Source organism: Nocardiopsis alba DSM 43377 (assembly GCF_000341225.1).
Lineage (GTDB): Bacteria > Actinomycetota > Actinomycetes > Streptosporangiales > Streptosporangiaceae > Nocardiopsis > Nocardiopsis alba.
In genome coordinates, this window is record NZ_ANAC01000005.1 from 1 (window position 1) to 230,686 (window position 230,686).

Genomic DNA, 230,686 nt, shown 5'->3' on the forward strand with positions numbered 1-230,686 from the left:
CGGGGTTGATGTGAAAGAGCGGGTACCGGCCCCACCCCCCGTGGCGAGGTAGGAGATCGAGCGGCGGGTCACACCCCAGGGGGTGAAGGTGGGGGTCCGCACCCTCCGACACCCCGAGGGGTCGGTACACGCGGTCTCCTGCATCAACCCCAGGGGGTCGCTGCACGCGGTCTCCTACCCTGGCCCCAGGGGGTGTGGTTCGGGCGCCGGGAGTGTTCTGCAAGACGAGTCAAGCCGCCCGCGAGGAACGAGCCAGGCGTAGACGAGGATGAAGAACGCTCGCTCCCTTGGCGCCCGAACACGGCCCGAAGCGCCAGCGGAGGGCCAAAGCAAACACTTTCGGGCCTCAGCCACAGCAGGGTGTAAGGGTGACACGGTTCCCTACCTCGACCCCAGGGGCGCCCGAACACGGCCCGAAGCGAAGCGGAGGCGTAAAGCGAACACAGCCGGCGCGGGGTGTGGCTCACAGCCCGTAGGCTGGAGTGCCGTGCAAGAAACACTGATCGTGGTGGGCGCCGTCGTCATCCGGGACGGACGGGTCCTCGCCGCCCAACGGGCCGAACCGGAAGCCGATCGCGGCCGATGGGAGTTCCCCGGCGGTAAGACCGAGCCGGGGGAGAGCCCCGGCGACGCGCTCGTCCGTGAATGTCGTGAGGAACTCGGCGTCACCGTCGAGGTGCGGGAGCGGATCGGATCCGACCTTCCCCTGCCCCGACCGGACCGGCGTACCGGGCTCCCCGCGGTCCTGCGGCTGTATCGCGTCGAACTCCTGGAGGGCGTCCCCCGTCCTCTGGAGCATCTGGCCCTGGAATGGGTGGATATCGCGGGTCTGGAGAGGCTCGATTGGCTGCCCGCCGATCGACCCTTCCTGGGACCGATCGCCCACATCCTCCAGGTGGGGGAACAAACCGCCTGAGGCGCGCGTACAAGGGTTTCGCGGGTTCCGTTCCGGGACGCCTCGTAGTGACGAAGCTAACCGGGACGACTCGTTCGCTTCCCGACCAGACCATCATGACCACATAAACTGGCGACGGGCCGTGGCGATCTGCGGTCTCTACCCAGTACAGGAGATCGAGACTCAAGCATGCCCACCGCCACTTCCGTCGAGGGCTCCGCCCGCCGCACCGACCTGCGCAATGTCGCCATCGTGGCACACGTCGACCATGGCAAGACGACCCTCGTCGACGCCATGCTCTGGCAGTCCGGTGTGTTCCGGGACAACCAGGACGTCGACGACCGTGTGATGGACTCCAACGACCTGGAACGCGAGAAGGGCATCACCATTCTCGCGAAGAACACCGCGGTCCACTACACCACGCCCGAAGGCGAGGACGTGGTCATCAACATCATCGACACCCCCGGCCACGCCGACTTCGGTGGCGAGGTCGAGCGCGGTCTGTCGATGGTCGACGGTGTCGTCCTGCTGGTCGACGCCAGTGAGGGCCCGCTCCCGCAGACCCGCTTCGTGCTGCGCAAGGCCCTCCAGGCCAAGCTCCCCGTCATCCTCGTGATCAACAAGGTGGACCGGCCCGACAGCCGGATCTCCGAGGTCGTGGACGACACCTACGAGCTGTTCATGGACCTGGACGCCGACGAGTCGCAGATCGAGTTCCCGATCGTCTACACCTGCGCCCGCGACGGCAAGGCCACGCTGGAGCGCCCGGAGAACGGCGCGGTCCCCGAGAACGACAACCTCGTGCCGCTGTTCTCCACGATCCTGGAGACCATCCCGGCGCCCGAGTACGTTCCCGACGCCCCGCTCCAGGCCCACGTCACCAACCTCGACGCCTCTCCCTTCCTGGGCCGTCTGGCCCTGGTCCGCGTCCAGCAGGGCGAGCTGCGCAAGGGTCAGCAGGTCGCGTGGATCCGCACCGACGGCAGCACCCAGCAGGTCAAGATCACCGAGCTTCTCATGACCGAGGGTCTGGAGCGCAAGCCCGCCGAGAAGGCCGGCCCCGGTGACATCGCGGCCATCGCCGGTATCGAGGAGATCATGATCGGCGAGACCCTCGCCGACCCCGAGAACCCGGTGGCGCTGCCGCTGATCAAGGTGGACGAGCCCGCCATCTCCATGACCATCGGTACCAACACCTCGCCGCTGGTCGGCAAGGTCAAGGGCGCCAAGGTCACCGCGCGTCTGGTCAAGGACCGCCTGGAGAAGGAGCTCGTCGGTAACGTCTCCCTGCGTGTGCTGCCGACCGAGCGTCCCGACGCCTGGGAGGTGCAGGGCCGAGGCGAGCTGGCTCTGGCGATCCTGGTCGAGCAGATGCGTCGTGAGGGCTACGAGCTCACCGTCGGCAAGCCGCAGGTGGTCACCCGCGACATCGACGGCAAGGTCCATGAGCCGGTCGAGCGTCTGACCGTCGACGCGCCCGAGGACTACATGGGCGCCATCACTCAGCTGCTCAGCGTCCGCAAGGGCCGCATGGAGAACATGGTCAACCACGGCACCGGCTGGGTGCGCATGGACTGGCTGGTCCCCTCCCGCGGTCTGATCGGCTTCCGTACCGAGTTCCTCACCGAGACCCGCGGTACCGGTATCGCCCACCACGTCTTCGAGAAGTTCGAGCCGTGGTTCGGCGAGCTGCGCACCCGCCCGAACGGCTCCCTGGTCGCCGACCGCGCCGGTGTGGCCGTCCCCTTCGCGATGTTCAACCTCCAGGAGCGCGGCGTCCTGTTCGTCGAGCCGACCACCGAGGTGTACGAGGGCATGATCGTCGGCGAGAACTCTCGCGCCGACGACATGGACGTCAACATCACCAAGGAGAAGAAGCTCACGAACATGCGCTCGGCCACCGGTGACGAGCTGGTGCGCCTGGTGCCGCCGCGCAAGCTCTCCCTGGAGCAGGCGCTGGAGTTCTGCCGCGAGGACGAGTGCGTCGAGGTGACGCCCGAGCACGTGCGCATCCGCAAGGTCATCCTCGACCAGAAAGAGCGCGGGCGCATCACCGCGAACAAGAAGCGCCAGCAGCGCTAGCACCGTTCCGGCCCTGATCGGGGGCCGGACGGTGGCAGGGGGCGGTCGGGATCATGTGTCCCGTCCGCCCCGCGTTTTTCCCGGGCTACGGCCGGGTAGATGACCAGAACATGAAGTTCGAGCCCACGTGTCCACGTTGTGGGCGCGGCGTACAACCTCCGGGGTTGTGGTCCAGCGCCTGGCAGTGCGACGCCCACGGGTCGGTGGCGCCGCTCCAGGGTGTGCGTGTGCCGGGGAGCGCCTCCCTCGAAGTCCTTCTGCCCCGTGCCCGGGTGCCTCTGTGGATCCCGTGGCCGTTGCCCGCGGGATGGGTGGTCACCGGTTTCGCCGACGCGGGCGACGAGCGCAGCGGGGCCCTGGCCACCGCGGTCGCCCTCTCGGGGCCGAACCCGCTCGGTGGTTTCGGCGAGCTCGTCATCGTGGCGGAGGACCCCGGGATCGGTCTGGGGGCCCGCCTCGCCGGTCTGAACGGGCCGGATCCGGGTGCGGGCTGTGATGCGGGCGCGCCCGCCGCCAAGGTCCGCTTCGATGGTCACGACGTGGCCCTGTGGAACCTGGACATGGGCAGGAGCCGGGCCGTCTACACGGGTGAGGCGCTCGCCCACTGGTTGTGGCTGGTCTTCGACTCCGCCGACACCGGGATCCTCATGGGGGAGATCCACGCCCTGCGCGACCTGAGGGATCTACGTGACGGAGGGGTCGCGTTGGAGCCTCCGTTCGGCGCGCCGAGCCCCTTCCTGGAGCGGAACCTCGCCTCGACGGACACGAACGACTGACGGCCGGACCCCGGTCTTACGTACAATCGCCCGGTGACACGTATCGATCTGCACTCGCACAGTTCGGTCTCCGACGGGAGCGACACCCCGGCCGAGGTCATGGCATACGCGGTCGCCGCGGGGGTGGACGTGCTCGCCCTCACCGACCACGACACGGTCGGGGGGATCGAGGAGGCCGCCCGGAGCCTGCCGCCCGACCTCACACTGGTTCCGGGGATGGAGCTGTCCTGCGCCTATCAGGGATCGAGCGTCCACCTGGTGTCCTACCTGTTCGACCCGGAGGCGCCCGGCCTGCTCGAGGAACTGCGCCGGATCCGTTCCGACCGGGCCTCCCGGGCCGAGGAGATGGTGCGCAAGCTCCAGGAGTTGGGCGTCGACGTCACCTGGGAGCGGGTGTTGGAGATCGCCGGGGCCGGTCACTCCGAGCACGCCGACGCCAACACGATCGGCCGCCCCCACCTGGCGAGGGCCGTGGTGGAGGCGGGCGCCGCCGAGAACGTCCAGGACGCCTTCGACCGGTGGATCGGTTCGGGCGGTCCGGCCTACGCCTCCCGTTACGCGCTCGATCCGGTCCGCGCGGTCCGGATGGTCCGTGAGGCCGGCGGGGTCTGCTCCCTGGCACACCCGGGCCGGGCGGAGGGCGCCATGAACGGCGCGGTCCCGGTCGAGCTGGTCGAACACATGGTGGCGGCCGGGCTGGGCGGGATCGAGGCCGACCATCCCTCGCACCGGAGATCCCAGGCGGAGTTCTGGCGCGGTGTCGCCTCCGACCTGGGAGCGGTGGTCACCGGTTCCAGCGACGACCACGGCACTCTGAGCGGTCGCAGGCTGGGCTGTCGGACCACGGCACCCGAGGCGTTCGAGGAGCTCATCGCCCCCGCGACCGGTGCCGAGCCGATCCGCGGGTGAGAGGCGGAAGAAGGGATGCCCTGACGCGCCGAGGTTCGGTACGGTACGGAACACTGCGTGAGGGCGCGACAATGGTCGCAGCGCTGAATCAGCACATATCTGGACGAAGGGTCTGACGCCGTGTTCTGGAAGCGGAAGCCGAAGAAGCAGGAAGGCCACGAGGCCACCGATTCCGCTGTGGAGGTCGCGGAGGACACCGAGGAGAAGGTCGACGACGCGGTCGGGTCCGAGGACACCGACACGGAGGAGACCACCGAGAAGGCCGCGACCGAGGACCGGTCCGCCGACGAGACCGAGACCGCCGGGTCCGATGAGGCCGAGGCCGCCGACGAGAAGGTCGACTCCGACGAGAGCGCCTCCGACGACACGGACGAGAAGGCCGACGAGGACGCGAAGGAGGCGAAGACCGAGGACTCCGAGGAGGAGGACGAGGTCGTGGAGGTCGGGGTCACCGGCCCCGACGCCGACGGGATCACCCGCGTGCGCACCGCCGGCACCTTCGAGTTCGACGGTGAGAAGTCCGAGATCATCAGCAACACCTGGATCGTGGAGGCGGACAAGGACGGTGTCGTCGTCATCGACCCCGCCCACGACGCCGAGGCGATCCTGAAGGTCGTCGGCGACCGCGAGGTGTACCTCGTGGCCTGCACCAACGCCTACAGTCCGCACATCGAGGCGGCCCTGACCATCGCGGAGGAGACCGAGGCCGACATCGCCCTGCACCCCCGCGAGATGCGCGCCTGGCGTCGCGTCCACGGTGCCGAGCACCGCCCGGAGATCGAGGTGGAGGGCGGCGGCTCCTTCGACGTCGGCGACCTGCACATCGACGTCCTTCCGCTGCCCGGAACCTCCCCCGGCACGGTCGGCTACTACGTCAGCCAGCTCGGCGCCGTGTTCGGCGGCGACACCCTGCGCAAGGGCGAGCCCGGCATGGTCGGCGGGATCTACATCGACTACACGACGCAGCTCGCCTCCATCGGCGAGAACCTGCTGACGCTCCCGCCGGACACCCGGATCCTGCCCGACCGGGGACCCTCCACCACGGTGGAGACGGAGAGCCGCAACTTCGACGCCTGGGTCTGATCCCGAGGACCGTCCCCCGCACATCGTGCCGCCGCCCCTATCGGGGTGGCGGCACGAGTCGTCTCAGCGGCGGCCCACCGACTCGGTCTCGTTCCAGAAGGCGGTCAGCGCGCTCGACGTGGTCTCGGGCGCCTCCACATTGGGGGAGTGGCCCGCACCGGGGATCACCAGGCGTCGGGCGCCCAGACGCACGGCCATCTCGTCCTGCTCGGACGTGGGCCAGGCGTCGTCGTTCTCGCCGTACAGGACCAGCTTGGGGATGTCGACCTCGACCAGCTCGTCCACCCGGTCCCGGGCGCCCAACAGGTCCTCGGCCATGCGCAACAGGCCCACGGCGCTGCTGGACAGAAGACGGTCGCGGAGGAAGTCGACGATCTCGGGCCGGCTCGAACGGCGGTGCGCCTCGGCCTCGAAGAGTTCGTCCCACAGTTCGCGCAGGCGCTCGCTCGTGGGGTTCATCGACACGGCGGCGATCAGGTTGCGGGTGCGCGTCGCGGCGGCCCCGCTCATCGCGCCGGGGCCCGAGCACATGAGGGTGAGGGAGCCCAGGGGGGAACGGTCGACCAACGCCGCCTCACGGGACACCAGGCCGCCGAAGGAATGCCCCACCAGATGTACGGGGCCGCCGTCGCCGACCTGGTCCAGGACCTCGGAGACCACCTCTCCCAGAGAGGAGAGACGGTAGTCGGGAAGTCTCACCCCGGGCGGCGGGGTGAGGGTCTCCGGGCCCGGCGACCGGTAGGTGCCGGGCAGATCGATCGCCACCACCTCCCGTCCGGCCTGCGCCAGACTCTGGAGGAGGGCGATGAAGTCCTCCTTGCTGCCGGTGAAACCGTGCACCAGGACGGCAGGGGACAGTTCTGTGCCGCCGGAGGTGGGCAGAGCCCGGAGCGCGGCCACCGGACCATAGGAAAGACTCAGGTCCGTGCGCCGCACACCCGGCGGCAGATCGAGGAACTCAGGTGTACTCACGTCGGGACACCCTAGACGATCAGGGCGCCGGAACGGGAGGATACGCGGGTTCGGTCAGGTGTTCTCGGGGTCCCTGCGGGCGCCGCGCGTACGACGACGGCGACGGATCCGGCGAGTGCCCTCTCCATCGGAGCCCTTCTCGGAGGCGGAGGACCGTTCGGTGGAGGGCGGCGCGGTGGTCCCGGCCTTCTCCGCCGAGGCCCCGGCACCGGTCACGGACTCGCCGTTCCTGGTCCGTCGGCGCGAGCGGTCACGGCCGCCGCCACGGCGTTCGCCCTGCTTACCGCGGCCGCGGTCACGATCGCCACCGCGTCCTCGACGGCCACCGCGCTCCCCCCGGTCGCCGCCCCGCGGCTGGCCGGTGTCGCCGATGTCCTCGATCTCCTCGGCCTCCAGGCCCGCGTGCTCTCCGCGCTTGTCCTCGGCGAGCCGGCCCTTGGTGCCCTTGGGGATCCTCAGCGCCTCGAAGAAGTGCGGCGAGGTCGAGTAGGTCTCCTCGGGCTCGTGGAAGTCCAGGTCGAGCGCGCCGTTGATCAGCTTCCAGCGCGGCATCTCCTGCCAGTCCACGAAGGTGACGGCGGTGCCCGTGCGTCCGGCGCGGCCGGTCCGGCCGATCCGGTGGGTGTAGGTCTTCTCGTCCTCGGGCGTCTCGTAGTTGACCACGTGGGTCACGTCGTCGACGTCCAGACCCCGGGCGGCCACGTCGGTGGCGACCAGGATGTTGATCTTGCCGTTGCGGAAGGCCCGCAGGGCGCGCTCGCGCTGGCTCTGCCCGAGGTCGCCGTGCACGGCCGCGGCCGCGAAGCCACGGCTCTTGAGGTCGCTCGCGACCCGGTCGCAGGCCCGCTTGGTCTGGCAGAACACCATGCTCTGCCCGTGGTCCTCGGCCTGGAGGAGACGCGCGAGCATCTCCGGCTTGTCCATCTGGTGGGTGCGGAACGCGTGCTGGGCGATCCGGCTGGTGATGGCGGAGCCGTCGATCTCGTTGTCGTCCCCGGCCCGGACGTGCGTGGGTCGGGTCAGGTAGTTGCGCGACAGGGTGACGATCTCGCTCGGCATGGTGGCCGAGAAGAGCATCGTCTGACGCTCGGCGGGCGTCTTGGTGAGGATGCGCTCGATGTCGGGGAGGAACCCCAGGTCGAGCATCTTGTCGGCCTCGTCCAGGACCACCGAGGCGACGCCGTCCAGCCGCAGGTGCTTCTGCTTCTCCAGGTCGAGAAGGCGGCCCGGGGTCCCGACGACGACGTCGGTGCCCTCCTGGAGGCCGTTGATCTGCGGCTCGTAGGAACGCCCACCGTAGACGGTGAGGATGCGACCGCCACTGCGCTTGCTCGCGGTGGTCAGGTCGGCGGCCACCTGGATGGCCAGTTCACGGGTGGGGACCACCACGAGGGCACGCGGTCGCTTGGCCGTGCCCGGCTCGCGCTGGGACAGCTGCAACAGCGGCAGGCCGAAGGCGAGGGTCTTGCCGGTACCCGTGCGCGCCTGCCCGATGATGTCGCTGCCGTTGAGCGCGATGGGCAGGGCCAGTTCCTGGATCGGGAACGGTTCCACGATCCCCTCCGCCTCCAGGGCGTCGGAGATCTCGGGACTCACTCCGAGGTCGCGAAAGGTGATGCGGGGTGTCTTCGTCTCATCTGTGCTGCTCAGGGCTCAAGCCTCCATCTAGGCGGGCCGCAGCGTCGTTCGTGGCCGCGGCGGGGTGCGGTCGCGGTCGGCCTCCGGCCGCCGCGGAGGGCGCGGCACACCCGGTCCCCGTCTGACGGAGGGAGCCCCGGTGGCGCTGCCGACTGGATCCGCGCGGCCCGGGGACACTGCCCCTGCCGCGGACTTTCCGGTTCCATCCGCTGGATTGTCATGTGCGGTGCGTCGCTGGGCGCGTGGCCATCGCTCCCTCACGCCGCACTGGTCGTGAGGACACGTCGTGGTGTCCGGCGCCCGCACCCCGAGCGCCCGCCTTCGCGGCGCCGAGGGGTACCCGCGGGAGGGCCCGCGTGTGGAGGGCGCGGAGGGCGGCGCGGTGTGCGCGCACGCTGGTCATCACACAGAGTCTAGCTGTTGGTTCGCCCGGTGGACAGAAGAGGTTCACCGGGTCGGTGGACGGCCGAGACCGTACCCGCTCCCGCCCGGTGCAACCGTCATTCGAGGCCGTTTAGTCCCCGGTTCGGGTCCGAAGGGCCGGGCGATACCCTGACGGTCATGACCCAAGGCCCTTCCGCCGAACCCGGCGTGATCGATCTGCTCGGACTCCTCGCCTACGCCGAGCTCGGTTCCTTCTTCCGTCTGGCCGACGACGCGGGCCTGGCCCCGTCGCTGCGCACCAAGGGAGAGCTGGCCGGGCTGGCCGCCACGGAACAGAGCCACTACCAGGCGATCCACGACCGGCTGGTGGAGCTCGGCGTCGATCCGGAGGAGGCGATGGCCCCCTTCATCGCGCCGTTGGACGCCTGGCACGAGCGGACCGAGCCGCAGAGCTGGCTGGAGAGTCTGGTCAAGACCTACGTCGGCGACGGCATCGCGGGTGACTTCTATCGCAAGGTCGCCGAGTTGGCCGACGCCGAGACCCGGGCCCTGGTCGAGGACGTCCTCGCCGAGACCGGAAGGGCCGAGTTCGTGGCGGGTCAGGTGCGCGCCGCGCTGGAGGAGGACCCCAAGCTGGCCGGTCGACTGTCCTTGTGGGCGCGACGTCTGGTGGGCGAGGCGCTGAGTCAGGCGCAGTCGGTGGCCGTGGATCGGCCGGAGCTGGCGGGGTTGCTCTCGCGGGGGAGCGAGAGGGACAAGAGCGGCTCGGGTCTGGGCGATCTGGCCGCGGTGAGTCGGATGTTCGCCTCGCTCACCGAGGGCCACACCGCCCGTCTGGCCGCCATGGGCCTGGCCGACTGACAGGTCCGAAAGGGCGTGGGGACCGACGGTCCGAGTGCTCGCCGGCATCCGTTAACGTGACGACGGATGCCGGTTTCGTCGTGTATCGGGGCCTTGACTTTTTCTTGTCGGCTCTTGGTCAAGTGCGGGTAATTTCCACCACATTCGTGACGATCCATTGGTCGCCGGCACATATAGTCGAGAAGGTTTCCCGTCTCCTCGACCACGCGAGTAGGTACTTCCATGCCCCGTGGGACCTCCGTGCGCCACCCACTGGCCGGACTCACCCGTGACTTCCACCGCCTCGGACCGCTCGAGGGCTCTGTAGAGCCCTGGATGAGCGCTGAGCTGGATCAGCATGCCGCACAGGTGTGCGAAGGCATCGTCTCCGGCGGTGCCGAACTCAACGCCGCCACCCTAGGAACCTACCTTCACGGTTTCCTCGACGGCTGTCTCGAACGCGGTTGGGATTCCGAGGACGCCGGCTACGACTGGGAGACCCTTCGCATTCTCGCCATCTGTCGCTTGGCGAAGGAGCGCGGTTTCGTCCGCTAGGTTGGTCGTGACCCGCGGGCGTATGTGATCTTCGACGCGAGCCTCTCGCGATCGTCGCCCTTGGCGGTTCCCCGGCGAAATGCCGTGACCGGGCGTAGGCTGAAACACGACGGTGGCTCCACCGTGGCCGATCGTGGTCCGGCGTATCCGGGTGCGATCGAGAACCCCGCGGAATGCGGCGTGGGATTCACGGCGTTCAAGGTGCCGGGCGGATCTCGGTCACCGTAACCGGCGGAGCGGCCTGCGGAGCCGCGAGAAAGGAATGCGAATGAGGAGCGGTCGGCATGGGGCGGCGCGCCCACCCGTCGGCGTCCTGATCCAGCAGGATCGCGTCGACTTCGCGCTTTTCGCACTCATCTTCGTCGTCGCGCTCGCGTCGATGGTGCTCACGGGACCCGGAAGCGTCGTCTTCTGGTTGGCCTTCCTGCCGTTGATCGCCACCGTCGTGCTGGCCTTCCGGCGTATCGAACACCTTTCCCGACTGGAGCTGCGCGACTCCGAGTTCCTGTGAGTCGCCTCCGGCCGTAGACGTCCGAGCTCGGTCCGGGACACACGACGAGGGCGAGGCCGCCGGGCCCCGCCCTCTTTTCGTGTGCTTCCGAGTCCGCCGATCTCGCGTTCCTCCCGGACGGGTGGGAACGTGCGGGACCCGACGGCTACGGGGTGGATTCGCCGCCGGTCCCGCGCTGCCCGGGAAGGCTGGAGCTCTCCTCCCTGGTCTCGGCGGTCTCCTCCTCGGCCCTGGCTCCGGGGCGGTTCATGGCCGCCTCGCGCCCGGCCCGGTAGCTGCTCTCCTCGCTCAGCCGGCTGGTCTCGCGCTCGGCCACGTCCAGCCAGCGGGACCACCGCGACTGCATCGGCCTGATCAGACCGCCGCCGACACCGACGACGAGGATGCCGCCGATGGTCGCCAGCACCGTGATCAGCACCGGCAGGGTCACGGCCACGGCCACGCCCATCTGGTTCAGCGCGGCGATGATACCGAGGGCGACGATCGCGACGGCCGCGATGTTCGCCAGCAGGCGTCCGTAGGAGAGTCCGCCCAGGGCCCCGTCGATCAGGTCGCGGACGGCCTTGGCGATCATGGCCGTCACCACGACGATCACCAGGGCGACGATGCCCCGCGGGATCCAGGCGATGACGTCGTTGAGCAGCGTGCTGATCGGGTTCGGCCCGAAGACGTTGAACGCGAGCGTCAACACGAACAGCAGCGCGACGTAGTAGATGATCTTCCCGCCCAGCTCACTGGCGGTCCAGCGGCTGCGCTCGAAGTAGTGGCCCACACCGCCGCGGTGCAGGGCGCGGTCCAGCCCGACGCCGTGGAGCCCCTTGGCGACCCCCTTGCCCACGAACCAGGCGATGATCCAGCCCAGAACGAGGATCACCAGGAAGCCCAGCAGCAGTGGCACAAAGCCCGCTATCGACTGCCAGGCGCTCATCAGACCCTGCCCGATGTCCATACGTCTTCACCCCCGAATCGCTGGTCCCGCCCGTGATTCCGGTGGCCGGAGTCGAGCGGATACGGCGAAGAGAAGCTCGTTACTTCTCAGTTTCGCGATACCCGTCGAGGGAGTTTCGAACCGTTTGTCAGCAATACCTCGAAGTGATTGCATGTCCTTTATCGGGATTTGGTGGAGAGCTGGGTGAATTCCCTTTTTCAAGATGGGAGAATTCGCGACCCGTGTTCTTCCTCGGGGTGGAACGGAAGAACCCCCGGGCGCGTGGGCGTCCGGGGGTGTCGTCTTCGCGAGGGAGAGGCTAGGAGCCGTCCTCCTCGGCCGAGCGGGTCAGGTCCCAGCCGCTGATGCCGCGCCAGGCCAGCCGGGCGACCAGCTGCTCGGCGGCGTCCTTGGGGATCGAACCCTCGTTGTTCAGCCAGTACCTGGCGCTGGTCTCGGCCATACCGACCAGGGCGATGCTCAGCAGGTGGGCCTCGTCGTCGGAGATGCTGGTGTCCTGACGGATCACCTCGCCGATCAGCTCGGCGCAACGCCGGAACGTCTGCTCGCTCTTCTCTCTGACCGCGGGGAGGTTGCGCAGGTCGGACTCGAAGACCAGCCGGAAGGCCTCGCCGTCGCCCGCGACGAAGTCGAAGTAGGCCTGGAAGCTCGCCGTGACGCGCTGACGGTTGTCGTCGGTGCTCTCCAGCGCCTCGCGCTGCTTCTCGACCAGGGCCTCGGAGTGCTCCTCCAGAAGGGCCAGGTAGAGCTCCAACTTCCCCGGGAAGTGCTGGTACAGAACGGGTTTGCTGACCCCCGCGCGGTCGGCGATCTCGTCCATCGCCGCCGCGTGGTATCCGCGGGAGACGAAGACCTCCTGAGCCGCGGCCAGGAGCTGGCGACGGCGCCTGACCCGGGGCAAGCGGGTACCCCGGGCGCGGGCGTCTGAAGGAGCTGTCACACCCACACCCTCCGAACTCGGCATGGCAGATGCACGCCGTTGACCGGGCATCTGCGTGGCTAGTGCTTGCGGACGCGGCCTGTGATCTGTGGCCCGGCCCGCAGGTCGTCCCTCATCTTACTCCCGCGTAGGTTCCGTGTGGGCGGCACGGGGCGAATGCCGTCCTCAGGGGCGGCGGGGGCGTATGTCGTCGGCCGGTGCGGATGAGGAGGTCAGCGGCGCTCCTCCTCGTCCTCCTCGCCCGCCTCGATGGACTGCTCGATCACGTCGGCCTCGTCGGCCTCGTCGAAGGTGCCGCGGGCCGCGCCCTCGGTCCAGTCGCCGGGTTCGTCGGACCCGGCGGGGGCGCGCTGTTCGGCGGCGTCGGCCTCGGGTACATCGGTGGTCGGGTCGTCGTTCTCAGGGCGGCGTCCGCCCGTTCTCCGGTCGGAATCGGAAGATGCCACGGGGTCCTCCCCAACGTCGTCTCCGTACCCGTGACACTACCGTTACTCCACCCTTCGGTGCCTCTCGACACCCGCCCCCCTTCCTCCGGGAGGCCGCTCGACGGGGCGTGCGCGTGGAGCGACGTGGACCACTCCTCCCCGGGGTGGGAATGGAATACCCCACCCGTTAGGTTGGGTATGAGTGCAAGACGCTTCGCGCGCCGCCCCGCCCTCCGCGGGCTCCCCTCGGTACGGGTGTGGATGCGAGGCGACCCGAACAGACATGAGGAGTCACCGTGTCGCTGCCGCCGCTGGTCGAACCGGCCGCCGAGCTGACCGTGGACGAGGTGCGTCGTTACTCGCGTCACCTGATCATCCCGGACGTGGGGATGGACGGCCAGAAGCGACTGAAGAACGCGAAGGTGCTGGTCGTCGGGGCGGGTGGCCTGGGATCCCCGGCCCTGCTCTACCTCGCGGCCGCGGGCGTGGGCACGCTCGGCATCATCGACTTCGACGTCGTCGACGAGTCCAACCTCCAGCGCCAGGTCATCCATGGCCAGAGCGATGTCGGCCGGCCCAAGGCCGAGTCCGCCCGGGACAGCATCAAGGAGGTGAACCCCAACGTCGAGGTCGTCCTGCACCAGGATCGTCTGGAGTCGGACAACGCGTTGGAGATCTTCGCCGACTACGACCTGATCCTGGACGGCACCGACAACTTCGCCACCCGGTACCTGGTCAACGACGCCTGCGTCATCCTGAACAAGCCCTACGTGTGGGGTTCGATCTACCGCTTCGACGGTCAGGTCAGCGTCTTCTGGAACGAGTACGGGCCCCAGTACCGCGACCTCTACCCGGAGCCGCCGCCGCCCGGAATGGTCCCCTCCTGCGCCGAGGGCGGTGTCCTGGGCGTCCTGTGCGCCTCCATCGGCTCGGTGATGGTCAACGAGGCCATCAAGCTGATCACCGGTATCGGTGACCCGCTGGTGGGCCGTCTGCTCATCTTCGACGCCCTGGAGATGACCTGGCGCGAGGTCAAGGTCCGCAAGGACCCGGAGACCGAGCCGGTCACCGAGCTCATCGACTACGAGGCCTTCTGCGGCGCCGTGTCCGAGGAGGCCACCGAGGCCGCCGCGGACTCCACGATCACCGCGCCGGAGCTCAAGGACCTCCTGGACAACAAGCCCGACGAGATCTTCCTCGTGGACGTGCGCGAGAAGAACGAGTACGAGATCGTCAGCATCCCGGGCGCGACGTTGATCCCCAAGGGCGAGTTCCTCAACGGCAAGGCCTTCGAGCGCCTGCCCCAGGACAAGCGCGTCGTCCTGCACTGCAAGTCGGGCGTCCGCTCGGCCGAGGCGCTGGCCGCGGTGAAGGCGGCCGGTTTCGCCGACGCCGTGCACGTCGGCGGCGGTGTGCTGGCCTGGGTCAACCAGGTCGACCCGAGCCTGCCCTCCTACTAGGTCACGCTCCCTCCGGGCGGTACGGGTCTCCCGTGCCGCCCGGACGCGTTCACGGACCCGCGTCCCTGAAAACTACGCAAGTGGGTACAAACCTCACATGGGTGGCCGCGCCGACCGGCGCGCGCCCTCGTCGTGGGAGGTGGAGTGATGCGTGACAAGGGACGCCGGGCGGACTGGGCGGCGATCGTCCTCGGCTTCGCCGTGGGCCTGAGCTGGATCTGGCATGGAATGTACGGGTTCTCCGGCGGGATGTTCTTCCTCTTGGGGCTGGGGACCATTTTCGCCGCGGTGCTGTCGCTGACCCGCCCCGCCGCGATCGCGAGCGAGCTCGGCGTCCTGGCGGCGGGGGTGGTGCTGTTCGTCCTGCCGTGGCTGCTCGGCTTCACCCACATCCTCGCGGCCGCGATCACCGCGTGGGTGGGCGGCGGCCTCCTGATCGCCTTGGGCGTGTTCGGTGTGGTCATGGCGGCCAAGACCCACAAGCGACACCCGGAGTTGGCCTGGAACAACCACCACGACGCCGGGGTGACCACGAGAACGCCCTGACCCGCGCCGCGACGCGAGCGGGGCCGTCCCCTTCCAGGGCGGCCCCTTCGTCATGGGCTCCGGCGGAGCGGGGAACCCGGGCACGCCTGTCGTCGGGGGTGGCTAGGCTCGGCCCCATGACGGACGACGTGCCCGACGAGTACACCGAGGAGGTCCTGGCGGTGGTGGAGGCCATCCCGCCGGGCCGTGTGATGAGCTACGGCGACATCGCCGAGTACGTGGGCCGGGGCGGCCCGCGCCAGGTGGGTTCGGTCATGTCCCGCTGGGGCGGAGGAGTGCCGTGGTGGCGCGTGGTGCGCTCGGACGGTCGGCCGGCCTCCGGACACGAGGTGCGGGCCCGCTCCCACTACGCGGCGGAGGGCACGCCGATGCGTTCTCAGAGCGATCGGGTCGATATGACACGAGCCCGATGGGACGGCGGTTCCGGGGCCTGACGAGGTAGGCGACCCGGCCGGGGTCGTTCGGGATGGTCGTCCGACTCTGGTGAACTGGTGAGGTGAACACATCCCCGTACCGTCTCGTGCGGCGTGCCCACCGGGTGCAGCCGCCACCGGTGCTGGACGAGAACCAGCGGCTCGTGGTCGAGCATCCCGGAGGGCCGCTCCTGGTCCTCGCCGGGCCGGGGACCGGCAAGACCACCACCATCGTCGAGGCCGTCGTCGACCGCATCGACAACCGTGGGGTGGACCCCTCCCGGATCCTGGTGCTCACCTTCAGTCGCAAGGCCGCCCAGGAACTGCGCGAGCGCATCACCGGACGGCTGCGTCGTACCACCCGCGAACCCCTGGCCCTCACCTTCCACAGCTACGCCTACGCGCTCATCCGACGCGAGTTCCAGCGGATGGGCGACCTGCCGCCCCGGCTGCTCTCCGGCCCCGAACAGTTGATGGAGATCCGTGAGCTCCTCTCCTGGGAGCTGGCCGACGGCGCCCGGGACTGGCCCGAACGGCTCCAACCCGCCTTGGAGACGCGCGGCTTCGCCGAGGAGCTGCGCGACTTCATGATGCGCGCCCAGGAGCGCGGACTGGGCCCCGCCGAACTCGCCGCCATGGGGGCCGAACGCGATCGTGACGACTGGGTCGCCGCCGCCGGTTTCCTGGACCGGATGAACGGTCGCTTCGACGTCGCCCCCGTGCCCACCCTCGACTACGCGGAGCTGGTGCGGATCGCGGCCGGTCTGCTCTCGGACCCCGAGGTGCAGGACCGCGAACGGGCCGCCCACGAGGTGGTGTTCGTCGACGAGTACCAGGACACCGACCCCGCCCAGGAGGAGCTCCTGCGCGCCCTGGCCGGGGACGGCCGTGATCTGATCGCGGTGGGAGACCCCGACCAGTCCATCTACGCCTTCCGCGGCGCCGAGGTCCACAACATCCTGGAGTTCCCCGAACGCTTCCCCACGCTCCGGCGGGAGAACGCCCCGGTGGTGGCGTTGCGCACCTGCCGCCGCAGCGGCGCCGCCCTGTTGGCGGCCTCGCGCGCGATCACCCGTCGACTGCCCGCCGTGGCCTCCGCTCGCGGGCGGGTCAACGCCCACCGCGACCTGACACCCGCCGAGGGGATCCCCGACGGCGAGGTGCGTCTGCTGATGGCCGACAGCCCCACCCAGGAGGCCGCGGTCATCGCCGACCTCCTGCGCCGCGCCCACCTGATCGACGGGGTCCCGTGGTCGGACATGGCGATCCTGGTGCGCTCCTCCAGCCGGCAGTTGCCCGTGCTGCGCCGAGCGCTCACCGCGGCCTCGGTCCCGGTGGCCGTGGGCGCCGACGACCTGCCCGTGGCGGCCGAGCCCATCGTCCGCCCCATGCTCGCCCTCATCCGCTACGGCCTGCGTCCGGAGGAACTGGACGACGACGCGGCCCGCGAACTCCTGACGAGCCCCTTCGGTGAGGCCGACACCGTTCGTCTGCGCCGGCTGACCCGCGCCCTGCGCAGGCTGGATCTGGACCGGGTCCGGGAGGCGAGGGAGAACGGGGAGACGGAGGAGGCCGAACACCGCCCCTCCACCCGACTTCTGGTGGACGCCCTGCGCGACCCCGGCCGGCTCACCCTGATCGACCCCGTCATCGCCGCCCCGGCCGTCCGCGTGGCCGAGGCCCTGCGCACGGTCGGCGCGCTCGCCGCCGGCGGCTCCGACGCCGAACAGGTCCTGTGGGAACTGTGGCGCGCCAGTGGGCTGGCCGACCGCCTGCTGCGCGCGAGCCTGGCCGGAGGGCGCCGCGGCGCCGCGGCCGACCGTGACCTGGACGCCGTCGTCGCCCTGTTCGAGAGCGCCGCCCGCTACTGCGACCGGCTGCCGCCGGGGACCCCCGACGGCTTCCTGGAGGATCTGGCCGCGCAGGAGATCCCCGGGGACAGCCTCGCCGAACGCGCCCCCGACGGAGAGTCGGTGCGCATCCTCACCGCCCACCGCTCCAAGGGACTGGAGTGGGGTCTGGTCGTGGTGGCCGGAGCCCAGGAGGGCGACTGGCCCGACCTGCGGTTGCGCGGCTCCCTGCTCGGGGTCGAGGAGCTGGTCGACTCCCAGGGGCTCCACGCCGACTCGCGCGGCGCCGCCCTGGCCTCCAAACTCCTCGCCGAGGAGCGCCGTCTGTTCTACGTGGCGCTCACACGCGCCCGGCGCACCCTCTACGTCACCTGTGTGGGAGGGGAGGAGTCCGACGAACGTCCCTCCCGCTTCCTCAACGAGATGGGACTGGGCGACCCGGAGCCGGTCGGCACGGGACGGCGCTGGCTGTCGCTGCCCGCCCTGGTCGCCGACCTGCGTTCGGTGGTCACCGACCCCGACGCGCCGGGCCCTCTGCGCGAGGCCTCCGCCGCCCACCTGGCCCGACTGGCGGAGGAGGGGGTGCGGGGCGCAGACCCCTCCGAGTGGTACGCCCTCACCCCGTTCAGCGACGATCGTCCCCTCGCCGACCCGGAGGACACCATCCGGGTCTCGCCCTCCCAGGTGGAGAGTTTCACCAACTGCCAGTTCCGCTGGTTGCTCGAACGCGCCGCCGGGGCCTCCTCCGGGGACTCCGCCTCGGCCCTGGGCACCATCGTGCACGCCGTCGCGGTCCTGGTCGCCCAGGGCGGCGACGCCGAGGAGGTCGGCGAGCGCATGGACGAGATCTGGTCCGACCTCGACTTCGGCGGCCCCTGGCAGTCCGACAAACAGCGCGACCGCGCCGACGAGATGATCCGGAAGCTCGTCACCTGGGACGCCCTCAACGACCGTGAACTGGTCGTCACCGAGGAGGGGTTCAAGGTGGACGTCGGCGGTATCGAGATCACCGGCCGCGTCGACCGTCTCGAACGCGACTCCGAAGGCCGTGCCGTGGTCGTCGACATCAAGACCGGCGGTTCCAAGGCCGACGACCTGGCCCGCCACCCCCAGCTCGGCGTCTATCAGATGGCCGTGCTCCAGGGCGCCTTCGCCAAGCTCGGCCTGTTCGAGCCCGGCGGTGCCGCGCTGGTCCAGGTCGGTGCCGCCGCGTTCAGCAAGAAGGCGCGTGAACAGGTCCAGCCCCCCTTGGGCGAGGACCCCGATCCCGGCTGGGCGAAGACCCTCGTGCACGAGGTCGCCACCGGCATGGGGGGCTCCCGCTTCGCCGCCACCCGCAACATCGGATGCAACGCGTGCGCCGTACGCGCCTGTTGTCCGGTCCAGGACGAGGGCAGACATGTCTGAACCCAACCCCGCCCCCACCCCCGAGACCCCCGGCCCCCGCCCCCGTTTCAGCCCCGCCGAACTCGCCCGCCTGCTCAAGCGTCCCGAGCCCACCATCGAGCAGGCCCAGGTCATCTCGGCCCCCCTGGAACCCGGTGTGGTGATCGCCGGCGCCGGCTCCGGCAAGAGCGAGACCATGGCCTCACGTGTGGTCTGGCTGGTCGCCAACGGTCTGGTGCGGCCCGAACAGGTTCTCGGTCTGACCTTCACCCGCAAGGCCACGGCCGAGCTGGCCGAACGCGTGCGCAAACGCCTGGAGCAGCTGCGCTCCACCGAGCAGTTCCCCGAGGAGGAACTCGACGGGGAGCCCACGATCTCCACCTACAACGCCTACGCGGGGCGGATCGTGGCCGATCACGCCCTGCGCGAGGCGGTCGAGCCCACCTCGCGACTGCTCAGCGAGGGGCAGGCCTGGCAGCTCGCCGCTCGTATCGTCGGCGAGTACGACGGTCCCATGGACCACGTCGACGTCGGCGCCGACACCGTCACGCGGAGGGTTCTGGACCTGTCCGGGCAGATCTCCGACCACCTGACCACCACCGACCGGGTGCGCGGGGTGGGGCGCTGGATCCAGTCCCAGGTGGACGCCATGCGCCGCAAGCCCACGGCGCCCACCCGCGAACTGGTCTCGACCCAGCGCCGACGCGAGGAACTCCTGCCGCTGGTCGACCTGTACGACCGGGCCAAACGGGCCCGTGAGGCGATGGACTTCGGCGACCAGATGGCCCTGGCCGCCCGTATCGCCCTCAACCATCCCGAGGTGGGGCTGCTGGAACGCGGCCGCTACCGCGTGGTGCTCTTGGACGAGTACCAGGACACCAGCCACTCCCAGCTCGTACTGTTGCGCGCGCTGTTCGGCGAGGGGCATCCGGTCACGGCCGTCGGCGACCCCTGCCAGTCCATCTACGGATGGCGCGGGGCGATCGCCGCCAACCTCACCGGCTTCCCCACCGACTTCCCGGTCTCTCCGGGGAACCCGGCCCCGGTGCGGCGTCTGTCGGTCAGTTTCCGCAACGGCGCCCGCGTCCTCGACGTCGCCGAGCGCGTCTCCGAGGAGCTGAGGGCCGAGGCCGTGGACGTTCCGGTCCTGCACCCGGGCCCCGCCCGACGTGATCGGGGTACCGCCATGGCCGCCCTGTTCTCCACCGAGACGGAGGAGGCCGAGTGGATCGCCGACCAGGTCCACCGGCTGGTCAGGGCCACGGCCGACGATCCCGGCGGCCCGGTCTTCGCACCGGACGGGCGGGTCTGGCCCGACGGAGAGCTCGGTGGCGCCTCCGACGGCGCGATCGGTCCGGGCGACATCGCCGTCCTGTGCCGTAAACGCTCACAGTTCCCGCCCCTGCGGGAGGCCCTGGAGGCGAGGGACATCCCCGTGGAGGTCGTCGGTCTGGGCGGCCTCATGATGGTGCCCGAGGTCCGCGACATCATCGCGACCCTGCGGGTGGTCCACGACGCCTCGGCCGGCAACGAACTGGCGCGTCTGCTCACCGGGCCCCGATGGCGGATGGGCCCGCGCGACCTGGCGGCCCTGGGCGCCCGCGCGACCGAACTGGCCCGGCACACCCGCAGGGACCTGACCGGAGCCGCCTCCGAGGACGGCGGTGAGGACACCGACGACCTGCTGCGTCGTACCGTGCTGGACCTGACCGCCGAGAGCGGCAGCCTCGTCGACGCCGTCGACGACCCGGGGCCGGCCGAGAACTACTCCGAGGTCGCCTACGAGAGACTGGGCCGCCTGGCCGAGGAGCTGCGCTCTCTGCGCAGGCTCGTCGGCCAGCCCCTGCCCGACCTGATCACCGAGGTCGAGCGCACGCTCGGCCTGGACATCGAGGTGGGCTCCCGCACCAACCGGGATCCGCTGTCGGCCCGCGCCGACCTGGACGCCTTCGTCGACCACGCGGTCCGCTTCGTCGGCAACTCGGAGGACCCCACCCTCGGCGGTTTCCTCGGCTACCTCAACGCCGCGGAGGAGAACGAGAGCGCGCTCAGCCCCGGCGAACGCGTCGGCGGCTCCGACAGCGTCAAGCTCATGACCATGCACGGGGCCAAGGGCCTGGAGTGGCCGGTCGTGTTCGTCCCCGGCGTCAGCGGTGGCCGGCGTTCCCCGCTGTTCCCCGCCAAGGCGCGCGACCCCCTGGCCTGGCTCAAGGCCGACCACATGCTGCCCTACCCGTTGCGCGGGGACCGGGCGAGCCTGCCCGTCCTGCGAGGGGTGGAGAAGGACGACATCGCCGGATTCAAGGAGGCCGAGGAGGCCCGCCACCTGATGGAGGAGCGGCGGCTCGCCTACGTCGCGGTCACCCGGGCCTCCTACGCCCTGGTGTGCACCGGCCACTGGTGGGGGCGCACCGGCAGTACGCCGCGCGGCCCCTCGGTGTTCCTGGAGGAGATCCGCGAGGCCTGTGAGCGGGGCGCCGGACCGGTGGTGACCTGGGCGCCCCCGCCCGATCCGGAGGAGACCAACCCGCACGCCGACGAGGAGACCACGGCCGTGTGGCCGCCGGAGCCCCCGGTCGAGGCGGAGGGGTCGACCGTCGAGGTCGCCCCCGCCTCAGGGGCTCGGAACCCCGCCGAGGAGCGTCGTGCCAGGGTCCTGGTCGGCGCCGAACTGGTCGAACGCGCGCGTCGGAGGATCAGGGAGGGAGATCGGGTCCTTCCCGAGAACGCCCCCGAGGTGCTGCGTCGCAGGCTCAGGGGCTGGGAGCGCGACACCGAACTGCTGCTCGCCCACCGCGACCGCGCCGCCTCGGGGCCGGGGGAGGGGCCCGTCCAGGTGGAACTGCCCGACCACCTGTCGGTCTCCTCGATGGTCTGGCTGGCCCGCGACCCCTCGGCGCTGGCCCGACAGATCCGGCGACCGCTCCCGCGACCGCCCGCCCCGCACACCCGGCGGGGGACGGCCTTCCACACCTGGTTGGAGGGGCGTTTCGGGCAGAACGCCACCCTGCTCGACGAGCTTCCCGGAGCCGCCGACGAGACCGCCGGCGAGGACGAGGACCTGGCCGAACTCCAGCGCATGTTCGAAGCGAGCGAGTGGGGTTCGCGTGTGCCGCTGGAGGTGGAGGTGCCCTTCGAGACGGTCATCGGCGACCGTCTCGTCCGAGGGCGCATGGACGCGGTCTTCCACGACCCGGAGACCGGCACCTACGACGTGGTCGACTGGAAGACGGGACGCCCACCGGGCAACCGGGCCGAACGCCACGCGGTGGGGGTGCAGTTGGCCGCCTACCGGCTGGCCTGGGCCGACCTGGTCGGGGTGCGGCCGGAGGAGGTCCGCGCGGCCTTCCACTACGTCCGGGCCGACGAGACCGTCCGTCCCGTCGACCTGCTCGACGCGGAGGGGCTGGCGGCCCTCTTCACCGCCCTGCCCGAACCGGAGTGAGCGGCGGCGGGGAGACCACTCCCCGCCGCCCCGAGGTCTCAGACCACGCCGAACACGAAACCGCCCGGGGATTCGATGTCCTCGCCGAAGAGGTACTGACGGGCCGAGAGCACGAACTCCTCCCGGCTGATGTGCTCGTCGCCGTCGGTGTCCACGTGCGCGAACCGGTTCCGCGCGTCCTCCTCACGAGCGCCGAGGACGTCCGCGTAGGTCAGGAACTCCTCCAGGGAGATCCGGTCGTCCCCGTCCTCGTCCAGCAGGTCGAAGACGGCCTCGGCCACGCCTTCGACCGCGTTGTGCCGGCTGCGGTCCTCCGACACCGCGCGCATGGCCGCCACGAACCGCTCGCGCTCCAGACGAACCCCCGTCTCGTCCGAACGTCGCAGCAGCTCCTGCCAGAGCGCCTGGTAGGAGGAGTCGAGGGCCCGGGCCTTGCGCTCCTCCGGATCCAGCCTGTAGCCGGAGATGTAGCGTTCCACGAGCCGGCGGTAGTCGTCCCAGGTGGCGACCTTGTCGTCGTCGGTGTCGAGAACGTCGAACAGGTGACCGAACCTGGCGTCGATCGCCTCAGAGGGGGTGATGGCCATGGGGTTTCCTCCCGGACTCCTTGGGGGACGGGCCTGTCCCGCCCCCGGTCCCTCTGAGTCTCCTACCACCGGAAAGGTTCCCTCGGGGCCCGAACGGGAGGATCGCCTCTCACTCGATGAGAAGCGCGTCGATCTGGCCGATGGCCTCCCGCAGTCCCTCCTCCATGCCCATCTCCATGAGCCTGCGCATGTCCTCGCGGGAGACGAAGGTCGAACGGAGCACCATCCGGGTGCCGCCGTCGTGTTCGAGGAGCTCCACGTGGGTGGTGTTGGTCAGGGTCTCGGACGGGGTCCCGTCCTCGTCCGCGAACCCGTCGACGAACTCCAGGGAGGTCGGTTCCGTTACCGAGACCACCCTCCACCAGCCGCGATGTCGGTCCCCTCCGGGGCCGGTCATCAGATAGGTGACGGAGCCGCCCGGGCTCAGGTCGTGCTCCTCCACGGTCGCGGGGTAGGTCGGCGGGCCCCACCAGCGCTCCAGACGACGCGGGTCGGCCCACAGCCGCCAGACCTCCTCGACGGGGGCCGGATAGTCCGCGACCACCGTCAAGGTGAGGTTCTCGTCGTTCCTTTCGACACCGGTGATGGCCATGTGTTCGTCTCCTCACGTCGATGTTCCTGAGGCCGGAGTTTCCCGAGCGACCTTTCGCGAATCCCTCGAACGCACCAAGGTCGGGGCGAGAACGCGGCCGGGGCGGCCGGTCGGTCCCTCTCCGTTCACCCGGACGTTCACCGGGCTGGGGGAGAATGCCCCGCATGTCGGTGACAGGTATCCCTCAGGACGGCGGGGCCCCGGTACGTGCCGGGGTGCCCGAACACGGTCGCGTGCCCAAGTACTACGCGGTGCGCATACTCCTCACCGAGCTGGTGGACGGGTTGGGCGAGGGGGAGGCGCTGCCCACCGAACGGGAGATGACCGAGCGCTTCGGCGCGGCGCGGGAGACGGTACGACAGGCGCTGCGCGACCTGCTCCTGGAGGGACGGTTGCGCCGTCGAGGACGCGGCACCGTCGTCGCCGGACCCAAACTCGAACAGCCCCTGTCCCTGGCCAGCTACACCGAAGGCGTGCGCAGGCAGGGCCTCGACCCGGGGAGGACCCTGGTCGACCTGCGCAGCTGGCCCTGCCCGGGACCCTTGGCCGAGGAACTGGGCCTGGTCGAGGGGGAGCCGATCTGGCACATGGAGCGGGTGCTGTGGGCCGACGACGAGCGGGTCGGTCTGGAGTCCACCTACATCGCGGTGGAACGCGTACCCCGGCTGGACGTCGACTTCGACCCCGACTCCAGCTTCTACGCCTACCTGGACGAACGGGTGGGCACGGCGTTCGCCGACGCCGACGAGCGGTTGGAGACGGTCCTGGCGACCCCGCGCGAGGCGCTGCTCATCGGCACGCCTCCGGCCCTGCCGATGCTGCTCATCCACCGACTCTCCCGGGACGCCCGGGGCCGTCCCCTGGAACGGGTGCGCTCCCTCTACCGGGGCGACCGGTTCAGCTTCACCACCCGTCTGACCGGTGCCGACGGAACCTCCGGCTGATCTCGGGGACACGACCCGGACCGTTCGATAACGGAAAGATAACGTGTCTGGTCCAGAGTTCGAAGGCGGTTCACCCGGATGTCCCCGGCGGTCATCGAGCGCTCCACCCGCGCCCGAGAACCTCGGGGCATGCGAGTGATCATCGTCGGTGCCGGCGTTCTCGGCACCATGCACGCCTGGCAGGCCCTCTCCCGAGGGCACGAGGTCGTCCACATCGAACGGGAGGCCGCCGCGCGAGGCGCCTCGGTCCGCAACTTCGGTCTGGTCTGGGTCAGCGGCCGTTCCTCCGGCCCCGAACTCCAGACCGCGCTGCGCGCCCGCGAGCTGTGGGAGGAGATCGGCGAACGGCTTCCCGGTCTGGGCTTCCGCCCCTCCGGGTCGCTCACCGCGCTGACCACCGAACACGAGCTCGCCGTGGCCGAGGCCGCGGTCGAGGGCCCCGACGCGCATCTGCGCGAACTGAGCCTTCTGGCGCCGGACCGCGTTCGCGAGGTCAACCCCGCCCTGCGCGGCGACCTCCTCGGCGCCCTGTGGTGCCGACGCGACGCCCAGGTCGAGCCCCGCGTGGCCCAGGCCGTACTCCAGGCCGAGCTCGCCCGCAGCGACCGCTACACCCTGCTGACCGGACGCGAGGTCCGCGACCTCCCGGCGCCCGGCACCGTCCGCGACGACCACGGCGACCTTCACCACGGCGACCAGGTCGTGCTCTGCACCGGCGCCTGGCTGGGCGGGCTGGTCCGCGAACTCGTCCCCGATCCGCCCGTGCGCCGGGTCCGCCTCCAGATGATGCAGACCGCGCCCTTGGGCGAGACCCTCACCACCTCGGTCGCGGACGCCGACAGCTTCCGCTACTACCCGGCCTACCGGGGACCGGCGCTGGACGCCCTCGGAGCCGAGCAGCCCCAGCCGCCCACCGCCCGGGACCACGCCATGCAGCTGTTGATGGTCCAGCGCGCCGACGGCTCCCTGACCATCGGCGACACCCACGAGTACGAACACCCCTTCTCCTTCGACACCGTCGAGGACCCCTACGAACACCTCACCGGGGTGGTCGAACGGCTCCTCGGTCGTCCCCTGCCCCCGATCCGCCGACGCTGGGCCGGCGTCTACGCCCAGTGCCTCGACCCCGACGCGGTGGTGCACCGCGCCCCCGTCGCCGACTCCGCCTGGCTGGTCACCGGCCCCGGCGGACGCGGCATGACCTGTTCCCCCGCCATCGCCGAGACCACCGCCGACGAACTGGGATGGTGACCATGAACGACCACGGAACCCGCACCGGAGCGCTCCTCGACCCTCGACCCTCCCGGATCGAACTGGTGGTCCTGGACATGGCCGGGACCACCGTCGCCGACGACGGCCTGGTCGAACGCGCCTTCGGAGCCGCGCTGCCCGACGCCACCGACGAACAGCTCGCCTACGTACGCGCCACCATGGGCGAGTCCAAGATCACCGTCTTCCGCCACCTCACCGGCGGAGACGAGGAGCGGGCCCACGCGGCCAACGCCGCCTTCGAGGCCGCCTACGCCCGCCTGGTCGACGAGGGCCACTGCGCGCCTCTGCCCGGAGCCGAGGACGCCCTCCGCCGGCTCCGGGACCAGGGCCGCGGGATCGCCCTGACCACCGGCTTCGCCAGGGACACCCAGGACCGGATCCTCGCCGCCCTGGGCTGGAACGACCTCGTCGACCTCGCCCTGTGCCCCTCCGACGTCGACGGGCGCGGCCGCCCCCACCCCGACATGATCCTCACCGCGGCCCTGCGCTCCCGGGTCTCCTCCATGGCCGCCGTCGCCGTGGCCGGGGACACCGACTCGGACATGCGCGCCGGCCGCAACGCCGGGGCCTCCGTGGTCGCCGGGGTCCGGACCGGGGCGCACGACACCGCCACCCTGCGCCTGGCCGGGGCCGGGCACGTGCTCGACTCCGTGGCCGAACTGCCCGATCTGCTCGCGGCTCGGGAGGGCTGACCGGTGGGGATCCGTCTCGACGGGGTGAGCGTCTCCTACGGCGGCACCACCGTCCTCGACTCCCTGGACCTGACCGTCGAACCCGGAGAGTTCACCGCCCTGCTCGGTCCCTCCGGATCCGGTAAGACCACGGCGCTGCGCACCGTCGCCGGCTTCGTGCGCCCCGACTCGGGGCGGGTGCACCTGGGAGGCAGGGACGTCACCGACCTGCCTCCCTACGACCGGGGCGTCGGCATGGTGGTCCAGAGCTACGCGCTCTTCCCCCACATGAGGGTGGAACGGAACGTGGCCTTCGGTCTGCGCGCGCAGGGGGTCCCTCGGAACGAGGTGGCGTCCAGGGTGACCGAGGCGCTGGAGATGACCGGGATGGGCTCCTACGCCCGCCGCTACCCGCGCGAGCTCTCGGGCGGTCAACAACAGCGGGTCGCCATCTCCCGGGCCCTGGCCATCCGCCCCAAGGTCCTGCTGTTGGACGAACCCCTCTCCGCCCTGGACGCCCGGCTGCGGGCCGAGATGACCGACGAACTCGCCCGTCTGCACCGGGAGCTGCCCGACCTCACGGTCCTGCACGTCACCCACGACCAGGGCGAGGCCCTCACCCTCGCCGACCGGGTCGCGGTCCTGGACCGGGCCCGGCTCCGCGAGTACGACACGCCCCGCGCGCTCTACGACCGTCCGCGCACCGCCTTCACCGCCGGGTTCGTCGGCAGCGCGAACCTGCTGCCGGCCCGGCTGGAGGGGGACCGGGTGCGCGTCTGCGGTCTGGAACTGCCGGTCTCCCCGGAGGACCTGCCCGCGGGCACCGCCGACGGGGCCGGACTCCAGGTGTGCCTGCGTCCGCACCGGATCGTCCTGGGACCGGCCGAACACACCCTTCGGGGCACGGTCACCGATCTGAGCTGGCGCGGCTCGGTGCACCACCTCACCGTCGACGTCGACGGCCGGTCCGTCACCGTCGAACTGGCCGGGCACCGGACACCTCCCGGGCCCGGCGGCGCCGTCGAGCTCGGCTTCGACCGCGATGACGCGGTCCTGATCCCGGTGGGTGAGGAACCGTGAGCGCCCTCGCCCCGCCCCGGACCGCCTCCACCGCCGCGACCGGGTCTCCGTCCGAACCCGCCCCGGTCCGATCGGGGATCACCGTACCGGCCTGGGTCTGGGCGATCCCGCCCGTGGTCCTGTTGGCCCTGGCGGTGCTGTATCCGCTGGGCTCGGTGATCTCCGAGTCGTTCACCGGGCCGGACGGAGGGTTCTCCACGAGGCCCTACGTCGACGTCCTGTCCTCGACGAGGTTCCGCACCGCGCTGACCACCACGGTCCTGATCGCGGTCGGCTCCACCGTCGGATGTCTGGTCCTCGGACTCGTCCTGGCCCTGATCATCGCGTTCGTGCCCTTCCCGGGCAGCGGGTCGGCCGGTCGGTTCATCGACACCTACCTGTCGTTCCCGTCCTTCCTCATCACCCTGGCGCTGCTGTTCGTCTACGGCACCGTCGGCATGGCCAACGGGATGTGGACCGACCTGACCGGGGCCGACTCGGGCCCCTTCACCTTCCTGTCCACCCCGTGGGGCGTGATCCTGGCCGAGGTCACCTTCTTCACCCCGTTCGTGCTGCGCCCGCTCCTGGCGGCCTTCGCGCAGATCGACACCGCCCAACTGGAGGCCGCCTCCTCCCTGGGCGCGCGCCCCGCCCGCGTCGTGCGCTCGGTGATCCTTCCCGAGGCCCTCCCCGCCCTCGTCGCCGGTGGGGCCCTGGTCCTGGTGCTGTGCCTCAACGAGTTCGCGATCGTCCTCTTCACCGGGGCCAAGGACGTCGTCACCCTGCCCATGCTCGTCTACAGTTCGGCGATCCTGGAGGCCGACTACACCACCGCCTGCGTGGTCGCCACCATCAACGCGACGCTCTCCATCGGCCTCTACCTGCTCTACCGCTCCCTCACCTCACGACTGGGAGCCCCCACCGACGGAGGTCGTCGTGCTCGTCCATGACCGGCTCACCCGCAGGGCGATCCAGGCGCTCTTCGCGCTCCTGTTCCTGCCGTTGTTCGCGCTGCCGCTGGGCGTCATCGTGGCGGCCTCGTTCAGCACCGGATGGAGCGGCGCCCTGCCCTCGGGGCCCACCCTCGACAACTACGCGGTGGCGTTCGGCCCCCAGACCCTGGAGGCCCTGCGCGTCAGCGTGGTCACCGCTCTGGTCGCCAGTGTCTGCGCCCTGGTCATCGGTACCTGGGCGGCGCTCTCCGCCGCGTCGATGGGGCCCAAGGGCCGCCGGATCATGGACGCCCTGTTCATGCTCCCGGTCGCGGTGCCCACCGTCGTGGTGGGGCTGGCGCTGCTGGTGGCCTTCAGCCGACCGCCGGTCCTGCTCAACGGCACCCACACGATCGTCTTCCTCGCCCACACCGTCCTGGTCACCGCCTTCGCCTACCAGTCGGTGTCGGCGGCCCTGACCCGCCTCGACCCGGTGTACGGACAGGTCGCGGCCTCCCTGGGCGCGCGCCCGGCCCGCACCCTGTTCCTGGTCCGCCTGCCCCTGCTGCTGCCCTCGCTCGGCGCCGCCACCGGACTCTGCTTCGCCCTGTCCATGGGGGAGCTCAGCGCCACGATGATGCTCTACCCGCCCGACTGGACCCCGCTGCCGGTCCGGATCTTCGCCGCCACCGACCGCGGCGCGCTCTTCACCGGTTCCGCCTTCGCCGTGGTCCTCATGGCCACGACCCTGCTCGTCATGTTCGCCCTCTCCCTGGTGCGCACCCGCGCCGGCCATCGCTGACCCACCCGGAGGACACACCATGCGCGTCCGCGCCCTCGCCCCCATCGCCCTGACCGCGGCCCTCGCCATGACCGGCTGCGGGGCCACCGCCGACACCGACGTCGTCACCGTCTACTCCGCCGACGGCCTGCGAGACGAGGCCGGCACCGGCTGGTTCGACCTGGTCTTCGAGGAGTTCGAGGCCGAGACCGGTATCGAGGTCCGTTACGTGGAAGGGGGGTCCGGAGAGATGGTCCAACGCGCCGATCGGGAGAGCGCCAACCCCCAGGCCGACGTGATCGTGACCCTGCCGCCCTTCATCCAGCAGGCCGACGGACTCGGCCTTCTCCAGGAGTACGAACCCGAGGGCGCCGACCAGGTGGAGACCCGCGACCCCGACGGCAAGTGGACCACGGTGGTCGACAACTACTTCGCCTTCATCTACAACACCGAGGAGCTGGACGAGCCACCGGCGACCTGGGAGGACCTGCTCGACCCGCGCTTCGAAGGGCGGCTCCAGTACTCCACGCCCGGTGTCGCCGGAGACGGCACCGCGGTCCTCATCCAGGCCATGCACCGGTTCGGCGGCCTCGACCCCGCCATGGACTACCTCGGCGAGCTCCAGGAGAACAACGTCGGCCCCTCCTCCTCCACCGGTGCCCTGGGGCCCAAGGTCGACAAGGGCGAGCTGCTCGTCGCCAACGGGGACGTCCAGATGAACTACGCCCAGGCCCGTTCCATGCCCAACCTCGGGATCTGGTTCCCCGCCGAGGAGGGCGGCGCCCCCACGACCTTCGCCCTGCCCTACACGGCGGGCCTGCTCACCGGGGCGCCCAACGACGAGAACGGACGGGTCCTCATCGACTTCCTGCTCTCCGAGGGGTCCCTGGAGCAGGTCTCCTCCGCCGCGGGCGGTTTCCCGGCCCGCGTCGACGTGGAGCCCACCGGGGAGGACGCCGAGGCCCTGGCCGAACTCATGGAGGGCGTCGAGATCTTCGAGCCCGACTGGAAGGACATCGAGGCCAACCTGTCCGAGTACCTCGACGCCTGGCGCGAGGCCACCGACGGCTGACCCGGATCGACGTTCGACGCCCCTTCTCGACGGAGGGGCGTCACCGTCCGGTTCGTCCAGGTCCTAAGGTCGATGCGGACGAGAATGTCGAGAAGAGTGAGGGCAGATGGACGCACGCGCCTATATCGAGGACCACAAGGGCGAATTCTTCACCGCGCTGCGCGAGTGGCTGGCGATCCCTTCGATCTCCGCCGACCCCGAGCGCCATGAGGACGTGCGTCGTTCGGCCCGGTGGCTCGCCGACCACCTGACCGGAACCGGTTTCCCCACGGTCGAGATCTGGGAGACGCCCGGACTGCCCGCCGTGTTCGCCGAGTGGCCCGCCGCCGACCCGTCCGCGCCCACCGTGCTCGTCTACGGCCACCACGACGTCCAGCCGGTCGACCCGGTCGAGGAGTGGGAGACCGACCCCTTCACCCCCACGGAGAAGGGCACCTCCCTCTACGCGCGCGGCGCCTCCGACGACAAGGGACAGGTCCTCTTCCACGCATTGGGAGTGAGCGCCGCCCTGGCCGTCTCCGGCGCCGACGCCCCTCCGGTCACGATCAAGATGCTGATCGAGGGCGAGGAGGAGTCCGGCTCGGTGCACTTCGCCGAGCTCATGAAGGCCAACCGTGAGCGTCTGGCCTGCGACGTCGCGGTCATCTCCGACACCACGATGTGGGCGGCCGACACCCCGTCCATGTGCGTGGGCATGCGCGGCGTCACCGACGTCGAGATCGCCCTGTACGGCCCCGAGAGGGACCTGCACAGCGGTTCCTTCGGCGGCGCGGTTCCCAACCCGCTCAAGATCATGAGCGACCTGCTCTCCGGAATGCACGACGCCGACCGGCGGATCGCGATCCCCGGCTTCTACGACGGTGTCGTCGAGGCCGGCGCCGAGGAGCGCGAGCTCATCTCCCGCCTGCCCTTCGACGAGCGGGAGTGGCTGGCCACCGCCGGCTCCACCGCCGCGTGGGGGGAGAAGGGCTACAGCACCCTGGAGCGGGTCTGGCTGCGCCCCACCGCCGAGATCAACGGCATGTGGGGCGGCCACACCGGGGCCGGCGGCAAGACCATCGTCCCCCGTTCCGCGCACGCCAAGATCAGCTTCCGACTGGTCCCCGGCCAGGAGCCGCTGGAGATCCAGGCCCGTGTCCGCGAGTACGTGGAGGCCGCCCTCCCCGAGGGGATCCGCGCCGAGCTGGAGTTCGGCGGCCCGGGCGTGCGCGCCTGCGCCTCCGACCTGTCCTCCACCGCGCTCAAGGCGGCCCGCTCCGCCATGGGACGGGCGTTCGGCAAGGAGATCCTGTTCACCCGCGAGGGCGGCAGCGGCCCCGAGGCCGACATCGCCGACATCCTCGACGCGCCCCTGGTGTTCGTGGCGGTGGGCCTCAACGAGGACCGCATCCACGCGCCCAACGAGAAGGTCGAGATGCCGCTGCTGCTGAAGGGCGCCGAGAGCGCCGCCCACCTCTGGGAGGAACTGGGCACGGCCCGGGACGCCTGACCGGGCCCGACCCCGCGTACGACCACGACGAACCGTGCGTGAACCGCGCACTCCCCCCGGTTCCGCGGAAGGGGAGTGCGCGGGGTCCTCGAAAGCGTTACACCTGTCATGTCGAGTACGAACGCCGGAAGGACCCATGGACTCCGAAGCGGTACCCGCTCTTTCCCGGAACGCGGTCGATCCCGCCGGGCATCTGCGAGGCGATGAGGAATGGTCGGCCAAGGCCTGGAACGACCCGCACACGCGCGTTCTGGTCCTGGAGGGCGGTGAACCGGGAGGCTACGGCCCCGGAGCGCTCAGAGCGCGACAGACACGGGCCCTGGTCACCACGGGTCCGAACCCGAGGCTGGTCCTCACCTCGCCCGACCGCGCTCCGAAGGGCGAGCGGTACCTGTTGGGCCACGACGGCGACCACGCCTACTTCGCGGTGCGCTCCCACGAGGAGGTGAGAGCGGTCACCGGGGCCGAGCCCGCCTCCCTGCGCGACGTCGGCGCGGTCCTCGACGACCGCGACACCGGGCTGTTCACCCGGGCGTTGGCCCTGGCCAACTGGAATGCCGCCCACGGCTTCTGCCCCATGTGCGGCGCGCGCACACGGATGGAACGGTCGGGACACGTCCGGATCTGTGAGGAGGAGGGGACCGAACAGTTCCCGCGCACGGATCCGGCGGTGATCATGCTGGTGCACCGTGAACACGAGGGGCGCGAGGAGGCCCTGCTCGGCAACAATCCGCACTGGGACGCGCGCCGCTTCTCCGTGCTGGCAGGGTTCGTGGACGCGGGGGAGTCACTGGAACAGGCGGTGGCGCGCGAGGTCGCGGAGGAGACCGGGGTGATCGTCGAGGAACCGGTCTACGTGTCCTCTCAGCCCTGGCCCTTCCCGCGCAGTCTCATGGTGGGCTACACCGCCCGGGCGGTGGGGCGGACCAGCCCCACGGACGACGAGATCGCCGAGACCCGCTGGTTCACCCGGGAGGCCCTGGCCGAGGCCACCGCGGCCGGGGAGATCGTCCTGCCCGGACGGGTCTCCATCGCCCGCACCCTCATCGAGGGCTGGTACGGCGGCGAGTTGATCGACGGCCCCTGAGCCGGACACGACGGGGCCGCGGGCCGTCCGACCCCCCGTCACGGACGGACCGCGGCCCCACCGTGGCGGCTTCGCCCCGGGTCATGGCCTGCCGGAGATCCGGTCAGCCCTGTCCCGTGGTGAGCTCGTCCGGCAGGACGGTCAGCGGGCTGGTGCTGCTGTCCACCACGTCCCCGGCCAGGTCGGCGACCTTGCGCCCGCGGGAACGCGCCGAGGAGCGCAGTCGTTCGAACGCCTCCCGAGGCGGCATCGTGTGCCGCTCGGACAGGACGCCGATCGCCTGCTCCACGATGACGCGCGAGTGCAGCGCGTGCTCCAACTGGGTGATGGTGTGCTTCAGGCGTTCCACCTCCGAGGCGCCCTCGGGGGCGCGTCCGGGGGCCTGGGCACGAGGCCGGGCCCCGCCCGCCTCGGAGGTGAGGAGGTCGGCCAGCACCATGGCGCTGATCAGGTCCGGGGCTTCGCGGTCGTCGTGCCCGTCGCCCACACGCCACCCGTTCGGGGTGCGCCGTACCACTTCGGCGTCCACCGTGTCGGTGACCGCTATGTCATGAGGCCTCACGTCGTCCCCCAACTCAACACTCCCCGTCGTTTCGGGTCCGTCGGTGTCGGCCGAGTCGTTCTTCGGAGACCAGAGGTGGTCCGCCCTGAGGGAGGGCGCCCGCCGCGCGGACCGCCCCGGGCGGTCCGCGCGATCCGTCCTAGGACAGCTCGGCCAGCTTCTTCTTCACCTGAGCGAGGGACGGGTTGGTCATGGCCGTTTCGTCGCTGAAGACCACGGTGGGGACCGTCTGGTTCCCTCCGTTGACCTTCATCACGAAATCCGCGGCCTCCGGGTTCTCCTCGATGTTCACCTCGCGGCCGGTGATGCCCTCTCGGGAGAGCTGGCTCTTGAGCCGCTTGCAGTAGCCGCACCAGGGGGTGGTGTACATCGTGAACTGCTCGGTGCCCGTACTCGTCATCTCGCTCACGTCTTTTCCGTGTCGACTGTCATGGCTTGCGGGATCGGTCCCTCGGTTCCAACACCGCGGGGCCGTCACCGCTTCCCATGGCCGTTCGACACAACGTGGGACGCCTCACAAGGGCGACTGGTTCTGGGGAATGTGCGACACGGATCGTTCCGTCTCCCGGGGTGCCGCGCGGGACCGTTCGCTCCCTGTGACCGCCGATACTTGAGAGACTGACCGTCCAGACCCACCCGTCCGACCATACGCAGGAGCAGCATGGACCCCGACCGCGTCCTGGAGGGACTGGACCCCGAACAGACCCAGGCGGCACGAGCGCTTCGTGGCCCCGTGTGCATCCTGGCGGGTGCCGGCACGGGCAAGACCCGGGCGATCACCCACCGGATCGCGCACGCCGTGGCCGGTGGAGTCGTCTCCGAACAGCAGGTCCTCGCGGTCACCTTCACCGCCCGGGCCGCGGGCGAGATGCGCGGCCGTCTCCGCTCGCTCGGCGCCCCCAAGGTGCAGGCCCGCACCTTCCACTCCGCGGCCCTGCGCCAGCTCGGCTTCTTCTGGGGGGAGGCCGTCGGCGGGGCCAAACCGAACCTGATCAAGAGCAAGGTCCAGGCCGTGGCCCGCGCCGCCCACTCGGTGGGCCAGCAGCCGGACCGGACCGGTCTGCGCGACCTCGCCGGGGAGATCGAGTGGTCGAAGGTCACCCAGGTACGGCCCAGTGACTACGACAAGGCCGTGGCCAAGGCCGGTCGCCAGTCACCGCTTCCCGAGGGAGAGGTCGCGCGGGTCTTCGAGGCCTACGAGGAGTTGTGCCGTGAGGAGCACCTCATCGACTTCGAGTCGGTCCTCGAACTCACCGCGGCGATGATCAACGAGAGCCCCAAGATCGCCCAGAGGGTCCGCGACCAGTACCGCTACTTCGTCGTCGACGAGTTCCAGGACGTCAACCCGCTCCAGAAGCTCCTCCTGGACGCCTGGCTGGGCGACCGCGACGACCTGTGCGTGGTCGGCGACCCCAGCCAGACCATCTACTCCTTCACCGGGGCCACCCCCGACTATCTGACCGGTTTCGGCGACCGGTACCCGCACGCCACCCTGGTGCGGCTGGTCCGCGACTACCGTTCGACCCCCCAGGTGGTGCGTGTGGCCAACCACGTCATCGCCCAGGCCAAGGGGGCGGCCTCGGCGCACCACCTCACCCTCCGGGCCCAGCGGCCGGACGGTCCGGACCCGATCTACCAGGAGTACGACGACGAGCCGGCCGAGGCCACCGGTGTCGCCCGCAAGATCAGCGTCCTGTTGGAGGAGGGGGTGCCCGCCGGGGAGATCGCGGTGCTGATGCGCACCAACTCCCAGACGGCCGCCTACGAACAGGCCCTCGGCGACCAGGGCGTTCCCTTCACCGTGCGCGGCAGCGAGCGGTTCTTCGAACGCCCCGAGATCCGCGAGGCCGTGCACCTGCTGCGGGGGGCACGCCACGGCGCGGCCGACGGGGAGGACGAGCCCCTCGTCCGGACGGTGCGTCACCTGCTCGCCCCCCTCGGGCTGGTCGAGCAGGCCCCGGAGGGACGTCGGGCGAGGGAACGCTGGGAGTCGCTGTCGGCGCTGGCCCAGCTGGCGGAGGACGTCGCCGCCAAGGCCGGCTCCGCAGGGGGCAGGGCCACCATGGCCCACCTCGTCGACGAGATCGACATGCGCATGGCCACCGAACACGCGCCCGGTTTCGAGGGGGTCACCCTCGCCTCCCTGCACGCGGCCAAGGGCCTGGAGTGGGACGCGGTGTTCCTCGTCGGGCTCACCGAGGGCATGATGCCCATCATCTACGCCGAGACCGACGACCAGGTGGAGGAGGAGCGTCGGCTCTTCTACGTCGGGGTGACCCGGGCCCGCGAGCACCTGGTGATGTCCTGGTCCCTGGCCCGCTCTCCCGGTGGACGCAAGTCCCGCAAGCCCTCGCGCTTCCTCGACGGACTGCGCCCCGCCTCGCCCAGCACCCCGGGCCGCCGCGACCGGCGCAAGGGCGGTGTCGTGCGCTGCCGGGTGTGCTCCGACGCGCTCACCGACGCCGTCGAACGCAAGTTGGGTCGCTGCCTGGACTGCCCCTCCACCTACGACGAGGCGCTGCTGGAACGCCTGCGCGAATGGCGACGGCTGACCGCGCGGGATCAGAAGGTGCCCGCCTACGTGATCTTCACCGACGCGACCCTCCAGGCCATCGCCGAGCAGGAGCCGGGGAGCGTGTCCCGGCTGTCCGCCGTGTCCGGGGTCGGGTCGGTCAAACTGGATCGTTACGGTGAGGCGGTGCTCGCGCTCGTGGCGGGCCGCGACCCGGAGGAGACGGTCGCCGGTGACGGAGAGGAAGAGGATGAGTGAACGCGACGGTGACGGGCGCGTGGGTCAATCGCTGACCGAGCTGCTGAAGGTGCTCGACCTGGAACGGATCGAGGCCGACATCTTCCGCGGCAGCAGCCCGTCGGCCGGACCTCAGCGGGTCTTCGGCGGCCTGGTCGCGGGGCAGGCGCTGGTGGCGGCGGGACGGACGACGCCCGCCGAGCGCCACGTGCACTCTCTGCACGCCTACTTCATACGGCCGGGCGACCCGTCGGTGCCGATCGTCTACGAGGTCGACCGGGTCCGTGACGGGCGTTCCTTCACCACCCGCAGGGTCGTGGCCATTCAGCACGGCAAGCCGATCTTCACCCTGTCCGCCTCCTTCCACAAGGAGGAGCCGGGCCTGGACCACCAGATCCCCATGCCCGACGTTCCTCCGCCCGAGGAGCTGCTCAGCACCCGGGACCGGTTGCGCGAGGCGTTCGGCAAGGTGCCGAGCTTCGTCCACTGGCACCCCATCGAGACGAGGCCGGTGGGCGCGATGTCCTTCGAGGCCGAACGCGACCCCGAGCTGCGCACCGCCACCAACCCGGTGTGGTTCAAGGTCGACGGGAGGCTTCCCGACGACCGTCTCACCCAGGTGTGCCTGATGACCTATGCCTCCGACATGTCCCTGTTGGACACGGTCCTGTTGAGACACGGCCGCTCGTTCGCGGGCATCTCCATGGCCAGCCTCGACCACGCCATGTGGTTCCACCGCCCCTTCCGCGCCGACGAGTGGCTGCTGTACGCGCAGGAGTCCCCGACCGCGCAGGGGGCGCTGGGGCTGGCGCGGGGACTGGTCTACACGAGGGACGGCCGACTGGTCTGCTCGGTGGTGCAGGAGGGCCTGATCCGGGTCGTCGACGCCGAGGGCTGGACCTGATCGGATCCCATCTCGGAGAGAGCGACCGAAGGGGCCGCGGGCAACACCCGCGGCCCCTTCGGCATTCCCGTGAACTTCTGGCCGGATGCGGTCGTTTTCGCAGGTCAAAAATGGGTTGCCGTCTTTCTTGGGCGGCCGTAATGTGTACAGCGTCGTCATGACCGCTCTCGGTACGGGTGCAAGACCCCGTGCCCGACGTAGAAGGAGGTGTCCCATCTGATGAGCACGAAGAACGAGCAGTGCACCGGTTTCGCCGCTACCTGGCGTTCGCCCATGACTCACCTGATCGAGGGCACCGACCTGAGCGGTGGCGCCTTCGAGGGCGCCTTCACCGGCATCCGTATGCGCACCTTCGGTGGCGAGTCCGTCATCGGCGTCAGGCTGGCCAATGGATCCCAGCCCGCGCCGCAGGGGACCCGTGTGTCCGAAACCGGTGCCGTCATGGCTCTGCTGCGTGACGAGTCCGAGCTCGCCCTTGATCGCGGTGAGCACACCGGTGACGTCCACGCCTCGAGCGAAACCCCGCGCCTGTACGGCGCACTGGGGGAGTGTCCACGGAGGATTCCGGCCTAGAGGTCGGAAGTTCCACTCCGTGGCCGCGGACCCCAGCACAGGGGCCCGCGGCTTTCTTTGTATCTCCGTGAAGTACCTCCGTCCCCCGGGGACGGCGGAACGACGGCGACATCGCAAGTCCAGGTCCCTCACCGGACCGGTTCCGGTGACCGAACACCGACCGCGTTGTACGAACGATCAAAGATCTTGGAGGGCACCGATGCTTGCGTCGGTCCTGGTAACGCCCCAGCTGGGTGAGGTCGAAATCCCTTGCCGTCTCGAGCCGGACCTGTTCTTCGCGGAGGCTCCGGCCGACGTCGAGGCCGCGAAGGCGATCTGTGGTGACTGCCCCATCCGTGAACAGTGTCTGACGGACGCTCTCGAACGGCGTGAGCCGTGGGGCGTCTGGGGCGGGCAGCTGCTCGTCTCCGGCCAGGTGGTGGCGCGCAAGCGTCCTCGCGGCCGGCCCCGGAAGAACCCGGCCCCCGTCGCGGCCTGACCCGTCACCGAATCAACTCCCACACGAACCGAAGGACTCGAAGAACGATGATGCAGGAACTCATGCGCATGGTGGAACGGACCGAGGAAGAGCCCCGGGAGCGTCTGGCCAGAAGGCTCGGCGCCCGGCACCTGCGCGCCCGTCAGCGCGAGGAGCGTCGTGCGGAAGAGGCGATCATGGAAATCGCGTGGTCGAGGCTGTGTTGACGTCGAGAGACGGCCGACATGGCATCCGGTAGCACCGGACGGCACCCGACGCGGGGCCGTCCGGTCTCTTTTTCATAACCAAGAGGGGGTTCGGGGGGCCGTGTTCCGAGTGGAGGATGGTGCCTCGGAGCCACGAGAACCCCTCTGTTCTGGGGAGATCCGACCCGAGGAGGGCTCGCGCGGCCCGTACGGACCACTCGAACAAAACGCTATCCCGGTGACATATCAGAACAGGGCACACCTGTTCGGAAACGCTTCCCTCGGCTACCGTAAAGTTCGTGCCCTCGAACACCAGAATCGAGGTACGGCGCAGTCCCCGTCGTCGACGTACGGTGTCGGCCTACCGTGACGGGGACACCACGGTCGTCCTCGTACCCGCGACGTTCTCCCGCGCAGAGGAAAAGCGCTGGGTGGATCAGATGCTGCGGAGACTGGAGGCACGCGAGGACCGCCGCCGCCCCGGCGACGGCGAACTCCACGAACGCGCCGTCGAACTGGCCCGACGCCACCTCGACGGGACCAGGTTGCCCGCCAGCGTCCGCTGGGTCGACAACCAGAACTCCCGCTGGGGCTCGTGCACCCCCGAGACCGGGGACATCCGCATCTCCCGCCGGATCGCGGGCATGCCCTCCTGGGTCGTCGACTACGTCCTCGTCCACGAACTCGCCCACCTGCACCACCCCAACCACGGTCGCGAGTTCTGGGAACTGGTACGTCGCTACCCCAAGGCCGACCGCGCACGCGGCTACCTCGAGGGGTACAGCGCGGGCAGCCGGTCCGAAGGGTGCGTCCACGACGACGAGGACGATCTGGAGACCGGCCGGAACACCCTGGAAGGGTGAGCCCCCTCAGAAGACGGGGTCAGCCCTCCAAGGCCGCCCGGGAACGACGCAGATCGGTGTGGACCCGCCAGAGCATGACCAGGCCCGCCAGCAGCAGCGCGCCGAACGCGGCGACGTAGTAGCCGGTCGCGGCACCCCACGAACCCGAGACCGCGGCCCGGCCCACGACCGCCACGATCAGCACCGCCAGAAGACCACAGGCCGCCCGTCCCACGAGGAACGAGCGGCGCACGTGTTCGAACCGGAGGCGGGCGGCCTCCGCCGCCCCGACCCGTCCGGCGCGCTCATCGAGCAGCAATCGCGCGAGAGCACGACGGGAACGCCGGACGAGCCAGGTGGTGACCAGGCCGCCGACCATGACGACGACGGTGATCAAGGACACGGATACTCCTCAGGGGCGTACCGGACCATGGTCCCGAACGGCCACCACGGCGGCGCGCACCAGGTCGCGCACGGAGTCGTCGGTGGGCTCGGGCGGAGAATCGACCGGGAACCACCCCAGGCCCGCCGACTCGTCCGGATCCCGTACCAGTACCGCGTCGTCGGGAGCCACCGCGGCGAACTGCACGTCCAGATGGACGCTGCCGCCGCCGCACGGCACCGTGTGCCGGTCCAGCCGCACCGGAGCGGGTAGCAACGTCAGACCGACGATCCCCGATTCCTCCGCGGCCTCACGAAGAGCCGCCTCGGCCAGGGTGGCGTCGTCGCTCTCGCAGTGACCACCGGTCTGCAACCACATCCGGTGGATCCGATGCAGCACCAACGCCACCCGGTCCCCGTCCGCGGAGATGATCGCGGTGCTCGCGGTCAGGTGCCCCGGCAGGCAGTCACGCCACATGGCGTCCTCATGGGCGTCCAGATGCTCCAGGTAGGAGACGCGCAGCGCCTCCTGGCCGGGGTCGGGGGCGGCCCAGGCGGTCAGTACCGCCCGGGCGTCCTCACGCAGGCTCACGCGCCGCCCTCGCCCCTGTCGTCCTTACGGCCGTCGTCCCCGCGGTCGTCCTCGTCCGCGCCGGAGTCGGACGGCCCCTCGGGGCCGGTCAACGAGGAGATGTCGAAGTCCGGGCCCTCGTCGGAGCCCCCGGCGACGAACGCCTCGGGATCGTCCAGGTCGGCGCCGGTGGGCATCAGGTCCGGGTGCTGCCATACGGCGTCCCGGCCCTCCACCCCACGGGCCTCCTCCAGGGCCTTCCAGAGCGCACCGGCCTCGCGCAGTCGGCGCGGCCGCAGCTCCAGACCGACCAGGGCGGCGAAGGTGTGCTCGGCGGGGCCGCCGGTGGCACGACGACGTCGCGTGGTCTCGGCGAGCGCTCCGGCGTGCGGAAGCCGCTCGGCCACGGCCGCCGAAACGACGGTCGCCACCCAGCCCTCGATCAGGGCGAGCGTGGTCTCCAGTCGGGTCAGGGCGGCCTTCTGCTGGGGGGTGTCCTCCGGCTGGAGCAGGCCCTCGGCCCCCATCCCGCCGGACATGACCTCCTGGAGCGCCTCCGGGTTGGTGAGGTCGATCTCACCGAGCCGGTCCTCCAGGCCGCTCACGTCGAACGACATCCCGGCCGCGTACTCCTCGACCAGACGGGACACGTGCGAACGCAGCCACGGAACGTGCGAGTAGAGGCGGTGCACGGCGGCCTCACGCGCCGCCAGGTACAGCCGCACCTCGTCGTCGGGGATCTCCAGACCCTCGCTGAAGCGGGCCACCCCCGAGGGCAGCAGGGCGGCGTTGCCCTCACCGGCCAGAGGCAGGCCGATGTCGGCGGTGCCGATCACCTCTTGCGCCAGGCCACCGATGGCCTGACCGGCCTGCTGACCGACCATCATGCCGCCCATCTGCTGGATCATCCCCAGCAGCGGGCCGGCCATGGTGGACATCTCCTCGGGCAGGTTCTGCCCCATGGCCTGGACGGTCTTGGCGGTCAACGGGTCGCACAGCTGCGCCCACGCGTCCATCGTCCGCTCGATCCATTCCGAGCGGCTCCAGGCCTGGGCCGTCTGCACCCCCGAAGGAAGGTCGGTAGCCTGGTCGAGCCACAGGTCGGCGAGGCGCAGCGCCTCCTCCACCCGGGCATAGTCGGCGGGCGGCACACTCGGGTCCCCTTGTTGGGACACCGCGTGCCGCGCGATGTTCTTGGCCATGTCCCAGTTGATGCCGGACGTCGAGGACGTCGCGCTCTCCCCGGGGGAACCGGGGGAGGGCTGGGACGACATCATGTCCGCGAAGCGGCGGAGCATGTCGGCCATCTGTTGCGGGTCGCCGAACGGGAAACCGTCCGGCGTTCCGGAGTCCCCCCCGCCCGGGCGGCCGCTGCCGGCACCCGAGCCGGAGTCGCCTGAACGGCGTCCGGACTCGTCATCGGGATCGTTCGGCATGCTGAAACCGAAAGGCAGGTCGCTCACAATCAGACCTCAGGCAGGATTAGGTTTGGTCTCCACTGTCACGTTAGCTGGGAGTCGCCCGGAGTGAATACCGAAAGCAGCCAGGTTCGCCCAGAGCACAGCCCTTCACGTGCGGCGGGACCGGTGGTCGGGGTCACCGGTGCCGCTTCCGGGATGGGCCGGCTCCTCGTGCAACGCCTGGCCACGCCGGAAGGTTCCATCCGGGCCCGTGAAGTGATCGCGATCGACGGGGAGTTCGCCGACCTGCGCGACGTCACCTGGCGCATCGCCGACGTCTGCGACCCCGCCCTGGTCTGGCGACTCGACGGGATCGACGTCCTCGTGCACACCGCCGACGACCGCTCCCTGGAGACCCGCCCCGCGCGTCGCAGGCGCCACAACATCCTGGCCGCGCAGACCGTCCTGACCGCCGCTGCCGCCGCCGGGGTCCCCCGTGTGGTCCTGGTCACCAGCACGATGGTCTACGGGGCCGCACCGGACAACCCGGTGCCGCTGCCCGAGAACTCCACCCGGGTCTCGGACAACGGCGAGGGCCTCATGGGCGACTTCGCCGAGGTCGAGGAGCTGGCCGAACGCGCGCGCCGCGCACACCCCGGCCTGACGGTGACCGTGGTGCGCCCCGCGCCCCTCGTCGGCCCGGACCTCGACACCCTCCTGAGCCGCCACTTCTCCGCGCCCCGGCTGCTCACCGTCAAGGGGCACGAACAGCACTGGCAGTTCTGCCACCAGGACGACCTGACCTCCGCCCTGGCCTTCTGCGCCCTGCACGGGGTGACCGGAAGCGACGGCGTGGTCGCCGTGGCCTCCGAAGGCTCCTTGAGCCAGAGCGAGGTCGAGGAGATCGCCGGGATGAAGCACTTCGAGGTCGCCGCCAACCTCGCCTTCGGAGCGGTCCGACGCCTGCACCAGGCCCGTATCACCCCGGCCGCCGCCGGCGAGATCAAGTTCCTCGTCTACCCATGTGTGGTGGACTGCGCCTCCCTGCGCGAGGCCGGATGGAAACCCGAGCACGACAACGAGTCGGCGCTCGGGGTCCTGCTGGAATCCCGCGACGGCAAGCACGCGATCGCCGGACGCACCCTGGGGCGCAAGGAGGTCACCATCACCGCCGCGGGGGCCGCCGGAGCCGCGGCCGCCGCGATCGGTACCGCCGCCGCCATCCGCCACCTGCGCAAACGCGGAAGATCCTGAGTCACCGCCCCGCGAGGGCGAGAGCTCGGAACGCGCGTGACGTCGTACCGGCGGCCGCGCACGCGACCGACCGATTGATACGGTTCACCTGTGGAAGAGATCACTCTCGCGGTAGTACGCGACACCCCTCTGTCCGTCGACGAGGTCCTGGCCGCGGTGGCCCACCCCCGGGCAGGCGGCACGGCGGTCTTCATCGGGACCGTGCGCGACCATGACCACGGACGGGACGTCTCCGCCCTGTCCTACTCCGCGCACCCGACCGTCGAGGCCCGCCTGCGCGAGGTCATGGAGAAGGTGCTGAGCGACACCTCCGTGGCCGGCCGCCCCGTAGTCCGGATGGCCGCCGCGCACCGGGTCGGCGACCTGCGGATCGGCGACCTCGCCGTGGTCGTCGCGGCCGCCGCCGAGCACCGCGAGGAGGCCTTCGCGGCCTGCCGTCGACTCATCGACGACCTCAAGGCCCAGGTGCCCATCTGGAAGAACCAGGCCTTCGAGGACGGCGCGACCGAATGGGTCGGATCTCCCTGATCCGGGACGTTCCGAGCCCCTGAACCGACGCCCCCGAGTCGGGGGTGGCCGATCACCGACGGTCCGGCGGGGGCTCTAAGGTGTGCACATGCTTCGTCGCGTCATGACCCTGGTCGCCGCACTCGCCCTGCTCGTCGGGCTCGGGTACGGCAGTCTCCTGCTGCCCATGCCCTACCTGGTCGCGGCTCCGGGTGTCACCCTCGACACCCTGGGAGAACAGGACGACGGAGAGCCGATCATCGGCGTCGACGGCGCCGAGAGCTACGAGCACGACGGCTCACTGTCCATGGTGACCGTCCAGTACGCCGGCGGACCCGACCACCGGCTCAACCTCTTCACCCTCGTCTCGGCCTGGATCTCGCCGAGTCAGGCGGTCCTGCCCGAGGAGCTGCTGTTCCCCGCCGGGCGTTCCCCGGAGGAGGTCAGCCAGAGGCAGACCGTCCAGATGAACGACTCCCAGACCGACGCGACCGCCGCCGCCCTCAACCAGCTCGACATCGACTACGAGGCGATCCCCCTCGTCGCCGACGCCGTCGAGGGGATGCCGGCCGAGGGCGTCGTCGAGCCCGGGGACCGCATCCTGGAGGTGGACGGCGAGACCGTCCCCACCAGCACCAGCGGCGGTGACCCGGAAGAGCTCGTCGGCAGCGCCTACGTCGTCGAACACGTGGGGGCCCGCGAGCCCGGCGATCCGGTCTCCCTCCTGCTGGACCGCGACGGCGACGAGCTCGAGGTCGAGCTCGACACGGTCGAGGGTGACGGCGACACCGCCGCCGTCGGCATCCTCATCGCCGACGACATGGACTTCCCCGTCGACATCGACATCTCCGTCGGCGAGATCGGCGGCCCCAGCGCCGGGATGATGTTCGCGCTCGGGATCATCGACCGCCTCAGCGAGGAGGGCCTCACCGGCGGCGCCCACGTCGCCGGCTCCGGCACCATCACCTCCGACGGCACCGTCGGCGGGATCAGCGGCATCCCGCAGAAGATGGTCAGCGCCAAGCGCGACGGCGCCGAATACTTCCTCGTGGCCGCCGACAGCTGCTCCCAGGTCGCCCAGTCCGCCGCCTACGGCGAGCTGGAGGTGGTGCGGGTGGAGACCCTCACCGACGCCGTGAACGCCCTGGAGACCATCCGTGACGGCGGCGACGACCTCCCCCGCTGCGAATAGCGGTGTTCGCTTCGGGGGTCAGCCGGCGCTTCGGGCACCCCTTGGAGTTGATGTAGGAGAACACGTACCGGTCGCACCCCCCGTGTCTGAGGTAGGAGGGCGTGTGGCCGTTACACCCTGCCGTGGTCAAGGCCCGAAAGTGTTTGCTTTGCGCCTCCGCTTCGCTTCGGCGCGTGTTCGGGCGCCAAGGGAGGCGGGAACCTTCGGCACCTACGGTGTGGCCACTCGTACCTCGCGACCCCACCTGCGGCACCTCCAGAACCCCGCCGGCGCCCGAACGGGCAACCCCCCGTGGCCGGGGTAGGAGATCGCGTGCCCTGACCTCAGGGGGTTGCTGTGGGAGACCGCGTGTACTACTCCTCCAGGTCGAGGGTGAGGGCGAGGGCGGAGGTCAGGGCCGGGATCAGGTCCGGGCCGTTGAGCACCTCGGACTCGCTGTCGTGACTGCGCATCCGCATCGCGCAGTGGCGGGAGCCGTCGCGCAGCACGCCGGCGACCATCCGGATCTCCTCGGTCTCCTTTCCTGAGAGCGCGGGGTCCTCGCCGGCGGCCAGGGTCTCGTCCGAGCCCTTCACCACCAGGCGCTCCATGACCAGCGCGCAGCCGGCCACCCCTTCGGGCCACAGGATGCGACCCAGGGCCTCCTCCAACGGGACGTCTCCGGGCAGCTCCTCCTGCTCCACCGGGGTCAGCTCGTCCGGGTCGGCGGGGGAGTCGATCCCCAGCAGACCGGCCAGAGCGGGCTCCGCTGTCAGCAGCTCCGAGGTCGGTACCAGGGCGTACAGCCCCAACGGTCGGTCCCACCCCTGTTCGGCGGCGTGGCGTTCCAGGTCCATGACGGCTTCGCGAATGTTCGACACGTTTCCATGGTGGCCGATGTGGGAACCTCGCCGCGCCCGTTCGCCGGCAGTAGGGTCGCGTGGGGGCCGTCCGTTTGCGACTCCGATACCCCAACGATGCAGCCTTGTCACCTGCCTATGGGGGATTTCGGGAACCCGGGGGCCACCGCATAAGTTTTCACCAATAAGGCGCCACACGCGCACCAGAACGCACCTAGCCAGAACGAGGGGGAGGCGTGAGCTTCCGATCGCCCGGCGCACCACCTGCGCGTATGCCTCGCCGATCAAGGTTGCTCGCGCCAGTCGCGGCGACCGTGGTCGTCATCATCGCGGGATTGATGCTCGCCGCGAACTTTTGGACCGACTACAAGTGGTTCAACGCCATCGGCTACACCTCGGTCTTCCTGACCGAGCTGTGGACCCGTGTCCTGCTGTTCGCCGTCGCCGCACTGGTGATGGCGGTCATCGTCGGCGCGAGCATCTTCTTCGCCTACAGGGCCCGGCCCGGTATCCGGCCGATGAGCCTGGAACAGCAGGGGCTGGACCGCTACCGCCAGTCCATCGACCCGCACCGCAAGCTCTTCTTCTGGATCGCGGTGGGCGCCCTGGCGCTCCTGTCCGGAGCCGCCGCGAGCGGTGACTGGCGCGTCTACCTCCAGTTCGTGAACAGCGTGGACTTCGGCGTCAACGACCCCGAGTTCGGCATCGACATCGCCTTCTTCGCGTTCACCTATCCGTTCCTGCGGATCCTGCTCGGCTACATGTACGCGGCGGTCATCCTGGCGTTCATCGCCGCGGTCATCGTCCACTACCTGTACGGCGGTGTGCGTCTCCAGAACGACAGCGGCCAGCGCGCCACCCCCGCGGCCCGAGTGCACCTGTCGGTGCTGCTGGGCCTCTTCGTGCTGCTGCGCGCCGGTTCCTACTGGCTCGACCGCTACGGACTGGTCTTCTCCAACCGCGGCTACACCTTCGGCGCCTCCTACACCGACGTCAACGCCGTCAAGACCGCGCTGACCATCCTCACCGTCATCTCGGTGATCTGCGCGCTCCTGTTCTTCGCCAACATCGTCTTCAAGAACACGATGATCCCGGTGGCCTCTCTCGGTCTGCTGGTGCTGTCCGCGGTGGTCGTCGGCGTGGCCTACCCCGAGATCGTCCAGCGCTTCCAGGTCAACCCGAACGAGCAGCGCCTGGAGAGCCCCTACATCGAGCGCAACATCGAGAGCACGCGCGAGGCGTACGGGATCGCCGACACCGAGGTGATCGACTACGACGCCACCACCGAGCTCACCCCTCAGGAGCTGGCGGCCGAGGCCGACACCATCCCCAGCGTGCGTCTGGCCGACCCGGCCGTGGTCTCGCAGACCTTCCAGCAGATGCAGCAGGTCCGAGGCTTCTACCAGTTCCCGGACGTGCTGGAGGTCGACCGCTATCCGGACGCCGACGGCAACCTGATCGACACGATCGTCGCCGTCCGCGAACTCGACGGTCCGCCCGCCGACCAGGACAACTGGCTCAACCGGCACCTGATCTACACCCACGGCTACGGCATGGTCGCCGCCGCGGGCAACCTGATCGACAACGAGGGCCGCCCGGTCTTCACCGAGTACAACATCCCGCCGCGTGGTGAGCTCAGCGACGTCGTGGGCGAGTACGAGCCGCGTATCTACTATGGTCGCGAGGGCGCCGACTACGTCATCGTCCAGGCCGAGGAGGAGTACGACCACCCCCTCGACCCCGAGGCCGAGGAGCCCGACGTCCCCACGCTCGAGGACGCCGTGGAATCCAGCCCGAGCCCGGACTCGGACGAGGCCCGCGCCCCGGCCGACGGCGCCGACGAGTCCCAGGACGCGGACGCCGAGGCCACCGAGGAGGGCGAGGACGGTGACACCGCCAGTGGCTCCCAGGCCTACAACCGTTACGACGGTGACGGCGGCGTGCCGCTGAACAACTTCTTCGACCGCATCCTGTTCGCGATCAAGTACCAGGAAACGAGCATCCTGCTCAACAGCGCGATCACGAGCGACTCGCGCATCCTCTACGAGCGCGACCCGCTGGACCGTGTCGAGAAGGTCGCCCCGTTCCTCACCGTCGACAGCCGCCCCTACCCGGCGGTGGTCGAGGGTCGTGTCGTGTGGATCGTCGACGGTTACACCACCTCCGACGGCTACCCGTACGCGAACCGCATCGACTTCACCCAGGCGGTGACCGACACCTTCACGGACGGTTCGGCCCAGCAGGTCGGCGCGCTGCCCGGCAACGAGGTCAACTACATCCGCAACTCGGTGAAGGCGACCGTCGACGCCTACGACGGCACCGTCACCCTGTACGGGTGGGACGAGAACGACCCGGTCCTCCAGACCTGGCAGGGCGCCTTCCCGGGCACGATCGTCGACCGGGACGAGATGAGCGACGAGCTCGTCCAGCACCTGCGCTACCCGGACGACCTGTTCAAGGTGCAGCGCGAGATCATGCGCGAGTACCACGTCACCGACGCCGCGTCCTACTACGGTGGTCAGGACTTCTGGACGGTCCCCAACGACCCGACCCAGGAGGGGGAGGTCTCCGAGCCGCCCTACCGCCAGACCATCAACTTCCCGGGCGCCGAGGAGCCGAGCTTCTCGCTGACCACCACGTTCGTGCCGCGTAACCGTGAGAACCTGGCCGCGTTCATGGCGGTGGACAGCAACCCCGAGTCGGACGAGTACGGCAAGCTCAAACTGCTGGAACTGCCTCGAAGCACGGTGATCTTCGGTCCCGGCCAGGTGCAGAACGCCTTCGACTCCGACGCCGACGTGCGCGAGGTGCTGCTCCCGCTGGAGCAGTCCAACGCCGAGGTGACACGAGGCAACCTGCTGACCCTGCCGTTCGCCGGCGGTCTGCTCTACGTGGAGCCCCTCTACGTTCAGGCCGGTGGCGGCGGAGCCGCGTCCTTCCCGCTGCTCCAGCAGGTCATGGTCGGCTTCGGTGAGGAGGTCGCGATCGGCAGCAACCTCCAGGACGCCCTGAACAACCTGTTCGAGGGCGGCGAGGGTCCGCTTCCGGACCCGGACGAGGGCTCCGAGGAGTCCACCGGGGACGACGAGACCTCCGAGGCGGGCTCCGAACCCTCGGACCTCACCGACGCCCTCAACGAGGCCGTCGAGGCCTGGGAGGAGGCCCAGAACGCCAACGAGGAGGCCAACGAGCGTCTGCGCGACGCTCTGGAGGCCCTCGAGGAGGCCGCGGGCGAGAACTAGTCCTCGCCCCTTCGGGGTGAGGCCGTGACGCGGGGCGGGATCCGGACGGGTCCCGCCCCGCTCTCGTGTCCGGGGTGTCCGGCGTCTCCGACCGTCGATTTGGCGTTCACCCCGTGGGCACGCTAACGTAGTGAACACAACGACGCGGGGTGGAGCAGTTCGGTAGCTCGCTGGGCTCATAACCCAGAGGTCGCAGGTTCAAATCCTGTCCCCGCTACCAGGTTCGGACCCGGGAGAAATCCCGGGTCCGGTACTTTTCCGACTTTTCACCCCGGTGAAAATCGGAAATGTCCTTCCGGGGTTTTCCACACGGTGGGATGAGGGTCGAGATCGAGTGATCGATCGAGGTCGGGTGGGTTCTCCACCGGTTCGGCGGAAGTCGGAACGGATTTGCCACCCGAGAGTGAATGCCCTAAAGTGGAGAACACAACGACGCGGGGTGGAGCAGTTCGGTAGCTCGCTGGGCTCATAACCCAGAGGTCGCAGGTTCAAATCCTGTCCCCGCTACCAGGAAAAGCGCCGGTCGGAGAAATCCGACCGGCGCTTTCTCGTGCGCGGATACCTCGAATCCGAGGGGGACCGCGGATCCCGTGCGGACCGGAGGGTCGGTCCGCACGGGATCACGCTCAGCGGGTGCGGCCCTCCACCAGTTCGACGATACGGTCGGCCCGCTCGGCCACCTTCGGGTCGTGGGTCACCACGACCACGGCGGCGTCGTGGTCCCGCGCCTGCTCGATCAGCTGGTCCATGATCATGGTGCTGCTGGCGGCGTCCAGAGCGCCCGTGGGCTCGTCGGCGAGGATCAGGGCGGGGTCACGACTCAACGCGCGCGCCAAGGCCACACGCTGCTGCTCACCGCCGGAGAGCTGGTGCGGCTGAGAGTGCAGCCGGTGACCCAGCCCCACCGACTCCAGCAGCTCCTTGGCGCGGGCCCGACGACGCAGTAGCGGCACCCCGGAGAGCACCATCGGCACCCCCACGTTGGACAGCGCGGTCCGCCGCTCCAACAGATGGAACTGCTGGAAGACGAAGCCGATCCCGTCACCGCGCAACCGCGACCTCGATCCCTCGCGCAGGCCGGTGGTGTCCACCCCGTCGAAGACGTAGGACCCGCCGCTGGGCCGGTCGAGCAGACCCAGCACGTTCAGCAGCGTGGACTTGCCCGACCCGGACTGCCCGATGATCGCGACGACCTCGCCGCGGGCGACGTCGAAGGTGCAGTCGTGCAGCACGTCGATGCGTTCGCCCGACACCATGAAGTGCCGGGTCAGCCCCTCCACCCGGAGCAGCGGAGAGGCGGGTGAACGCACCGGGGTGGGGAGCAGGTGGGGAGCCTCGAACGACATCTAGCTCTCCTCCGCGATTTCCGGGTCCTCGAAGTCCTCATCGAAGTCCTCGTCGAACTCGTCCATGGGCTCCTCGGGGATGTCGAAACGCGGGTCGAGCGGGATCGGGTCCATGACCTTCTCGCCCACGCTCAGACCTTCGGTGACCTCCAGGAAGTTCCCATCGGACAGACCCAGGGAGATCTCACGGACCTCCTCGGAGCCGTCGTCGCCGATCACGATGACCTCGCCCGACTCGGAGTTGCCGCGCACGGCGGTCACCGGGATCACGATGACGTTCTCGGCCTCGCCGGTGCTCACCGACAGCTTGCCCTGCACACCGTCGAAGACGGTCAGGTCGGAGGGGACCCGGCAGGACAGCTCGGAGCCGCCGCCCTCGCCGCCGCCGGTCTCGTCGTCCCCCTCGGAGGAGGAGTCGTTCCCGGCGCCGAGCCCGATGAACTCGCATTCCGCGGCGGGCGGACCCTTGTCGATCTTGAGCATGATCTCGCCCGGGTCGTCGTAGAACCGGTAGAGGTCGTTGGCCGGGACCTGGGCCACCGCCTGGAACTTCCCGCTGGAGACCGTGGCGACCGTGGCCCCGGGCTCCAGCACGTCACCGACCAGGACGTCGTCCAGGCCGGACAGGGTGCCGCTCGCGGGCGCGTACAACGTCACCTCACGAGTGGTCGGGGCGTCCTCCTCCCCGTCTTCACCCTCGACGGCCCCGCCCTCGGCGGGCAGGGAGACGTTGACGACCGGAGCGCCCTTGTCCACGCTCGCGCCGTCGTTCAACCACAGATGGGTGACGGTCCCGCCCTGACGGGCCCGGACCTTCTCCCCGGATTCGGCGCGGACGATGGCGTCCAGCACCAGTACGGAGCTGACCGTCCCCAACTCGACCTCGACCGGCTCTCCGCTCACGTCGGAGGCGGTCCCGATGAAGTCCTCGTCCGAGGGGTCGGCTCCGGACCGCGACAGCAGGAGGTAGCCCGAGCCGACCAGTCCCAGCAAGAGGACGGTGACGGCGCCGACGATGATCCACTTCTTCACTTGTTCTCCTATTCCCGCAGCCCTGCGACGACGGACGCGCGCAGCGCCCGGATCGCGGGGATGATCCCGGCCAAGAGCCCGACGAAGGCGGCGCTGCCCAGACCGACCAGTACGGCCGACGGCGGCACCACCATGGCGATATCGGGGGGCAGCGCGACGAAGTTCCCGATGACGGCCCCCGCGACGGCCACCAGGGCGAACGACAGGAGCAGGGCGATGAGCCCGGCCACCACGGCCACCACGACGGCCTCCATGACCACCGCCACGAACAGGGTGAACCGGCTCGCGCCCAAGGCGCGGTAGGTCGCCAGTTCGCGCCGTCGTTCCCGGACGGTGACCAGCCCGACGTTGAGGACGCCGAGCAGGCCGGTGGTGAGGGTGATGGCGGCGATACCGATCAGACCCCACGACATGATGTCGATGAGCTCCTGGGTCTGCTCCGCGTAGTCGGCCCGATAGATCATGAGGTCGGGGCGGCCGTCGGTGCTCCACCGCCACTTCGCCGACGACAGACGCTCGGTGAACTCCTCACCGTTGTCCATGTCCTCGGCGGCGCTGTCGGCGGGGTCGAGGAGGGCGACGTGGGTGACCCCCAGCTCGCTCTCGCCCGGTGACATGCCGCCGGCCTCGGCGTCCCAGGTGGGGCCGAAGATCATCTCCTCGGTGATCGGGGAACGCAGCAGGTAGGCGCTGTACCAGTCCCCGTCGAAGGCCGACCCTTGAGAGACGCCGACCACGCGCACGTCGATCCAGCGGTCGGTGCCCATCTGGATCTCGGTGCTGTCGCCGATGATGTCCCCGAGCGCCTGGTTCACGACCAGGACCGGGGCCTGGGAGCCCAGGTCGGCCTCGGTGAACCAACGCCCCTGGAGGATGTTGATCCGGCGGATCTCGGCCATGGACACGTCCACGGCCGTGAGGTCGACGTAGTCGAGGGTCTCGTCGCCGTTCCGGAAGACGGCGCTCTGCGCGGGCATCTGGGAGAGCGAGACCTTCTCGGCCCCGGCGCGCGCGATGTCCTCCTCGTAGGCGGCCATGTCGGTGACCGCCGAGAAGGATGTCACCTGCATGGTGGCGGCTCGCCCCGCGTTGGCCTCGCTCTCGGCGGTGGCGTAGCGCTGCCCGAGGTCGCCGGCGGTGACCACGATGATCAGAGCGCCGACACCGACGACGATCCCCGCGCAGGACAGGATGGTCCGGGCCACGTTGGCCCGGGAACCGGCGAAGGCCAGCAGGATCCCGGCGGTGAGGGAACGCAGCATTGGGCCCCTTCCCGTGTGTGTCTGTAGGACCCGGCGCGGCTTCGGCGGCGCCGGGGTGGCCCACGAAGGCGGGCTGACAACAGACCCATCGCGGGACCGAGGGGTTTCGGTTCACTCTGGGAGGATTTTTCTACAGGACCGTTCGAAAGTCCCTTACGCCACGCACGTATCCGAAGGGGCGGGGGCGTGAGCGGCTCTCAGTCGACCTCGAAACCGTCGCAGGTGATACGGGCCCCCTCGGCCGCGTCGGACCAGATCACCGTGTACACGCCGGTCCGGAGCGGGGCGGCGTCGAAGTCGTCGGGGTAGACGAGGCCGGTCCACTCGTCGGAGGCGAGCTCGGCCTCGGCGGTCGCGGTTCCGCCCTCCGGATCGGTGACGGTGGCGAAGACGGTGCCGGAACGCTCGTGGTCGGCGTCGATCAGCCCCAGCTCGACCGAGGCCTCGTCCATGACGGTCTCCCGGGGCGCGTGGCTGCGCCAGAGACCGGGGACCTCGGGGTCGACGGCCGGATCGCAGGAGAAACCGTCCGGTTCGAAGTGGGCCTCGGCCACCCCGAGGCCCGGCATCCGTGTGTCGGCGGAGTCGCGTACGGACTCGGCGATCATCTCGCTGAGTTCCATGGGGCTCTTGCCGTGGCCCTCCGCGCAGGCGGTGGTGGCCAGGAGGAGGGCCGCTCCGCAGAGCACGACCGTACGTGGGAGACGGGTTGTCGTGGTCAGCACACAGCGCACATTACTACTCGACGTGTTCTTTCGAGTGCGGAACGTGCCCGTCGGTGTCGGTTCAGGGGCGGCGCAGCGGGGTGGGACCCCCGTTGAGCCAGGTCAGGGTCTGCTCGTGCAGGGCCCCGTTGGTGCACACCAGAGGGCCGCCGTCCTCGAAGCCCTGCCCTCGCAGAGCACTGGCGCGACCACCGGCCTCCTCCAGGATGATCGGCAGCGGCGCGGCGTCCCACAACGACAGCTCGGGCTCGGCGGCGATGTCCACCACACCCTCCGCGACCATCACGTGCGACCAGAAGTCGCCGTAGGCGCGGGTCCGCCAGACCGAGCGGGTGAGTCCCAGGAACGACTCCAACCGCCCCTGCTCCTCCCAGCCGGTCAGTGAGGAGAAGCTCAGCGACGCGTCCGAGAGTTCGGTGACCTGGGAGACCTGGCAGCGAGTGGCCTTGGAGAGGTTCCGTCCGGCCCACGTGCCCCCGCCCTGTGAGGCCCACCAGCGCCGGTGCAGAGCCGGAGCGGACACGAGGCCGACCACGGGCCGATCGCCCTCGAGCAGGGCGATGAGGGTCGCCCACACCGGGACGCCCCGCACGTAGTTCTTGGTGCCGTCGATGGGATCGATGACCCACACCCGGTTGCTGTTGCCGCTCTTGCCGTACTCTTCGCCGACCACCGCGTCACGGGGACGGGCGCGCGAGAGCACCCCTCGCAGGGTCTCCTCGACCATACGGTCGGCCTCGGTGACCGGGGTCAGGTCGGGTTTGGTGTCCACGACCAGGTCGAGCGAGCGGAAACGCTTCAGCGCGATGTCGTCGGCAGCGTCGGCGAGCACGTGTGCCAGCCGCAGATCATCGTCAAAGGACCCCATGGCGGGTAACGCTACCGTCCCGGGAAGGCTCATGCCCAAAGCGGGGCCGGCGCGTGACCGGAGTGTGATGACCTGTGCCGCGAACGCCTACCCTGCCCTGTGTGCGTCGAATCCGGGGAACGGCGCCCGAAACGGAACACGTGTTCCCGCCCCGCGCCCACCCGAGGGCGGCGGAGCGGATGTGAGGATGAGGCCATGGGGACCGTGAGCGGAGACGGACGCGCGGGAGCGGGTGTCGGCGCCCGGGAACGGCTGCTGGACGCCGCCTACACCGAGGTGCTGGCGGGCCACTGGGGCGGCCGCAGGATGGTCGACATCGCCCGCGCGGCCCGGGTGTCCAGGCAGACCCTCTACAACGTGTTCGGGAGCAAGGAGGGGCTGCTCCAGGCCGTGGTGGTACGCGAGGTCAACGCGCTCATGGACACCGTCGAACGTGTCCTGGAGGCCGACGGTCACGATCCAGCGCACGCCGTCGGTCGCACCATCCGCATGGTGCTGCTCGGCGCCCGGGACAACCCGTTGCTGCGGGCCGTGGTCACCGGAGACGACGAACTCCTCCCCGTGCTCACCACCCGCTCCGAACCGCTCCTGGACGCCCTGGGCGAACGGATCCACCGCACCCTGCGCGAACACTGTCCGAACGCCGATCCCGGGGTCGCCGAGACGGTCGCCGACGTCACCCTTCGTCTGCTCGTCTCGTACTCGCTTCAGCCGATCGACCCGGACCTGGCCGCGCGGAGGGTCGAGATGGTCGTGCACGGGATACTGCTCCCGGTCGACCGCTGACCACGGGCACGGCGACGGGCCGGCGCCCTTGAGACCTGGACCTCCACCTACCTCTGGTGATGGTGAGGGGTCTGTTCCGGGCGGTATCGGCCGGGAGACCAGCGCTCCGGAGAACGGCGCTCGCACGGCTCCGGGGCCGGGGCCGCTCGACGCGGCCACCCCGGCGGTCTCAGGGCGTCGGGCTCTGCGGAGCGGGCTCGGAGTCGTCCTCGCCCTCACGACTGGAGAGCAGACGTCTCAGCGAGGCCACCCGGTCCGGGTCGGCCTCGCCCCGATCCAAAGCCGCGCCTATGGCGCAATCGGGGGCGTCGGCCTGGTGGGTGCAGTCGGGCGGACAGTCGGCGGCGAACTCGTCCAGGTCGTGGAAGCCCCGCACGATCTCCTCGGGTCCGATGTGCGCCAGACCGAAGCTGCGCACCCCCGGGGTGTCGATCAGCCAGCCGCCCTCGAACTCCAGCGCCAGTGCCGAGGTGGAGGTGTGCCGGCCTCGACCGGTGACGGCGTTGACATGCCCGACGGCCCGGTCGGTGCCCGGCACCAGCCGGTTGACCAGGGTCGACTTGCCCACACCGGAGGAACCCACGAACACCGTGGTCCTCCCGGCCAGACGCGAACGCAGCTCCTCCAGCCCCTCGTCCGGTTCCAGGACCTCGTAGGGCAGCCCCAACGGCCGGTAGATGGCCAACATCTCATCGGGGGAGGCCAGATCGGCCTTGGTCAGACAGAGCAGAGGCTCCAGCCCGGCGGCGTAGGCGGCCACCAGGCAACGGTCCACGAAACGCGGTTGCGGGGCCGGGTCGGCCAGGGCGCAGACGATGGCGAGCTGGTCGGCGTTGGCGACGATCACCCGTTCCACCGGGTCGGTGTCGTCGGCGGTCCTTCGTAGGACGGAGGCGCGTTCGCGCACTCGGACCACCCGGGCCAGGGTGTCGGGTCGGCCGGACAGGTCGCCGACCACGTCCACACGGTCGCCGACCACGATGGAGCCGCGGCCGAGCTCACGGGCCTTCATCGCCACGACGGGGACGCCGTCCACCAGACAGCGGTAGCGCCCACGGTCGACCGCGGTGACCAGGCCCTCACGGGCGTCCTCGTGCTTGGGCCGTTTACGGGTGCGTGGGCGGGAACCGCCCCGGGCCCGCACCCTGATGTCGTCCTCGTCCAGGTGACGCCCACCGCCTCGGGTGCGGCTCATGACAGGACCTCCGCCCACAGGCCGGGGAAGTCGGGCATCGTCTTGCGCGTGGTGGCGATGTTCTCCACCTCCACCCCGGGCACCGCGAGCCCGATCACCGCTCCGGAGGTGGCCATCCGGTGGTCGTCGTAGGAGTGGAAGACCCCGCCGTGCAACGGTCGAGGACGGATCACCAGGCCGTCGGGCAGCTCTTCGACGTCCCCGCCCAGGCGGTTGATCTCGGCGGCCAGGGCGGCGATCCGGTCGGTCTCGTGCCGGCGCAGGTGCGCGATGCCGGTCAGTCGGGAGGGGGAATCGGCCAGGGCCGCCACGGCGGCGATGGTCGGGGTGAGCTCCCCGACGTCGCGCAGGTCGGCGGTGATGCCGTGGATCGCCCCGGTACCGCGCAGGGTCAGGTTCTCGCCCCGATCGCCCGAACGGGAGACCTCGCCGCCCATACGGGTGAACAGCTCGCGCAGCACGTCACCGGGCTGGGTGGTGTGCTCCGGCCAGCCCTCGACGGTGACCTCGCCCTTGCTCACGAGGGCCGCCGCCAGGAAGGGCGCCGCGTTGGACAGATCCGGCTCCACGGCGATCTCCGAGACCCGGAGCGGGCCGGGCTCCACCCTCCAGGAGTTCTCACCGGTGGTGACCGCGGCCCCGGCGGCCCGCAGCATCTCCACCGTCATGTCCAGATGCGGCTGGGAGGGCACGGGCGGCCCTTCGTGGCGTACGTGCACCCCCTCGTCGAACCGGGCCCCCGCGAGCAGTAGGGCCGAGACGAACTGGGAGGAACCGGAGGCGTCCAACGTGACCTCGCCGCCGCGCACCGACCCCGTGCCGTGGATGGTCAGCGGCAGGGCACCGCGATCCTCGTCGTCGATACGGGCGCCCAGGGCGCGCAGCGCGCGGAGGAGCTCGTCCACCGGCCGTTCCCGCGCGCGCGGATCGCCGTCGAAGTCCACCCGACCGTCGGCCAGGGCGGCCACCGGTGGGACGAAGCGCATGACGGTTCCGGCGTTGCCCACGTCGATCGAGGCCGGTCCGCGCAGCGGGGCCGGGGTGACGACGAGGTCGGGGGTGTCCGGATCGTCGGAGGGGACCTCCTCGACCCGCGTGCCGAGCGCGCGCAGGGCGCCCACCATCAGCTCGCTGTCCCGGCTCACCAGGGGGCGGCGTACCGCACAGGGCCCTTCCGCGAGCGCGGCGATGATCAGGGCCCGGTTGGTCACGGACTTGGAACCGGGCAGGCGGACACGGGCCCGTACCGGGCTGTCCGCGAGAGGCGCGGGCCAGTGCTCCCCGGCGGGGACGTCGGTCGGTCGGGGAGGCGTGGGCACGGAGTCAGGCATGACACAAGGTTATCGGGCCGGGGCGGCCGGTGCCGGAACGGAGACCGACCTGTGGAAAAGCCCGGGCCCGGGGGCCGGGGCCCGAAGCCCCCGGGCGCCGGACGTATCCTGGAATGCGCCATGGTGTATCTGGATCACGCAGCCACGACCGAGGTCCGCCCCGAGGTGATCGCCGATGTGGCGGCGCAGCTCGGTGCCCTCGGCAATCCCTCCTCACTCCACGCGCACGGCCGGTCCGCCCGCCGTGTCGTCGAGGAGTCCCGAGAACACATCGCCGACGCGGTGGGCGCCACCCCGCACGAGGTCGTCTTCACCGCCGGCGGGACCGAGTCGAACAACATCGCGATCAAGGGCCTCTACTGGGCCCGGCACGCCGAGGACCCCGCCAGGACCCGGATCCTCATCGGCGCCGTGGAACACCACGCCGCCCTCGACCCCGCCCGCTGGATGGCCGACCACCAAGGGGCCCTCTGCGAAGAGCTCCCCGTGGACGCCCGGGGCCGGGTGGAACCCGACGTGCTGCGCGCCGCCATCGAACGCGACCCCGCGTCCGTCGCCCTGGTGTCGGTGATGTGGGCCAACAACGAGATCGGCACCCTGCAACCGGTCCGAGAACTGGCCGCAGTCGCCGCCGAGTACGGGGTGCCCTTTCACACCGACGCGGTCCAGGCGATCGGCGTCGAAGAGGTCGACTTCGCCGCGTCCGGGGTCGGCGCGCTGACCTTGAGCGGCCACAAACTCGGCGGCCCGGTGGGGACCGGAGCCCTCGTGGTGGCCCGAGGCCTCGCCCCGACCCCCGTCCTGCACGGGGGAGGCCAGGAACGCGACATCCGCTCCGGCACCCTCTCCGCGCCCCTCACCCGAGGCCTGGCCACCGCCGTACGCCTCGCCGTCGAGGGCCGCGAGAAACACGTCGCGCACCTGAAAGAGCTCCGCGACGAACTGGAGGACCGGGTACGCCGAGTCGTGCCCGACGTGGTCGTCAACGGCGACCTCGACCGCCGGCTGCCGGGGATCTCCCACCTGTCCTTCCCCGGATGCGAGGGCGACGCCCTGCTCATGCTCCTCGACGCCCGCGGCGTCTCCTGCTCGACCGGCTCGGCCTGCTCGGCCGGGGTGGCCCAGCCCAGCCACGTGCTGCTGGCCACGGGCGCCGCCCCCGAGACCGCGCTCAGCAGCCTGCGCCTGTCCCTCGGACGGACCTCCACCCGAGAGGACATCGACCGGCTCGTCGAGGAGATCGGACCCGCCGTCGAACGCGCCCGCGCGGCCATGGCCAAACGCCGACGCTGAAGGTAGGAGACCGCGGACCGGTTACACCCTGCTGTGGCTGGGGGCCGAAAGTGTTTGCTTTGGCCCTCCGCCGGCGCTTCGGGCCGTGTTCGGGCGCCAAGGGAGGCGGGAACCTTCGGCACCTACGGTGTGGCCGCTCGCACCCGTCACCCGCCACCGCCCTCAACGGACGGCCTGACGGCCGACAGCCCTTCCCGAGCGACCCCACCTACGGCACCTCCAGAACCCCGCCGGCGCCCGAACGGACAACCCCCCGTGGTTGTTGTAGGAGACCGGGTGTCGGTCGGATCCTTCGCTAGCCGGCGCGCTGGACGGTGATCGACTCCAGGACGATGTCGTCGGTGGGGCGATCGTTGCCGTCGGTCTCGACGGTGGAGATCTCGTTCACGATCTCCAGCGACTCCTCGTCCGCGACCTTGCCGAAGATGGTGTGCATGTTGTTCAGGTGCGGGGTGGGGGCGACCGTGATGAAGAACTGGGAGCCGTTCGTGCCCGGGCCGGAGTTGGCCATGGCGAGGATCCCGGGGTCGTCGAAGGTCAGACCGGACTCGAACTCGTCCTGGAACTGGTAGCCGGGACCACCCCGACCGCTGCCCTGCGGGTCTCCGCCCTGGACCATGAAGTCCTGGATGACCCGGTGGAAGATCGTGCCGTCGTAGAACTCGTCCGCTCCGGTCTCGGGGTTGGTCGCCAGATCGCCCTCGGCCAGACCCACGAAGTTGGCCACGGTGATGGGGGCCTCTTCGGGGTACAGCTCCACCTCGATGTCGCCCGCGCTGGTGTGCAGCACGGCGCCCTCGACGCCGTCGATGTCCACTTCGGCGGGGAGCGGCGACTCCTCGGGGGCGGTGGGGGTCTCCGCGTCCGGAGCGGTGTCGGAGTCGTTCTCCGACGAGCCGCAGGCGGCGGTGGCGAACAGAGCGGTACAGGCGAGGATCGAGACCGGCAGGGTCAAGCGGTTCATCGGTTCACTTCCGAGGTCGGATGCGCGGCGGGGGTGGCACACAGATTACTGCGAATCGGTAGAGGCGAGAGCTTCGGGGGTAGGGCCGAAACCCGGACATCTCTCATACGGAGGGTCCGGTCGGGTCCTCGTCACCGTCCCGTTCACGACGGTCCGATCCCTGTTCACGTCGCTCGCGCTCACGACGCTCGCGCTCCTCACGCTCCTGGAACTCGCGGGCCCGACGGCGCTGCTCCTCCGCGCGTTCACGGCAGCGACGCAGGAACTCCTCGTCCTCCTCCGGGGTAGCGGCCCGGGCCCGCCCGGGGTGCTCGTATTCGGGGAAGGGGGAGGGCGGCCCCACCGGTCCGTTCACGGCGGGCTCACGGGGCGGACGGCCGAGCAGGAACCACGCTATGGCGCCGATCTTGGGGAGGAGCAGGACGATCACGGCCCAGGCGGGTTTGGGGAGGAGCCGGATCCGTTCCGCGTCGGACCCGATGACGTCGAAGAGCACGTACACCCAGAACGCCAGCGACATCAGTGTGAGGAAGAGGGCGAGGTAGACCAACGGACCTTCCAATCGGGGGAAACACTCGACAGGCTAGGGCGACATCGCCGACTTTGTCCTGACTTGTCAAGGATGGCCGCACCCGCCTCGTCGCTTGACCATTCACCCCGAGCCAAGAGAAGGTCGTCTCCAAGGGGCCGGGGTGTCGCACCGAGGGTATGTCACGCCACGCCCCTCGAGGCGTCGGCGAGAACGGGAGAGGTTATGGGTATGAACTCCGCGTTGCCTTCGGCGATGTGGCTCCCCTTCGGGGCGCGGATGTTGCGTGCCCGCTCCGACCGGGGGCTCTCTCGCGCCGAACTGGCCGAGAGCGTCGGGGTCACCGACGACAAGCTCCGCGAGGTCGAGGACGCGCACTGCCGACCCGCCCGCTCCCTGGTCGAACGAGTCGACACGGCCCTGGGCGCCGAACACCGCCTGGTCGACGCCTGGGCGATCACGCTCCAGGCCGAGGCCTTCCCGAACGAGTTCGGGGACATGTGCGAACTCGGTACGCACGCCACACGCCTGTGGGAGCACCAGCCGATGACGGTCCCGGCCTTCCTGCGGACCCGGGAGTACTCGCGGGCGATCCTGGAACCGCTCTACTCCCATGTGGGCCCGGAGGAGATCGAGGCCCTCGTGGACGACGAGATGGCCGACAGGGCGGCGATGACCGGCCCGGACGGTCCGGAACTGCGGGTGGTCCTCAACGAGTCGGTGCTCCAACGCCCCCAGGGCGGTCCCCAGGTCCTCAACGAGCAGCGCGCCTTCCTCGCCGATCTGATCAAGGCGGGCATCGTCAGCCTCGCGATCATCCCCGAGGAGACGCCCTCGCACCCGGGATTGGGCGGGGCCTTCCGGATGATGGAGTTCGCCGACCGGCCCAGCATGGTCTACGCCTTCGCCGCTCAAGGAGGCGAGCTCACCGGGGACAGCGAGGACGTCGGCCACTGCCGGATGGTGCGCGACGCCATCGAGGAGGCCTGTGTCGACCTCACCCCCGAGTCCGAGCTCCTCTGCGGGCATCCCTCCGCCGAGTGACACCGGGCACGGGTCGTTGACCGATCGGTGCCGGAAAGGTCTTGGGGGTGTGTCCGGGGATGGGTTAGGTTGCCCGCCATGGATATCGCTATCACCTCCGGATACGTCGTGCCCGTCGTGGGAGATCCCATCGAGGGCGGGACGGTCCTCATCTCGGACGGGCGGATCACCGCGGTGGGCGCCGCCGACGAGGTCACCGTGCCCGAGGGCGTCGAGGTCGTCGACGCCGCCGGCAAGTGGGTCCTGCCCGGCTTCGTCGAGGCCCACGGCCACGTCGGAATCCACGAGGAGACCATCGGTTGGGCCGGTGACGACACCAATGAGATGACCGACCCCAACGGTGCCCGTATGCGGGCGATCGACGCGATCAACCCCGCCGACCAGGGTTTCGTCGACGCTCTCTCGGGGGGTGTCACCAGCTCCGTGATCAAGCCCGGTTCGGGCAACCCCATCGGCGGGCGGACCGTCGCCATCAAGATGTGGGGCCGCAGCATGGAGGATCGCCTGCTCAAGGAGCCGGCCAGCGTCAAGAGCGCCCTGGGCGAGAACCCCAAACGCGTCTACGGTGACAAGAACACCCTCCCCTCCACCCGCCAGGGCGTGGCCGCGGTCATCCGCGACGCCTTCACCAAGGCGCAGGACTACAAGGCCAAGCGCGACCACGCCCGGAGCGAGGGGACCCCCTTCGATCGGGACAACACGCTGGAGACCCTCGTCCAGGTGCTCGACGGCGATGTCCCCTGGTGTCAGCACGTGCACCGCGCCGACGACATGCACACCGCGATGCGGCTGGCCGACGAGTTCGGCTACCGGCTCATCATCAACCACTGCACCGAGGGCCACCTGCTGGCCGACGAGATCGCCGCACGCGAGATCCCGGTCATCACCGGACCGTTGATGACCAGCCGCTCCAAGGTCGAGGTCGGCAACCGTACGCTGGCCGGTCCCGGGATCCTGGACCGGGCGGGCGTCAAGGTCGCCCTGACCACCGACGCCCCGGTCATCCCCATCGAATACCTCGTCTACCAGGCGATCCTGTGCGTCAAGGAGGGCATGGACCGCGACTCCGCGATCCGCGCGCTCACCGTCAACCCCGCCGAGATCATGGGCCTGGACGACCGCGTGGGCTCGTTGAAGCCGGGTCTGGACGCCGACGTGGTGGTCTGGTCGGGCGACCCGCTCGACATCATGAGCCGCGCTCTGCGGGTGTTCGTCGGCGGCCGTGAGGTGTACACCTACGACGAGGAACGACGCGAGGGCAAGGCGGCCGACCCCTACTACAGGGAGGCCTGACCCGCGCGAACCCGACGGCCCGTAGCGCTCCACCGGTCGTTCGGACCTCGGGCCCGCCTCGCTCCGTGAGGGGTGTCTAAGGACCCCCCGACGCCGCGACGCCTCCTCTAAGGAGGGTCGCGGCGTCGTCGTTCGAGGAACTCTCCCGATGTGCCGCGGGGGTCCTTATCGGAAGTCTGGAGACATCGGGAAGAGGTTTCCCGGTGTGACGGACCGAGGAGGGCCCATGCACCACGATCTCAGCGCTCAGGCGGCCGACCTGTACCGGGTCGAGATGGAACGTCTCGCCCGGGAGGAGCGGATGGCACGGGAGGCGAGGAGGACGGAGCGGGAGAAGGAACGTGAGAAGAGGAGGAGGCGGTGACACCGCGACCCGGTGGCCGGGTTCGGTCGGGAGGGCGGATCAGACCGGGGGCGTCGACCAGAACACGAAGGTCAACGCCACCCCGAGGACGGTGGACACCAGTCCGATGAAGAACAGCGCGACACTCTTGCCCAGAGCCGCGTTCATGTGGCCGACGAGAGCGTGGTCGGCGGGGTGTTCCGGGTCGTAGCGGACCTGGAGGGGCTGGTCGACCACCGGTTCGAAGGAGCCGCTCGCGACCGGATGACGGTGGTGGACCTCGCGTCCGTCGGCCGCCCGGAAGTGGAGGGTGAACGGGTGGACTCGATAGGTGCGGTGTCGCTCGTTGTTCCCTTTTCGCCGACGCACTTCGGTCCAGGCGTCGGTGACCACCCCGGTCGCCTCCGCGGTGAGTCTCCGCTCTCCGGTACCACGACGGATCAGGCCGCGGACGGCGAGAACGAGGAATACCGGTCCGAGGACGGCGAACAGGAGCGGGACGAACCTCCCCGCGGCCTCGCCCCCGTTCAGAACTAGGACGCCGACACCCAGGACGAGGGCCGCGCCGCCCACCGCGTACAGCAGGGGCCACACCGGCGAGGGCGGCTTCGGGAGCCCGTGCGGATACAGGGGATAGAGGCCCTGGGGCGGTAGGGGGAACGCCGCGCGCTCCACCCGGATGTTCAGGGGGTCTCCGGCGGCGTACGTCAGCTCGACCGGGGTGCCCTCGCGTACCAGGTAGCCGTTCAGCCCCGATGCGTCGACGGCCTCCCAACGGCGGCCGTCGCCCCCCTCCACGGTCACGGTCACCCGGTGGCCGTGGGGAGAGCGTTCCAGCGGATGCACGACGGCGATCACTCCGCGAGCGCGAACACCGGATCGGTCCAGCTCTCGTACACGTCGGTTCTCCTTGGAGGCGGCCAAGAAGCCGCGTATCCCCTTATAGAGGAAGGAACCGGCGCATACGAGGATGATGAGGAGAGGTATGAGGGTCGTGTTGTCCACCGGGTCGTTCTAACAGAGCGGACCTATGGGTGGAAAGGTCCGTAACCGGCCATCGCCCCTTTTCGAGGTGCCGGTCAGCTCACTCGCCGGAAGGGGAGATCCTCGTCGAGGCCCTCACCGAACAGGACGGTCACCCGCTCGGCGCTCAGCCTCTTGAGGAAACGCTCCCGCTCGCCCTCGGCCGGGGCGGGCGTCACGACCAAGGGGGCACCGGACACCACCGCCGCCAGGAGCACCGAGAGATCCTCGCCCAGGGCGCTCAATGGAGCGTCCGAGGGGACCACGACCGCCAACCGGTCGTCCTCTCCCAGTTCCCACGCGCGGGCGCGTTCACGTCCGGCGGCCACCAGTTCGGCCCCGGTGAACGTCCGACCGTTCGATTCCAGAGCGGGCTCCTCGGCGGAGACCCGATAGGCCGGGAAGTGGTCCCCGTGCCCGCGCACCTCCACGGTGTAGTCCGTGACCATCGGCGGGACCTCGCGCATCGGCATCCCGAGGGAATCGAGCGAGGTGCCCACGACCTCCTCGGCGCCCCCGTCCAGAGCCGCGTCCAACCGACCTTCGTCGGTCACCGCGACCTCCGTGCCCGGAGCGACCCCGTCACCCTCCAGCACCACGGCGGCCCCCACCGACCAGGCGGACAGCGCCCACGCCAACGACTGCCAGTGCACGGGCAGCGCCACCGCGATCCGGTCGCCCGGCTGGGTACCGAACCCGTCCACCAGCATGTTCGAGGTCTTGGAGACCCAGTTGTCGAGGGTCGCCCGCGACAGCTCCACCCGATCGCCGAGATCGTCGTAGGAGGTCACGAACGGGCGGGAGGGCTCGGAGGCGACGAGGGCACGCCACAGGGGCGCGGGAGAATCGGACATGGGCTCATGCTACTTTCCCGGCGCCCGGACCCGACCCACAAGGCCGAGGTGACCGGGGGTGTGGGTGTTTGTCATGGCCGCTCCGAGAAGGCCGATCGGTGTGCGTACGATGCCGGAAGCTGTCAGAGTTGCCCCATGCGTCTGCTTCCCGGACGGCTCCTCGCCCGCGTGACCGCGCTTCCCGCGATCGCCCTCTCCGCCTGGCTTCTCGTCGCCTTTCCGCTTCTGGTCGGCGGTTGGTTCACCCCGATGATCGGCCTCGTGCTGGGGTTGCCCGCCGTGGTGGCCGCCGGTGCCCTCCTGCCCCGACTGGTCCCCGACCTGGACGACGTCCCCTGGTGGCCGGTGGTGGCGGTCCTGCTGATCACCGTGGCCTTCGCCGCGGTCCAGATCGCCTACCACGCCGAGGCCCTGGTCATCCGTAGGGATCCCGCGTCCTACGCCATGTACACGACGTGGATCGCCGAATACGGGCACCTGCCCATCCCACAGCAGCGGGAGCTGATCGCGGGGGACGATCCCGCGTTGAGCTACCAGAGCCTGGCGCATTACGAGCGCGACGACGTCATCTGGCCCCAGTTCATGGCCGGAGCGCCCCTGGTGCTCTCGATCGGCTACTGGCTCGGCGGTCTCGACGGCATGCTCGTCACCACCCCGATCCTGGGAGCCCTCGGGGTCCTCACCTTCGCGGGGCTCACCGCGCGTCTGGTCGGAGCGCGCTGGGCGCCCCTGGCCGCCCTGGTACTGGCGATCTGCCTGCCTCAACAGTGGGTCAGCAGGTTCACCTACAGTGAGCCCCTCGCCCAGATCCTCCTGCTCGGCGGGCTGGTGATCGCGTTCGACGCCCTGTCCCGGCGCAGCGCCCTCACGGATCGTTGGAGTGCGGTCCACACCCTCGCGGCCACCGCGGGCGTGGTGTTCGGACTCGGCGTCCTGGTGCGGATCGACGCCATCCGCGATCTGCTCCCGGTCATCGGTTTCATCGGTCTGCTGCTCGTCGCGCGAAGGGGGCAGGCCCTCCCGCTGCTCGGAGGGCTCGTCGTCGGCGTGGCGTACGGGCTCGTCGCGGGCTACGGCTATTCACTCCCGTACCTGGAATACCTGTCGGACTCCATGGTCCCGCTGCTCCTCATCAGCGGAGGGGTCGTCTTCGCCACGGTCGTACTCACCGCGGCCCTGTGGCGCCACGGACCACCGCACACCGAACGCGTCCGATGGCTGCCCGACGCGGTCGCGGGGGTCACCGTCCTGGTGATGGTCGGTTTCGCCGTCCGACCCCTGCTGTGGCCGGACTACGGGCACGGCAGCGACTTCACCGACCAGTGGGTGGCGGCGGTCCAAGGCTTCGAGGGGCTGCCGATCGAGGGCAGCCGCACCTACTACGACATGAGCCTGTACTGGGTGGGCTGGTACGTGGGGCTGGGCGCCGTGCTGTTCGCCTCCCTCGGCGTGGCCCTCGTCCTGAGGCGGCTCGCCCTGCGCCGCGACCTCTGGTGGATGTTGCCCGCCATGCTGTTGGTGTGGACGGTGACCACCACGCTCCTGCGTCCGGCCATCACCCCCGACCACCCCTGGGCCAGTCGACGGCTGATCGTGCTGGTCATCCCGGCGTTCATCCTCTTCGCCCTGTGGTTCCTGGCCAGGCTGACCCGCTACTGCGAGGCGGTCGCCCGCAACACCGGACAGCGGTCCCTCATGCGGTCGCTGCCCCCGGTCGTGGTCGCCGGGGCCGTCGCCTCCCTGCTGGTCCCCACCGCCGCCACCTCGGCCGCGGGGATCATGGGCTACCGCCAGGACGTGGGGACGGTCGCCGAGACGGAACGCCTGTGCGCCTCGCTCCCGCCGAAGGCGTCGGTGCTCGTGGTCGACTCCGGCATGGCGGGTGGTTACATGCCGCTCATCCGCAACGTCTGCGGCGCCCCCACCGCCGCCCTGAACGACCACAGCCCCGAGGCCGTCGAACGGGTGACCGCCGCCGTGTACGAACGTGGCCGCGTCCCCGTGCTCGCCGCACCGGAGTGGGCGACGCTCGACGAGCTCACCGGGAACGGGGCCGACGCCGAGCGGCACTTCCACGTGATCGCGGACATGGACCCGAGTACGCTCATGACACCCCCGACCGGCTCCTGGGACTTCCAGGGCAGTGTGTGGACCGTCGTCCCACCGGCTCCGGAGTGAACCGCGTTCCCGTTCCCGACGGCGACCGCCGTGCCGGGGACCCGCCACCGACCGCCCCGTCGAGAAGAACCGTATGAGCCACAGCGAAGAGCACACCGACGACCCTTCCGTACGGGTCACTATCGTCCTGCCCTGCTACAACGAGGAAGAGCACGTCGTCGACGAGGTCAAGCGGATCTGCTCGGCCATGGACGCCTCCGGATACGGATACGAACTGCTCGCGGTGGACGACGCCTCCAACGACGGCACCCTGGCCCGGCTGCGCGACGTCGAACACCTCTTCCCGCACATGCGGGTGGTGGCCTTCGGGCACAACGGGGGAGCGGGGACCGTTCGACGCATCGGCAGCCAACGGGCGCGCGGCGAGTACGTCGTGTGGACCGACGCGGACATGAGCTACCCCAACGAGCGCATCCCCGAACTGGTGGCCAGGCTCGACGCCTCACCGGAGATCGACCAGGTGGTCGGGGCGCGCACCCAGGAGATGGGGACGCACAAGCTGTTGCGGGTCCCGGCCAAGTGGATGATCCGCAAGATCGCCGAACGCCTCACCAACACCAGGATCCCCGACCTCAACTCCGGCCTGCGGGTGTTCCGTAGGGACGTGGCCCGCCCCTACCTGCGACTGCTGCCGCCCGGCTTCTCCTGCGTCACCACGATCACCCTGGCGTTCCTGTCCAACCAGCATCGGGTCGAGTACGTGCCCATCGAGTACGCCAAGCGCGCGGGCACCTCCAAGTTCCACTTCGTGCGCGACGCCTACCGGTACATCCTCCAGGTGCTGCGCATGGTCATGTACTTCAACCCGCTCAAGGTGCTCATGCCGCCCGCGCTGTGGCTCCTGGGGCTGGGGACCGTCAAGTTCGTCTACGACCAGGTACAACAGCCGCTCTACATCCCCAACAACACCGTCATGATCCTCATGACCGGGTTGATCTTCGCGGCGATCGCCTTGTTGGCCGACCTCATCGTGCGTTCCAGGGAGCACCCGTGAACCCGCGGATCACCCTTGTAGGCCCGGCCCATCCCTACAAGGGCGGCGGGGCACGGCACACCACCGAGCTGGCCCATCATCTGGCCGGAGCGGGACACCGGACCCGGATCGAGTCGTGGGCGGCCCAGTACCCCTCGGCGCTCTACCCGGGCGAGCAGACCATCACCGCCCCCGAGGGAGAGCCGTTCGCCGACACCCGCCACGCGCTGGCCTGGTACCGGCCGGACGGCTGGTGGGCCACCGGCCGCCGTCTGGCACGTTCGGAGGACCTGGTGGTGCTCACCCTGTTCTCGCCGGTCCAGGTCCCCGCCTACCTGGGCGTCCTCGCCGGGCTGCGCTCGGTCCGCGGTCGACGGGCCCGGGTGGTGGTGTTGTGCCACAACGTCCTGCCGCACGAACGTCGAGCCGTGGACGTCTCACTCGTCCGCGCTCTGCTGCGCCGGGTCGACGGGGTCCTGACCCACACCGACGAGCAGGCCCACCTCGCCGAGGGGCTGCTGGGCTTCGGGCGGCGCCGTCCTCTGGTCGCGTCGATGCCGCCGCACCTGCCCGAGACCGGTGGGGAGCGGGCGCATCCGGGGGGAGAGGCCGGCGAGCGACGCCACCTGCTGTTCCTCGGGATCGTCCGCCCTTACAAGGGGGTGGACGTGCTGCTGCGGGCCATGGCCGAGGGCGTCCCCGGCGACGTGACCCTCACGGTGGCGGGCGAGTTCTGGGGCGGTTCCGAGGAGACGGTCGCCCTGATCCGGAGACTGGGCCTGGTCGATCGGGTCCATCTGCGCGAGGGGTACGTCCCCGCCGAGGAACTTCCGAAGCTGTTCGCCGAGGCCGACGCGATGGTCCTGCCCTACCGGGCCGCCACCGCGAGCCAGAACGTGTGGCTGGCCCACGAACACGGGCTCCCGGTCGTCGCGACCCGGGCGGGCGCGCTCGCCGACCACGTCCGGGAAGGGGTGGACGGCCTGTTGTGCGCCCCCGACGACGTCGCCGACCTGGCGCGCGTGTTGGCGGAGTTCTACCGACCGGGTGTCCCCGAGCGCCTGCGCGCCGGGGTGCGTCCGGTGGACGCCGAACCGTACTGGAAGGCCTACATCGAACGCCTCCTGGAGGCCTGAACGGGGCCGGCCGTCGTGAGGCGTCAGGCGCGTTCGGGCTCGGGCTCGGGGGCGGCCGGGGCTCTGGACAGGGCCAGGGACAGTCCGGCCCACCCCACGTCGGCGACGGTCATCACCAGACGGGAGAGCACCGCCACCATCAGCGCGGCTCCGGCGTCCACCACCGGGGCCAACGCCACCACCAGGACCACCTCGCGCACGCCCAGCCCGGCCGGGGCGAACACCACGAGCAGCCCCAGGGTCCAGGCGAGCGCGTACGCGCCCACCGCGGGTCCGAGCGAACGCAGGGCGTCGCCGCCCACGGCCCAGGTCAACAACCACACGTGCAGGCCCAGCGGGATCCAGGCGACGAGGGTCCAACCGACCGAGGCCGCCACCGCGCCCCCGCCGATCCGTAGGGGGCCGGCCTCGGCGACCTCGCGGAACCGGGCGAAGGGGCGGGCCGCGACACGAAGCCCCAGCCCCAGGATCCGAGGGTGCAGGCAGGCGAGCAGGACGGGGGCGGCGGCCAGCGCCCACCACCAGCGGCGGGCCGCCTCGACGGAGGACAGCGGAAGCGCCACCGCCGCCACCGCGAGACTCACCGACACCGTCACCGCGATCGCCACCAGGGTCGCCGTGGCTCCGCGGGAGCGGGGCACGTTCCAGTCCCGGGCCAGCTCCACCTGGGCGACGAAGGCCCATACCGACCCGGGAAGGTACTTGCCGAGCTGACCGACGAACATCACCCGCGCGGCGGCGGCACGTGGCAGAGGGGAGCCCAGCCCGGACAGCAGCGACCGCCAGGCGAGCATCTGAGCGGCCAACCCGGCCATGCCGGCCAGGACGGCGGTGGGCGGCACCCAGAGCGGGAGGTCGGTCACGGCCCCGCGCGCCTGGGTCCAGTTGGTGTGCAACGCCAGCCCCGCGCAGGCGCACACCAGCACGAGGAGGAGAAGGCGGATCCACACGTTGTGTCGCAGCCGAGTCAGCACCCCGCAAGCCTAACCGGCGCGACCCCTCCCTTTCCGTTCGTCCACAGGGCGGATCCGTCCGGCCTCGACGGCCCCGGGATCCGCCCTCGATCCGACGGCGGGTGCGGCTGTCTCCGTGGTGGGGCGGGAACGTAGGGTGCACCTATGAGTGGTGCGAACGAGCCGGATCCCGTCCCCATCCCCACCCCCACGGCATCGTCCATACGCAGGGCGTTGGCCCGTGCCCGAGACGGCAAGACCCTGGACGCCACCGAGGTGGAGACCCTCCTGCACGCGCGAGGAGAGGAACTCGACCGCCTCCTCGAATACGCCGGACGGGTCCGCGACGCGGGCCTGGAGGCCTCCGGCCGAGGCGCCGTGATCACCTATAGCCGCAAGGTGTTCGTCCCCCTCACCCGCCTGTGCCGCGATCGTTGCCACTACTGCACCTTCGCCACGGTCCCCGGCCGTCTCGAAGCCCCCTACATGTCCCCGGACGAGGTTCTGGAGATCGCCCGAAAAGGCGCGGAGATGGGCTGCAAGGAGGTCCTCATCACCCTGGGGGACCGCCCCGAGGACCGGTGGAGGCAGGCGGCGGAGTGGCTCGACTCCCGCGGCTACGACGACACCCTGTCCTACGTTCGGGCCATGGCGATCATGGTGCTGGAGGAGACGGGGCTGCTCCCACACCTCAACCCGGGTGTGCTCACCTGGTCCGACCTCCAGCGCCTGAAGTCGGTCTCCCCCTCCATGGGCATGATGCTGGAGACCACCTCGCGCCGACTCTTCAGAGAGAAGGGCCAGGCCCACTACGGCAGCCCCGACAAGGATCCGGCCGTCCGGCTGCGCGCCCTGGAGGACGCCGGCCGTTCCAGCGTGCCCTTCACCACCGGCCTCCTACTGGGCATCGGCGAGACGCTCGCCGACCGGGCCGAGTCGATCTTCGCGATGCGCGGGGTCTCCCGCCGCTACGGCGGCGTTCAGGAGATCATCGTGCAGAACTTCCGCGCCAAACCGGACACCGCGATGATGCACCGTCCCGACGCAGAACGGGAGGAGATGGCCGCCACCATCGCCGTCACCCGTCTGGTCATGGGCCCCAAGGCGCACATCCAGGCCCCGCCCAACCTCATCGGCGCCGAGAACGGCGGAGTGGACGAGTACGCGCTCATGATCCGGGCGGGCATCGACGACTGGGGCGGCGTCTCGCCGCTCACCGCGGATCACGTCAACCCCGAACGTCCCTGGCCGCAGATCGACGATCTGGCCGAACGCACCGCCGCCCAGGGCTTCACACTGCGTGAGCGCCTCACCGTCTACCCCGAGTACATTCGGGCCGGCGAGCCCTGGGTCGACCCGCGTCTGCGCGGACACATCGACGCCCTGGTGGATCCGGCCACCGGTCTGGCCCGCGAGGACGCCGTACCGGTGGGCCGCCCCTGGCAGGAGCCGGAGGCGGTCCTGGTCTCCACCGGCCGCACCGACCTGCACACCGGCATCGACTCCGAGGGACGTACCGAGGATCGGCGCGGCGACTTCGACGCGGTCTACGGGGACTGGGACGAGCTCGCCCCCGGGGTCGACCGCCGCGGAGCGGTGCCCCGACGCGCGGACCCGGAGATCGCCGCGGCCCTGCGCAGCGCCGAACGCGATCCGGCGGGGCTCTCCGACGACGAGGCGCTCGCCCTGCTGCACGCCGACGACGACGCCCTGGAAGCCCTCACCGGCCTGGCCGATCGGGTGCGCCGCGACACCGTCGGCGACGACGTCACCTATGTCGTCACCAGGAACATCAACTTCACCAACGTCTGTTACACCGGCTGCCGTTTCTGCGCCTTCGCGCAGCGGCGCACCGACGCCGACGCCTACACGCTCTCGCTCGACCAGGTCGCCGACCGTGCCGAGGAGGCGTGGAAGGCCGGCGCCACCGAGGTGTGCATGCAGGGCGGCATCCACCCGGACCTGCCCGGTACCGCCTACTTCGACATCGCGGCCGCCGTGCGCGAACGCGTGCCGGACATGCACATCCACGCCTTCAGCCCGATGGAGGTGGTCAACGGCGCTGCCCGCACCGACCTGCCGATCCGCGAGTGGCTGACCCGGGCACGGGAGGCCGGGCTCGATTCCATCCCCGGCACGGCGGCGGAGATCCTCGACGACGAGGTCCGCTGGATCCTCACCAAGGGCAAGCTGCCCGCGCGCGAGTGGATCGAGGTGATCACCACCGCCCACGACCTGGGGATCCCCACCACCTCCACGATGATGTACGGCCACGTGGACTCCCCCCACCACTGGGTCGCCCACCTCAAGCTGCTGCGCTCCCTTCAGGAACGCTCCCTCGAACACAACGGGCGCCCCGGCTTCACCGAGTTCGTCCTGTTGCCGTTCGTGCACACCAGCGCGCCGATCTACCTGGCCGGCCTGGCCCGCACCGGCCCGACGGTCCGGGAGAACCGGGCGGTCCACGCCCTGGCCCGGCTGCTCCTGCACGGTCGGATCGACAACATCCAGGGCTCGTGGGTCAAGTTGGCCGAGGATACGTTCCGACGGCTGCTCGAGGGCGGGGTCAACGACGCGGGCGGCACCCTCATGGAGGAGACCATCAGCCGTATGGCGGGCTCCGGTCAGGGCTCGTACAAGACGATCAGTGACATCAAGGCGCTGGTGGAGCCGACCGGCCGGCCGCTGCGTCAGCGGACCACCACGTATGGTCCGGTCTCCGAGGAGCGTCTGCGCGCGGCGGAGGCCAGCGACGGTGTCGCCCCCGGCATCCTGCGCCCCCGTCTCCCCCTGGTCTGACCGAGGAGGCGCGAAGAAGGGGCGGGACGCCGGGGGATGGCGTCCCGCCCCTCTGGGGAGGCGGCCCCGGGATGGGAGGAGGGGGCCGCGTGGGACCGCGGGTGGGAGTGTGGGTCCCGCGGGTGTTCTCGTCGGTTATCGCAGGGCGGCCGAGACCGTCCGGGCGAAGGCGTAGTCGCTGGTGGCGTCCCAGTTGATGGACCAGGTCATCACGCCGCCGATCTGACCGTAGGGGGTCTCGGGGGAGAAGGAGCCGCAGCCGTTGCCGGTCTGGAGGCAGTCCAGGGCGGAGACGACGCCGCTCGGCGCCATGTATCCGCCGCCCGCGGCGGAGGAGACGGCGGGCAGACCCAGGCCGACCTGGTCGGGGGTCAGGTTCATCTCCAGCTGAATGCACGCGAGGGCGGCGACGAAGTCGGGTGTGCCCTGCTGGTAGACGTTGCCGTCACAACCCAGCATGGAGCCGGAGTTGTAGTACTGCATGTTGATGATGGTGAGGATGTCGGAGATGTTCTCCGCCAGTTTGTAGTACTCGGCGGTGGGGCTCTGGAAGTCGATGGTCTGCGGGGCCATCGTGACGATCAGGTCGGAGCCGGCCTTGCCGCTGAGGTCGTGCAGCGCGTTCGACATGTGCTCGGCGTTGATGCCGTGCTCCAGGTCGATGTCGACGCCGTCGAACCCGTAGTCCTGCATGAGCTCGTAGGTGGTGTCGGCGAAGTTCTGCGCCTGGGTGGGGTTGGTGACGTTCACGTGACCGAGCTCGCCGCCCACGGAGATGATCACCTTGCGGCCCTCGGCCTGGATGGCGGCGATGTCCTCGCGGAATTGGGCGTCGGTGTAACCGGCGAGCTCCGACTCGGCGAGGTTGAAGGTGATACCGCCGTCGAGCCGGGGGTGATTGTCGGCGAAGGCGATCGCCACCAGGTTGTACTCGGAGGGGATCTCGGACAGCGGCATCACGGTGGAGCCGTTGTCGAAGTTGTGCCAGTAGCCGGTGAGCCACTGTTCGGTCTGTTGGGTCTGCGCGGAGTCGGGCGTGTTCTCGACCTGGGCGGGCTCTGCGGCCGCGGCACCGGTGGAGACGAGCGCGGTGGCGACCGCGGCGAGGCCGCCGAGGAGGGCGAGCCGGGTCTTCCGGAAGGTGAGCATCGGGGGGTGCTCCTTTCGTCGAGCGGGGGGACGAAGGGTCCTAGCTCCGTGAGCCGGTAATTGTTAGGAAACTTTAAAGTTGACGACGGGGTGCGTCAACGGAAACGGTAAGGAAAGTTTGCGGTTTTCTTGGGCACCCGGTACCAGGAACGCCTTCCCCGCTGGTCAAAGCCCGTACTGGCCGCTTCCGCCGTCACGGATGTCCATGTCCTGGTTCAGCCTCGTGAACACGTCGTAGTCGATCGTGCCGGAACGGTAGAGGTCCATCAGGGCGTCCCGCCGCGACTGGATGATCTGCTCGTGGATCGCGCGACGGTTCTCGAGGCCCTTCTTGGCCTTGTGCAGTTCCAGCTCCGACTTCTCCTCCTCCGCCTCCAACAGGCTCTTCACCTGTCCGATCCGGATGGAGTAACGCTCGCGCATGGCGTCGGCGGTCCTACCGTCGACGTCGCCCTCGGTGAACAGTTCGTCGACCTTGCGGACCGCGGCGCAGCCCATCTCGTACTCGGCCCGCAGGTACTCCCTCTGCCGGGTCCCCTCGTCGGTCAGGCCCAGTCTGCGCAGCACCCACGGCAGGGTCGTGCCCTGGCCGACCAGGGTGCCCATCACCACCACCCCGGCGATGAAGATGAGCGCGCCCCGCTCGGGGAAGGCCTGTCCGTCCAACGTCGTCGGGAGCGACAGGGCGATCGCGAGCGAGATCGCGCCGCGCATACCGCTCCACCCGATCGCGACGCGTTCTCGGAAGGTCGACACCCCCAGCGGCATCTTCGGGACGAATCTCTGGATCGGGACGACGAACAGCATCAGCGTCATGCGCAGCGCCATCGCCGTGGCGGTCACCACCAAGGCCACCAGGAACAGCTGCACGAAGCCGAAGCTCTCGCGGACGGCGAGCACCACCGCGTCCAGTTGCAGGCCCAAGAGGACGAACAGGGTGGCCTCCAAAAGGCCGACCAGGGCGGTCCAGATGGTCCGACCGTTCAACCGGACCCGGGGAGGCAGCAGCCCCTCGCCGTGCGTGCCCAGATAGAAGCCGGCCACGACCGCCGCCAGAACCCCGGAGAACCCGGCCATCTCCGCGGGGATGTAGGCCACGAACGGGGTGACCAGCACCGTCATCAGCTGGAGGGAGGCGTCGCGCATCCGGACACGGGCCCAGGCGACCAGCACGGCGATCAGGGCCCCATAGGCCAGCCCGCCCACCACGACCTTGCCCAGCTCCAGGAGGGCGTCTCCCGGGGTGAGCGGATGGGCCATCGCGGTCAAGGCCAGGCTGAACAGGGTCAGGGCCACGCCGTCGTTGATGAGGGACTCGCCCTCCAAAATGGTGAGCACGCGGCGCGGGGTGCCGGCACGTTTGAGGATCGCCGAGGCGGCGACGGCGTCGGTCGGGGCGATGGCCGCGCCCAGGGCGATGGCGGCCGGCCACCCGGCGTCGGGGAGCAACAGGTGGATGACGGACGCCAGCCCCAGGGCGGTGAGCAGGGTGACCCCCACCGACATCACGATGATGGGGCGCATCAGGTCGCGCATGTCCTTGGGAGAGGAGAAGAACGCCGCGTTGTAGATCAGCGGGGGCAGGAAGACCAGAAGGATGATCTCCGGGCTGACCGACAGGGAGTGCATCCACGGGATCACTCCGAGGAGCATCCCCACCATCACCAGGACCACCGATCCGGGCACGCGGATACGTCCGGAGATCAACTGCCCCACGATGACCGCGATCACCACGACCAGCGCGGCGATCACATACTCCTCGACGTTCACCCGGCCCCTCCCGTCGGTCGACCGCACCAGCATGCCGCTCGGCGGGACCACTCGACGTGAGGACGCGCCGCCCGTGCCCGGTGGGCCGGTACGGCGCGTCGTCCGTGTTCACACAGGGTGGGAGCCTCAGCGCACCACGACGAAGTCCTCCGGATCACGGGGCGGACGGTCCTTGGGCGGTTCGGCCGCGTACCCCACGGCCACGGCCCCCATCGGACGCCACTCCTCCGGGACCTCCAGCACCTCGCGGACCACGTCCGCACAGAACATCGTGGAGGAGATCCAGGCCGACCCGAGCCCCTCCATGGCCAGGCCCACCAGCAGGTTCTGTACCCCGGCGCCCATGGCGACCAGGAACATGGACCGCTCGGCGTCGGCACGACGCTCGTCCGGATACGGGTGGGCCCCGTCGGCGACCAGGAAGGGCACCACCAGATAGGGGGCCCGACGCAGGACGTCGCCCCTCCGGGTCCGTCGTGCGATCTGTTCCTCGGTGAAACCGTCCCCGCGCAGGTCCTCCACCCAGGCCTGGAGCATCGCGTCCAACAGACGTTCGCGGGTCTCGGGCGACTCCACCAGGACGAACCGCCACGGCGTGGTGTGATGCGGGGCCGGCGCGGTGATCGCCGAGGCGACCGCGCGACGTACCAGGGCCGGGTCGACCGGACGGTCGGAGAAGGAGCGTACGGTCCGTCGGGCCGGGACCACGTCACGCGACCCGTAACGGAACATGTCCTCGTCGGCGGGCCGCACGAGCTCGGCCGCCCCCGGACCGTCCTCCTCGGTCACCAGATCGCCCAGGCCGGAGATCACGGCCACCGGTATCGCGGAGGTCTTGCCCTTGACCAGCTCACCGGCGCCCGCCACTTCGTCGGCGATCGCGTTGATCGTCGCCTCCATGAGGTTGCCGTGGGCGTCGGTCGTGCCGCGCAGGTCCTGGAGCGCGCGCAGCCCGGCCGCCCCGATGGCCACGTCCGTCTGCCCCTCTCGCCAGGGGCGTCCGAAGGTGTCGGAGATCACCACGCCCACGCGCACGCCCAGACGGTCGAGGATTCCGGCCCGCAGGGTCCGCGCGGAGACGTCGGAGTCCTCGGGCAACAGCAGAACGGTGCCCGGCTCGACGTTGGAGGCGTCCACTCCCGCCGCCGCCATCACCAACCCCTGCCGGGTCTGCACGATCCGTGTGCGCCCCATGCGGGCGACGACCCGCTCGGTCTCGGCGTCGATGGCCTCCTCGCGGTCCATCCGGACCGAACGTCCCTCGGCCTTGGAGACGATCTTGGAGGTGACGACGAGCACGTCCCCGTCGACGAGGGGCCGGCCGGAACCGGCCACGGCCTCGGCCACCAGTTCCGCGAGATCGTCGCCCGAACGGACCTCCGGGATGCCGAGAAGACCGCGTATCCGCAGTTCGACGCTCATCGGCCCCCGTCCCCGCGCAGCTCCAGCGCCAGGTCCAGAGCGGCACGGGCGATCGCCTCGGTGGATTCGGGGTCGCTCATGTACAGCGGACGGGAACGGACCTCGATGCCCTCGACCTCGGTGCCGGCGTCCGCCTCGTCGACCAGCCAACCGTCCAGTAGATCCGAGCCCAGGTGTGCGGCGACGGCGCCCGCGGAGGTCTCCACACCGATCGCGGTCAGGCAGGCGTCGGCCATCCCGCGGACGGGCGCGCCGCCGATGATGGGAGAGACGCCCACCACGGTCTTGTCGACCAGGGCGTCGCGGATCCCGGGAACGTTGAGGATGGAGCCCACGCTCACCACCGGGTTGGACGGGGGGAGGAGGACGAGGTCGGCCTCCTTCACGGCCTTGATCACGCCGGGGGCGGGGCGGGAGTCCTCCGCGCCCACGCTGATGATCCGCTCGGCGGGCAGAGCGGCGCGGTGCTCGATCCACCATTCCTGGAAGTGGACGGCCCGTCGTCCCCGCTCGTCCTCGATGACCACGTGCGTCTCGACCTGGTCGTCGGTCATCGGGAGGAGGCGCACGCCGGGGCGCCAGCGGTCGCACAGCGCCTCGGTGATCGCGGAGAGGGGGTAGCCCGCGGCGATCATCTGGGCACGTACGATATGCGTGGCGGTGTCCCGATCGCCCAGACCGAACCAGGTGGGTTTCATCCCGTAGGCGGCGAGCTCCTCCTTGACCGTGAAGGTCTCGTCGGCCCTGCCCCAGCCCTGCTCCTCGTTGATCCCACCCCCCAGGGTGTACATCACGGTGTCCAGGTCGGGGCAGATCCGGAGACCGAAGAGGGTGATGTCGTCACCGGTGTTGCCGATGACGGTGATCTGGTGGTCTGTGGCCTGGTCGGGGCCGGTCGACGCGTCCGTTCCGAGTGCGGCCTTGAGGCCGCGGAGGAAACGCGCGCCGCCGATACCGCCGGCCGGTACGACTATCCGCATGCGCCCAAGTCTGGCAGGCTGGTGTCGTGTATGGGTCGTCTGCCCCGTGGTGGGCGCGATCCTTCGTGTCCGATCCGGTGCCGAAGGTCGGTGAACCTTCGGGCCTCGGCCGCCATCCCACCCCATCGGCTCCGCGTTCGGTGTCCCCAGTGTCCGCCCGTGCCCGGCCGAGCCGATTCACCCGACAGTCCGACGATATGCCAAGCTTCCTCCGACGCGACGGCGAAGCAGCAGAGGGGAACCTCTCTTGAACAACGAAACACTGGAACGCCTACGCCTCCCCGGGGCCTGGGTCCTGCTGGGAGCGGCGGGCGTCACGATGCTCTCGGGCCTCATCAGGCTCATCATCGAGGCGAGCGAGATCGGCGGAAGCTTCGCCCGGTCCATGAACTGGGCCGGAGACTCCTTCTATGGTCTCACGGTCACGCTGCTTCTGGTAGCCGCGGTGGTCCTGGTCTTCACCAGTGAGCGGGCCCGTCAGTCCGCCTTCCCCGTGGTCCTGACCACGATGATCCTGGCCGGTGTCGGTCTGCTCTTCTGCCTGATCGGGCTGATCAGCGGGTTCATCGAGGTCGACAACGGCGGTCTCGCCTTCGCCGGCTTCCTGTCCAGGGCGGCTCAGGGCGCGGTGCTCGGCTTCTTCGGGTTCTACCTGATCAAGATCTTCAACGACCCGACCGTGGTTCCGCGGGCGCAGCCGCAGCAGGCGCAGTACGGGCAGCAGTTCCCGTCCCCGACGGGCACGCAGCAGCCGTTCGCCCAGCCCGGCTACCCGGCCCAGGCAGACGCCTCCCAGCAGGTCTACGGTCAGCAGTACGGACAGGACGCCCAGCAGGCCGTCTACGGCCAGGAGTCCGTGTACGGCCAGGACGCCGCCGCTCAGCAGCAGGCCTATGGCCAGGACGCCGCTCAGCAGGCGTACGGGACCGACGCCCAGCAGCAGGCCTACGGCCAGGAGGCGGCCTACGGTCAGGACGCCGCGGCTCAGCAGCAGGCGTACGGTACCGACGCCCAGCAGGGCTACGGTCAGCAGTACGGCCAGGAGGCCGCTCAGCAGCAGTACGGTACGGGCGCTCAGCAGGCCTATGGTCAGGACGCCGCGGCTCAGCAGCAGGCCTACGGCACCGGAGCCCAGCAGAGCTACGGAAGCGGCGCTCAGCAGGCGTACGGTACCGACGCCCAGCAGGGCTACGGTCAGCAGTACGGCCAGGAGGCCGCTCAGCAGCAGTACGGTACGGGCGCTCAGCAGGCCTATAGTCAGGACGCCGCGGCTCAGCCGCAGGCGTACGGTACCGGGGCTCAGCAGGCCTATGGTCAGCAGTACGGCCAGGAGGCCGCTCAGCAGCAGTACGGTACGGGCGCTCAGCAGGCCTATAGTCAGGACGCCGCGGCTCAGCCGCAGGCGTACGGTACCGGGGCTCAGCAGGCCTATGGTCAGGACGCCGCGGCTCAGCAGCAGGCGTACGGTACCGACGCCCAGCAGGGCTACGGTCAGCAGTACGGCCAGGAGGCCGCTCAGCAGCAGTACGGTACGGGCGCTCAGCAGGCCTATGGTCAGGACGCCGCGGCTCAGCAGCAGGCGTACGGTACCGACGCCCAGCAGGGCTACGGTCAGCAGTACGGCCAGGAGGCCGCTCAGCAGCAGTACGGTACGGGCGCTCAGCAGGCCTATGGTCAGGACGCCGCGGCTCAGCAGCAGGCGTACGGTACCGGGGCTCAGCAGGCCTATGGTCAGCAGTACGGCACCGGTGCCCAGCAGGCCGCCTACGGTCAGGACTCCGCTCAGCAGCAGGCCTACGGCGCCGACGCCTACGGTCAGCAGTACACGGCCGATGCCTCCCAGCAGGCCTATGGTCAGCAGTACGGCCAGGGGGCCGCTCAGCAGAACGAGTACGGTCAGGCCTACGACCCCTCCCAGTACGCCCCGCAGCAGCCCTACGACGCTCAGGGCGGCGCGGACCAGCAGGCGCAGGAAGCCATCCAGAACGGGTGGTACCAGGACCAGTCGCAGCAGCAGGCCGGTCAGGAGAACCCCGCCGCCCCAGGAGTTGAACCATTCTTTAACTCCAATGAGAACACTGGTGGGCAGACGTCGGACCAGAGTGGTGGGACGTACGGAAGCCAGTACGGTTCCGGCGCCGGCTACGGCTCTGACCAGCAGGGACAGGGCGGGTCCGACAATCAGCAGAACTGGTACGGCAACGACGGCCGACGCTGACCCGCCTCGGTTCGCCCCGCACTCGCGCGCCTTGGAAGGTACGTGAATTGCGTGGTAATCCACAGAACGGACATCGCGGGCCTGCCGTTGGCGGTTCGTTACATGATATTCAGTGGATTACCACGTAGGGCGCTTGACTCTTGGTGATGCGCCCGCGTGTAATTCCAATGTGGGATTTCCACCTGACCTGGGGGATGAAAAGGGTCGGGGACATCTATTGGGGGGCTACAGGAGGTGCGCATGAGCGAGGTCATCCCGCTGGCGCACGGCTCGGATGAAGATCTGGGCTGGCAGGAACGTGCCCTGTGCGCGCAGACGGACCCGGAGGCGTTCTTCCCCGAGAAGGGCGGCTCGACCCGGGAGGCCAAGAAGGTCTGTCAGTCGTGCGAGGTACGGGCGGAGTGCCTGGAATACGCGCTGGAGCATGACGAACGCTTCGGTATCTGGGGGGGACTCTCCGAACGCGAGCGCCGAAGGCTGAAGAAAGCCGCCGGGGGAGATTTCGATTTCCTGGCGGACATGCTCTAGGGGCGAGTGTCGCGATGCGCGTCCGGGTGATGAGCCCGGGCGCGCTTTTTCATGTTCGGCGGCGATCACGTGACTTCGGAGGGATTGGTCACTCCACCCCCGGAGCGGTGAATGCTCCGATATGGTCGGCTCGGTCCCCCCGGCCCGAATAGCCCCGCAATGGCGCGGGTGGCGTATCGTGAGGTCCCGCGTTCGCGCTCGCGAACCGTGTCCGGCGCGCATACGCTCTCACCGGTCGTTCCCCCCGGCCGCGCCGCACCCCGGCCCCGTAGACGAGGGCCGGCCCCTTCTCCCGGAGAGAACCCGCCACCGCCGTGCTTGACCTGGATTCCGCCCGCCACGTCGTCACCGCGGTCATCGTGTCCCACGACGGCGCACGTTGGCTGCCGGAGACCCTGTCCGCGCTGCGCTCCCAGTCCCACCCCGTCCAACGCGTCGTGGCCGCGGACACCGGAAGCGCCGATGGCAGCCCCGACCTCTTGGCGGAGTACCTGCCCGCCGACGCGATCATCGACCTGCCCGCCGATACCGGCTACGGCGACGCGATCCGCGCGGCCCTCGAACTCCCCCGCTCCAGCACCGAGGTTCGGGGCTTCGACGACGACGCCACCGAGTGGATCTGGCTGATCCACGACGACCTGACCCCGGAACAGGACACCCTCGAACGGCTGCTGGAAGCGGCCGACCAGGACCCGCGCTCCGCCGTGCTGGGGCCCAAGCTCCGCGACTGGTTCGACCGTCGTCTCCTGGTGGAGGCCGGCGTCACCATCGACGGGGCCGGTCGCCGCGAGACCGGTCTGGAACAGCGTGAGTTCGACCATGGTCAGCACGACGGCACCCGCCAGGTGCTGGCCGTCTCCAGCGCGGGCATGCTGATCCGTCGCGACGTGTGGGAACGCCTCGGGGGGTTCGACCCGGCGCTGCCCCTCTTCCGCGACGACATCGACTTCTGCTGGCGCGTGGGCGGTGCCGGTCTCCGGGTCCGCCTGGTCACCGAGGCCGTCGCCTACCACGCGGAGGCCTCGGCCCGCCGTCGGCGCAGGATCACCGCCACCCGTAACCACCCGCGTCGGGTGGACCGCCGGCACGCGGTGTTCGTCCTGCTCGCCAACCTGCCGGTGGGCGGCATGGTGTTCGCCCTGTTGCGCAACTCGGTGGGGTCCCTGCTGCGCGTGATCATGTACCTGCTGATCAAGCAGCCGGCCAACGCCCTGGACGAGGCGGCCGCGATCACCCTGGTCTACGGGAGGCCCTTCCGGTTGGCCCGGGCCCGGTTCCGGCGTCGCCGCGACCGCAGACGCACCTACAGCGCGATCCGCCCCTTCCTGGCCCGGGGCGTGGCCATGCGGCAGTTCGCCGACGCCGTCACGGGGCTGCTCACCGGGGAGCCCGTCGGAGACACCGCCGGCCGACACCAGGCGGTCACCGTGGCCCCGAGCGAGGACGACGGAGTGGTCGACGACTCCACCTCGTTCTTCCGGCGCGTGATCCTCCGCCCCGGGGTGCTGCTGGTCATCGGTCTGACCGTGGTCACGATCATCGCCGAGCGCTCTCTGTTCTTCGGCACCCTGCTCGCCGGGGGCGCGCTTCCACCGGTCGCGGGCAACGCGTTCGACCTGTGGCACCTGTACCTGTCCGCCCATCCCGACAGCGGGGTGGGAGCCGATGGTCCGGTGCCGCCCTACGTGGGTCTGATCGCTCTGCTGTCCACCCTGACCCTGGGCCAACCGTGGCTCGCGGTGATGGTGATCCTGCTGGGCTGTGTCCCCCTGGCCGGGTCGACCGCCTATCTGCTCGCCCGCGAGGTCCTGCGCTATCGCCCGGCCCGACTGTGGATGGCCGGCGCCTACGCGCTGATGCCCATGGCCACCGGGGCCGTCGCCCAGGGACGCCTGGGCACCGCGCTCGTCCACGCCCTGCTGCCGGTGCTCGGCCTGCTCCTGGTCCGGCTGTTGTCGATGCCGCCCAAGAGTTCACGAAGAGCCGCCTGGGGGCTGGGGCTGGTCCTGACGGTGGCCACCGCCTTCGTGCCGCTCGTGTGGCTGTTGTGCCTGGTCACCGGGGTTCTGGTCGCGGCCGCCTTCGGCCACCTGGGACGTCGCGTCTACGTCAGTATCGCGATCGCCCTGGCCGTGCCGATCGTGCTGCTCATGCCGTGGACCCTGGAACTGCTGCTGCACCCCGGACTATGGCTGTTGGAGGCCGGGCTGCACCGGCCCGAACTGTCCGATCCGGGGGCCACCCCGGGCGAACTGCTCCTGCTCTCCCCGGGCGGTCCCGGCACCCCGCCCTTCTGGGTGACGTCCGGCTTCATCGCCGCCGCCCTGTGCTCCCTGCTGCTGCTCCGCAACCGGATGCTCGTCGCGGCGGGATGGTCTCTGGCCCTGTTCGGGCTGCTCATCGCCATCGTGACCAGCCGGATCGTGATCGAGCCCTACTACGGGGGACCGCCCGCCCAGGTCTGGCCCGGTGTCGCGCTGGCCTTCGCCGCCACCGCCGTACTCCTGACCGCCGCCACGGCGGCCCGCGCCTTCGGCGACATGATCAAGTGGGGGAGCGCGCGCGAGACGACCACCGGAGGGCGGTGGAGGCGGGGGCTCGAACGTTGCTTCGCCGTGGGCGTGGCGACCTTGGCCCTGGCCACGCCCCTCTCCGCCGCCGGAATGTGGATGTGGGAGGGCGTCGACGGCCCGCTCACCGCGAACGCCGCGCCCACCGTCCCGGGCGCTCTGGAGAGCGTCAGCTCCGACGGGACACGTCCGCGCACGCTCGTCGTCACCCCGCGAGAGGACGGGAGCGTCGACTACGTGGTGGTGCGCGGACGTGAGCCGCGTCTGGGCGAGGAGCGCGTCATGCCGCCGCCCGACACCCGCGTCGCCATGGACCGGGCCGTCTCCGAACTGGCCGCCGGTCGGGGCGGGGACCCGCTGGTGACCCTTCTCGACCACGGCGTCCAGTACGTGCTCTACCCCCGCCCCGAACTGGGTGCGCCCTCCGACGCCACCATGGTCGACACTCTCGACGGGACCCCCGGCCTGGGACGACAGTCGCTGTCGGACCACTACGGCCTCTGGCGGATCGCGGAGCCCACCGGGGAACTGCGCGTGGTCTCCGAGGACGGGACCACGGCCGAGGCCCTCGTGGTCGATGGGAACGCCGACGAGTTCACCGCCACGCTGGAACCGGGGCACACCGGTCGGCTCCTGGCCCTGGCCGAACCCGCCGGAGCCGATTGGCGGGCCACCCTCGACGGGGTCGCGCTGTCCCCGGTCGACACCGGTAACGGCACCCAGGCCTGGGAGCTGCCGGTCGACGGCGGAGAGCTGTTGATCAGGCACTCCGATCCGGTGCACACCGCCTGGGTGATCACCCAGGGTCTCCTTCTCCTCGTCGTGTCCGTGCTCGCCGCTCCGGGAGTGCGCACCGAGGAGGAACGCCGACTCATCGAGGCCACACCGATGCCCCGCCCCCGCCGCCCTCGCAGGGCGGGGCCCGCACAGCGCCGAGGACGTCGAGGGCGGGGCGGAGGCGCACGGTCCTCGACCGAGGCCCCCTCCACGGGCGGCGTCGCGGCGCCGGAGGAGCCCGTGCCGGAGAACGACTCCGTACCGGGGGACGAGGGCACCGGGACGAAGGATCGTGGAGCGGACGAAGGGACCGCCCGACCCGCCGCGGAACGGTCGGCGGACGAGCCGACCACCACCGGTTCCATCCCCGCGGTACGCGGCCGACGTCGCGCCGAACGAGGGGGCCGGAAGGCCGGTAGGCGCCGGGCGACGGGCCGACGCCGCGCCGGTTCCCCGCGCGAACCGGAGCGGCCGGAGAACGACGACACGAGGGAGGGGTAGGCCGTGCGGCTCATCGTCGAGAACCGATTCGCCCTGTTCGGGTTGGTCGCGTTGGCGTTGCTGGCCCTGTTCGGGCTCGCGTTCGGGCTGCGGCCCCTCACCCCCTCGCTGGGGGTGAGGGAGGCGGGCACCCTGCGCCCCGAACTGGCCTCACGCGTGTGTCCCGCGCCCCACGAGACCTCGGGCGACGCGGAGAGCTCGGTGGCGGCCTTCGCCCCCAGGGTCGGCCGCGACGACGAGGGGGAACTGTGGGCCGTCCCCGTCAGCCGGGCCCCCGAACGGGACGAGGACGACGAGGACGCGAGCGGCTCCGACCGGGAGGACGAGACCGACGACGGCGGTTCCGAGGAACGCAGGGACCTCCTCGCCGACGAGCTCACCGAACCCGGGAGGATCTGGCGGGCCGACGTCGGCGACGCGGTCCTGCCCACCGCCCTGCGTGCCGAGGGGGCGCTCGCCTCCGGCCTCGACGCCGCCCAGATCACTCTCACCGACGACGCCGTCACCGAGGTCCGCTGCGTCGAACCGGCCATCGGCACCTGGTTCGCCGTGCCCGGGGCCGGTGGGATCGACGAGGTCGAACTCGACACCCTCACCGTGCACCTGACCAATCCCGAGGAGTTCAGGGCCACCGTCAGCGTCGACCTCTATACCGCGGAGGGGCCCTCGTACTCGCCGGAGAGCCGGGGGATCGACCTGGGCGCGGGGGAGTCGACCACCCTCGACGTCACCGAGTTGGTCCAGAGCACCGGTTCCGTCGGTGTCCACGTGCGGACCAGTACCGGACGGGTCGCCGCCTCCCTGCTCGCCGAGCACGCCGAAGGCCACACCGACTGGGTTCCGCCCACCCGGGCGCCCGACACCGAGCACGTCGTCCCGGGAGTCCCCGGTGGGGACGGGACCCGTCGGCTCATCGTCGCCGCCCCCGGAGACGCACCCGTCGAGGTCCGTGCGCGCGTGATCCCCGATATCGGGGACGAGGAAGAGGGGGACGGGGCCTCCGAAGAGGAGCCGATCGTCCTGAACGTCCCGCCCGCCGCCTCCGCCTGGGCCAGTCTGGAGAGCGCCCTGGGAGGACTCCCGGGGACGGTCGTGCTGGAGGCCGACGCTCCGATCGTCGCCGGTGTGATCGTGGAGGAGACCGAGGTGGACGGCGACGACAAGGACGTCGTGGACACCGCCTACACGTCCGCGGTCGAACCGCTCTCATGGCCGCTCGACGTCACGGCCGTGATCCCCGAGATGCCCGAGGGTCTCGACGTGGAACTGATGTTGGGCGCCCCCGAGAGCGACGCCCGGATCGTGGCCACCCCCATCGCCGCCGACGGCAGCATGGGCGACGCCGTACGCGCCGAGGTGACGGCCGGGACCACCCACGTCTTCGACACCGAGACCGAGGGCTGGGGCCCGCCCACGGGCATCGACCCCGACGACGGCTACACGATCCGGCTGGAGCTCCTGGAGGGTTCCGGCCCGGTGTACGCGGCCCGTGTCCTGCGATCCGACCCCGGCGTCAGCGTCATGCCCGTCCCGCCCGCCCCCATCGAGGTGCGGCTGCCCATCGTCCGCGACAGCATGACCGGCCTGGTCCCCGGCGAGTGACCGACCCGCGGTCTCCTACCTCGACCCCCTGTGGTGACCGGCAGGTGATCTTTCATCTCACCCCGGACATCACCCGAAGCGCCGGCGGAGGCCCGAAGCGAACACCACCCCTACTCGGGGTCGACGGACTCCGGTTCCACTCCGAGCAGGTTGGCCACCTCCTCGACCACCGCCTCGTGGACGAGGAGGGCCATCTCGTCGGGGTCCTTGGTGCGGATCTCCACCGGGCGTCGATAGACGACGATCCTCGCCCGCCCTGTGGGGTTGGTCTCCAAACGGGAGAAGGGGATCGTTTCGGAGGGATCACGATGGAGCGGCAACGGGGGGACGTCCTCGACGAGGAAGTCCACGTTCGCCAGCTCGCGTGCCCACAGGCGTTCCAGGCGTTCGACGGCGTCCAGGACAAGGTCGTCGAAGGCCTGGGCTCGGCTGCGGAACACCGGCAGGTCAGAGGGCACGAGAGGACCGCGGATGCCTCGGCCGCGGCGGTCCCGGCGCCGCACTCGGTCTGGTTGGCCACTGGAAAGGCGCACTCGTCGCACACTTCGAGACTAAGCCATCGGAGGCCGGACGCGTAGCCCCGTTATGGGAGGGACCTCGGGCGGTGTCGAAGCCGCGGGACGGCTCTTCGACCACTTCCGGGTAAAGAACGGGCATCCGAAAACATACGGCTCATGGGACGATGCTGGCGTGTCCTTCGGTAAAGGCATACAGTCGAACGCTGTGAGCCATGTTCGACGCTGTTCCCGCACCGCGTGCAGGCAGCCCGCCGTATTCACGCTCACGTACGTCTACGCCGACTCCACGGCCGTTCTCGGCCCGCTCGCCGCCTATGTGGAACCGCACTGTTACGATCTGTGCGCCATGCACGCCGAGCGGCTGACCGCGCCGCGCGGTTGGGAGGTGGTCCGGCTTCCGGTCGAGACGTCGGGCGGTGGTCCCGGCAGCGATGACCTGGAGGCCCTCGCCGACGCCGTACGTGAGGCGGCGCGGCCGCCGGCGCGTCCGGAGTCGTCCCCGGGGGAGCCCGTGGGAGAAGGTCGGGAGACCATGCGCCGCGGCCATCTGCGCGTGGTCAGGTCCGAACGCGACGATCACCGCGATCCGCGCATGCCCTGAGCGGCACGGCCTCGAACGTCGCGCGGCACGAACCTCTCCGGGCGATGCCCGTGGGGCCGGCCGGTCTTCCCTTGCTAGTTTTGTACGGCGCCCGGAACCTTCGGGCGCTGGACCGAACTCGTGGCAGAACCGACCTGGCCGGAGCAGACGTGGCTGACCTCGGAAGCATCTTCAAGGCATACGACGTGCGAGGTGTGATTCCGGACACTCTCGACGTCGATATCGCGCGAGCGATCGGAGCGGCCTTCGCCCGCGTGGTCGAAGGCCCTGCCGTGGTGGTCGCCCACGACATGCGACCCTCCTCTCCCGATCTCTCCCACGCCTTCGCCGACGGGGTCACCTCCCAGGGCGTCGACGTGGTGTTCGCCGGGCTCGGCTCCACCGACCTGCTCTACTACGGCTCGGGCGCCCTCGACCTTCCGGGCGCGATGTTCACCGCCAGCCACAACCCCGCCGAGTACAACGGCATCAAGATGTGCCGGGCCGGCGCGGCGCCGATCAGCGCGGAGACCGGTCTGGACGAGATCCGCCGCCTCGCCGAGCAGGGTGTGCCCGAGTACGACGGCCCCCGGGGCACGGTGACGGAGAAGGACCTGCTGTCCGACTACGCCGACTACCTGCGCGGCCTGGTCGACCTGTCCGGTTCCCGTCCGCTGAAGGTCGTGGTGGACGCCGGTAACGGCATGGGCGGGTACACCGTCCCGGCCGTTCTGGAACAGGGGCTGCCGCTGGAGATCGTGCCCCTCTACTTCGAACTCGACGGCACCTTCCCCAACCACCCGGCCAACCCCCTGGACCCGGACAACCTGGTCGACCTCCAGGCGAAGGTCCGCGAGACCGGTGCCGACGTCGGCCTGGCCTTCGACGGGGACGCCGACCGCTGCTTCGTCATCGACGAGCGCGGCGAACCGGTCTCGCCCTCGGCGGTCACCGCTCTGGTGGCCTCCGAGGAGCTGAAGCGCGAGCCGGGCTCCATCATCATCCACAACCTCATCACCTCGGCGGCGGTGCCCGAGATCGTCGCCGAGCGCGGCGGCCGGCCCGTCCGCACCCGCGTCGGTCACTCCTACATCAAGGCGACCATGGCCGAGACCGGTGCGATCTTCGGTGGTGAGCACTCCGCCCACTACTACTTCCGGGACTTCTGGCGGGCCGACACGGGTATGCTCGCGGCGATGCACGTCCTGCGTGTCCTGGGGGCGGGCGACCGCCCGCTCTCGCGGATCACGGAGGAGTACTCCCGCTACGCGGCCTCGGGCGAGATCAACTCCAAGGTCGCCGACGCCCCCGGCCGTATGGCGGCGGTACGCTCGGCGTTCGCCGAACGTGACGGTGTCACCGTCGACGAACTCGACGGCCTCAGCGTCACCCTGCCCGGCGGGGCCTGGTTCAACCTGCGAGCCTCCAACACCGAGCCGCTGTTGAGGCTCAACGTGGAGGCCGCCGACGACGACGAGGTGGCGCGCCTTCGCGACGAGGTCCTGGACATCGTCCGCGCCTGACCCCGCCTCACACGAGGCCATCACACGAGGAACGAGAACCATGAGCACGAAGATCGACGGCTGGCTGCTGGAGATCCTGGCCTGCCCGCAGAGCCAGGCCCCGCTGCGTCACGACCCCGAGACGGACGAGCTGGTCTGCGACGAGAGCGGCCTGGCCTACCCGATTCGGGACGGTATTCCGGTCCTGCTCGTCGACGAGGCGCGCAAGATCTCCTAGAGGGCGACGGGTCGGGACCGAAAAGGTCGGGTCCGGAATGGAACGTTCCTTCGGTTCCGACAGTCATAGGGGGTACGTCGGCGCGGGCGGAGCCCTCAGTGGGCTCCGGTCGCCCGCGCGTGGCGTGATCGACGTTGCCTGCCCGTACTCTGGTCTTGCCCCCAGCCCGTGACGACCTCCCAGGAGGACACCGATGCCCGGTCCCGAATCGCTACTGCCGAGCGACCCCTCATCGTTCGGTGAATACAGCGTGACCGGACGTCTGGGGAAGGGCGGCCAGGGTGTCGTCTACCTCGCCGAGGACGCCGATGGGGAGGAGTACGCGGTCAAGGTCCTCAACGACCAGTGGTCGCAGGACTCCGATCTGCGCAAGAGGTTCGAGAAGGAGGTCCGGGCCGCCCAGCGGGTCGCCTCCTTCTGCACGGCGGCGATCATCGACGCCCGGCTCGACGGTGATCCGCCCTACGTGGTCAGCGAGTTCGTGCCGGGCAAGGACCTACAGGAGGCCGTCGCCAAGGGCAAGCAGGTGCGCGGGGCGGCGCTCCAGCGGTTGGCCGTGTCCACGGCGACCGCGCTCGTGGCGATCCACAAGGCCGGCATCGTCCACCGTGACTTCAAGCCCGGCAACGTACTGCTCGGTCCGGACGGGCCCCGGGTCATCGACTTCGGTATCGCCCGGGTCGACGACGGCACCGCCACCATGACCAATTCGATCGTCGGTACGCCCTCCTACATGGCCCCCGAGCAGATCGAGGGGCGTGGGATCACCGACAAGTGCGACATCTTCGCGTGGGGTTGCGTGATCGCGTTCGCCTCCACGGGGCGGGCGCCGTTCGGATCCGACACCGTTCCGGCCGTGGTGCACCGCGTGGTCAGCGCTCCGCCGGACCTGGAGGGCATCGACGAGGCCCTGCGCCCCATCGTCGAGTCCTGCCTGGACAAGGACCCGGCCCGGCGTCCGAACGCCCAGCGGCTGCTCATGCGGCTGCTCGGCCACGACTCCGAGGACGCCGACACCGCGGACGCCTTCCGGCAGGGTGAACAGGTCGCCCAGACCGGTCTGTTGAACGGCGCGCGGTTGCCGCAGGTCCAGTATCCGCAGACCGGTGGACACCCCGGTATGGGCTATCCGCCGGGGGTCTCCGACCCGAGGGCGGGCCAGAACCCCGCGATCTCCAACCCGACCCCGGGCCTGGGCGCCCCGGGCATGTCGGACCCGCGCCCCGGGCAGATGGGGCACCCCATGAGCTCGGATCCCCGTCAGGGCGGGTACGCGGGGCACCCGGGCATGTCCGACCCGCGCCCCGGGATGCCCGCCTACCGACACCGGCCGCAGATGCCGCAGCACGGCGGGAACCCGATGACGACCGGGGCCGTGCGCCCCGACCAGACCTTCCAGGGCGGCTATCCGCAGCAGCGGGGGAAGGACTCGGTGCTCCAGCAGAGCTGGGTGATCCCGCTCGTGCTCATGACCATCGTCATCCTCATGCTGCTCCTGCTCATCCTGGCTCTCAGCGGCTGATCGGGGCGTCCACGCGTCCGGTGGTCAGACCCGTGTGAGCTCGTCCACCGCGCGGGAGATCGCCTCGTCCACCAACTCGCGGATCCGGGGCCACCTGTCGTCTGCGGAGTCGCTCGGCAACACGGTGACACTGTCGCCGCCGGAGGTCTCCCACGCCCGCCGGGTACCGTCGGGCATGGTCAGGTGCGTGTCGGCGGTCACCGCCAGCACACCCGAGGGCGGGTCCCCCACCTCCTGCACGATCACGTAGAGGTTCAGGATCGCCCCTTCCGTCACCAGTTCCATGCGGGTCCACCACTGGGCGGCCCCGTGGGTGAGCGGTCTGCGGGGCGGGGGGACGGCGTCGCGATCCGTGTCCTTCTCACCGTCCTCGGAGGAGACGGCGGCCCGGGCGGCGGGGTCCAGCGCGCGCAGGAGGAGTTCGACCGGGGCGCTCCGGGAACGGACGTGTTCCATGACACGTCGGCGGGTCGCGACGGCCAAGGGCGGTACACGGCCACCCGTCATGGGGAGGTTCCCCGGGCTCCAACCGATCTCCCGACGCAGTGCCTCGATCACCAGACGGGCGAAGTGCGCGACCAGCGCGGCGAAGTGCTCCTCCGGATCCTCTCCCTTGCGGAACACCGGTGGGGGAGTGCGCGGATCCAGCAGCAGGGGCGGGTGGTCGGCGCGCTGAAGGACCCGGGAGGCCAGGGCCCACGGCAGCGCGTGGAGAGCCTCGCCCTCGCTCTCGGATCCGTCGAGTTCGTTCATGAGCCGGACACATTCGGCGTAGGCGTGGGCGGCGCGGACCACCGGGTGGGCGGTGATCCCCGCGGCCTCGGCGAGGGCCAGGGTGTGTTCGCTGGTCAAGGGGGCGCCGGACGTGCGCGGAGAGGGCGGGAGTCCCGCGGCCCGTCCTGCCAGGGTCGCCACGTAAGGGCCGGTCAGAGGCGGTTCGGCCCCCGCCGGGGCGGCCAGCAGCAGTTCCGCGAGCTCGGGGCCGCCGCCCCATTCCTGGACCCGGTCGTGGGTGAGGGCGCGTCTGGCGGCGGTGCGCTCCGTCAGGGGGTTGCGCTGGAGACGTCTGGCCCAGATCTCCCTGAGGCGGTCGACGTCCGTGAGTTCTGCGCGCACGCGGTCCGGGAGGGCCTCCGGGACAGGGGCGACGAGTCGGCTGTTCACGTGTGTTCACGTAGCCCGTCGACGGTTTGCCAAAACATGCCGAACGGTTGGTCTGGGGCCTCTGTGAAGGAGGTATTCCCAGGGGGCCAACGGGTTTTTCGAGACTGCTGATGCGTACGTGACCTATGGGGTTTTCGGGACGTTCGAAGCGCTCGGCGGTACGGGACGCCTGGTGCGGAGGAGGCGCATCGCCTTCTCCTTCTCGAAGTCCAGAGCCCGGGTGGGAGCGGCGGTGAGACGGCCCAGACGTTCCCCGTGCGCGCGTACCCGTGCCAGCACCTCGGGTTCGGCCAGAACGCGCAGAGCGAAGGAGAGGGCGGCCGGAGGGATGTCGAACTCGCGCTCCAGCTCCAGCCCGACCTCTATGGTCCGCAGATCCTCCTCGGTGAAACGGCGGTGCCGATGGCCGCGCCCGGTCGGCGGGTCCTGGGTACGGGGGAGCAGACCGAGAGCCTCCCGATAACGGAGCATCCGGGCCGTTCCGCCGACCCGTTCGGCGGCCGCCGAGATCGGCACCGGGGCGGATTCGGTGCCGGAAGCGGTGAAGACGTCGTCGCGGGCGGCCATGCGTGTGACTGTAACCCACCCGGACGGTCGCACGGGATCAATCTGACGCCCTGTTGTCAAGTTTGTGACCGGCGCCGGGGCACGGGCCTAGAATCAAGGTCGCCACCACGACTTGACGAGTGAGGAACGCATGGCATTCGACTTCAAGGTCGCCGATCTCTCCCTGGCCGAGTTCGGCCGCGACGAGATCCGCCTCGCCGAGCACGAGATGCCCGGTCTCATGGCCACCCGCGCCGAGTACGGGGACAGCAAGCCCCTCAAGGGCGCCCGCATCATGGGCTCGCTGCACATGACCGTGCAGACCGCCGTCCTCATCGAGACCCTCGTCGCCCTGGGCGCCGAGGTCCGCTGGGTGAGCTGCAACATCTTCTCCACCCAGGACCACGCGGCCGCCGCCGTCGTCGTCGGCCCCGACGGCACCGTGGACGACCCCAAGGGCGTCCCGGTCTTCGCCTGGAAGGGCGAGACGCTGGAGGAGTACTGGTGGTGCACCGAGCAGGCGCTGACCTGGCCGGGTGCCGAGGGTCCCAACATGATCCTGGACGACGGCGGCGACGCCACGATGCTCGTCCACAAGGGCGCCGAGTACGAGAAGGCCGGCGTGGTCCCGGACCCCGCGACCGCCGACAGCGAGGAGTTCTCGGTCGTCCTCACGCTTCTCCAGGAGAGCCTGAAGAAGGACGCCCGCAAGTGGACGACCATCGCCGAGGGCATCATGGGCGTCACCGAGGAGACCACCACCGGTGTGCTCCGTCTGTACGAGATGCAGCGTGACGGCGTCCTGTCCTTCCCCGCGATCAACGTCAACGACTCCGTCACCAAGAGCAAGTTCGACAACAAGTACGGCATCCGCCACTCGCTGCCGGACGGCATCATGCGCGCCACCGACGTCCTCATCGGCGGCAAGGTCGCCGTGGTCTGCGGTTACGGCGACGTCGGCAAGGGCTCGGCCGAGGCGCTGCGCGGCCAGGGCGCCCGCGTCATCGTCACCGAGATCGACCCGATCAACGCCCTCCAGGCGGCCATGGACGGCTTCCAGGTCGCCACCCTGGAGGACGTGCTGGAGACCGGTGACATCTTCATCACCACCACCGGCAACTTCAACGTGATCATGGCCGACCAGATCGCGCGCATGAAGCACCAGGCGATCGTCGGCAACGTCGGTCACTTCGACAACGAGATCGACATGGCCGGCCTGGCGAAGATCCCCGGTATCTCCAAGAAGGAGATCAAGCCGCAGGTCCACGAGTGGACCTTCGAGGACGGCAAGTCCGTCCTGGTGCTCTCCGAGGGCCGTCTGCTCAACCTGGGCAACGCCACCGGTCACCCGAGCTTCGTGATGTCCAACAGCTTCACCAACCAGGTCATCGCGCAGATCGAGCTGTTCACCAAGACCGACGCGTACCCGACCGGCGTCTACACGCTGCCCAAGCTCCTCGACGAGAAGGTCGCCCGTCTGCACCTGGACGCGCTCGGCGTCAAGCTGACCCGCCTCACCAAGGAGCAGGCCGCCTACATCGGCGTGGACGTGAGCGGTCCCTACAAGCCGGACCACTACCGCTACTGAGAGGCGAGTTCCTCCGGAGATGACACTCCCCTCACACGAGGTGGCGGACCTCGGCCTCAGCGGGGCCGGGGTCCGCCGTGTGGCCTGGGCCGAACGCTCCATGCCGGCGCTGCGCAGCGTCCGTGAACGTTTCGCGGCCGAACGCCCCCTGGCCGGTCTGCGCCTGGCGGCCTGCCTGCACGTGACCGCCGAGACGGCGAACCTGCTCCGCGTCCTGCGCGCCGGGGGCGCCGAGGTCTGGCTGGCCGCCTCCAACCCGTTGTCCACCCAGGACGACACGGCGGCCGCCCTGGTCGCCGAGTACGGTGTGGCGGTGCACGCCTGGGCCGGTATGGACACCGCCGCCTATGACCGCAACCTGGTCACCGTCCTGGAGTCCCGCCCCCATCTGCTCCTGGACGACGGCTGCGATCTGGTCAACACGGCGCACAGCCACCGGCCCGACCTGTTGGAGGGCGTCCTGGGCGGTTGTGAACAGACCACCACCGGTGTGATCAGGCTGCGCCGGATGAGCGCCGAGGGGGAGCTGCGACTTCCGATGGTCGCGGTCAACGACACCCGTACCAAGCGGATGTTCGACAACCGCTACGGCACAGGGCAGTCCACGGTGGACGGGGTGCTGCGCGCCACCAACACGCTGCTGGCCGGACGCACGGTGGTGGTGGCCGGTTACGGCTACTGCGGCCGAGGCCTGGCCGAACGCTTCCGCGGCATGGGCGCGAACGTGTTCGTCACCGAGGTCGATCCGGTCAAGGCCCTGGACGCCGTCATGCAGGGGTACACGGTCACCACCATGGACGTCGCGGCCCACCTCGGCGACGTGTTCGTCACCGCCACCGGGAATCGCGACGTGGTCCGTCGAGAGCACCTGGAGTCGATGCGCGATGGGGCGATCCTCGCCAACTCCGGCCACTTCGACCTGGAGATCGACCTCAACGCCCTCGACTCCCTCGCGGTCTCGGTCGACCGGGGGGTGCGCGAACAGGCCGACGAGTACGTGTTCGCCGACGGCCGTCGCATCCTCCTGCTGTCCGAAGGGCGTCTGGTCAACCTGGGCGCCGCGGAGGGACACCCCGCCGCCGTCATGGACCTGTCCTTCGCGGTCCAGGCCTTGACCACCGAGTGGCTGGCCCGGACGCACACCGACCTTTCACCGGGCGTCGTCGAGGTGCCCGAGGAGATCGACCACGAGGTCGCCCGCCTGGAACTGGCCGCTCTGGGGGTCGGCATCGACACGCTCACCCCGGAGCAGGAGTCCTACCTGAACTCCTGGCGTCCCTGACCTCGGGGGATCATCGGCCGTAGGGCGGCGGGGGCGGGGTAGGGCCGCCGGGGCCCTGAGGCCCGCCCTGGTACGCCGACCACGGGCCCGGGGCGTGCGGGGCGCCCTCCCACGGGGAACGCGGGGCCGAGGCGCCGCGCAACGACTCCAGACTGCGCCGACGCCGCTCCGCCAGCACGGCGGCCAGGAAGACCGGAGGCGTGGTTCCGGGAGGCGGCGGCGGGCTCACCTGAGAGGCGACCGAGTCGGCCAACCGGGAACCCATCTCGTGGCGGGTGTGCTCGGCGAGCTCCCCATAGCGCATCACGTACTGGCGGGCGGCGTTGGCGGTCTCCGGGGCCAGACGCGACAGTTCCGCCGCCGCGGCCCAGGCCGCCATCTGCGGCGGCATGGGGATCTCCACGTCCCGGCGGCTTCCGGTGCGCTCCTCCACCACCATCGTCCCGGCCACGAAGTCGCCGACCCGACGGCCGTTCGGGTTGATCATCGAGGTGAGCAGGGCGATCAGACCGGAGGACGCCCAGATCTCCACGGAGGCGGAGAGGGCGCGGCCCAGGGCCTGCCGGAAGCGCACGGGCGAACCGTCGGTGCCGACCACACGCAGTCCCAACGCCATCTTGCCCAGGGTCCGGCCACGCGAGATCGTCTCGAACGCGGTCGGATAACCGACGATGATGAGGACGGGCAGCGCCAGACCGAGGGCGGCGGTCGCCGCCGTGTCCAGGGACGTACCGACCCACATCATCACGACCATCACCATGATGATCATGACGATCTGGAGGATGCCGTCGATGGCCATGGCCGCGATACGGGTGACGAACCCGGCCGGACGCAGCTCCAGGACGACCGCGTCCCCGGTGACCAACGGCGTCGTGCCGTACACGTCGTCTCCGGTCGCGCCGCCGCCGGGGTAGGACACCAGTACACACTCCCTCGCCGGGTGTTCTGTCACGTTCCCCCCGACATTACCCGGCGTCGGCGGGCCGTGTTCGCATCGCCCGCGAAGCTCCGATGACGATCCAGTAGTGTCCGATACGTGGATATCGACGTGTTCGCGGCGGCTCACGCGCGAGAGTGGCAACGGCTGGACGAACTGGTGCGCGGGCGCCGTTCGCTCTCAGGTGAGGAGATCGACGAACTCGTCGAGCTCTACCAGCGGGTCTCCACGCACCTGTCGGTCGTGCGCAGCTCGGGACAGGACCCGGTACTGGCCGGGCGACTGTCCTCTTCGGTGGCCCGTGCCCGTTCGGCGGTGACCGGTTCGCACTCCTCCGGATGGGCCGACGTCGGCTCCTTCTTCACCCGGGTCTTCCCAGGCATCCTCTACCGTCTGCGCTGGTGGTGGCTGGGCGTCAGCGCGGGCACGGTGCTGGTCGCCACCGCCGTCGGCGTGTGGATCGCGAACGACCCCGAGGCCCTCGCCGCGCTCGGTACCCCCGAGGACATCGCCCGGTACGTCGAGTACGAGTTCGCCAACTACTACGTCGAGACACCGCCCGCGTCGTTCGCCGCTCAGGTGTGGACCAACAACGCCTGGGTGTCCGCGCAGGCGATCATCTTCGGGGTGTTCCTCGGTCTGCCGACCCTCTGGGTACTGCTGGTCAACGCGATCGGCATCGGATCGGCCGGGGGCATGATGTTCGCGCTGGGGCGCGGCGACGTGTTCTTCGCGCTGATCCTCCCGCACGGTCTGCTGGAGCTCACCGCGGTGTTCGTGGCCGGAGGCGTGGGGTTGAGGATCGGCTGGTCCATCATCTCCCCGGGGGATCGGACCCGTATGCGCGCCTTGGGCGAGGAGGCCCGGGCCGCGATCGCGGTGGCCCTGGGGCTGGTGGTGGTCCTGTTCATTTCCGGGCTCATCGAGGGCCTGGTGACCGGCTGGATCACCAACACCTGGGCCGCCATCGGTATCGGCGTGGTCGCCGAGGTGCTGTTCTTCCTCTACGTGTTCACCGTCGGCCGGAAGGCCTACGAGGAGGGTGAGACCGGCGACATCGCCGACGCCCCCGCGGCCGTCCCCGTGGCCTAGCCGGAGGCCCCCGATCCGCGGAACTCCCTTCCGGGGTCGACGAAGGACTCGCTCATCCGGTCGCGGGCCAGACGGGTCTGAGGATGATCGGGGCCCAGGATCCGTGCCCGCCCCTCCATGACCCGGTGGAAGATCTCCCTCGCCCGAGGACGGTGCTCGCGTCGCAACGCCACCAGGCCGCGTTTGTAGTCCGCGTTCAGGGTGAGGAGCTCCTCGTCCCCGAGAAGCCGCAGACGGACCTCGTGGACCCGGTCGAACAGGCGCTCCGCCGTGTCCAGGTCGTCCAGCCGCAGCGCCGCGTACCCGAGGGCGTCCATCGAGGCCAGGGTCTCCTCGGCCTCGGCCCCCTGTTCGCGCAGCCGCGCCTCCAACACCCTCTCGTGCAGGGCGAGCGCCTTCCTCCACTCCCCGCGCGCCCCCGCCACCAGGGCGATCTGGTGACGCGTGTCCAGCGTGCGCGGATGGTCCGCGCCGAGCACCCGCTCCCGGTCCGCGAGCAGCGCCAGGTAGCCCCGCTCGGCCTCCTCGACACGGTCCTGGAAGAGCAGACTCTCGGCGAGCAGGTGCCGGGAATGGAGGGTGAGCGGATGGTCGGCGCCGAACGCCCCCTCGGCGGTGCGCAGAGCGGCCGTCGCGGTCCGTTCGGCGTCCTCGAAACGTCCTAGGCGCAGACGTGCGCGGGCGGCCCCCAGCCCCACCCGGACCCGGAAGCCGGAGCCGAGCGCCGGCGCTCGGCCGGCCAGGGACGCCAGCGAGGTGAGGGCGTCCAGCTCGAACCACGGGTCCCGTTCGCCCTGCTCCTCCAAGAGCCGCTCCACCTCCGACACCAAGGGGGCGTCGTTCTCGCCCAGGCCCGCGCGCACCGTCTCCGAGATCAGGGGGTGCAGGAGCAGCGAGGTCCGCTCGTCCGTGCGTTCGACCCCGACCAGCCCGTGGACCACGAGCGCGTCGACGGCGCGGGCGAAGGAGGCGTCGGACATCCCGCACCTCGGGACCCGCCACAGGGGCACGGCCCGCCCCCGGGCCCCGAGCAACGACAACGCGCGCAGGAGCGGGACCGCCCGGGGGTGGCGCTCGCCGACCAGACGCAGGGACAGCTCCCAGACACCCGAGAGCAGCCGGCGTTCGTCGACCGGTCCGGGGGAGAGGGGCCCGGCCAGTTCGTCGATGCCGGCGATGTTCTCGTCCAAGTGCTCCAGCAGGGAACGAGCGTCGGGGAAGAGCACACCGTGGGTGGCCAGGACGCGCCCCGCGAGGGCGAGGGCCAGTGGGACCCCGCCGAGCCGCTCGGCCAGCGCGTCGGCCCCCGACAGCTCCGGGACCCTCGCGTGCTCGGTCAGGGCGGCGCTCGCGTCCTCGCCGGTCAGCGGGCCGACCCGGAGCATCTCGGCGGGCGCCCACAGGCCGGCGTCGTCCAGCCTGCTGGTGACCAGGACGAACCCCTTCGGGCTCGAACGCATCCAGCCGAGCCGCTCACCCGGGCGATGGTCGGGGGCCGGTTCCTCCGGTCGGTCGGCGTCGTCGACCACCAGCAGCCAAGGGGTGGGGGACCGGTCGAGGTGCCGCCACACCCAGCGTGTCGCCGCCTTCGGTGCCGCCTTGAGACGGTCGATCTCCTCGGGGGCGGCGGCCAGCTCCACGGCGATCTCCAGCATGCTCGGCGTGATCGCGTCCGCGCGTACCCAGAACACGGTCCGCCCCCGCGCACGGGCGTGCTCGGCCAGGGCCGCGGCCACGGTGGTCTTTCCGAACCCGCCGGGTCCGGTCAGCACGTGCGGGATCGAGGACCCCCGCTCCATCGCCTGACAGAGCCTCGACAGCAGGTCGGAGCGTCCGCGGACGGAGGTCGCGAGGCGGGGCGGATCCAGGGACACGTCCACGATCGGCGAGGTGTCGCGAGGCAGGTGCACTGTCACCCCGCCGTGGATGTCACGTGCCTGGACCAGCACCCCGTACAGGTCGCCGTGCGCGGTGTTGTGGGCTTCGGGGGGAGAGGCCATACGCCCATGATGCACGAGGGGCGCCCTCCCCGTCGGAAGAGCGCCCCTCGGGAGAGCGCCTACAGGCGGCCCTGGGCCTTGAGGTCGATGTAGGCGTCGGCCAGCGCCGGAGCGATCCGCTCGGGGTCGGCGTCGACCACCTCGGCCCCCGCCCGGCGCAACTCCGCGGTGATCCGGTGCCGCTCGCTCAGGGTGCGTTCGGCCGAGGCCGCCCGGTAGAGGGCGTCGGCGTCCCCGCGTTCGGCGGCCATCTCCGCCACCTTCGGGTCCCGTACCGCCGCCACCAGGAGCAGGTGGCGCGAGGACAACAGGGGAAGCCTCGGCAACAGCCCCTCCTCCAAGGCGGCCGCGTTGAGGTCGGTCAGCAGCACCACCAGTCGACGGCTGCGGCCCTGGGTCATCACGGAGCCGACCATCCCGGCCGGATCGGACTCCACCAGGGCGGCCTCCAACGGCGCCATGGCCTCCACGACACGGTGCACCTGACTGCCCTTGCCCGAGGCCTTCACCCGGGCCCGGACGGCACGGTCGTAGGCCATGAAGTCGACCCGGTCGCCCGCCTTGCCCGCCAGCGCGGTCAGCAGCAGCGCGGCGTCCATGGAGTGGTCCAGGCGCGGGGTGTCTCCGACCCGCCCCGCCGAGGTCCGGCCGGTGTCCAGCACGATGAGGACGCGCCGATCCCGTTCGGGGCGCCAGGTCCGCACCACCACCCCGTCGTCCCGGGCGGTGGCGCGCCAGTCGATCGAACGCACGTCGTCGCCGGGCACGTAGTCGCGCAACGAGTCGAACTCGCTGCCCTGGCCCCGCACCATCGCGGTGTGGCGGCCCTCCAGCTCGCGCAGCCGGGACAGTTTGCCCGGAAGGTGCCTGCGGCTGTGGAAGGGCGGGAGCGTCCGCACCGTCCAGGGGGCCTGGAGCGTCCGCTGCCGTCCGGCCACGCCCAAGGGGCCGACGCTGCGCACCGTCACTCCGGCGGAGCGCGCGTCACCACGCCGGGAGGGTGTGAGCGTGGTCGTCACCCGTCGACGCTCGCCGGGGCCCACCAGCAGCTCACGAGAGCGCGGCGAGGCGTGCGAGCTCGGCGGCCAGGCGTCGCGTACCGAACCGCGCAGCCGGCGCCCCGTCGGGTTGGCGATCAGGACCGACACCGACGCGGAATCGCCCGAACGCACGGAGGTGTCGCCCTCCCGGGACAGGACCAGCCGCGCCGGGGAGGTCGCCGCCAGCACGTCCACCACGACGATCAGCACCACCAGGGACACGGCGATGGCGGTGACCGTGGAGCCGATCTGGCCGGAGATCGCCACCGCCACCGTCGCCAGGAGCGTGAGCAGGGCCGCCCGGCCGGTGACCACCATCAGCGCGGCACCGGGACGGAGGCGAGCACGCCGTCCAGGATCCCGTCCGTGGTGGCCCCCTCCAGTTCGGCCTCGGGACGCAGCCCGATCCGGTGCCGCAGGGTGCCCTTGGCCAGGGCCTTGACGTCGTCGGGGGTCACGTAGTCGCGGCCCGAGAGCCACGCCCACGCGCGGCTGGTCCGCAACAGCGCGGTGGCACCACGCGGCGAGGCGCCCAGCTGCAGGGACGGGGAGAAACGGGTGGCCCGGCACAGGTCCACGATGTAGCCGAGGACCTCCGGGGCCACACGGACCCGGGCGGCCGCCTCACGGGCGGCGCGCAGCTCGGCGGCGCCGGCCACGGCGGTCACCCCGGCCGCGGCCAGGTCACCGGGGTCGAAGCCCGCGGCGTGCCGCCCCAGCATGTCGATCTCGGCGGCGCGTTCGGGCAGCGGGATCGTCACCTTGAGCAGGAAACGGTCCAACTGGGCCTCGGGCAGCGGATAGGTGCCCTCGTACTCGACCGGGTTCTGGGTGGCGGCCACCATGAACGGGTCGGGGAGCGCCATCGGGTTGCCCTCGACGGTGACCTGCCGCTCCTCCATGGCCTCCAGCAGGGAGGCCTGGGTCTTGGGAGGGGTCCGGTTGATCTCGTCGGCCAACAGCAGGTTGGTGAAGACCGGGCCCTTCATGAACTCGAACTTCGCCGTGTGCTGGTCGTAGACGAGCGAACCCGTCACGTCGCCCGGCATGAGGTCGGGGGTGAACTGGACCCGCTTGTGGTCCAGGGACAGGGCCGCGGAGACCGTGCGCACGAGCAGGGTCTTGGCGACACCGGGCACACCCTCCAGCAGGATGTGGCCACGGCACAGCAGTGCCACGACCAGCCCGGTCACCGTCTCGTCCTGGCCCACGACCGCCTTGGCCACCTCGCGGCGCAGGGCGTTCAGGGCCGCCCGTGCCTCTTCGGCGGAGGGCGATGCCTCGGGTGTGAAGGCGCTCACGTGCCGTCTACCTCTCTGATCCCTTGTCGATTCCGGTCTGTGGGGGGAGCGCGGTACGGCCCGCGCGGACCCGGATCACCGCAGCCTCCGGGCGAGCCCGTCCAACGTGTCGGCGAGCCGCAGCATCGCCTCGTCGTCCGCCGAGTACGGGTCCGTCGGGCCCGGGTACAGCAGCGGGCCCAGGGTGCCGGGGTCCTCGCCGGTCCGTGCGGCCAGCGACGCGATCACGGCGTCGGGTCCGGAGTCGGAGTTCAGCCCCATCCGGGGGACCGCGCGTTCCAGGAAGCCGGCGCGCAGAGCGGCCACCGCCCGGTCGCGGGCCCGTCGGGAACGGTACAGCCGGGCCCGGCCCTCGGTGGTCTCGGAGGCGCGCACCACGACGGGCAGCGACTCCGGGACCAGCGCTCCCATACGCCGACCGCGCCAGAGGGCGAGCAGGGCCAGGGTCAGCACGAGGGGGAGGAGGGACCAGCGCAGTCCGCTCGACAGCAGCTCCCACATGGTGGCCCCGCCGACCTGGGTGGGCGGGTCGGGCCGCAGCCACACGACGTTCTCGGCCGAGGCCAGGTTCAGCCCCAGAGCGGCGTTGCCGTCGGAGTCCAGCGCGTCGTTGGTGAGGAAGGTGCCGCTGCCGAGCACGGTGGTGGCGCCACCGTGCGGGGAGTCGACCCTCACCAGGGCGGAGCCGTTCCGGCCGGGGTAACAGCTCTGGGAGACCACCCCGTCGGCGACCGAGTACAGCTCCGTGGACGCCTCACGGTCGAACCGGGGCGTCCCGCCGATCCTGGCGGCTCCGGCGGCCTCGGCCGCGGGCAGGGGGCACTCGGGCGCCACCGGCTCCGAGGCCTCGCCTCGGCCGGTCACGTCGGTGCCGGGGGCGAAGGCCGCGAGCGAACGCAGGGACGGCTGGACGAGGACGGTGTCCGTGCCCAGTTCGGAGAGGGTGTCGAGCTCCTCGGGCAGCAGACGGTGGTCGAGGAAGACCAGGAGGACGGTGTCCTCCCCGGCCCGCTCCACCGCGTCCACGGCGGCCCCGGAGTCACGGACCACGGTGACATCGGACCTCTCACCCAGGATCCGGGCGAAGGCACGGGTGCCGTCGGGGGAGGGGGAGTCCGGTTCCAGGAGCCCGTCGGGGAAACGCTCGGCGCCCAGCGACAGTAGGACGGCCACCACGGACAGGGCGGTCAGCAGGATGACCGGGAAGCGGAACGCGCGCCACAGGCGGCGGACCGTCGTGTCCGGGCCGGGACGGACGGGGGCGGGGGGCGCCTCCGGCGGTGCGGCGATCGTCATCGGCGCTCCTCCTCGACGGTCGTGGCCCCGGCGTTCGCGGGGCGGGCCGCGGCGAGACGGACGTCCAGTTCCCGCAGGGTCCGCGCGGACTCGGCGGTCGCGGGGCGGTCGCCGTAGACCACGTCGTTGAAGATACGGGTTCCCTCGCGCAGCGCCTCGGCCTCGCCGGGGAGGGTCGAGGACGCCTCGTCGGCGAGTTCGGTCGCGGTGCGGCCGGGGCGGGGGGAGACGATCGTCCGCTCCTCCAGGTCCACGCTGATGGCGCGCAGCCGTTCGGTGACGGCCTCCGCGAACTCGCCGGCGGCCTCGTGCCGGTCGGAGGCGGCGCGGTGGTCGGCGGCGGACAGGACCGTGCCCTCGTGCACGGGAGCGCCGGCCCGACGGGAGCGGGAGGGGCGCAGGAAGACGATGAGCGCGACGATCAGGACCAGGAGGACCACGAGGATGATCAGGGCCCACACCCAGCCGGGGATCACGCCGTCTCCGGCCATGACCAGGCGTCCCAGCATCTCGTCCAGCCAGGCGATGAAGCGGTCGAGGAAGGAGGGTTCCCTCCCCCGGTACAGGGGGTCGGAGAGCTCTTGGATCGCACGCCGGCGGCCCTCCTCCCCGGTCGTCTCCAGGGGGACGATCATCGGGAGTGTCATGCGCTCCGCTCCGGCAGGTAGATCTCCGGTCCGACCCCCTCGCCCCGCTGGGCGGCCTGGTGCAGCCGCAGGTCCAACCCCTCGCGGCGCATGCGCAGATCGATGTAGAGCAGGGTGTTCACACCCGCCACGAACGGCTGGGTGATCGCGTAGAGGAGGACGGTGGCCACGTAGGTGACGGCGGCCGACACGATCACGCCCCAGGCGGCCTCGGGGGCGAGGAAGGCGATCCCGCCGCTGACGATGGCGGCCGGGGTGTTCAGGACCATCTGCACGACCATGACGATGAGCATGGCCAGGAGCCAGTAGCCCAGGGTGCGCCACCAGCTTCCCCGGGAGAGCCGCCAGGATCGCGCCATGGCCTTGAAGGGGCCGATCCGCTCCAGCACGACCACGGGCATGGCGTAGTAGAGCCGGACCCAGATCCACACGGCGGGGGCGACCACCACGGCCAGGGTCAACAGGGCCACGGCCAGGGTCACGACGATGCCGATCAGGACGCCCTCGTCGCCTCCGGCCGCCACGCCGGCCATGATGCCGACGAAGAGGGCGAGGAACATTCCGAGGAAGAAGACGACGCCGAGGACCAGCTGCATGACCAGCTTGATCAGGGACAGACCGAGAACGGCCCCGATCCGTCCGCGCGCGGCCTCCCACGCCTGCTTGGGGGTGAGCCTGTGGCCGAGCACGGACATGCCGATGACCGCGGCCAACAGGCCGAGCAGGACGGCCCCGCCCAGGTAGGTGATCAGAGAGCCGAGGTAGACCAGGGCCGTGGAGAGGGGCGAGAACGGGAAGATCGGGTCATCGGGGGAGACCGCGTACGGGTCGGCCGTGAGCTCGTCCAGGAACGCGGTGTAGTCGTCCAGGAAGAGCGTGGACCCGATGGTGCTCAGGATGCTCGCGAGCCCCATGACGATGATCGCCAGGCCCATGGTGGTCTTCGGGTTGTTGCGGATGTAGCCGAACGCCCCGTTGAAGACGTCGCCGAGGCTCATGGGACGGAGCGCGACCACACCGGGCTTGGGCGCCATGGGACGGCCCTGGCCGGGGTGGGGGCCGTAAGGGCCCGCGTGGTGCGGGGGGTATCCCTGGCCGCCGGGGGCGTGTCCGTACGCGCCCTCTCCGGGCGGGGGGTATCCGTATCCGGGGGCCTGGTGCTGTCCGGGATAGGGGTCGTAGGGGGCCTGTCCGGGAGGCGGCCCGTAACCGGCGGCCTCGGGGCGGTCCTGCCAGGGAGAAGGCGTGGGGTCCGGCGTCGCGGGCGATCGGGGGGCGTCCTGCGACGGGGTGGCCCCTCCGGGAGCGGCCCAGCCCTCGGACGAGGCCCCGGACTCCCCGGATTCGGGCGACCCCTGTCGCTCGGTCCCGTCCGGGGTCCGCCCGGAGGTGTCCCGGTGGTCGTCCTCCTGGGTCATCCGTCCCGCCCTCCGTGAGGCTCGGTTACTCGGCGCGAGCATTTTCGCGCGAATTCTGAACTATCGGAAACCAACCTACCGGCCGGCTCCACCGCTCCTCAGCGGGTGTGGAGTGTGGCCCAGGACAACCGACGCACTTCATTCCTTTTGTATGCTTTCTGTTACCAAGTGGCCAAGTCGTAGAGCTTTCCAGGTTCTCCTGGACAGGAACGACACGGCCGGTGGCCGAAAACGGTCCAAAAGGGCCCAACGCCGTTGATCGCTCTTCCTACCGGGCCGGAAGCCGGCAAGGTTGGAGAGGACGAAACCCGGTTCCCCGGCTCCCCGGACCGGGGAACCACGGGCACCGAATCACTGACGCAGTCTTGAGTGTTCCAGGAGAGAGGAGTAGGCGCCGGGCTCTCCGCCCACGAGGCGGTGACGGACACCCGGTGCCGGACACACCGATGAAGGGACGTGTACTGGTTGTCGACGATGACCTCGCCCTCGCCGAAATGCTGGGGATCGTGCTGCGGGGTGAGGGGTTCGAGCCCTCGTTCGTCCATGACGGGGACAAGGCCCTGGAGGCCTTCCGCGAGACCAAGCCCGACCTGGTCCTCCTCGACCTGATGCTCCCCGGGGCCGACGGCATCGACGTCTGCCGTCAGATCCGCGCCGAGTCCGGCGTGCCCATCGTCATGCTCACCGCCAAGAGCGACACCGTGGACGTCGTTCTGGGCCTGGAATCGGGGGCCGACGACTACATCGTCAAGCCCTTCAAGCCCAAGGAGCTCGTGGCCCGCGTGCGCGTTCGACTGCGCCGCACCGAGGAGCCCGCTCCCGAGGTGCTCCAGATCGGAGACATCACCATCGACGTCGCCGGTCACGCCGTGCGTCGTGACGGCGAGCAGATCAGCCTCACCCCGCTGGAGTTCGACCTCCTCGTCGCCCTGGCCCGCAAGCCGCGCCAGGTCTTCACCCGCGAGGTGCTCCTGGAGCAGGTCTGGGGCTACCGCCACGCCGCCGACACGCGCCTGGTCAACGTCCACGTCCAGCGCCTGCGCGCCAAGATCGAGAAGGACCCGGAGCACCCCGAGGTCGTCGTGACCGTTCGCGGCGTCGGCTACAAGGCCGGTACCGCCTGATCCGGCCGGGTTCCCTATGACCGTGTCCGAACCCGAGGAGGGGCGGGCGGCCGACCCCGAAGGGGTGCGGTCCGTCCCGTCCTCCGGAGGGCTGTCCGAGGCCGGGGGACGGCGCCGGGAACAGACCACGGGGTTGACCCGGGCCTACTTCCTCGCGCAGCGGGCCGCACGCGCCCTGGTGAGCTTCGTGCACACCAACTGGCGTCGCTCGCTCTACCTCCGGGTCATCAGCACCACCCTGGTGCTGTCCCTGGTGGTCATGGCGGGGCTGGGCTACGTGCTCATCTCCGAGGTGCGCGGAGGGCTGCTGGAGGCCAAGACCAGCGCCGCGGTCAACGACCACCGGGCCGGGCTCGGCTACGCGCTGGCCGAGCTCCGAGAGGACGAGAGCAGCGACCGCGAACGGCTCCTGAACGACATCGCCCGGGAGCTGACCAGCCGCAGCGGCGAGACCGGACTTTACGGCGTGGTGATCCTGCCGTCGGTGAGCGACGAGCGCGGTTGGGCGACCGTCGACGAGGAGACGGTCGACGAGAGCATCCCGGATCGTCTGGTCGAACAGATCCGGCTCTCCGAGACGCCCGATCAGCAGTACCACACGTATACGCGGATCGAGACCGAGGACGGATCGATCGAGCCGGCGCTGGTCGTGGGCGCCCAGCTCACCCACGCCTACGAGCTCTACTACGTCTTCCCGCTCCAGCACGAGCAGGAGATCCTCGACCTGCTCCAGAACACGGTCGCGCTGATCGCGGTCCTGCTGGTGATCCTGCTCGGACTGATCGCCTTCATGATCACCCGTCAGGTGGTCACGCCGGTGCGCTCCGCGGCCCAGTCCGCCGAACGTCTGTCCTCGGGCGACCTCACCGAACGCATGACCGTGCGCGGCGAGGACGACCTGGCCCGGCTCGCGATGTCCTTCAACGACATGGCGGGCAACCTCCAGGAGAAGATCCAGGAACTGGAGGAGCTGTCCAAGGTCCAGCGCCAGTTCGTCTCCGACGTCTCGCACGAACTGCGCACCCCCCTCACGACCATTCGGATGGCGGGGGACCTGCTCTTCGAGGACCGGGAGGAGCTGGACACCTCCCACCGACGCTCCGTGGAGTTGCTCCAGAGCCAGGTGGAGAGGTTCGAGGAACTCCTCTCCGACCTGCTGGAGATCAGCCGCCACGACGCCGGGGCCGCCACCCTGGGGATCGAGTCCGCCGACATCCGCGACTCGGTGATGAAGGCGGTGGGCGACGCCGAGCAGATCGCCGAACGGCGCGGCATCAAGGTCGTCCTCCGGCTGCCGGCCGAGCCCTGCCTGGCCGAGTTCGACACCCGACGGATCAACCGCATCCTGCGCAACCTCGTGGTCAACGCGATCGAGCACAGCGAGGGACGGGACGTGGTGGTCGCCGCCGCGGGGGACCGCGACGCCATCGCCGTCGCCGTGCGCGACTACGGCGTGGGCCTGAAGGAGGGGGAGGAGCACCTGTGCTTCGACCGCTTCTGGCGGGCCGACTACTCTCGTGTGCGCACCACCGGGGGCACCGGGCTAGGGCTGTCCATCGCCAAGGAGGACGCCACCCTGCACGGCGGTTGGCTCCAGGCCTGGGGCATGCCCGGTCAGGGGTCCCAGTTCCGCTTGTCCCTGCCCCGACGCTCGGGGGCCGAGCTGCGCGGATCACCGCTGCCGCTGGTACCGCCGGAGATCGCCCTGGGCCGTAACTTCACCTCCATGGGAGACCAGTCCGCCAAGGCGCGGGGAGGGACCGACGACGAGGAGGCCCTGTGACGCACAAGGCGGGGTCGGCGAGACCCACCGTGATCACGCGTACCATCGCGGTCTGTCTGTCCGTCTGCGTGTCCCTGACGGCCTGCGCGACCATCCCCATGACCGGTCCGGTGGTCCCCGGAGAGGGCGGGGACGTCTCGGGCGACCCCTATGACGGCTATGTGCGTCTCCTTCCGGCGGGCCCCCAACCCGGTGTGGCCCCGGAAGGGCTGGTCGACGGCTTCCTCAAGGACATGGGCAGCTTCGAGGACGACCACAAGGCCGCGCGCAGCTACATGCTGCCGCCGACGGCCGAGGACTGGTCGCCCAACGGGGCGGTCCGGGTCTTCAACGACCTGGACTCGGCCGACTTCGACGCCGACATCTCCGCCGACGGCCTCACCGCGACCGTCCGGGTGCGCAGCAACCTGGTGGCCGACATCGACGAGAGCGGCAAGTACGTCCCGACCCAGGTCGGGGCGGCCCTCCTCGACGAGACCTTCACCCTGGCCCGGGAGAACGAGGACCCCGAGGGCGAGTGGCGGATCCAGGACCTCCCCGACGAACTGCTCCTCAGCGAACTCGACGTCGAACGCACGCACCGGCCGTTCAACCTGTACTACCTGAACCCGGAGGGGACGGCCCTGGTCCCCGACCCGGTCTACCTGCCCGTGAGCACGGACAAACTGGCCGAACGCCTGCTCCGCAAACTCATCTCCGGCCCCACCGACTGGCTCTCGCCGTCCGTCGAATCGGCCTTCCCCGAAGGCGCTCGGGTGGATCTGGAGATCGACTCCCAACGCGCCGTGATCGACATCCGCGGCGTCTCCGACCCCGACGAGTACGCGATGGGGGCCCAGATCGCCTGGACCCTGCGCCAGCTTCCCGAGGTCCAGGAGTTCACCCTCCAGATCGACGGCGAGGACGTCTCCTTCCCCAACTCCGACGGGGACAGCGCCGATCGCCCACGACCGGGCAGCGAACTGTGGTCGAGGGTGAGCCCCGGGGCCATCTCCAGCGGTATCCGCGCCTACTACACGCAGGAGGGGCAGCTCTGGTCCGCCTCCGACTGGAGCTCGGAGAGCTTCGGCGACGTGGAGCCCGTCCCCGGTCCGCTCGGCCGGGGCGACGTGCGGCTGGAGAGGTTCGCGGTCTCCATCGACGAGAGCACCATCGCGGGCATCACCCAGGGCGGCCGTGAGGTCGTCACCGGCTTCGTGAGCCCCGGAGCGCGGACCGACGAGGTACTCGACGAGGGCCTGTTCACCGATCTGTCCTGGGACATCAACGGCGACCTGTGGGTGGTCGAGGAGACCCGGGACGAGGAGGACGGGGACGACGACGAGGAATCCGAGGACGCCTCCGACGCCGAGGGCGACCCCAACCTCAGTGGGAGCGGGACGGAGGAGCCGCCCGAACCCGGCGACAGCACCCTGTGGGTGTTGAGAGACGGGGACGAGGTGGCCCGGGTCCAGGTCAACGGGTTGCGGGACCATTCCCTGGTCAGCTTCCAGATCTCCCGGGACGGCACCCGGGCCGCGGTCATCACCGAACAGGACGGGCAGCGCTCCCTGAAGGTGGGACGGGTGTCCCGGGACGGGGACGGCCAGGTCACGGTGGACGCCTTCATCGCCCTGGGCCGGGGCGTGGAGGACCTCATCGACGTGGCCTGGCGTTCGAGCGATCAGCTCGTCGTACTGGGCAGCCGCGAGGGCGGTGCCCCGCAGGCCCTTCTGGTGTCCCTGGACGGAGGGAGCCCGGCGGCCAGCGCCGGTACCCCGGCGGCGGGGATGGTCACCATCTCGGGAGCCCCGGGGCAACCTCTGCTCGCCGGCTCCGACGACGGCAACATCTGGGCCTCCAACGATCCGCTGAACTGGCAGAACGTGGTCGAGGGCGGGTCGCCGACCTTCCCGGGCTGACGCCCGGGGGTCGGGGCGGGGACGTTGTCCACAGATCCCGGAACGGGGCCGGCGGGACGGACGCCGAACACCGATCCTGGGAACATGGACCACGAACCCGTGTTCGCGCGTCGGTGGCCCGGACGGTACGCGCTCCGGGTCCGTGACCTCCTCCTCACGTTCGCCACGGCCCTGCTCGACCTCCTACTGCCCTCCCTCTGCGCGGGCTGTGGCGGGACGGAGGGACCTCTCTGCCCCGACTGCCGGACGCTGCTGGCACGCGGTCCGCGCCCTTGCGCGCCGCGCGCGGGGTGCCCACCGGTGTGGGCGGCCGGAGGCCACGCCGGTCGCGAGCGACGTGTTCTGCTCGCCTACAAGGAGCACGGCGACGTCCGGTTGCTGCGCCCCTTGGGGGAGCGGCTGGCCCGTACCCTGCTGGCCTCCCGCCGCACGGGGCCGGACGTTCTCCTGGTCCCGGTCCCGGGCCGTCGAGGCGGTGCCCCTCGAAGAGCCGTGCCCCGGTTGGCGCGCGCGTGCGTCCTGTACTCGGGCCCTCGGGCCACCCTCGGGGTCGCCCCCGTCCTGCGGTACCGCCACACGGCGCGCGGCCAGGTCGGACTGGGGCGGGCCGAACGTCTGGCCAACCGGGTGGGGACCCTCGAGGTCGTTCCATCCGATCGGGGCCGCGCCCGGGGGCCGCGGAGCCGATCCGGTGGTGTCGTGGACGTACGAGGGCGCAGGGTCGTGGTCGTGGACGACGTGCTCACCACCGGGGCGACGCTTCTGGAGGCGACCCGCGCGCTGCGCGAGGAGGGCGCGCGGGTGATCGGCGCGGTGGTCCTGGCCGAACGGGAACGGTCGGCCCGGCCTTCGGGCCGGCGTCCTACATCGGCCGGCCGATCGGATCCGAGGCCGGAAAGAAGGTTTTACAAAGCCCCCTGAACAGGCGAAAAGTGCCTATTTGTAAGGCTTGACGATGATTTTCGGTTGCCCGAGGCCCTCTTCACTACCTGACAGACGGGCCAGGACAGGTTACGGTCCAGGTATGGCACCCGTCCGGGTCCGTGGTTGCGCCGGACATTCGAAGCCTCCGGGAACACCGGAGGACTTCGCCGGCAAGCCGATGCCAGGCGCAGGCGAAACGGCCCACGTAAGGCGACTTTTCGTCGACCGATCACGGTGCGCCTTAGAGGTAAGTCCTGCCCCACTGAGGGTCCCGATGTCCCTCATGACAGGGAGAAGAGCAGTAGTCGCGTTCAAGAGCGGCGACACTCTCAGCAGGCGGATGTGGGGACGAAGACCAGGTCGGCCGGACGGGTGGCATGCCGACGTGCGAGGGTTCGTCGTTCCCGGAGCCACGGCTCCGGGGGTGCGGGCCCCCACACGGTCTTTCGCCGCGCCCCGACCCCCCTGTTCCGGGGCCGTCCCCGGCCGTGACGCGCTCCACAGCGAGGTCCGGGCGACGACGCCCTCCCGCCTCCGGTGGGGGCCGGAGACCGTTTTCCGTTCCTCTGTGGGGCTTTCCATCTCAAACGCGATGAAAGTCCTTATTCGCAACTCACGGGACCTGGGCAAACATGTACGCGGGGCGGGTGATGACCCCGCCTCCGATGGGTATACGCACTTCCAAGCGAGCCGAGCCCCGGCCGAGGCCGGGCACCGACGGAAGGGGGCCGACGCGTCATACCCCTCCTCGCCACGGGAGGGGAGCAGAGCCAGCCTGGCCGTCGCCTTCACGACGGCCACGCGATGAAGGGGGTCCTATGGACATCATCGTCAAAGGTCGACGCACCGGTGTGAGTGAGAAGTTCCGACAGCACGTCGAGAACAAGCTCGACAGGCTCTCCAAGTGGGAGCGCAAGGGCATGAGCGTCGATGTGGAGGTGTCCCAGGAGCGCAACCCCAAGCTCGCCGACGTCCGCGAGCGGGTTGAACTGACCATCCACTCGGACGGACCCGTGATCAGGAGCGAGGCCGCCTCCATCGATCGTCATGGCGCCCTCGACCTGGCCATCGACAAGATCGAGGCCCGTCTCCGCAAGGCCGCGGATCGCCGCAAGGTCCACCGTGGCAGCCGTACTCCCGTCTCCGTGGCGGCCGCGACCGCCGATCTCCCCGGGGACCTGGCCTCATTCGCCCCGACGACCACCACGACGGCACCCCCGGCCCAGCGCGAGGGGGAGGAGGAGATCGACGGCGTCGAGGTCGACGGTCGCTTCTCCGGCGAGTTCGTCGAACTCGATACCCAAGGGGACGTTCCCGTGATCGTGCGGGAGAAGGTCCACCGGGCCAAGCCGATGAGCATCGACCAGGCGCTGATGGAGATGGAACTGATCGGGCACGACTTCTACCTCTTCCACGACGAGGTCAAGGACACCCCGAGCGTCGTCTACCGCCGTAAGGGCTTCGACTACGGTGTCCTGCGCCTGACGGACTGACCCCATCCCATCCCGTCCCGGTGACCGATCGGGACGGGACCACCTCGAAGGCCGATCGCGGCGGACCGGAACAGGGTCCGCCGCGATCGGCGCGGACGGGCCCGCGTGCCTCGCCCCCGGGCACGCGGGCCCGTCCTTCGAGGTCAGGCGCGATAGGCGTCGGTGGAGCGCTTGATCCGGTGCAACGGCGTCTGGTGCGGTTCCTCCGGCTCGTCCCGGGGCGGGTCGAGGACCACGTCGCTCAGGATGTCGCAGGACACCGCCACCACCAGCGCGATCACCATCAGGACCGCTCCGATGACCAGGAGCACCACCGAACCGCCCAGGACGATGCCCAGGCCGCCCAGGGCGAACCCTATGAAGGCGAGGGCCACCCCGACCCAGGAGGCCGCGCGGCCCCGGTGGCCGCTGCTCGGAGCCAGCGAACCCCCCTGGCGCTGGAAGCCCCGGATGTGTCCCCGACGATCCTGCTCGTCGTCGGTCGGTCGGTGCCCCTCCCAGACCAGCGCCGGGTCGATCTCCTCGCTGGGCCGGGGCGGGGTGCGGCGGGGCCCCCCGACCCCCCTCGACCACCGTCTCGATCACCTCGGCGGGAGTGCGGGGGAACGACGTCTCCCGGTCCCCGGCCTCCGCGCTCTTGGGCTCCTCGTGCCTTCTTCCCCCACGCATGTCGTCCCCCCGGTCGCGCTTGCGTCGTCGAGCGTCACCGCGGGACGGAGCACCGCATGGAACGCTCCTTCACCCATTGCACTACCCGGTGAAATGCGCGACTCTGCACAAATATTGAGAAAAGGGCGGGAACATCCGCCCCCGTTCCACTCGTTCGGCAAGAGGGCGGGAATCGGGCCACGGTCCTCTAGGATGTAGGCCCGAGGACCCAGGATTCCCCCTGACCTCCGTGGCCACGGAAGCACGGTCAGCGGGCCCGACCCGTCTCTCCGCCTCGGGTGGAGCCGACCGCGATCTGCGAGGAGCGCATAGGAAGTGCCAGGCATACTCGACAAGCTCCTGCGCGCGGGTGAAGGTAAGATCCTGCGCCGGCTCAAGAAGTACAAGGACCAGGTGAACCTCCTCGAGGACGACTTCGTCGACCTCAGTGACGAGGAGCTGCGCGGTCTGACCCAGGAGTACAAGGACCGCTACGAGGACGGCGAGTCCCTGGACGACCTCCTCCCGGAGGCCTTCGCGACCGTCCGCGAGGCGGCCAAGCGCACCTTGGGCCAGCGCCACTTCGACGTGCAGATCATGGGCGGCGCCGCCCTGCACCTGGGCAACATCGCCGAGATGAAGACCGGTGAGGGCAAGACCCTGACCGGAACCCTCGCGGTGTACCTCAACGCTCTGGCCGGCAAGGGCGTCCACGTCATCACCACCAACGACTACCTGGCCCGACGCGACGCCCAGAACATGGGTCGCGTCTACCAGTTCCTCGGCCTCGAAGTCGACGTGGTCGGTCCCCAGATGACCACCACCGCCCGCCGCAAGGCCTACCAGGCCGACATCACCTACGGAACGAACAACGAGTTCGGTTTCGACTACCTGCGCGACAACATGGCGCTCTCGCTCAAGGACACGGTCCAGCGCGAGCACTACTTCGCCCTGGTCGACGAGGTCGACTCCATCCTCATCGACGAGGCGCGCACCCCGCTGATCATCAGCGGGCCCTCCGAGCAGAACTCGCGGTGGTACTCCGAGTTCGCCAAGATCGCTCCTCGTCTGAAGAAGGACGAGGACTACGAGGTCGACGAGAAGAAGCGCACCGTCGGCATCACCGAGTCCGGTGTCGCCAAGGTCGAGGACTGGCTGGGGATCGACAACCTCTACGAGGCGGTCAACACCCCGCTGATCAGCTTCCTCAACAACTCCCTCAAGGCCAAGGAGCTGTACCGCAAGGACAAGGAGTACATCGTCAAGGACGGTGAGGTTCTCATCGTCGACGAGTTCACCGGTCGTGTCCTGGCGGGTCGTCGCTACAACGAGGGTATGCACCAGGCCATCGAGGCCAAGGAGCGCGTCAAGATCAAGGACGAGAACCAGACTCTCGCCAAGGTCACGCTCCAGAACTACTTCCGCCTCTACGAGAAGCTCGCCGGCATGACCGGTACCGCTCAGACCGAGGCGGCCGAGTTCTCCCAGACCTACGGCGTCGGCGTGGTGCCCATCACCACCAACAAGCCGATGATCCGTGAGGACGTCAAGGACGTCGTCTACAAGCACGAGGACGCCAAGTTCCAGGCCGTGGCCGAGGACATCGCCGAGCGTCACGAGGCCGGACAGCCCGTCCTGGTCGGTACCACCAGCGTCGAGAAGTCCGAGTTGCTCTCTCGGATGCTGAAGCGCGAGGGCGTCCCGCACGAGGTCCTCAACGCCAAGAACCACGCCCGTGAGGCCGCGATCATCGCGCGCGCGGGCAAGCTGGGTTCTGTCACGGTGGCCACCAACATGGCCGGTCGCGGTACCGACATCATGTTGGGCGGCAACCCCGACTTCCTCGCCGACGAGGAGCTCCAGAAGCGGGGCCTGAGCCCGCTGGAGACCCCGGAGGAGTACGAGGAGGCCTGGCCGGAGGCCCTGGCCAAGGCCAAGAAGGAGTTCGAGACCGAGCACGAGAAGGTCGTCGAGGCCGGCGGTCTGTACGTGCTGGGCACCGAGCGCCACGAGTCGCGTCGTATCGACAACCAGCTTCGAGGCCGTTCCGGTCGTCAGGGTGACCCGGGCATGTCCCGCTTCTACCTGTCGCTCCAGGACGACCTGCTGCGTCTGTTCAACTCCAGCCGTCTGGAGGTGTTCATGAACCAGCTGAACATCCCGGACGACCAGCCGATCGAGTCCGGCATGGTGAGCAAGGCGATCGCCTCCGCTCAGGGCCAGGTCGAGACGCAGAACTTCGAGATCCGCAAGAACGTCCTCAAGTACGACGAGGTCCTCAACCGGCAGCGCAAGGTCATCTACGCCGAGCGCCGCAAGGTCCTGGAGGGACAGGACCTGCGCGACCAGGTCGTCGAGATGCTGGAGGAGGTGCTCCGCGGCTACGTCGTCGAGGAGACCTCGCGCGGCGACGCCGACGACTGGGACCTCGACAAGCTCTGGCGGGCCTTCAAGCAGGTCTACCCGATCGGGTTCACCGTCGACGAGTTCATCGAGGAGAACGGTGACCTGCACTCGCTGACCGCCGAGCTCATCGCCGAGCGCGTGGTCGAGGACGCCAAGAGCGCCTACGACAAGCGTGAGGCCGACCTGGGCGAGGAGGCGATGCGCGAGGTCGAGCGTCGCGTCATCCTCCAGGTGATGGACCGCAAGTGGCGTGAGCACCTCTACGAGATGGACTATCTCCAGGAGGGCATCGGCCTGCGCGCGATGGCCCAGCGCAACCCGCTGATCGAGTTCCAGCGCGAGGGCTTCGACATGTTCCAGCAGATGCTGGAGGCCATCAAGGAGGAGTCGGTCGGCTACCTCTTCAACGTCGAGGTCCAGGTCCAGAAGAAGCAGGAGCCCTCTCTCACCGCCGCCGCGGCCGCGCAGACCGCGACCTCCGTCGGAGGGGCCTCGGGCGCGACCGCCGTGGCCACGGCCGTGGACGAGGACACCGAGGCCGCCGAGGCCGCTTCTCCCGAGACCGAGGCGGAGCCCGCCGAGGACGTCGTCGTCCCCGGTTTCGGCGAGGGACAGCCCGAGCGTCTCCAGTACTCGGCTCCGAGCGAGGACGGGACGGTCGAGCGCCACAGCGAGACCGCCGACGAGTACGCGGGCACCTCGCGCAACGAGCCCTGCCCCTGCGGTTCGGGCAAGAAGTACAAGAAGTGCCACGGAGCCCCCGCCACCAAGTAGCGGTTCCGTATCCACGCGCGCGGGCGCGGCCCCGGAAGGGACCGCGCCCGCGCGCGTGTGCGTTCGCGGGGTTCAGGACGGTAGGGGGCGGTCCTGGACGACGTGTTTCATGACCAGGGTCGAGCTCAGGCGTTGGACCCCGGGCAGGGTGGCCAGCGCCTCGTCGTAGAGGGTCCGGAAGGCGGCGAGGTCGGCGCTGACCACACGCAGCAGGTAGTCGGGGTCGCCGAACAGACGCTCGGCGCGGACCACCTGGGGTATGGCGGCCACGGCCTCCTCCAAGGCGATGACGGTGTCCCGGTCCTCTTGGAGCATGGTGACGAACACCAGGGCCTGGAAGCCGAGCCCCACGGCCTCGGCGTCCACGAGGGCACGGTAGCCGCTGATCACCCCGGAACGTTCCAGTTCGCGCAGGCGACGGTGGCAGGGGGAGACGCTCAAGCCCACCCGGTGGGCCAGTTCGGTGACACTGAGGCGGCCGTCCTCCTGGAGCTCCGCAAGAATCTTCCGGTCAACGATATCCATGGCGAATATTCTTCCACTCAGGGCGGAGTTCCGCGCAAACAGTGGAACCATATTCGGTCGTTTTGAGACTACTCTTCCCCTCTGAACTGGTCTTTCGGGGGGAAGAGGGGTCCTGCTGTGGGCGCGGGAGCGGTCGCGACGTTCTGGACGGTGTCGGTCCTGTTGGTCATGGTGCCGGGCGCCGACTGGGCGTACGCGATCTCGGCGGGGCTGAGGGACCGCTCGGTCCTGCCCGCGGTCGGCGGCCTGGTGATCGGCTATGTGGCGCTCACCGCGGTGGTGGCCGGCGGGGTCGCCGCCCTCGTCACCGGTACTCCGGGCCTGCTCACCGGCCTGACCGTCCTGGGGTCGGTCTACCTGATCTGGCTGGGAGCGGCCACCCTGGCCCGGCCCGCGGTGCCGGGAGTGGGCGCCGGGGACGAGACGTCGGGCTCATGGGTGGCGCGGATGGTCACCGGGACCGGGGTGAGCGGACTCAACCCCAAGGCGCTCCTGTTGTTCGTCGCGCTGCTCCCACAGTTCACCGACCCCGACGGGGGATGGCCCCTGGCCGCGCAGATCGGCACCCTGGGCCTCGTGCACACCGCCAGCTGCGGTGTGATCTACCTGGGGGTGGGGGTGCTGGCTCGGCGGGTCCTGGGCGCCCGCCCGGCGGCGGCCCGCATGGTCACCCGTGTCTCCGGGGCGGCGATGGTGATCATCGGCGCGGTCCTGTTGATCGGCCGCCTCCTCTGATCCACGGCATGCCGAAGGGCCCCGGAACGATGTTCCGGGGCCCTTCGACGTCGTCTCAGGAGGTCTGGGTGACCTTGTTGAGGCCCCGGGGCACGTCGGGGTCGTAGCCCAGACGGCGGGCCAGACGCTCGGTGAGCAGCTGGGCGGGGACGATCAGGTTCATGGGCGAGACCCATTCGGGCACGTCGGGGACGGGCACCGAGAGGTCGCTCGCGGCGGCCAGCGCCTCGCCTCCACCGAAGCCGAAGACCGGGGAACCGGCCGAACGGGCCCGCTCGGCCAGGGCCACCGTGCCCTGGAGGGTCGGCCCGTCGGGGGCGGCCATCAGCAGGGTGGGCGTCCGCGGGTCCACGACGGCGATGGGGCCGTGCAGGAGGTCCGCGTAGGACATGCCCATGGCGTGGGTGTAGCAGGCCTCCTTGAGCTTCAGGGCGGCCTCCAGGGCGGTGGAGAAGGCCAGCCCGCGCCCGGAGATCACCGCTCCCTGCACGGCGACCATCCGCTCGACGATCTCCTCCAGAGCGTCGGTGGGGGCCGCGAGAGTCTCCTCGATGCCCTGGGGGACCAGCTCCAGCTCGCCCGGGTCCAGCTTCGCGCCCAGACCCAGGGCCAACACGGCCAAGGCGGCGAGCTGGGTGTTGTAGGTCTTGGTCGCGGGAACGGCCAGTTCCTTCCCGGCCCGGGTGACCAGGGCGACGTCGGCCTCCTCGGCGAGCGTGGAGTCGGCGCCGTTGGTGACGGCCACGGTTCGGGCGCCGCAGTCGGCGGCCCAGCGCATGGTGTCGACGATCTCCTCGGTCTTCCCGGACTGGGAGATGGCCACCGCGAGCACCTTGGACAGGTCGAGTCTGGATCCGTAGACCGTCGCGACGGAGGGGGAGCCCAGGGTGGCCAGGCGGCCGGTGTGCACTTGAAGCAGGTAGCCGCCGTAGACGGCGGCGTTGTCGGAGGAGCCCCGGGCGATGAACAGGACGTGTTCGGTCTCGCGTCCCAGGGCCTCGATCTCCTTGCGCAGGGGTAGGAGTTCGGAGAAGGTGCGGCGCAGAGCCTCGGGCTGCTCGGCGATCTCCGCTCGCATCACGCTCGTCTTGGTGGTCATGGGGAACCTTCCCAGGTGGTGTACGGGCGCTCCTGGATGGGCGCCGGGGGCCGCGCCGGTGGATCGGGAACGGCGTGGGGCCGGTGTTCCGGCCGCCGTCGTATCGCTTCGGATCCGGTGCGTTCGGGTGGATTGACACAAAGGTCGAAGCTGTGGTCTAGTCCGGACTATACCAGTCGAAACCCGGAAGAGCCGGTGAACACCGGATGCCGGGACCCGTCGCGCGCTAGGGTCTAGGTCGTGTTTTTTCGGGTCATGACGTGCCTGCGAGAACATCAGGAGAGCACTTCCCGCTCCGACCCCGCCCGCCGAACCAGAAGGCCTCCCGACCATGGCGATCGACCCGGACAACCCACTGCCCAAGTACGTCCAACTCCGTGATCTGCTCCTGGACTGGATCGCCGCGACCGGACTGGGCGTGGACGACATGGTCCCCTCGGAGCGAGAACTCAGCACCACCTATGGCCTGTCCCGCATGACCGTGCGTCAGACCATCGACCTGCTGGTGGCCGACGGTCGGCTCTATCGGGTACCGGGCAAGGGCACCTTCATCGCCCGTCCCAAGATCGAGATGTCCCTGGTCCTGGCCTCCTTCAGTGAGGACATGCGCGCGCGGGGCTATGAACCCGGCGCCCGCGAACTGATCCGCCAGGTCATCCCGGCCAGCGGTCACACCGCGCGCATGCTGGACATCGCTCCCGGAACCCTGGTCCACCACATCGAACGCATGCGCACCGCGGACGACGAGCCCATGGCGGTGGAGCGTTCCAACATCCCCGCCGCGATGGTCCCGGGCCTGGAGGACTACGACCTCGCCGAGAGATCCCTCTATGAGGTCCTGGAAAACGAGTTCGACATCCTGTTGGATTCCGGAGAACAGACCATCGAGGCCGGGATCTGCGACTCGGCCGACTCCCGTCTCCTCGGTCTGCCCGCGGGAAGCCCGGTGCTGATCATGCAGCGTCGCAGCTTCGCCAAGGGACAGTGCGTGGAACTGGCGCTGTCCACCTACCGTGCCGACCGCTACCAACTGCACTCACGGTTGGACCCGCGCAGGCACGGCGACTGACGTCCGCGCCCGCCCGGGGCGCCCGGTCGAGAGGAAGACCCCCCACCATGTCGGACCCCGCTGCCGCCGACAGTTCGGCGAAACCCTCGAAGGAACCCACTCCGGGACGAAAGCGCGGGTCGTCCGCGCTGGCCGTGCTGCAACGGCTCGGTCGCAGTCTCATGATGCCGATCGCGGTCCTGCCCGCCGCCGCGATCCTGCTCCGTCTGGGGCAACCCGACCTGCTCGGGGCCGAAGGACTGGCCGGTATGCCCGGCATGGGCTGGATGGACCCCGTCTCCGGTGCCGTGGGCACGGCGGGCGACGCGATCTTCCAGGCCCTGCCGCTGCTCTTCGCCATCGGTGTGGCCATCGGCTTCGCCAAACGCGCCGATGGTTCGACCGCGCTGGCCGCCGTCGTCGGCTACCTGGTCTTCGACCGGGTCGCCACCTGGACGATGGCCACCTTCGACGGTCCTCAGGGGGACCTCGGCTACCAGGTCACCTCCTATCCGCTCCCGGTCGACCCGGTGACCCGTGAACCCGTCACCGATCCGGAGACCCTCAACGAACTGACCCCGGTCATCGACCACGCGGTCAAGAACCCCACCGACGTGCTCGGCGGCATCGCGATCGGCCTGATCGCCGCGGTGCTGTGGCAGCGCTACCACCGGATCAAGCTGCCCACCTGGCTGGGTTTCTTCGGCGGACGCCGCTTCGTGCCCATCGTCACGGCCCTGGCCGGCCTGTTCATGGGTGTGGCTCTCGGCGTGCTCTGGCCCGTCGTGGGCATGTGGATCCAGAACCTGGGCGAGGGCATCATCGGCGCCGGAGCCCTGGGCGCGGGGATCTACGGGGTCATCAACCGCATCCTGCTGCCCATGGGCCTGCACCATGTGGTCAACTCGTTCATCTGGTTCGTCTCCGGCTCCTACACATCCGATGACGGCACCACCACGCACGGGGAGATCACCCGTTACTTCGCCGGGGACCCCGACGCGGGCGGCATGCTGTCCGGCTTCTTCCCCGTCCTGATGTTCGCCGTCCCCGGGGCCGCCCTGGCGATGTGGCTGGCCGCCGCCCCGGCACGCCGCGCTCAGATCGGGTCGATCATGATCCCGGCCGCGCTGACCGCGTTCGTCACGGGCATCACCGAGCCGGTGGAGTTCGCCTTCATCTTCGTGGCCCCCCTGCTGTACGGGGTGCACATCGTGCTCACCGGCGTCTCGATGGCCGTGATGAACGCGCTCGACGTGCAACTGGGCTTCGGCTTCTCGGCAGGCCTGATCGACCTGTTGCTCAACGCCACGAAGGACAACACCCAGGGGTTGGGGATCCTGCTGCTGTTCGGGGTGCTCTACTTCCTGGTCTACTTCGGGATCTTCTACCTGCTCATCACCAGGCTGAACCTCCCCACCCCCGGCCGCGAGGCCGATCCGGAGGAGAACGCGGCGGCGCCCGTCTCCTCGACCGCCGGGTCGGAGAGCGGTGGGGACGCGCCACCCCGGCGATCGTCGGACCAGGGTCCCGATCGCCCCGACTGATCTGTGGCCGCGAGGTGTCCCGAGGATCTTTCGGGACACCTCGCGGCGGAGGACCCTGGCGTGTGGCATGCGCCACCCCTAAGCTCGGCTCAGACTCACGGACGTGTCCCGCGGGGCACCCGATCTCAAGCACGGAGGGCACATGGCGGACAAGGCGGAGGCGATCGTCGCCGGACTCGGCGGTGCGGCCAACATCGAGGACATCGAGGCCTGCATCACCCGGCTGCGCACGGAGGTCGCCGACCCGGGGCTGGTACGCGAGAACGACCTCAAGGCCGCCGGGGCCCACGGCGTCCTGGTCTCCGGGAACGTCGTCCAGGTCGTCGTCGGCCCCGAGGCCGACAGCCTCACCGACGAGATCCAGGATCTTCTCGAATAGTCCATAGGGCTCGGAACGGGAGCGGTCAAGAGGACTCGGACCTTTTTGGTCGGTACGTTCTCGGATGAAGTCCCGTCCTCAGGGAAGACCTTCCCCATGTCAGACGTGAACGGTGCGCTGCGCGTACTCTCCCCTGTCACCGGAACGGCGATGTCCCTGGAGACGGTGCCCGATCCGGTCTTCTCCCAGAGCATGGTCGGCCCCGGCCTCGCCGTGCACCCCGAGCCCGGACAGGAAGGCGGCCAGGAGTCCCGTCAGACGGCGGTGGCGCCCATCACCGGGACCCTGGTCAAACTCCATCCGCACGCCTTCGTGGTGATGGCGCCCGACGCACGTCGCGGTGTCCTCGTCCACCTGGGCATCGATACCGTGCAGCTCGCCGGCGAGGGGTTCACGCTCCTGGCCGAGGAGGGCACCGAGGTCGTCGCGGGCGCCCCGGTGATCGAATGGTCGCCGGGGTCGGTCGCCTCCCTCGGCAAACCCTCCGTGGTGCCGGTGGTGGCCCTGGACGCCTCCGCCGACACCCTGAGCGAACACGTGGACGGCGCGGTGACGAGTGGGGAGGACCTCTTCGTCTGGACCTGAGCCGGAGCGCCCGAACGGCCCGAGGGTGGCCCCCGCCACTCGCGCGGACCGGATAGTCTCCGGCGGCAACCAGCGTTCCATCGGAGATGAAGCCCCAATGAAACCGCGCGCCCTGGTCCCGGTCTGCGCAGGCCTGGCCCTGATGATCAGTGCATGTACCACGACCCCCGAGGAGGTGGGTTCCTCGCCTGAGGACAACGAACAGAACCCGGGCGCCTCGGCCGAGCCCTTCGAGCCGGTCCTGGCTCCGCGGTTGCTCGCCGAGATGGACCTGGACGACAAGATCGGCCAACTCCTGGTCCTGTCCGCGCAGGGCACCACGGCCGAGGAGAACGCCTCGCTGATCGAGACCCACCGCCCCGGCGGGCTCATCTACTTCGACGCCAACCTCGACGACGCCGAGCAGATCGCCCGGATGTCGGCGGGGGTCCAGGAGATCGCCACCGAACAGGGACAGGGGGTCCCGCTGTTCCTCGGCATCGACCAGGAACAGGGGCGCGTCGTGCGCATGCCGGTGGGAACCCTGTTCCCCGACGCGATGGCGGTCGGCGCCACCGGCGACACCGAACTCGCCGCCCTGCGCGCGGCCACCACGGCGAACGAGCTCACCGCGGTGGGGATCAACCTCAACTACGCCCCCGACGCCGACGTCAACACCGACCCGAACAACCCGGTGATCGGCATCCGCTCCTTCGGCTCCGACCCGGACGCGGTGGCGGAGATGGTGCTGGCCGAGGCCGACGCCTACGCCGAGAACGGCGTGGTGCCGGTCGCCAAGCACTTCCCCGGCCACGGCGACACCGACGTCGACAGCCACAGCGGCCTCCCCGTCATCGACCTCCCCCGGGACCGGTGGGAGGCCGAGCACCTGCCGCCCTTCCGCGCGGCGGTCGAGGCGGGCATCGACTCGATCATGACCGCCCACGTGCTCATGCCGGGGCTGGAGAGCGACGAGGACCCCGACCCGGCCACCCTCTCCCCGACGCTCATCGACGGCATCCTGCGCGACGAGCTCGGCTATGACGGCGTGGTCACCACCGACGCCCTCAACATGGACGGCGTGCGCCAGCGCCACTCCGACGGCGAGGTCGCGGTCCGGGTCATCGAGGCCGGTGTCGACCAGCTCCTCATGCCCCCGAACCCCGAGGAGGCGGTCGCCGCCATCCACGAGGCCGTGGAGAGCGGACGGATCGACGAGGAACGCATCGACCGTTCCGTCCTGCGCGTCCTCACCCTCAAGGAGAAGCGCGGCATCCTGGAGGCCGAGCCGGTCGACCCGGCCGCCGCCACCTCCGCCATGGAGGACCCCGACCACGCCGAGGCCGCCCAGCGGGTGGCCGACGCCTCGGTCACCCTCCTGCGCAACGAGAACGACCTCCTGCCGCTCGCCGCGGGCACCGACGTCAGGGTCACCGGGACGGGGGCCGACCGGATCGCCCCCGCTCTCGCCGACGTCGGCATGAACGTGGTGGAGAGCGGAGAGGCCGTGCTCGTCGTGGGCACCAGCGGCGCCCGGAGCTCCGAGGAGCAGCGTTCCCTGGTCGCCTCCGGACAGGCCCAGGGCACCCCCGTCGTCGTGGTCTCCCAGGACGGCCCCTACGACCTGGAGGCCTTCCCCGACGTCGAGGGCTACCTCGCCCTCTACTCGGCGGTGGAGGTCTCACGGGTCGCGGCGGCCAGGGTCATCTCCGGGCAGGTCGAACCCACCGGGATCCTCCCGGTGGACATCCCCGCGGTCGACATGGGCATCGGTACCGGACTCCGGTACTGACCCCGGTCGGGGGCCGGGACACCCACGAGGTTGAAAAGGGCGGGGAACGGGAAGAACCGTTGCCCGCCCGACCCCTTGGTCGGGCGGTGGTTCAGACCACGGTCACCAAGGAGGGGATCGGATGAACGGCACCCGACGAGGGGTCATCTCCGACTGGGGCGGTGTTCTCACACCGCCTCTTCTCGACGGCATCCGGGCCTGGCTCGACGCCGACCGGATCGACGCGGACCACTACTACGAGGTCATGCGTCCCTACTTCGAGGGCACCCTGCCCGACAACCCCGTACACGCCCTGGAACGCGGCGAGATCGACACGGCCGAGTTCGAACGCGACCTGGCCGCCCTGTTGCGCTCCACCCACGGTGGCCCGGTACGGGCGGAGGGCCTCATCCACCGCATGTTCTCGCGCTTCGAACCGGTGCACGACATGTACGAGACCCTGCGCGCCGCGCGCAGGAGCGGGGCCGGCACGGCGCTCCTCTCCAACTCCTGGGGCAACGGCTACCCGCGCGAACACTTCGCCACCACGTTCGACACCGTGGTCATCTCCGGTGAGGTGGGCATGCGCAAACCCGAGGAACGCATCTACCTGCACACCTGCGAACGGATGGGACTGGCGCCCGAGGACTGCGTGTTCATCGACGACCTCGAACACAACATCGAGACCGCCGAGGCGCTGGGCATGACCGGCATCCTGCACACCGACGTGGAGAGCACCCGCCGGGCGCTGGCCCGCTTCCTCGCCTCCGAGGACGAGACCGAACACCAACCGGCCTGACCGCCTTCGGGCTCCATCCGCACGGTCGGTCCCGGTTCTTTGGGAAACTCGTAGGAAACCGACCGCGCCTTGGAGCCTTCGATGTACGTTTTCCTGCCCAGTACCGTCCCCGCCCTGGCGGCCCTCCTCGACGAGGGACGCCTGGAGGGGACCCCGCTGACCGCCTTCACGGCCGACGCGGGCCCCGACGGCGACTCCGAGGAGGCCGAGTACGCCGCCATGTACGCGGCGGCCGAGGCCTCGTTGCGGATGTTGGCGGCCGACCCCGCGGCCCCGCGCCGTCGGGTCGTCCTGGCCGCCGAGATGCCCGACCGCGCGATCGAACACGAGGCCCGGCACGGTGCCGATGTGGCCCGGGTCCTGCTCCAGGGCGCCGTCCCCTACAAGCGGCTCAAGTCCGTCCACGTGGACGACCCGGACGTCGCCGAGGACATCGCGGAGGCGGCCGCGGACCCGGATTCCGACGCCGCCGAGGACCACGAGCTCATGTGGTTCGCCGTCCAGGAGGCACGCCACCTCGTCGACGAGGCGACCGAGTAGGTCGTTCCTCTCCGGGGAGCGAGGGGCCTCCTCTCCAGAGAAGGGGGCGTCCCCACGTGCGAGTGTGGCGGGGGAGAACCCCTGTGACGTGGGGGGGATCCGGGGCGGAACTTTTTCGGAGAACGTGTTCCGGAACCGTTGTCGGAGAGGAGTATCGGGCGTAGAAAGAGGGCCAAGCCGCCGACGCGGAGCCGAAACCCCGCTTCCGTGCTCAGTGCCCTCTCTCGTTCGGTCCTCGGAGGCCGCCATGCCCCCCAGCGCAAACGAACACCGGAACGAACCCGCCTGTCCCTTCCGTATGGACCCGGCGGGAGGCGACCTCCAAGCGGAGGCCGCGGAACTCAGACAGGTAGGACCCGCGGTCCGGGCCGTGCTCCCCGGAGGGGTGGTGGCCTGGTCCGTCACCCGCTACGAGTCGATCAAGGAACTGGTGTCCGACCCCCGGGTCTCCCGTGACTTCCGAGCGCACTGGCCCGACCGCGATCGGGTGCCCGACGGCTGGACCCTGGGCGCGCTCACCTTCATGGAGGGCTTCCTCAACCGCTACGGAGAGGAGCACCGGCGCCTGCGCAGGATGGTCTCCCCGGCGTTCACCCCCAAACGCGTCCGCGCGTTGGAGGAGACCGTACGGGACCGGGCGCGCGTGCTCATCGCGGAGATGGCCCGGAGCGCCCCCGGAGACGTCGTGGACCTGCGCTCCTCCTTCTCCTGGCCACTGACCATGTGGGTGATCTGCGAGCTGCTCGGTGTCCCCGACGAACGCAGAGAGGCCCTGGGGGCAGCGGTGGACGCCCTCCTCGACACCTCCGCCGCACCCGAACGGGCCCTCGAGACCCGCGGCCACATCTACCGCCTGCTGGCAGAACTGGCCGAGTACAAGAGGGAACATCCGGCGCCGGACCTGACCGGGGACCTCACCGCCTACGAGGGCCGTGGGGAACTGAGCTCAGAGGAACTGGTCGGCACCCTGCTCCTCATGATCGGGGCCGGGTTCGAGACGGCGGTTAACCTCATCACCTCCTCCGTCCACTCCCTGCTCACCCACCCCGAACAGCGGGAACGCCTGGTTCGAGGGGAACTGTCGGCGGAGGAGGTCGTCGAGGAGTCGCTGCGGCGCGACCCGCCCGTCATGCACCTGCCCATGCGTTACGCGGTCGAGGACATCGACCTGGGGGAGGGGGCGCTGATCCGGCGCGGCGAGGCGATCCTGGTCGGCTTCGGCGGCGGTGGCCGGGACCCGGAGCTCCACCCGGAGGCTCCGGACCTCTTCGACCCCGACCGCACGTCCAAGGAACACCTGTCCTTCGGCTTCGGCGCGCACTTCTGCGTGGGAGCCCACCTGGCCCGCCTGGAAGGACGGGTGGCCCTGGAGGAACTGTTCGCCACGCTCCCCGACCTGGAGCCGGCCGCCCCCGGGGCCGAACCCCCGAGGATCCCCTCGATCATCGTCAACGGCGCCGCCGAACTGCCGGTGATCCCCCACCCCGCCACCTGAGCCCGGCCGAGGTCATCGCCCCTCGTAGAGGATCCACACGGTGGAGGTGAGACCGAGTCGGTCGGCGAACCGGACGCGACCGCGGGCCGCGAACCCCAGGGGTTCGCGACCCACGGTGGTCACGTCGTCGAGGAGGTCCAGGCGTAGCAGTGCGCGGGTGCCCCGGGGTAGCCGTCGAAGGCGTGGACGATGTCGCCCAGACGCTCCCAGCCCAGCCGTTCGTAGAGACGGATCGCGGCCCGGTCCTTGGCCATCACGTCCAGCACCAGCGCGGTGTCGTGCTCACGAGCGTGCTCCATCACCGCACGGGTCAGCGCCTCTCCCGTCCCGAGTCCGCGCGCCTCGGGGGAGACGAACAGTCGGGCCAGGACCGCCACCTCGTCGATGTCGCGCTCGGTTCGTTCTCTCCACAGGGCGATCGTCTCCGCCCCCTCGGGGTCGGCCAGGCTCACCTGTCCCAGCAGGACCCCGTCACGTTCGGCCACCCAGGAGCGGAGGAAGCCCGGGTCGGTCAGCCAGGCCCGGGGAGAGGCCACCCCTTCCACGGGGTAGCCGTCCTCGGCGTGGACCCGGGTCAAGATGGTGCCCAGCTCGTCCAGGTCCTCGTCGGTCCGCTCACGGATGCGTGGTCGCCCGGCCATTCAGTCCTCCACTCTCAGGTCGTAGTCCAAGGCGCCCAGGTCCGCCCTCATGACGAAGCGGGTCACCTCGAAGGCCCGCCCCTCCTGATCGATCCCGGGGAGAACCTTCATCGGAGCCGATGCTGCCAGGGGCCGAGGGGCCCGGAGCGAACCGTGTGGGTGCGGTGGTCGGGGGAGACCTCCAGCGTGAACTCCGATAGTTCGGGCCGGCCCGCCCCGTCCAGTTCGCTGTAGGCCCGGTCGAGCTCCCGAGGCAGGTCGCGTGGGCCACCGCCTGTGGTGGAACCGTCCGGCCAGATGTAGGCCCAGGAGTCCTCGGCACTCAGGGCGACGATAGGAGCGGTCCCCTCCGTCCAAGGGCGCACGCCCACGCTGACCATGAGTTCGGGTGCTGCCAGTACCAGACGCGTGAGCAGGTCTTGGTCGAGTAGGTCCTGGGAACCATAGGGGAGCGTGCCCTTCCGTTCGACCTCCCTGTCCATGCCGGGGAATCTCTGTCGCGGTACGCGTTGGCCCCGGTCGCGCATGAACGAGCCGTCCCGGACGAAGCTCCCGCTCCGCCCACCGGCCAGGGCTGCGACGGGAGTTGGACCGCCCGCCTCGTAGGGCGCCCAGGGGAGGACGAGTAGCCCCTCCTCATCCAGATGACGTGTCCAATCGTCGGGGACCCGATGTGCGGAGCACGTGGCGATGACCGCGTCGTAGACACCCTCTGGAGGCGTGGCCCCCTCGACGACCCGGACCGCAGCCCCCGACAGTCGATCGCGTGCGTGCCGGGCCACCTTGGGGTCGATTTCGAGGGAGGTCACCGATCCGGTGGGTCCGACGAGAGAGGTGAGGATCGCCGCGTTCCAGCCGGTGCCGGTGCCGATCTCCAGAACCCGCATACCGGGCTCGATCCTGGCGGCGGCGATCATGTCGGCCATCACTTGGGGAGCTGACGAGGATGAGGAGGGGTGATTGATGGCCCCACTGCCCCCGTCGTTGGCCTGGGTGACCACCGCGTCGTCGTCGTAGACGTAGGCGGCCCACCGTTCGGGGTCGGCCGAGCGGATGAGCGGCAATCCCTGGATGTCGGGCCAGACCAGGTCGGGGATGAACCGGTGCCGGGGATGGTCGGCGAAGGCCGCACGCAGCGTCTCGGAGGTGTCCAGCCTCTCCACGAGCCTGGCGTGCAGGTCGTCCATGTTCACGCCTTACCACTTCCGTTGCAGATCGGGCAGTCGACCAACTGCTTACCCTTCCAGGGGCCACCACCGTCGCTTTCGAGCCAGACCTTTCCGGAACCGCCGCAGTTTCCGCAGTCGGCGGCGCTAGGAACACTCAGCGGGGCCTGCTCTGGGCCATGGGTGGGGCACAGCGTCGTCATGGAGACTCCAATCGAGGGGGCGGTCATCCGTGCGGATGGGCGGCGCCACGGTACGAGGGTGGCACCGCCCAACGGCACGGAACGGGTGTCTATCGGACGCGGTAGCTCACCCGCCTCGTCTCGATGAGCTGTGCGCCTTCGGGAAGGTCGCCCTCGTCATCGCCCTCGGCGAAGACGCGCATCCAGATGTCGCTGTCCTTGCGGTAGGGGTTCAGGCGTTCGAGCGCTTCCCAGAAGCCGAAACCGAAGAGGACGGAGGAACAGGCGCAGGTGCGCGTGTTGAGGCTCGGGGCCAAGGGGGAGATCCGTCCGGCCAGCGGGATCCCCTCGTCGTCGGGCTCACCGCCCCGGATGATCTGGATGACCTCGGTGTACAGATCGGATTCGGACGTGATCGTCGACGCCATGGAGTCAACTCCCTACGTAGAGGAGGCGACACCCGGTATGGGTGTGCCACTGACTCCAGTATGTTCCTAGTCAGTCAGTATTTCAATGAATTTTTGTAGTCGGCTTAAAAAATTGCCTTGGGGGTGTCGGCTACTACGATCGAGGTACCAAGGCGCTGTCTGGAGGGGTTTTCGTGGCTGGTGGGCATTCGCCCGGTGTGCGGCGGCGCAGGTTGTCCGCTGCTCTCAGGAAGCTCCGTGAGGAGAAGGGCATGTCCGCCGCTGCGGTGGCCGAAAGGCTCGAGTGGTCCACGGGCAAGCTGACGCGATCGGAACGCAACGAGTGGAAATTTCCGAAGCGCACGGATGTAGAGGCTCTGCTCGACCTCTATGAAGTGGAGGGGGAGGACCGGGCGCATCTGCTCAGTCTGACCGAGGAGTCTCGCGGGCGCAGCGATTGGCATCAATATGCCGACCTTTTCCCAGGGGCCCTGCCCGACCTGGAGGCCGAGGCGGTCCGTATCCGCTCATATGAGTCATTGCTGATCCCCGGCCTGTTGCAGACCCCGGCCTACGCCACGGCGATCTTCGAATCCAGTCAGGTCGTTCCGCCGGAGGACACCCAGCGCAAGGTGGACTCCCGTATGGCGCGTCGAGGCGTGCTCGACGCCCCTGGTGGTCCACAGTTCATCTGTGTGATCGATGAGGCGGCCCTCCGCCGAGTGGTGGGATCACGAAAGGTGATGACCGAACAGCTCCGCTTTCTCATCGGTATGGCCGCCCACTACAAGGTCACCATCCTGGTGCTGCCCTTTGAAGCCGGAGCGCACACGGCGATGGACGGTGCCTTCGCCCTGTTGGAGTTCCCCAGCCCGGAGCCAGGGATCGTCAGTATCTCCACCGGGGTGGAATCCCTGTACGTGGAGGATGAGGCCTACGTCGATCGACATAGGCTGATCTTCGACGCCGTTCACAATCTGGCCCTGGACCCGAAGAAGTCCCTCGACCTCATCGAGTCCATCGCCGCCGATTACGACAAGCGAGCCTGATCATGCTGCTGGAGTTCCGTAAGTCCTCCTACTCGTCTGCCCAGGAGAACTGCGTCGAGGTCGCGCAGGTGGCGCCCGCCTTCCGTAAGTCCTCCTACTCGTCCGGCGGAGACAACTGTGTCGAGGTGGCGGATCTGCCGGCGGGTGCCGCCATCCGTGATTCCAAGAACCCGGGGGACGGTTTCCTCGCGGTAGGTGCCTCGGAGTGGTCCGCCTTCGCCCGTCTGGTCTCCACCCTCCCCTCCCAGGTCTGAGCCGAGCTCCGTTCCACCCCCGACCGGCGTCCGTGCCGGCCGGGGGTGGACGCATGCTCGAAGCGTCGCCGGCCGGCCGGGTCGGGACACCGTTTCCTCCCTGAATCGCCCATACGGCAAAATGGGGTCGTCCCCGATCCCCGAACGCCGAGGAGCAGCCATCAGCCGCCTGGTGCTATGGAACGTCGACCTCACCCTCCTCGACGTCGGGCAGGTCATGCGGGCCGCCTACGCCGAGGCCTTCGAGAAGGTCACCGGCGAGCCGCTGGTCTACCTGACGTCGTCGGCCGGTCGAACCGATTCCGAGATGTTCTTCGAGTTCTGCGCCCGCAACTACGTCGACATCGAGCCGGACGGGGAGATCCTGTCCGACTTCCTGGCGACCCTGGAGGAGACCTTCGGCAGGCGGGCCGACCAGATCCCGGCCAAGGGGCGGGTCATGCCCGGGGCGGCGGCCTCGCTGGCCGCGGTGGCCTCCATGCCGGACACGGTCCAGACCGTGGTCAGTGGCGGTACGCGCGCCAACACCACCGCCAAGCTGGTCGCCTTCGACCTGGACCGCTACCTGGACCTGTCCATGGGCGGGTTCGGTTCGGTGAACTACCCCAAGTCCAGCCTGATCCAGTCCATCCGCCTGCACGCGGCGGGCGAGGGGGGACGGGTCTACGGGGAGGAGGAGACGGTGTTCATCACCGGCTCCGTTCCGGACGTGCGCGCGGCCCTGCTCGGAGGCGCCACCCCCATCGCGGTGCTCAACGACTCCGCGACCGAGGGGCAGCTGCGTGAGGCGGGCGCCAAGATCGTCCTGCCCGAGTTGGGCGACCCCCGAGCGGTGATGACCGCCGTGCACCAGGCGACCCCCAAGTAGCCTGCGGGTACGCCCGAAGGTGATCCCTAAACCATCGTGGGGTAACGTGTCGATAACGACGGAAGGTGTCGTCGATGGAGGGCGTGTGCTTCTGTGTGCGTCGCCACCGAGCTTCACCTTCCGGTGGAGACCATACGTAACCGCCATGTAACGGTGTCGATCCTGTTCTCCGACGCGAAAAGCAGTAGCCTGGTCGCGGTCCCCGCTACGGTGGGGGCGGGCGTTTCCGCTCGCGGAAGCGCCTCCGAGGTGGGACAACGGTGTCCCGTCGCCTCGTTCCATATCGCCTGTGCGCACAGGTACCGACCCGACCACCATGTTCGTGGATCCCTTGCGCCTCAAGGGGTTCACGAGAAGTCACAACCCAGCACAGAAGTTCACTCTCCCGGCGGGGCGACCGGAGAATCGGCCGGCCCGTCACACCCTTCGAGTGTTCTTCACAGCGCTCGTGCGACGTTGCTCACAAAGGAGTGAGAGATCCCTATGTCCGGGCAATCCGACGTCATCCTCCAGAAGCTGCTCAGTGACGCGGCCTCTCGATGGAACCCCGGGACACGGTTGAGTCCCGAGGCCGCCGACGAGGTCCGCCGCCTGCTCCCCCTCTACTACCGGCACACGGACCCGGAGGAGATCAGCGGTCGCGGCCCCGAGCAGATCTGCGGGACCGCCGCCGCCCACCTGTCCTTCGGCACCGAGCGTGCCCAGGGGCGCGCCAAGGTCCGGGTCTACACCCCCGACCTCGAACGGGACGGTTGGGAGCAGCAGACCAGCATCGTCGAGATCGTCACCGACAACGCTCCCTTCCTGGTCTCCTCCGTGACCATGACCCTGGCCGAGATGGCCACGGGCGTTCGGGTCGTCATCCACCCCCAGATGACCGTCGGCCGTGACGTGACCGGCCGACTGCGCGAGGTCGACCCCGAGATCGGCGGTGACGACCTGCTGCCCCTCGATGAGTCCTGGATGCACATCGAGATCGACCGGCAGAGCGATCCCGAGCGCGTCAAGGAGATCACCGAGAGGCTGGAGTCCGTCCTCGGCGACGTCCGCCAGGTGGACGAGGACGCCGCCAAGATGAGCGACCGGATCATCCGGATCGCCGACGAGGTCTCCGCCTACTCCGACCGTCTGGTCTCCGGTGGGGTCGACCCCCGCGAGATCGGCGAGAGCGTCGAGTTCCTGCGCTGGCTCTCCGACCGCAACTTCACCTTCATGGGGTACCGCGAGTACGCCCTGGTCACCGACGAGAACGGCGACGAGTCGCTGCGCCCCGAGCCCGGCACCGGCCTGGGCATCCTGCGCATGGACTCGCCCGCCTCCAGCGGTTTCGCGGCCCTGCCCCCGGAGATCCGCGCCAAGGCCCGCGAGCCCTACGTGCTGGTGCTCACCAAGGCCAACTCCCGCGCCACCGTCCACCGCCCCAAGTACCTCGACTACGTCGGCGTCAAGAAGTTCGACGAGCAGGGCAACATCGTCGGTGAGCGCCGTTTCCTCGGACTGTTCACCTCGCAGGCCGCCACCACCAGCATCGGTCACATCCCGATCCTGCGCCGTAAGCAGGCCGAGGTGCTGGCCCAGGCCGGCTTCGAGGCCGACAGCTACGACGGCAAGGACCTCATCGAGCTCCTGGAGACCTTCCCGCGCGAGGAACTCCTCCAGATTCCGGTGGGCGAGCTGTACAACATCGTCCGCGGCGTCCTGCGTCTGCGCGAGCGTCGCGGCACCAAGCTGTTCATGCGCCGTGACCCGTACGGCGGCCGGTACATGTCCTGCTTCGTGTACATGCCGCGCGACCAGTACAGCACCCGGGTCCGCCTCGACATCCAGAACGTCCTCGCCGACGCCTTCCGCGGCGCGACGATGGACCACAACGTGATGATCGGCGCCGCCCCGCTGGCCCGCCTGTACCTGGTGGCCCGCGCTCAGCACGGGCACACCCTGGCCGACATCGACCAGGTCGCCCTGGAGGAGAAGGTCCGCCAGGCCGCCCGCTCCTGGGACGTCGACTTCGACGACGCGCTCGTCGAGGAGTTCGGCCCCACCCGGGCCACCACCCTCAAGGAGCGTTACGGCGCCGGGCTGACCGAGGCCTACAAGGTCGACAACAGCCCCACCACCGCCGCCCGGGACATCGCCGGGATCGAGGCCCTGATCCAGCGCACCTCCCCGGACGAGCGGGCGGGCGAGTTCACCGCCTCGCTCTACCTTCCCGAGGAAGAGGGCGACGACTTCTCCTGGCGTTTCCGTCTGGCCCGTATCGGCGAGCCCATCTCGCTCTCCCGGGTCCTGCCGGTTCTGGAACACCTCGGTGTCGAGGTGGTCGACGAGCGCCCCTACTCCCTGGACGCCGAGGGCGTGGGCAGGATCTGGATCTACGACTTCGGTCTGGGCCCGATCCCCTCCTCCGACCTGTCCCCGGGCCGTCTGCGCACGCTCTTCGAGGACGCCTTCGACGCCTCCTGGCGTGACCTGGGCGAGTCCGACCGCTTCAACGCCCTCGTGGTCCGCGCCGGGCTGGACTGGCGTCAGCTCACCGTGCTGCGCGCCTACGCCAAGTACCTGCGTCAGGCCGGCTCCACCTTCACCCCCGACTACCTGGCCGACGTGCTCGTCGCCAACGTCGGGATCGCCAACCTCCTGGTGGAGCTCTTCGAGGAGCGCTTCGACCCGGATCGCGCCGACGAGGGGCGGACCGAACGGGTCGAGGCCGTCATCGGCAAGATCAAGGGCGAGCTGGAGGGCGTGGCCAGCCTGGACCACGACCGCATCCTGCGTTCGTTCCTGGCGGTCATCAACGCCACCCTGCGCACCAACCACTACCAGGGCGGCGACGAGGCGCGCCCGTACCTGGTGCTCAAGCTCAACCCGCAGGAGATCCCGGACCTGCCCAACCCGCGGCCCCGGTACGAGATGTACGTCTACTCGCCGCGCGTCGAGGGCGTCCACCTGCGCTTCGGTTCGGTGGCCCGCGGTGGTCTGCGCTGGTCCGACCGGTTCGAGGACTTCCGCACCGAGGTCCTGGGCCTGGTCAAGGCGCAGATGGTGAAGAACTCCGTCATCGTGCCCAGCGGCGCGAAGGGCGGTTTCGTCTGCAAGCGTCTGCCCGACGGCGGTCGCGAAGAGGTGATGGCCGAGGTCGTCTCCTGCTACAAGCAGTTCATCAGCGGCCTGCTGGACGTCACCGACAACCTGGTCGACGGCCGGATCGTGCACCCCGAGCGCACCGTCCGCCACGACGCCGACGACTCCTACCTGGTGGTGGCGGCGGACAAGGGCACCGCGACCTTCTCCGACATCGCCAACGGCATCTCCAACGAGCGCGGCTTCTGGCTGGGCGACGCCTTCGCCAGCGGCGGCTCGGTCGGCTACGACCACAAGGGCATGGGCATCACCGCCCGGGGCGCCTGGGAATCGGTCACGTACCACTTCCGCGAGATGGGCGTGAACGTCCAGGAGCAGCCCTTCACCACCGTCGGCATCGGCGACATGTCCGGTGACGTGTTCGGTAACGGCATGCTGCTGTCGAAGCAGATCAAGCTGATCGCCGCCTTCGACCACCGGCACGTCTTCGTCGACCCCGACCCCGACCCGCACACCTCCTGGGTCGAGCGTGAGCGGATGTTCCGTCTGCCGCGCAGCACCTGGGAGGACTACTCCGCCGACCTCATCTCCGAGGGCGGCGGCGTCTTCCCGCGGACGGCCAAGTCGATCCCGGTCAGCCCGCAGATGCGCGAGGCCCTGGGCATCGAGGCCGACGTCACCGCGCTCACCCCGGACGAGCTCATCCGTCGGGTCCTGACCTCCCCGGTCGACCTGCTCTGGAACGGCGGCATCGGCACCTACGTCAAGGCCTCCACCCAGAGCCACGCCGAGGTGGGCGACAAGGCCAACGACCAGGTCCGGGTGGACGCCTCCGAGCTGCGCGTCAAGGTGGTCGGCGAGGGCGGCAACCTGGGTCTGACCCAGCCGGCCCGGATCGAGTTCGCCCGCGAGGGCGGCCGCGTCAACAGCGACTTCATCGACAACTCGGCCGGTGTGGACACCTCGGACCACGAGGTCAACATCAAGATCATGCTGGACCGCGAGGTGCGCGCCGGCAAGCTCGACAAGGCCGACCGGGACCGCCTGTTCATCGACATGACCGACGAGGTCGCGTCGCTGGTCCTGGAGGACAACTACGCGCAGAACACGGTCCTGGCCGCCGCGCGCAAGCAGGCCCGGGAGATGCTGCACGTCCACGGCCGCTACATGCGTCACCTGGAGCGCACCAAGGTCCTCAAGCGCAAGCAGGAGGACCTGCCCTCCGACAAGACGATCGCCGAGCGCCGTGCCGCGGGCAAGGGGCTGACCGGACCCGAGTTCGCGACCCTGCTCTCCTACACCAAGATCAGTCTCAAGGAGCAGATCGCCCTGTCGGACCTGGCCGACGACCCCTACCTGGCGTCGACCCTGACCGACTACTTCCCGACGCCGCTGCGTTCGGAGGAGTTCGCGGCCGAGGTGGCCTCGCACCCGCTGCGCAAGGAGATCATCGTCAACCAGGTGACCAACCAGATGGTCAACCGGTCCGGGATCACCTACGCGTTCCGTCTCAACGAGGAGCTGGGCTCCAGCGCCGCGGACATCGCCCGCGCCTACCTGGTGGTCCAGGAGGTCCTGGGCCTGCGCGACCTGTGGGGCGAGATCGAGGCGCTGGACCACCGGATCTCCGTCGACAGCCAGCTCGTCCTGCTGCTGGAGATCCGCAAGCTCGCCGAGCGCTCGGCCCGCTGGTTGCTGCGCAACCGCACCTTCCCGCTGGACCTGGGCACCGAGATCGGGTTCTTCGCCCAGGGTGTGGGCGAGGTGCTCCCGCAGCTGGTGGACCTGCTGCGCGGGCGCGACCGGGAGGCGTTCGAGGAGCGCCGTGACCGCTACACCGAGATGGGCGTGCCGGCCGCGCTCGCCGAGCGGGTCGCGGTCATGGTGCCCGCCTACTCCACCCTGGACCTGGTGGAGATCGCGCACCGTACCGGCAGCCCGGTCGGTCGGGTCGCCGCGCTCTACTTCGAGCTGGCGGACCGCTTCAACATCAGCTGGTGGCGTGAGCGGATCATCGATCTGCCCCGTGACGACCGTTGGGTCACCACGGCCCGTTCGGCCCTGCGCGACGACCTGTACGCCGCGCACGCGGACCTGACCGGTCGGGTCTTGGAGTCGGGCACGGACGTCTCCGACGACGAGCTGATCGCCGGCTGGACCGAACAGAACGAGACGGCCGTCCAGAGGGCGGGCATCACCCTCTCCGAGATCCAGGAGAACGAGCGCTTCGACCTGGCCACCCTCTCGGTGGCCCTGCGGTCGATCCGCTCCCTGGTGGGATAGGGCGCGCGCCCCGGTGGGACCGGGGCCTCACGTGAGGGGCGTACGGAGCGATCCGTACGCCCCTTCGGCCTCTGGACGGGGCCCGGGCCCCGTCCGGGGTCCTACACTGGGTCCGTGGCAGAACTGGACCCAGCAGAGAAGATCAAGGAACTCGCGGCGACCCTGGCGAGTGTGACCGCCGTGTTGGACCTGGAGGCGATGCAGACCCAGATCGCCGAGCTGCGTGAGCAGTCCGCCGACCCCGAACTGTGGGCAGACCAGGACAACGCGCAGAAGGTGACGCGTCGCCTCTCCACCCTGGAGTCCATGGTCAACAAGGTCGGCGGTATCGGGCGGCGTCTCGACGATCTCGGTGTGCTCTACGAGCTCGCCGAGGCCGAGGACGACCCCGACACCAGGGCCGAGGCGGACCGCGAGCTCGAACAGCTCCGTAAGGAGATCGGCGAGCTGGAGGTGCGCACGCTCCTCAACGGCCCGCACGACGAGCGCGAGGCCATCGTCACCATCAACTCCCAGGCCGGTGGCGTCGACGCCGCGGACTGGGCGCAGATGTTGCAGCGCATGTACCTGCGCTGGGCGGAGCGGCACGGCCACCCCACGGAGATCTACGAGACCTCCTACGCGGAGGAGGCGGGCATCAAGTCCACCTCGTTCGCGGTGAAGTCGGCCTTCGCCTACGGGACCCTGCGGGGCGAGCACGGCACCCACCGTCTGGTGCGCATCTCGCCCTTCGACAACCAGAACCGACGTCAGACCTCGTTCGCGGGCGTGGACGTCGTGCCGATGGTGGAGCAGAGCGACCACATCGAGATCGACGAGACCGAGCTGCGCGTGGACGTCTACCGTTCCAGCGGGCCCGGCGGTCAGGGCGTCAACACCACCGACTCGGCGGTGCGGATCACCCACATGCCGACCGGCATCGTGGTCTCCTGCCAGAACGAGCGTTCGCAGTTGCAGAACAAGGCGACCGCGATGTCGATGCTCCAGGCCAAGCTGTTGGCCCGCAAGCGCCAGGAGGAGCAGGCGGCCCTGGACGAGCTGCGCGGGGACTCGGTGAGCAGCTGGGGCACCCAGATGCGCAACTACGTCCTGCACCCGTACCAGAGCGTCAAGGACGTGCGCACCGGCATGGAGACCGGGAACACCTCGGGCGTGCTGGACGGGGACATCGACGGCTTCATCGACGCCGAGATCCGGTGGATGCGCAGCCGCGAGAACAACGAGTAGGAACGCACCGGTACGTCCCCGCCCCCGGGGCGGGGACACGCCCGGTCGCGCTTCGGACGTGGCCGGTGTACAGTCCCGGCGACCACGATGGATCGTGGTCCGGAGGTGGCGTCCACGTCTCCGCGGTTTTACCGAAACTGCTATATGTGAACGTTATCATCGGTTGACACCTCCGATATGCTCGTGGCTGTTGTCCGATAGTGCACTGATCTCCACAGATCTCTTGGGCGTGACGGGACCTGGACAATCCGGGCCACCGTCCCCTCTAAACTGTCGGTTGGCCATGCGGCCGGTACGATCCCGTGCGGAGCTCCTCCGCCGGGTGCCCTTACCTTCGAGAGCCTTGTGATGCGCCTGTGATCCACTTCGATAACGTCACCAAGCAGTACCTGACCCAGAAGCGCCCCGCGCTCGACGGTGTTTCCATCGACGTGGACAAGGGCGAGTTCGTCTTCCTGGTCGGCCCGTCCGGCTCGGGTAAGTCGACCTTCCTTCGCTTGGTGCTGAAGGAGGAGAAGCCCGACAAGGGGCGCGTACACGTCGCGGGCAAGGACCTCGCGCGCCTGTCCAACTGGAAGGTTCCGCACCTGCGTCGCCGCATCGGCTGCGTCTTCCAGGACTTCCGCCTGCTGCCGAACAAGAACGTCTTCGAGAACGTCGCCTTCGCTCTGGAGGTCATCGGTAAGCCCAGGCGGTTCATCAAGAAGGTCGTGCCCGAGGTCGTGGAACTCGTCGGCCTCGAAGGCAAGGCCGGACGAATGCCCGGTGAACTCTCCGGTGGTGAGCAGCAGCGTGTGGCCATCGCCCGCGCCTTCGTCAACCGCCCGCAGATCCTGCTGGCCGACGAGCCCACCGGAAACATCGACCCGGCGACCTCCATCGGCATCATGAAGGTGCTGGACCGAATCAACCGCACGGGAACGACCGTCGTCATGGCGACCCACGATGCCGCCATCGTCGACTCGATGCGCAAGCGCGTGATCGAGCTTGAAGAGGGCTTGGTAGTGCGCGACCAGACGCGCGGCGTCTACGGCCAGGCGTACTGACCCCTGGCACTCGTCGCCGGGCGTCGGTCGGCGACCGCGAGACCACCGGCACGGCGAAGCCCCGAAGGATGGACCTTTAACAGATCATGCGAGCACAATTCGTTCTCTCCGAGACGTGGATCGGCCTGCGTCGCAACCTGACGATGACCATCGCCGTCATCACCACGGTGGCCATCTCCCTCGCCTTGTTCGGTGCCGGTCTGCTGGTCAACCAGCAGGTCTCCGAGATGCGCAACTACTGGGACCAGCGGATCACGTTGACCATCTACATGTGCAACGAGATCTCGCCGACCGCGGCCTGCCAGGAGAACGGTGCCGCGACCGACGAGGACCGCGCCGCCCTGGAGCAGCAGCTGGACTCCCTCTCCGAGGTCGATAGCTACCGCTACCTGACCGCGGCCGAGGCCTGGCAGGACTTCCAGGACCGCATCGGCTCCTCGAACGAGGCCCTGGCCGAGGCGGCCCAGGAGGGTGACATCCCGGACAACTACCGGGTGCAGCTCACCGATCCGGACAACTACGACGCCGTGCGCGACGCCGTGGACGGGGCCGACGGCGTCGACTCCGTGTCCAACGACCAACGCGTCCTCGAACAGTTCTTCGGGTTGCTCGACGGCCTCAAGTGGGCGGCCCTGGTCGTCGCCGGCGTGCAGCTGGCCGCGGCCGCGCTGCTCATCGGCAACACCATCCGGCTGTCGGCCTACAGCCGGCGCCGCGAGACGGGCATCATGCGCCTGGTCGGCGCCTCGAACTTCTACATCCAGCTCCCCTTCCTTCTCGAAGGCGCCATCGCCGGTTTCATCGGTGGTGTGATCGCGTCCGGGTTCATCGTGGCCACCAGGTTCACGCTGCTCACCCGGATCGAGGACTGGTTCCAGTTCGACGTCGCCCTGGGCACGGGCGCCCTGCTCTACGTCATCGGCGTCTCGGTCATCCTCGGTGTGCTCCTGTGCACCGTGACCTCGTTCCTCACCCTGCGTCGCTACCTGAAGGTCTGACGGCCCTCGGGTGGGCGCCGGGTACCGGGGGGCCACTGGCCCCCCGGACTCATGAAGGGATACAACCGTGGTGAAGGAAACCGGGCACAAGCTCATCGCCCAGAACCGCCGGGCCCGGCACGATTACCACATCGACGAGACCTACGAAGCGGGCCTGGTCCTGACCGGTACCGAGGTGAAGTCCCTCCGAGAAGGACGTGCCTCCCTCGTGGACGGCTTCGCGCACATCCACGACAACGAGGTGTGGCTCGAAGGCGTCCACATCCCGGAATACTCACAGGGCACGTGGACCAACCACTCGGCCCGTAGATCACGTAAGCTACTCCTGCACCGCGAGCAGATCTCCCGACTGATCGGCAAGACCCGGGAACCCGGGCGCACGCTGGTCCCGCTGTCCCTGTACTTCAGTGACGGCCGGGCCAAGGTCGAGATCGCTCTGGCCCGCGGTAAGCGTGAGTACGACAAGCGCCATGCGATCGCCGAACGTGAGGCCAAGCGTGACATGGAACGCGCGCTTCGCCGTCGGCGATAGCCCTCTTACGTCGAGGCGCCTGAAAGGAACACACAAGGTGTCCCCCCGTCCCCTCGGCCGCAGGATCGCGGCCGCCGGCAGTGGCCTGTTCGTCGCCCTGTCCCTCGCGGCGTGTACGACCCACCCCAGCCCGGAGGTGGCCGTCAGGTCCTTCCTGCTCTCCTGGCAGGACGGGGACCACGCCCGGGCCGCCGGGTTCACCAACGGCGACCAGGCCGAGGTGGAGGCGGCGCTGGCCGACGTGCACGACCAGCTCGACCTGGCCTCCGTCCGTTTCGACCTGGGCACCATCACCCGTGACGGCGACCAGGCCCTCGCGGAGTTCGAGGTCTCCGCGGACCTCGGTATCGGCGACCCGGTGTGGAACTACACCGGCCGCATGCCGTTGACCGACGGTCCGCAGGGCTGGTTGATCGACTGGTCGTCCTCGGTCGTCCACCCCGATCTCGACGATGGCGAGCGGCTGGCCGTCAGCTACGAGATCGAGGAGCGCGGCCAGATCTTCGACCGTTCGGGCGAACCCCTCGTCGCCGCGGACAGCGTGACCGCCTTCGGTGTCCTGCCCGCCGAGATGGACGACAAGGAGGAGGGCGTCACCGAGCTGGCGGAACTCCTCGACGAGGACCCCGACCCGCTGCTCAACCGCGTGCGCTCCGCCCCACCCGAGCAGTTCCAGCCACTGGTGCTCATGCGCGACTCCAGCGTGGACGGCACCCTGCTGAGCGAGGCGGGCAAGATCGCCGGGGTGCAGACCGAGGAGATCGAGATCAACCTCTCTCCGAGGGTCTCGCCCTTCCTGGTGGGAGAGGTCGCGGGTACGGCCGAGCACCGGGTCTCCTCCCGCGTGGCCGGTTCCTACCAGGCCGGCGACACCGTCGGTCTGAGCGGCCTCCAGAACCTCTTCCAGCACGAACTCGCCGGTAACGCGACCACCCAGGTGGTCACCCTCGGCGAGGACGGCGAGCAGACCGCGGTCCTGGAGTCCTGGGAGGGCGTCCGCAGCGGTGGCATCGAGACCACCCTGGACCTGAACGTGCAGAGGGCGGCGGAGAGCGCCCTGGAGGGCATGCCGGGCGACGGCTACCTCGTGGCGGTCGACACCGCTTCGGGTGAGGTCCTGGCCGCGGCCAACGCCTCCGGACAGGCCACCGACGACGCCGCCTTCACCGGGGCCTACAGCCCCGGCGGTACCTTCACCATGGTGTCGGCCCTGGCCGCCCTGGAATCGGGTGCGGTCACCTCGGACAGCCCGATGCCCTGCGACTATCAGTCCGAGGTCGGCGACCGGACCTTCACCAACCCCAGTGGCGGTTTCCTCGCCGGGGACCCGGACCTGGCCCGCAACCTGGCCTTCCTGTGCACGGTCGGCTTCGTCGACGTCGCCTCCGAGGTCGGCGCCGAGCAGATCCAGGACTCGGCCGCGCGCCTGGGGCTGGGCGCCGACTGGCAGCTTCCGCTGCCCACTTCCACCGGCACCGTCGAGGTCGGTTCGAGTGACGCCGACGCGGCCGCGGCCATGATCGGTGAGGACGGCGTCGAGGTGAGCCCGCTCGGGATGGCCCTCGCCGCCGCCGCGATCGCCGACGGCTCCTGGAACGGCCCCACCCTCGTCCGCGAGGAGGGCCCCTCTCCGGCCACCGAGGGCTCGCTGGACGAGGCGCACCTCGAAGTGATCCGCGAGGGTCTGCGCGAGGCCGTCACCAACCGTTTCCCCGAGGTCGGGGTCGGGGAGGAGCCGGTGTACGGGCAGGCCGCCAGGGCCGAGCAGGACGACACCTCCCTGCACTGGTTCGTCGGCTACCAGGGCGACATCGCCTTCGCGGTGCTCGCCGAGGTCGACCCCGAGATGACCATGTGGCAGCAGTACGCGGTGACCGCGGCCACGGGCTTCCTCAACGGTGTGGCGCACGGTGTTCCGGAGACCGAGGAGACGGTCGAGGGACAGCAGCAGCCTCCTCTCGGCGAGGCCGTGAACCCGGACTCCCTCCCCGGCACGGAGGCCGGGCCGGACCACTAGGGAATGACGCGATCGACGGCCCCCGGGGTCGGTGTGGAGGGACTCGATCTCCCACGCCGGCCCCGGGGTCTTTCACGTGCCTCACAGAGCCCGGGGAAGCGCCTCGGTCCGGGTGACCGGGGTGATCTCAGGGCGGGTGAACGGGCATCTCGACGACGGGTTCGAAAAGAGGTGAGACCCGGGGCAACCCTTCACGGCCTCGCGAGCGTCTTTCCGGGTGACTGGGCCCGCGACAGGGGGTAGCGGACCAGTTCGATGAGGCAGGACCTCATCTCGGGGGAGATCCTGCCGGTCTGAAGGTCGGCCCGACCCTGCCGGCCGCCCCCGTGAGCCGCGTCGACCTCTCTTGTGTCCGCCTCACGGGGGTTTCTCCCTGTTCCGGGATCGATCTCGATTCCCTCCCCGTGCCGGGAATCGGCTTGGTCCCCGTGCTGTTCTACGGGTAGAGTGACGGATACGCGGGTGTTCGCACTCGCATGTCGGCCGCCCGGCCCTCGGGTCCAGGTGGTCTTGACAACTTCACAGGGGGTGATCGGTTTCGACTTCGGTAGTCGTTCCAGGGGAAGCGGGTCGAGGGTTGTGTCTGTGACCTCGTTAATCCTGCATTCACGTAAATTCAAGTGCCAATTCCAAGCGCACTGAGTTCGCTCTCGCTGCCTAAGCGATTGTGACTCTGTCGGCCTGAGCTCGTCATCGGCTCGGGGTCCGGCATCAGCCAGATGACTCACCGCTCGGATCAGGCCACGGGGCCCGAGTGGGACATTTTCGTGGCTGGGCCTGTCGACGATGTGTTCGTGCAAGCGTCGGGGCCGAGTAGAACGGCACCACGGACTGCACCCGGAGAAGCCCTGGCTCGGTGCTGAAGGACGCGGGTTCGATTCCCGCCACCTCCACGAGTGAAAGGCCGTCGTTCGAGGGACATCGTCCCCGAGCGGCGGCCTTTCGCTGTTTCCGGACATCCTCACGCCTCCTCGCGCTCCGCCCCTCCCAGGAGCGCGGTCCCCAGCGGGGAACGCACGTAGAACACCTCACGGCCCGAACGGCGGGCCTCGACCAGCCCGGCGTCCCGGAGCGCGGTCAGACCGGTCGAGACGGTGGCGGGGGAGAGGCCGAGCCGCGCCGCCACGTTCCCGGTGGTCTCCGGTAGCGCCAGGTGGGCCAGGAGCCGGGCCCGGGTGCGGCCCAGGACCGGGACCAGGGTCCGCGGGGGAGTGTCTCCGGCCGTCCACAGTTCCCCCACGCCCCGGACCGGGTAGATCAGCGTGGGCTGCCAGGGTTCCTCGCTGATCATCACCAGGTCGGGCCACACGAAGGCGCTCGGCATGAGCAGCAGCCCACGGTCGCCCAGCCGTACCCGGTCGATGGCGGAGGGCTCCGCGATGTTCAGGGTGGTCCCGTCCCAGGCGAGCCGGTCGTCGAGATCGGTCATCAGGGCGGCCAGGCCCTTCTCGGCCAGGGTGTGGGCCCTGAGCGAGATGTCGGCGTCCAAGAGGGCGCGAACGCGAGGCCAGTGCGGCCGGATGAGGTGGTCCCAGCAGATCGCCAAGAGGTCGGAGAGGGAGTCGCGCGTGGCCTCGGGGTCGTCCAGGAAGGGGGCGGTCACGCTCGAGGGAAGGGCCCGGCGCGGATCGAGCAGACAGGAGCGGAGTTCGTCGTCGACCCGCTCCACGGGCGTGGCCCGGACCCGGGCGAGTTCGTCCTCGATCGAGGTGAGCGGCCCCTCCGGCGGTGGGGAGAGGAAGTCCGGCACGTAGCCGGGGCGGGGGAACAGCAGCAGCACCGTGGACAGGTCGACCCCGTCGGGGAGCCGGACGGAGCGGACCCAGGGCAGGTGGAAGTTCTGTCGGTGGGGCTCGAACAGGGTGTGCAGGGCCGCCAGAGTCTCCCAGAGGGGAGAGGTCGCGAAGCGGCATCGCAGCAGGTCCGTGCTTTCGAAGACCACTTGTCCGGGCATGGATTCGAACATACCCGAATCCATTGAGTGTGCTTCGGACTCGGCCCAGGCTGGGCCACATGTCCGAATCCTCCTTCCGCGGTGTGTCGAGGGTCCCCGAGTTCCGGGTCCTGTTCGTCGCCGAGATCCTGTCGATCCTGTCCCTGGTGGCGGTCCAGATCACCCTGTCCGTCCTCATCTTCGACCGCACCGGTTCCCCGCTGTTGTCGTCCCTGGCCTTCGCGCTGGGTTTCCTGCCCCACCTGCTGGGGGCCTCTCTGCTGTCGTCGGCCGCCGACCGTTTCCCGGCCCGGACGGTGATGGTGGCGACGCAACTGGTCAGCGGCGCGGTGATGGCGTGCATGGCGATTCCGGGAACGCCGGTCCCGGTGATGCTGATGTTGCTGGTGGTCAGCGGAACGGTCGCCCCGGTGTACTCGGGGGCACGTTCGACCGCCCTGGCCGACGTGCTCACCCCCGAGGGCTTCCCGTTGGGGCGTTCGTTGCTGCGGATCGCGGCCCAGACCGCGCAGATCGGCGGGTTCTCGTTCGGAGGCGCGTTGATGTTGGCGGCCTCGCCGCCGGTGGCGTTGTCGATCGCCGCGGCGTTGATGGTGTTCTCGGCCCTGGTGGTGGGCTTGGGGACGGTGGGGCGCCCGGGGCGTGAGGTGTCCGGGGGTTTGGTCGCCTCCTCCTTGAGCGGGACGTTCCGGGCCTTGAGGGCGCCGGGGCTGCGCGCGGTGCTCCTGTTGAGTTGGGTGCCCGCGGCCCTGTTCGTGTGGCCGGAGGCGCTGGCGGCGCCGTTGGCATCGTCGATGGGCGGTGGTCCGATGCTGGTGGCCCTGCTGCTCACGGCCGGTCCGGTGGGGACGGTGGTGGGCGAGGTCGCGGCGGGGGCGTTGCTGGACGCCGAGGGGCGTCGACGCTGGATGCTGCCGTTGGCCTTCGTCGCCTTCCTGCCGATGACGCTGTTCGTGCTGGAGCCCGGGCCGGCCGTCGCGGTCGCGGTCCTGGCCCTGGGCGCTCTGGGCTGGGGGTACACGCTGGCGCTGGACGCCCTGTTGTTGGCGGAGGCCCCGGAGGAGACGCGGGGGCGGGTGTTCTCACTGGGATCGGCGGGGCTGATGATCAGTCAGGGTGCGGGGTTCGCTTTGGCCGGGGCGATGGCCGAGTTCCTGCCCGCGCATCTGGTGGTGGCTCTGGCCGGGGTGGGCGGAGCGGTCTCGGTGGCGGTGTTCGGGCGCCGGTTCGTAGGAAGAAGAGGGGGCCGCACGGCTATATAGGTTGTAATCCTAACTAGGTTGGTCTACGGTCTAGGTAGTTCAGATGACCTACCTGGGAGGCGTCGATGTCGCCCGAGTTCTCCATGCCCGCACTCGCCCTGGCCTTCCTCCTGGTCGCCTACTACCTCTGTGCGGAGCCCCTCTGGGGCAAGCGGGCCTATGAGAGGCTGGAGCGTGAACGGGACACCGTGCCCGGCGCTTACACCCGTTTCCTCTCCCTGGGCATGGCCGTCTCCTGGGTCGCGGCCGGATCGGCGCTTCTCGCGATCGCTCTCTCGCCCGGGGCGGGTCTCGCCGACCTGGGTATGACCACCTCGGGGGACTGGAGCACCTACGCCGGGATGCTGGTCGGGATGGTCATCGCGGGCGCCGCGGTACTGCTCGTCGCCCGAAGCAGAGGCCTCACCCCCCAGGGTGTGGATGCGCTCCTGCCCCGGAACGGTCGTGAGCGCCGCTACGCCGCCGGTATCGCGGTGACCGCCGGGATCTGCGAGGAGATCGTCTTCCGGGGGCTGTTCATCGCGGTCGGCGTCTCCTTGGGACTGCCGTTGTACGTCGCCGCCGGGGCGAGTCTGGCGATCTTCACCCTCGCTCACCTGTACCAGGGGCCCAAGGCCATGGCGGGCGTCGCGTTGATGGGCCTGGCCTTCACCTACCTGTACCTGAGTACGGGGAGCCTGCTGGTGGCCGTCATCGCCCACGCCGCCCTGGACTTGCGCGCGCTCCTGCTCACCCCCACCCCCCGGCGGGCCGATCGTACTTCCGAGAACATCGCCCCCGAAGTCTGAAGGAGGACACATGGATCGTCGATCGAGTTGGTTGAAGGGGGTCCTCGACCTCCTGGTCCTGGCGGCGTTGACCGAGGGCGAGAGCTATGGCTACGCCCTGGCGGCCCGGCTGGACGAGTCCGGCCTCGGTCGGATCAAGGGCGGCACCCTCTACCCGGTCCTGAACCGGTTGGAGGAGGCGGGCCTGGTGGTCGCGGAGTTCCGCGCGGCGGAGAAGGGTCCGGGACGGCGCTACTACCGACTGACCGACCAGGGCCGCGAGGTCCTGATGGAGCAGGGCACCGCATGGATGGAATTCGACGGATCGGTACGCGAGGTATTGAGGAAGGGCGGGGTCTCGTGAGCTACCTCGACGAGTTGACGGCGCTGCTGCGCGATCGCGGAGTGTCCGAGGAGCGGGTCCGGGCCACCGTGGACGACCTGTCCTCCTTCCTGATGGAGGGCGGGCTGGACCCGGAGGAGGAGTTCGGCCCGGTGACGGACTTCGCCGACGATCTGCTGGGGGAGACCGGTTCCGAGTCCGAGGCCGCCCCGGAGACCCTGGTCTGGGGCGCCGACGCCTTCGAGGCGCACGCCCGGATGAACGAGATGGGCGCCCAAGGGTGGGAGCTGGAGCGGCTCGACGGCATGGGCCGTTTCGTCGGCCACCGTGGGGAGACTCCGCAGGTGTGGGAGTACCGCCAGGTGATCGCGCCCGGTCGTCGTGAACGCGAGCGGGCGGCGGAACGGCTCGAACCGGAGGGCTGGGAGCTTTTCGGCTACTTCTTCACCTACGCCTACTTCAAGCGTCCCACCGCGGCCTCGGTCGGGCCTGCGGCCGAACTGGGCGAGCGGCCCGAACCCACCGCCCGGAGCTTCTTCTGGAGCGCCCGAGGGCTGGTGTCGGTCGGGGTCGCCCTGGTCGTCGTGCTGATCTCCCTGTTCTTCCTCGGGACGACCCTGTGGGAGGGTGACGGATCCGACCGTGTGGCCACGCTGCTGGGCGCCGTCGTCGGAGCGGCGATCGGGTTGGGCGTGGTCATGGCCGTGTTCCGGCTGGTGGCCAGGTTCCGCAACCGTTGACCGCGGGCCTCAGGTCCGTCTCAGGGCCAGGGCCAGCCGCTGTCGGGCCTCGACCAGTGAAGGCCCGTACCAGGTCAGATCGCGTCCGGACACCGGCGCCCAGGGCACGTCGAAGGCCTCGGGGCCGTCGTCCGGCGTGAACACGTAGGGCTCGTCGGGCAGGAGCACCAGGTCGGCGTCGGCCGCCTCGTCGGGGTCCGCCTCGGGATAGCGCCCCGGGAGGTCGGCGAACACGTTCACCGCTCCCAGCCGGGTCAGCACGTCGTGGGCGAAGGTGTCGGCGCCGACGAACATCCACGGGTCGCGCCAGATCGGTACGGCCACCCGGGGCCGCTCGGCCGGGGGCGGGGCGGCCCATACGGCGCGGGCCTCCGTCAGCCAGGCGGGCTCGGATCCCGGAGCGATGAGCGCCAGGAGACGGCCCATCGAGTCCAGGGCCCCGCCCACGGTGCGGATGTCGGTGACCCACACCGGGACGCCGGCCTCGCGCAGGAACCGCACGTGCCGTTCCCGGTTCTCCTCCCGATTGGCGACCACCAGGTCGGGGGCGAGCTCGACGATCCGACGCACGTGCGGGTTCTTGGTCCCGCGCAGCCGCTCCACGTCGAGCCCGGGCGGATGGGCGCACCATTCGGTCGCGCCGATCAGCGCCTCGGGTGCGGTGTGCGCGATGGCCTCCGTGAGCGAGGGCACCAGGCACACCACCCGTCGTGGCGGCGTCGGCACCGCCACCGGGTGGCCCAGGTCGTCGGCGGCTCTCACGCGGCGCTCGGATGCCGGGCCAGGTGTCCCGTGCGTCGACGGCGCAGGGACGGGCCCTCGATCTTCCGCTTCGGGTCGCCGTTCCACTTCGGGGACAGACCGTGGCGGCGCAGGGCCTCGACGACCTCTTCCCCGACGGCGGTGTCGCCCTCGGGGGAGCGATCGACGTAGGAGCCGAAGCCGAGGAAGGGGAACAGGCTCTCGGCGTCCTGCGCGTGGTAGAAGACGTACCCGCGGACCGGGGGACGACCGTCGCGTTCACGCGCCTCGCGTTCGGCCCCGGCCTCGCCGGCCAGCTCGGAGACGGCACAGGTGTTGCAGCAGGCGTAGTCCTCTCGGGCGAGGATCCCGTTCGCGTCCAGATCGCGGAAGGCCGCGCTCAGCCGCTCGGAGTCGAGGAGATCCTCCCCTTCGTCCTGCTCACGCAGGGCGGCGGCGAACTCCGCGTCCAGGACGGCGATCAGCCAGGCGCGCTGTTCCTCCGGGTCGTCGGTGGGCAGCGCCGTCGGGTCGGGGACGTACCTGTGCAGACCGTCCAGGACGAGGTCGCCGATGTGGCGGTCGACGATCGCGTCGAAGGAGAGGACGCCCAGGGCCACCTGGGCGCGCAGCGTGGTCAGCACGTCTTCGAGGACCTTCTCGGGGTCCGTATCGGGGAAGGGGTTCCGCATGGTGGAGATCCTGCCTCGGCGCGACGACATTCGGAGGGCGACGCCTCGGATCAGCGGACCTCGGTGAGCGGGCCGAAGTGGGCCCGGGTGTCCTTGACCAGGGAGGCGAGCAGACTGTCGGCCAAGGGGCGGCCCAGCTGGAGGGCGCTGTCCAGCCGTCGCCACGGTGAGAACGCGAAGGACCACACGAGCTTGCTGCCGCCGTCGAAGGGCAGCACGTGGTAGTCCTCGGCGAAGGACTCGAACAGCGGCAGGGTGCTCTCGGTGGCGTAGAAGGACTTGTGGCGCGCCTCCTCGTCCCACCGGAAGAAGCGTTCGCGCATCCGGTAGGCGCCCAGGACGCTCGCCTCACGGGTGGTGCCCACGCCGTAGGGGGGCTCCGAGGAGTAGTGGACGTCGCCGAGCGCGCGGCACCAGGACAGAGGCCGGGGCGAGGTGAGGCCCGCCCAGACCTCGTCGGGGTCGGCGGCCAGTTCCAGCCCGATCCGCCGCCGCATCGGAGCGGTGTCGAAGAAGGTCTCGTCGACGGGCGCGAGCTCGTAACGGAAGGCGTTCACGGGACATCCTGTTCGTCCGGGGACCTTCGAAGTTACCAAGTCCACGGGGACGCCCCGCACCCGCTCGACGGGGGCGCGCCCGTGGGCGCGGCCCCCGTCGTACACGGGCCCGGCTATTCCTTGGTCGCTCCCACGAGCCACGCGACCTTGTGGGCCGTGAGTGACACGCTTCCGCTGTTCCCCAGGTGGACCCCGAACGAGGCGAGGAACGCGTAGTCGTGTTCCCGACGTTCACAGATCACGTCCTCGACCGCGTGGGCGGACTCCGGATTGCTCACACGAAGGCACAATCCGGGCTCCTCCACCACCTCGGCACGGACCGCGTAGCGGGACAGTTCGCCTGCGAGCTTGCCGAGGTGCCCATGCTCCTCGGAGGGCACGGGAGTCGGCTGCTGGTCGTTCGCCTGTCTCGACTGGGCCATGGCGGATCCTTTCGTGACGAGCACGGTGCTTTCCTCGATGCCCTGCCTTCGATTGTCGCCCAGAGGAAAGTTACTAGTCCGTACCGTGCCCACGACACGCCGTTACCCCACCCACCTGCCCCGGTACATCACGTCAGCGACCGAAAGGTCGTGATTGAGAACGATGAGATCGGCGTGCGCTCCGGTCTCGACGACACCGATCCCGGGCAGTCCCAGAGCGGTGGCCGGCACCGAGGAGGCCGATCGGATCGCGTCCTCGGCAGGCACCCCCAGGGCCACCGCGTTGCGCACGGCCTGGGGGAGCACGATGGTGCTGGAGGCGATCGCCCCGGTCTCCACGACGTGGGCCTTGCCGTCGTGGACCCGCACCCGCAGCTCGCCCAGGGTGTACTCGCCGTCGCCCAACCCGGTCGCCGACATCGCGTCGGTGACCAGCGAGACCCGGTCGGCGCCGGCGGCGTCGAACACGAGTCGTGCCGCGCCCGGGTGGACGTGCACGTTGTCCAGGATCAGCTCGACCGTCACCCGCTCGTCGCCCAGCAGCGCGGCGATCGGCCCCGGCTCCCGGTGCTTGAGGGGGCTCATCGCGTTGTAGAGGTGGGTGGCGACCGTGGCCCCGGCCTCCACGGCGGCCAGGGTCTGTTCGTAGTCCGCCTCGGTGTGCCCGACGGCGGCCACCACGCCGGAGGAGGTCGCCGCGCGGATCAGGTCCAGGGCGCCGGGCAGCTCGGGGGCGACCGTGATCATGCGGACGTGGCCTCGACCGGCGGCCAGCCAGGCGTCGAACTCGGTGGTGTCGGGGTCGCGCAGCAGGTCGGGGTCGTGCGCCCCGCAGCGGGCGCGGGCGATGAAGGGGCCTTCCAGGTAGATCCCGGCCAGCTCGCCCTCATCGCAGAGTTCGGCGAGGGTCTCCACTTGGCGGAGGGTCGCCTCGGGCGAGGCGGCGACGAGCCCTCCCACCAGGGAGGTCACCCCGGCCGCGCGGTTGAACTCCACGATCTCCCGCACCCCCTCGGGGGAGGAGCCGGGGAAGGAGTGCCCCTTGCCGCCGTGGACGTGGGTGTCGACCAGGCCGGGGGCGACCAGGGCGCCGCCGACGTCGTGCCGCTCTCCCGCTCCGGGGTCTCCGGTGCCGAGTTCGGCCACACGGCCGTCGTCGATCCGGATCCACCCTTCGTGGACGCCGTCGGCGGTCACGACGCGTGCGCCGGTGAGGGTCAGGGATGTCTGGGCCATCGGTGGGGTTCTCCTCGGGTCCAAGGACCGCCGCTTCGGCGGCGGACATCGTGTGTCGAAAATTACATCCGTGTGACCGGGCGGTTCGGAAGGGGTCGTGCGCACCCCACCGAGGTCACGTCTTCCCAGGGGAACGTGGTGATTCCGCTCCCTGGGACGGTTGTCCGCGAGATGGACCGGGACGCGCGGAGCCCGTCGGCCCCGCGGGAGGGACGACGGCACGCATTGACGATAGCGGCCGGGGCGCCCCATGATGGAGGCATGTCCGCCGGTGAGCTGCTTGTCCAGCGCCTGCATGTCGATCTGCGACAGCAGGCGAGCGCGCTCTGTCGTAGCTAGCGCCTTCGCGGGGCCCAGAGCCCCGCGCCACGGGTATGCACCCGTGCCCCCTGTGCCCTGACAGACACCGGACGCTCAGCAGCCCCGTATCGGGACCGGACCCTCGGTCCGAATGAGCACCTTCGCACGAGTCGACGCGCGTCACCACGATGGACGCAAAGGTCCCGCGCCGCGCCTCGGAACGTGTGGAACACGGTTCTTCTCCGGTGTCGACGAATCCGACCACCGCCCCCCGCGTTCCCTCCGGTCGATCCCGGCTCGTTCAGACCGAACCCCAGGAGTTCTCCGCATGACCCGCTTCACCGTGCTCGTCGCCGATCCCCGTCCCCGTTCCTTCACCCGTTCCGCCGCCTTGACCGCGGCCGCCGAGGTCGCCGCCCGTGCGGGCATCACCTCCGAGCCCGACGTCATCGATCTGGCCGACCTCGGCCCCGACCTGCTCACCGAGTCCGCCGCCTCGGTCACGGAGGCCCTGGAGCGGGTCCACGCCGCCGACGTCCTGTTGATCGCCTCGCCCCAGGTCCACGGCACCTACACCGGTCTGCTCAAGGTCTTCCTGGACCGGTTGCCGGAGCTGGGTCTCGGCCACACCGTCGCGGTCCCGCTGGCCGTCGTCGACGACCTGCGCAACAGCCACGGCATCGAGGAGGACCTGCGCGTCCTCTTGGCCGACCTGGGCGCCTGGGTCGCCGAGCCCGGTCTGGTACTGGCCGCCGACGAGGTCGAGGCACCGGAGGGCGTCATCCGGGCCTGGGCCGACGTGGCCGCGCCCGGGCTGCACCAGGCCGTCTCCGTGGCCGCCTAGAAGCGCACGCGGGCCCGTTCGCTCCGGTCACTCGGTGCGGACGGGCTCTCCTCGTAGTCGGCTGGTGTCGGCCTCGGCCTGGGACACGTTGCCTCGGACCAGCACCACCACGACCAGGGTCAGGGCGAACCCGCCCACGCGCAGGGCCAGGGTGAGCGGGTCCTCGGGCAGGCTCTCGCCGAACAGCAGGGTGCCGGCCACCACCGTGAAGACGTTGCCGACCACGTTGGCGACCGGAGCGGTGATGGAGGCCCGGGAGCGCTGCAACGAGGTCTGGAAGAGGACGATCCCCACACCCCAGCCCAGGAGGTACAGGTACGGGTAGGGCGACAGCAGGGCGGGGACGACGGCCGCCCAGAGCCCGTTGTCGGCGAGCAGCCCGCCCAGACCTTTGCCCTGGAGTCCGGCGCTGCCCTGGGCGAGACCGGCGGCGGCGCCCATGGCGGCGGCCGACACGTAGCGGCCGCCTCCGCCGACGAGGTACATCACCGTCACGCACGCCACGACGGTGGTCACGCTGACGGTCACCAGCAGGGGTGTGTTCGCGGTGGTCCCGGTGGTGGCGCCGTCCACGGTCGACAGACCGAGCAGTCCCAGCGCCACCGGCATCACCCCGAGAGCCACGTACTCGCCGCGCGTGATCCGTTCGCCGCGGACCAGGGTGACGATCAACAACGTCGTCGCGACACCGGCGGCGAAGGCGGGTTGGGCCACCGACACCGGGGCCAGACCGAGGGAGACGATCAGACCGACACTGCCCAGGGCCGCGAAGGCACAGCCGAGGATCCACCGCGGATTGCCCAGAAGTACCCTGACGAGGTGGAGGGGTCGGTTGATCGAGATCGACTCGGATCCGTGCAGCGCGCGCTGTTCCACGGTCAGGCCGATCGTGTAGACCACCGCCGAGAACAGCGCGACCAGGAGTCCGACCACGAGGAGGAGGCCTTTCGGCTGGGTATTTCCGTGGCCCGATCGGGCCCGAAGGTTGACGGCCTCCATATAACCAGTTCTAGTCTTGTCTGGCGAGTGTCCTCCCCCCGGTGCTCCTAGCAGGGGGAATGGTGCTCGGCCACCTGAGAAGAACTTGTGGCCATCGCGGGCGGTGGCGGCGAGAGATGGGGTACGGTGCGGGATCCGGAGGCGGACGCCACTCCCGAGGACGAGGTCGTCGCCGACGAGGTGACGGGCTCCGAGTCCTCTCCCAGGCGTCCTCGGCCACTCGACCTCGACGCGCTGCGCGACCGGCTCAGGGAACTGAACTCTCGCGTACACCCGCGCCTACGACGCCTGTGGACCCCCGGCGACTCCCGCTTCGAGCCCGGACCCCTCGGCCTGCTCGGCATGATGCTCGCCGCCATGGCGATCACCCTCCTGGTGATCCGGTCCGGCGCCGGGGCGGTCGGCGGCGATGGTCTCGGACCGGAGGAACCGGTCGCCGTCCCGGGTCCGCCCGACGGGGAACTGCGGATCATGCTGGTGGGCGACTCGGCCACGCAGGGCAGCGCCGGCGATCGGACCTGGCGCTATCACCTCTGGTCCCACCTGCGAGAACAAGGGGTCGACTTCGACTTCGTCGGTCCCAGGGACGACGTGTACTCCCTGGACGACGAGGAGTTCGGCGACCAGGGGTACGCGATCCCCGACTTCGACACCGACCACGCCGCCCGGTGGGGCGCGACCGCGCGGGAGCTGTCGGAGGGGATCGCCATGACCGCCGCCGAACACGACCCCCAGTACCTGTTGGTGCTGGCCGGGACGGAGGACATCCTGGAGGGCGGCGGGGCCGACCACGCCCTGGAGGGCATCGCCGAGATCGTCTCCACGGTCCGCGTCGTGGTCGACGAGGCCCGCTTCGTGGTGGGCGAACTGCCCAAGGTGGACGGCACCGACGAGGACGACCGGGTCAACGCCGAGATCGACCGGTTCAACGCCGGCCTGGTCGACCTGTCCGAACAGCTCTCCTCGAGCGGATCGCCGATGATCGTCGCCCGGACCGCGGAGGACTACGCGCCCGCCTACGACAACTGGGACGCCACCCACCCCAACGCCCGGGGCGAGCTGAAGATCGCGGCGGCCTTCGCCGACGCCCTGGCCGGCCCGCTGAGCGTGGGGGAGGAGGGCTTCCCGCGACCGTTGCCCGACCTCCCGTTGGGGCCGTTGACCGCCCCCGAGCCCGAATCGGAGGAGACCGAGGACGGTCTGCTCCTGAGCTGGGAGGCGGTTCCCGGCGCCACCGACTATCGGGTGGTGCAACGTCGGCTCGAACCGGAACCCGACGACCCCTTCGTCCTGCCCATCGAGGTGGAGCGGGACGACGACGAACGGTCGATCCTCGTCGATTCCCTGTTCAGCGGCGCCCGTTACGAGTTCACGGTCCGTACCTACCGAGGACGGGACGAGGGCGCGGCCTCCGAACCGCTCCGGCTGACGTGGGACGACGATCCGCCTCCGGGGCCGACGGGGCTCCGTGTCGAGGAGAGCGGGACCGTGGCGGTCTGGGACGAGGTGGACGAGGCCGGTCACTACGAGGTGTGGGTCCGTCGGTTGGAGTGCGTCCCGCTGGACCGTTTCCGCCGTCCCGTCGGGTGGCCCCGAACGCTCGACGACGAACGGCCCGAGGGGGAGGCGCCGCAGGAGCCCGTGCCGTCGCCCTCCGCTACTCCGGAACCGCCTCGCCCGGATCCGCCTCCGCCCGTGATCGAGCCGCCCCCCACCCCTCCGGCCCCGCCCGTGCGGCCCGATCCGGATCCCGGCCGTTCCTGCTTCCCCCGGGACGACCGGGGACCCGAGGACGGCGAGGGCTGGCGTTCTCTCGGTTCCCAGGGGGACACGACCCGCTGGCCGGTCTCGGTGCCGGGCCCGGTGGAGATCGTGGTGCGCTCCCACCGTGATCATGTGGAGGGCGGCTTCTCCGACGTCCTCGTCCTCGCGGAGCGCTGATGGGGTTCCTCTTCCGTGCTCTGCCCTGGTTCCTGGGCGCCCTGGCGGCGGTGGCGGCGTTGGGGCCCGCCCTGGGCCCCGGCTACGTGCTGCGTTACGACATGGTCTTCGTGCCCGACCTCTCGCTCGCCACCGTGCTGGCGGGCGCGGACGGTTTCCCCCGGGCGATGCCCAGCGACGCGGTGGTCGCCGCTCTGTCCCTGGTCCTGCCGGGCGACGTGGTGCAGTCCCTGGCCCTGACGGCGGTGTTCGTCCTGGGCTTCGTGGGGGCCTTCCGGATCCTGTCCGGGGCTGTGCGTGCGGCGGGAGGGCCGGACGTGGTCGGGGCGGCGGCGGGTGCCGCCGCCGGTCTGTCCTACGTGTGGAACCCGTTCGTGGCGGAACGGCTGCTGTTGGGGCAGTGGGCGGTCCTCCTGGGATACGCGGGGCTGCCCTGGGTGCTGGCGGCGGTCGTCCGGGCGTCGACGGAGCCGGCCTCACGGGGTCTGGCCGGGACGCTCCGCGCGCTGATCCCCGCCGCGGTGGGCGGCTTCTCGTCGGTGGCGCTCAGCGCGTTGACCGCGGGTCCGCAGGCGCTGCTCGGTCCTCGCCGGTGGCGGACCGCGGGGGCGCTGGTCGCGGCGTTGGTCCTGGTGTCCCTGCCCTGGCTGGTGCCCTCGTTGACCAGTGGGGCGACGACGGATCCGGCGGGGGTGGAGGCCTTCGCGGCCCGGGCGGACACACCCTTCGGCGTGCTCGGTTCGTTGCTGCTGTCGGGCGGTGTGTGGAACGCGGGCGCCGTGCCGCCCGGGTACGGGGAGCCGGTGGCCGCCGCGGCCCGGGCGCTGCTGGTGGCGGTGTCCCTGGCCGGCTGGGTGTGGTGGGCGCGTCGCCACCGTCCGGCGATGGCCGCGGGGCTGTCGGTGGCCGCGGTGGCGGGGACGACGATCGCCCTGGCCGGGGCGACCGGCCCGGGGCACGAGGTGCTGACCTCCCTGATCGGCTGGTGGCCGGGGTTCGGTCTTCTGCGCGACGGACAACTGTACGTGGCCCCGCTCGCCCTGCTTCAGGCGCTCGGGTCGGGCGCCGTCCTGGTGTGGCTGCTGCGCGGGTTCTCGGAGGACGCGCGACGGGGGAGCGGGCCGTCCCGGAACGTCTCCGAGGTCGGGCTCGTGCGCACGATGGTCGCCGTGTTCGTGGCCTTGGGGCCGGTGGTGGTCCTGCCCGGGCTGGCGTGGGGTGCCGGCGGCGGGTTGGTCCCGGTCGACTATCCCCGGGAGTGGACGAGGGCACAGGAGGCGGTGGCCGCCGATCCGGGTTCCGGGGCCGTGCTGGTCCTGCCCTGGAGCGCCTACCGGGGGGTGGAGTGGTCGGGAAGGCCGGTGGTGGTGCTCGATCCGGCCACCCGGCTCTTCGACCGGCGCACCGTCTGGAACGACGATCTGCGGGTCGGTACCCCCGACGGCGGGACCGTGGTGGTGGCCGGGGAGGACGCCCGCGCCCGGGAGGCGGCCCGCCTGCTCGAACCCGATCCGCGTACGGGGATGCCCACGGTCGATCCGGGGGAGTGGGCGGAGATCCTGTCCTCGCTCGGGGTGAGTCATGTTGCGGTCTCGGCCCCTGTCGATAACCGGTTCTCATCTGATTTCCCAGGCTTGGAGACGGTGGTCCAGGGGGACGATATGACCCTTCTGGAAGTACGAGACCAGCACATGAACGTGGATAAAGAGGGCATCTCGGGGTTGGAAGTTACCGGGGGGTTAGTTACAGTTGGGGCAATCATCTGGTCTATGGCTAGATCAGGTTCTAGTCTCGGTTTCCAGCGTCCCCAACCCAGAACGGACCGGGGCGCGCGGAAGGAGATCCCCAAGTGATCAAGGTAATCGCCGCCTGCGTGATCGGTGCGGCTCTGGCGGGAGGTACCACCGTGATGGTCACCAACCTCGCCACCGAGTCGACCGCCACCGCGGAACCGGTGAACGAAACCCTCTACAACTACGGCGATCGCTAGGAAGTCCTCTCCGGCCGTGACCGTCGGTACCGGTTCGACCGGTCCCTGACGGGCGCGGAACCCACCGGAAAGGGCGACCTGGACGTCGGGTTCCCGAGGTCCGGCGGGCGCCCCGCCGCCGGTGGGGCGCCCCACGCGTCCGGACCTCGTCCACCGACCCGACGGAGGGAACCCGAACCCGCCGACACCCCTCGCGTTCGTTCCCCGGGACGACCGCCCACCCCACTGACGTCCGGCCCCCGGGCCTGTTCGGCGTGCGCTCGACCCCTCCCCGAAGCGCTCGCTCACCGAGATCGACCGCACGCGGAGCGTGGCGATCCCCTCCCGGGAACCGGACACCGCGCGGAAGGAGAGCGTGTGGTCTTCCAGAAGGTCCCCCACCGGGCGGAGCCCGGACACGCCACGGCCCCCACGGCCCCGGCCGCCATCCCCGCCCCCGCCCCGGCGGAGGCCGACGAGACGGCGATCCCCGGAAAGACCGGAGAACAGGAGCCGCCCGTCGACCTCGGACCGCGTCTCGACGGTGTCCGCATCGTCATGATCAACTGGCGCGACCCCTGGCAGTCGACCGCGGGCGGGGCCGAGGAGTACGCCTGGCGGATCAGCCGGCACCTCGCCGAACGCGGGGCCATCGTCACCTTCCTCACCGCACGCGAACCCCACCAGGCCAGGGTCGAGACCAAGGACGGCATCGTCATCCGTCGCATGGGCGGAAAGTTCACCGTCTACCCGCGGGTCATGGCCTGGCTCGCCCTGTGGAGACGCGAGTACCACCTGGCCTTCGACTGCATGAACGGCATCCCCTTCCTCTCCCGTCTGGTCCTGCGCCGGGAGACCCGGGTCGTCAGCATCGTGCACCACGTCCACGACCTCCAGTTCGACGCCTACTTCTCGCCGCCGCTGGCCTGGTTCGGCCGGTTCATGGAGTCGACCGTGGCCTCCCGGGTCTACCGGAACTGCACCACCGTCACCGTCTCGGAGTCCTCCCGTACCGCCATGCGCGACAAGCTCGGTTGGCGCGCCCCCATCGAGATCGTCCACAACGGCGGCCCCGCCCTGGAGCCCCTGCCGCCCGGGCCCGCGCCGGACGCAGCCCCCACCGTCGTCAGCCTGGGACGGCTGGTGGTGCAGAAGCGCGTCTCCCGCGTGGTCGACCTGGCCCGCTCCCTCTCCGAGACCCATCCGGGCCTGCGCGTGCACATCATCGGACGCGGCCCCGAAGGCGCCCACCTCGCCGAACAGGTCGAGCGGGACGGACTCCACGACCGCGTCGACCTCCACGGCTTCCTCTCCGAGGAGGACAAGAACGCCGTCCTGTCCTCCTGCCACCTCCACGTCACCGCCTCCGAGTTCGAGGGGTGGGGGCTGACGGTCATCGAGGCCGCGCGGCTCGGCGTGCCCACCGTGGCCTACGATGTGGACGGACTGCGCGATTCGGTCCGTGACGGTGAGACCGGCTGGCTCGTCCGCGAAGGCGAGACCCTCGCCGAGACCGTCTCCAGGGCGCTGCGGGAACTGTCCGATCCCCGACGGGCCGAGGAGGTCCGTCGCGCCTGCCGCGCCTGGGCGTCCCGGTTCACCTGGGAGGCCGGCGGCGCCCGGATGACCCGCCTCGTCGCCACGGAACTCGGCATCGACCCCACCATGGACACCCCCGACCCGGCAGCAGGCAAGAAAGCGAAGATGTGACTTCGGCGGAATCCACCGCCAGGCGCGAACCGGAGGATTCCAGAACACCGTCCGCCCCCGGCGGACCGGACGAGGGGCTGCGGTCGCGGCTCAAGGTCCTCGCGGTGTGTCTGCTTCTGGGAGTGCTGGCGGCCAGCATCGACCCCGGCCGGATCGTCGGCGACACCAAGCTCGACCTGACGATCAACCCGCTGGGGTTCATGGAGCGCGCGTTCCACCTGTGGGACGCCTCCTACTTCGGGCAGCTCCAGAACCAGGCCTACGGGTACTTCTTCCCGAACGGCCCCTTCCACCTGCTGTTCGAGACCCTGGGCATGCCCGAGTGGCTCGTCCAGCGGCTGTGGATGGCGGTCCTGCTCATCGCGGCCTTCCTCGGCGTCTACAAGGTCGCCGAGGCGCTGGGCCTGGGGACCGTCAACACCCGCATCGTGGCCGGGGTCGCCTACGCCCTGGCCCCGCGCGTCCTCACCCTGCTGTCCTACAACTCGGCCGAGCTCCAGCCCATGCTGCTCATGCCGTGGATCCTGTTGCCGTTGGTCCTGGGCGCCCGGCACGGATACCCGCCGGCGCGCATGGCCCTGCTGTCGGGCCTGGCCTTCCTCATGTGCGGCGGCACCAATGCCGCCTCGGAACTGGCCGTGCTGGTCGTCCCCGGCCTGTACCTGATCACCCGGGCCCGGGGCCCGCGCAAACGACGGCTCATCGCCTGGTGGTCGGTGGCCCTGGTCCTGGCCTCGTTCTGGTACATCGCGCCGCTGTTCATCATGGCGCGGTACGTGTACTCGTTCATGCCCTACACCGAGGACGCGGCCGTCACCACCGGCATCACCTCGCTGTTCAACGCCCTGCGAGGCACCTCCAACTGGATGGGCTTCCTGCCCGACATGGGCAACACCGCCCTGCCCGCGGGCGCGGAGCTCTCGCTGACCCCGTGGCTGGTGGCGGTCACCGCGCTGGTCGCCGGGCTCGGCCTGGCCGGGCTGATCAACCGGCGCACCCCCGAACGCCTCTTCCTCATCACCAGCGTCCTCGTGGGCACCGCCATCGTGGTCGCGGGCTACACCGGAGCGCTCACCGGGCCCTTCGCGCCCTGGATGCGGGAGCTGTTCGACGGGGCGCTCTCCCCCTTCCGCAACGTGCACAAGTTCGACGCGCTCATCCGGCTGCCCATAGTCCTGGGCCTGGCGCACCTGCCCGTCGTGGTGGCCCGCGACCTGGCCGACCGCCGAGGCGAGGCCGTCTCCGGCCGGGTACGCCGCGTGGTCGCCGGTGCCGGGGCCGCGGTCTTCCTGATCACGCTCACCCCCCTCGCCACGGTCGGCGTCGCGCCCCGGGGAGGCTTCGAGGAGATCCCCGAGTACTGGTACGAGGCGGTCGACTGGCTGGAGGAGAACGCCGGGGACCCGGGCATGACCATGGCCCTGCCGGGTTCGGCCCGGGGCGAGTACGAATGGGGCCGCCCCCTCGACGAGCCCCTCCAACCCCTCTACTCCGGGGCCTGGACCAACCACCAGATCATCCCCTGGGGCTCCTCCGGCATCTCCCGCATCAACCACGAGATCGACCAACGGGTCTCCTCCGGGCGCGGATCCGAGGGGTTGGCCGCCACCCTGGCCCGTCTGGGCGTCACGCACCTCGTCGTCCGCAACGACCTCCAACGCGTGGGCAACAACGGCGGCTGGCCCTCCCGGGTCCACCAGACCCTGCGGAACTCGCCCGGCATCTCCGAGGCGGCCGAGTTCGGGCCGGTCGTGGGTTCCCTCGACCACCGTTCCGCCTCCCAATGGTTCGACCAGGCCTACCCGTCCCTGACCGTCTACGAGGTGGAGGACGCCGCTCCCACGGTCGGCACCGTGCCCGCCGACGAGACGCTCCGGGTCACCGGAGGCCCCGAGTCCGTCCTGCACCTGGCCGAACAGGGGCTGGTCGACGACGACCGCCCCATCCTGCTGGGAGACGACCCCGGAGCCGACGCCGTCGCGGCCGAGGACACGATCGTCACCGACACAGCGCGCCGACGCGAGGTGGTCTACTCCGACGTGCGCCGCAACGTCTCGGGCACCATGACCGAGGAGCAGGAGTACGAACGCGACGTCCCCGCCCCGGACATCCTCGACCCGGCCTGGGAGGAGTACGTCGCCCACGCGCGCGACATCGGTATCGCCGGCGTCACCGCCTCCACATCGGAGGCGGGGGTCGAGGTCCGGCCGGGCGACCGGGACCCGGGCCACGCGCCCTACGCCGCGCTCGACGACGACCTGGGCACGGCCTGGCGCTCCAGCGCCTTCGAGGGCGCCCTCGGCCAGTGGATCGAGGTCGAGTTCACCGAACCCCGCGACCTCGACGGGCTGAACGTGGCCTTCGAACAGCTTCCGGGAGAGCCGCCGCCCTCGCGCGTCACCCTCATCACCGACGAGGGCAGGACCGAGGCGGCCGTCGCCGAGACCGACGAGCCGCAACGGCTCAACGCCCCGCCCGGAATGACGTCCAGCCTGCGCATCAGGGTCGACGAACTCGCCTGGGAACCGGAGTACCGGTTCGGTACCCGGGTGGGGATCTCCACCATCGAGATCCCGGGACTGGAGGCCGCCCGCACCCTCGACGTCCCCGGCCCCGCCGACGCCGGAACGCTGCTCTTCACCGGTTCCACCGGCACGGCCCCCGGCTGCATGGAGGGCTCGAACGTGTGGGTGTGCAACCAGGACCTGGAGGTCGGCGGTGAGGACTCCGGCCGCCTGGACCGCACCTTCGAACTGTCCGCCGAGTCCGCCGCCGTCCCGCACCGGATCTCCGGACAGGTGGTCCTGACCGACCCGCGCGAGGCGGAGAACGCCGCCAACCGGGCGAGTGGACCCCCCTACGTGACCGGATCCTCCACCGCGGTCCGACACCCCGCCGCCATGGGGCGCGGGGCGCTCGACGACGACCCCGCCACGGTCTGGTATCCGGACCCGGAGGAGAAGAACCCCTGGCTGGACATCGAGCTGGGCGAGGCCACCACCCTGGACCGTCTGGACGTGGAGTTCCCTCGGGCGGACAGCGTGATGCGTCCGATCAAGGTCACCATCGAGGGCGACGACACCGTCCGCGAGGGTTGGCTGGACGGGAGCGAGCGCGTCGAATTCGCCCCGCTCACCACCTCCTCCCTGCGTCTGACCTTCGAACGTCCCGAGGGGCAGGCCCTGGAGATCGGCACCATCGAACTGCCCGGGGTGGAACCGGTCGACCCGGCGCCGAAGGCCGATGTCTCCACCGCCTGCGGGCTGGGCCCGACCCTGCGGGTCAACGACCAGAGGGTGGAGACCCGGATCAGTGAGGGCACCCTCGCCGACCAGCTCAACGGGCGTCCGTTGAGCTATGAGGCCTGCACCGAACTCGACCTCTCCGAAGGGGAGAACCGCGTGGTCGTGGACCCGGGCAACCGGTACCAGGTCCGCTCGGCCCTGGTGGAGACCGTCGGGGACTCCGTGGCCGAACGCCCCGAGGTCCGGCTGGCCGAGGTCGACACCCTGCGTTCGTGGGGTCCGGGAGAGCGCCGCTTCGACGTGGACGTCGACGAGGACAGCCTGCTCGTGGTCAACGAGAACTTCAACGAGGGCTGGGAGGCCCGGGTCGACGGGGTCGACGGCCCCTTGGAACCGGTCCGTCTGGAGGGGTGGAAACAGGCCTGGGAACTGCCCGGGGGCACCGCGGGCACCGTCACCCTCACCTACACCCCGGACACCCTCTACCAGCGCGTCCTCGCCGTGGGCGGCGGGCTCGCCGCCCTGCTGGTGATCCTGGTCGCCTGGCCGCGCCGCCTGCTGCCCGGCGGTCGGCGCACGGCGGAGGAGCCGTCGCGCGGTGCCCGGAGCCTGCCGACCGCCGGCACCGGCCGGCTGCCGCGTCGGGTGGTCCTGCCCCTGGGCCTGGCCTACGGGGTGTGGGTGGCCGGCTGGGCCGGAGCCGCCCTGGTCGGCACCATCCTGGCGGCGATCTGGTGGTTGTCTCGCCGTGCCCCGGGGCGACTGCGCCACGCCAAACCGGGCCGTCCCTCCCTGGGCGGACGGATGCTGCCGCACCTGGCCGGCCCCTGGGTCGTGACGGTGTCGTTGACCCTGGCCGGGCTGGCCACGGCCGCGGGTACCCACCTGGCCCTGAACATGCCCTTCCACGACGTCACCGAGACGCTCGGCACGGCTCTGCGCGGTTGGGTGCCCCAGGTGCTCTGTCTGCCCGCGATGGCCCGGCTGGTCCTGGCGTTGGGGCAGCCCGGCATCGAACAGGAGACGGGATCCGGATCCGAGGTGGACGAGACGACGGTCGAGGGACCGTCGCGCCTCCCCGACGTCGACGAGGACGGTGGACCCGGTGACGGGCCGCCCTCGGACGAGGGCGGCCGTGACGGGATCGGGCCCGACCACGACGGTGGGGAACCGGGGCCCGAGGGCGCGCACGAGGTCGAGGAGGTTCGCGGGTGAGCACGTTCTCCCAGATGGGGCGGGCGCCCGGAGGACTCTCCGCGTCACCGCCCAAGGGGACACTCCTGGTGGCCGCCGGGGCGTTCCTGATGACCCTGGCGCTCCTCCTGCCGCTGTACGTGCACGACCGGGTCGCGCTGATCCCCGGCGAGTTCTCACAGACCCTGAGGATGACCGCCTCGGACGCCGCCTACCTGGACACCGCCACATGGCAGAACCACGAGAACGTCGAGGTGGAACGGGCCACCCGGGTGGACGCCTCGCTCCACGGGGCGGACTGGTCCGCCTGGGAGATGACGGTCGACACCTCGGTCTCCGACCGGATCATCGACCACTGGAGCCGGCGCGTCATCGTGGACCGGGAGACCGGACGCGCGGTCAACTGCTGCGGTGAACACGTCGACGGCGACCGCGCGGTCCGTCAGGCCGGTCTGGTCCTGAACTGGCCCGCCGGGGCCCCCGAGGACGGCCACTCCTTCTACGACGCCGAGATGCGCTCGGCCCCCTCCGTCGGGTTCGACGAGGAGGACGAGGTCGGAGGGCTGCCGGTCCGCCGCTACACGCAGACGGTGCCGCCCACCCAGGTCCCCGAATCGGCACGGGAGGTGCCCGCGTTCCTGTTCGACGGCGGGGCCCGGGGCACGATCGAGGCCACCCGTTGGCTGGAGCTGGAACGGACCTTCTGGGTGGAACCGACCACCGGGGCGGTCGTGAACATGACCGAGGAGCGCTCCGAGACCCTGCGTCCCCTGAACGGTTCCGGAAAGGTCTCCCTGCTGGAGGCCGAACTCTCCCTGGCCGAGGGGCAGGTCGCCTCCCTGGTCGAAGGGGCCCGGGTCCGGTCCCTGCTGCTCAGGGCGGTGGACCTGTGGGTTCCCTGGGCCGCCGGTCCGCTCGGCGCCCTCGCGATCCTGCTCGGCCTGGTCCAGGCCTGGCGGGCCCGGGGCGAGGACGACCCCGGAACGGGACGGGACGAGGAGGAGGCGGCCGTACCGACCCCGGTCGAGGCCGGCTGAACCCGCGCGGAGCGGGAGGCGGGTACCGTCTCGGGGCCGGTGGTGCTCCCGGGACCGGTGTGGGGCAGGGGCGTAGAATCGGACACATGTGCGGTCGCTATGCCCAGTCCAGGAACGTGCACCAGCTCCAACTCGCCTTCGGCCTGCCCGAACAGGCGGTGGGGGAGGAGGCCGACCCGCGCGCCTGGCCACCACTGGAGGAGCTCGACCCGGACTACAACATCTCCCCGGGACGCCCGGTCCAGGCCGTCTTCGGCCCGCCTCCGCAGGGGTCGGGAGAGGCGGAGCCGGGCCCGCGCTCCCTGCACACCCTGCGCTGGGGACTGATCCCCTCCTGGGCCAAGGACCGCAACATCGGCTACCGGATGATCAACGCCCGCAGCGAGACCGTCGCCGAGAAGCCGGCCTTCCGCTCCGCGTTCCGGCACCGCCGCTGTCTGCTTCCGGCCGACGCCTACTACGAGTGGCAGTTGCTCAACAAGGACGGCACCGCCGAGGCGAGCACCTCGCCCGCGACCGATCCCCAGCACCGTAAGCGCAAGGCCAAGGCGGCCAAGAAACCCTTCTCCATCCACTACCACCAGGAGGAGCCGCTCGCCCTGGCCGGGATCTTCGAACGCTGGCGCGACCCCGAGGTCGACGAGAACGACCCAGGGGCCTGGGTCTGGTCGTGCGCGGTGATCACCACCGAGGCCGCGCCCGAGCTGGCCCACATCCACGAGCGCATGCCGATCATCGTCCCCTCCGACGGGTGGGCCTCCTGGCTCGATCCCTCCACCGGTCTCGACGAGCTGACCCATCTGATGGACCGGACGCCGGTGGACCGCTTCGACGTCGACGAGGTCTCCACCGACGTCAACAGCATCAAGAACAACCGCCCCGACCTGTTGGAACCCGTCTCCGACACCGAGGGTGACGAACCGGAGACACTTTTCTGACCCGGTGAACCCTGGACAGGTCGGGGCATGGCCTGTGTATGGTGTGCGAGGCCGAGGACGGAGTCCCCGGCCCGGACACCCCGATCGTGGTGTCCCCACGCACGTTCGACGTGCGCACATCTGAATACGCACACGCGGGAGCTCGCGCCATGGCGGGCTGAGAGGGCGACTCGACGGTGTCGCCGACCGCAGAACCTGTTCGGGTAATTCCGACGTAGGAAGGCATGCCATGACGGCTATCGACGGCCGCGTAACCCCCATCGCCGACGTGCACCAGGTCACGACTGGTCCCATCATGGGATCTCACAAGGTGTACAGCGAGCTCGAAGACCCCTCCGGTCGCACGCTCCGCGTCCCCGCGCGGCGGGTGGAACTCACCAACGGCAGCCACTTCGACCTGTACGACACCTCAGGCCCGTACACCGACGACAACGCCGACATCGACGTCCACCGGGGCCTTCCCCGCACCCGTGAGGACTGGGCCCTGGAACCCGTCGGCGGCGCGGTCACCCAGGCCGCCTACGCCAAGGCCGGGATCATCACCCCCGAGATGCGCTTCGTGGCCGCCCGCGAGGGCGTCGATCCCGAGTTCGTCCGGGAGGAGATCGCGATCGGCCGGGCGGTCATCCCGGTCAACCGCAACCACCCCGAGTCCGAGCCGACCATCATCGGCAAGCGGTTCCTGGTCAAGATCAACGCCAACATCGGCAACTCCGCCGTCACCTCCTCGGTGCCGGAGGAGGTGGAGAAGATGGTCTGGGCCACCCGCTGGGGCGCCGACACCGTGATGGACCTGTCCACCGGAAAGCGTATCCACGAGACCCGCGAACGCATCATCCGCAACTCCCCGGTGCCGATCGGCACCGTCCCCATCTACCAGGCGCTGGAGAAGGTCGACGGCGACCCCACCCGGCTGAGCTGGGAGATCTACCGGGACACGGTCATCGAACAGGCCGAGCAGGGAGTGGACTACATGACCGTCCACGCCGGCGTCCTGCTGCGCTACGTGCCGCTGGCCGCCCGTCGCGTCACCGGCATCGTCTCGCGCGGCGGCTCGATCATGGCCGCCTGGTGCCTGGCCCACCACAAGGAGAGCTTCCTCTACACCCATTACGAGGAGCTCTGCGAGATCTTCCGGCGGTACGACATCACCTTCTCGCTCGGTGACGGTCTGCGCCCCGGATCCATCGCCGACGCCAACGACGAGGCCCAGTTCGCCGAGCTGCGGACCCTCGGCGAGCTCACCCACATCGCCCGCGCCCACGACGTGCAGGTGATGATCGAGGGCCCCGGCCACGTGCCGATGGACAAGATCGAGGAGAACGTGCGCCTGGAGGAGGAGCTGTGCGGCGAGGCGCCGTTCTACACGCTCGGCCCCCTGGCCACCGACGTCGCCCCCGGCTACGACCACATCACCTCCGCGATCGGCGCCGCCCAGATCGGTTGGCACGGCACCGCGATGCTCTGCTACGTCACCCCCAAGGAGCACCTCGGTCTGCCCGACCGCGACGACGTCAAGACCGGTGTGATCACCTACAAGCTGGCCGCCCACGCCGCCGACGTCGCCAAGGGGCACCCCAAGGCGCAGGAGTGGGACGACGAGCTGTCCAAGGCGCGCTTCGAGTTCCGCTGGAAGGACCAGTTCCACCTGTCGCTGGACCCCGAGACGGCCCAGGCCTTCCATGACGAGACCCTGCCCGCCGAACCCGCCAAGACCGCGCACTTCTGCTCCATGTGCGGTCCCAAGTTCTGCTCGATGAAGATCTCCCAGGACGTGCGCAGGTACGCCGAGGAGAACGGTCTGGACACGGTCGAGGCCATCGAGAAGGGCATGGCCGACAAGTCCGCGGAGTTCGCCGAACAGGGCAACCGCGTCTACCTGCCGCTGGCCGACTAGGAGAGCACGCCCTCGGGCCCGCCGTTCTCAGCAGGAGCGGCGGGCCCGACGGCTTCGACGAGAGGGCGTGTGCGCGTGCGGATGCTCGAGCGTCTCAGCCGCGTTTGACCACGCTGGCGATCAGGTGGACGCCGACGTAGTCGTCGGACTCGGCCGCGTGCAGTTCCATCTCGACCAGCCGGCTCATCGAACGCGGATCGCGGTCCAGCATCATCTCCACGGTCGAGGCCGACAGCACCGTCCGCGGCTTGACCCACTCCAGCTCCAGTCCGGCCTCGGCGACCATCTCGGTGAGCTGCTCGGCGGTGAAACAGCGGGTGATGGAGCCGTCCGGCCAGGGGACCAGGAGTACGTCGGCGCTGGGGGCGTGGCTGAGCTCGGGCCAGTAGTCCTGTTCGGCCAGCAGGGCCATGCCCAGCACCACCGAGTCGACGCAGAACAGGGCGCGACCGCCCGGCCGCAGGACACGGGCGACCTCGGCCATGGAGGCCTCCGTGGCCAGGTGGCGCGAGAGCACCCGGTTGTCGGCGATCACCCCGTCGAAGGAGGCGTCGGCGAAGGAACGAAGGAGGGCCGAGTCGCCGACCACGTGACGCAGGCGGCCTCGGCGGGAGGGGCGCGGGGGCACCACGGCCCGGCCGTTCACCAGGGTGAGGGGGCGTCGCACGGCGGCGTCCACGGAGGGCAGCAGGGTGACCACGTCGTGCCCGGCGGCAACGGCGCGTGGGGTCCCCTGGAAGTCCGGACCGGACAGGTCGAGCAGCCGGGACGGGGTGGTCGGCAGCCAACGACCGATCTGAGCCTCGGCCACCGCCCAGTAAAAGCGCCAGTAATCCGACAGACGGTCGGTGGTGGCGAACTGGGCGGCGGGTGATCGAGGGTGATCGGAGGCCGGAGTCGAGGACGATCGCACGTGCACTCCTCTCCCAATCCTTCAAAGGGTCCTACCCGCACTCTGCCATGCCTCACCTTCGACGACGAGGCCAATCGGCCGATCGACGAACTTCGGGCCCTTGGTCCCCGCCGGATCCGGAATCAGCGCGGAGGGATCGTTGTTGACAACGACACCGTCCGGGGAGCGGAACCCGGAGGCGTCCGCTGACGGAAGTGGAGGGTCACGAGATCATGCCGACAGCCGGCGCGTGCCTTGAGCGTGAGGAAGCGGTGTCGACGCGGGGCCGCGTCGACGCGCGGGTCCAGGTCGTGGGACCGTATCGTTGGGATATGGAAGCCCAAGCCGGGACCAGCGCAAGGAGGCCGAAGGGCTTGGAACAGAGCCAGGAGACAGCCGAGGAACGGGACGAGCGGTTCGAGAGGGATGTGCTCCCCTACCTCGACCAGCTCTACTCGGCGGCACTGCGCATGACCCGCAACCCCGCGGACGCGGAGGATCTCGTTCAGGAGACCTTCGCCAAGGCGTTCGGTTCCTTCCACCAGTTCAAGGCGGGGACCAACCTCAAGGCGTGGTTGTACCGCATCCTCACCAACACCTTCATCAACTCCTACCGCAAGAAGCAGCGGGAACCGAAGCAGGCGGGTACCGAGGACGTCGAGGACTGGCAGCTCGCCCAGGCCGCGTCGCACACGGCCGCCGGGCTGAAGTCGGCCGAGGCCGAGGCGCTCGAACACCTCCCCGACAGCGACGTCAAGCGCGCCCTACAGGAGTTGCCGGAGGACTTCCGGATCGCGGTCTACCTCGCCGACGTCGAGGGGTTCGCGTACAAGGAGGTCGCCGAGATCATGGGGACCCCCATCGGGACGGTCATGTCGCGTCTGCACAGAGGACGGCGGCAGCTCCGTTCCCATTTGGAGGAGTACGCGGTGGACCGCGGTTTCCTCCCGGCGACGCGTGCGGCCGAGGCCGCCGGGGCGGTCGCCACGGGAACTTCCGCCGCTGGGCGGGGACAGGCGACCGGATCGGATCGAGGAGATCTGCGATGAGCGGCGGCCACGACAAAGCGGAATCGGACACCCCGTGCAGTGAGGTGCTCGACAAGCTCTACACCTATATCGATGGTGAGCTCGAGGAGTCCAACTGCGATGAGGTGCGCAGACACCTGGACGGGTGCGGTCCGTGCCTGGACGAGTACGGCCTGGAGGAGGCCGTGAAGAAGCTCGTCGCCAAGCACTGTGGCTGTGACACGGCCCCGCCGGAGCTGAGGACCAGGATCCTCGGTCGGCTGGCGGCGGCACGTGAGGAGCACTTGGCCCGTGAGGCCCGGGAGGACACCCCGGAAACATCCGTCTAGGGTCCCCACGCCGGGGCGAAGGCTGGAATTCCAGCCTTCGCCTTTTTTGTTCCCTGAAGCCAATTGTGGGGTTCTGCTGGCATGTGTCACTTTTGTGGGCTTGTGTGGTTCCGTGTCATGGTGTTTCCCTTGGGTTTCAGGGTTTTGGTCACGCGGCCTCTTCGCGGTCCTTCCTGTGGTGCTCGACACGCCCGATGGTGCTCCTCTCTTTCGTGTCGTGACCTAGTCGGAATGAATTTCCTTGAAGGTCGTTCGACTTGTTTCATGTCATCACGATGTGTGATCATGCCTGGTCGGATTCGCTCCGGTCGGGGTCGAGAACGCCGGTGGGCAGGCGTGTACCCTATAGTGTGAAAAAGGTTCACAGTTACTCTCGGTAGTTGCTTAGGTTTGTTAATTGAATTAGTAATTCCGTAGTCCGGAAATGCACGCCTCGGCGGGGTGTGATCATGAGCCCGGTTCGGGTTGTGGGTAATCATGGTGGTGTTGTGGCCCGTTAAACTGGACGCCTTATCCAACGAATGGGGTAATTTGCGCGGCGTACTCGGGGGATGAGCGGGGCGTACTCGGGGGATGAGCGGGGCGTCGCCATGGGGAGGGGGTGGCCGTGTTCCTCGACGGGAGCGTGCCGAAGTCGTACGGGGATTTTTCGACTTCCACTTTTGCCGGGTGGTCCTGGTGGTAGAACAGAACCGGTGAAATCATGACAGTCCGGTCGTCGTCGGTGGGGGGTGAACGGGGGTGCGGGCTCTTCCAGGGGGCGCGCGTGTCTACGTCGGAATCATCGTTGTCAGTGCCGTCACCATCGTGCTCGTGGGGCCTTACACGGGTATCGACCTGGGGACCCTGGTACTCATCGCGGTTCTCTTCGTCGTCGCGGAGTCGATAAGCACACACGTCCTCGTCGACGTGGAGGAGGCCGGGATATCGCCGAGCTCGGCGGTCTCGCTGGCCGCGATCGTTCTGGTCGGCCCGGTCGGGGCGGCGGTGGTCGGGTTCTCCTCCTGTCTGGTGCTGCGCAGGCAGGGCCTGGTCAAACGGGCCTTCAACGGAGCCCAGTTCGCGCTCGCGGCGTACGCGGCCGGACACGTCTATCTCGCCCTCGGCGGCACCGTCGGCGTACCGGGACAGTCGGACTTCCCCGGCATCGTCACGCCCTACGTCGCCGCGGTCCTCGCGCACACGCTGTTCAACTCGGTGCTCATCGGCATCCTCATGTGGTGCCTCGGAGTGGCCCGTACGGCCGGTTCACGGCCGCGACGCTGGCGTCCGCTGATCGCGCTGGAGGTCACCTCCATCGGCTACCAGATGCTGGGCCTGGCGATCGCCGCGGTCTGGGGCGCGGTCGGGGTCGTCGCGCCGCTCCTGGTGCTGCTGCCGCTGTTCATCGCACGCTGGACCTTCGGCCAACAGACCGCCGAGGTGCGGGCGCACGAGGCCACCCTGGCCACCCTGTGCCAGGCGGTGGAGACCAAGGACTACTACACGCGCGGGCACTGCATGCGCGTGGCCGAGGGTTCGGCCATGATCGCCGCGGAACTGGGCATGTCCGCCGAACGCGTGCAGAAGATCCGCTACGCCGGCATGCTCCACGACATCGGCAAGCTCGGTGTGCCCACCAAGGTGATCCAGAAGACCGGGAAGCTCACCGAGGACGAGTACGCGGCGATCAAGCTCCACCCGACCCGTGGCTACGAGATCGTCCGCGAGATCCGTTTCCTCGACGAGGCCCTCGCCGGCATCCGCCACCACCACGAGCGTCTGGACGGACGTGGATACCCGATGGGGCTGGTGGGGATGGAGATCCCCGAGTCCGCCCGCATCATCAGCGTCGCCGACGTCTTCGACTGTCTGACCTCCACGCGGTCCTACCGCAAGGCCTGGTCGGTGGAGGAGGCGATCGCCGAACTCCGACGTTGCGCCGGGACCCAGTTCGACCCGAGGATGGTGGAGGCGTTGGTCCGGGCCGTCTCCCGCGAGGGATGGCAGACCCCGGACATCGCCGAACCGCCGGGCGGCTGTTACGGCTCTCCCGAACAGGGCGCGGACGCCGTGCCCGCGAAGGGCTCCGGCGGAGCGGTGACGGTCGCCGAGTCCACCTCGGCCGGAGCGGGAACGGGCGGTCAGGACCGGTGATGACGCGGCGGTCGGACGAACGCGCGCCTTCGGACGTGCAGAGCGAGGGCCCCGAGGGCGGGGTCCTGAACCACCGGAGGAACGTTCCGTTCTGGCAGACCTCCCGCCCCCTGCGGGCGATGCTGGTGTCCGGTGTGGGCTTCGCCGGGCTGGTGGGGTTGGTGGGCACGGCCTCCGACGGGGTCGTCGACCCCTCGGTCGCGCTGGCCTTCTGCCTGGTCATCGCCTGCGGCGAGCTGGTCAGGATCACCCTGCCCGGCAACCGCGAATCGGCCCCGATCGCCCTGGCCGGGGCGATCGCCTACGCGTTCCTGCTCAGCGTGGGCGGCGATCCGGTCGAGCACGGCGTAGGCCAGGTCGTGGCCGTGGTCGCCCTGGGAGTGGCTCTGGGCGAACTGCCGCACGTGGCCGTGGGGCGCACGCCCAGGGTGGAGGACGCCGCTCGGAGGGTGCTCGTCGCCCTGCTGCTCGCGGCCTCCTTCCGGCCTCTGGCCGAGTACCTGTCCCTCACCGAGCCCTCGATCCTCGTCACCCTGCTCATGACGGTGCTGGTGGCGCTGGCCTGGCTGGTGGACGTGGCCGTCTCCGCGGTGCTGCGGGCCGAACGCCTGCGCACCCGCCTGTGGGTGGCCGGCCGGGACGAGGCCCGGGCACAGTTCGCCACCGGTGTCGCGATCTCCTCCAGCGGCGTGCTCATCGCTCTGGCCTGCACCGTCACCGGCCTGGTCGGTCTGCTGGTGTTCAGCGCCCCGCTCCTGGTGTCCCAGGTCGCCTTCCGTCGGCACGCCGAGGTGCGCCGCACCTACCTGGAGACGGTGCGGGCGCTGTCCCGGGTCACCGAGGTCGGCGGCTACGTCGAGAACGGCCATTCCCGGAGGGTGAGCCGGCTCGCCCACGGGATCGCCTGTGAACTGGGGCTGTCCGAGCGCGAACTGCTGGAGCTGGAGTACGCGACGCTCATGCACGACATCGGTCAGCTCTCCCTGCGCGAGCCCATCGCGGGCGGGGCGACCGTGCTGGCCTCCCCGCGCGAACAGCGTCGGATCGCCGAGCTGGGGTCGGCGATCATTCGGGAGACCGGGGTGCTGGACAACGTCGCCGAACTGGTCCGACGTCAGTGCGAGCCGCTGGCCGGTGACGGCGACGAGGGGGTGCCGCCCCTGGGCAGTCGCATCATCAAGGTCGCCAACGCCTTCGACGACCTGGTGGGGGACAGCGGCGACGCCGAGCGCCGCACCGCCGTCCTGGAACGGTTGCGCATGGACACCGACAGCGAGTACGACCCGCGTGTGGTGGAGGCCCTGGCCGGCATCCTGAACCGCTCCTGAGACCGCCCCGCGGCCCGGGGAAGGGCCCGGGCGGTCGGGGAACGGGGTCAGTCCGTGGGGGGACGAAGCCGGGTGACGAACTTGTACCGGTCGCCCCGGTAGAGCGAGCGGACCCATTCCACGGGATGTCCGTCGCCGTCGAAGCTGTGCTGGCAGTGCAGCACCAGTGGCAGACCCACGTCGACACCGAGCAGACGTGCCTCGTTCGGCGTCGCCAGGACCGTCTCGATGGAGGCCTCGGCCTCGGCGAGGGAGACGTCGTAGGCGCTCGCCAACGCCTCGTAGAGCGAGGCGTAGCGGTCGAGCTGGCGTCGTAGGCCCGGGAAGCGCCGGGCGGCCAGGTGGGCGGTCTCCACGGCCATCGGCTCGCCGTTGGCCAGACGGAGACGTTCGATCCGCAGCACACGGCCGCCCGAACGGATCGCGAGCAGCTCGGCCAGCTGGTCGTCGGCGTTGATGTAGCTGACGTCCAGGATGCGGGTGGCGGGGTGCAGGCCGTGGGCGCGCATCTCCTGCGTGTAGCTGGTCAGCTGGAGGATCTGCGCGACCTTCGGCTTGGCGACGAACGTGCCCTTGCCCTGGATACGCAGCAGGCGCCCCTCGACGACCATCTCGGTCAGGGCCTGGCGCACGGTGGTGCGCGAGGTGCCGAACTGGGTGGCCAGGGCGCGCTCCGGCGGGACCGGGTTGCCCGCGGGCATGGCGTCGATCAGTTCCAGCAGCTGCTTCTTGACCTGGTAGTACTTGGGCACACGAGGGTTGCCGTCCAGTGTTGTGCGCTGACCAGTCATCAGTCTCCTTCGCGGCGTCACGCTCTCACACACCCGGCCCGTCAGCGGCCGGCGGTCGGCCCTTCGGCCCCCGATTGGTGTGGACCACTGGTCGAGTGCGTATCCCTTGAGTATGCACCGCTTCGTGGGATGATTTGTGAGTGCCTCACCTCAGCGACCTCATTCGCCGTCATACGTCACTCAAACAGGCGGACCTGGAGTGGATCCACTCCCTTGTCTCCGATTGGCAGCTTCTGGCCGACCTCTCCTTCGCCGACCTGGTGTTGTGGGTGCGTCTCCGTGACGACGACGGCTGGGTCGCCACCGCGCAGATGCGGCCCACCACCGGTCCGACCGCCTTTCAGGACGACCTGGTCGAGACCGTCCTACGGGACGACATGGCCGATGTCACCTCCCGCTCGGGGGCCAGGGTGGTCGGCCGTCGCGCCCTGATCGACCGGGCCTGGAGCGAGGGGCGGATCTGCCGGGACGGAGACCCGGACTGGTCGGGCGGGGTGCCCGTGCGGGAGGAGACCATTCCGGTCCGCCGCCAGGGCAACCTCATCGCGGTCATCCAGCGCAGCACCAACCTGAGTTCGGCCCGCACCCCCAGCCGCCTGGAACTCACCTATCTCCAGAGCGCGGGCGACCTGGCGCAGATGATCGCGGAGGGCGCCTTCCCCTTCAGCGACCAGGGGCCGCTCATGGTGCGCTCCCCGAGGGTGGGCGACGGTCTGCTGCGGCTGGACCAGAACGGCGAGGTGGTCTACGCCAGCCCCAACGCGCTGTCGGCGTACCGACGTTTGGGTCTGGCCGCCGATCTGGTCGGGGCGCGACTGGACCGGACCACCCTGGAGCTCGCGGCGCCGGGCGAGGCCCGTGACGAGAACCTGACCTACACGGCCAGCGGCCGGGCCCCTCAGGAGGCCGAGGTCGAGGCGCGCGGGGTCACGGTCCAGTTGCGAGCGATCCCACTGGTCATCGACGGGGTGCGGATCGGGGCCCTGGTGATGGTCCGGGACGTCACCGAACTACGGCGGCGTGAGCGCGAGCTGATGACCAAGGACGCCACCATCCGGGAGATCCACCACCGGGTGAAGAACAACCTCCAGACCGTGGCGGCGCTCCTGAGGCTTCAGTCCCGTCGTCTGGACGTGCCGGAGGCGCGCGCCGCCCTGGACGAGGCGGTGGGCCGTGTGGGGTCGATCGCGATCGTGCACGAGATGCTCTCGCACACACCGGACGAGGTCGTCGACTTCGATGACATCGCGGACCGGGTCATGCAGATGGCCGCGGAGGTCTCCTCCACGGGGAAGGCGGCGATCCCGCGCCGGAACGGTGGTTTCGGCCTGCTGAACGCCCTGGTGGCGACGCCGTTGTCGATGGTCCTGGCGGAGCTGGTGCAGAACGCGGTCGAGCACGGTCTGGGCCAGGGGCCGGGGGAGATCGAGGTGCGGGTGCGGCGTTTCGACTCCGAGCCGGGGTCCGAGGTGCCGAGCACCTTGGAACTGGCCGTCTCCGATGACGGCGGGGGGCTTCCGGAGGACTTCGATCTGGAGGGGACCACGAGTCTGGGGTTGCAGATCGTGCGGACCCTGATCGTGGGGGAGCTGGGCGGCACCCTGGCGATCGAACCGAAGGAGGGCGGCGGCACGGAGGTCGCGATCAGCCTGCCGCTGGAGCACGAGGAGGGCGAGGTCCCCTACGGATAGGGGGTCGTCCGAGGGAGCGGAGCCGTTCCCCCTCGCGCCGGGGGGAACGTCGGCTTCGTGTGTCCCGAGTGGGACGATTCTAGGAAGTGCGGACCATCGGTCGCGTGGTGAGGCCGCCGCGACGCTTCATGCGACGCCGCTCCTCCTCGGAGGTGCCGCCCCAGACGCCACCGTCCTGACCGCTCTCCAGGGCCCAGCGCAGACACGCGGAGCTGACCGGACAGCGCCCGCAGACGGCCTTGGCCTCTTCGATCTGGATCAGTGCGGGTCCGTGGGCGCCGATGGGGAAGAAGAGTTCGGGGTCTTCGTCACGGCAGGCTGCGTCATGGCGCCAGTCCATGCGGTCCACTCCTCACAGGTTGTGAAGCTTTTCACGATCGCTGTGCAAGGGCACCCGGTGGAAGGGCCCCACCGGAGGGGTCCGCACGTCGGGGGTCGAGGTTTCACCCCGCGGCCATGCGGGAAGCGCCCAAATTAACTCGCCCGTAACTCGCGGCGATATCTTGAGCGTGACAGCATCACGGAGGGCACGCAAGAGTTCCCGAGGCCGAAGGTCCTGTTCGACGTGTCGGGTGTGTCACAGTCGCCGTGAATGGCTCTTTTCTCGGTAATTAACAGAAGATTCGTAATGCCTTCGGTACCGAGTGGAAGTTGACCTCTTCACGCTCTCCCAGGTATTCACCATCGATTTGGAAGGCCCTCGGGTGGTTCGAGGTGACCCGCAGAGAGTCACGATCGTGCCAGGTCACGTAGCCGTCGCCACGTGCGGGAAGCCCTTTGGGCAGGAACATTTGGGAAAGGACCCACCCGGTCAGCCAGTAGGAGGAGCGGGTCAGCGCGAAAGCGTCCAGGCCCAGCTCGAAACGGGAGGACGGGGTCGGCTGAAGAGGGAGTGCCCCGGCGTAGGTCCACGGCGTGGTGTTGGTGACCAGAGCGAAATAGACCTCGTCCAGGGACCTTCCGCCGGTGGACACGGTAAGTGACGGATCGCGGATATCCCCGCCGAAGAACAGCTTTACCGCGACCTCCGCGTACAGGGCGGGTGTGGCCTTCCGGCCGTTCTCCCGCTCATGCTCCACCTGCTGCACGACGTCGGCGTCCCAGCCGAATCCGGCACAGAACGTGAAGTAGCGGTCGTCCTGGTCGCCGGTGATCCGGCCCAGATTGACCTCGCGTTCACGGCCGGCGCGGATCGCCCCCAGGATCTGGCCGGTGGCCTCGACCGGGTCTCCGGAGACGCCCAGCGAGCGGATGAACACGTTGGCGCTGCCCCCGGGGATGACCGCGTAGCGGGGGCGGGGCAGGTCCTTCGGGGTGCTCAGGAGGCCGTTGACGACCTCGTTGACGGTGCCGTCGCCGCCCAGGCTCAGGACGAGCTCGTAGCCGCGGGACGAGGCCTCGCGCGCCAGTTCGCGAGCATGGTCGCGGTAGGCGGTCTCGACGGTGGTGACGTCCAGCTCCGACGCCAGCGCGCCCAGGATCACCTCGCGGGTGCGGTCGGTGGTCGTGGTCGCTTTGGGGTTCACGATGAAGAGGGCGCGCACTCGGCCAGTCTAGAGGTAGGTGGGAACGTCCTCGCGCTTCGGGGTGATATGGGACACATTCGCGCATCGAGGGCGGGGTGGGCCGGGGCCCGGGAGAGGAGGGGACGGAGCGCGTATAGGCTCGTCAGGTGTCTTCGCGTCCCATCACCATCATCGTCGCCGCCGCGCTGGAGGCCCTGATCGGGCTGGTCGCGGCGCTCGCCGGACTCTACAGCCTGTACACCGCCTTCACCGGGCAGGCCTCGGACGTGGCCTCCTCGGCCCTTCCGCTGACCGTGATCGGTGTGGGCGTGGGCGTTCTGCTGATCCACGTCGCGCGTGGCCTGCTGCAATTGCGCGAATGGGCCAGGACACCGGTCGTGGTCACCCAGCTGTTCATGGCCGTGGTGTCCTACTACATGTTCACGAGCGATCAGTACGTGATCGGGGCGGTCATGCTCGGTACGGCCATCGTGGCCGCGGCCGCCGTCCTCGCTCCGTCCACGACCGCGGCGCTGTTCCCCGACGAGTCGTCCGGACGTCGGCAGCACCGCGGTCGTAGGCCCTAGCGGGTTCTCCCCCGGGCCCCGCGCGGCCCGGAGAGCACACTTCCTAGTCGTCGGTGGTCAGCGCCTGTCGCAGTTGTGCCAGGGTCCGTGCCAGCAGGCGCGAGACGTGCATCTGGGAGATGCCGAGCTCCTGCGCGATCTGGGACTGGGTCATGTTGCCGAAGAAGCGCAGTAGCAGGATCCGCTTCTCCCTCGGCGGCAACTGCTCCAGCAGGGGCTTGAGGGACTCCCGGTACTCCACCCCCTCCAAGGACTCGTCGACGATCCCCAGCGAGTCGGCCACCGCGGGGGCGTCCTCGTCACCGCTGTCGGGAGCGTCCAACGAGACCGTCGAGTAGGCGTTGGCGGACTCCAGGCCCTCCAGCACCTCCTCCTCGGTCATCTGAAGGTGCTGGGCCAGCTCGGCGACGGTGGGGGAGCGCCCCTCCCGCTGAGACAGATCGCTGACGGCCTTGGTCAGCGACAGCTTCAGCTCTTGGAGGCGGCGGGGAACCCGTACCGCCCATCCCTTGTCACGGAAGTGGCGTTTGATCTCGCCGACGATCGTCGGGGTCGCGTAGGTGGAGAACTCCACCCCTCGCTCCAGGTCGAACCGGTCGATGGACTTGATCAGTCCGATCGTGGCCACCTGGGTGAGATCGTCCAGCCACTCGCCTCGGTTGCGGAACCGTCGGGCCAGGTACTCCACCAAGGGCAGATGGAGCTCCACCAGCTCGTCGCGGATCCTGCGGCGTTCGGCCGAGTCCGCGTCGAGCTCGTTAAGGCGCTCGAACAACTCTCTCGCGCGTGCCCGATCGGGCACCGCGTGCTCGGTCTTCGCTGTCAGAGCGGGCCCCCTTTCGCTCACGCCGGCTCCAGCGTGCCGCGGCGTTTGTACAGGACGATGTAGACGCGATCGTCCGAGGCGACCCCCGAGTCGACGTCCCCGGCCAGGGCCGACAGGACGGTCCAGGCGAAGGTGTCGCGGGCCGGAAGACGCCCGTCGGCGGTCAGCACCGAGACGGAGATGCGCATCCCGTCGGGGGTGAGTTCGAACTCCGTGGTCAGTTCTGTGCCGGGCAGAGCCTGGGAGAGGAGCATCGCGCAGGCCTCGTCGACACCGATCCTCAGATCCTCGATCTCGTCGAGGGTGAAGTCGAGCCGGGCGGCCAGACCCGCCGTCGCCGTCCGCAACACCGACAGGTAGGCGCTGTCGGCGGGCATGTTGACGGTGACGGCGTCGCGTACTCCGGTGGCGTCGGCCATGGGCACAGCGGTTTCTTCGGTCACGTCCCTCCTTCGGGGGGCGAGGTTGCCGCTTGAGAGCAATGTATCTCGTTTCACCCTGCCACCGCCGCAGGGAACGAAGATCGTGTCCGTCCGAGAACGCCCGAACACGAGACGAATGGCCGGCCTCAGGCCCGAACCGAGCCCAGGGAGACCAGCGCGTCGCCGTCCAGACGACGGACCGTCCACTCGTCCATCGGGGTGGAGCCCAACGACTCGTAGAAGCGGATGGCGGGTGTGTTCCAGTCGAGCACCGACCACTCCAGCCGTGTGAGGCCGCGCTCCACACAGATGCGGGCCAGGTTCCGGAGCAGGTCCCCGCCGTGTCCGTGGCCCCGTAGTTCGGGCCGCACGTACAGGTCCTCCAGGTGGATCCCGTGCCTGCCGGTCCAGGTGGAGTAGGTGAGGAACCACAGGGCGAACCCGGCCGTGACCGTGACGCCGTCCTCCCCGGTGTGCTCGGCCACGTGGGCGAACACCGCGGGCTCCGGACCGAACAGGGCGGTGCGCAGATCCTCCTCCGTGGCCACGACCGCGTCGGGTTCCTTCTCGTACTCGGCGAGCTCGCCGATCATCCGGTGGATGTCGGGAACGTCGTCGGGACGGGCGGGGCGGATCATCGGACCACCTCGGAGACGGGTCGGGGTCGGGTGGACCTTTCCAGGGTATGCGCCGCCCGGAGGGCCCGTGGAGCATGGGGATCCACGGGCCGCGCCCTCACGGGCTCAGTGCGGGCGGTGCGCCACCACCCGTTCCACCAGACCGAAGAAGACCCGGTCGTGGTGGCCCACTTGGAAGCCGACCTCCTCGGCGACCTCGCGCGGCAGCCTGCGGGGGTGTTCGCTCCTGCGTTCGCGCAGCCGCAACGGCATCCGGGTGTACTCGATGTGGTCCACCAGAAGCAGACGTCCCCCCGGGACCAGGACGCGGCGCATCTCCCTCAGGGAGCCCTCCTGGTCGGGGATCGTGCACAGGGAGAGCGTGCACACCACGGTCTCGAAGGAGCGGTCGGCGAAGGGGAGCCGTCGGGCATCGGCCTCGACGAGGGCGATCGGGCGTTCCAGCCGTTCGGCCCGGTTCCGGGCCCTGGCGAGCATGGCCGGGCTCAGGTCGAGTCCGACCAGTCTGACCTGGGGCGGGTAGAAGTCCAGGTTCCGCCCGGTCCCCACGGCCACCTCCAGGGTGTGTCCGCGGGCCCCGCCGCACAGGATCTCCCTGGTGTTCCTGATCGCCACGTGCTCGCAGTGGCGACCGAGGTCGTAGCGGCCGGCCCGGTGCTCCCAGATCCGCCGTGCCTTTTCCGTACGCGCGTCCATGTCTCTCCCCGGGACCGGTAGACGTGCCCCCGAGCAAAGACTCTGGGGGGCGTGGGGCCCCCGGGTCAAGGTCATCGGGGGCGGGTTCGAGTGTTGTCCGAGGATCCGGGCTCCGGCCCCGCGGACGGGCACGAGGGCGCCCGCCGGCGGCGGACGCGAAGGGATGCCGGAGCACGCCGCCTAGGTGAGCATGCCGCATCCGACCGGGATGAGGATGAGCATCACGATCGCGCCCAGGCGATGCATGGCGAAGTAGGTGTCGCTGGGCTCGTTCTGCTCCGGGTCCCGGTACTTCCAGGACTGTACGTACCAGACGACCCGGGGCTCGATGAGCACGATGACGTACCAGAGGGCGATGACGCCCAAGAGGACGTAGAGCGGACCCACGCTTCTCCTTGGGGGATGGTGACGCGACCCCGAACGCTTCGGAGTCTCCTCGTCACTGGTCGACGCCGTCCGAGACGGTGGGGTTTCGGCCCGGGTGTGTGATCCGGAGCATATCGAAGGCCCCGCGCTCCGAGGAACGGGGGCCTTCGATCAGAGTGGGGGTCGGGTCAGAGCACCTTGGACAGGAACGCCCGCGTCCGCTCGTGCCGTGGATCGGACAGCACCTCGGAGGGCACACCGGACTCGACCACGACGCCGTCGTCCATGAAGACCAGGGAATCGCCCACCTCACGGGCGAAGCCCATCTCGTGGGTGACGACCATCATGGTCATACCGGCCCGGGCCAGGTCGCGCATGACGTCCAGGACCTCGCCGACCAGTTCGGGGTCCAGGGCGCTGGTGGGCTCGTCGAACAGCATCAGGGACGGCTCCATGGCCAGGGCGCGGGCGATGGCCACCCGCTGCTGCTGGCCGCCCGAGAGCTGCTCGGGGTAGGCGTTCGCCTTGTCCGGCAGCCCGACCCGCTCCAGGAGGGACATCGCCAGCTCCGTGGCCTCGGCCTTGGGTACCCGCTTGACCTGCGTGGGGGCCTCGATGACGTTGCCCAGCACGGTCAGGTGCGGGAACAGGTTGAAACGCTGGAAGACCATGCCGATGTCGCTGCGCTGGGCCGAGATCTCCGAGTCGCGCAGCTCGTACAGCTTCCCGCGCTTCTGCCGATATCCCATCAGCTCGCCGTTGACCCACAACCGGCCGGCGGAGAGCTTCTCCAGGTGGTTGACGCAGCGCAGGAACGTCGACTTGCCCGAACCGGAGGGGCCGATGATGCACATGACCTCACCGCGCCGGACCTCCAGGTCGATGCCCTTGAGGACCTCCAGCCGGCCGAAGCTCTTGTGCACGTTCTCGGCGACGACGAGAGCCCCGTCCGTCCCGTCGTTCGCGTTCACGTCCTCGTGCTCCCTGTTCTCCTCGGCCATCAGTGCGCCCCTCCCACGATCCGGTCACGGACTCCGCGCTCGCCGCGGTCGAACCTGCGCTCGAGGAAGTACTGGCCGACCATCAGCACACTGGTGATCGCCAGGTACCAGAGGCAGGCCGCCACCAGCATCGGGAAGATCTGGTAGGTCCGGGTTCCGATGGCCTGGAGCTGGTAGAAGAGCTCGATGGTCACGGGCACGTACGCCAAGAGCGCCGTGTCCTTGAGCATGGCGATGGTCTCGTTCCCGGTGGGAGGGATGACGACCCGCATGGCCTGCGGGAGGGTGATCCGGCGCATGATCCTGCTCCGGCTCATACCGAGCGCCTGGGCTGCCTCGGTCTGCCCCTTGTCCACGGATTGCAGGCCCGCGCGGATGATCTCGGCCATGTAGGCGCCCTCGGACAGCGCCAGGGCGAGCAGACCCGCCGTGTAACCGGTCAGGAGGGTGCGCGTGTTGATCTCGAAGAAGCGGGCGTCGCCCTCCAGGCCCAGCAGCGGCATCCAGTAGTTGTCGAACGGGAGCCCGATGTGGATCGTCGAGTACAGGATGGCGATGTTGCCGAAGAGCACCGCGAGCACCAGTCGGGGCACGCCTCGGAAGAACCAGGTGTAGGTCCAGGAGACCCCCACCAGGACGGGGTTACCGGAGAGACGCATCACCGCGAGGAGGATGCCCAGCAGGACACCGATGAGCATGGCCAGCACGGTGGCGCTGAGGGTCACCCAGACACCGCGGACCACCGGGTCCGAGAACATGTGCTCGAACATGAAGGGCCAGTCGAAGGCCGGGTTCGTGAGGAGCATGTTCACGAACATCGCGGCCAGGACCAGCACGACACCGGCGGCGACCCAGCGTTCGGGATACCTGACGGGGACGGCGGTGATCGGAGCGGACGAACGGTCCGGGGCGGGTTCCCGGGACCCCGGCCCGTCCACCGATGAGCTCGGTGAGGTCACGGATCAGACTTTCGTGAAGAGGGTGGAGGGCGATGGGGGGAGGGACGGCCCTGTACGACGTGGGGGGCCGTGGCGGTTACTCGGCGACGGAGGGGTTGACCTCGGCGGCCTCCAGCGCGCCGACCTCGATGCCCCACTCCTCCAGGATCTCGGCGTAGGTGCCGTTCTCGATGATGGTGTTGAACGCCGCCGCGAGCTCCTCGCTCAGCTCGGTGTCGTCCTTGTGGAGGACCACGCCGTAGGGGGCGGCGTCGTACTGTTCGCCGATGAACTCCAGCTTGTCGCCGGTCTCCTGGATGGCGTACAGGGAGGTCGGCAGGTCCGCGAGGGAGGCGTCGTTGAGGCCGGACACCACGGTCTCGGTGGCCTGGGGCTGGCTCTGGAACTTCTCGATGGTGATGGGGTCCTCGCCGGCGTCGACGCACTCCTGGCTGCGGGCCTCGATGTCGGTGTCGTGGGTGGTGCCGGTCTGCACGGCGATGCGCAGACCACAGGCGTTGTCCGGGTCGACGTCGCCGGGGTTGCCCGTCTGGGCGAACCACTGGGTGCCCGAGGAGAAGTAGCTGACCATGTTCACCTGCTCCATCCGCTCCTCGGTGACGGTGAAGGAGGAGGCGCCCATGTCGTAGGTGCCGGTGTCGACGCCGATGATGATGGAGTCGAAGGTGGTGGGCTCCCAGATCGGCTCGACGCCCATCTCGGCCAGGGCGGCGGTCACCAGGTCGACGTTGAAGCCGAGGACGGTCTGACCGTCCTCGTCGAGGTACTCGCCGGGAGGATAGGTGGCCTCGACACCGATGGTGACGGTCCCGTCGTCTTCGGCGCCACAACCGGCCAGGGTCAGAACCCCCGCCGCGGCGAGGGCGGTGGCGACGGTGAGGGGCTTGCGCGGGGGCATGGGGATCTCCTTGGGGGCATGGGAACGACCTGATGGGGAAGGGGGTTCGCGGGGCCGAGACCCTTGTGGGGCGGGGGGACCGCGAGGTCGGAGGGCATGGTGTCACATATCGGTGACGCTCCATCGTGCCGACCCGCGATTTTCCTCCGGTCACCGTTGTGAGAGGATTGCGTAACGGGTTATCCCCGTGAGATGCGGACGCGCAGTACTCGTATAGGAGTCCGGCGAAGACCGACTCTCCCGGCGACACCACCGGTCATGGCCGACCGGCGCCGTGGAGAGCTCCCCTAGCACCCATGTCTTCGCGCGCGTCCCGCGGCCCATCGTCCCCGTCATGGCCGACGCGGGACGCATAGCAGACCGAGGGGTTTGAGCAGTGACCACTACTTCGCGCAACGAGGACACGTCCGAACTGGACCGCGACCCGGCCTTCGCCATGCACCGTGGCGGCAAGCTGCACGTCACCGGTTCCGTGGACGTCAGCGACCACGAGGGCCTCTCCCTGGCCTACACCCCCGGCGTCGCCCGTGTCTGCGACGCGATCGCCGAGAACGTCGACCTGGTCGAGACCTACACCTGGAAGAGCAACCTGGTCGCCGTCGTCACCGACGGTACCGCCGTCCTGGGGCTGGGCAACATCGGCCCCGAGGCCTCCCTCCCCGTCATGGAGGGCAAGGCGCTGCTGTTCAAGCAGTTCGCCGACGTCGACTCCGTGCCGATCGCTCTGAACTGCACCGACGCCGACGAGATCGTCGAGACCGTCGCTCGGATGGCGCCCTCCTTCGGCGGTATCAACCTGGAGGACATCTCCGCCCCGCGCTGCTTCGAGATCGAGGCGAAGCTGCGTGAGCGTCTGGACATCCCCGTCTTCCACGACGACCAGCACGGCACCGCCATCGTGACGGTGGCCGCCCTGCACAACGCCGCCCGCCTGACCGGTCGCACCCTGGGCGACCTGCGCGCGGTCGTCTCCGGCGCGGGCGCCGCCGGCGTCGCCGTCACCAAGATGCTCATCGACGGCGGGATCGGCGACATCGCGGTCGCCGACTCCAAGGGCATGATCTACGAGGGCCGTGACGGCCTGACCCCGATCAAGCGCGACCTGGCCGCCATCAGCAACAAGGCCGGTCTCCAGGGCTCCATCGAGAGCGCCCTCGAAGGCGCCGACGTGTTCATCGGCCTGTCCGCCGGCGAGGTGCCCGAGTCCGTCGTGGCGACCATGGCCAAGGACGCCATCATCTTCGCGATGGCCAACCCCAACCCCGAGGTCCACCCGGACATCGCCCACAAGTACGCGAGCGTCGTCGCCACCGGGCGCAGCGACTTCCCGAACCAGATCAACAACGTCCTCGCCTTCCCCGGCGTGTTCCGCGGCGCCTTCGACGTCCGCGCCTCGGACATCACCGAGAACATGAAGCTGGCCGCCGCGCGGGCCATCGCCGACCTGGTCGGCGATGACCTGAGCGCCGACTACGTCATCCCGAGCACCTTCGACGAGCGCGTGGTCCCGGCGGTCTCGGCCGCCGTCGCCGAGCAGGCGCGCAAGGACGGCGTCGCCCGTATCTGACGTCCGTTCCCGAACGATCGGGGCCCGGCCCGTGGTACGTCCACGGGCCGGGCCCCTCGTCGTGGTGGGGGTGGCGCACGTGAGGAGGGTGGGGTAGGGGCGACCCGAAGAGGTGTGCGGGACGTAGTGCCCCGGAACGGGTCGGATCCGTAGTTTTCTGCCTGTCGGGTACGGCGCCCGGGCCGTCCCCCCGTGACAGGGAGAACCAGACCTCATGGGCACACCGCCCCCCACCCGAGAAGGCCCCTTCACGAGAACCGTGACGGTGGCCGCGACGGCGCTCTTGGCCGGGGTGGCCGCGATCCTCACGGTCGTCGTGGCCCCCGCCCCCTACGAGCTCGGGACGGCCACGACCGGTGACGCGGATCTGGCCGCGTCGGTCCGGGAGGGTATCGACGACCCCACCGGCTACCACGGGCTGTCCGTGGCGGTCGTCGAACCCGGGCCGGAGGGCGGGTTCCGTGTCCGCACGGCCGGTCTGGGCGAGGTCGGCGACGACGGGACGCCGGTCACCGAGGACACGCCCTTCGCCTCGGCCTCGGTCGCCAAGGTCCTCCCCGGGATGATCCTGGCCGACATGGTGGACCGGGGCGAGGTCGACCTCGACACCACCGTCGGTGCCCTGCTCCCGGACCTGGACTTCGCGGACCCGGCGGTCGCCCGGATCACGGTCGAGGAACTGGCGACCCACACCTCGGGGCTCTCCCGGGAGGAGACCACCCTGCCCGAGACCCTCTGGCAGTTCGCCGCCAAACGGCATCCGCGCCCCTACGACTCGGTGGACGCCTTCCTGGAGTCCGTGGCCCTCGACGCCCGCGTCGACCCGGGTACACGAGGGGTCAACGTCTACTCCAACACCGGGTTCTCCCTGCTCGGGCACGCTCTGGCCGTACGTGCCGGCACCGATTACGCCGAACTGGCACGGGACAGGATCCTGGGGCCCCTGGGCATGGACGACAGCCGAGTGTGGTCCGAGGACGACGAGGTCCGGCCCGTGGTGCACGACGCGGACCGGGGCGGGCCGCTCCCGCTGGACCACGACGTGGCGCGGGCCTCTCAGGGCGGGCTGACGACGACCGCGGCCGACCTGGGGCGGCTCCTGGCCGCGATGATGGACGGTTCGGCGCCCGGAGCCGGCGCCGCCGAGCCGGTGGGGCCGGGCGACGTCGAACGCCGTGAGCAGGGGCTCGGCTGGTACGTGGAGACGTTGGGGGAGCGGCCGATCACCTCGCACGGAGGCAACGCCACGACCAACGGGCACACGGCCTGGATCGGGTACTCGGGCGACCGGGGCGCCGTGGTGCTGTCGAACACCCACCGTTACAGCGAGGACATCGGGCTGCGGCTGCTCGGCGTCGACGAGCCCAGCCCCGACAACGTCATGGGGGAGCGGGTGTACGGCGTCGCGACGCTGCTCCTCGCGCTGACGCCCGGCGTGATGGCGCTCGGTTTCGCCGCGCGGCGCCGGCCCGGACGCCTGCTCCGCCGTCCCACGGACCGCCTCGGCCTGGTCTCCTACGGTCTCGGGTCGGCCGCGCTGCTCTGGTACGCGCACCTCGCGGGCTTCTGGCACCTGGTCTCGCCGTGGGCGTGGGTGATCGGCGTGTACGCGGCCCTGGCCGCGGCCGTCGTCGGCGCCCTGCGGTGGCCGGACCTGCCGACGGCCCGTGGCCGTCGACCGTGGATCAGAGGGGTCCGCGTCGCGGCTGCGAGCGCGCTCGCCCTGGCATCGATGGGACTCCTGGCGGCCCTGTGAGCGGGCGTGGAAGGGCCCGGGAGACCACGCCCCCGTGTGGTCTCCCGGGCCCTACCGGTATCGGTGGTCAGTCGTTCCCGCGGTCCTCGTCGGTGGCGGTCGACCAGGGGTCCCGCTCGGCGGAGGGCATCGGGCGCGCGCTCCGGGGCTCCTCCCGAGAAGGCTCCTCGGGCCGCTCCTCCTGCTTCTCCTCCGGTCGCTCCTCGGCGGTGGTGGAACCCTCGCTCTCGGAGGGCCGCTCGGTCTTCTCGTCGGCCGGCCCCCAGGTCCGCATGTCCCGGCGGATCACCTCGACGGTCTCGTCGAGGATGCGACGCAGGTCGTGGGCGGCGGAACCGCCGACCTCACCGGCGCCGCGGACCAGGTCGCGGACCCGGGTGGAGAAGTCGCGCAGGGCGTGCTCGAACTCCGGGTTCCGGCACTCCCGCTCCTTCTCCTCCTCGCCGGCGCCCCGCTCCTCGGACTCCCGGGCCTTCTCCTCCGAGGAGGCGGAGTCCTCACGTTCGGAGGAGGGGCGGCCCCAGGCGGCCCCGAAGACGCCGAAGCCCTGGGCGAACCGCTCCCACTCGCGAGCCCACATGCCCCCGTCGCCGCGAGGCTCGCGTTCGCGTTCCCCCTCGGCGTCGGAGGAGGAACTCCCCCCGGAGCCCCGCTCCTCCTCGGAGCTCTCCCTGCGGGACTCCGAGCTCGCGAACTTCAGTTCGTCGCGCAGGGAACCGATGGTGGCGCGCACGTCCTGCTTGACCGCGCGGGCGATGTCGCGCACGGAGTCGGTGATCTCCCGCTCCAGGTCGTCCAGGTCGCTCTCGCGGGCCCGCAGCTCCTCGCGCCCCTTGTCGGTGAGGCTGTAGACCTTGCGGCCGCCCTCCTCGGTGTGGGTGACCAGCCCCTCCTCCTCCAGTCTCGCGAGCCGGGGGTAGATGGTGCCGGGCGAGGGCGAGTACACGCCCAGGAAGCGGTCGCGCAGCAGACTGATGATCTCGTAGCCGTGGCGCGGGCTCTCGTCGAGCATCTTGAGCAGGTACAGACGGAGTCTGCCGTGGCCGAAGACGGTGCTCATTCAGGCCCCCTCTGGGATCGCGGCCGGAGCCTCGGGGGCGCGTCGCAGCAGCGCGGCCCGACCGGACACGGTGTTGACACTGATGGAGGCGGGGTCGACGCCCACGCCGACCTTGCCGGTCATGGAGTTGCGGGCCGGGGCGCTGTTGCGCTCCAGACCGAAGTCGCTGTCCAGCGCGCCGGTGACCGAACGCAGCTCGACGGAGGCCGAGCTCTCGGCGGGCACCCGCAGGGCCACCTCGCCGGAGACGGTGTTCACCCGGACCCGGGACGAGGGCGCCAGGTCGGTGTCGACCAGCACCTGCCCGGAGACGGTCTTGGCCCGCAGCTCGGACAGGCGTCCGCCGGCCACGGCGAGCTGTCCGGTGGCGGTGCCGAAGTTCAGTACGCCGGTCGGGGTGCGCACGGAGGCGTTGCCGTCGGCGGTGTTGAGCTCGGTCTCGCCGGAGACCTCGTCCAGGGTGATCTCGCCGGTCGCCGTCTTGATCCGGGTGCGGGCGGTCAGCCCGGTCGCCACCACCGGGGCGGTGGCCGTGGTGACCTCGACGGGGCAGTCGCGCGGGACCCGCAGGTTCACGGTGGCCCGTCGGGTGCCGACGTTGCGGTAACCGGAGAGCTGGAGCGGCTTGAGCCGGTCCAACAGTCCCTGACCGGTGAGGTCCTGGTAATGGATGGTGAGGATGCCGGCCTCCTGGGTGACCTCCAGGGGCTCTCCGACGATGTCGCCGATCTCGAAGGTGACGGGGTCGTCGGTGGGGATGATGTTGACCTGTCCTCCGACGATCCGCACCTTGAGGGCGACGATGCCGTCCAAGGTGTGGGTCATCGGACTGTCGATGGTCCAACGTGCCATCGTGAACCCTTTCCACTCGTTCTCGATGACTTCACGATATGTCGCGTCCCCGGCGAACTCAAGATATGTCGCGGATATCAGGGTCGGGTCAGGGGTATCCCCGGGGAAGGTCCCGGACACACGCGAGGGGCCCGGGTCGTCATGACCCGGGCCCCTCGGACCGTGCGCCGCCGGAGCGGCGCGGCACCACTACTCTTCGTCCTCGTCGTCCAACCTGGCCAACCAGGTGGCCAGGCGCTCGACGGGGGTCTCGAACTCGGGGTGGACGTCGGTGAACACCCGCAGCTGCTCGGCGAGCCAGGCGAAGCTGACCTCCTCCTCGCCGCGGCGGTTCTCCAACTCCTCGATTCCGCGATCGGTGTAGTACATACCTTCCCTCACCGCTCGGACCGGACCCGGGACGTCCAGCACCCTGACACGCCCCGGGTCCGCGTGGCTACTCGGCGGGCGGGAAGACCGTGTCCACCAGAGCGCGCTGCTCGGCCTCGTGCCTCTTGGCCGAACCGGCGGCCGGGGCGGAGGAGGCCGGACGCGAGATCCGGGTGAAGGGACGGTCGAGCTGCTCGGAGAAGACCAGGGCGACGAAGGGCCACGGACCCATGTTCGCCGGCTCCTCCTGGACCCACAGGACCTCGCCCGCGTTCGGGTAGGCCTTGAGCTGCTCGCGGATCTCCTCGATCGGCAGCGGGTAGAGCCGCTCCGCGCGGATGATCGCCGTGTGCTTGTCGCCGCTCTTGCGACGGGCGGCGTCCAGGTCGTAGTAGATCTTGCCGGAGCAGATCACCACGCGACGCACCTTCTCGGGGGCGATGGAGTCGTCACCGATCAGCGGGCGGAAGTGGCCCGAGGTGAAGTCGTCGGCGGCCGAGGTGGCGGCCTTCAGACGCAGCAGCGACTTGGGCGTGAACACCACGAGCGGACGCTCGAACGGCGACTTCGCCTGCCAGCGCAGCAGGTGGAAGTAGCTCGCCGGGGTGCTCGGCATCGCGACGGTCATGTTCTCCTGCGCGCACGCCTGGAGGAACCGCTCGATGCGGGCGGACGAGTGGTCCGGCCCCTGGCCCTCGTAGCCGTGCGGCAGCAGCAGGGTGACGCTGGAGCGCTGGCCCCACTTCTGCTCGCCCGAGCTGATGTACTCGTCGATGACGGTCTGGGCGCCGTTGACGAAGTCGCCGAACTGCGCCTCCCACATGACGAGGGCGTCCGGACGGGTCAGCGAGTAGCCGTACTCGAAGCCCAGCGCCGCGTACTCGCTGAGCAGCGAGTCGTGGACGTGGAACTTCGTGGTGCCCTCGTCGAACTGCTTCAGCGGCGTGTGGACCTCGCCGGTGTCGCGGTCGACGAGCGAGGCGTGACGCTGACCGAAGGTGCCGCGACGGCTGTCCTGACCGATCAGACGGACCGGGTGGTCGTCCATCAGCAGGGAGCCGAAGGCCAGCAGTTCACCGGTGGCCCAGTCGATCGCGTCGTTCTCGACCATCGTGGCGCGACGGGTCAGCTGCGGGGCCAGGCGCGGGTGCGCGGTGAAGCCCTCGGGCAGGGAGACCTGGGTGTCGATGACACGCTTGACGGTCTCGGTGCTGATCGCCGTCTCGACCTTGGAGTGGTCCAGGCGGGCCTCGGTGAACACCTCGGGCTTGACCACGGAACCCGGCTCGATCGGCCTCTTCTCGACCTCGCGGGTCTCGGTGAAGGCGCGCTCGAGCTCGCTGTGGTAGTCGCGCAGGGCCTGCTCGGCCTCCTCCACCGTGATGTCGCCGCGGCCGATGAGGGCCTCGGTGAACAGCTTGCGGGTGGAGCGCTTGGCGTCGATGACGTCGTACATGAGCGGCTGGGTGAACGCGGGGTTGTCGCCCTCGTTGTGCCCACGACGCCGGTAGCAGACCAGGTCGATCACGACGTCCTTGTTGAACGCCTGACGGTAGGCGAAGGCCAGGTGCGCGACCCGGACCACGGCCTCGGGGTCGTCCCCGTTGACGTGGAAGATCGGCGCCTGGACCATCCGCGCGACGTCGGTGGCGTACACGCTGGAACGGCTGTCGGTCGGCGAGGTGGTGAAGCCCACCTGGTTGTTCACGATGACGTGCACCGTGCCGCCGGTCCGGTAGCCGCGCAGCTGGGACAGGTTCAGGGTCTCGGCGACCACGCCCTGTCCGGCGAACGCCGCGTCACCGTGGATGAGGATGGGCAGCACGGTGAAGCCGTGCGGGCCCTTGTCCAGCACGTCCTGCTTGGCGCGGACGATGCCCTCGGCGACCGGGTCGACCGTCTCCAGGTGGGAGGGGTTCGCGGCCAGCGAGATCTGGATCTTGTCGCCGTCCGGGGTCTCGAAGACGCCCTCGGTGCCCAGGTGGTACTTGACGTCGCCGGAGCCGTGGGCGCTACGCGGGTCGAGGTTGCCCTCGAACTCACCGAAGATCTGCCCGTACGACTTGCCACAGATGTTGGCGAGCACGTTCAGGCGACCGCGGTGGGCCATACCGATGACGGCCTCGTCCAGCTCGGCCTTGGCGGCCTTGGAGATCACGCCGTCCAGCAGCGGGATGAGGGACTCGCCGCCTTCGAGCGAGAAGCGCTTCTGACCGACGTACTTGGTCTGGAGGAAGGTCTCGAAGGCCTCGGCGCTGTTGAGCCGGTGCAGGATGTGGAGCTGCTCGTCGCGGTCGAGCTTCTCGTGCTCACGCTCGACGTGCGACTGGATCCACTCCCGCTCCTCCGGGCTCTGGATGTGCATGTACTCGATACCCACCGTGCGGCAGTAGGTGTCGCGCAGCACGCCCAGGATGTCGCGCAGCTTCATGACCTGCTTGCCGCCGAAGCCCCCGGTCGGGAACTCGCGGTCCAGGTCCCAGAGGGTCAGGCCGTGCTCCAGCACGTCCAGGTCCGGGTGCTTGCGCTGCTCGTGGTCGAGCGGGTTGGTGTCGGCCATGAGGTGGCCGCGCACGCGGTAGGCGTGGATCAGCTCCTGGACCCGGGTGGTCTTGTCGAGCTGGGTGGCCTTGTTGACCTTGATGTCCTGGACCCAGCGGACCGGCTCGTAGGGGATCCGCAACGAGTTGAAGATCTCGTCGTAGAAGCCGTCCTCGCCCAGCAGGAGCTGGTGGATCCGACGCAGGAACTCGCCCGACTGGGCGCCCTGGATGATCCGGTGGTCGTAGGTCGAGGTCAGGGTCATGACCTTGCTGATGCCCAGGTCGCTCAGGGTGTCCTGAGAGGCGCCCTGGAACTCGGCCGGGTACTCCATGGCCCCGACGCCGAGGATGGTGCCCTGGCCGGGCATCAGGCGCGGCACGGAGTGCACGGTGCCGATGCCGCCCGGGTTGGTCAGGCTGATCGTGGTGCCCTGGAAGTCCGTCACGCCCAGCTTGTTGTTGCGGGCCTTGCGGACCAGGTCCTCGTAGCCGCTCCAGAACTCGTTGAAGTCCATCTCGTCGGACTTCTTGATGGAGGGCACGACCAGCTGACGGGAGCCGTCGGGCTTGGGGAGGTCGATCGCCAGACCGAAGTTCACGTGTTCGGGCTTGGCGACGCCGGGCTTGCCGTCGACCTCCACGTAGGCGTGGTTCATCTCGGGCAGGGCCTTGAGGGCCTTGACCATGGCGTAGCCGATGAGGTGGGTGAAGGAGACCTTCCCACCGCGGCTGCGCCGGAGATGGTTGTTGATGACGATGCGGTTGTCGAACAGCAGCTTGACCGGCACCGCGCGCACGCTCGTCGCGGTGGGCATGGTCAGGCTCGACTCCATGTTGGTCGCGGTACGGGCGGGTGCGCCACGCAGCCGCTCCTCCTTGACCTGGAGTGCATCGTCGGTGCTCTTGGGTGCTGGGGCCGTGGTGGCCTTCTTCTTGGGCGCGGGGGTCGGGGCCTTCTCGGTCTGCGCCTTAGCGGCCGCAGTGCCTCCACCCTTCCCGCCGGCCGTATCCGCGGGCTTGTAGTCCGCGAAGAAGTTCCACCAAGCCTTGTCAACCGAATTCGGGTCGGTGAGGTACTTCTGGTAAAGCTCCTCGACCAGCCACTCGTTCGGGCCGAAATCTGTCAGGGGTTGAGACGCCTCAGACGACACGGCGGAGATCGCCCACTTCCGCAGCTCGCTTGTGAATGTTAAGGAAAGACGGGTGGCTGTCGGCAAGGCGGGCTCTGAACAAGCATGAAAGCGCTCCCCGTCGGGGGAGTGTCTGACCTGGCCGGCACTCGTCGGGTACCAGGCTACTTGTAACGGCATCCTTCGGGGGAACGCGAGGGTTGTTGAAACTGGGAGATACCTAACAATCTTTCACACGAGTCTTCTCGCTACGTGCCGGTCACTTTGCGTTGCGTGGTGACGGAGGCTCATTTCCTCCTGTTTGTCGGGTTTTTTCGTGAGCGGGGCTGTGACGGCTTCCGGTGCGCTGGGTCACACCTTTCCCGGTGAGTGATTCGCGTCCCTTCCCGGATGACCGAAGCCGGCCGTACCCGGAACGGAGGGCGACCGACGGCGAATCGGGTCCGCGCGGCGGTGAAACGCCGGTGAACGACGCCGAGGATGTGCGGATCTGTGCCGTCTTCCCCGTTCCTCCCCATCGGATTCCGGCCCCGCCTACGATGCGCCTACGAACAGCCGGATCACACGGGCGGGGGAGACCCATGAGGGGGCTGGGAGAACTGGAGGCGGCCATCATGACCGCGCTGTGGCGCGCGGACGGGCCGCTCCAGGTCCGAGGGATCCTGGAGACCATGGTCTACGACCGGGAACTCGCCTACACGACGGTCATGACGGTCACCGGCATCCTGCACCGGAAGGGGCTGCTGGAACGGGAGAAGGTCGGGAGGGCCTGGGCCTACCGGGCCCGGGAGACCCACGCCGAGTACACCGCCCGCGTGATGGGCGAGGTGCTGGAGAGCGGCCCCGACCCCGGGAGCACCCTGCGCTGCTTCGTCGAGCGCTTCGGCGACGAGGACGTGGCCCGACTGCACCACCTCCTCCACCAGGTCGGCGACCGGCGCGAGCGATACCGCTCCCAGGACTCAGCGACGACGCAGTGAGCGCACGCTCGGAGCGCACAGGGCCGCCAGCGTCGCGATGATCGTCAGCGAGGCCACCAGCAGCAGGGACCGGTCGACCCCGATCGCCTCGGCCGTCGGACCGATCGCGATCTGCCCCACCGGCATCGCCACGAACGAGCCCAGGGCGTCATAGGAGTAGACCCGTGAGAGCCGTTCGGTGGGGACGTTCTCCTGGAGCGAGACCTCCCAGGCCACACTGAACTGCTCCACCGCCATTCCGCCCACGAACATCGCGGCGAACAGCAACGGCACCATCGGCGACGGGCCCGCCAGGACGAAGAACGGCAACGTCTGGAGCAGGACCAGGGCCGTGCCGTAGAACAGCGCGCGACGCGGTTGCCAGCGGGCCGCCAGGACGCCGCCGACCAGCAGACCCACGCTGTTGGCCGCCATCAGTAGCCCCCAGGTGGTCCGCCCGAACGTCGCGTCGGCGATCCCCGGCCCCAGCACCCCGGTGGCCGCGGACCAGCCGGCGTTGACCACCATGAACTGCAACACGATGATCCAGACCCAGGGGCGGGCGACGAACTCCCGCCAGCCCTCCACCAGGTCGCGTAGGACGTTCCGGCCACCGTCGGTCGCCCCGGTCGAGGGGACCCGCAGGAGGGAGAAGGCCACCCCCGCCGCGGCGAACATCAGGGCGTCCACGCCGATCGCCCAACCCGGCCCCCACAACCCCACGGCCACGCCGCCGGCCGACATCCCGGCGAACATCCCGAGCTGCTTGGCGATCCCCACCGAGGCGTTGGCCTGCCTCAGCAGAGCGCGCGGAACGGTCTGGGGGGTCAGGGCCGCGGAGGCGGGCAGGTTGGCGGCGGCCGCGGCCCCGTTCACCACGCTCAGCGCGATCATGAGCGGCAGCGAGGCCGTCCCGGTGAGCAGTGTCAGCGCCAGGGTCCCCTGGGAGAGCGCCGCGAGCGCGCACCCGCCGACGAGCACCATCGAGCGCGGCAGCCGGTCCGCGATCACCCCGCCGAGCAGGAGGAGCGCCACGTTCGCGATGGATCGGGCACCCACCACCAGGCCGACCTGGGTCAGGGAACCCGTCACGTCCAGGACGGCGAAGGCGAGCGCGACCGTGGCCATGCCGTTGCCGAACATCATCAGGACCCGGCCCGACGCCAGGGCCCGGAAGTTCCCGTAACGCAACGGGGCGAGGATGCCCCCGCCCGTGTCGGCGCTCGCGTCCATGCCCCTCCTCGTCCTCACGGGGCCGGCCCCCGATCGGGCATGTTCGTGGACGTCGGACGGTCGACGCAACGGGTTTTCCCGGGTCAGTCCAGGATCCAGCCGCGCCCTTCGGCCGCCAGCTTCTCCACCAGGGTGGCGCTGTCGTGCTCCTTGGCGAACAGGTGCTCGGGGCGGGTGATCGGGACGATCCACAGCCAGCGGACCGGGTCGCCCTGGAAGGTCAGCCCGGAGGTGTCCGGCGGGACCAGGGCGGGGTCGGTGATCAGGGGGCTCGGATCCTCCAGCAACAGGACCGCGCCCGCGTCACGGCGCATCGCCCGATCCTCCGGGTTGTCCAACCACTTGACCGTGTGGCCGGTGCCGAACCAGGTGACCGCGCGCCAGGGGAAGGCCCCGATCCACCGGAAGATCCGCGCCGCGTGGTGCGCGGGCAGCGTCGTGGCCAGGGCCAGCTCCACCCGGGCGTGCCCCGAGGTATCGGCCATGTAGCGGTCCAGGGTGGGCATCCGCTGCCCGCACATGCCCACGGTGGACAGGACCGTGTAGGGCCGTTCCTCGGTGGGCGGCCGCTCCGAGACCCGCAACAGCGGCGGGTGCCCGTCGGAGACGTCCCAGTAATGCCCGGCCTCGCCCACCCGGCGGTTCAGATGACCGAGGACCGTCCGCTGCACACCGCGCCAGGCGCCCGAGGCCCGTCGCCAGTCCCAATAGGCCTCCGCGTGCACGACCCGCGGCCACAGCCGGCGTTTCACCGAGTCCAGCTCCCAGGCGTAGGGGCTGCGTCCGATGGCCTCGCGCGCGTAACCGGGCAGACCGCTGTCGGCCTCCGCCCAGCCGGGGATCACGGCGAGCAGCCCCTCCTCGTCCAGCAGGGCGACCCCGTCGCCCTCCTCGAACCACACCGCGCGCAGGGTGGCCGGATCGAACCGGGGGCGTCCCTGCGGATGCTTGGTATAGGCCTCGGGCATGAGCGGGGCCCGACCCCGATAGAGGTCGTCGGGGTCGCTCTCTGCGGGCGCGCTCTCGTGGTTGGCCAGCCACACCGGGACGCGGATGCGCTCTCTGGCGTCCAACAGGTAGGCGGCGGTCGTGTGGGAGTCGCATTCGACGACGACGCGACGGCTCTGGTAGGGGCTGATCTCGTCGAGCAGGACGTCGATCTCGGTCACCGGCCCTCCCGCGTGCCGCCGTCTCGGTGTCGTCTTGTCGTCGTGGTGGCCGGGGGCGGGGACCCGTCCGGGCCGTCCACACTGCGCGTAGAATCGACGGTAGTGCCCTGAGAGGCGGAGCAGCACCGCGGACGCGTATAGGTCGTATAACGACCCGCGTCGCCCCTTACCTTCCGCGCCGGGCGCAGTCCACCGACTCCATTCGTTACGGATACTTATGCCCGCCGAGCTCACTTTCGTCGCACCCCGCCGCGCCAAGCCGCCCCGGCACCTGGCCGATCTCAGCCCCGAGGAGTGCCAGGAGGTCGTCCGGGAGCTGGGGGAGAAGCCCTTCCGCGCCAAGCAGATCGCCAAGCACTACTACGGTGCCCTGGAGTCGGACACCTCGAAGATGACCGACCTTCCCGAGGCCTCCCGGGAGCGGCTCGGCGAGGCGCTGCTGCCGACCCTGCTCACCCCGGTCCGGCACATCACCTGTGACAACGGGATGACCCGCAAGACCCTGTGGAAGGCCTTCGACGGGGTGATGTTCGAGTCGGTGCTCATGCGCTACCCCGACCGCGTCACCCTGTGCATCTCCTCTCAGGCCGGCTGCGGCATGAACTGCCCGTTCTGCGCCACCGGACAGGCGGGGCTGACCCGCAACCTGTCCACCGGGGAGATCGTCGACCAGGTGGTCGCCAGCGCCCGCGACCTGGCCCGCGGCGAGGTCGCCGGCGGCCCCGGGCGGATCAGCAACATCGTGTTCATGGGCATGGGCGAGCCCATGGCCAACTACAAGCGGGTCCTCCAGACCGTCCGTCGCATCACCGACCCGGTCCCGGGCGGCCTGGGCATCTCCCAGCGCGGCGTGACCGTCTCCACGGTGGGTCTGGTCCCCGCGATCAACAAGCTCATCGACGAGAGGATGCAGGTCCGCCTGGCGATCTCCCTGCACGCCCCCGACGACGAGCTGCGCGACGAGCTGGTGCCGATCAACACCCGCTGGAAGGTCGAGGAGGTCCTGGACGCCGCCTGGCGCTACGCCGGGACCACCGGACGTCGGGTCTCCATCGAGTACGCGCTGATCAAGGACATCAACGACCAGGCCTGGCGGGCCGACCTGCTCGGCAAGCTCCTCAAGGGCCACCTGGTGCACGTCAACCTCATCCCGCTCAACCCGACCCCGGGCTCCAAGTGGACGGCCTCGCGCCCCGAGGACGAGCGCGAGTTCGTCCGGCGCCTCCAGTCCCACGGGGTGTCGGTCACCGTCCGTGACACCCGCGGCCAGGAGATCGACGGCGCCTGCGGCCAGCTCGCCGCCGCCGAGAAGTAGGACCGACGTGGTCGAGACCCTCCTGGCCTTCGCGTTCGCCGCCGCGGCCGGGCTGGTCCCGATCCTCAACGTCGAGGTCTACCTGTTGGGCGTCGTCGCCCTCATGGACGACGGCGCCCTCGTCGCGGTGGCCCTGGCCGCGGCCCTGGGACAGACCCTCGGCAAGATCCCCTACTACTACGTGGGTCGGGGCACGCTCTCCGCGCCCTGGCTGCGCCGTCGCGCCCGGACGCCGGGCAAGTGGGCGAAGCGGATGGCGGAGTGGCGGACCAAGGCGGAGGAACGCCCGATCTGGGGTGTGGGGCTGTTGGCGTTGAGCTCCTTCGCCAGCGTCCCGCCGTTCATGGTGGTCTCGGTCCTCGCCGGGGTCGTGCGCATGAACCTCCTCCTCTTCTGCGCGGTCACCTTCGCCACCCGGGCCGCGCGCTTCCTCATCCTGGTCCTGGCCCCGGCCTGGGCCCTGTCCCACCTGCCCTGACCCCTTCGAGGGGCGGGGCGTACACTCGTGGCACGTTCGGGGCCGCCGACGGGGCGGACCCCCTGGTCGCGGAGGTGAGGGTCCTATGGTGCGGGTCGCGGTCGCGCAGTTCTCCCCGGGGCGGGACAAGGCGGAGAACCTGCGTTCGGTGGCGGAGTTGACCGCCCGGGCCGCGGCGGACGGCGCCCGGGTCGTCCTGTTCCCCGAGTACACGATGTTCACCGCCTCGCGCACCGACCACCGCTACGTGGAGTCGGCCGAGCCGCTGGACGGGCCCTTCCTGTCCGACGCGGCGGACACCGCCCGCAGAGAGGGCGTGCACCTGGTCCTGGGGGTCAACGAGTCCCGGGGAGAGGACGCCGCGCACTTCACCAACACCCTGGTGGCGCTCTCGCCGCAGGGGGAGTCGGTGGCGCTCTACCGCAAGACGCATCTCTACGACGCCTTCGGGGTCAAGGAGTCGGACGTGGTGGCGCCGGGGCCGATCGAGGAGCCCCGCACCTTCGAGGTCGACGGTGTGGTCTTCGGCCTCCAGACCTGTTACGACCTGCGTTTTCCCGAGGTGACCCGGAGGATCGTCGACGCCGGGGCCCAGGTGGTCCTGTTGGCCGCCCAGTGGGTGCCGGGGCCGCTCAAGGAGGATCATTGGCGCACGCTGCTCCGTGCGCGCGCCATCGAGAACACGGTCTACGTGGCCGCTTCCGGCCAGTCGGCCCCGGTGGGGGCGGGCAACAGTATGGTGATCGACCCGATGGGCACGGTGGTGGCCTCCCTGGGGGAGCAGACCTTCGATGTCGCATCGGCCCGGGTTTCGGCCGAGCGTGTGGAGGCGGTTCGGGTCACGAATCCGGCCCTCGCCATGCGCCGTTTCGGTGTGACCCCGCTGCAAGAGGACTGAGGTCCTTGCCCAGGATCGTGTGTACATATCGGGCAGAGCGTATGAATGATCAGTCGGTGACCTGGGTCTTCCCAGGGTTCGTCACTTAGGGTTATGATTCCCCTGCACGGAGTGATTTAGATCGGTCCGGGCCCTTCCAGGCGCCGAGAGCTTCTGATTCAATTAAGAGCCGGTAACTATCGGCCCGCCAGACTGTCCTAAACCACGGGGGGAGCAAGGACATTGCGCGGAACGAGCACGATGTGCGAACCAGACATGCCGACCGACGTCGTATCCGGGACCTGTGTCTACGATCCGAGTCGGCTGAGTCCGGCGCAGTGCATGGGGGATGCCTGCGTCGTCTGCCACACCAAGTGGCCCAGGCCACGCAGGATCCTGGGGGAACTGCCGGACGGGGCCCATGTCTATGGATGCGACGAGTGCGCGGGGCTCATGGGGTACCGACCGGTGCCCGCGCGTAGGTCGCTGATCGTCGCGCGCTGACGCGGCGGTTCCGTGAAGACGGTCGCGCTCCGGGTCCAGGGGGAGTCTAGGACCCGGAGCGCTTCCGTCGACGCGCCCGCTTCCGTGGGGAGGAGGGGAATTGAGCGCGTCTTCTCGGGATGGTCGTCGTGACGCCCGTGAGGACGGAGAACGTCCCGGTCGGCGTCGATGGACACGATACTCCGTGTCGCCCGTCACCGACGGTCAGTAAGAGACATCCATCGGGTATTTCGTCGGATCGGGCCTACCCGTTGGTGGGAAAGCCCAGGTCGACACCGCCTTCGGGGCGCTGTCCGGGGTCGCTCCAACGGGCGGTCACGGTCTTGGTGCGGGTGTAGAAGTGAACACCCTCCGTACCGTGTACGTGGGAGTCGCCGAAGAGCGACTCCTTCCAACCGCCGAACGAGTAGTAGGCCATGGGGACCGGGATGGGCACGTTGATACCCACCATGCCGACCTCGATCTCGTTCTGGAAGCGCCGTGCGGCGCCCCCGTCGTCGGTGAAGATCGCGGTCCCGTTGCCGTAGGGGTTGGCGTTGATCAGCCCGACCGCCTCGTCGTAGTCGCGCACCCTCAGCACGCTCAGCACCGGACCGAAGATCTCCTCCCGGTAGCAGGACATCGTCGGCTCGACGTGGTCCAGGACCGAGGGGCCGAGCCAGAAACCGTCGCCGCCACCGCCCAGCACGGGGTGCACCCTGCCGTCGATCGCCAGGGTCGCGCCCTCGCGGACCCCCGACTCCAGGTACGAGGCGACCTTGTCCCGGTGCTCGCGGGTGACGAGCGGTCCCATCTCGCTGCGGTCGTCGTCTCCGGGGCCGACCCGGAGCCGGGCCACCCGCTCCCGGATCCGCTCCATCAGGTCGTCGGCGACCGAGTCCACGACCGCGACCGCCGAGATGGCCATACAGCGTTCGCCGGCCGAGCCGAACCCGGCGGAGACCGCGGCGTCCGCGGCCAGGTCCAGGTCGGCGTCGGGCAGGACCACCATGTGGTTCTTGGCCCCGCCGAGAGCCTGGACGCGCTTGCCGTGCTCGGCGGCGACCCGGTAGACGTACCGGGCGATGGGCGTGGACCCGACGAAACCGACCGCGGCGACGTCCGGGTGTTCGAGGAGGGCGTCCACCGCGACCTTGTCGCCCTGCACCACGTTGAACACGCCGTCGGGCAGGCCGGCCTCGGCCCACAGTTCGGCGATCATGAGCGAGGCCGAGGGGTCCTTCTCGCTGGGCTTGAGCACGAAGGTGTTACCGCAGGCGATCGCCAGGGGGAACATCCACATCGGGACCATCGCCGGGAAGTTGAACGGGGTGATGCCCGCGACCACGCCGACCGGCTGGCGGATCGAGTACGAGTCCACGCCCGTGGACACGTTCTCGGAGAAATCGCCCTTGAGCAGTTGGGGGACGCCGCAGGCGAAGTCGACGACCTCCAGGCCGCGGGCGACCTCGCCCTTCGCGTCGGAGAGGACCTTGCCGTGTTCGGCGCTGACGATCTCGGCCAGACGGTCGCTCCGGGAGTCCAGGAGCTCGCGGAAGCGGAACAGGGTCCGGACGCGCTTGGACAGGGGGGTGTCCCGCCAGGCGGGGAAGGCCGCCCGCGCGGCGGCGACCGCCGCGTCGACCTCGGCGGGCCCTGCGAGGTCGACCGTCCCGGTGATCTGACCGGAGGCGGGGTTGTGGATGTCCCCGCTCCGCTCGGTGGGGCCCTCGTGGCGGGAGCCGCCGATCCAGTGGGTGACGTGTTCGCTCATGCTCTCCTCCTCGTCTCGGGTGTTCCTCAGGCCTGCTCGGCCACGGCATGGACGGCGTCCAGGAGGATGTCGCGCCCCTCGGCGGCCTCCTCGGTGGACAGGGTCAGCGGCGGGGCCATGCGCAGCACGTTGCCGTGCACGCCGCCCTTGCCGACCAGCAGGCCGCGTTCGCGGGTGGCCTCCAGGACCCCGGCCGCCAGGGCCGGGGAGGGGGCCCCGCTCTCGAAGTCGACCATCTCGACGGCGAACATCAGCCCTTTGCCCCGAACGTCGAGCACGCAGGGCAGTTCCCTGAGCGCGCGCAGGCCCTCCAGGATGGTCCGCCCTTGGCGCAGCGCGTTGTCCTGGAGGTCGTGGTCCAGGACGTAGTCGAGGGTGGCGCCGGCGGCGGCCATGGACACCGGGTTGCCGCCGAAGGTGGCCACGCCGAGCGCCCCGAGGCCGTCCATGAGGTCGCCCCGGGCCACGACGCCGCCGACGGCGAAGCCGTTGCCGAGCCCCTTGGCGAAGGTCATGGCGTCCGGGGTGACGCCGTGGGCGCCGATGCCGAAGAAGTCCGTGCCGGTGCGGCCCCAACCGGTCTGCACCTCGTCGGAGACGAACAGGATGCCGTGTTCGTCGAGAACCTCCTTGTAGGCGCCGTACAGACCCTCGGGGGGCATCGCGAACCCGCCCACGCCCTGGATCGGCTCGGCGATCAGGCAGGCCACGTTCGGCGCGGTGGTGTCCAGGACGGCGCGCAGGTCGGCCACGCACCGGTCGATGTACTCGCGCTCCGACAGATCGCGGAACAGGGGCGAGGCGTGGTCGGTGCCGTGCAGGTAGTGCACGTTCAGCGGGGAGAGCGCGGAGTTCTTCCACGCCCGGTTCCCGGTGACCGCCACGGTGCCGAAGGAGCGTCCGTGGTAGCTGCCGCGCATGGCCAGCACCTCGTCGCTGCCTCGGGCGTGGGTGGCCAGCAGCAGGGCGGTCTCGTTGGCCTCGGTGCCGGAGTTGGTGAAGAAGACCTTGGCGTCGGGGATTCCGGACAGCCGGGCGATCTTCTCGGCCAGTTCGACCTGGGAGCGGATGAGGTACAGGGCGGAGGTGTGCACGACCCCCTTGGCGATCTGGCGTTCGACCGCCTCACGGACCTCGGCCACGTCGTAGCCGAGCATGTTGGTCACGATTCCGGTGAAGAAGTCCAGGTAGGTGCGGCCTTCGGCGTCGGTGACGCGGCTTCCCTTGCCGCTGACGATCTCCAGCGGGGACTCGTAGTAGAGGGGCGACCAGGAGGGCATGACCGCGCGGTGGCGCGAGAGGAGTTCCGACATGCCCCCAGTCTCGCCCGGCTCGGCGTACTTGACCAGGATCACACTGTTGACAACATGCTGGCGGCCTTTACAGAATGTAAAGCCTCCTTCAAGGCGTTCCCCTTCGTGCTCATGAACGAGGAAAAGCGAGCACTTTGTAAAGAGAAACCGCCTCCGCCGTGACAGAACGACTAGAGTGAGACCGTGCTCCCCACACTCGCCGAAGTTCTCAGGCTCCCGGCCCTCCAACGCGCCCGCCCCCGGGTGGTCACCGGTTCCGAGTACCTCGACGTGGCGGTGCGCTGGGTGCACATCGCCGAGGTCACGGACCTGGCCCACCTGTTGCGCGGCGGCGAACTGGTGCTCAGCACCGGCATCGCCATGCCCGACGACCCCGAGGCGTTGCGCCGCTATATCGAGGACATCGCCGACGCGGGGGTGAGCGGTATCGCGGTCGAACTCGGCCGTAAGTACCACGCCGAACTGCCGACCCCCTTCCTGGAGGCCGCCCGCGACGCCCGGCTCCCGGTCGTCCTGCTCGACCGCGAGGCCCGCTTCGTCGAGATCACCGAGGCCGTGCACATCCGGGTGGTCAATGAACAGTTGGAGGAGCTGCGCGAGTCGGAGAAACTCCACTCGGTCTTCACCCAACTGTCCGTGGAGGGCGCCGACGCCGCCCAGATCCTGCGTGAGGTCGCCCAGCTCTCCGGCTGCCCCGTGGTCCTGGAGAACCTCACCCACCAGGTGCTGGCCTGCGACCTCAACGGAGAGGATCCCGGCACCCTGCTGACCTCCTGGGAGAGTCGATCGCGGGCGGTCCGATCCGGTAGCCGGACCGTGCACGTGCCCTCCACCGGCTGGTTGGTCACCACCGTCGGCGCCCGCGGTCAGGACTGGGGGCGCCTGATCCTCATCACCGGCGCCACCCCCACCGCGCGCCAGACCATGCTCATCGAACGCGCCGCGACGACCCTGGCCCTGGGACGGTTGCTCGAACGCCACCAGGAGAGTCTGGAACGTCAGACCCACCGGACGATCATCACCGGCATCATCGACCGGGCCTACTCCGAACCGGAGGAGGCGCTGGTCCGCGCCCGCGCGGTCGGCGTACCGCTCAACGGACGCGAGCTGGTCGGTCTGGTCCTGCGTCTGCGCGAGAGCGGCACCGGCCTGGCCGCCCAGGCGCGTCTGTCCGACACCGCCGAGGGCGCGGCCAAGGCCTGCCGGGAACTGCGACTGCCCGCGCTGGTGGGTTCCCTGGACGACCTGCGCGTCGGCATCCTGCTGGCCCTGCCCTCACGCCCGCGCCTGGACCCCATCCTGTACCTGCTGGCCGAGCGTGTGCGCGCCACGGTGGGAGACGCGGCGGTACTGGCGGTGGGCTCGACCGCCGACGACATCCGCGAGGTCCGCCGCTCCTTCCTGGAGGCCCGCCAGGTCGGCGACGTGGCCGTCCGGCAGAGCGACCACCGCCCCTTCTATCGGCTGCCCGACCTGCATCTGCGCGGTCTGCTGCACCTGTTCCGCGACGACGAGCGCCTCCAGACCTTCGTGGAACGCGAACTGGGGCCGTTGCTGGACCACGACGCGCGCCACAACGGCGATCTCACCGACATGCTCCGCCACTATCTGGGCGCGGGCCGCAACAAGGCCCTGGCCGCGAGCAGGGCGCATCTGTCCAGGCCCGCGTTCTACGAGCGGCTGCGGCGGATCGCCAACGTGCTGGACGCCGACCTGGAGTCGGTGGAGGACTGCCTGTCGCTGCACGTGGCCCTGTTGTCCCTGGACTCGGTCCGAGAACAGCCCTGAGCCGGGGGACGTTCGCGCTCAATCGCGCCGGTGACGTCGCTCCACCTCGGCACCGACCTTCTCGAAGGCGCGCAGTACCCGTTGGACGGCCAGCCGTTCGGCCTTGTCGGGGCGCAGGACGGCGGAGACATGCCGGGCGGAGGGGACCCCGGTGAGGGGGCGCAGCACCACACCCGAGTCCGGCGGTGTGGTGAAGCGGGGCAGGACCGCCACCAGCGCGCTCCCGGCCACCAGCGACTCGATCAACCGGTTGTCCCAGAGCCGTTGGGTCACTCGCAGCTCCTTCCCGGTCACCTGCTCGATCGCCTTCGGAACGGTGTCGAAGGGGTAGCCCTCGGGGACCCCGATCCATTCGAGGTCGACCAGGTCGTCGGGGCTGACGTCGGTCCGGTCGGCCAGGGGATGGTCGGCCGCCATCGCGATGTCCAGCGGCTCTCGGGCCAGGGGGCGCACGGTCAACCCCTCGGCGCCGGCCGGTCGGACGCTGGTGAGGCTGTGCGCGATGACGATGTCGTTGTCGGCGGTCAGGCCGGCGAACTCCACTTCGGCGAGGTCGTAGTCGCTGCAACGCAGGGTGATCGAGGTGTCGGCCAGGTCGTGCATCGCGTCGCTCAGCAGGAACGTCGCGGCGCTGGGGAGGGCGGCCACGGTGACCGTGCCGGAGGGCTCGCCGCGGAAGGAGTCCCAGCGGGCCTGGACCCTTTCGAGGGCGGCGGCGACGCTCACCCCGCCCTCCGCGAGCAGCAGCCCCGCCTCGTTCAGGCGCAGGCCGCGGCCGGACGGCTCCACCAGAGGCGTTCCGAACTCCCGTTGGGCCGCCTTGAGCTGTTGTGACACGGCGGAGGGGGTTCTGTGGGTCGCCTCGGCGACCGCGGTGACACTGCCGCGTTCGGCGAGTTCGCGCAACAGCGCCAGGTGTCGGATCTCCATGTAGCAAGGCTACATCGTGAGTGTCCGAATTATTGATTGTGCTTAAAAGAGAAACCTGGTGACCTGGACGCATGCCGTTTCGTCATCGCCTGCTGGCCCTCTCCGTCGCTCTGATGTGGGGCCTCAACTTCATCGCCATCGACGCCTCGCTCGTCCACTTTCCTCCGTTCTTCCTCGTGGCCCTGCGCTTCGCGTTGATCGCCCTGCCGACGATGCTGTTGGTCCCCTGGCCGGGGGTGCCGGTGCGCTGGCTGGTGGGTTACGGGTTCGGCTTCGGTGTCCTCCAGTTCCTGTTCCTCTACTGGGGGATGGCCTCCGGCATGCCCACGGGCCTGGCGTCGCTGGTCCTCCAGGCGTCCGCGCCCTTCACCGTGCTCCTGGGGGCGACGTTCCTGCGGGAGCGGGTGAGCGGTCGGCAACTGGTCGGCGTCCTGATCGCCGTGTGCGGCATGGCCCTGGTGGGATGGCAGCGGGCGGAGAACGCCGCCATCGTTCCGTTCCTGCTGACCCTGGCGGGCGCGTTCGGGTGGGCGATCGGCAACACCTGCAACCGATTGGCCCGGCCGACCGACCCGCTGCGGCTGACGCTGTGGATGTCGGTGGTCCCGCCCCTGCCGATGCTGGCGCTGTCGCTGGCGGTCGAGGGTCCCGACCGGATCCTGGAGTCCCTCACCTCGTTCGGCGAGCCCGGGGCGGCGGCCGCCGTGGCCGGTCTGGTCTACACGGTGGTGATCGGCACCGTGGTCGGCTCCGGTGTGTGGACCTGGCTGATGACCCGTCACCCGGCGGGGGTGGTGGCGCCGTTCTCGATGCTGGTGCCGGTCGTGGGAATGACGGCCGCGTGGGCGGTCCTCGGTGAGACCGCGAGCCCGGGGGAGCTGGTCGGCGGGGCTCTGGTCGTGGGCGGGGTGCTGTGGGGCAGCACCCGTGGCCGACGCCCCGTCCCTCCGGACACGGAGAGGGCCGGGCCGCGCTCGAACGAACGCGACCCGGCCCGGGTCCCTCAGCCGGAATGAGCCGGCGGGGCGGGGAACGGACCTCCCCGCCCCGCGACGGCGGACTACAGGCCGGCCAGGCCCTCCTCCAGGATGTCCAGGCCCTCGCGCAGCAGCTCGTCGCTGATGGCCAGCGGCGGCAGCATCCGGATCACGTTGCCGTAGGTGCCCGCGCTCAGCAGGATCAGGCCGCGGGAGTGGCAGTGCGCCACGACCTGGGCCAGGGCCTCGGTCGCGGGCTCCTTGCCGTCCTTGACCAGCTCGATCGCGACCATCGCGCCGCGTCCGCGCACGTCGCCGATGACCTCGTACTTGTCGGCGAGGGTGCGCAGCCGGTCCAGCATGAGCGCGCCGATCTCACGGGCGCGGCCGACCAGGTCGTCGGACTCGATGGCCTCCAGCGAGGCCAGCGCGGCGGCGCAGGCGGCCGGGTTGCCGCCGTAGGTGCCGCCGAGGCCGCCGCCGTGGACGGCGTCCATCAGCTCGGCGCGGCCGGTCACGGCGGCCAGGGGCAGACCGCCCGCGATGCCCTTGGCGGTGGTGATCAGGTCGGGCACCACGCCCTCGTGCTCACAGGCGAACATGTCACCGGTGCGGGCGAAGCCGGTCTGGACCTCGTCGGCGACGAACACGATGCCCTTGGCACGGCAGAACTCGACCAAGGCCGGCAGGAAGCCGGGGGCGGGCTCGATGAAGCCGCCCTCGCCCTGGATGGGCTCGATGACCATCGCGGCCACGTTCTCGGCGCCGATCTGCTTGGTGATCTGCTCGATCGCCGCGGCGGCGGCCTCGGGGCCGCAGTTCTCCGGTCCGGTGGGCCAGCGGTAGGCGTAGGCCATGGGCATGCGGTGCACCTCGCCCGCGAACGGCCCGAAGCCCTGCTTGTAGGGCATGTTCTTGGCGGTCAGGGCCATGGTGAGGTTGGTGCGACCGTGGTAGGCGTGGTCGAACACCACGACCGCCTGGCGGCCGGTGGCGTTGCGCGCGATCTTGACGGCGTTCTCCACCGCCTCGGCGCCGGAGTTCAGGAGGATCGAGCGCTTCTCGTGGTCACCGGGGGTGATCCGGTTGAGGGCCTCGCACACCTCCACGTAGCTCTCGTAGGGGTTCACCATGAAACAGGTGTGCGTGAAGCGCCCCATCTGCTCGGCGGCGCGCTCCACCACGCGCGGGTCGGCGTTGCCGACGTTGGTCACGGCGATGCCCGAACCGAAGTCGATCAGGGCGTTACCGTCGACGTCCTCGACGATCCCGCCGCCGGCGCGCTCCACGTAGACCGGCAGGGTGCTGCCCACGCCCTGGGCGACGGCGGCGCTGCGGCGCTCCTGGATGGCGCGGGACTTCGGGCCGGGGATCTCGGTGACGATCCGGCGGGACTGGACGACCTCGGTCGTGGCCATGCGGCTGCCTCCTTCTGGGCGTGGTCTTGCGGGCTGTCTCCCGGGGGCGATTCCGGGCGTGCGAGCAGAACACTAGGCCGTGTGGAACCCCGCACACATGGACACAGTGGATAATCGAAGGGAGGCCGTACGCCATTGCGTCAGGTGCGGTGCGGCCACAGAGGGGGAGGGGCGCGAACGCGCCACGAGCACGCGGGGAGAGGGGCGACGATGCCGCCGACTTTGGGTTCCCTGCTACGGACACCGCGACTGCGACTGCGGCTGCTCGCCGGATCCGACCTGCTGCGACGCGAGGTGGAGTGGGTCGCGGTCAGTGAGCTCACCGACCCCACCCCCTACCTGGCCGGCGGCGAACTGGTGCTCACCACCGGGGTGCGCTGGGCCGACAACCCTCCCGACCTGCGCTCCTACGTGCGGAGACTGGCACAGAAGAACGTCGCGGGCCTCGGCTTCGGCGTCGAGGTCAACTTCGACCGGACCCCCGAGGAACTGCGCGAGGCCGCCGAGGAGTTCGGCCTGGCCCTGATCGAGGTGGCACGGGAGACCCCCTTCATCTCGATCGGCAAGGAGGTCTCGCGACTGCTGGCCCAGGAGGAGTACGAGGGGCTGAGCCGCGCCTTCGCCGCCCAGCGCGATCTCACCCGGGCCGCGCTGGACGGGTCCGCCGCCGTGGTGGACCGGCTGGCCCGTGAACTCGACGCCCGCGTCCTGCTCCTCGAACCGGACGGCGTGGTCCGGCACGCCTCGCCCGCCTCGGCCGTCGACCTCGCCCCGGATCTGGTCGGAGAGCTGCCCCGCCTGCGCGGCGCCGGCCCCAAGATCGGAGCCTCATTGGTCTCGGGGGGCGCGCGGATCTCGCTGCAACCCCTGGCCACGGGCCGCCGGGTACGGGGCTTCCTCGCGGTCGCCACCAGGGAGGGGTTCGGTTCCGACGACCGCACCCTGGTCAACGCGGCGGTGTCGCTGCTCTCCCTGGAACTGGAACGGCCGGCCCTGGCCCGGGGCCCCGGCCTCGGCCCGGGTGTGCTGTCGGCTCTGCTCGCCGGGGCCTTGGACCCCCGTCATCCGGGGGCGGAGGAGTTGATGGCCGGGCTGCCCGCCGAGCCGGTGCTGGTGGCCGCGGCCCGAGGGCCCGTGCCCGACGGGCCGCCGGACGGGGTCCTGGTCACCACGGTGGCCGAGACCGGGGGCGCGTTGGCGCTCTCCTCCGCGGCGGGGTCGGGACACCTGGCCGAGGCGCTCGGGGAACTCTTCGACGGACCGGTCGGGTTGAGCGAGCCGGTCGGGTACGCCGACCTGGCGGTCGCCCGCTCCCAGGCCGAACGGGCCCTGGCCGCGGCGGAGGAGGAGGGGCGCGCGCTGCTGCGCTCGGACGAACTGCCCGGTGGACTGTTCGGGCTGTTGGACAGCCCGGCGGGGCTGCGTCTGGCGGAGGATCTGCTCGCCCCGATCGATCGGCAGCGCAACGCGGCCGAACTGTTGGCGTCGTTGCGCGCCTACCTGGCGGCCTCCGGGCGTTGGGACGCGGCGGCCGAACGGCTGGGGGTGCATCGGCACACCCTGCGTTACCGGATGAGGCGCATTCGCGAGCTGCTCCCGGGCGACCTCGACGACCCCGATCATCGGACGGAGCTGTGGGTGGCCCTGCGGCTGCGCGAGGGGCGTTCCTGACCCTTCCCCGATCCCTTTCGCCTCGCCGATCAGGGGAGAAGGGCCACGGGTTCGTGCATTCCCCGGGCGGGCCCGCGCGGAATGCACCACAATGGGCCTTCATGGCGGAGGGTAATCGTCTGGTCACGGGATGGTCGAGGGGCGTAGTGAGGTCACTCCAGGACGACGAGCAGATCGGTCACGCGGGTTCGTACACGCCGGTGGGCGGGACCATCGGAGACGAGCCGGAGGCGGGTTCCGGGGTCGGTGCGGCCTCGCTGCGCTGGAAACGGTCGGTCGACGTGTCCAGGACGCACTCGTTCCTGGCCTACACCCGCTCCTGCCTGCACCGTGAGGCCGTGCACCGGCACGAGGCGACCGTCGGACGGTTGGACTCCGACGTCCACGCCTGCATGCCCGCCGGCCCCGAACTCCTCCTCAGCGGGGCCAGGGAGGCCCTGCCGCTCCACGAGGAGGGCGCGCGCGTCGCGCGGCTGGCCGGGCGCCACGGCCAGGCGCTGCGCTACGGATACCCGCTCGTCGTCCTGGGGGACGGTACGGGGGACGATCGGATCGCGCTGCCGCTGTTCGTCGTCGACGTGCGCCCGGTGGAGGAGCCCGGAGAGCGCGACCGCCCCGGAACGCCCTCGCTCCGCGCCGTCGGCACACCCGACGTCAACGTCGCCCTGCTCGCGCGGATCGGCGTCACCGACCCCGAGGACCTCTTCGAACTGCGGACCCGACTGCGCTCCGGAGCCCCCGACCCGATCCACCGCCCCGCCGCCGTCGCCGAACTGGCGGCCAAGACCCGGATCCTGCTCTCCCGGCTGGAGATCGAGCGCGTGGACGACATCGATCCGCTGGGTACCCGCGGCCGCCCCCTTCGTCCGGTCCGGGGCGCCCACAACACCGCCGTGCTCTACCGGGCCGGTCCCGGCGGACGCCCCGAGGGAGAGCCGTTCGAGCCGGGCCTGCCCGAAGGTCTCCTGGCCGACCTCGATCCCACCGACCCGGAGGGGCTGGACCCCGACGCGGTGCCCGGCACCGCCCTGGAGCCCTTGCTCGGGAGCCGCCCCGAGGCCCGAGCACCTCGGGAACGCCCTCAGCGCGAACGACGCCGTTCCCGAAGCAGGGCGCGGGAGGAGGCGGTGAGCGAACCGGCCGCCCCCGAGATCGTGCCGATCGCCGCCTCGCCCCTGGGCCAGGCCCAGTACGAGGTCCTGCGGGCGGCCATGGGCGAGCAGCTCACCGTGGCCGCCGCCCCGCCCGGCGGCGGCGTGCACGATCTGGTCGACACGGTGGTGCGCACCGCCGTCGCCGAGGGGCAACGGGTCCTGATCTGTTGCCATGGCGAGAGCGACATCGACGAGGTCCTGGCCCGCGCGGATACCTCGCCCGAACATCCGGTGGTCCGGGCGGGCGGGGTGGCCGAGGCGCGTCGACTCACCCGGATCCTGGTGCGCGACACGGGACTGCCGCCGGCGTGGATCACCGACCCTGGGGAGCCCGTGGAGCGCGAGGACGACCTCGTCGGCTCTTGGAACCGGATCCGCGAGGTGTGGGAGGCCATGGACGACGTGGCCTCCGGCGGGCACGTTCTGGCCGACCTGGCCTCCGAACGCGGCCGCGACATCGTCCGGGGCTGGAACCCGGAGAGCCTCTTCACGCCCGAGCGCGGTGGCCCCGAGTACTGGCTGCATCGGGCCGAGCGCGCCATCGCCGGTGGCCTGGGCGGGCTCTCGCACCGCTCGGCCGTACGCCGTGAACTCGGTGTGACGACCGATCCCGAGAGTCTGGCGCGACTGTGCTCGGTGGCCCGGATGGAGAGCGAGTGGCGCGAGGCCGTGGAACGACGGACCCGCCGCGCGCCCCTGAACGAGCTCACCGCGATCCTCGACGAGGCGATGGAGGAGCACCGCCGGGCCGGGGCGTTGCGGCTGAGCTCGGTCACCGGGCCACGGTTGCGGCGCGGGCGGGCCGCGGTCGTGAACCGTCTGGAGAGCCTCAACTGGAACGACGGCGGAGGCCGCCCGGCCATGGGGGACCTGCTCGACATCCTGCCCGCGTGGATCTGCCGCACCGACCAGGCCCGTGCCCTGCCCTCCGGTCCAGGATCGTTCGATCTGGTGATCGTGGTGGGGGCCGAACGGACCAGGGTCGGTGAACTGCTCCCCGTGCTCTACCGTTCGGTGCGCGCCCTGGTGATCGGCGACCCGGCGCACCCCGGACCGGCCACCGCCCTGGAACCGGAGGAGGAACGTCGCGCCCTGGCCACCGCCGGGCTGGACGCCGAGGAACTGGACGAGCGGGGGCTGCGCCACGGTACGGGGTCGGCGCTGCGGGCCGCCGCCCGGGGCGCGAGCGCCACGCTCTGGCTGGACGAGCACGACGGGGCGCCCGAGCCCTTGGCCTCGGTGGCCTCCGAGTACTGCTATGGAGGGCGGATCGCGGTCAGGACCGAGCCGCACCCCGGTGACGAGCCGGTCGTCGACTGGCGTGACGTGGCCGGTGACTGCGAGGCGGCGCCGGGTTCCTCCTACGTCAACCGTGACGAGGCCTATCGGGTCGCGGTGGTGGTGGACGAACTCGACCGGACCCTTCCCGAGGAGTGGACCCTCACGGTGGTCGCGCCCTTACAGCCCCAGGTGGCGCTGCTCCGTCGTCTGCTGCGTCAGTGTGTCCTGCGGCGTCGGGTCCGGGTCGGCGGCCCGGAGCTGCCGGTCGACGGTACGACCGACGTCACCGTGCTGTCCCCGATGCTCACGGCCGACGCCCCCGCGATCGCCGAGCGCCGGGTGATGGGGATGGGACACCTGTGGTCCTCGGTGCTCACCCGGACCCGACGTCGACTGGTGGTCGTGGGGGATCGCGCCCATTGGGCCGCCGGTCGTGGTCCGCTCACCGCCCTGCTCGCCGGGGACGGGGAGGGCGGGCTCGGGCTCGCGGAGGAACCTCGGGACGATCCGGCCACCGTCGCCCTGGTCGAGGCCCTGCGGGCCGCCGGGACCGAGGTGGTGGTGCGGCCGCGCGTCCGCGGCTGGGCGACCGACCTCGTGGTCCGCTACGGGGCGCGTCGGGTGGTGGTGCTGCTCGACCGCGAACCCGATGGTCCGGCCCTGCGCCGGCTGCTGGCCCGGGGCGAGGCGCTGGACCGGGGGGTCGAGGACCTGGTCGTGATCGTCCCCGCCTGGCGTTGCCTGGCCGACCCCCGGACCCTGGTCGAGGAGATCCTCTCCGCCTGCTGAGCACACGACCTAACCTTGAGGTGGCGCGGCATGTCCGGAACGCGCCGGTTCGCCCCGCGAGGGGCCGGGAAAGGGGAGGCACGAGTGCCGGAGGGCCACACACTGCACCGGTTGGCGGCGCACTTCGACAAGACCTTCGGGGGCACCACCGTGCGCGCGGGCAGCCCTCAGGGGCGCTTCGCCGACGGGGCCGCCCGTATCGACGGCCGGGTCCTCACCGAGGGGGAGGCCCACGGCAAGCACCTCTTCCTGGGTTTCGACTCCGGTGAGTGGCTCCGCGTCCACCTCGGTCTCTACGGTGCCTGGACCTTCGGCGACGCCGACGGGGAACGCCACCTGGGCGCCCCCCGTACCCCCGGAGCGGATCGGATCGAACTGGAGCGTGACGTCGACGGGTTCGTGGTCCCGCCCGAGCCGGTCGGGGCCGTCCGGGTCCGGCTGGTCAACTCCACCGGCTGGGCCGATCTGCGCGGCGCCTCCGCCTGTGAGGTCATCACCATCGAGGACAAGCGCGCCGTCCAGGACCGCCTGGGGCCGGATCCGTTGCGCCCGGACGCCGACCCCGAGCGGGCCTGGCGCGTCGTCGACCGCTCGCGGACGACCATCGCCGCGCTGCTGATGCGCCAGGACGTGATCGCCGGGATCGGCAACATCTACCGGGCCGAGTCCCTGTTCCGGGCCGGGATCGACCCGATGACCCCCGGCCGCGAGCTGGGCAGGGAACGCTGGGACGCCCTGTGGGAGGACCTGTCGGCCCTCCTGCGGGACGGGGTCCGCGACGGCTACATCATCACGACCCGCCCCGAGGACCGGCCCGACCCCGAGGCCCACCCGGTGCCCCGGCCGGACACCCTCTACGTCTGTTACCGCACGGGAGAGCCCTGCCGGGTGTGCTCCTCGCCGATCTCCGCCACCGAACTGGCCGGTCGCACCCTGTACTGGTGTCCCGGCTGTCAGGCCTGACCCTCCCGGATCGTCCCCTTCTCGGGCCGCCGGGCCGCGGAAAAAGGCCTCGGTCGCCCGAGAGGCGTGGGTTACAATCCCCTCCCGATGGCTTAACCGGTTCAGCGAAGCAGAGTGGGGAGGCGGTGTGGGCTCTGTGATGCGGCGTCCCACGATCATGGACGTCGCCAGGGCGGCGGGGGTGTCCAAAGGGGCGGTCTCCTACGCCCTCAACGGTCGTCCCGGGGTCTCCGAGGCCACACGCGCGAGGATCCTCGCGGTCGCCCGCGAACTCGGCTGGGCGCCCAGCAACCCGGCGCGGGCCCTGGCCCCCGGCGGCCGGGTCGGCGCGATCGGCATGGTCGTGGACCGTCCGGCCCGATCGCTGGGCATCGAACCGTTCTTCATGCGGCTGGTCTCCGGGATCGAGACCGAACTGACCTCCTCCGGGATCGACCTGATGCTCCAGGTCACCGAGGACGTGGCGGCCGAACTCGCGGTCTACCGCCGCTGGGCCACCGAACGCCGGGTGGACGGGGTGATCATGGTGGACCTGCGGGTCGAGGACCCCCGCCCGGCCCTGGCCCGAGATCTGCCGCTGCCCGCGGTGATCCTGGGCGGGCCGGAGGGCACCGGCGGGGTCCCGTGCCTGTACACCGACGACGCCGTCTCCGTGCGCGAGGTGGTGCACTACCTCGCCGCCCTGGGGCATCGGCGGATCGTCCGGGTGGCGGGCCCGGAGTTCTTCGCGCACACGCGCAGCCGGACCGAGGCCTTCCGCGAGGCGGCCCGCCTCGCCGGGGTGGCGGAGGCGCGCACGGTGCACGCCGACTACACCGGCGAGGAGGGCGCCCGGGTCACGCGGCGCCTGTTGGCCACGGCCGATCCGCCCACGGCCCTGGTCTACGACAACGACCTCATGGCGGTGGCGGCCCTGGGGGTGGCCTCCGAGATGGGGGTGGACGTTCCGGGTCGGTTGTCGATCGTGGCCTGGGACGACTCGGCGCTGTGCCGTCTGGTGCGGCCCTCGTTGACCGCGATCGCCCGGGACGTGGTCGGAAACGGACGCGAGGCGGCGCGGATGCTCGGCGGTCTTCTGGCGGAGGAGCGGGTCGATGACGTGGAGACCCCGCCGGGAGAGCTGCGGCCACGGGGGAGCACCGGACCGCTGTCCCACTGAACCCCGGCCGCCCCACCGGCCTCGACCGCCCCGTCGGCCCGCGTGCGCCGGGCGGGTTCTCGGTGACGTCGTGCCCGGTGAGGCTGTCACAAGCGCGTAACAGGGAAGTTCCGGGGGATTGACGGGCTTCTGTCGGTCATGTTGTTGTTGACGTCACTTACCCGGTTCAGCAACGGCCCTCCGCGCCCCTGTGTGGGAGCGCTCCCGGACCTCTGCACGGCACTCGGCCTCCCCCCGAGAGGGCCGACCGGGTGGAAGAAGGAGTCGAGATGAGATCTCTGAGGCTTCCCGCCGTCCTGACGGCGGTGGTGCTGGTCGCCACCGCCTGCACGGGAGAGAGCGGAGCGGGCGGTTCCGGCGGCTACCCCCGGAACGAGACCCTGTACACCACGGGCACCGCGTGGGGACCCCCGACCAACTGGAACCCCATCATGGAGGGCAACTACGCGGTCGGCACGGTGGGGCTGGTCTACGAGCCCCTCTTCCTGTTCGACCCGGAGGAGAACGACTACACGCCCTGGCTCGCCGAGAGCGACGAATGGCCGGACGAGAACACCCACGTCATCACCCTCCGCGAGGGGATCGAGTGGACCGACGGCGAACCGCTGGTCGCCGAGGACGTGGTCACCACCCTGGAGCTGGGCCACTTCGACATCCACTACAGCAACATCTGGGACTTCGTCGAGAGCGCCGAGGCCACCGGTGAACGCGAGGTCACCGTCACCTTCTCCGAGCCTCGCCCCCAGGAGTGGATGAACTGGGTCGCCAACCGCGCGATCGTCCCCGAGCACCTCTGGGCCGACAAGGACCAGGCGCAGGTCAACGACGACCCCAACGCCGATCCGGTCGGTACCGGCCCCTACGTCTACGAGAACCACGCCGACGACCGCATGGTCTGGCGCCGCAACGACGACTGGTGGGGCACCGAGGCGCTGGGGCTGGAGATGAGCGCCACCTACATCGTGGACATCGTCAACGCCTCCAACGAGGTCACGATGAACATGCTCGGCAACCACGAGGTCGACATGTCGAACAACTTCCTCCCCGGGATCGACCAGGTCATCGAGCGCGACGAGACCATCACGAGCTACTACGAAGAGCCGCCCTACATGCGGTCGGCCAACACCGCCTGGCTCATCCCCAACCACGAACACGAGGCGCTGGGCGATCCCGAGTTCCGCAGGGCGCTGGCCCACGCGATCGACATCGACCAGATCATCTCGGGCCCCTACACGAACCTGGTCGAGGCGGCCGACCCCACCGGCCTGCTCCAGCCCTGGGACGACTACATCGACCACGAGCTGGTGGCGGAGGAGGGCTTCTCCTACGACGCGGACGAGGCCGTGAGGATCCTGGAGGACGCCGGTTACGTCGACGAGGACGGCGACGGCTACGTCGAGACCCCCGACGGCGAACCCCTCTCCCTCGAACTGGCGGTCCCCTCCGGTTGGACCGACTGGATGGAGGCGGCCAACATCATCGCGGGCAACGCCGAGGAGGTGGGCATCGACGTCACGCCCGCCTTCCCCGAGCAGGACCTGCTGATCGAGAACTTCCGCAGGGCCGAGTTCGACCTGATGATCAACAACGACCGGGGTCTGAGCAACACGCCCTGGACCTACTACGACTTCATCTTCCAGCTGCCGATCCGCGATGAGCAGATCACCGCCAACTACGCCCGTTACGAGAACGAGGAGGCCTGGGAGCTGACCGAGAGGCTCGCGGCCACCCCGACCGACGACATCGAGGGCGCGGCCGAGATCACCTCGCAGATCCAGGAGATCTTCCTGGCCGATCTGCCGGTCATCCCGCTCTGGTACAACGGCCTGTGGTCGCAGTCCAGCAACCGGGTGTGGACCAACTGGCCGAGCGAGGACCCCGACACCCCCGACTCCTACGCCACCATGTGGAACAACCTGTACCAGCTGGGTGCGATCTACACCCTCGCCGAGATCGAACCGGTCGAATAGCGCGCACGTGGGGCGTCTCCCTCCACGGACGCGCCCCACACGCGCCCCCACACCCGGAGGACACACGTGTGGCGCTACATAGGCCGCAAACTCGGGATCTACGGCATCACCTTCGTCGTGGCGGTCACCATCAACTGGATGATCCCGCGCTTCATGCCCGGCGATCCCGTCCGCAGCATGCTCAGCAGGGCCTCGGTCTCCGACCCGGAGGCCCTGGAACGGATGACCGCCTACTACAACGAGGTCTTCGGCCTCGACACCCCTCTGCACCAGCAGTACTTCGCCTTCTGGGCCGGACTCTTCCGCGGTGACCTGGGAGTCAGCGTCTGGCTCTACCCCGAGCCCGTCGTCGACATCATCCTGCGGCACGTCCCCTTCACCCTCGGGCTGCTGCTGCCCGCCATCATCCTCAGCTGGATCATCGGCAATCGGCTGGGGGCCTTCGCCGCCCGCAGCAAGGTCCTGGACAACACCGTCCTGCCGATCGGCTACATCCTGACCGCCACCCCGTACATGTGGCTCGCGCTGCTCCTGGCCTGGGCCCTGGGCGTGGTCGGCGGGTTCTTCCCGACGGCGGGCGGCTACAGCTTCGCCCTCACCCCCTCATGGACGTGGGGCTTCTTCACGAACCTGGTCAGCCACTGGTTCCTGCCGTTCCTGTCCATGTTCGTGGTGGCGCTGGGCGGCTGGGCGATCGGCATGCGCAACATGATCATCTACGAGCTGGAGGCGGACTACTCGAACTACCTCCAGGCGCTCGGCGCCCCGCGCCGCCTCATCCGCCGCTACGCCTTCCGCAACGCGATGCTGCCGCAGATCACCGGCCTGGCCGTCCAACTGGGCACGATCATCGCCGGGGCGCTGCTCACCGAGGTCGTCTTCAACTACCCCGGCCTCGGCACCCTGATCCTCAACTCCCTGAACAACAACGACTTCTTCCTGTTGCAGGGGATCTTCCTCTTCGTGGTGGTCGGAGTGCTGATCGCGAACTTCATCATCGACATCGTCTACGTCCTGGTCGACCCCCGTACCCGGGTGCGGATGACGGGAGGCGCGTCGTGACCGACGTCCCCGGAACCCCCGGCACCGCCGATCCCGGCACTACGGGGGCGGGCGGCGAACGCCGCACCTCCGAGACCCTCTACTACGCCCGACGCAACCCCAAACTGCTCATCGGCGCGAGCATCGTGCTCCTGCTGCTCGGTATCGGGCTGATCGGGCCGCTGTTCATCGACCACGGACCCAACCAGTACATCGGCCCGCAGAGCACCCCGCCCAGCGGCGAGTACTGGCTGGGCACCACCTCCTTCGGACAGGACGTCTGGGCCCAGTTCGTCCACGGCCTGCGCTCGACCTTCCTCACCGGAACCCTCGGCGGCGGCATCGCCTTCCTCATCGGCACCACCGTCGGCTTCGTCGCCGGCTACAAGGGCGGGATCGTCGACGAGATCCTCAACATGCTCACCAACGTGGTGCTGGTCCTGCCCGGGATGGTCGTGCTCATCGTCGCCGTCGCCTACCTGGACGTGCGCGGCCTGGTCGTGCAGGCGCTGTTCATCGGCCTGACGTCCTGGCCCTGGGCGGCGCGGGCGGTCCGCTCCCAGACCCTGTCCCTGGCCTCCCGCGACTACGTGGACCTGGCCCGGCTCAGCGGTCGTCGCACCTGGCGGATCATCACCAGCGAGCTGGCCCCCAACATGAGCTCCTACCTGGTGATGTCGTTCATCCTCCTGTTCGGCGGGGCGGTGCTCATCGCAGCCGGGCTGGACTTCATCGGACTGGGCCCGGCCGGCGGGGTCTCGCTCGGACTGATGTTGGAGAGCGCCGTCGCCTGGAGCGCCCTGCAACTGGGCCTGTGGTGGTGGTTCATCCCGCCGGGCGCCGGGATCACCCTCCTGGTCGGTTCGATGTACATCCTCAACGTCGGGTTGGACGAGGTCTTCAACCCCAAGCTGCGGGAGCTGTGATGACCCTGCGCGTCAACGACCTGAAGGTCCACTACCGGACCCTGCGCGGGGACGTCCACGCCCTCGACGGGGTCGACTTCGAACTCGCCGACGGCGAGATCATGGGCCTGGCCGGGGAGTCGGGCTGCGGCAAGACCACCCTCGGCAAGAGCCTGATCCGTCTCGACGGGCGGATGCGGCACGTGGGCGGCACGGTCGAGCTGGACGGCGAGGAGCTGCCCATCGCCGACGACCGGGCGATGGTCCCGTTCCGCTACCACCGGGTCTCGCTCATCCCGCAGTACGCGATGAGCGCGCTCAACCCCACCCGCAAGATCGGGCGGATGATCGACGAGCTGCTGCGTTCGCGCGGGGTACGGCCTCGTAAGGTCGCCGACGAGCTGCGGCGACGTCTGGAGCTGGTCGGTCTGGAGCCCGACGTGCTCGGTCGCTATCCGATCGAACTGTCCGGCGGGATGAAGCAGCGCGTGGTCATGGTCATGTCGACCCTGCTCGACCCCTCACTGCTCATCGCGGACGAGGCGACCTCGGCCCTGGACGTGTCGACGCAGCGGTCGGTGGTGGAGTCCCTGGTGGGGTTCCGCGACCGCGGCTACGTCAAGAGCATGATCTTCGTGACCCATGACATCTCGCTCGTCCATCAGATGGCCGACACGGTCATGGTCATGTACGCGGGGCGCATCGCCGAGAAGGCGTCGACGCGCACGATCATCGAGGCGCCCCGCCACCCCTACACCCGGATGCTCATCGGGGCGCTGCCCGAGGTCGGCACGACCACCTCGGACACACGTCTGGAGGGGATCCCCGGCACCCCGCCGGGCCTGCTCGATCCGCCGGTCGGCTGTCGGTTCAGGGCCAGGTGCCCCCTCGCCTCCGAGGAGTGTCTGCGAACGCCTCCGTTGACGGAGGTCGCGCCGGGTCACCGGGTCGCCTGCTGGAAGACGGGAGCGTAGCGCCGTGCTGGAACTGAGCCACGTGCACAAGGTGTACCGGGTGGGCGCGTTCGGGGGAGGACGGCTGCGCGCGGTGCGCGACGTCGACCTGACCGTGGAGCCCGGCCAGGTGGTCTCGCTGATCGGAGAGAGCGGGAGCGGCAAGAGCACGATCGGGAAGATGGTGCTGGGGCTGACCCGGGCCGACGAGGGCCGCATCCTCTTCGAGGGGCGCGACGTCTCCCGCATCAGGGGCTTCGCCGCGCGCAAGGAGTACTACCGCCACGTCCAGGGCGTCTTCCAGGACCCCTTCAGCTCCTTCAACCCGATCTTCAAGGCCGACCGGGTCTTCGAGATGATCCGCTCCTCCTACTTCCCGAAGGTGTCGGACGCCGACTGGCGGGAGCGGGTCCTGGACGCGGTCGGCACGGTCCGGCTGGATCCGGGGAACGTGCTGGACAAGTACCCGCACCAGTTGAGCGGCGGGCAGCTCCAACGGCTGCTCATCGCCCGGGCGTTGTTGTTGGACATCAGGCTGCTGGTGGCCGACGAGATCATCAGCATGTTGGACGCCTCCACCCGGATCGACGTGCTCAATCTGCTGGTGGACCTGAAGGAGCGGGGGCTGGGGGTCCTCTTCGTCACCCACGACCTCTCGCTGGGCAACTACGTGAGCGACCGGACGGTGATCCTGCGCAAGGGCGCCGTCGCGGAGATGGGGCCGACCCGCCGGGTGTTCGAGAACCCGCTGCACCCCTACAGCCGTCACCTGCTCTCGTGCGTGCCCCGGATGGACCGCACCTGGGCGGAGGTGGACGCGGAGCGGGCGGCCCATCCGCCGCCGGAGATCGACCTGCCCACGGTGGCCGAGGGCGACTTCTCCGCCCCGCTGGTCGAGGTCGAGGAGGGGCACTTCGTCGGTATCGACCAGGGCTGACCGCACCACCACACCCCGGTAGGAGAGGAAGAACGATGAGCACGTGGCTCGACCTGCACGACGGCTGGTCCCTGACCCCGGTGGCCCCGACGGGGAGGGCCGCCGACATCGGGACGGTCCCCGCGACCGTTCCGGGGTGCGTCCACACCGATCTGCTCGCCGAAGGTCTGATCGAGGACCCCTATCTCGACGACAACGAGACCCGGCTGGCCTGGATCGGCCGCGGTGACTGGAGGTACACGCGTTCCCTCGCGGGGGAGCGCGCCGCCCTGACCGACGGCGCGGCCGAGCGGATCGACCTGGTCTGCGAGGGCCTGGACACCGTGGCCACGCTCCGCGTCGGCGGTCGGGAGGTCGGGCGGACGTTCGACATGCACCGCTCGTACCGGTTCGACGTCACCGAGGCCCTCGTTCAGGAGGGAGAGGCACCGGGGCTGGACGTGGAGTTCGCCTCGCCCTACCGGTACGCGGAGGAGAACCGGGAGCGGACGGGGCCTCTGCCCGGCGCCTACGACGAGCCCTACCAGTACATCCGTCGGATGGCCTGCGGCTTCGGCTGGGACTGGGGGCCGACGCTGGTCACGGCGGGGATCTGGCGGCCGATCCGGCTGCACGCCTGGTCCACGGCGCGGATCGCCTCGGTCCGGCCCCTGGTCTCGCTCTCCGAGGACCACGCCACCGGGGTGGTCCGGGCCCACGTGGAGGTGGAGCGGACCGACGCCGGACACGACGAGCCGCTCGCCCTGACCGCCTCGATCGCGGGGGAGGAGGTCGCCGCGACGCTCGGCGCGGGGGAGACCACGGCGGTCCTGGAGGCGACCGTGGCCGCCCCCGACCTCTGGTGGCCGCGCGGCCATGGCGATCGGCCGCTGTACGGGCTGAGGGTGACCGTGGCGGTCGGAGACGGCGTCCTCGACACTTGGGAACGTCGGATCGGGTTCCGTCGGGTCGAGGTGAACGAGGAGCCCGACGAGCACGGGACCTCCTTCGCGCTGCGGATCAACGGCCGCGACGTCCTGATCCGGGGCGCCAACTGGATCCCCGACGACACCTTCCCCTCCCGGGTCGACCGTGATCGCTACCGGACACGGATCGACCAGGCCCGCGAGGCCGGGGTGAACCTGCTGCGGGTGTGGGGCGGCGGGATCTACGAGTCCGAGGACTTCTACGAACTGTGCTCCGAGCGGGGCGTGCTGGTCTGGCAGGACTTCCTGTTCGCCTGCGCCGCCTACCCGGAGGACGAGCCCCTGTACTCGGAGGTGGAGGCCGAGGCGCGCGAGGCCGTCACCCGCCTTTCGGCGCACCCGAGCCTGGCGGTGTGGTGCGGCAACAACGAGAACCTCTGGGGACACGAGGACTGGGGTTGGAAGGAGGAGTTGGACGGACGACCCTGGGGTGCCGGCTACTACCTCGACCTGCTGCCCCGGGTGGTGGCCGAACTCGACCCCACCCGCCCCTACCTGCCGGGGAGCCCCTACTCTCCGGGCGAGGGGGTCCACCCCAACGCCCCCGGACACGGTGTCACGCACCTGTGGGACGTGTGGAACGAACGGGACTACACCGTCTACCGCGAGCACGCCCCGCGCTTCGCCGCCGAGTTCGGTTATCAGGCGCCGCCCACGCACGCCACCCTGCGCGCGACGGTGACGGACGAGCCGCTCACCTCGACCTCGCCCGGCGTCCGCCACCACCAGAAGGCCATCGACGGGCAGGACAAACTGGCCCGCGGGCTGGTCGCCCACTTCGGAGACCGGGAATGGGGCTACGACGACTGGCACTACCTGACCCAGGTCAACCAGGCTCGGGCGTTGACGGTGGGGGTCGGCCACTTCCGCTCCACCTGGCCCTACTGCACGGGCACGGTGGTCTGGCAGCTCAACGACTGCTGGCCGGTCACCTCCTGGTCGGCGGTGGACGGCGCCGGTCGCCGCAAACCCCTGTGGTACGCGCTGCGCCGCGTCCACGCGGACCGCGTGTCGGTGGTCCGACCACTCGGAGAGGACGTGGAGGTCGTCCTGGGCAACGACACCGACCTGATGTGGGAGACCGAGGTGACGGTGGCCCGGCGGGAGATCTCCACGGGCGAGGTGCTCTCCTCGGTGACCCGATCGGTACGGGTGGAGCCGCGCGGGGCGCTCCGCGTCCCGGTGCCCGAGGGGGTGGGACGCGCGGGAGACCCGACGGCGGAGGTGTTGACCGTGGACGGGGCCGGAGAACGGGCCTGGTGGTTCTTCTCCAGGGATCGGGATCTGGCCTACCGTAAACCGGAATTCGATGGAGAAACACAGACGTTCGGCTCGGATTTGCGGGTGAAGGTGAGGGCCCGAGTGCTCTTGCGGGATCTGGTCCTGAACGTCGACAGGATCGATCCGGAGGTGGAGGCGGACAGCGCTCTGGTGACCCTGCTACCGGGGGAGTCCCATACCTTCACGGTGCTCGGTGGCGCGGGGCTGGATCCGGCGGCGGTGCTGTCCCCACCCGTTCTGAGGTGCGTCAACGACACCATGGCGACCTCTTCGTGAGCGTCTCGTGACCGTCCGGTGATCGCAACGTGAATCACACGCGTTCCCTTCAGTGCCCGTCGATATTCCTCGACGCGCCGTGCGGGTTGCCACATCGAAATCCCTCGCCATGTCGTGTGGCTGTGGTACGTTCAAGGGGATTGTTAGTCGTTGAATTTCGCAGTTGGTGTCTTGCCCGCGGAGTTTGTGACCGGCGGGCGGTTTCTCATGGAGTCGGCTCGCGGCAATTTTCGGGCGTGAGTATGCGTCCGTGTACACCGAGCTGAAGGAGAGAACATGGCTCAGGGAACTGTGAAGTGGTTCAACGGCGAGAAGGGCTTCGGCTTCATCTCCCCCGACGACGGTGGCCCCGACGCCTTCGTTCACTACAGCGCCATCCAGGGCACGGGCTTCCGTAACCTGGAGGAGAACCAGCGCGTGGAGTTCGAGATCGTCGCCGGTACCCGCGGCCCGCAGGCCGAGAACGTCGTCGCGATCTAAGACCGCATAGACGTGGTGTCGTCGCCCCCGTTCACGGGGGTGTGAACGTCACCTGAACACCCCCGGTGGGCACTGCCCGCCGGGGGTGTTCTCATGTTCGCTGGGGAGTGTTCTTCAGATGCTTTCGTTCGGCATCGGCGGAGCCGATCCTTGGCGAGCGGCAGCCGGGCGATCTCTCGCCAGACGACGAGCGACGGTCAGCCCGGGGTTGGCCGGCCGAGTGATGTCGGCGCCGCGAGAGGAAGCCCGGCACCGTGTGAAGCACCGCGCGCGTCAGCGCGACCGTTGAGGGTGGTGGCGGGCGACGGCGCGGGAGGAATGATCCGAAGAACACGATCTAGGACCTCAGCAGCGCGCGGGTGCGCTCACGCACCTCGGGGGTGTCCAGTCCGCGCACGGTCACGGTGGTGCGGCGACGCAGGGCGTCGTCGACGGTCACCGCCCACTCGTGGTCGCGGGCGAACACCACCTGCGCCCATACGTCCGGTCCGTCGGGGTGGATCCGCTCGCCCAGGGCCGGCTCGTCGCGCACCAGCGCGGCGATGTCCATGGCCAGGCTGCCGTAGTGCGAGGCCAGGTGCCGGGCGACCAGCGGGTCGAGCCGGGTGCCGGGCTCGCGGTCGGTGATCAGACGCTGGGCGACCGCGTCGGGGCTGGCCAGGCCGGGCAGCGGGACCGTCCGCAGCGGGTCGGCCATGTCCTCGCCCAGCGGGACCGAGGCCACCTTGCGCAGCTCCTCCAGGACCGTCCGGCCGATGTGCCGGTAGGTGGTCCACTTGCCGCCGGCGACCGAGAGCATGCCGCCCCGGCCCTGGGTGACCACGGTCTCCCGCTTGGCCGAACTGGTGTCTCCGGGTCCGCCGGGCAGCACGCGCAGGCCGGCGAAGGAGTAGGTCATGTGGTCGCGGTCGAGGTAAGGAGCGTCGATGCCCAGGGACGCCTCGGCCAGGATCTGGTCGATGTCGGTGGAGACCACGCCGACCTGGGCCGGGTCGCCCTCATAGGCCTCGTCCGTGGTGCCCAGCAGCAGGTGGCCCTCCCACGGGATGGCGAAGGAGACGCGGTACTTGTCCACGGGGATGGTGAGCGCGGCGCTCCACGGCTCCGGGGTGCGCAGCACCAGGTGGGCGCCCTTGGACAGCCGCACGCTGGGGTCGGCGCTCGGGTTCTCCATGCGACGCAGGTGGTCGACCCACGGGCCGGTCGCGTTGAGGACCAGCTTCGCGTCGATCCCGAACTCGTCGCCGGCGATCCGGTCGCGCAGGTCGGCCCCGGTGACCCGGCCGCGCGTGGTGCGCAGCGACCGGACCTCGGCGTGGTTGAGTACGACGGCGCCGGCGTCGACGGCGGCGCGCACCGTCATCACGGCCATGCGGCTGTCGTTCATCTGGTGGTCGCTGTAGGCGGCGACCGACTTCAGGCCGTCGGTGCGCAGGCCCGGGGCCAGGCGGGTGGCCTGGCGCGGGGAGAGCAGGCGTCCCATGCCGTCGCCGAACGCCGACAGGGCCGAGTACAGGAAGACCCCGGCGCCCATCTTGGCGGCGCCGTGCGGGCCGTCGGAGTAGATCGGTACGAGGAAGGGCCGGTGGTTGACCAGGTGCGGGGCGACGTCGGCGGCGAGTGCGCGACGTTCCTTGTGGTTCTCGGCGACCAGTTTCACGTTTCCGGTCTGGAGGTAGCGCAGCCCGCCGTGGACGAGCTTGGAGGAGGCGCTGGAGGTGGCTCCGGCGAAGTCGCCGGCGTCGACCATGGCGACCCTCAGGCCGGCCTGGGTGGCGGTCCAGGCGATGGAGGTGCCCAGGATGCCGCCGCCGATGACGAGGAGGTCGAAGGTGCCCCGCGTGAGTTCCTCGCGTGTGCGTGCCCGGATCACGGGGGCGTCGCTGCGGTGGATGCTGGCGGTCATGGCTGGTGCTCCGTCCGTAGGGGAGGGGTGGCGAGTGCCGCACGTACCTGAACGGACTCCACGTTTCAGGCTGGTGTCACCTGCATAATACGACAATGCCGAACGCCACCCAAGGTCGGCCGTGTGTTGGCGGCGGCCTGCCGGGCATGGGGGTGAACATCACCATCGAAGGTGGTGCGGATGTGACTCCAGAGAACAGAGTGGTCTCAAGGTGTCACTGATGTTCGGCATTGTCGCATGGTGGAGGGGTCGAGAGGCTTCGTGAGAGGTCTCGTGCGGGGCGTATCGGGGAGAATGCCCGAAGTGTCCGACCAGGCCCGGGAATCCAGGGTTTTCGGAACGGGCCTTCCGCTTCCGCGAACGGATTCGCCTCCTGGACTCCGGGTTCTGCCGATCACCCCCTCGGAAGGGGTTCCCGGATCTACGATGAGCCCCATCATGGCCACTAGGTACTCACCCACGATCCGGCGCCGCCGACTCTCCGCCGAACTCCGGAGGATCAGGCTCAAGGTCCGTAAGACCAGTGAAGAGGTCGCGGTCGCCGCCGGGATGTCCAGGTCCACCTACTCCAACATCGAGTCGGGGGTGAAGAAACGCCCGCGGGTCACCGAGGTCAAGGCGATCCTGGACGCCTGCGAGGTGCCGTCCGGACGAGAGTACGACGAGATCCTCGACCTGTGTCGACAATCCCTGGAGCGGGGGTGGTGGACCCGCTACCGCGACGTCCTGGCCCCGCGCTTCGTCGGCTTCGAGACCGAGGCGCGCGCGATCACCACCTGGCAGCCGATCATGATCCCCGGACTGCTCCAGGTGCCCGAGTACATGAGGGCCAACGCCCTGGCCTGTCTGGCCGGCCCTCAAGAGGTACGGCGGGCGATCGACGCCCGCATGACACGCCAGCGCATCCTGGAGGACCAGGACCCGCCCGAGCTGTGGGCCATCTTCGACGAGGGCTCCCTCCTGCGGTTGAAGGACCACCCCGAGACCAAACGCGCGCAGGTCGAACACCTGCTGAAGATGGTGAAGCGACCCAACATCACCGTGCAGATGACCCGGGCCGACAAACTCAACCCGGGCTCCGGCGGCTCCTGCGTGCTCCTGGAGTTCCCCGACACCATCGACCCCACCGTCGTCTACCTGGAGACCGCCACCGACGGCATCTACCTGGAGGAGCCCGACGAGGTGGCGCGCTACCAGAACCTGCTCAACCACCTGCGGCTGGTGGCGCTGCGGCCGGGGGAGACCGAGGAGTACCTGCGCGAGGTCCACCTGGACCCGTGAAGAGGTTCGGGAACGGTGCCGCGAACGCCGAAGGGGCGTCCGGCCACCGCCGGACGCCCCTTCGGACGAGGACCTGGTGCTCAGGCGCCGAAGTTGGTGAGCTTCCAGATGAAGGCGCCGATCACGCCGCCGATGATCGGACCCACGACCGGGATCCAGGCGTAGCCCCAGTCCGAGGAGCCCTTGCCCGGGATCGGCAGCAGCGCGTGCGCGATACGCGGACCCAGGTCACGGGCCGGGTTGATGGCGTACCCGGTGGGACCACCGAGGGACAGACCGATCGCGAGGATCAGCAGACCGACGATCAGCGGCGAGAACCCCATGGCGAACAGCGCCGACAGGTCGGCGTCGCCGGCCGACACCGCACCGGCGTTCTCGCCGATGCCGAGGATGCCCAGGAGCAGCATCGCGGTACCGATGATCTCCGTGGTCAGGTTGGCGATCGGGTTGCGCACGCCCGGCGCGGTGCTGAAGACGCCCAGCTTGGCCTCGGGGTCCTCGGTGGGCTTCCAGTGCGCGTAGTAGGCCAGGAAGACGAGGCAGGCGCCGACGAAGGCACCGGCCATCTGCGCGGCGATGTAGCCGGGCACCTGCGACCACGGGAACTCGCCGATGCTGGCCAGACCGATCGTGACGGCCGGGTTGATGTGGCCGCCGCTGATGGCGCCGACGACGTAGACGGCCATCGCGACCGCCATACCCCAGCCGAACGTCACCACGATCCAGCCCCCGTTGAGGGCCTTGGAGCGTGCCAGGGAGACACCGGCGACGACACCGCCGCCGAGAAGGATCAGGATCGCCGTTCCGAGGAACTCTGCCAGATAGACCATGGGGACCTCCGCCCCCTACGGGGCAGCCGGGTCACGGGTGGGCCCGTACCGCGAGCGGGGTCCGGTCGGGCCTCGCCGTCACGTGGACGTTGTCGGGCGCACCCGTCACGGGTGGACGGGGTCGGGCACCCGTCGGGGGTGCCCCGAACCGTGTTCCGAGACCCCCGGTGGTCGTCCGGGAGCCCCGGGACACGGTCGTGTGCGGGGTGGTGGGGCGGTGGTTACGCCTGGTCCTCGTGCTCCACCCAGTCGAGGGTGCGGCGCACGGCCTTGTTCCAGTTGTGGTACTCGCGGTCGCGGACCTCGGCCGGCATCTTCGGGTTCCACTCGGCGGCCTTGTGCCAGTTGGCCCGCAGGGTCTCGATGTCGGGCCAGTAGCCCACGGCCAGACCGGCGGCGTAGGCGGCGCCCAGACAGGTGGTCTCGGCGACCATCGGCCGGACGACCTCGGCGTCGAGCACGTCGGACAGGATCTGCATGAGCAGGTTGTCCGCGGTCATGCCGCCGTCGACCTTGAGCGTGGTCAGGTCGATCCGAGCGTCGGCGTTCATCGCGTCGACGACCTCGCGGGTCTGCCAGGCCGAGGCCTCCAGGACCGCGCGGGCGATGTGGCCCTTGTTCACGTAGCCGGTCAGACCGGCGATGACGCCTCGGGCGTCGCTGCGCCAGTGCGGGGCGAACAGGCCGGAGAAGGCCGGGACGATGTAGCAGCCGCCGTTGTCGTCGACCGTGCGCGCCAGCGTCTCGATCTCCGGGGCGCTGCTGATCAGACCGAGGTTGTCGCGCAGCCACTGCACCAGCGAACCGGTGACCGCGATGGAGCCCTCCAGGGCGTACACGGCGGGGGCGTCGCCGATCTTGTAGCCCAGGGTGGTGAGGAGGCCGTTGTTGGAGGTGACGGGCTCGGTGCCGGTGTTCATCACCAGGAAGGTGCCGGTGCCGTAGGTGCCCTTGACGTCGCCCGGGTCGAAGCAGGTCTGGCCGAACAGCGCCGCGTGCTGGTCGCCGAGCGAGGAGGCGACCGGGACCCCGGCCAGGTAGCCGTTCGACTCGCCGTAGACCTCGGAGGAGGAACGGATCTCGGGGAGCAGGCTCCTCGGGATGTCCATGGCGGCCAGGATCTCCTCGTCCCAGGCCAGCGTCTCCAGGTTCATCAGCATGGTGCGGCTGGCGTTGGTCACGTCGGTGACGTGCCGGCCGGTCATCTTCCAGATGAGCCAGGTGTCCATGGTGCCGAACATCAGCTCGCCGCGGTCGGCGCGCTCGCGGACGCCCTTGACGTTGTCGAGCAGCCAGCGGATCTTGGGGCCGGAGAAGTAGGTGGCCAGCGGCAGGCCGCACTTGGCGCGGAAGCGGTCCTGGCCGCCCTCGGCGCCCAGTTCGCGGACCAGGTCGTCGGTGCGGGTGTCCTGCCAGACGATCGCGTTGTAGACGGGCTCGCCGGTCTCGCGGTCCCAGAGCAGGGTGGTCTCACGCTGGTTGGTGATACCGATGGCGGCGATCTGGTCGGGGGTGATGTCGCTCTTGCGGAGCGAGTCCTGCACCACCGCCTCGACGTTGGTCCAGATCTCCAGGGCATCGTGTTCGACCCACCCCGGCTTGGGGAAGATCTGTCGGTGCTCGCGTTGATCCACCGAGACGATGCGACCGTCCCGGTCGAAGAGGATGCAGCGACTCGACGTGGTTCCCTGGTCGATCGCGGCGACGTACTGCTGGCTCATCGGTCTCGCCTTCAGGTGACGTGTCTGGGGACGGGGGGTTGTACACAGCGTGGTGGGCGGTATTCACCGCACGATGTACGACATTGACGTATGAATAGGCGTTAGTTTCGACTGTTCTTCCTGTTCATGTCAAGAGCGTGTGACGCAATCGTGTCGCCTGGATCACACTCCCTTGGCCCACTGTCTCAAGGGAGTGCGGGCACGCGAAGAGCACCACTCCGGGCATGGCCCCGAGGTGGTGCGGGTTTTGCGTCGACGAACCCTTCGGCGGAGGGTCAGTAGGGAGTGGCGCCGAGGTCGCGGGAGACGGCGCGGGCGGCGTCGCGCACGTACGAGACCTGCTCCATGTCGGGGTTCCCGGAGGCGTCGCGCAGCCGCTCGACCGCGCCGCGCACCCCGATCGCGCCCACGGTGACCCCGCGTCGGTCGCGGATCGGCGCGGCGATCGACACCTCGCCGTCGACCAGTTCCTCGGCCTCCCAGCCCCAGCCGTTCTCCCGGATCCCGTCCAGCTGCCGCTCCACGGCCGCCATCGACGTCACCGTGTGCCGGGTGAAGGAGGTGAGCTCCACGGGGGCGTCGGTCTCCACCGAGGAGACCTCCTCCGGGACCGCCAAGGGGTCGAAGGCCATCAGGACCTTGCCCAACGCCGTCGCGTGCAGGGGCAGCAGGGTGCCCACGTCCAGGGTCTGGCGGGTGGAATCGGGGCGGAAGACGTGGTGCACCACCAGGACCTGGTGCTTGTGCAGTGTGCCGATCCGCACACTCTCACCGCTCCGGGAGGCGAGGGTGTCCGCCCAGTTCAGGGCGCGGGTGCGCAGTTCGTTGCCGTCCAGGTAACGGGTGCCCAGGCTCAGCATGCCCCCGCCCAACCGGTAGCGGCCCGACTCGGGGTCCTGCTCCACGAACCCCACGTGCTGGAGGGTGCGCAGGATGCCCAGGACCGTGCCCTTGGGCAGTTCCAGGGAGCGTGAGATCTCGGCCAGGCTCAGTCCCCGGGCGCCACTGGCCAGGAGCCGCAGGATCGCGGCGGCGCGTTCGATGGACTGGATTCTTCCCGGCATTGCGGTGCTACCACTCTCTAGTACGACAATGTCATACGCCAAATGCTACTACGCGATGTGACGCTCGACACCGATCGGATCCCGGGGCCCACGCGCGTACGGCGAAGTCTACCGACGGGTCACCGCCCTGACCTGGGCTCTCGCCCGTCGTCACAACCGGGACACGGCGCGGGCGATCGCCTCGGCGGCCTTCTCGACGTCGCTGTCGGTGACCTCCAGGCTCAGCACCATCCGGATCCGATCGCCGCCGCCCAGCGCGCGCACGCCCTCCTCGGCGAAGGCCTCCGCGTAACGCGCGGCCTCGCCCTCGGCGGTGGTCAGCAGCACCATGTTGGTCCGCGCCACCGCCTCCAGCCCCGGCAGGTCGCTCAGCCGCTCGGCCAACACGGCGGCCCGCGCGTGGTCCTCCGCCAGCCGCTCACGGTGGTGGCGCAGCGCGTGCAGGGCACCCGCCGCGATGATCCCCGCCTGGCGCATCCCCGCGCCCAACAGCTTGCGGCCCCGCCGGGCCCGACGGATCGTGTCCACGTCGCCCACCAGGGCCGACCCCACCGGGGCGCCCAGGCCCTTGGAGAAGCACACCGACACCGTGTCGAAGCCCTCCGCCACCCGGGCCGGGTCCACCCCCAGCTCGATGGCGGCGTTCCACAGCCGGGCCCCGTCCAGATGGGCGAGCAGACCGTGTTCATGGGCGAAGTCCGTCACCCGACGCTGCTCCTCCAGCGGCACGACCCGGCCGGTGAAGGTGTTCTCCAGCCACAACAACGCCGGGTCGGCCCGGTGCACGTCGCCCAGGCCGGTGATCCACTTCTCCAGCAGCTCCTGCGGCGGGAACGGGTCACCCGAGTACAGGCGGGGGAGCACACGGGACAGGACCACGGCCGCGCCCTGCTCGTCGCCGATCAGATGGTGGTGTTCGTGCGCCCACACCTCCTCGCCGCTGCGGGTCGACACGTACAGTCCCAACTGGTTGGCCATGTGGCCGGAGGGGACGTACAGGGCGGCCTCCCGGCCCAGCAGGGCGGCCGTCTCCTCCTCCAGCGCGCGGACCGTGGGGTCCTCGCCCCACACGTCGTCACCGACCTCCGCGCTCGCCATCGCCCGGCGCATCTCCTCGGTCGGGCGGGTCAGGGTGTCCGAACGCAGGTCGATCATGGGTGCTCCCGAGTGGTGAAGGGGACGTCGGCACGACGATACTGCGCGCGGGTCCCCGGACGGGAGGCCGGGAGGTCAGCCCTCGTCGGTGAGGAACGCCCAGGCGTCCTCCTGGTAGCCGCCCTGCTCCAGGTACCAGGAGTCCAGCTCACGGGTCGAATGGTCGCCCAGCGCCAGGAGGATCTCCCGGGCGAAGGCCAGCGGGGCGCTGGGGCCGGCCGTCAGCAGATCGCCGTCGGAGACCACCGGATCGGCGCGGTAGCGGTGCCCGCCCGCGTAGCCGGTGGCCAACAGCTCGGCGGGGTCGAGCCCCGTGTGGTCCCGGTAGTCCAACAGGCCCTCCCGGGCCAGGCCCACCGTGGCGGAGCCGATCGCCGCCACCGGGACCCC

The 230,686-nt window shown here is 70.0% G+C and carries 196 protein-coding genes, 2 tRNA genes and 1 other RNA gene (1 of these 199 cut by a window edge); 119 read left to right on the plus strand and 80 right to left on the minus strand.

Translation table 11 applies throughout. The features are described from left to right. Positions 1 to 487: 487 nt before the first annotated feature. The 5 genes from D451_RS0103675 to D451_RS0103695 all read left to right on the plus strand — a co-directional run bounded on the left by D451_RS0103675 (position 488) and on the right by D451_RS0103695 (position 5,745). The gene (locus D451_RS0103675) at positions 488 to 916 is read left to right on the plus strand and encodes a (deoxy)nucleoside triphosphate pyrophosphohydrolase (RefSeq protein WP_017533462.1); all 429 of its coding nucleotides are present in this window, start codon (positions 488 to 490) and stop codon (positions 914 to 916) included. A 168-nt stretch (positions 917 to 1,084) separates the two neighbouring features. Next, positions 1,085 to 2,977, plus strand: coding sequence for a translational GTPase TypA (typA, locus tag D451_RS0103680; RefSeq protein WP_014909627.1), 1,893 nt, complete (start codon positions 1,085 to 1,087; stop codon positions 2,975 to 2,977). A 110-nt stretch (positions 2,978 to 3,087) separates the two neighbouring features. Beyond that, the gene (locus D451_RS0103685; RefSeq protein ID WP_042283114.1) at positions 3,088 to 3,753 is read left to right on the plus strand and encodes a DUF6758 family protein; all 666 of its coding nucleotides are present in this window, start codon (positions 3,088 to 3,090) and stop codon (positions 3,751 to 3,753) included. Positions 3,754 to 3,786: 33 nt separating this feature from the next. Beyond that, a complete protein-coding gene (locus tag D451_RS0103690; RefSeq protein WP_017533464.1) occupies positions 3,787 to 4,662 on the plus strand; it encodes a PHP domain-containing protein in 876 nt (291 codons plus the stop codon). Between the two features lie 120 nt (positions 4,663 to 4,782). After that, positions 4,783 to 5,745, plus strand: coding sequence for an MBL fold metallo-hydrolase (locus tag D451_RS0103695; protein ID WP_017533465.1), 963 nt, complete (start codon positions 4,783 to 4,785; stop codon positions 5,743 to 5,745). Between the two features lie 63 nt (positions 5,746 to 5,808). On the opposite strand, the gene D451_RS0103700 is transcribed toward D451_RS0103695, so the two are convergent. Both D451_RS0103700 and D451_RS0103705 read right to left on the minus strand, forming a co-directional pair. Beyond that, on the minus strand, positions 5,809 to 6,717 hold the full coding sequence (locus D451_RS0103700; RefSeq protein ID WP_017533466.1) for an alpha/beta fold hydrolase: 909 nt from the start codon (positions 6,715 to 6,717) through the stop codon (positions 5,809 to 5,811). 54 nt (positions 6,718 to 6,771) lie between these two features. Further along, a complete protein-coding gene (locus tag D451_RS0103705; RefSeq protein ID WP_026124801.1) occupies positions 6,772 to 8,313 on the minus strand; it encodes a DEAD/DEAH box helicase in 1,542 nt (513 codons plus the stop codon). Positions 8,314 to 8,916: 603 nt separating this feature from the next. On the opposite strand from D451_RS0103705, the gene D451_RS0103710 reads away from it, so the two are divergent. From D451_RS0103710 to D451_RS0103720, 3 genes are all read left to right on the plus strand, one after another. Then, complete coding sequence (locus D451_RS0103710; protein WP_014909199.1) at positions 8,917 to 9,600, plus strand: ferritin-like fold-containing protein; 684 nt, start codon at positions 8,917 to 8,919, stop codon at positions 9,598 to 9,600. Between the two features lie 222 nt (positions 9,601 to 9,822). Further along, positions 9,823 to 10,134, plus strand: coding sequence for a DUF6401 family natural product biosynthesis protein (locus D451_RS0103715; protein ID WP_026124802.1), 312 nt, complete (start codon positions 9,823 to 9,825; stop codon positions 10,132 to 10,134). A 268-nt stretch (positions 10,135 to 10,402) separates the two neighbouring features. After that, positions 10,403 to 10,645, plus strand: coding sequence for a hypothetical protein (locus D451_RS0103720; protein ID WP_014911150.1), 243 nt, complete (start codon positions 10,403 to 10,405; stop codon positions 10,643 to 10,645). A 145-nt stretch (positions 10,646 to 10,790) separates the two neighbouring features. Here D451_RS0103720 and D451_RS0103725 read toward each other — a convergent pair whose 3' ends face one another. The 3 genes from D451_RS0103725 to D451_RS0103735 all read right to left on the minus strand — a co-directional run bounded on the left by D451_RS0103725 (position 10,791) and on the right by D451_RS0103735 (position 12,980). Next, positions 10,791 to 11,594, minus strand: a complete 804-nt coding sequence (locus D451_RS0103725) for a mechanosensitive ion channel family protein (protein WP_017533467.1) — start codon at positions 11,592 to 11,594, stop codon at positions 10,791 to 10,793. Positions 11,595 to 11,892: 298 nt separating this feature from the next. Then, on the minus strand, positions 11,893 to 12,534 hold the full coding sequence (locus tag D451_RS0103730; protein ID WP_026124803.1) for a TetR/AcrR family transcriptional regulator: 642 nt from the start codon (positions 12,532 to 12,534) through the stop codon (positions 11,893 to 11,895). A gap of 212 nt (positions 12,535 to 12,746) precedes the next feature. Continuing rightward, positions 12,747 to 12,980 (minus strand): hypothetical protein, encoded by a 234-nt coding sequence (locus D451_RS0103735; RefSeq protein WP_014911341.1) that lies wholly within the window; start codon positions 12,978 to 12,980, stop codon positions 12,747 to 12,749. A 275-nt stretch (positions 12,981 to 13,255) separates the two neighbouring features. Between D451_RS0103735 and moeZ the strand changes: the two genes are divergently transcribed. The 5 genes from moeZ to D451_RS0103760 all read left to right on the plus strand — a co-directional run bounded on the left by moeZ (position 13,256) and on the right by D451_RS0103760 (position 22,059). Then, the gene (gene moeZ / locus D451_RS0103740) at positions 13,256 to 14,419 is read left to right on the plus strand and encodes an adenylyltransferase/sulfurtransferase MoeZ (protein ID WP_014909009.1); all 1,164 of its coding nucleotides are present in this window, start codon (positions 13,256 to 13,258) and stop codon (positions 14,417 to 14,419) included. Positions 14,420 to 14,566: 147 nt separating this feature from the next. After that, positions 14,567 to 14,965 carry a hypothetical protein gene (locus tag D451_RS0103745; protein WP_017533468.1) on the plus strand — a complete coding sequence of 133 codons (399 nt, stop codon included), beginning with the start codon at positions 14,567 to 14,569 and terminating at the stop codon, positions 14,963 to 14,965. A 116-nt stretch (positions 14,966 to 15,081) separates the two neighbouring features. Further along, complete coding sequence (locus D451_RS0103750) at positions 15,082 to 15,399, plus strand: MGMT family protein (RefSeq protein WP_014908891.1); 318 nt, start codon at positions 15,082 to 15,084, stop codon at positions 15,397 to 15,399. Positions 15,400 to 15,485: 86 nt separating this feature from the next. Next, positions 15,486 to 18,635, plus strand: coding sequence for an ATP-dependent helicase (locus D451_RS0103755; RefSeq protein ID WP_026124804.1), 3,150 nt, complete (start codon positions 15,486 to 15,488; stop codon positions 18,633 to 18,635). Then, the gene (locus D451_RS0103760; RefSeq protein WP_017533470.1) at positions 18,628 to 22,059 is read left to right on the plus strand and encodes an ATP-dependent helicase; all 3,432 of its coding nucleotides are present in this window, start codon (positions 18,628 to 18,630) and stop codon (positions 22,057 to 22,059) included. The genes D451_RS0103755 and D451_RS0103760 overlap by 8 nt, the downstream gene beginning before the upstream one ends. 38 nt (positions 22,060 to 22,097) lie before the next feature. On the opposite strand, the gene D451_RS0103765 is transcribed toward D451_RS0103760, so the two are convergent. Together D451_RS0103765 and D451_RS0103770 are read right to left on the minus strand one after the other, a co-directional pair. Beyond that, positions 22,098 to 22,646: an EF-hand domain-containing protein gene (locus D451_RS0103765; RefSeq protein ID WP_017533471.1), complete on the minus strand. Its 549-nt coding sequence runs from the start codon at positions 22,644 to 22,646 to the stop codon at positions 22,098 to 22,100. Between the two features lie 109 nt (positions 22,647 to 22,755). Beyond that, on the minus strand, positions 22,756 to 23,238 hold the full coding sequence (locus tag D451_RS0103770; RefSeq protein WP_017533472.1) for an SRPBCC family protein: 483 nt from the start codon (positions 23,236 to 23,238) through the stop codon (positions 22,756 to 22,758). 155 nt (positions 23,239 to 23,393) lie between these two features. Between D451_RS0103770 and D451_RS0103775 the strand changes: the two genes are divergently transcribed. The 9 genes from D451_RS0103775 (at position 23,394) to nudC (ending at position 32,545) form a co-directional block, all read left to right on the plus strand. Further along, positions 23,394 to 24,182: a GntR family transcriptional regulator gene (locus tag D451_RS0103775; protein ID WP_026124805.1), complete on the plus strand. Its 789-nt coding sequence runs from the start codon at positions 23,394 to 23,396 to the stop codon at positions 24,180 to 24,182. A gap of 135 nt (positions 24,183 to 24,317) precedes the next feature. After that, positions 24,318 to 25,433, plus strand: a complete 1,116-nt coding sequence (locus D451_RS0103780; RefSeq protein ID WP_036567759.1) for a TIGR03364 family FAD-dependent oxidoreductase — start codon at positions 24,318 to 24,320, stop codon at positions 25,431 to 25,433. Between the two features lie 2 nt (positions 25,434 to 25,435). Next, on the plus strand, positions 25,436 to 26,146 hold the full coding sequence (locus D451_RS0103785) for a phosphonatase-like hydrolase (RefSeq protein ID WP_042283234.1): 711 nt from the start codon (positions 25,436 to 25,438) through the stop codon (positions 26,144 to 26,146). Positions 26,147 to 26,149: 3 nt separating this feature from the next. Continuing rightward, entirely contained in the window at positions 26,150 to 27,205 is a 1,056-nt protein-coding gene (locus tag D451_RS0103790; protein ID WP_017533476.1) for an ABC transporter ATP-binding protein, read from the plus strand. Further along, positions 27,202 to 28,134, plus strand: a complete 933-nt coding sequence (locus D451_RS0103795) for a 2-aminoethylphosphonate ABC transporter permease subunit (protein ID WP_017533477.1) — start codon at positions 27,202 to 27,204, stop codon at positions 28,132 to 28,134. Before D451_RS0103790 ends, D451_RS0103795 begins: the two co-directional genes overlap by 4 nt. After that, positions 28,121 to 28,918 (plus strand): ABC transporter permease, encoded by a 798-nt coding sequence (locus D451_RS0103800; RefSeq protein WP_017533478.1) that lies wholly within the window; start codon positions 28,121 to 28,123, stop codon positions 28,916 to 28,918. Before D451_RS0103795 ends, D451_RS0103800 begins: the two co-directional genes overlap by 14 nt. A gap of 19 nt (positions 28,919 to 28,937) precedes the next feature. Next, positions 28,938 to 29,969 (plus strand): 2-aminoethylphosphonate ABC transporter substrate-binding protein, encoded by a 1,032-nt coding sequence (locus tag D451_RS0103805; protein ID WP_017533479.1) that lies wholly within the window; start codon positions 28,938 to 28,940, stop codon positions 29,967 to 29,969. Positions 29,970 to 30,075: 106 nt separating this feature from the next. After that, positions 30,076 to 31,458, plus strand: coding sequence for a dipeptidase (locus tag D451_RS0103810; protein WP_017533480.1), 1,383 nt, complete (start codon positions 30,076 to 30,078; stop codon positions 31,456 to 31,458). Positions 31,459 to 31,594: 136 nt separating this feature from the next. Continuing rightward, complete coding sequence (gene nudC / locus D451_RS0103815) at positions 31,595 to 32,545, plus strand: NAD(+) diphosphatase (protein WP_017533481.1); 951 nt, start codon at positions 31,595 to 31,597, stop codon at positions 32,543 to 32,545. 103 nt (positions 32,546 to 32,648) lie between these two features. On the opposite strand, the gene D451_RS0103820 is transcribed toward nudC, so the two are convergent. Together D451_RS0103820 and D451_RS0103825 are read right to left on the minus strand one after the other, a co-directional pair. Next, positions 32,649 to 33,074, minus strand: a complete 426-nt coding sequence (locus tag D451_RS0103820) for an ANTAR domain-containing protein (RefSeq protein ID WP_017533482.1) — start codon at positions 33,072 to 33,074, stop codon at positions 32,649 to 32,651. Positions 33,075 to 33,246: 172 nt separating this feature from the next. Next, positions 33,247 to 33,507: a mycoredoxin gene (locus D451_RS0103825; protein WP_026124808.1), complete on the minus strand. Its 261-nt coding sequence runs from the start codon at positions 33,505 to 33,507 to the stop codon at positions 33,247 to 33,249. 261 nt (positions 33,508 to 33,768) lie between these two features. Here D451_RS0103825 and D451_RS0103830 point away from each other — a divergent pair, with 261 nt between their 5' ends. The 6 genes from D451_RS0103830 to D451_RS0103855 all read left to right on the plus strand — a co-directional run bounded on the left by D451_RS0103830 (position 33,769) and on the right by D451_RS0103855 (position 38,859). Continuing rightward, the gene (locus D451_RS0103830; RefSeq protein ID WP_017533484.1) at positions 33,769 to 35,877 is read left to right on the plus strand and encodes an ATP-dependent DNA helicase UvrD2; all 2,109 of its coding nucleotides are present in this window, start codon (positions 33,769 to 33,771) and stop codon (positions 35,875 to 35,877) included. After that, entirely contained in the window at positions 35,870 to 36,760 is an 891-nt protein-coding gene (locus D451_RS0103835; RefSeq protein ID WP_017533485.1) for an acyl-CoA thioesterase, read from the plus strand. The genes D451_RS0103830 and D451_RS0103835 overlap by 8 nt, the downstream gene beginning before the upstream one ends. A 219-nt stretch (positions 36,761 to 36,979) precedes the next feature. Next, positions 36,980 to 37,333 carry a hypothetical protein gene (locus D451_RS0103840; RefSeq protein WP_036567764.1) on the plus strand — a complete coding sequence of 118 codons (354 nt, stop codon included), beginning with the start codon at positions 36,980 to 36,982 and terminating at the stop codon, positions 37,331 to 37,333. A gap of 199 nt (positions 37,334 to 37,532) precedes the next feature. Further along, positions 37,533 to 37,811: a WhiB family transcriptional regulator gene (locus tag D451_RS0103845; RefSeq protein WP_014909219.1), complete on the plus strand. Its 279-nt coding sequence runs from the start codon at positions 37,533 to 37,535 to the stop codon at positions 37,809 to 37,811. Positions 37,812 to 37,858: 47 nt separating this feature from the next. Further along, positions 37,859 to 38,017, plus strand: coding sequence for a hypothetical protein (locus tag D451_RS28205; RefSeq protein ID WP_017533487.1), 159 nt, complete (start codon positions 37,859 to 37,861; stop codon positions 38,015 to 38,017). Positions 38,018 to 38,295: 278 nt separating this feature from the next. Next, positions 38,296 to 38,859: a M48 metallopeptidase family protein gene (locus D451_RS0103855; protein ID WP_014908245.1), complete on the plus strand. Its 564-nt coding sequence runs from the start codon at positions 38,296 to 38,298 to the stop codon at positions 38,857 to 38,859. A 19-nt stretch (positions 38,860 to 38,878) separates the two neighbouring features. Here the strand turns inward: D451_RS0103855 and D451_RS0103860 are convergent, their stop codons facing one another. Genes D451_RS0103860 through D451_RS0103870 form a run of 3 tightly spaced genes read right to left on the minus strand, consistent with a single transcriptional unit; the run spans position 38,879 to position 41,253 of the window. Further along, positions 38,879 to 39,241 carry a hypothetical protein gene (locus tag D451_RS0103860; RefSeq protein ID WP_014912705.1) on the minus strand — a complete coding sequence of 121 codons (363 nt, stop codon included), beginning with the start codon at positions 39,239 to 39,241 and terminating at the stop codon, positions 38,879 to 38,881. A 9-nt stretch (positions 39,242 to 39,250) separates the two neighbouring features. Further along, entirely contained in the window at positions 39,251 to 39,811 is a 561-nt protein-coding gene (locus D451_RS0103865) for an NUDIX domain-containing protein (RefSeq protein ID WP_017533488.1), read from the minus strand. Then, positions 39,808 to 41,253, minus strand: coding sequence for a zinc-dependent metalloprotease (locus tag D451_RS0103870; RefSeq protein WP_014912046.1), 1,446 nt, complete (start codon positions 41,251 to 41,253; stop codon positions 39,808 to 39,810). The genes D451_RS0103865 and D451_RS0103870 overlap by 4 nt, the downstream gene beginning before the upstream one ends. Positions 41,254 to 41,376: 123 nt before the next feature. Here D451_RS0103870 and D451_RS0103875 point away from each other — a divergent pair, with 123 nt between their 5' ends. The 3 genes from D451_RS0103875 to D451_RS0103885 all read left to right on the plus strand — a co-directional run bounded on the left by D451_RS0103875 (position 41,377) and on the right by D451_RS0103885 (position 44,143). Then, positions 41,377 to 42,444: an NAD-dependent epimerase/dehydratase family protein gene (locus D451_RS0103875; RefSeq protein ID WP_017533489.1), complete on the plus strand. Its 1,068-nt coding sequence runs from the start codon at positions 41,377 to 41,379 to the stop codon at positions 42,442 to 42,444. A 90-nt stretch (positions 42,445 to 42,534) separates the two neighbouring features. Beyond that, a complete protein-coding gene (locus D451_RS0103880; protein WP_014908295.1) occupies positions 42,535 to 42,972 on the plus strand; it encodes a molybdenum cofactor biosynthesis protein MoaE in 438 nt (145 codons plus the stop codon). A gap of 103 nt (positions 42,973 to 43,075) precedes the next feature. After that, positions 43,076 to 44,143 carry a YlbL family protein gene (locus D451_RS0103885; protein ID WP_026124809.1) on the plus strand — a complete coding sequence of 356 codons (1,068 nt, stop codon included), beginning with the start codon at positions 43,076 to 43,078 and terminating at the stop codon, positions 44,141 to 44,143. Positions 44,144 to 44,496: 353 nt separating this feature from the next. On the opposite strand, the gene D451_RS0103890 is transcribed toward D451_RS0103885, so the two are convergent. Then, positions 44,497 to 45,003: a PPA1309 family protein gene (locus D451_RS0103890; protein WP_234305828.1), complete on the minus strand. Its 507-nt coding sequence runs from the start codon at positions 45,001 to 45,003 to the stop codon at positions 44,497 to 44,499. A 293-nt stretch (positions 45,004 to 45,296) separates the two neighbouring features. Here D451_RS0103890 and D451_RS0103895 point away from each other — a divergent pair, with 293 nt between their 5' ends. The 3 genes from D451_RS0103895 to D451_RS0103905 all read left to right on the plus strand — a co-directional run bounded on the left by D451_RS0103895 (position 45,297) and on the right by D451_RS0103905 (position 48,734). Continuing rightward, entirely contained in the window at positions 45,297 to 48,224 is a 2,928-nt protein-coding gene (locus D451_RS0103895; RefSeq protein WP_017533490.1) for a UPF0182 family membrane protein, read from the plus strand. Positions 48,225 to 48,367: 143 nt separating this feature from the next. After that, positions 48,368 to 48,444: transfer RNA gene (locus D451_RS0103900), tRNA-Met, on the plus strand. Between the two features lie 213 nt (positions 48,445 to 48,657). After that, positions 48,658 to 48,734: transfer RNA gene (locus D451_RS0103905), tRNA-Met, on the plus strand. 116 nt (positions 48,735 to 48,850) lie between these two features. Here the strand turns inward: D451_RS0103905 and D451_RS0103910 are convergent. The 5 genes from D451_RS0103910 to hisN form a co-directional block, all read right to left on the minus strand. After that, positions 48,851 to 49,570 (minus strand): ABC transporter ATP-binding protein, encoded by a 720-nt coding sequence (locus D451_RS0103910; RefSeq protein WP_014912314.1) that lies wholly within the window; start codon positions 49,568 to 49,570, stop codon positions 48,851 to 48,853. Then, positions 49,571 to 50,602 (minus strand): efflux RND transporter periplasmic adaptor subunit, encoded by a 1,032-nt coding sequence (locus D451_RS0103915; RefSeq protein WP_017533491.1) that lies wholly within the window; start codon positions 50,600 to 50,602, stop codon positions 49,571 to 49,573. A gap of 8 nt (positions 50,603 to 50,610) precedes the next feature. Continuing rightward, a complete protein-coding gene (locus D451_RS0103920) occupies positions 50,611 to 51,864 on the minus strand; it encodes an ABC transporter permease (RefSeq protein WP_017533492.1) in 1,254 nt (417 codons plus the stop codon). Positions 51,865 to 52,061: 197 nt separating this feature from the next. Further along, entirely contained in the window at positions 52,062 to 52,589 is a 528-nt protein-coding gene (locus tag D451_RS0103925; RefSeq protein WP_036567746.1) for a hypothetical protein, read from the minus strand. Between the two features lie 61 nt (positions 52,590 to 52,650). Next, complete coding sequence (gene hisN, locus D451_RS0103930; RefSeq protein ID WP_017533494.1) at positions 52,651 to 53,457, minus strand: histidinol-phosphatase; 807 nt, start codon at positions 53,455 to 53,457, stop codon at positions 52,651 to 52,653. A 195-nt stretch (positions 53,458 to 53,652) separates the two neighbouring features. Between hisN and D451_RS0103935 the strand changes: the two genes are divergently transcribed. After that, entirely contained in the window at positions 53,653 to 54,243 is a 591-nt protein-coding gene (locus D451_RS0103935) for a TetR family transcriptional regulator (RefSeq protein ID WP_014913474.1), read from the plus strand. A gap of 169 nt (positions 54,244 to 54,412) precedes the next feature. On the opposite strand, the gene rsgA is transcribed toward D451_RS0103935, so the two are convergent. Together rsgA and aroA are read right to left on the minus strand one after the other, a co-directional pair. Next, positions 54,413 to 55,438 (minus strand): ribosome small subunit-dependent GTPase A, encoded by a 1,026-nt coding sequence (rsgA, locus tag D451_RS0103940; RefSeq protein WP_014910152.1) that lies wholly within the window; start codon positions 55,436 to 55,438, stop codon positions 54,413 to 54,415. Beyond that, on the minus strand, positions 55,435 to 56,769 hold the full coding sequence (gene aroA, locus D451_RS0103945) for a 3-phosphoshikimate 1-carboxyvinyltransferase (protein ID WP_017533495.1): 1,335 nt from the start codon (positions 56,767 to 56,769) through the stop codon (positions 55,435 to 55,437). Before aroA ends, rsgA begins: the two co-directional genes overlap by 4 nt. A gap of 120 nt (positions 56,770 to 56,889) precedes the next feature. Here aroA and D451_RS0103950 point away from each other — a divergent pair, with 120 nt between their 5' ends. Beyond that, on the plus strand, positions 56,890 to 58,062 hold the full coding sequence (locus D451_RS0103950) for a cysteine desulfurase family protein (protein ID WP_017533496.1): 1,173 nt from the start codon (positions 56,890 to 56,892) through the stop codon (positions 58,060 to 58,062). A 295-nt stretch (positions 58,063 to 58,357) separates the two neighbouring features. Here the strand turns inward: D451_RS0103950 and D451_RS0103955 are convergent, their stop codons facing one another. Next, the gene (locus tag D451_RS0103955) at positions 58,358 to 59,026 is read right to left on the minus strand and encodes a peptidylprolyl isomerase (protein WP_017533497.1); all 669 of its coding nucleotides are present in this window, start codon (positions 59,024 to 59,026) and stop codon (positions 58,358 to 58,360) included. A gap of 103 nt (positions 59,027 to 59,129) precedes the next feature. After that, the gene (locus D451_RS0103960) at positions 59,130 to 59,576 is read right to left on the minus strand and encodes a PLD nuclease N-terminal domain-containing protein (protein ID WP_014912790.1); all 447 of its coding nucleotides are present in this window, start codon (positions 59,574 to 59,576) and stop codon (positions 59,130 to 59,132) included. 204 nt (positions 59,577 to 59,780) lie between these two features. Between D451_RS0103960 and D451_RS0103965 the strand changes: the two genes are divergently transcribed. From D451_RS0103965 to D451_RS28210, 3 genes are all read left to right on the plus strand, one after another. Beyond that, entirely contained in the window at positions 59,781 to 60,599 is an 819-nt protein-coding gene (locus D451_RS0103965) for a helix-turn-helix domain-containing protein (RefSeq protein WP_014911076.1), read from the plus strand. Between the two features lie 78 nt (positions 60,600 to 60,677). Further along, entirely contained in the window at positions 60,678 to 61,892 is a 1,215-nt protein-coding gene (locus D451_RS0103970; protein ID WP_017533498.1) for an amidohydrolase, read from the plus strand. 226 nt (positions 61,893 to 62,118) lie between these two features. Then, positions 62,119 to 62,256 (plus strand): hypothetical protein, encoded by a 138-nt coding sequence (locus D451_RS28210; protein WP_014908672.1) that lies wholly within the window; start codon positions 62,119 to 62,121, stop codon positions 62,254 to 62,256. Between the two features lie 39 nt (positions 62,257 to 62,295). Here D451_RS28210 and D451_RS0103980 read toward each other — a convergent pair whose 3' ends face one another. Next, positions 62,296 to 63,240 carry a DUF3592 domain-containing protein gene (locus tag D451_RS0103980; protein WP_017533499.1) on the minus strand — a complete coding sequence of 315 codons (945 nt, stop codon included), beginning with the start codon at positions 63,238 to 63,240 and terminating at the stop codon, positions 62,296 to 62,298. A 74-nt stretch (positions 63,241 to 63,314) separates the two neighbouring features. Continuing rightward, positions 63,315 to 64,112: a TIGR03089 family protein gene (locus D451_RS0103985; protein ID WP_017533500.1), complete on the minus strand. Its 798-nt coding sequence runs from the start codon at positions 64,110 to 64,112 to the stop codon at positions 63,315 to 63,317. Between the two features lie 135 nt (positions 64,113 to 64,247). Here D451_RS0103985 and D451_RS0103990 point away from each other — a divergent pair, with 135 nt between their 5' ends. The 3 genes from D451_RS0103990 (at position 64,248) to D451_RS0104000 (ending at position 68,399) form a co-directional block, all read left to right on the plus strand. Beyond that, positions 64,248 to 66,290 (plus strand): hypothetical protein, encoded by a 2,043-nt coding sequence (locus tag D451_RS0103990; RefSeq protein ID WP_017533501.1) that lies wholly within the window; start codon positions 64,248 to 64,250, stop codon positions 66,288 to 66,290. Positions 66,291 to 66,363: 73 nt separating this feature from the next. Beyond that, positions 66,364 to 67,284 (plus strand): glycosyltransferase family 2 protein, encoded by a 921-nt coding sequence (locus D451_RS0103995; RefSeq protein ID WP_014913525.1) that lies wholly within the window; start codon positions 66,364 to 66,366, stop codon positions 67,282 to 67,284. Then, the gene (locus tag D451_RS0104000) at positions 67,281 to 68,399 is read left to right on the plus strand and encodes a glycosyltransferase family 4 protein (RefSeq protein ID WP_017533502.1); all 1,119 of its coding nucleotides are present in this window, start codon (positions 67,281 to 67,283) and stop codon (positions 68,397 to 68,399) included. The genes D451_RS0103995 and D451_RS0104000 overlap by 4 nt, the downstream gene beginning before the upstream one ends. 23 nt (positions 68,400 to 68,422) lie before the next feature. On the opposite strand, the gene D451_RS0104005 is transcribed toward D451_RS0104000, so the two are convergent. After that, complete coding sequence (locus D451_RS0104005) at positions 68,423 to 69,373, minus strand: lysylphosphatidylglycerol synthase domain-containing protein (protein WP_017533503.1); 951 nt, start codon at positions 69,371 to 69,373, stop codon at positions 68,423 to 68,425. A gap of 144 nt (positions 69,374 to 69,517) precedes the next feature. Between D451_RS0104005 and D451_RS0104010 the strand changes: the two genes are divergently transcribed. Next, a complete protein-coding gene (locus D451_RS0104010; protein WP_017533504.1) occupies positions 69,518 to 72,151 on the plus strand; it encodes a bifunctional FO biosynthesis protein CofGH in 2,634 nt (877 codons plus the stop codon). A gap of 135 nt (positions 72,152 to 72,286) precedes the next feature. On the opposite strand, the gene D451_RS0104015 is transcribed toward D451_RS0104010, so the two are convergent. The 4 genes from D451_RS0104015 to cofD form a co-directional block, all read right to left on the minus strand. Further along, on the minus strand, positions 72,287 to 73,300 hold the full coding sequence (locus tag D451_RS0104015) for a chitinase (protein WP_017533505.1): 1,014 nt from the start codon (positions 73,298 to 73,300) through the stop codon (positions 72,287 to 72,289). Positions 73,301 to 73,465: 165 nt separating this feature from the next. Further along, on the minus strand, positions 73,466 to 75,070 hold the full coding sequence (locus D451_RS0104020; protein ID WP_017533506.1) for a Na+/H+ antiporter: 1,605 nt from the start codon (positions 75,068 to 75,070) through the stop codon (positions 73,466 to 73,468). A 126-nt stretch (positions 75,071 to 75,196) separates the two neighbouring features. Continuing rightward, positions 75,197 to 76,492 (minus strand): coenzyme F420-0:L-glutamate ligase, encoded by a 1,296-nt coding sequence (locus D451_RS0104025; protein WP_017533507.1) that lies wholly within the window; start codon positions 76,490 to 76,492, stop codon positions 75,197 to 75,199. Further along, positions 76,489 to 77,472, minus strand: a complete 984-nt coding sequence (gene cofD / locus D451_RS0104030) for a 2-phospho-L-lactate transferase (protein WP_017533508.1) — start codon at positions 77,470 to 77,472, stop codon at positions 76,489 to 76,491. The genes D451_RS0104025 and cofD overlap by 4 nt, the downstream gene beginning before the upstream one ends. Positions 77,473 to 77,719: 247 nt before the next feature. Here cofD and D451_RS0104035 point away from each other — a divergent pair, with 247 nt between their 5' ends. The 4 genes from D451_RS0104035 (at position 77,720) to D451_RS0104050 (ending at position 85,668) form a co-directional block, all read left to right on the plus strand. Beyond that, positions 77,720 to 79,690 carry a hypothetical protein gene (locus tag D451_RS0104035; RefSeq protein WP_026124812.1) on the plus strand — a complete coding sequence of 657 codons (1,971 nt, stop codon included), beginning with the start codon at positions 77,720 to 77,722 and terminating at the stop codon, positions 79,688 to 79,690. A gap of 240 nt (positions 79,691 to 79,930) precedes the next feature. Continuing rightward, entirely contained in the window at positions 79,931 to 80,218 is a 288-nt protein-coding gene (locus tag D451_RS0104040; protein WP_014908913.1) for a WhiB family transcriptional regulator, read from the plus strand. 314 nt (positions 80,219 to 80,532) lie between these two features. Further along, complete coding sequence (locus D451_RS0104045) at positions 80,533 to 84,066, plus strand: glycosyltransferase family 2 protein (RefSeq protein ID WP_017533509.1); 3,534 nt, start codon at positions 80,533 to 80,535, stop codon at positions 84,064 to 84,066. 3 nt (positions 84,067 to 84,069) lie between these two features. Next, positions 84,070 to 85,668, plus strand: a complete 1,599-nt coding sequence (locus D451_RS0104050; protein WP_014913248.1) for a DUF5719 family protein — start codon at positions 84,070 to 84,072, stop codon at positions 85,666 to 85,668. Positions 85,669 to 85,778: 110 nt separating this feature from the next. Here the strand turns inward: D451_RS0104050 and D451_RS0104055 are convergent, their stop codons facing one another. Beyond that, positions 85,779 to 86,171, minus strand: a complete 393-nt coding sequence (locus D451_RS0104055; RefSeq protein ID WP_017533510.1) for a metallopeptidase family protein — start codon at positions 86,169 to 86,171, stop codon at positions 85,779 to 85,781. Between the two features lie 220 nt (positions 86,172 to 86,391). Here D451_RS0104055 and D451_RS0104060 point away from each other — a divergent pair, with 220 nt between their 5' ends. The 4 genes from D451_RS0104060 to D451_RS0104075 all read left to right on the plus strand — a co-directional run bounded on the left by D451_RS0104060 (position 86,392) and on the right by D451_RS0104075 (position 90,028). Next, positions 86,392 to 86,787: a DUF3499 domain-containing protein gene (locus D451_RS0104060; RefSeq protein WP_017533511.1), complete on the plus strand. Its 396-nt coding sequence runs from the start codon at positions 86,392 to 86,394 to the stop codon at positions 86,785 to 86,787. Between the two features lie 149 nt (positions 86,788 to 86,936). After that, a complete protein-coding gene (locus D451_RS0104065; RefSeq protein WP_014910935.1) occupies positions 86,937 to 88,289 on the plus strand; it encodes a phosphomannomutase/phosphoglucomutase in 1,353 nt (450 codons plus the stop codon). Between the two features lie 40 nt (positions 88,290 to 88,329). After that, positions 88,330 to 88,506: a Trm112 family protein gene (locus tag D451_RS27195; RefSeq protein ID WP_014911237.1), complete on the plus strand. Its 177-nt coding sequence runs from the start codon at positions 88,330 to 88,332 to the stop codon at positions 88,504 to 88,506. Positions 88,507 to 88,699: 193 nt separating this feature from the next. Next, positions 88,700 to 90,028 carry a protein kinase domain-containing protein gene (locus tag D451_RS0104075; RefSeq protein ID WP_014910894.1) on the plus strand — a complete coding sequence of 443 codons (1,329 nt, stop codon included), beginning with the start codon at positions 88,700 to 88,702 and terminating at the stop codon, positions 90,026 to 90,028. A 24-nt stretch (positions 90,029 to 90,052) separates the two neighbouring features. Here D451_RS0104075 and D451_RS0104080 read toward each other — a convergent pair whose 3' ends face one another. Together D451_RS0104080 and D451_RS0104085 are read right to left on the minus strand one after the other, a co-directional pair. Further along, complete coding sequence (locus D451_RS0104080; RefSeq protein ID WP_017533512.1) at positions 90,053 to 91,192, minus strand: hypothetical protein; 1,140 nt, start codon at positions 91,190 to 91,192, stop codon at positions 90,053 to 90,055. Positions 91,193 to 91,315: 123 nt separating this feature from the next. After that, entirely contained in the window at positions 91,316 to 91,759 is a 444-nt protein-coding gene (locus tag D451_RS0104085; protein WP_014912113.1) for a helix-turn-helix domain-containing protein, read from the minus strand. A gap of 130 nt (positions 91,760 to 91,889) precedes the next feature. Between D451_RS0104085 and ahcY (D451_RS0104090) the strand changes: the two genes are divergently transcribed. Further along, positions 91,890 to 93,326: an adenosylhomocysteinase gene (gene ahcY / locus D451_RS0104090; protein WP_014911909.1), complete on the plus strand. Its 1,437-nt coding sequence runs from the start codon at positions 91,890 to 91,892 to the stop codon at positions 93,324 to 93,326. A gap of 19 nt (positions 93,327 to 93,345) precedes the next feature. Beyond that, on the plus strand, positions 93,346 to 94,608 hold the full coding sequence (gene ahcY, locus D451_RS0104095; protein ID WP_014908260.1) for an adenosylhomocysteinase: 1,263 nt from the start codon (positions 93,346 to 93,348) through the stop codon (positions 94,606 to 94,608). A 10-nt stretch (positions 94,609 to 94,618) separates the two neighbouring features. Here ahcY (D451_RS0104095) and D451_RS0104100 read toward each other — a convergent pair whose 3' ends face one another. Continuing rightward, the gene (locus D451_RS0104100) at positions 94,619 to 95,527 is read right to left on the minus strand and encodes an RDD family protein (RefSeq protein WP_014909656.1); all 909 of its coding nucleotides are present in this window, start codon (positions 95,525 to 95,527) and stop codon (positions 94,619 to 94,621) included. 117 nt (positions 95,528 to 95,644) lie between these two features. Here D451_RS0104100 and D451_RS0104105 point away from each other — a divergent pair, with 117 nt between their 5' ends. Next, the gene (locus D451_RS0104105) at positions 95,645 to 96,637 is read left to right on the plus strand and encodes a stage II sporulation protein M (protein WP_014911288.1); all 993 of its coding nucleotides are present in this window, start codon (positions 95,645 to 95,647) and stop codon (positions 96,635 to 96,637) included. Here D451_RS0104105 and D451_RS0104110 read toward each other — a convergent pair. The 6 genes from D451_RS0104110 to D451_RS28750 all read right to left on the minus strand — a co-directional run bounded on the left by D451_RS0104110 (position 96,634) and on the right by D451_RS28750 (position 104,339). Continuing rightward, entirely contained in the window at positions 96,634 to 98,637 is a 2,004-nt protein-coding gene (locus tag D451_RS0104110) for a tetratricopeptide repeat protein (protein ID WP_017533513.1), read from the minus strand. The two genes, D451_RS0104105 and D451_RS0104110, sit on opposite strands and share 4 nt — an antisense overlap. A 59-nt stretch (positions 98,638 to 98,696) precedes the next feature. Further along, positions 98,697 to 99,995 carry a DUF58 domain-containing protein gene (locus D451_RS0104115; RefSeq protein WP_017533514.1) on the minus strand — a complete coding sequence of 433 codons (1,299 nt, stop codon included), beginning with the start codon at positions 99,993 to 99,995 and terminating at the stop codon, positions 98,697 to 98,699. After that, the gene (locus D451_RS0104120) at positions 99,995 to 100,978 is read right to left on the minus strand and encodes an AAA family ATPase (RefSeq protein WP_017533515.1); all 984 of its coding nucleotides are present in this window, start codon (positions 100,976 to 100,978) and stop codon (positions 99,995 to 99,997) included. The genes D451_RS0104115 and D451_RS0104120 overlap by 1 nt, the downstream gene beginning before the upstream one ends. Positions 100,979 to 101,053: 75 nt before the next feature. Continuing rightward, on the minus strand, positions 101,054 to 102,274 hold the full coding sequence (locus D451_RS0104125) for a DUF4350 domain-containing protein (RefSeq protein ID WP_017533516.1): 1,221 nt from the start codon (positions 102,272 to 102,274) through the stop codon (positions 101,054 to 101,056). Beyond that, the gene (locus D451_RS0104130; protein WP_026124814.1) at positions 102,271 to 102,921 is read right to left on the minus strand and encodes a DUF4129 domain-containing protein; all 651 of its coding nucleotides are present in this window, start codon (positions 102,919 to 102,921) and stop codon (positions 102,271 to 102,273) included. Before D451_RS0104130 ends, D451_RS0104125 begins: the two co-directional genes overlap by 4 nt. Then, positions 102,918 to 104,339 (minus strand): glycerophosphoryl diester phosphodiesterase membrane domain-containing protein, encoded by a 1,422-nt coding sequence (locus D451_RS28750; protein ID WP_017533517.1) that lies wholly within the window; start codon positions 104,337 to 104,339, stop codon positions 102,918 to 102,920. The genes D451_RS0104130 and D451_RS28750 overlap by 4 nt, the downstream gene beginning before the upstream one ends. Before the next feature lie 446 nt (positions 104,340 to 104,785). Between D451_RS28750 and mtrA the strand changes: the two genes are divergently transcribed. From mtrA to hpf, 5 genes are all read left to right on the plus strand, one after another. After that, positions 104,786 to 105,463, plus strand: coding sequence for an MtrAB system response regulator MtrA (mtrA, locus tag D451_RS0104140; RefSeq protein WP_014908694.1), 678 nt, complete (start codon positions 104,786 to 104,788; stop codon positions 105,461 to 105,463). A 16-nt stretch (positions 105,464 to 105,479) separates the two neighbouring features. Next, positions 105,480 to 107,246 carry an MtrAB system histidine kinase MtrB gene (gene mtrB, locus D451_RS0104145; RefSeq protein WP_017533518.1) on the plus strand — a complete coding sequence of 589 codons (1,767 nt, stop codon included), beginning with the start codon at positions 105,480 to 105,482 and terminating at the stop codon, positions 107,244 to 107,246. Continuing rightward, complete coding sequence (locus tag D451_RS0104150; protein ID WP_014909913.1) at positions 107,243 to 109,147, plus strand: LpqB family beta-propeller domain-containing protein; 1,905 nt, start codon at positions 107,243 to 107,245, stop codon at positions 109,145 to 109,147. Before mtrB ends, D451_RS0104150 begins: the two co-directional genes overlap by 4 nt. 84 nt (positions 109,148 to 109,231) lie before the next feature. Continuing rightward, positions 109,232 to 110,068, plus strand: a complete 837-nt coding sequence (locus tag D451_RS0104155; RefSeq protein ID WP_017533519.1) for a ComF family protein — start codon at positions 109,232 to 109,234, stop codon at positions 110,066 to 110,068. 821 nt (positions 110,069 to 110,889) lie between these two features. Continuing rightward, a complete protein-coding gene (hpf, locus tag D451_RS0104160; protein ID WP_014910965.1) occupies positions 110,890 to 111,564 on the plus strand; it encodes a ribosome hibernation-promoting factor, HPF/YfiA family in 675 nt (224 codons plus the stop codon). Positions 111,565 to 111,707: 143 nt separating this feature from the next. Here hpf and D451_RS28910 read toward each other — a convergent pair whose 3' ends face one another. Continuing rightward, positions 111,708 to 111,938, minus strand: coding sequence for a hypothetical protein (locus D451_RS28910; RefSeq protein WP_017533520.1), 231 nt, complete (start codon positions 111,936 to 111,938; stop codon positions 111,708 to 111,710). 610 nt (positions 111,939 to 112,548) lie between these two features. Here D451_RS28910 and secA point away from each other — a divergent pair. Then, the gene (gene secA / locus D451_RS0104170) at positions 112,549 to 115,392 is read left to right on the plus strand and encodes a preprotein translocase subunit SecA (protein WP_017533521.1); all 2,844 of its coding nucleotides are present in this window, start codon (positions 112,549 to 112,551) and stop codon (positions 115,390 to 115,392) included. A gap of 72 nt (positions 115,393 to 115,464) precedes the next feature. On the opposite strand, the gene D451_RS0104175 is transcribed toward secA, so the two are convergent. Continuing rightward, complete coding sequence (locus tag D451_RS0104175) at positions 115,465 to 115,917, minus strand: Lrp/AsnC family transcriptional regulator (protein WP_014910230.1); 453 nt, start codon at positions 115,915 to 115,917, stop codon at positions 115,465 to 115,467. A gap of 117 nt (positions 115,918 to 116,034) precedes the next feature. Here D451_RS0104175 and D451_RS0104180 point away from each other — a divergent pair, with 117 nt between their 5' ends. Further along, the gene (locus D451_RS0104180; RefSeq protein WP_017533522.1) at positions 116,035 to 116,652 is read left to right on the plus strand and encodes a LysE family translocator; all 618 of its coding nucleotides are present in this window, start codon (positions 116,035 to 116,037) and stop codon (positions 116,650 to 116,652) included. A gap of 55 nt (positions 116,653 to 116,707) precedes the next feature. On the opposite strand, the gene D451_RS0104185 is transcribed toward D451_RS0104180, so the two are convergent. Then, the gene (locus D451_RS0104185) at positions 116,708 to 117,751 is read right to left on the minus strand and encodes an SIS domain-containing protein (RefSeq protein ID WP_014912977.1); all 1,044 of its coding nucleotides are present in this window, start codon (positions 117,749 to 117,751) and stop codon (positions 116,708 to 116,710) included. Between the two features lie 331 nt (positions 117,752 to 118,082). Here D451_RS0104185 and D451_RS0104190 point away from each other — a divergent pair, with 331 nt between their 5' ends. The 8 genes from D451_RS0104190 to D451_RS0104225 all read left to right on the plus strand — a co-directional run bounded on the left by D451_RS0104190 (position 118,083) and on the right by D451_RS0104225 (position 125,891). Further along, positions 118,083 to 118,820 (plus strand): GntR family transcriptional regulator, encoded by a 738-nt coding sequence (locus D451_RS0104190; protein WP_014912080.1) that lies wholly within the window; start codon positions 118,083 to 118,085, stop codon positions 118,818 to 118,820. 47 nt (positions 118,821 to 118,867) lie between these two features. Beyond that, positions 118,868 to 120,343, plus strand: coding sequence for a PTS transporter subunit EIIC (locus D451_RS0104195; protein ID WP_017533523.1), 1,476 nt, complete (start codon positions 118,868 to 118,870; stop codon positions 120,341 to 120,343). Between the two features lie 142 nt (positions 120,344 to 120,485). Further along, the gene (locus D451_RS0104200; protein WP_014911802.1) at positions 120,486 to 120,722 is read left to right on the plus strand and encodes a glucose PTS transporter subunit EIIB; all 237 of its coding nucleotides are present in this window, start codon (positions 120,486 to 120,488) and stop codon (positions 120,720 to 120,722) included. A 96-nt stretch (positions 120,723 to 120,818) separates the two neighbouring features. Next, positions 120,819 to 121,307: a PTS sugar transporter subunit IIA gene (locus D451_RS0104205; protein WP_014912279.1), complete on the plus strand. Its 489-nt coding sequence runs from the start codon at positions 120,819 to 120,821 to the stop codon at positions 121,305 to 121,307. A 97-nt stretch (positions 121,308 to 121,404) separates the two neighbouring features. Beyond that, entirely contained in the window at positions 121,405 to 123,078 is a 1,674-nt protein-coding gene (locus tag D451_RS0104210; RefSeq protein ID WP_017533524.1) for a glycoside hydrolase family 3 protein, read from the plus strand. A 121-nt stretch (positions 123,079 to 123,199) separates the two neighbouring features. Beyond that, positions 123,200 to 123,856, plus strand: coding sequence for an HAD family hydrolase (locus D451_RS0104215; RefSeq protein WP_017533525.1), 657 nt, complete (start codon positions 123,200 to 123,202; stop codon positions 123,854 to 123,856). An 81-nt stretch (positions 123,857 to 123,937) separates the two neighbouring features. Beyond that, positions 123,938 to 124,396, plus strand: a complete 459-nt coding sequence (locus D451_RS0104220) for a DUF6912 family protein (RefSeq protein WP_017533526.1) — start codon at positions 123,938 to 123,940, stop codon at positions 124,394 to 124,396. 247 nt (positions 124,397 to 124,643) lie between these two features. Continuing rightward, positions 124,644 to 125,891 carry a cytochrome P450 family protein gene (locus tag D451_RS0104225; protein ID WP_026124816.1) on the plus strand — a complete coding sequence of 416 codons (1,248 nt, stop codon included), beginning with the start codon at positions 124,644 to 124,646 and terminating at the stop codon, positions 125,889 to 125,891. A 119-nt stretch (positions 125,892 to 126,010) separates the two neighbouring features. Here D451_RS0104225 and D451_RS0104235 read toward each other — a convergent pair whose 3' ends face one another. The 3 genes from D451_RS0104235 to D451_RS0104250 all read right to left on the minus strand — a co-directional run bounded on the left by D451_RS0104235 (position 126,011) and on the right by D451_RS0104250 (position 128,308). Beyond that, positions 126,011 to 126,532 (minus strand): GNAT family N-acetyltransferase, encoded by a 522-nt coding sequence (locus D451_RS0104235; protein WP_014910653.1) that lies wholly within the window; start codon positions 126,530 to 126,532, stop codon positions 126,011 to 126,013. A 107-nt stretch (positions 126,533 to 126,639) separates the two neighbouring features. Continuing rightward, complete coding sequence (locus D451_RS0104245) at positions 126,640 to 127,725, minus strand: methyltransferase domain-containing protein (RefSeq protein WP_017533530.1); 1,086 nt, start codon at positions 127,723 to 127,725, stop codon at positions 126,640 to 126,642. Between the two features lie 265 nt (positions 127,726 to 127,990). Further along, a complete protein-coding gene (locus D451_RS0104250) occupies positions 127,991 to 128,308 on the minus strand; it encodes a hypothetical protein (protein ID WP_014908268.1) in 318 nt (105 codons plus the stop codon). Positions 128,309 to 128,481: 173 nt separating this feature from the next. Between D451_RS0104250 and D451_RS0104255 the strand changes: the two genes are divergently transcribed. From D451_RS0104255 to ssrA, 10 genes are all read left to right on the plus strand, one after another. Then, positions 128,482 to 129,336, plus strand: coding sequence for a Scr1 family TA system antitoxin-like transcriptional regulator (locus tag D451_RS0104255; RefSeq protein WP_017533531.1), 855 nt, complete (start codon positions 128,482 to 128,484; stop codon positions 129,334 to 129,336). A 2-nt stretch (positions 129,337 to 129,338) separates the two neighbouring features. After that, a complete protein-coding gene (locus D451_RS0104260; protein WP_014912782.1) occupies positions 129,339 to 129,590 on the plus strand; it encodes a DUF397 domain-containing protein in 252 nt (83 codons plus the stop codon). A 121-nt stretch (positions 129,591 to 129,711) separates the two neighbouring features. Continuing rightward, positions 129,712 to 130,458 carry an HAD family hydrolase gene (locus D451_RS0104265; protein WP_014909538.1) on the plus strand — a complete coding sequence of 249 codons (747 nt, stop codon included), beginning with the start codon at positions 129,712 to 129,714 and terminating at the stop codon, positions 130,456 to 130,458. Positions 130,459 to 130,941: 483 nt separating this feature from the next. Next, complete coding sequence (locus tag D451_RS0104270) at positions 130,942 to 135,822, plus strand: NAD-glutamate dehydrogenase (protein ID WP_017533532.1); 4,881 nt, start codon at positions 130,942 to 130,944, stop codon at positions 135,820 to 135,822. A 114-nt stretch (positions 135,823 to 135,936) separates the two neighbouring features. Continuing rightward, complete coding sequence (gene prfB / locus D451_RS0104275; protein WP_014911712.1) at positions 135,937 to 137,049, plus strand: peptide chain release factor 2; 1,113 nt, start codon at positions 135,937 to 135,939, stop codon at positions 137,047 to 137,049. A 356-nt stretch (positions 137,050 to 137,405) separates the two neighbouring features. Then, complete coding sequence (gene ftsE, locus D451_RS0104280) at positions 137,406 to 138,095, plus strand: cell division ATP-binding protein FtsE (RefSeq protein ID WP_014911876.1); 690 nt, start codon at positions 137,406 to 137,408, stop codon at positions 138,093 to 138,095. Positions 138,096 to 138,181: 86 nt separating this feature from the next. Further along, a complete protein-coding gene (gene ftsX / locus D451_RS0104285) occupies positions 138,182 to 139,093 on the plus strand; it encodes a permease-like cell division protein FtsX (RefSeq protein WP_014912537.1) in 912 nt (303 codons plus the stop codon). A 67-nt stretch (positions 139,094 to 139,160) separates the two neighbouring features. Beyond that, entirely contained in the window at positions 139,161 to 139,625 is a 465-nt protein-coding gene (gene smpB, locus D451_RS0104290) for an SsrA-binding protein SmpB (protein WP_014911332.1), read from the plus strand. A 37-nt stretch (positions 139,626 to 139,662) separates the two neighbouring features. After that, on the plus strand, positions 139,663 to 141,642 hold the full coding sequence (locus tag D451_RS0104295) for a penicillin-binding transpeptidase domain-containing protein (RefSeq protein ID WP_017533533.1): 1,980 nt from the start codon (positions 139,663 to 139,665) through the stop codon (positions 141,640 to 141,642). 524 nt (positions 141,643 to 142,166) lie between these two features. Beyond that, positions 142,167 to 142,538, plus strand: a transfer-messenger RNA (tmRNA) gene (gene ssrA, locus D451_RS27205). 65 nt (positions 142,539 to 142,603) lie between these two features. Here the strand turns inward: ssrA and D451_RS0104300 are convergent. Then, entirely contained in the window at positions 142,604 to 143,596 is a 993-nt protein-coding gene (locus tag D451_RS0104300) for an ArsR/SmtB family transcription factor (protein WP_026124817.1), read from the minus strand. A gap of 59 nt (positions 143,597 to 143,655) precedes the next feature. On the opposite strand from D451_RS0104300, the gene D451_RS0104305 reads away from it, so the two are divergent. The 4 genes from D451_RS0104305 to D451_RS0104320 all read left to right on the plus strand — a co-directional run bounded on the left by D451_RS0104305 (position 143,656) and on the right by D451_RS0104320 (position 146,708). Beyond that, positions 143,656 to 144,858, plus strand: a complete 1,203-nt coding sequence (locus tag D451_RS0104305; protein WP_017533535.1) for an MFS transporter — start codon at positions 143,656 to 143,658, stop codon at positions 144,856 to 144,858. Positions 144,859 to 144,923: 65 nt separating this feature from the next. Continuing rightward, positions 144,924 to 145,646: a CPBP family intramembrane glutamic endopeptidase gene (locus D451_RS26255; protein ID WP_017533536.1), complete on the plus strand. Its 723-nt coding sequence runs from the start codon at positions 144,924 to 144,926 to the stop codon at positions 145,644 to 145,646. A 10-nt stretch (positions 145,647 to 145,656) separates the two neighbouring features. Next, positions 145,657 to 145,989 carry a PadR family transcriptional regulator gene (locus tag D451_RS0104315; protein ID WP_017533537.1) on the plus strand — a complete coding sequence of 111 codons (333 nt, stop codon included), beginning with the start codon at positions 145,657 to 145,659 and terminating at the stop codon, positions 145,987 to 145,989. After that, positions 145,986 to 146,708 (plus strand): DUF2812 domain-containing protein, encoded by a 723-nt coding sequence (locus D451_RS0104320; protein WP_017533538.1) that lies wholly within the window; start codon positions 145,986 to 145,988, stop codon positions 146,706 to 146,708. Before D451_RS0104315 ends, D451_RS0104320 begins: the two co-directional genes overlap by 4 nt. A gap of 9 nt (positions 146,709 to 146,717) precedes the next feature. Here the strand turns inward: D451_RS0104320 and D451_RS0104325 are convergent, their stop codons facing one another. The 5 genes from D451_RS0104325 to nagA all read right to left on the minus strand — a co-directional run bounded on the left by D451_RS0104325 (position 146,718) and on the right by nagA (position 150,356). Beyond that, positions 146,718 to 147,470 carry a helical backbone metal receptor gene (locus tag D451_RS0104325; protein WP_017533539.1) on the minus strand — a complete coding sequence of 251 codons (753 nt, stop codon included), beginning with the start codon at positions 147,468 to 147,470 and terminating at the stop codon, positions 146,718 to 146,720. Then, positions 147,467 to 148,141, minus strand: coding sequence for a DUF6891 domain-containing protein (locus D451_RS0104330; protein ID WP_026124818.1), 675 nt, complete (start codon positions 148,139 to 148,141; stop codon positions 147,467 to 147,469). The genes D451_RS0104325 and D451_RS0104330 overlap by 4 nt, the downstream gene beginning before the upstream one ends. Positions 148,142 to 148,191: 50 nt before the next feature. Next, on the minus strand, positions 148,192 to 148,698 hold the full coding sequence (locus D451_RS0104335) for an SRPBCC family protein (RefSeq protein WP_017533541.1): 507 nt from the start codon (positions 148,696 to 148,698) through the stop codon (positions 148,192 to 148,194). Positions 148,699 to 148,811: 113 nt separating this feature from the next. Then, a complete protein-coding gene (locus D451_RS0104340) occupies positions 148,812 to 149,120 on the minus strand; it encodes a hypothetical protein (RefSeq protein ID WP_014908392.1) in 309 nt (102 codons plus the stop codon). A gap of 102 nt (positions 149,121 to 149,222) precedes the next feature. Next, positions 149,223 to 150,356, minus strand: coding sequence for an N-acetylglucosamine-6-phosphate deacetylase (gene nagA, locus D451_RS0104345; protein ID WP_017533543.1), 1,134 nt, complete (start codon positions 150,354 to 150,356; stop codon positions 149,223 to 149,225). A gap of 628 nt (positions 150,357 to 150,984) precedes the next feature. On the opposite strand from nagA, the gene D451_RS0104350 reads away from it, so the two are divergent. After that, positions 150,985 to 151,500, plus strand: coding sequence for an NADPH-dependent FMN reductase (locus D451_RS0104350; protein WP_014909830.1), 516 nt, complete (start codon positions 150,985 to 150,987; stop codon positions 151,498 to 151,500). A gap of 27 nt (positions 151,501 to 151,527) precedes the next feature. Here the strand turns inward: D451_RS0104350 and D451_RS0104355 are convergent, their stop codons facing one another. Continuing rightward, positions 151,528 to 152,433, minus strand: a complete 906-nt coding sequence (locus D451_RS0104355) for a hypothetical protein (protein ID WP_026124819.1) — start codon at positions 152,431 to 152,433, stop codon at positions 151,528 to 151,530. Positions 152,434 to 152,586: 153 nt separating this feature from the next. Here D451_RS0104355 and D451_RS0104360 point away from each other — a divergent pair, with 153 nt between their 5' ends. The 8 genes from D451_RS0104360 (at position 152,587) to thiC (ending at position 166,430) form a co-directional block, all read left to right on the plus strand. Beyond that, complete coding sequence (locus tag D451_RS0104360; RefSeq protein ID WP_017533544.1) at positions 152,587 to 154,440, plus strand: GDSL-type esterase/lipase family protein; 1,854 nt, start codon at positions 152,587 to 152,589, stop codon at positions 154,438 to 154,440. Then, positions 154,440 to 156,293 carry a membrane protein gene (locus D451_RS0104365; protein WP_017533545.1) on the plus strand — a complete coding sequence of 618 codons (1,854 nt, stop codon included), beginning with the start codon at positions 154,440 to 154,442 and terminating at the stop codon, positions 156,291 to 156,293. Before D451_RS0104360 ends, D451_RS0104365 begins: the two co-directional genes overlap by 1 nt. Continuing rightward, on the plus strand, positions 156,290 to 156,430 hold the full coding sequence (locus D451_RS28215; RefSeq protein ID WP_014910046.1) for a hypothetical protein: 141 nt from the start codon (positions 156,290 to 156,292) through the stop codon (positions 156,428 to 156,430). The genes D451_RS0104365 and D451_RS28215 overlap by 4 nt, the downstream gene beginning before the upstream one ends. A 357-nt stretch (positions 156,431 to 156,787) precedes the next feature. Further along, positions 156,788 to 158,119 carry a glycosyltransferase family 4 protein gene (locus tag D451_RS0104375; RefSeq protein ID WP_017533546.1) on the plus strand — a complete coding sequence of 444 codons (1,332 nt, stop codon included), beginning with the start codon at positions 156,788 to 156,790 and terminating at the stop codon, positions 158,117 to 158,119. Continuing rightward, positions 158,116 to 162,579, plus strand: coding sequence for an alpha-(1->3)-arabinofuranosyltransferase (locus tag D451_RS0104380; RefSeq protein WP_017533547.1), 4,464 nt, complete (start codon positions 158,116 to 158,118; stop codon positions 162,577 to 162,579). Before D451_RS0104375 ends, D451_RS0104380 begins: the two co-directional genes overlap by 4 nt. After that, positions 162,576 to 163,595: a DUF3068 domain-containing protein gene (locus D451_RS0104385; RefSeq protein ID WP_017533548.1), complete on the plus strand. Its 1,020-nt coding sequence runs from the start codon at positions 162,576 to 162,578 to the stop codon at positions 163,593 to 163,595. Before D451_RS0104380 ends, D451_RS0104385 begins: the two co-directional genes overlap by 4 nt. A gap of 86 nt (positions 163,596 to 163,681) precedes the next feature. Continuing rightward, positions 163,682 to 164,533, plus strand: coding sequence for an SOS response-associated peptidase (locus tag D451_RS0104390; protein WP_017533549.1), 852 nt, complete (start codon positions 163,682 to 163,684; stop codon positions 164,531 to 164,533). A 229-nt stretch (positions 164,534 to 164,762) separates the two neighbouring features. Then, positions 164,763 to 166,430 (plus strand): phosphomethylpyrimidine synthase ThiC, encoded by a 1,668-nt coding sequence (gene thiC, locus D451_RS0104395; RefSeq protein WP_051067453.1) that lies wholly within the window; start codon positions 164,763 to 164,765, stop codon positions 166,428 to 166,430. A gap of 94 nt (positions 166,431 to 166,524) precedes the next feature. Here thiC and D451_RS0104400 read toward each other — a convergent pair whose 3' ends face one another. Further along, positions 166,525 to 167,349, minus strand: a complete 825-nt coding sequence (locus D451_RS0104400) for a class I SAM-dependent methyltransferase (protein ID WP_017533550.1) — start codon at positions 167,347 to 167,349, stop codon at positions 166,525 to 166,527. 347 nt (positions 167,350 to 167,696) lie between these two features. Between D451_RS0104400 and D451_RS0104405 the strand changes: the two genes are divergently transcribed. The 4 genes from D451_RS0104405 to D451_RS0104420 all read left to right on the plus strand — a co-directional run bounded on the left by D451_RS0104405 (position 167,697) and on the right by D451_RS0104420 (position 172,143). Continuing rightward, a complete protein-coding gene (locus tag D451_RS0104405; protein WP_014909874.1) occupies positions 167,697 to 168,371 on the plus strand; it encodes a sigma-70 family RNA polymerase sigma factor in 675 nt (224 codons plus the stop codon). Further along, on the plus strand, positions 168,368 to 168,679 hold the full coding sequence (gene rsrA / locus D451_RS0104410; RefSeq protein WP_014910737.1) for a mycothiol system anti-sigma-R factor: 312 nt from the start codon (positions 168,368 to 168,370) through the stop codon (positions 168,677 to 168,679). The genes D451_RS0104405 and rsrA overlap by 4 nt, the downstream gene beginning before the upstream one ends. An 807-nt stretch (positions 168,680 to 169,486) precedes the next feature. Then, a complete protein-coding gene (locus D451_RS0104415) occupies positions 169,487 to 170,815 on the plus strand; it encodes an HD-GYP domain-containing protein (protein WP_026124821.1) in 1,329 nt (442 codons plus the stop codon). Then, positions 170,812 to 172,143 carry an HD-GYP domain-containing protein gene (locus D451_RS0104420; RefSeq protein WP_017533552.1) on the plus strand — a complete coding sequence of 444 codons (1,332 nt, stop codon included), beginning with the start codon at positions 170,812 to 170,814 and terminating at the stop codon, positions 172,141 to 172,143. The genes D451_RS0104415 and D451_RS0104420 overlap by 4 nt, the downstream gene beginning before the upstream one ends. A 47-nt stretch (positions 172,144 to 172,190) precedes the next feature. Here D451_RS0104420 and D451_RS0104425 read toward each other — a convergent pair whose 3' ends face one another. Then, positions 172,191 to 172,934, minus strand: a complete 744-nt coding sequence (locus D451_RS0104425; RefSeq protein ID WP_026124822.1) for a GntR family transcriptional regulator — start codon at positions 172,932 to 172,934, stop codon at positions 172,191 to 172,193. A gap of 140 nt (positions 172,935 to 173,074) precedes the next feature. Here D451_RS0104425 and D451_RS0104430 point away from each other — a divergent pair, with 140 nt between their 5' ends. After that, positions 173,075 to 174,625 carry a sensor histidine kinase gene (locus D451_RS0104430; RefSeq protein ID WP_014913377.1) on the plus strand — a complete coding sequence of 517 codons (1,551 nt, stop codon included), beginning with the start codon at positions 173,075 to 173,077 and terminating at the stop codon, positions 174,623 to 174,625. Between the two features lie 79 nt (positions 174,626 to 174,704). Here D451_RS0104430 and D451_RS0104435 read toward each other — a convergent pair whose 3' ends face one another. Both D451_RS0104435 and D451_RS0104440 read right to left on the minus strand, forming a co-directional pair. Next, complete coding sequence (locus tag D451_RS0104435) at positions 174,705 to 174,965, minus strand: WhiB family transcriptional regulator (protein ID WP_014913036.1); 261 nt, start codon at positions 174,963 to 174,965, stop codon at positions 174,705 to 174,707. A 271-nt stretch (positions 174,966 to 175,236) separates the two neighbouring features. Beyond that, a complete protein-coding gene (locus D451_RS0104440; RefSeq protein ID WP_017533553.1) occupies positions 175,237 to 176,169 on the minus strand; it encodes a diacylglycerol/lipid kinase family protein in 933 nt (310 codons plus the stop codon). A 128-nt stretch (positions 176,170 to 176,297) separates the two neighbouring features. Between D451_RS0104440 and D451_RS0104445 the strand changes: the two genes are divergently transcribed. Continuing rightward, entirely contained in the window at positions 176,298 to 176,717 is a 420-nt protein-coding gene (locus D451_RS0104445; protein ID WP_017533554.1) for a hypothetical protein, read from the plus strand. A 43-nt stretch (positions 176,718 to 176,760) separates the two neighbouring features. On the opposite strand, the gene D451_RS0104450 is transcribed toward D451_RS0104445, so the two are convergent. The 8 genes from D451_RS0104450 to D451_RS0104485 form a co-directional block, all read right to left on the minus strand. Beyond that, the gene (locus tag D451_RS0104450; RefSeq protein ID WP_014909463.1) at positions 176,761 to 177,519 is read right to left on the minus strand and encodes an RNA polymerase sigma factor SigF; all 759 of its coding nucleotides are present in this window, start codon (positions 177,517 to 177,519) and stop codon (positions 176,761 to 176,763) included. A gap of 41 nt (positions 177,520 to 177,560) precedes the next feature. Continuing rightward, on the minus strand, positions 177,561 to 177,986 hold the full coding sequence (locus D451_RS0104455) for an ATP-binding protein (RefSeq protein ID WP_026124824.1): 426 nt from the start codon (positions 177,984 to 177,986) through the stop codon (positions 177,561 to 177,563). A 125-nt stretch (positions 177,987 to 178,111) separates the two neighbouring features. After that, a complete protein-coding gene (locus D451_RS0104460; protein ID WP_017533555.1) occupies positions 178,112 to 178,603 on the minus strand; it encodes a GNAT family N-acetyltransferase in 492 nt (163 codons plus the stop codon). Positions 178,604 to 178,708: 105 nt separating this feature from the next. After that, on the minus strand, positions 178,709 to 179,299 hold the full coding sequence (locus D451_RS0104465) for a class I SAM-dependent methyltransferase (RefSeq protein WP_017533556.1): 591 nt from the start codon (positions 179,297 to 179,299) through the stop codon (positions 178,709 to 178,711). A gap of 180 nt (positions 179,300 to 179,479) precedes the next feature. Further along, positions 179,480 to 179,686 carry a DUF6199 family natural product biosynthesis protein gene (locus D451_RS0104470; RefSeq protein ID WP_014909765.1) on the minus strand — a complete coding sequence of 69 codons (207 nt, stop codon included), beginning with the start codon at positions 179,684 to 179,686 and terminating at the stop codon, positions 179,480 to 179,482. A 167-nt stretch (positions 179,687 to 179,853) separates the two neighbouring features. Continuing rightward, positions 179,854 to 180,666: an amino acid ABC transporter ATP-binding protein gene (locus D451_RS0104475; protein ID WP_014910999.1), complete on the minus strand. Its 813-nt coding sequence runs from the start codon at positions 180,664 to 180,666 to the stop codon at positions 179,854 to 179,856. Further along, entirely contained in the window at positions 180,666 to 181,625 is a 960-nt protein-coding gene (locus D451_RS0104480; protein ID WP_017533557.1) for an amino acid ABC transporter permease, read from the minus strand. Before D451_RS0104480 ends, D451_RS0104475 begins: the two co-directional genes overlap by 1 nt. Before the next feature lie 76 nt (positions 181,626 to 181,701). Beyond that, complete coding sequence (locus D451_RS0104485) at positions 181,702 to 182,523, minus strand: ABC transporter substrate-binding protein (RefSeq protein WP_017533558.1); 822 nt, start codon at positions 182,521 to 182,523, stop codon at positions 181,702 to 181,704. Positions 182,524 to 182,959: 436 nt separating this feature from the next. Here D451_RS0104485 and D451_RS0104490 point away from each other — a divergent pair, with 436 nt between their 5' ends. Together D451_RS0104490 and D451_RS0104495 are read left to right on the plus strand one after the other, a co-directional pair. After that, positions 182,960 to 184,090, plus strand: a complete 1,131-nt coding sequence (locus tag D451_RS0104490; RefSeq protein WP_241463285.1) for an NAD(P)-dependent malic enzyme — start codon at positions 182,960 to 182,962, stop codon at positions 184,088 to 184,090. Positions 184,091 to 184,304: 214 nt separating this feature from the next. After that, entirely contained in the window at positions 184,305 to 185,846 is a 1,542-nt protein-coding gene (locus tag D451_RS0104495; RefSeq protein WP_017533560.1) for a serine hydrolase domain-containing protein, read from the plus strand. A gap of 67 nt (positions 185,847 to 185,913) precedes the next feature. Here the strand turns inward: D451_RS0104495 and D451_RS0104500 are convergent, their stop codons facing one another. From D451_RS0104500 to D451_RS0104515, 4 genes are all read right to left on the minus strand, one after another. Beyond that, entirely contained in the window at positions 185,914 to 186,906 is a 993-nt protein-coding gene (locus D451_RS0104500; RefSeq protein ID WP_017533561.1) for a PadR family transcriptional regulator, read from the minus strand. Then, positions 186,907 to 187,758, minus strand: a complete 852-nt coding sequence (locus tag D451_RS0104505; protein WP_014912650.1) for a DUF4097 family beta strand repeat-containing protein — start codon at positions 187,756 to 187,758, stop codon at positions 186,907 to 186,909. Positions 187,759 to 187,947: 189 nt separating this feature from the next. Further along, positions 187,948 to 188,127, minus strand: a complete 180-nt coding sequence (locus tag D451_RS0104510) for a DUF6104 family protein (protein ID WP_026124825.1) — start codon at positions 188,125 to 188,127, stop codon at positions 187,948 to 187,950. 67 nt (positions 188,128 to 188,194) lie between these two features. Further along, positions 188,195 to 191,821 carry a multifunctional oxoglutarate decarboxylase/oxoglutarate dehydrogenase thiamine pyrophosphate-binding subunit/dihydrolipoyllysine-residue succinyltransferase subunit gene (locus D451_RS0104515; protein WP_017533562.1) on the minus strand — a complete coding sequence of 1,209 codons (3,627 nt, stop codon included), beginning with the start codon at positions 191,819 to 191,821 and terminating at the stop codon, positions 188,195 to 188,197. Between the two features lie 560 nt (positions 191,822 to 192,381). Between D451_RS0104515 and D451_RS0104520 the strand changes: the two genes are divergently transcribed. Beyond that, positions 192,382 to 192,780: a BlaI/MecI/CopY family transcriptional regulator gene (locus D451_RS0104520; RefSeq protein WP_187294522.1), complete on the plus strand. Its 399-nt coding sequence runs from the start codon at positions 192,382 to 192,384 to the stop codon at positions 192,778 to 192,780. On the opposite strand, the gene D451_RS0104525 is transcribed toward D451_RS0104520, so the two are convergent. Next, positions 192,763 to 193,992 carry an MFS transporter gene (locus D451_RS0104525; protein WP_026124827.1) on the minus strand — a complete coding sequence of 410 codons (1,230 nt, stop codon included), beginning with the start codon at positions 193,990 to 193,992 and terminating at the stop codon, positions 192,763 to 192,765. The two genes, D451_RS0104520 and D451_RS0104525, sit on opposite strands and share 18 nt — an antisense overlap. A gap of 83 nt (positions 193,993 to 194,075) precedes the next feature. Further along, the gene (locus D451_RS0104530) at positions 194,076 to 195,161 is read right to left on the minus strand and encodes a suppressor of fused domain protein (protein WP_014908702.1); all 1,086 of its coding nucleotides are present in this window, start codon (positions 195,159 to 195,161) and stop codon (positions 194,076 to 194,078) included. A gap of 217 nt (positions 195,162 to 195,378) precedes the next feature. On the opposite strand from D451_RS0104530, the gene rlmN reads away from it, so the two are divergent. From rlmN to D451_RS27215, 4 genes are all read left to right on the plus strand, one after another. Then, positions 195,379 to 196,476, plus strand: a complete 1,098-nt coding sequence (gene rlmN / locus D451_RS0104535) for a 23S rRNA (adenine(2503)-C(2))-methyltransferase RlmN (RefSeq protein WP_014908813.1) — start codon at positions 195,379 to 195,381, stop codon at positions 196,474 to 196,476. A 7-nt stretch (positions 196,477 to 196,483) separates the two neighbouring features. Continuing rightward, positions 196,484 to 196,954 (plus strand): YqaA family protein, encoded by a 471-nt coding sequence (locus D451_RS0104540; protein WP_014909208.1) that lies wholly within the window; start codon positions 196,484 to 196,486, stop codon positions 196,952 to 196,954. Between the two features lie 85 nt (positions 196,955 to 197,039). After that, on the plus strand, positions 197,040 to 197,852 hold the full coding sequence (locus tag D451_RS0104545) for a carbon-nitrogen hydrolase family protein (RefSeq protein ID WP_017533563.1): 813 nt from the start codon (positions 197,040 to 197,042) through the stop codon (positions 197,850 to 197,852). A gap of 240 nt (positions 197,853 to 198,092) precedes the next feature. Then, on the plus strand, positions 198,093 to 198,335 hold the full coding sequence (locus tag D451_RS27215; RefSeq protein WP_042283005.1) for a hypothetical protein: 243 nt from the start codon (positions 198,093 to 198,095) through the stop codon (positions 198,333 to 198,335). A gap of 244 nt (positions 198,336 to 198,579) precedes the next feature. Here the strand turns inward: D451_RS27215 and D451_RS0104550 are convergent, their stop codons facing one another. Together D451_RS0104550 and D451_RS0104555 are read right to left on the minus strand one after the other, a co-directional pair. Further along, complete coding sequence (locus D451_RS0104550) at positions 198,580 to 200,088, minus strand: CoA-acylating methylmalonate-semialdehyde dehydrogenase (protein WP_017533564.1); 1,509 nt, start codon at positions 200,086 to 200,088, stop codon at positions 198,580 to 198,582. A 26-nt stretch (positions 200,089 to 200,114) separates the two neighbouring features. Continuing rightward, positions 200,115 to 201,401, minus strand: a complete 1,287-nt coding sequence (locus D451_RS0104555; RefSeq protein WP_026124828.1) for an aspartate aminotransferase family protein — start codon at positions 201,399 to 201,401, stop codon at positions 200,115 to 200,117. 183 nt (positions 201,402 to 201,584) lie between these two features. On the opposite strand from D451_RS0104555, the gene D451_RS0104560 reads away from it, so the two are divergent. Next, complete coding sequence (locus D451_RS0104560) at positions 201,585 to 203,189, plus strand: PucR family transcriptional regulator (RefSeq protein WP_017533566.1); 1,605 nt, start codon at positions 201,585 to 201,587, stop codon at positions 203,187 to 203,189. 18 nt (positions 203,190 to 203,207) lie between these two features. Here D451_RS0104560 and D451_RS0104565 read toward each other — a convergent pair whose 3' ends face one another. Next, complete coding sequence (locus tag D451_RS0104565; protein ID WP_017533567.1) at positions 203,208 to 204,119, minus strand: LysR family transcriptional regulator; 912 nt, start codon at positions 204,117 to 204,119, stop codon at positions 203,208 to 203,210. Positions 204,120 to 204,190: 71 nt separating this feature from the next. Here D451_RS0104565 and D451_RS0104570 point away from each other — a divergent pair, with 71 nt between their 5' ends. Continuing rightward, positions 204,191 to 205,135 (plus strand): EamA family transporter, encoded by a 945-nt coding sequence (locus tag D451_RS0104570; protein ID WP_017533568.1) that lies wholly within the window; start codon positions 204,191 to 204,193, stop codon positions 205,133 to 205,135. Between the two features lie 44 nt (positions 205,136 to 205,179). Here the strand turns inward: D451_RS0104570 and gabT are convergent, their stop codons facing one another. Next, entirely contained in the window at positions 205,180 to 206,514 is a 1,335-nt protein-coding gene (gene gabT, locus D451_RS0104575) for a 4-aminobutyrate--2-oxoglutarate transaminase (RefSeq protein ID WP_014908458.1), read from the minus strand. 210 nt (positions 206,515 to 206,724) lie between these two features. On the opposite strand from gabT, the gene D451_RS0104580 reads away from it, so the two are divergent. The 11 genes from D451_RS0104580 (at position 206,725) to D451_RS0104630 (ending at position 222,339) form a co-directional block, all read left to right on the plus strand. Beyond that, positions 206,725 to 208,185, plus strand: coding sequence for a PucR family transcriptional regulator (locus tag D451_RS0104580; RefSeq protein ID WP_017533569.1), 1,461 nt, complete (start codon positions 206,725 to 206,727; stop codon positions 208,183 to 208,185). Positions 208,186 to 208,331: 146 nt separating this feature from the next. Continuing rightward, entirely contained in the window at positions 208,332 to 211,409 is a 3,078-nt protein-coding gene (locus D451_RS0104585; RefSeq protein ID WP_017533570.1) for a DEAD/DEAH box helicase, read from the plus strand. 84 nt (positions 211,410 to 211,493) lie between these two features. After that, on the plus strand, positions 211,494 to 212,372 hold the full coding sequence (locus D451_RS0104590; protein ID WP_017533571.1) for an Fpg/Nei family DNA glycosylase: 879 nt from the start codon (positions 211,494 to 211,496) through the stop codon (positions 212,370 to 212,372). A 139-nt stretch (positions 212,373 to 212,511) separates the two neighbouring features. Continuing rightward, on the plus strand, positions 212,512 to 213,531 hold the full coding sequence (locus tag D451_RS0104595; RefSeq protein ID WP_017533572.1) for a LacI family DNA-binding transcriptional regulator: 1,020 nt from the start codon (positions 212,512 to 212,514) through the stop codon (positions 213,529 to 213,531). Positions 213,532 to 213,800: 269 nt separating this feature from the next. After that, the gene (locus D451_RS0104600) at positions 213,801 to 215,501 is read left to right on the plus strand and encodes an ABC transporter substrate-binding protein (protein ID WP_026124829.1); all 1,701 of its coding nucleotides are present in this window, start codon (positions 213,801 to 213,803) and stop codon (positions 215,499 to 215,501) included. A gap of 66 nt (positions 215,502 to 215,567) precedes the next feature. After that, positions 215,568 to 216,563, plus strand: a complete 996-nt coding sequence (locus tag D451_RS0104605) for an ABC transporter permease (RefSeq protein WP_014908617.1) — start codon at positions 215,568 to 215,570, stop codon at positions 216,561 to 216,563. After that, positions 216,560 to 217,468, plus strand: a complete 909-nt coding sequence (locus D451_RS0104610) for an ABC transporter permease (RefSeq protein ID WP_017533573.1) — start codon at positions 216,560 to 216,562, stop codon at positions 217,466 to 217,468. The genes D451_RS0104605 and D451_RS0104610 overlap by 4 nt, the downstream gene beginning before the upstream one ends. Further along, on the plus strand, positions 217,468 to 218,421 hold the full coding sequence (locus D451_RS0104615; RefSeq protein WP_014913533.1) for an ABC transporter ATP-binding protein: 954 nt from the start codon (positions 217,468 to 217,470) through the stop codon (positions 218,419 to 218,421). The genes D451_RS0104610 and D451_RS0104615 overlap by 1 nt, the downstream gene beginning before the upstream one ends. A gap of 4 nt (positions 218,422 to 218,425) precedes the next feature. Beyond that, positions 218,426 to 219,337 carry an ATP-binding cassette domain-containing protein gene (locus tag D451_RS0104620; RefSeq protein WP_014912448.1) on the plus strand — a complete coding sequence of 304 codons (912 nt, stop codon included), beginning with the start codon at positions 218,426 to 218,428 and terminating at the stop codon, positions 219,335 to 219,337. Between the two features lie 35 nt (positions 219,338 to 219,372). Beyond that, positions 219,373 to 221,859 carry a glycoside hydrolase family 2 protein gene (locus D451_RS0104625; protein WP_017533574.1) on the plus strand — a complete coding sequence of 829 codons (2,487 nt, stop codon included), beginning with the start codon at positions 219,373 to 219,375 and terminating at the stop codon, positions 221,857 to 221,859. A 276-nt stretch (positions 221,860 to 222,135) separates the two neighbouring features. Next, positions 222,136 to 222,339: a cold-shock protein gene (locus tag D451_RS0104630; RefSeq protein WP_014912876.1), complete on the plus strand. Its 204-nt coding sequence runs from the start codon at positions 222,136 to 222,138 to the stop codon at positions 222,337 to 222,339. Positions 222,340 to 222,676: 337 nt separating this feature from the next. Here D451_RS0104630 and D451_RS0104635 read toward each other — a convergent pair whose 3' ends face one another. Further along, the gene (locus D451_RS0104635) at positions 222,677 to 224,245 is read right to left on the minus strand and encodes a glycerol-3-phosphate dehydrogenase/oxidase (RefSeq protein WP_017533575.1); all 1,569 of its coding nucleotides are present in this window, start codon (positions 224,243 to 224,245) and stop codon (positions 222,677 to 222,679) included. Positions 224,246 to 224,671: 426 nt separating this feature from the next. On the opposite strand from D451_RS0104635, the gene D451_RS0104640 reads away from it, so the two are divergent. Further along, complete coding sequence (locus D451_RS0104640) at positions 224,672 to 225,526, plus strand: helix-turn-helix domain-containing protein (protein ID WP_017533576.1); 855 nt, start codon at positions 224,672 to 224,674, stop codon at positions 225,524 to 225,526. Between the two features lie 80 nt (positions 225,527 to 225,606). Here the strand turns inward: D451_RS0104640 and D451_RS0104645 are convergent, their stop codons facing one another. The 5 genes from D451_RS0104645 to D451_RS0104665 form a co-directional block, all read right to left on the minus strand. Further along, positions 225,607 to 226,356 carry an MIP/aquaporin family protein gene (locus tag D451_RS0104645; RefSeq protein ID WP_014908706.1) on the minus strand — a complete coding sequence of 250 codons (750 nt, stop codon included), beginning with the start codon at positions 226,354 to 226,356 and terminating at the stop codon, positions 225,607 to 225,609. 221 nt (positions 226,357 to 226,577) lie between these two features. Then, positions 226,578 to 228,077 (minus strand): glycerol kinase GlpK, encoded by a 1,500-nt coding sequence (gene glpK, locus D451_RS0104650; protein WP_017533577.1) that lies wholly within the window; start codon positions 228,075 to 228,077, stop codon positions 226,578 to 226,580. 275 nt (positions 228,078 to 228,352) lie between these two features. After that, entirely contained in the window at positions 228,353 to 229,141 is a 789-nt protein-coding gene (locus D451_RS0104655) for an IclR family transcriptional regulator (RefSeq protein ID WP_014908277.1), read from the minus strand. A gap of 150 nt (positions 229,142 to 229,291) precedes the next feature. Further along, a complete protein-coding gene (locus D451_RS0104660; protein ID WP_017533578.1) occupies positions 229,292 to 230,296 on the minus strand; it encodes a threonine aldolase family protein in 1,005 nt (334 codons plus the stop codon). 75 nt (positions 230,297 to 230,371) lie between these two features. Then, on the minus strand, positions 230,372 to 230,686 hold the 3' end of the coding sequence (locus D451_RS0104665) for a DJ-1/PfpI family protein (RefSeq protein WP_026124830.1). 318 nt of this gene lie beyond the right edge of the window; the window shows 315 of its 633 coding nt (coding positions 319-633); the start codon falls outside the window, past its right edge; it ends in the stop codon at positions 230,372 to 230,374.

Bases quoted from the DNA above. Each gene is read 5' to 3' on its own strand.
- D451_RS0103765 (WP_017533471.1), bottom strand. From the start codon at position 22,646: ATGGCCATCACCCCCTCTGAGGCGATCGACGCCAGGTTCGGTCACCTG.
- typA (WP_014909627.1), top strand. From the start codon at position 1,085: ATGCCCACCGCCACTTCCGTCGAGGGCTCCGCCCGCCGCACCGACCTG.
- D451_RS0104525 (WP_026124827.1), bottom strand. From the start codon at position 193,992: ATGGACGCGAGCGCCGACACGGGCGGGGGCATCCTCGCCCCGTTGCGT.
- D451_RS0104330 (WP_026124818.1), bottom strand. From the start codon at position 148,141: ATGCGGAACCCCTTCCCCGATACGGACCCCGAGAAGGTCCTCGAAGAC.
- D451_RS0103950 (WP_017533496.1), top strand. From the start codon at position 56,890: ATGGTGTATCTGGATCACGCAGCCACGACCGAGGTCCGCCCCGAGGTG.
- D451_RS0104640 (WP_017533576.1), top strand. From the start codon at position 224,672: ATGAGCCCCATCATGGCCACTAGGTACTCACCCACGATCCGGCGCCGC.
- D451_RS0104340 (WP_014908392.1), bottom strand. From the start codon at position 149,120: ATGGCCCAGTCGAGACAGGCGAACGACCAGCAGCCGACTCCCGTGCCC.
- D451_RS0104175 (WP_014910230.1), bottom strand. From the start codon at position 115,917: ATGGATATCGTTGACCGGAAGATTCTTGCGGAGCTCCAGGAGGACGGC.
- D451_RS0104600 (WP_026124829.1), top strand. From the start codon at position 213,801: ATGAGATCTCTGAGGCTTCCCGCCGTCCTGACGGCGGTGGTGCTGGTC.
- D451_RS0104110 (WP_017533513.1), bottom strand. From the start codon at position 98,637: ATGGCCTCTCCCCCCGAAGCCCACAACACCGCGCACGGCGACCTGTAC.
- D451_RS0103885 (WP_026124809.1), top strand. From the start codon at position 43,076: ATGACCCTGGTCGCCGCACTCGCCCTGCTCGTCGGGCTCGGGTACGGC.
- D451_RS0103775 (WP_026124805.1), top strand. From the start codon at position 23,394: ATGCCCCGCATGTCGGTGACAGGTATCCCTCAGGACGGCGGGGCCCCG.
- D451_RS0104040 (WP_014908913.1), top strand. From the start codon at position 79,931: ATGAGCGAGGTCATCCCGCTGGCGCACGGCTCGGATGAAGATCTGGGC.
- D451_RS0104645 (WP_014908706.1), bottom strand. From the start codon at position 226,356: ATGGTCTATCTGGCAGAGTTCCTCGGAACGGCGATCCTGATCCTTCTC.
- D451_RS0104595 (WP_017533572.1), top strand. From the start codon at position 212,512: ATGCGGCGTCCCACGATCATGGACGTCGCCAGGGCGGCGGGGGTGTCC.
- D451_RS0104210 (WP_017533524.1), top strand. From the start codon at position 121,405: ATGAAACCGCGCGCCCTGGTCCCGGTCTGCGCAGGCCTGGCCCTGATG.
- ahcY (WP_014911909.1), top strand. From the start codon at position 91,890: ATGGCATTCGACTTCAAGGTCGCCGATCTCTCCCTGGCCGAGTTCGGC.
- D451_RS0104015 (WP_017533505.1), bottom strand. From the start codon at position 73,300: ATGCTCACCTTCCGGAAGACCCGGCTCGCCCTCCTCGGCGGCCTCGCC.
- D451_RS0104225 (WP_026124816.1), top strand. From the start codon at position 124,644: ATGCCCCCCAGCGCAAACGAACACCGGAACGAACCCGCCTGTCCCTTC.
- D451_RS0104500 (WP_017533561.1), bottom strand. From the start codon at position 186,906: ATGAGCACCGTCTTCGGCCACGGCAGACTCCGTCTGTACCTGCTCAAG.
- D451_RS0104075 (WP_014910894.1), top strand. From the start codon at position 88,700: ATGCCCGGTCCCGAATCGCTACTGCCGAGCGACCCCTCATCGTTCGGT.
- hpf (WP_014910965.1), top strand. From the start codon at position 110,890: ATGGACATCATCGTCAAAGGTCGACGCACCGGTGTGAGTGAGAAGTTC.
- D451_RS0104215 (WP_017533525.1), top strand. From the start codon at position 123,200: ATGAACGGCACCCGACGAGGGGTCATCTCCGACTGGGGCGGTGTTCTC.
- D451_RS0104475 (WP_014910999.1), bottom strand. From the start codon at position 180,666: ATGGCCGAGGAGAACAGGGAGCACGAGGACGTGAACGCGAACGACGGG.
- mtrA (WP_014908694.1), top strand. From the start codon at position 104,786: ATGAAGGGACGTGTACTGGTTGTCGACGATGACCTCGCCCTCGCCGAA.
- D451_RS27195 (WP_014911237.1), top strand. From the start codon at position 88,330: ATGAGCACGAAGATCGACGGCTGGCTGCTGGAGATCCTGGCCTGCCCG.
- D451_RS0103770 (WP_017533472.1), bottom strand. From the start codon at position 23,238: ATGGCCATCACCGGTGTCGAAAGGAACGACGAGAACCTCACCTTGACG.
- D451_RS0104265 (WP_014909538.1), top strand. From the start codon at position 129,712: ATGGGGTCGTCCCCGATCCCCGAACGCCGAGGAGCAGCCATCAGCCGC.
- D451_RS0104615 (WP_014913533.1), top strand. From the start codon at position 217,468: ATGACCCTGCGCGTCAACGACCTGAAGGTCCACTACCGGACCCTGCGC.
- D451_RS0103725 (WP_017533467.1), bottom strand. From the start codon at position 11,594: ATGGACATCGGGCAGGGTCTGATGAGCGCCTGGCAGTCGATAGCGGGC.
- ftsX (WP_014912537.1), top strand. From the start codon at position 138,182: ATGCGAGCACAATTCGTTCTCTCCGAGACGTGGATCGGCCTGCGTCGC.
- D451_RS0104315 (WP_017533537.1), top strand. From the start codon at position 145,657: ATGGATCGTCGATCGAGTTGGTTGAAGGGGGTCCTCGACCTCCTGGTC.
- D451_RS0104570 (WP_017533568.1), top strand. From the start codon at position 204,191: ATGCCGTTTCGTCATCGCCTGCTGGCCCTCTCCGTCGCTCTGATGTGG.
- D451_RS0104025 (WP_017533507.1), bottom strand. From the start codon at position 76,492: ATGAGCGTCGAACTGCGGATACGCGGTCTTCTCGGCATCCCGGAGGTC.
- D451_RS0103745 (WP_017533468.1), top strand. From the start codon at position 14,567: ATGCGTGACAAGGGACGCCGGGCGGACTGGGCGGCGATCGTCCTCGGC.
- D451_RS0104155 (WP_017533519.1), top strand. From the start codon at position 109,232: ATGGACCACGAACCCGTGTTCGCGCGTCGGTGGCCCGGACGGTACGCG.
- rsrA (WP_014910737.1), top strand. From the start codon at position 168,368: ATGAGCGGCGGCCACGACAAAGCGGAATCGGACACCCCGTGCAGTGAG.
- D451_RS0104350 (WP_014909830.1), top strand. From the start codon at position 150,985: ATGACCCGCTTCACCGTGCTCGTCGCCGATCCCCGTCCCCGTTCCTTC.
- D451_RS0103845 (WP_014909219.1), top strand. From the start codon at position 37,533: ATGCTTGCGTCGGTCCTGGTAACGCCCCAGCTGGGTGAGGTCGAAATC.
- D451_RS0104130 (WP_026124814.1), bottom strand. From the start codon at position 102,921: ATGACACTCCCGATGATCGTCCCCCTGGAGACGACCGGGGAGGAGGGC.
- D451_RS0103785 (WP_042283234.1), top strand. From the start codon at position 25,436: ATGAACGACCACGGAACCCGCACCGGAGCGCTCCTCGACCCTCGACCC.
- D451_RS0104545 (WP_017533563.1), top strand. From the start codon at position 197,040: ATGGTGCGGGTCGCGGTCGCGCAGTTCTCCCCGGGGCGGGACAAGGCG.
- D451_RS0103970 (WP_017533498.1), top strand. From the start codon at position 60,678: ATGGATATCGCTATCACCTCCGGATACGTCGTGCCCGTCGTGGGAGAT.
- D451_RS0103715 (WP_026124802.1), top strand. From the start codon at position 9,823: ATGCCCCGTGGGACCTCCGTGCGCCACCCACTGGCCGGACTCACCCGT.
- D451_RS0104365 (WP_017533545.1), top strand. From the start codon at position 154,440: ATGGGGTTCCTCTTCCGTGCTCTGCCCTGGTTCCTGGGCGCCCTGGCG.
- D451_RS0104510 (WP_026124825.1), bottom strand. From the start codon at position 188,127: ATGTACTACACCGATCGCGGAATCGAGGAGTTGGAGAACCGCCGCGGC.
- D451_RS0104305 (WP_017533535.1), top strand. From the start codon at position 143,656: ATGTCCGAATCCTCCTTCCGCGGTGTGTCGAGGGTCCCCGAGTTCCGG.
- D451_RS0104195 (WP_017533523.1), top strand. From the start codon at position 118,868: ATGTCGGACCCCGCTGCCGCCGACAGTTCGGCGAAACCCTCGAAGGAA.
- D451_RS0104425 (WP_026124822.1), bottom strand. From the start codon at position 172,934: ATGACTGGTCAGCGCACAACACTGGACGGCAACCCTCGTGTGCCCAAG.
- D451_RS28205 (WP_017533487.1), top strand. From the start codon at position 37,859: ATGATGCAGGAACTCATGCGCATGGTGGAACGGACCGAGGAAGAGCCC.
- nagA (WP_017533543.1), bottom strand. From the start codon at position 150,356: ATGGCCCAGACATCCCTGACCCTCACCGGCGCACGCGTCGTGACCGCC.
- D451_RS0104520 (WP_187294522.1), top strand. From the start codon at position 192,382: ATGAGGGGGCTGGGAGAACTGGAGGCGGCCATCATGACCGCGCTGTGG.
- D451_RS0104250 (WP_014908268.1), bottom strand. From the start codon at position 128,308: ATGGCGTCGACGATCACGTCCGAATCCGATCTGTACACCGAGGTCATC.
- D451_RS0104460 (WP_017533555.1), bottom strand. From the start codon at position 178,603: ATGATCCGCCCCGCCCGTCCCGACGACGTTCCCGACATCCACCGGATG.
- D451_RS0104495 (WP_017533560.1), top strand. From the start codon at position 184,305: ATGGGCACACCGCCCCCCACCCGAGAAGGCCCCTTCACGAGAACCGTG.
- D451_RS0104185 (WP_014912977.1), bottom strand. From the start codon at position 117,751: ATGACCACCAAGACGAGCGTGATGCGAGCGGAGATCGCCGAGCAGCCC.
- nudC (WP_017533481.1), top strand. From the start codon at position 31,595: ATGGACTCCGAAGCGGTACCCGCTCTTTCCCGGAACGCGGTCGATCCC.
- D451_RS0104235 (WP_014910653.1), bottom strand. From the start codon at position 126,532: ATGGCCGGGCGACCACGCATCCGTGAGCGGACCGACGAGGACCTGGAC.
- D451_RS0103685 (WP_042283114.1), top strand. From the start codon at position 3,088: ATGAAGTTCGAGCCCACGTGTCCACGTTGTGGGCGCGGCGTACAACCT.
- D451_RS0104300 (WP_026124817.1), bottom strand. From the start codon at position 143,596: ATGCCCGGACAAGTGGTCTTCGAAAGCACGGACCTGCTGCGATGCCGC.
- cofD (WP_017533508.1), bottom strand. From the start codon at position 77,472: ATGCGGATAGTCGTACCGGCCGGCGGTATCGGCGGCGCGCGTTTCCTC.
- D451_RS0103810 (WP_017533480.1), top strand. From the start codon at position 30,076: ATGGACGCACGCGCCTATATCGAGGACCACAAGGGCGAATTCTTCACC.
- D451_RS0104485 (WP_017533558.1), bottom strand. From the start codon at position 182,523: ATGCCCCCGCGCAAGCCCCTCACCGTCGCCACCGCCCTCGCCGCGGCG.
- D451_RS0104630 (WP_014912876.1), top strand. From the start codon at position 222,136: ATGGCTCAGGGAACTGTGAAGTGGTTCAACGGCGAGAAGGGCTTCGGC.
- D451_RS0103985 (WP_017533500.1), bottom strand. From the start codon at position 64,112: ATGTCCGATTCTCCCGCGCCCCTGTGGCGTGCCCTCGTCGCCTCCGAG.
- D451_RS26255 (WP_017533536.1), top strand. From the start codon at position 144,924: ATGTCGCCCGAGTTCTCCATGCCCGCACTCGCCCTGGCCTTCCTCCTG.
- D451_RS0103965 (WP_014911076.1), top strand. From the start codon at position 59,781: ATGGGTATGAACTCCGCGTTGCCTTCGGCGATGTGGCTCCCCTTCGGG.
- D451_RS0104260 (WP_014912782.1), top strand. From the start codon at position 129,339: ATGCTGCTGGAGTTCCGTAAGTCCTCCTACTCGTCTGCCCAGGAGAAC.
- D451_RS0103835 (WP_017533485.1), top strand. From the start codon at position 35,870: ATGAGTGAACGCGACGGTGACGGGCGCGTGGGTCAATCGCTGACCGAG.
- glpK (WP_017533577.1), bottom strand. From the start codon at position 228,077: ATGAGCCAGCAGTACGTCGCCGCGATCGACCAGGGAACCACGTCGAGT.
- hisN (WP_017533494.1), bottom strand. From the start codon at position 53,457: ATGGGGTCCTTTGACGATGATCTGCGGCTGGCACACGTGCTCGCCGAC.
- ahcY (WP_014908260.1), top strand. From the start codon at position 93,346: ATGACACTCCCCTCACACGAGGTGGCGGACCTCGGCCTCAGCGGGGCC.
- D451_RS0104085 (WP_014912113.1), bottom strand. From the start codon at position 91,759: ATGGCCGCCCGCGACGACGTCTTCACCGCTTCCGGCACCGAATCCGCC.
- D451_RS0104580 (WP_017533569.1), top strand. From the start codon at position 206,725: ATGCCGCCGACTTTGGGTTCCCTGCTACGGACACCGCGACTGCGACTG.
- aroA (WP_017533495.1), bottom strand. From the start codon at position 56,769: ATGCCTGACTCCGTGCCCACGCCTCCCCGACCGACCGACGTCCCCGCC.
- D451_RS0104635 (WP_017533575.1), bottom strand. From the start codon at position 224,245: ATGACCGCCAGCATCCACCGCAGCGACGCCCCCGTGATCCGGGCACGC.
- D451_RS0103720 (WP_014911150.1), top strand. From the start codon at position 10,403: ATGAGGAGCGGTCGGCATGGGGCGGCGCGCCCACCCGTCGGCGTCCTG.
- mtrB (WP_017533518.1), top strand. From the start codon at position 105,480: ATGACCGTGTCCGAACCCGAGGAGGGGCGGGCGGCCGACCCCGAAGGG.
- D451_RS0104655 (WP_014908277.1), bottom strand. From the start codon at position 229,141: ATGCCGGGAAGAATCCAGTCCATCGAACGCGCCGCCGCGATCCTGCGG.
- D451_RS27215 (WP_042283005.1), top strand. From the start codon at position 198,093: ATGTGCGAACCAGACATGCCGACCGACGTCGTATCCGGGACCTGTGTC.
- thiC (WP_051067453.1), top strand. From the start codon at position 164,763: ATGACGGCTATCGACGGCCGCGTAACCCCCATCGCCGACGTGCACCAG.
- D451_RS0103910 (WP_014912314.1), bottom strand. From the start codon at position 49,570: ATGTCGTTCGAGGCTCCCCACCTGCTCCCCACCCCGGTGCGTTCACCC.
- D451_RS0104435 (WP_014913036.1), bottom strand. From the start codon at position 174,965: ATGGACTGGCGCCATGACGCAGCCTGCCGTGACGAAGACCCCGAACTC.
- gabT (WP_014908458.1), bottom strand. From the start codon at position 206,514: ATGGCCACGACCGAGGTCGTCCAGTCCCGCCGGATCGTCACCGAGATC.
- D451_RS0103920 (WP_017533492.1), bottom strand. From the start codon at position 51,864: ATGCTGCGTTCCCTCACCGCCGGGATCCTGCTGGCCTTCGCCGGTTCC.
- D451_RS0104115 (WP_017533514.1), bottom strand. From the start codon at position 99,995: ATGGTGGTCACCGGCCGGGCGGCCCTGCTCACGCTCCTGGCGACGGTG.
- D451_RS0103990 (WP_017533501.1), top strand. From the start codon at position 64,248: ATGCGTCTGCTTCCCGGACGGCTCCTCGCCCGCGTGACCGCGCTTCCC.
- D451_RS0104200 (WP_014911802.1), top strand. From the start codon at position 120,486: ATGGCGGACAAGGCGGAGGCGATCGTCGCCGGACTCGGCGGTGCGGCC.
- D451_RS0104565 (WP_017533567.1), bottom strand. From the start codon at position 204,119: ATGGAGATCCGACACCTGGCGCTGTTGCGCGAACTCGCCGAACGCGGC.
- D451_RS0103840 (WP_036567764.1), top strand. From the start codon at position 36,980: ATGAGCACGAAGAACGAGCAGTGCACCGGTTTCGCCGCTACCTGGCGT.
- D451_RS0103710 (WP_014909199.1), top strand. From the start codon at position 8,917: ATGACCCAAGGCCCTTCCGCCGAACCCGGCGTGATCGATCTGCTCGGA.
- D451_RS0103830 (WP_017533484.1), top strand. From the start codon at position 33,769: ATGGACCCCGACCGCGTCCTGGAGGGACTGGACCCCGAACAGACCCAG.
- D451_RS0104220 (WP_017533526.1), top strand. From the start codon at position 123,938: ATGTACGTTTTCCTGCCCAGTACCGTCCCCGCCCTGGCGGCCCTCCTC.
- D451_RS0104550 (WP_017533564.1), bottom strand. From the start codon at position 200,088: ATGAGCGAACACGTCACCCACTGGATCGGCGGCTCCCGCCACGAGGGC.
- rlmN (WP_014908813.1), top strand. From the start codon at position 195,379: ATGCCCGCCGAGCTCACTTTCGTCGCACCCCGCCGCGCCAAGCCGCCC.
- D451_RS0103805 (WP_017533479.1), top strand. From the start codon at position 28,938: ATGCGCGTCCGCGCCCTCGCCCCCATCGCCCTGACCGCGGCCCTCGCC.
- D451_RS0103750 (WP_014908891.1), top strand. From the start codon at position 15,082: ATGACGGACGACGTGCCCGACGAGTACACCGAGGAGGTCCTGGCGGTG.
- D451_RS0103955 (WP_017533497.1), bottom strand. From the start codon at position 59,026: ATGAACCGCTTGACCCTGCCGGTCTCGATCCTCGCCTGTACCGCTCTG.
- D451_RS0103825 (WP_026124808.1), bottom strand. From the start codon at position 33,507: ATGACGAGTACGGGCACCGAGCAGTTCACGATGTACACCACCCCCTGG.
- D451_RS0103760 (WP_017533470.1), top strand. From the start codon at position 18,628: ATGTCTGAACCCAACCCCGCCCCCACCCCCGAGACCCCCGGCCCCCGC.
- D451_RS0104190 (WP_014912080.1), top strand. From the start codon at position 118,083: ATGGCGATCGACCCGGACAACCCACTGCCCAAGTACGTCCAACTCCGT.
- D451_RS0103935 (WP_014913474.1), top strand. From the start codon at position 53,653: ATGGGGACCGTGAGCGGAGACGGACGCGCGGGAGCGGGTGTCGGCGCC.
- D451_RS0104505 (WP_014912650.1), bottom strand. From the start codon at position 187,758: ATGGCACGTTGGACCATCGACAGTCCGATGACCCACACCTTGGACGGC.
- D451_RS0104465 (WP_017533556.1), bottom strand. From the start codon at position 179,299: ATGGACGCGCGTACGGAAAAGGCACGGCGGATCTGGGAGCACCGGGCC.
- D451_RS0104625 (WP_017533574.1), top strand. From the start codon at position 219,373: ATGAGCACGTGGCTCGACCTGCACGACGGCTGGTCCCTGACCCCGGTG.
- rsgA (WP_014910152.1), bottom strand. From the start codon at position 55,438: ATGAGCCGCACCCGAGGCGGTGGGCGTCACCTGGACGAGGACGACATC.
- D451_RS28750 (WP_017533517.1), bottom strand. From the start codon at position 104,339: ATGACCCAGGAGGACGACCACCGGGACACCTCCGGGCGGACCCCGGAC.
- D451_RS0104490 (WP_241463285.1), top strand. From the start codon at position 182,960: ATGCACCGTGGCGGCAAGCTGCACGTCACCGGTTCCGTGGACGTCAGC.
- D451_RS0104555 (WP_026124828.1), bottom strand. From the start codon at position 201,401: ATGTCGGAACTCCTCTCGCGCCACCGCGCGGTCATGCCCTCCTGGTCG.
- D451_RS0104205 (WP_014912279.1), top strand. From the start codon at position 120,819: ATGTCAGACGTGAACGGTGCGCTGCGCGTACTCTCCCCTGTCACCGGA.
- D451_RS0104010 (WP_017533504.1), top strand. From the start codon at position 69,518: ATGAGTGGTGCGAACGAGCCGGATCCCGTCCCCATCCCCACCCCCACG.
- D451_RS0103995 (WP_014913525.1), top strand. From the start codon at position 66,364: ATGAGCCACAGCGAAGAGCACACCGACGACCCTTCCGTACGGGTCACT.
- D451_RS0104660 (WP_017533578.1), bottom strand. From the start codon at position 230,296: ATGATCGACCTGCGTTCGGACACCCTGACCCGCCCGACCGAGGAGATG.
- D451_RS0104390 (WP_017533549.1), top strand. From the start codon at position 163,682: ATGTGCGGTCGCTATGCCCAGTCCAGGAACGTGCACCAGCTCCAACTC.
- D451_RS0104125 (WP_017533516.1), bottom strand. From the start codon at position 102,274: ATGACGATCGCCGCACCGCCGGAGGCGCCCCCCGCCCCCGTCCGTCCC.
- D451_RS28210 (WP_014908672.1), top strand. From the start codon at position 62,119: ATGCACCACGATCTCAGCGCTCAGGCGGCCGACCTGTACCGGGTCGAG.
- D451_RS0104270 (WP_017533532.1), top strand. From the start codon at position 130,942: ATGTCCGGGCAATCCGACGTCATCCTCCAGAAGCTGCTCAGTGACGCG.